General features: G+C 57.0%; 192 protein-coding genes, 9 tRNA genes, 1 other RNA gene and 1 pseudogene (1 of these 203 running past the window's edge). 124 read left to right on the forward strand and 79 right to left on the reverse strand.

Going from position 1 to position 230,686, the window contains the following annotated elements:
• Positions 1-2,315 precede the first annotated feature (2,315 nt).
• Positions 2,316-3,608 (reverse strand): hypothetical protein, encoded by a 1,293-nt coding sequence (locus BMZ01_RS11090; RefSeq protein WP_092283874.1) that lies wholly within the window; start codon positions 3,606-3,608, stop codon positions 2,316-2,318.
• Between the two features lie 127 nt (positions 3,609-3,735).
• A complete protein-coding gene (locus BMZ01_RS01845) occupies positions 3,736-5,061 on the reverse strand; it encodes a nicotinate phosphoribosyltransferase (protein WP_092283876.1) in 1,326 nt (441 codons plus the stop codon).
• 191 nt (positions 5,062-5,252) lie between these two features.
• On the opposite strand from BMZ01_RS01845, the gene clpS reads away from it, so the two are divergent.
• The 7 genes from clpS to rdgB all read left to right on the forward strand — a co-directional run bounded on the left by clpS (position 5,253) and on the right by rdgB (position 10,308).
• Positions 5,253-5,591, forward strand: coding sequence for an ATP-dependent Clp protease adapter ClpS (gene clpS, locus BMZ01_RS01850; RefSeq protein ID WP_092284201.1), 339 nt, complete (start codon positions 5,253-5,255; stop codon positions 5,589-5,591).
• Between the two features lie 9 nt (positions 5,592-5,600).
• The gene (locus tag BMZ01_RS01855) at positions 5,601-6,143 is read left to right on the forward strand and encodes a DUF2017 domain-containing protein (protein WP_092283878.1); all 543 of its coding nucleotides are present in this window, start codon (positions 5,601-5,603) and stop codon (positions 6,141-6,143) included.
• Between the two features lie 304 nt (positions 6,144-6,447).
• Entirely contained in the window at positions 6,448-7,047 is a 600-nt protein-coding gene (locus BMZ01_RS01860; RefSeq protein ID WP_092283880.1) for a rhomboid family intramembrane serine protease, read from the forward strand.
• 81 nt (positions 7,048-7,128) lie between these two features.
• Entirely contained in the window at positions 7,129-7,962 is an 834-nt protein-coding gene (gene murI, locus BMZ01_RS01865) for a glutamate racemase (protein WP_223845988.1), read from the forward strand.
• Positions 7,963-8,097: 135 nt separating this feature from the next.
• Positions 8,098-8,877, forward strand: coding sequence for an MBL fold metallo-hydrolase (locus BMZ01_RS01870; protein WP_092283884.1), 780 nt, complete (start codon positions 8,098-8,100; stop codon positions 8,875-8,877).
• A 38-nt stretch (positions 8,878-8,915) separates the two neighbouring features.
• Positions 8,916-9,650 carry a ribonuclease PH gene (gene rph, locus BMZ01_RS01875; protein WP_092283886.1) on the forward strand — a complete coding sequence of 245 codons (735 nt, stop codon included), beginning with the start codon at positions 8,916-8,918 and terminating at the stop codon, positions 9,648-9,650.
• 4 nt (positions 9,651-9,654) lie between these two features.
• Positions 9,655-10,308, forward strand: coding sequence for an RdgB/HAM1 family non-canonical purine NTP pyrophosphatase (gene rdgB / locus BMZ01_RS01880; protein ID WP_092283888.1), 654 nt, complete (start codon positions 9,655-9,657; stop codon positions 10,306-10,308).
• On the opposite strand, the gene BMZ01_RS01885 is transcribed toward rdgB, so the two are convergent.
• The 3 genes from BMZ01_RS01885 to BMZ01_RS01895 all read right to left on the reverse strand — a co-directional run bounded on the left by BMZ01_RS01885 (position 10,237) and on the right by BMZ01_RS01895 (position 12,375).
• Positions 10,237-11,082 (reverse strand): CPBP family intramembrane glutamic endopeptidase, encoded by an 846-nt coding sequence (locus BMZ01_RS01885; RefSeq protein ID WP_092283890.1) that lies wholly within the window; start codon positions 11,080-11,082, stop codon positions 10,237-10,239. The two genes, rdgB and BMZ01_RS01885, sit on opposite strands and share 72 nt — an antisense overlap.
• Before the next feature lie 270 nt (positions 11,083-11,352).
• A complete protein-coding gene (locus BMZ01_RS01890; protein WP_223845989.1) occupies positions 11,353-11,658 on the reverse strand; it encodes a DUF3817 domain-containing protein in 306 nt (101 codons plus the stop codon).
• 156 nt (positions 11,659-11,814) lie between these two features.
• Entirely contained in the window at positions 11,815-12,375 is a 561-nt protein-coding gene (locus tag BMZ01_RS01895; RefSeq protein ID WP_223845990.1) for a hypothetical protein, read from the reverse strand.
• Between the two features lie 156 nt (positions 12,376-12,531).
• On the opposite strand from BMZ01_RS01895, the gene BMZ01_RS01900 reads away from it, so the two are divergent.
• Both BMZ01_RS01900 and BMZ01_RS01905 read left to right on the forward strand, forming a co-directional pair.
• Positions 12,532-12,616: transfer RNA gene (locus BMZ01_RS01900), tRNA-Leu, on the forward strand.
• 304 nt (positions 12,617-12,920) lie between these two features.
• Positions 12,921-13,307, forward strand: a complete 387-nt coding sequence (locus tag BMZ01_RS01905; RefSeq protein ID WP_092283892.1) for a hypothetical protein — start codon at positions 12,921-12,923, stop codon at positions 13,305-13,307.
• Positions 13,308-13,441: 134 nt separating this feature from the next.
• Here BMZ01_RS01905 and BMZ01_RS01910 read toward each other — a convergent pair whose 3' ends face one another.
• Both BMZ01_RS01910 and BMZ01_RS11440 read right to left on the reverse strand, forming a co-directional pair.
• Positions 13,442-13,717 carry an alpha/beta fold hydrolase gene (locus BMZ01_RS01910; protein WP_092283894.1) on the reverse strand — a complete coding sequence of 92 codons (276 nt, stop codon included), beginning with the start codon at positions 13,715-13,717 and terminating at the stop codon, positions 13,442-13,444.
• Positions 13,718-13,943: 226 nt separating this feature from the next.
• Positions 13,944-14,072 (reverse strand): hypothetical protein, encoded by a 129-nt coding sequence (locus BMZ01_RS11440; RefSeq protein ID WP_263364373.1) that lies wholly within the window; start codon positions 14,070-14,072, stop codon positions 13,944-13,946.
• 413 nt (positions 14,073-14,485) lie between these two features.
• Here BMZ01_RS11440 and BMZ01_RS01915 point away from each other — a divergent pair, with 413 nt between their 5' ends.
• Complete coding sequence (locus tag BMZ01_RS01915) at positions 14,486-23,584, forward strand: type I polyketide synthase (protein ID WP_244887562.1); 9,099 nt, start codon at positions 14,486-14,488, stop codon at positions 23,582-23,584.
• A gap of 39 nt (positions 23,585-23,623) precedes the next feature.
• Positions 23,624-24,082, forward strand: a complete 459-nt coding sequence (gene acpS, locus BMZ01_RS01920) for a holo-ACP synthase AcpS (RefSeq protein WP_092283896.1) — start codon at positions 23,624-23,626, stop codon at positions 24,080-24,082.
• Between the two features lie 106 nt (positions 24,083-24,188).
• Here acpS and BMZ01_RS01925 read toward each other — a convergent pair whose 3' ends face one another.
• Both BMZ01_RS01925 and bcp read right to left on the reverse strand, forming a co-directional pair.
• On the reverse strand, positions 24,189-24,932 hold the full coding sequence (locus BMZ01_RS01925) for a TetR/AcrR family transcriptional regulator (RefSeq protein ID WP_092283898.1): 744 nt from the start codon (positions 24,930-24,932) through the stop codon (positions 24,189-24,191).
• A gap of 178 nt (positions 24,933-25,110) precedes the next feature.
• Positions 25,111-25,590 carry a thioredoxin-dependent thiol peroxidase gene (bcp, locus tag BMZ01_RS01930; RefSeq protein WP_092283900.1) on the reverse strand — a complete coding sequence of 160 codons (480 nt, stop codon included), beginning with the start codon at positions 25,588-25,590 and terminating at the stop codon, positions 25,111-25,113.
• A 198-nt stretch (positions 25,591-25,788) separates the two neighbouring features.
• Between bcp and BMZ01_RS01935 the strand changes: the two genes are divergently transcribed.
• The 5 genes from BMZ01_RS01935 to BMZ01_RS01955 all read left to right on the forward strand — a co-directional run bounded on the left by BMZ01_RS01935 (position 25,789) and on the right by BMZ01_RS01955 (position 29,425).
• Positions 25,789-26,067, forward strand: coding sequence for a DUF3618 domain-containing protein (locus BMZ01_RS01935; RefSeq protein ID WP_092284210.1), 279 nt, complete (start codon positions 25,789-25,791; stop codon positions 26,065-26,067).
• Positions 26,068-26,254: 187 nt separating this feature from the next.
• Positions 26,255-27,637 (forward strand): GntT/GntP/DsdX family permease, encoded by a 1,383-nt coding sequence (locus BMZ01_RS01940; protein WP_092283902.1) that lies wholly within the window; start codon positions 26,255-26,257, stop codon positions 27,635-27,637.
• A gap of 206 nt (positions 27,638-27,843) precedes the next feature.
• Complete coding sequence (locus BMZ01_RS01945; RefSeq protein ID WP_092284212.1) at positions 27,844-28,776, forward strand: Dyp-type peroxidase; 933 nt, start codon at positions 27,844-27,846, stop codon at positions 28,774-28,776.
• Positions 28,777-29,009: 233 nt separating this feature from the next.
• Positions 29,010-29,183, forward strand: coding sequence for a hypothetical protein (locus BMZ01_RS11095; protein WP_177180016.1), 174 nt, complete (start codon positions 29,010-29,012; stop codon positions 29,181-29,183).
• On the forward strand, positions 29,180-29,425 hold the full coding sequence (locus BMZ01_RS01955; protein ID WP_092283906.1) for a helix-turn-helix transcriptional regulator: 246 nt from the start codon (positions 29,180-29,182) through the stop codon (positions 29,423-29,425). Before BMZ01_RS11095 ends, BMZ01_RS01955 begins: the two co-directional genes overlap by 4 nt.
• 140 nt (positions 29,426-29,565) lie before the next feature.
• Here the strand turns inward: BMZ01_RS01955 and BMZ01_RS01960 are convergent.
• Positions 29,566-29,641, reverse strand: a tRNA-Lys gene (locus BMZ01_RS01960).
• Between the two features lie 699 nt (positions 29,642-30,340).
• Between BMZ01_RS01960 and BMZ01_RS01965 the strand changes: the two genes are divergently transcribed.
• The 3 genes from BMZ01_RS01965 (at position 30,341) to BMZ01_RS01975 (ending at position 34,326) form a co-directional block, all read left to right on the forward strand.
• Positions 30,341-31,576 carry a L,D-transpeptidase gene (locus tag BMZ01_RS01965; RefSeq protein WP_092284214.1) on the forward strand — a complete coding sequence of 412 codons (1,236 nt, stop codon included), beginning with the start codon at positions 30,341-30,343 and terminating at the stop codon, positions 31,574-31,576.
• 473 nt (positions 31,577-32,049) lie between these two features.
• Complete coding sequence (locus BMZ01_RS01970) at positions 32,050-33,390, forward strand: MFS transporter (protein ID WP_092283908.1); 1,341 nt, start codon at positions 32,050-32,052, stop codon at positions 33,388-33,390.
• A gap of 24 nt (positions 33,391-33,414) precedes the next feature.
• On the forward strand, positions 33,415-34,326 hold the full coding sequence (locus BMZ01_RS01975; RefSeq protein WP_092283910.1) for a helix-turn-helix domain-containing protein: 912 nt from the start codon (positions 33,415-33,417) through the stop codon (positions 34,324-34,326).
• 83 nt (positions 34,327-34,409) lie between these two features.
• On the opposite strand, the gene BMZ01_RS01980 is transcribed toward BMZ01_RS01975, so the two are convergent.
• Positions 34,410-35,699 (reverse strand): TsoY family (seleno)protein, encoded by a 1,290-nt coding sequence (locus tag BMZ01_RS01980; protein WP_092283912.1) that lies wholly within the window; start codon positions 35,697-35,699, stop codon positions 34,410-34,412.
• 281 nt (positions 35,700-35,980) lie between these two features.
• Between BMZ01_RS01980 and BMZ01_RS01985 the strand changes: the two genes are divergently transcribed.
• A complete protein-coding gene (locus BMZ01_RS01985; RefSeq protein ID WP_092283914.1) occupies positions 35,981-36,295 on the forward strand; it encodes a DMT family transporter in 315 nt (104 codons plus the stop codon).
• A 110-nt stretch (positions 36,296-36,405) separates the two neighbouring features.
• On the opposite strand, the gene BMZ01_RS01990 is transcribed toward BMZ01_RS01985, so the two are convergent.
• The 11 genes from BMZ01_RS01990 to BMZ01_RS02040 all read right to left on the reverse strand — a co-directional run bounded on the left by BMZ01_RS01990 (position 36,406) and on the right by BMZ01_RS02040 (position 46,127).
• A tRNA-His gene (locus tag BMZ01_RS01990) sits at positions 36,406-36,478 on the reverse strand.
• An 85-nt stretch (positions 36,479-36,563) separates the two neighbouring features.
• Positions 36,564-37,199 carry an oligoribonuclease gene (orn, locus tag BMZ01_RS01995; RefSeq protein ID WP_223845991.1) on the reverse strand — a complete coding sequence of 212 codons (636 nt, stop codon included), beginning with the start codon at positions 37,197-37,199 and terminating at the stop codon, positions 36,564-36,566.
• 179 nt (positions 37,200-37,378) lie between these two features.
• A complete protein-coding gene (gene cmrA / locus BMZ01_RS02000; RefSeq protein WP_092283916.1) occupies positions 37,379-38,191 on the reverse strand; it encodes a mycolate reductase in 813 nt (270 codons plus the stop codon).
• 63 nt (positions 38,192-38,254) lie between these two features.
• Positions 38,255-39,136 carry a glycerophosphodiester phosphodiesterase gene (locus tag BMZ01_RS02005; RefSeq protein ID WP_092283918.1) on the reverse strand — a complete coding sequence of 294 codons (882 nt, stop codon included), beginning with the start codon at positions 39,134-39,136 and terminating at the stop codon, positions 38,255-38,257.
• Between the two features lie 212 nt (positions 39,137-39,348).
• Positions 39,349-39,546: a hypothetical protein gene (locus BMZ01_RS02010; protein ID WP_092283920.1), complete on the reverse strand. Its 198-nt coding sequence runs from the start codon at positions 39,544-39,546 to the stop codon at positions 39,349-39,351.
• A 127-nt stretch (positions 39,547-39,673) separates the two neighbouring features.
• A complete protein-coding gene (locus BMZ01_RS02015) occupies positions 39,674-41,317 on the reverse strand; it encodes an amidohydrolase (protein ID WP_092283922.1) in 1,644 nt (547 codons plus the stop codon).
• A 36-nt stretch (positions 41,318-41,353) separates the two neighbouring features.
• Positions 41,354-42,826: an MFS transporter gene (locus tag BMZ01_RS02020; protein WP_092283924.1), complete on the reverse strand. Its 1,473-nt coding sequence runs from the start codon at positions 42,824-42,826 to the stop codon at positions 41,354-41,356.
• Between the two features lie 725 nt (positions 42,827-43,551).
• Complete coding sequence (locus BMZ01_RS02025; protein WP_092283926.1) at positions 43,552-44,214, reverse strand: hypothetical protein; 663 nt, start codon at positions 44,212-44,214, stop codon at positions 43,552-43,554.
• A 371-nt stretch (positions 44,215-44,585) separates the two neighbouring features.
• Positions 44,586-44,783 (reverse strand): hypothetical protein, encoded by a 198-nt coding sequence (locus tag BMZ01_RS02030; protein WP_092283928.1) that lies wholly within the window; start codon positions 44,781-44,783, stop codon positions 44,586-44,588.
• A 230-nt stretch (positions 44,784-45,013) separates the two neighbouring features.
• Positions 45,014-45,808, reverse strand: a complete 795-nt coding sequence (locus tag BMZ01_RS02035; protein WP_092284218.1) for a MerR family transcriptional regulator — start codon at positions 45,806-45,808, stop codon at positions 45,014-45,016.
• A gap of 242 nt (positions 45,809-46,050) precedes the next feature.
• A tRNA-Arg gene (locus BMZ01_RS02040) sits at positions 46,051-46,127 on the reverse strand.
• A gap of 149 nt (positions 46,128-46,276) precedes the next feature.
• Here BMZ01_RS02040 and BMZ01_RS11285 point away from each other — a divergent pair.
• The 6 genes from BMZ01_RS11285 to BMZ01_RS02070 all read left to right on the forward strand — a co-directional run bounded on the left by BMZ01_RS11285 (position 46,277) and on the right by BMZ01_RS02070 (position 54,091).
• Positions 46,277-48,553 carry a cytochrome c oxidase assembly protein gene (locus tag BMZ01_RS11285; RefSeq protein WP_223845992.1) on the forward strand — a complete coding sequence of 759 codons (2,277 nt, stop codon included), beginning with the start codon at positions 46,277-46,279 and terminating at the stop codon, positions 48,551-48,553.
• Between the two features lie 203 nt (positions 48,554-48,756).
• Positions 48,757-49,377: a single-stranded DNA-binding protein gene (locus tag BMZ01_RS02050; protein WP_092283929.1), complete on the forward strand. Its 621-nt coding sequence runs from the start codon at positions 48,757-48,759 to the stop codon at positions 49,375-49,377.
• 85 nt (positions 49,378-49,462) lie between these two features.
• Entirely contained in the window at positions 49,463-51,133 is a 1,671-nt protein-coding gene (ettA, locus tag BMZ01_RS02055) for an energy-dependent translational throttle protein EttA (RefSeq protein ID WP_092283931.1), read from the forward strand.
• 392 nt (positions 51,134-51,525) lie between these two features.
• Positions 51,526-52,632 carry an alanine dehydrogenase gene (gene ald / locus BMZ01_RS02060; RefSeq protein ID WP_092283933.1) on the forward strand — a complete coding sequence of 369 codons (1,107 nt, stop codon included), beginning with the start codon at positions 51,526-51,528 and terminating at the stop codon, positions 52,630-52,632.
• Positions 52,633-52,917: 285 nt separating this feature from the next.
• Positions 52,918-53,397: an acyl-CoA thioesterase gene (locus BMZ01_RS02065; RefSeq protein ID WP_092283935.1), complete on the forward strand. Its 480-nt coding sequence runs from the start codon at positions 52,918-52,920 to the stop codon at positions 53,395-53,397.
• Positions 53,384-54,091, forward strand: coding sequence for a DUF8185 domain-containing protein (locus BMZ01_RS02070; protein ID WP_092283937.1), 708 nt, complete (start codon positions 53,384-53,386; stop codon positions 54,089-54,091). Before BMZ01_RS02065 ends, BMZ01_RS02070 begins: the two co-directional genes overlap by 14 nt.
• A gap of 25 nt (positions 54,092-54,116) precedes the next feature.
• On the opposite strand, the gene BMZ01_RS02075 is transcribed toward BMZ01_RS02070, so the two are convergent.
• Together BMZ01_RS02075 and BMZ01_RS02080 are read right to left on the reverse strand one after the other, a co-directional pair.
• Positions 54,117-54,494, reverse strand: coding sequence for a globin (locus tag BMZ01_RS02075; protein ID WP_092283939.1), 378 nt, complete (start codon positions 54,492-54,494; stop codon positions 54,117-54,119).
• A 98-nt stretch (positions 54,495-54,592) separates the two neighbouring features.
• A complete protein-coding gene (locus BMZ01_RS02080) occupies positions 54,593-55,579 on the reverse strand; it encodes a mechanosensitive ion channel family protein (protein ID WP_092283941.1) in 987 nt (328 codons plus the stop codon).
• Between the two features lie 54 nt (positions 55,580-55,633).
• Here BMZ01_RS02080 and BMZ01_RS02085 point away from each other — a divergent pair, with 54 nt between their 5' ends.
• The 3 genes from BMZ01_RS02085 to crtI all read left to right on the forward strand — a co-directional run bounded on the left by BMZ01_RS02085 (position 55,634) and on the right by crtI (position 59,689).
• Positions 55,634-56,776, forward strand: a complete 1,143-nt coding sequence (locus BMZ01_RS02085) for an ROK family protein (RefSeq protein WP_177180017.1) — start codon at positions 55,634-55,636, stop codon at positions 56,774-56,776.
• 214 nt (positions 56,777-56,990) lie between these two features.
• Positions 56,991-57,797: a phytoene/squalene synthase family protein gene (locus BMZ01_RS02090; RefSeq protein WP_244887555.1), complete on the forward strand. Its 807-nt coding sequence runs from the start codon at positions 56,991-56,993 to the stop codon at positions 57,795-57,797.
• Between the two features lie 14 nt (positions 57,798-57,811).
• Complete coding sequence (gene crtI, locus BMZ01_RS02095) at positions 57,812-59,689, forward strand: phytoene desaturase family protein (RefSeq protein ID WP_092283947.1); 1,878 nt, start codon at positions 57,812-57,814, stop codon at positions 59,687-59,689.
• A gap of 90 nt (positions 59,690-59,779) precedes the next feature.
• On the opposite strand, the gene pepN is transcribed toward crtI, so the two are convergent.
• The gene (gene pepN / locus BMZ01_RS02100) at positions 59,780-62,386 is read right to left on the reverse strand and encodes an aminopeptidase N (RefSeq protein WP_092283949.1); all 2,607 of its coding nucleotides are present in this window, start codon (positions 62,384-62,386) and stop codon (positions 59,780-59,782) included.
• A 198-nt stretch (positions 62,387-62,584) separates the two neighbouring features.
• Between pepN and BMZ01_RS02105 the strand changes: the two genes are divergently transcribed.
• Positions 62,585-63,211, forward strand: coding sequence for a DsbA family protein (locus BMZ01_RS02105; RefSeq protein ID WP_092283951.1), 627 nt, complete (start codon positions 62,585-62,587; stop codon positions 63,209-63,211).
• Between the two features lie 171 nt (positions 63,212-63,382).
• Complete coding sequence (locus BMZ01_RS02110; protein ID WP_092283953.1) at positions 63,383-63,859, forward strand: ribose-5-phosphate isomerase; 477 nt, start codon at positions 63,383-63,385, stop codon at positions 63,857-63,859.
• A 95-nt stretch (positions 63,860-63,954) separates the two neighbouring features.
• On the opposite strand, the gene BMZ01_RS02115 is transcribed toward BMZ01_RS02110, so the two are convergent.
• Positions 63,955-64,737: a hypothetical protein gene (locus tag BMZ01_RS02115; RefSeq protein WP_092283955.1), complete on the reverse strand. Its 783-nt coding sequence runs from the start codon at positions 64,735-64,737 to the stop codon at positions 63,955-63,957.
• Between the two features lie 276 nt (positions 64,738-65,013).
• Between BMZ01_RS02115 and BMZ01_RS02120 the strand changes: the two genes are divergently transcribed.
• From BMZ01_RS02120 to BMZ01_RS02170, 14 genes and pseudogenes are all read left to right on the forward strand, one after another.
• Entirely contained in the window at positions 65,014-65,946 is a 933-nt protein-coding gene (locus tag BMZ01_RS02120) for a hypothetical protein (protein WP_092283957.1), read from the forward strand.
• A 69-nt stretch (positions 65,947-66,015) separates the two neighbouring features.
• A tRNA-Gly gene (locus BMZ01_RS02125) sits at positions 66,016-66,087 on the forward strand.
• A gap of 479 nt (positions 66,088-66,566) precedes the next feature.
• Complete coding sequence (locus BMZ01_RS11515; protein WP_218140929.1) at positions 66,567-66,935, forward strand: winged helix-turn-helix domain-containing protein; 369 nt, start codon at positions 66,567-66,569, stop codon at positions 66,933-66,935.
• Positions 66,877-67,506: a restriction endonuclease gene (locus tag BMZ01_RS11295; protein WP_223845993.1), complete on the forward strand. Its 630-nt coding sequence runs from the start codon at positions 66,877-66,879 to the stop codon at positions 67,504-67,506. The genes BMZ01_RS11515 and BMZ01_RS11295 overlap by 59 nt, the downstream gene beginning before the upstream one ends.
• A gap of 392 nt (positions 67,507-67,898) precedes the next feature.
• A tRNA-Pro gene (locus BMZ01_RS02135) sits at positions 67,899-67,972 on the forward strand.
• Positions 67,973-68,072: 100 nt separating this feature from the next.
• Positions 68,073-69,497 carry a trigger factor gene (gene tig / locus BMZ01_RS02140; RefSeq protein WP_092283959.1) on the forward strand — a complete coding sequence of 475 codons (1,425 nt, stop codon included), beginning with the start codon at positions 68,073-68,075 and terminating at the stop codon, positions 69,495-69,497.
• Between the two features lie 255 nt (positions 69,498-69,752).
• Positions 69,753-70,349, forward strand: coding sequence for an ATP-dependent Clp protease proteolytic subunit (locus tag BMZ01_RS02145; protein WP_092283961.1), 597 nt, complete (start codon positions 69,753-69,755; stop codon positions 70,347-70,349).
• Between the two features lie 45 nt (positions 70,350-70,394).
• Entirely contained in the window at positions 70,395-71,024 is a 630-nt protein-coding gene (locus BMZ01_RS02150; RefSeq protein WP_092283963.1) for an ATP-dependent Clp protease proteolytic subunit, read from the forward strand.
• A gap of 410 nt (positions 71,025-71,434) precedes the next feature.
• Complete coding sequence (locus tag BMZ01_RS02155) at positions 71,435-72,856, forward strand: aminobutyraldehyde dehydrogenase (RefSeq protein ID WP_092283965.1); 1,422 nt, start codon at positions 71,435-71,437, stop codon at positions 72,854-72,856.
• A gap of 193 nt (positions 72,857-73,049) precedes the next feature.
• Positions 73,050-74,426, forward strand: coding sequence for a flavin monoamine oxidase family protein (locus BMZ01_RS02160; RefSeq protein WP_092283967.1), 1,377 nt, complete (start codon positions 73,050-73,052; stop codon positions 74,424-74,426).
• Between the two features lie 18 nt (positions 74,427-74,444).
• Positions 74,445-74,831: pseudogene (locus BMZ01_RS11445) on the forward strand (universal stress protein); the annotation flags it as partial.
• Positions 74,826-75,311: a universal stress protein gene (locus BMZ01_RS11450; RefSeq protein ID WP_263364377.1), complete on the forward strand. Its 486-nt coding sequence runs from the start codon at positions 74,826-74,828 to the stop codon at positions 75,309-75,311. The pseudogene BMZ01_RS11445 and the gene BMZ01_RS11450, both read left to right, overlap by 6 nt.
• Positions 75,295-75,612, forward strand: coding sequence for an APC family permease (locus tag BMZ01_RS11340; protein WP_223845994.1), 318 nt, complete (start codon positions 75,295-75,297; stop codon positions 75,610-75,612). The genes BMZ01_RS11450 and BMZ01_RS11340 overlap by 17 nt, the downstream gene beginning before the upstream one ends.
• Before the next feature lie 15 nt (positions 75,613-75,627).
• Positions 75,628-76,857 (forward strand): APC family permease, encoded by a 1,230-nt coding sequence (locus tag BMZ01_RS02170; RefSeq protein ID WP_223845995.1) that lies wholly within the window; start codon positions 75,628-75,630, stop codon positions 76,855-76,857.
• Between the two features lie 167 nt (positions 76,858-77,024).
• On the opposite strand, the gene BMZ01_RS02175 is transcribed toward BMZ01_RS02170, so the two are convergent.
• On the reverse strand, positions 77,025-78,077 hold the full coding sequence (locus BMZ01_RS02175) for a zinc-dependent alcohol dehydrogenase family protein (RefSeq protein WP_092283971.1): 1,053 nt from the start codon (positions 78,075-78,077) through the stop codon (positions 77,025-77,027).
• A gap of 482 nt (positions 78,078-78,559) precedes the next feature.
• Between BMZ01_RS02175 and BMZ01_RS02180 the strand changes: the two genes are divergently transcribed.
• Both BMZ01_RS02180 and mmsB read left to right on the forward strand, forming a co-directional pair.
• Entirely contained in the window at positions 78,560-80,089 is a 1,530-nt protein-coding gene (locus BMZ01_RS02180; protein ID WP_092283973.1) for a CoA-acylating methylmalonate-semialdehyde dehydrogenase, read from the forward strand.
• 42 nt (positions 80,090-80,131) lie between these two features.
• Positions 80,132-81,058 carry a 3-hydroxyisobutyrate dehydrogenase gene (gene mmsB / locus BMZ01_RS02185; RefSeq protein WP_092283975.1) on the forward strand — a complete coding sequence of 309 codons (927 nt, stop codon included), beginning with the start codon at positions 80,132-80,134 and terminating at the stop codon, positions 81,056-81,058.
• Here the strand turns inward: mmsB and BMZ01_RS02190 are convergent.
• Positions 81,055-81,678, reverse strand: coding sequence for a TetR/AcrR family transcriptional regulator (locus tag BMZ01_RS02190; RefSeq protein ID WP_092284222.1), 624 nt, complete (start codon positions 81,676-81,678; stop codon positions 81,055-81,057). The two genes, mmsB and BMZ01_RS02190, sit on opposite strands and share 4 nt — an antisense overlap.
• 81 nt (positions 81,679-81,759) lie before the next feature.
• On the opposite strand from BMZ01_RS02190, the gene BMZ01_RS02195 reads away from it, so the two are divergent.
• From BMZ01_RS02195 to clpX, 3 genes are all read left to right on the forward strand, one after another.
• Positions 81,760-83,367, forward strand: a complete 1,608-nt coding sequence (locus BMZ01_RS02195; RefSeq protein ID WP_092283977.1) for a GntP family permease — start codon at positions 81,760-81,762, stop codon at positions 83,365-83,367.
• An 86-nt stretch (positions 83,368-83,453) separates the two neighbouring features.
• Positions 83,454-84,386 (forward strand): ornithine cyclodeaminase family protein, encoded by a 933-nt coding sequence (locus tag BMZ01_RS02200; protein WP_092283979.1) that lies wholly within the window; start codon positions 83,454-83,456, stop codon positions 84,384-84,386.
• 275 nt (positions 84,387-84,661) lie between these two features.
• Entirely contained in the window at positions 84,662-85,942 is a 1,281-nt protein-coding gene (clpX, locus tag BMZ01_RS02205) for an ATP-dependent Clp protease ATP-binding subunit ClpX (protein ID WP_092283981.1), read from the forward strand.
• 261 nt (positions 85,943-86,203) lie between these two features.
• On the opposite strand, the gene BMZ01_RS02210 is transcribed toward clpX, so the two are convergent.
• Positions 86,204-87,103 carry a TetR/AcrR family transcriptional regulator gene (locus BMZ01_RS02210; protein WP_223845996.1) on the reverse strand — a complete coding sequence of 300 codons (900 nt, stop codon included), beginning with the start codon at positions 87,101-87,103 and terminating at the stop codon, positions 86,204-86,206.
• A 581-nt stretch (positions 87,104-87,684) separates the two neighbouring features.
• Between BMZ01_RS02210 and BMZ01_RS02215 the strand changes: the two genes are divergently transcribed.
• From BMZ01_RS02215 to BMZ01_RS02300, 18 genes are all read left to right on the forward strand, one after another.
• Positions 87,685-88,662 (forward strand): malate dehydrogenase, encoded by a 978-nt coding sequence (locus tag BMZ01_RS02215; RefSeq protein ID WP_092283985.1) that lies wholly within the window; start codon positions 87,685-87,687, stop codon positions 88,660-88,662.
• A 269-nt stretch (positions 88,663-88,931) separates the two neighbouring features.
• Positions 88,932-91,670 carry a valine--tRNA ligase gene (locus BMZ01_RS02220; RefSeq protein ID WP_177180031.1) on the forward strand — a complete coding sequence of 913 codons (2,739 nt, stop codon included), beginning with the start codon at positions 88,932-88,934 and terminating at the stop codon, positions 91,668-91,670.
• A gap of 254 nt (positions 91,671-91,924) precedes the next feature.
• On the forward strand, positions 91,925-93,415 hold the full coding sequence (gene folC, locus BMZ01_RS02225) for a bifunctional tetrahydrofolate synthase/dihydrofolate synthase (protein ID WP_092284224.1): 1,491 nt from the start codon (positions 91,925-91,927) through the stop codon (positions 93,413-93,415).
• Positions 93,412-93,873, forward strand: coding sequence for a DUF4233 domain-containing protein (locus tag BMZ01_RS02230; RefSeq protein ID WP_092283989.1), 462 nt, complete (start codon positions 93,412-93,414; stop codon positions 93,871-93,873). The genes folC and BMZ01_RS02230 overlap by 4 nt, the downstream gene beginning before the upstream one ends.
• A 131-nt stretch (positions 93,874-94,004) precedes the next feature.
• Entirely contained in the window at positions 94,005-94,415 is a 411-nt protein-coding gene (gene ndk, locus BMZ01_RS02235; RefSeq protein WP_092283991.1) for a nucleoside-diphosphate kinase, read from the forward strand.
• 718 nt (positions 94,416-95,133) lie between these two features.
• Positions 95,134-99,531 (forward strand): translation initiation factor IF-2 N-terminal domain-containing protein, encoded by a 4,398-nt coding sequence (locus BMZ01_RS02240; RefSeq protein WP_244887557.1) that lies wholly within the window; start codon positions 95,134-95,136, stop codon positions 99,529-99,531.
• Between the two features lie 408 nt (positions 99,532-99,939).
• Positions 99,940-100,245, forward strand: coding sequence for a 50S ribosomal protein L21 (rplU, locus tag BMZ01_RS02245; RefSeq protein ID WP_092283993.1), 306 nt, complete (start codon positions 99,940-99,942; stop codon positions 100,243-100,245).
• 43 nt (positions 100,246-100,288) lie between these two features.
• Complete coding sequence (rpmA, locus tag BMZ01_RS02250) at positions 100,289-100,564, forward strand: 50S ribosomal protein L27 (RefSeq protein ID WP_092283995.1); 276 nt, start codon at positions 100,289-100,291, stop codon at positions 100,562-100,564.
• Positions 100,565-100,766: 202 nt separating this feature from the next.
• Positions 100,767-103,103: a hypothetical protein gene (locus tag BMZ01_RS02255; protein ID WP_143067423.1), complete on the forward strand. Its 2,337-nt coding sequence runs from the start codon at positions 100,767-100,769 to the stop codon at positions 103,101-103,103.
• Between the two features lie 158 nt (positions 103,104-103,261).
• Complete coding sequence (gene obgE / locus BMZ01_RS02260; protein WP_092283999.1) at positions 103,262-104,806, forward strand: GTPase ObgE; 1,545 nt, start codon at positions 103,262-103,264, stop codon at positions 104,804-104,806.
• Between the two features lie 76 nt (positions 104,807-104,882).
• Positions 104,883-106,106: a glutamate 5-kinase gene (gene proB, locus BMZ01_RS02265; RefSeq protein WP_092284001.1), complete on the forward strand. Its 1,224-nt coding sequence runs from the start codon at positions 104,883-104,885 to the stop codon at positions 106,104-106,106.
• Positions 106,107-106,256: 150 nt separating this feature from the next.
• Entirely contained in the window at positions 106,257-107,174 is a 918-nt protein-coding gene (locus BMZ01_RS02270) for a D-isomer specific 2-hydroxyacid dehydrogenase family protein (protein ID WP_092284228.1), read from the forward strand.
• Positions 107,175-107,240: 66 nt separating this feature from the next.
• The gene (locus BMZ01_RS02275; RefSeq protein ID WP_092284003.1) at positions 107,241-108,566 is read left to right on the forward strand and encodes a glutamate-5-semialdehyde dehydrogenase; all 1,326 of its coding nucleotides are present in this window, start codon (positions 107,241-107,243) and stop codon (positions 108,564-108,566) included.
• 711 nt (positions 108,567-109,277) lie between these two features.
• On the forward strand, positions 109,278-110,189 hold the full coding sequence (locus tag BMZ01_RS02280; RefSeq protein WP_177180018.1) for a cutinase family protein: 912 nt from the start codon (positions 109,278-109,280) through the stop codon (positions 110,187-110,189).
• Between the two features lie 52 nt (positions 110,190-110,241).
• Complete coding sequence (gene nadD, locus BMZ01_RS02285; protein WP_092284007.1) at positions 110,242-111,027, forward strand: nicotinate-nucleotide adenylyltransferase; 786 nt, start codon at positions 110,242-110,244, stop codon at positions 111,025-111,027.
• A gap of 192 nt (positions 111,028-111,219) precedes the next feature.
• A complete protein-coding gene (rsfS, locus tag BMZ01_RS02290; RefSeq protein ID WP_092284009.1) occupies positions 111,220-111,702 on the forward strand; it encodes a ribosome silencing factor in 483 nt (160 codons plus the stop codon).
• Entirely contained in the window at positions 111,699-112,388 is a 690-nt protein-coding gene (locus BMZ01_RS02295) for a histidine phosphatase family protein (RefSeq protein WP_092284011.1), read from the forward strand. The genes rsfS and BMZ01_RS02295 overlap by 4 nt, the downstream gene beginning before the upstream one ends.
• Positions 112,389-112,395: 7 nt before the next feature.
• Entirely contained in the window at positions 112,396-113,250 is an 855-nt protein-coding gene (locus BMZ01_RS02300) for a DegV family protein (RefSeq protein WP_223845999.1), read from the forward strand.
• A 300-nt stretch (positions 113,251-113,550) separates the two neighbouring features.
• Here the strand turns inward: BMZ01_RS02300 and BMZ01_RS02305 are convergent, their stop codons facing one another.
• From BMZ01_RS02305 to BMZ01_RS02325, 5 genes are all read right to left on the reverse strand, one after another.
• Positions 113,551-114,840: a nucleotide-binding domain-containing protein gene (locus BMZ01_RS02305; protein WP_092284013.1), complete on the reverse strand. Its 1,290-nt coding sequence runs from the start codon at positions 114,838-114,840 to the stop codon at positions 113,551-113,553.
• Positions 114,837-115,463: an SLATT domain-containing protein gene (locus BMZ01_RS02310; protein ID WP_092284015.1), complete on the reverse strand. Its 627-nt coding sequence runs from the start codon at positions 115,461-115,463 to the stop codon at positions 114,837-114,839. Before BMZ01_RS02310 ends, BMZ01_RS02305 begins: the two co-directional genes overlap by 4 nt.
• A 109-nt stretch (positions 115,464-115,572) precedes the next feature.
• Positions 115,573-118,665, reverse strand: a complete 3,093-nt coding sequence (locus tag BMZ01_RS02315) for a type I restriction endonuclease subunit R (RefSeq protein WP_092284232.1) — start codon at positions 118,663-118,665, stop codon at positions 115,573-115,575.
• A 20-nt stretch (positions 118,666-118,685) separates the two neighbouring features.
• A complete protein-coding gene (locus tag BMZ01_RS10965) occupies positions 118,686-119,819 on the reverse strand; it encodes a restriction endonuclease subunit S (protein WP_143067425.1) in 1,134 nt (377 codons plus the stop codon).
• Positions 119,816-121,750 (reverse strand): type I restriction-modification system subunit M, encoded by a 1,935-nt coding sequence (locus BMZ01_RS02325; RefSeq protein WP_092284017.1) that lies wholly within the window; start codon positions 121,748-121,750, stop codon positions 119,816-119,818. The genes BMZ01_RS10965 and BMZ01_RS02325 overlap by 4 nt, the downstream gene beginning before the upstream one ends.
• Positions 121,751-122,033: 283 nt before the next feature.
• Between BMZ01_RS02325 and BMZ01_RS02330 the strand changes: the two genes are divergently transcribed.
• Positions 122,034-122,831, forward strand: a complete 798-nt coding sequence (locus BMZ01_RS02330) for a ComEA family DNA-binding protein (RefSeq protein ID WP_092284019.1) — start codon at positions 122,034-122,036, stop codon at positions 122,829-122,831.
• 617 nt (positions 122,832-123,448) lie between these two features.
• Here the strand turns inward: BMZ01_RS02330 and BMZ01_RS02335 are convergent.
• The gene (locus BMZ01_RS02335) at positions 123,449-124,327 is read right to left on the reverse strand and encodes a hypothetical protein (protein WP_092284021.1); all 879 of its coding nucleotides are present in this window, start codon (positions 124,325-124,327) and stop codon (positions 123,449-123,451) included.
• Between the two features lie 991 nt (positions 124,328-125,318).
• Between BMZ01_RS02335 and BMZ01_RS02340 the strand changes: the two genes are divergently transcribed.
• The 5 genes from BMZ01_RS02340 to BMZ01_RS02360 all read left to right on the forward strand — a co-directional run bounded on the left by BMZ01_RS02340 (position 125,319) and on the right by BMZ01_RS02360 (position 129,827).
• Positions 125,319-127,217: a ComEC/Rec2 family competence protein gene (locus BMZ01_RS02340; RefSeq protein WP_092284023.1), complete on the forward strand. Its 1,899-nt coding sequence runs from the start codon at positions 125,319-125,321 to the stop codon at positions 127,215-127,217.
• A 176-nt stretch (positions 127,218-127,393) separates the two neighbouring features.
• Positions 127,394-127,672 (forward strand): hypothetical protein, encoded by a 279-nt coding sequence (locus BMZ01_RS02345; RefSeq protein ID WP_092284025.1) that lies wholly within the window; start codon positions 127,394-127,396, stop codon positions 127,670-127,672.
• A gap of 58 nt (positions 127,673-127,730) precedes the next feature.
• Positions 127,731-128,738 (forward strand): DNA polymerase III subunit delta, encoded by a 1,008-nt coding sequence (gene holA, locus BMZ01_RS02350; protein ID WP_092284027.1) that lies wholly within the window; start codon positions 127,731-127,733, stop codon positions 128,736-128,738.
• 10 nt (positions 128,739-128,748) lie between these two features.
• Positions 128,749-129,183, forward strand: coding sequence for an ankyrin repeat domain-containing protein (locus BMZ01_RS02355; RefSeq protein ID WP_092284029.1), 435 nt, complete (start codon positions 128,749-128,751; stop codon positions 129,181-129,183).
• Positions 129,180-129,827 (forward strand): LysE family translocator, encoded by a 648-nt coding sequence (locus tag BMZ01_RS02360; protein WP_092284031.1) that lies wholly within the window; start codon positions 129,180-129,182, stop codon positions 129,825-129,827. Before BMZ01_RS02355 ends, BMZ01_RS02360 begins: the two co-directional genes overlap by 4 nt.
• Before the next feature lie 154 nt (positions 129,828-129,981).
• Here the strand turns inward: BMZ01_RS02360 and rpsT are convergent, their stop codons facing one another.
• Positions 129,982-130,245, reverse strand: a complete 264-nt coding sequence (gene rpsT, locus BMZ01_RS02365; RefSeq protein ID WP_092284236.1) for a 30S ribosomal protein S20 — start codon at positions 130,243-130,245, stop codon at positions 129,982-129,984.
• 213 nt (positions 130,246-130,458) lie between these two features.
• A complete protein-coding gene (locus BMZ01_RS02370) occupies positions 130,459-131,073 on the reverse strand; it encodes a type II toxin-antitoxin system PemK/MazF family toxin (RefSeq protein WP_092284238.1) in 615 nt (204 codons plus the stop codon).
• A gap of 192 nt (positions 131,074-131,265) precedes the next feature.
• Between BMZ01_RS02370 and lepA the strand changes: the two genes are divergently transcribed.
• Positions 131,266-133,113, forward strand: a complete 1,848-nt coding sequence (gene lepA, locus BMZ01_RS02375; protein WP_092284033.1) for a translation elongation factor 4 — start codon at positions 131,266-131,268, stop codon at positions 133,111-133,113.
• Between the two features lie 222 nt (positions 133,114-133,335).
• Positions 133,336-133,839, forward strand: coding sequence for a phosphoribosyltransferase (locus tag BMZ01_RS02380; RefSeq protein WP_092284035.1), 504 nt, complete (start codon positions 133,336-133,338; stop codon positions 133,837-133,839).
• On the opposite strand, the gene BMZ01_RS02385 is transcribed toward BMZ01_RS02380, so the two are convergent.
• Together BMZ01_RS02385 and BMZ01_RS02390 are read right to left on the reverse strand one after the other, a co-directional pair.
• On the reverse strand, positions 133,836-134,885 hold the full coding sequence (locus BMZ01_RS02385) for a M48 family metalloprotease (protein ID WP_092284037.1): 1,050 nt from the start codon (positions 134,883-134,885) through the stop codon (positions 133,836-133,838). The genes BMZ01_RS02380 and BMZ01_RS02385 overlap by 4 nt on opposite strands.
• 73 nt (positions 134,886-134,958) lie before the next feature.
• Complete coding sequence (locus BMZ01_RS02390; protein WP_143067426.1) at positions 134,959-136,020, reverse strand: DUF418 domain-containing protein; 1,062 nt, start codon at positions 136,018-136,020, stop codon at positions 134,959-134,961.
• A gap of 153 nt (positions 136,021-136,173) precedes the next feature.
• Between BMZ01_RS02390 and BMZ01_RS02395 the strand changes: the two genes are divergently transcribed.
• From BMZ01_RS02395 to BMZ01_RS02405, 3 genes are all read left to right on the forward strand, one after another.
• Positions 136,174-137,469 carry an alpha/beta fold hydrolase gene (locus BMZ01_RS02395; protein WP_092284041.1) on the forward strand — a complete coding sequence of 432 codons (1,296 nt, stop codon included), beginning with the start codon at positions 136,174-136,176 and terminating at the stop codon, positions 137,467-137,469.
• A 138-nt stretch (positions 137,470-137,607) separates the two neighbouring features.
• Complete coding sequence (locus BMZ01_RS02400; protein ID WP_092284043.1) at positions 137,608-137,880, forward strand: hypothetical protein; 273 nt, start codon at positions 137,608-137,610, stop codon at positions 137,878-137,880.
• A gap of 125 nt (positions 137,881-138,005) precedes the next feature.
• A complete protein-coding gene (locus BMZ01_RS02405; RefSeq protein ID WP_177180019.1) occupies positions 138,006-138,329 on the forward strand; it encodes a putative quinol monooxygenase in 324 nt (107 codons plus the stop codon).
• 70 nt (positions 138,330-138,399) lie between these two features.
• Here BMZ01_RS02405 and BMZ01_RS02410 read toward each other — a convergent pair whose 3' ends face one another.
• The 4 genes from BMZ01_RS02410 to BMZ01_RS02420 all read right to left on the reverse strand — a co-directional run bounded on the left by BMZ01_RS02410 (position 138,400) and on the right by BMZ01_RS02420 (position 142,558).
• The gene (locus BMZ01_RS02410) at positions 138,400-139,311 is read right to left on the reverse strand and encodes a ribokinase (protein WP_092284045.1); all 912 of its coding nucleotides are present in this window, start codon (positions 139,309-139,311) and stop codon (positions 138,400-138,402) included.
• Entirely contained in the window at positions 139,308-139,463 is a 156-nt protein-coding gene (locus BMZ01_RS11105) for a hypothetical protein (RefSeq protein ID WP_177180020.1), read from the reverse strand. The genes BMZ01_RS02410 and BMZ01_RS11105 overlap by 4 nt, the downstream gene beginning before the upstream one ends.
• A 216-nt stretch (positions 139,464-139,679) precedes the next feature.
• Positions 139,680-140,729, reverse strand: coding sequence for a 5-methylcytosine-specific restriction endonuclease system specificity protein McrC (gene mcrC / locus BMZ01_RS02415; protein ID WP_223846001.1), 1,050 nt, complete (start codon positions 140,727-140,729; stop codon positions 139,680-139,682).
• The gene (locus BMZ01_RS02420; protein ID WP_092284049.1) at positions 140,729-142,558 is read right to left on the reverse strand and encodes an AAA family ATPase; all 1,830 of its coding nucleotides are present in this window, start codon (positions 142,556-142,558) and stop codon (positions 140,729-140,731) included. Before BMZ01_RS02420 ends, mcrC begins: the two co-directional genes overlap by 1 nt.
• A 299-nt stretch (positions 142,559-142,857) precedes the next feature.
• Here BMZ01_RS02420 and BMZ01_RS02425 point away from each other — a divergent pair, with 299 nt between their 5' ends.
• Positions 142,858-144,639, forward strand: a complete 1,782-nt coding sequence (locus BMZ01_RS02425) for a thiamine pyrophosphate-binding protein (RefSeq protein ID WP_092284051.1) — start codon at positions 142,858-142,860, stop codon at positions 144,637-144,639.
• Between the two features lie 69 nt (positions 144,640-144,708).
• On the opposite strand, the gene BMZ01_RS02430 is transcribed toward BMZ01_RS02425, so the two are convergent.
• The 4 genes from BMZ01_RS02430 to BMZ01_RS02445 all read right to left on the reverse strand — a co-directional run bounded on the left by BMZ01_RS02430 (position 144,709) and on the right by BMZ01_RS02445 (position 149,991).
• Positions 144,709-146,418, reverse strand: a complete 1,710-nt coding sequence (locus BMZ01_RS02430; protein WP_092284053.1) for a dipeptide ABC transporter ATP-binding protein — start codon at positions 146,416-146,418, stop codon at positions 144,709-144,711.
• Positions 146,415-147,254 carry an ABC transporter permease gene (locus tag BMZ01_RS02435; RefSeq protein ID WP_092284055.1) on the reverse strand — a complete coding sequence of 280 codons (840 nt, stop codon included), beginning with the start codon at positions 147,252-147,254 and terminating at the stop codon, positions 146,415-146,417. The genes BMZ01_RS02430 and BMZ01_RS02435 overlap by 4 nt, the downstream gene beginning before the upstream one ends.
• Before the next feature lie 29 nt (positions 147,255-147,283).
• Positions 147,284-148,234, reverse strand: a complete 951-nt coding sequence (locus BMZ01_RS02440) for an ABC transporter permease (RefSeq protein ID WP_092284242.1) — start codon at positions 148,232-148,234, stop codon at positions 147,284-147,286.
• 146 nt (positions 148,235-148,380) lie between these two features.
• Positions 148,381-149,991, reverse strand: a complete 1,611-nt coding sequence (locus tag BMZ01_RS02445) for an ABC transporter substrate-binding protein (RefSeq protein ID WP_092284057.1) — start codon at positions 149,989-149,991, stop codon at positions 148,381-148,383.
• Between the two features lie 587 nt (positions 149,992-150,578).
• Between BMZ01_RS02445 and BMZ01_RS02450 the strand changes: the two genes are divergently transcribed.
• The 3 genes from BMZ01_RS02450 (at position 150,579) to BMZ01_RS02460 (ending at position 153,010) form a co-directional block, all read left to right on the forward strand.
• On the forward strand, positions 150,579-152,399 hold the full coding sequence (locus BMZ01_RS02450) for a BCCT family transporter (protein WP_092284244.1): 1,821 nt from the start codon (positions 150,579-150,581) through the stop codon (positions 152,397-152,399).
• Between the two features lie 78 nt (positions 152,400-152,477).
• A complete protein-coding gene (locus BMZ01_RS02455; protein ID WP_092284059.1) occupies positions 152,478-152,732 on the forward strand; it encodes a hypothetical protein in 255 nt (84 codons plus the stop codon).
• Between the two features lie 14 nt (positions 152,733-152,746).
• On the forward strand, positions 152,747-153,010 hold the full coding sequence (locus tag BMZ01_RS02460; RefSeq protein WP_092284061.1) for a hypothetical protein: 264 nt from the start codon (positions 152,747-152,749) through the stop codon (positions 153,008-153,010).
• Here BMZ01_RS02460 and BMZ01_RS02465 read toward each other — a convergent pair.
• The gene (locus BMZ01_RS02465; protein ID WP_092284063.1) at positions 153,007-154,065 is read right to left on the reverse strand and encodes an LLM class flavin-dependent oxidoreductase; all 1,059 of its coding nucleotides are present in this window, start codon (positions 154,063-154,065) and stop codon (positions 153,007-153,009) included. The two genes, BMZ01_RS02460 and BMZ01_RS02465, sit on opposite strands and share 4 nt — an antisense overlap.
• A gap of 80 nt (positions 154,066-154,145) precedes the next feature.
• Between BMZ01_RS02465 and BMZ01_RS02470 the strand changes: the two genes are divergently transcribed.
• Complete coding sequence (locus tag BMZ01_RS02470) at positions 154,146-155,180, forward strand: sialidase family protein (protein ID WP_143067427.1); 1,035 nt, start codon at positions 154,146-154,148, stop codon at positions 155,178-155,180.
• A gap of 35 nt (positions 155,181-155,215) precedes the next feature.
• Here the strand turns inward: BMZ01_RS02470 and brnQ are convergent, their stop codons facing one another.
• The 5 genes from brnQ to BMZ01_RS02495 all read right to left on the reverse strand — a co-directional run bounded on the left by brnQ (position 155,216) and on the right by BMZ01_RS02495 (position 161,059).
• Complete coding sequence (gene brnQ, locus BMZ01_RS02475; protein ID WP_092284067.1) at positions 155,216-156,640, reverse strand: branched-chain amino acid transport system II carrier protein; 1,425 nt, start codon at positions 156,638-156,640, stop codon at positions 155,216-155,218.
• 142 nt (positions 156,641-156,782) lie between these two features.
• Positions 156,783-157,913, reverse strand: coding sequence for a MalY/PatB family protein (locus BMZ01_RS02480; RefSeq protein WP_092284069.1), 1,131 nt, complete (start codon positions 157,911-157,913; stop codon positions 156,783-156,785).
• A 43-nt stretch (positions 157,914-157,956) separates the two neighbouring features.
• Positions 157,957-158,640 (reverse strand): ABC transporter ATP-binding protein, encoded by a 684-nt coding sequence (locus BMZ01_RS02485; RefSeq protein ID WP_092284071.1) that lies wholly within the window; start codon positions 158,638-158,640, stop codon positions 157,957-157,959.
• Positions 158,637-159,779 (reverse strand): hypothetical protein, encoded by a 1,143-nt coding sequence (locus BMZ01_RS02490; RefSeq protein ID WP_092284073.1) that lies wholly within the window; start codon positions 159,777-159,779, stop codon positions 158,637-158,639. The genes BMZ01_RS02485 and BMZ01_RS02490 overlap by 4 nt, the downstream gene beginning before the upstream one ends.
• The gene (locus tag BMZ01_RS02495; RefSeq protein ID WP_143067428.1) at positions 159,779-161,059 is read right to left on the reverse strand and encodes a hypothetical protein; all 1,281 of its coding nucleotides are present in this window, start codon (positions 161,057-161,059) and stop codon (positions 159,779-159,781) included. The genes BMZ01_RS02490 and BMZ01_RS02495 overlap by 1 nt, the downstream gene beginning before the upstream one ends.
• Positions 161,060-161,426: 367 nt before the next feature.
• Here BMZ01_RS02495 and BMZ01_RS02505 point away from each other — a divergent pair, with 367 nt between their 5' ends.
• The 3 genes from BMZ01_RS02505 (at position 161,427) to idi (ending at position 165,335) form a co-directional block, all read left to right on the forward strand.
• On the forward strand, positions 161,427-162,083 hold the full coding sequence (locus BMZ01_RS02505; protein ID WP_092284079.1) for a hypothetical protein: 657 nt from the start codon (positions 161,427-161,429) through the stop codon (positions 162,081-162,083).
• 668 nt (positions 162,084-162,751) lie between these two features.
• Positions 162,752-164,722, forward strand: a complete 1,971-nt coding sequence (locus tag BMZ01_RS02510) for a hypothetical protein (protein ID WP_150363910.1) — start codon at positions 162,752-162,754, stop codon at positions 164,720-164,722.
• A 28-nt stretch (positions 164,723-164,750) separates the two neighbouring features.
• Positions 164,751-165,335, forward strand: coding sequence for an isopentenyl-diphosphate Delta-isomerase (idi, locus tag BMZ01_RS02515; RefSeq protein WP_092284083.1), 585 nt, complete (start codon positions 164,751-164,753; stop codon positions 165,333-165,335).
• Here the strand turns inward: idi and BMZ01_RS02520 are convergent.
• The 3 genes from BMZ01_RS02520 to BMZ01_RS02530 all read right to left on the reverse strand — a co-directional run bounded on the left by BMZ01_RS02520 (position 165,309) and on the right by BMZ01_RS02530 (position 169,929).
• Entirely contained in the window at positions 165,309-166,628 is a 1,320-nt protein-coding gene (locus tag BMZ01_RS02520; RefSeq protein WP_092284085.1) for a phosphotransferase, read from the reverse strand. The genes idi and BMZ01_RS02520 overlap by 27 nt on opposite strands.
• A 27-nt stretch (positions 166,629-166,655) precedes the next feature.
• Positions 166,656-168,536, reverse strand: a complete 1,881-nt coding sequence (gene treS, locus BMZ01_RS02525; RefSeq protein ID WP_092284087.1) for a maltose alpha-D-glucosyltransferase — start codon at positions 168,534-168,536, stop codon at positions 166,656-166,658.
• 118 nt (positions 168,537-168,654) lie between these two features.
• Positions 168,655-169,929 carry a carboxylesterase family protein gene (locus tag BMZ01_RS02530; protein WP_092284089.1) on the reverse strand — a complete coding sequence of 425 codons (1,275 nt, stop codon included), beginning with the start codon at positions 169,927-169,929 and terminating at the stop codon, positions 168,655-168,657.
• 101 nt (positions 169,930-170,030) lie between these two features.
• Between BMZ01_RS02530 and BMZ01_RS02535 the strand changes: the two genes are divergently transcribed.
• From BMZ01_RS02535 to BMZ01_RS11110, 3 genes are all read left to right on the forward strand, one after another.
• Positions 170,031-172,076 carry a M3 family metallopeptidase gene (locus BMZ01_RS02535; protein ID WP_092284246.1) on the forward strand — a complete coding sequence of 682 codons (2,046 nt, stop codon included), beginning with the start codon at positions 170,031-170,033 and terminating at the stop codon, positions 172,074-172,076.
• 78 nt (positions 172,077-172,154) lie between these two features.
• Entirely contained in the window at positions 172,155-172,475 is a 321-nt protein-coding gene (locus tag BMZ01_RS02540) for a hypothetical protein (protein WP_092284091.1), read from the forward strand.
• A 142-nt stretch (positions 172,476-172,617) separates the two neighbouring features.
• Positions 172,618-172,758: a hypothetical protein gene (locus BMZ01_RS11110; RefSeq protein WP_092284093.1), complete on the forward strand. Its 141-nt coding sequence runs from the start codon at positions 172,618-172,620 to the stop codon at positions 172,756-172,758.
• A gap of 28 nt (positions 172,759-172,786) precedes the next feature.
• On the opposite strand, the gene BMZ01_RS02550 is transcribed toward BMZ01_RS11110, so the two are convergent.
• Positions 172,787-174,910, reverse strand: a complete 2,124-nt coding sequence (locus BMZ01_RS02550; protein WP_177180021.1) for a 4-alpha-glucanotransferase — start codon at positions 174,908-174,910, stop codon at positions 172,787-172,789.
• Between the two features lie 199 nt (positions 174,911-175,109).
• On the opposite strand from BMZ01_RS02550, the gene BMZ01_RS02555 reads away from it, so the two are divergent.
• The 14 genes from BMZ01_RS02555 (at position 175,110) to BMZ01_RS02620 (ending at position 189,611) form a co-directional block, all read left to right on the forward strand.
• Entirely contained in the window at positions 175,110-176,945 is a 1,836-nt protein-coding gene (locus BMZ01_RS02555) for an AMP-dependent synthetase/ligase (protein WP_223846007.1), read from the forward strand.
• A gap of 123 nt (positions 176,946-177,068) precedes the next feature.
• Entirely contained in the window at positions 177,069-177,764 is a 696-nt protein-coding gene (locus BMZ01_RS02560) for a hypothetical protein (RefSeq protein ID WP_092284097.1), read from the forward strand.
• The gene (gene hemW / locus BMZ01_RS02565; protein ID WP_092284099.1) at positions 177,761-178,897 is read left to right on the forward strand and encodes a radical SAM family heme chaperone HemW; all 1,137 of its coding nucleotides are present in this window, start codon (positions 177,761-177,763) and stop codon (positions 178,895-178,897) included. The genes BMZ01_RS02560 and hemW overlap by 4 nt, the downstream gene beginning before the upstream one ends.
• Before the next feature lie 41 nt (positions 178,898-178,938).
• Positions 178,939-179,961 (forward strand): heat-inducible transcriptional repressor HrcA, encoded by a 1,023-nt coding sequence (hrcA, locus tag BMZ01_RS02570; RefSeq protein WP_092284101.1) that lies wholly within the window; start codon positions 178,939-178,941, stop codon positions 179,959-179,961.
• A gap of 65 nt (positions 179,962-180,026) precedes the next feature.
• Positions 180,027-181,169: a molecular chaperone DnaJ gene (dnaJ, locus tag BMZ01_RS02575; protein ID WP_092284103.1), complete on the forward strand. Its 1,143-nt coding sequence runs from the start codon at positions 180,027-180,029 to the stop codon at positions 181,167-181,169.
• Positions 181,169-181,903 (forward strand): 16S rRNA (uracil(1498)-N(3))-methyltransferase, encoded by a 735-nt coding sequence (locus tag BMZ01_RS02580; RefSeq protein ID WP_092284105.1) that lies wholly within the window; start codon positions 181,169-181,171, stop codon positions 181,901-181,903. Before dnaJ ends, BMZ01_RS02580 begins: the two co-directional genes overlap by 1 nt.
• A gap of 20 nt (positions 181,904-181,923) precedes the next feature.
• Entirely contained in the window at positions 181,924-182,988 is a 1,065-nt protein-coding gene (locus tag BMZ01_RS02585) for a PhoH family protein (RefSeq protein WP_092284107.1), read from the forward strand.
• Complete coding sequence (gene ybeY, locus BMZ01_RS02590; protein ID WP_092284109.1) at positions 182,985-183,545, forward strand: rRNA maturation RNase YbeY; 561 nt, start codon at positions 182,985-182,987, stop codon at positions 183,543-183,545. Before BMZ01_RS02585 ends, ybeY begins: the two co-directional genes overlap by 4 nt.
• 9 nt (positions 183,546-183,554) lie before the next feature.
• Positions 183,555-184,886, forward strand: a complete 1,332-nt coding sequence (locus BMZ01_RS02595) for a hemolysin family protein (RefSeq protein WP_092284111.1) — start codon at positions 183,555-183,557, stop codon at positions 184,884-184,886.
• Between the two features lie 44 nt (positions 184,887-184,930).
• Positions 184,931-185,779: a pyridoxal kinase PdxY gene (gene pdxY / locus BMZ01_RS02600; protein ID WP_092284113.1), complete on the forward strand. Its 849-nt coding sequence runs from the start codon at positions 184,931-184,933 to the stop codon at positions 185,777-185,779.
• A gap of 135 nt (positions 185,780-185,914) precedes the next feature.
• The gene (era, locus tag BMZ01_RS02605) at positions 185,915-186,835 is read left to right on the forward strand and encodes a GTPase Era (protein ID WP_177180022.1); all 921 of its coding nucleotides are present in this window, start codon (positions 185,915-185,917) and stop codon (positions 186,833-186,835) included.
• Positions 186,836-186,849: 14 nt separating this feature from the next.
• Entirely contained in the window at positions 186,850-187,605 is a 756-nt protein-coding gene (recO, locus tag BMZ01_RS02610; RefSeq protein ID WP_092284117.1) for a DNA repair protein RecO, read from the forward strand.
• A gap of 52 nt (positions 187,606-187,657) precedes the next feature.
• A complete protein-coding gene (locus tag BMZ01_RS02615; RefSeq protein WP_092284250.1) occupies positions 187,658-188,392 on the forward strand; it encodes an isoprenyl transferase in 735 nt (244 codons plus the stop codon).
• Positions 188,393-188,471: 79 nt separating this feature from the next.
• Positions 188,472-189,611: a VIT1/CCC1 transporter family protein gene (locus BMZ01_RS02620; RefSeq protein WP_092284119.1), complete on the forward strand. Its 1,140-nt coding sequence runs from the start codon at positions 188,472-188,474 to the stop codon at positions 189,609-189,611.
• A gap of 116 nt (positions 189,612-189,727) precedes the next feature.
• On the opposite strand, the gene BMZ01_RS02625 is transcribed toward BMZ01_RS02620, so the two are convergent.
• Both BMZ01_RS02625 and BMZ01_RS02630 read right to left on the reverse strand, forming a co-directional pair.
• A complete protein-coding gene (locus BMZ01_RS02625; RefSeq protein ID WP_092284121.1) occupies positions 189,728-190,177 on the reverse strand; it encodes a Fur family transcriptional regulator in 450 nt (149 codons plus the stop codon).
• 156 nt (positions 190,178-190,333) lie between these two features.
• On the reverse strand, positions 190,334-190,879 hold the full coding sequence (locus BMZ01_RS02630) for an ArsR/SmtB family transcription factor (protein ID WP_092284123.1): 546 nt from the start codon (positions 190,877-190,879) through the stop codon (positions 190,334-190,336).
• Between the two features lie 662 nt (positions 190,880-191,541).
• On the opposite strand from BMZ01_RS02630, the gene BMZ01_RS02635 reads away from it, so the two are divergent.
• The 3 genes from BMZ01_RS02635 to BMZ01_RS02645 all read left to right on the forward strand — a co-directional run bounded on the left by BMZ01_RS02635 (position 191,542) and on the right by BMZ01_RS02645 (position 194,384).
• Positions 191,542-192,927, forward strand: a complete 1,386-nt coding sequence (locus BMZ01_RS02635) for a glycine--tRNA ligase (RefSeq protein WP_092284125.1) — start codon at positions 191,542-191,544, stop codon at positions 192,925-192,927.
• A gap of 2 nt (positions 192,928-192,929) precedes the next feature.
• Entirely contained in the window at positions 192,930-193,448 is a 519-nt protein-coding gene (locus tag BMZ01_RS02640) for a hypothetical protein (RefSeq protein WP_092284127.1), read from the forward strand.
• 129 nt (positions 193,449-193,577) lie between these two features.
• Entirely contained in the window at positions 193,578-194,384 is an 807-nt protein-coding gene (locus tag BMZ01_RS02645; RefSeq protein ID WP_143067429.1) for a hypothetical protein, read from the forward strand.
• A 42-nt stretch (positions 194,385-194,426) separates the two neighbouring features.
• Here the strand turns inward: BMZ01_RS02645 and BMZ01_RS02650 are convergent, their stop codons facing one another.
• Positions 194,427-196,466, reverse strand: coding sequence for a TPM domain-containing protein (locus tag BMZ01_RS02650; protein ID WP_223846004.1), 2,040 nt, complete (start codon positions 196,464-196,466; stop codon positions 194,427-194,429).
• Between the two features lie 70 nt (positions 196,467-196,536).
• On the opposite strand from BMZ01_RS02650, the gene BMZ01_RS02655 reads away from it, so the two are divergent.
• Together BMZ01_RS02655 and BMZ01_RS02660 are read left to right on the forward strand one after the other, a co-directional pair.
• Positions 196,537-197,283, forward strand: a complete 747-nt coding sequence (locus tag BMZ01_RS02655) for a YdcF family protein (protein ID WP_177180024.1) — start codon at positions 196,537-196,539, stop codon at positions 197,281-197,283.
• Complete coding sequence (locus BMZ01_RS02660) at positions 197,283-198,545, forward strand: deoxyguanosinetriphosphate triphosphohydrolase (protein WP_092284135.1); 1,263 nt, start codon at positions 197,283-197,285, stop codon at positions 198,543-198,545. Before BMZ01_RS02655 ends, BMZ01_RS02660 begins: the two co-directional genes overlap by 1 nt.
• A 29-nt stretch (positions 198,546-198,574) precedes the next feature.
• On the opposite strand, the gene BMZ01_RS02665 is transcribed toward BMZ01_RS02660, so the two are convergent.
• Positions 198,575-198,859: a hypothetical protein gene (locus tag BMZ01_RS02665; protein WP_143067430.1), complete on the reverse strand. Its 285-nt coding sequence runs from the start codon at positions 198,857-198,859 to the stop codon at positions 198,575-198,577.
• The gene (locus BMZ01_RS02670; protein ID WP_092284252.1) at positions 198,837-199,313 is read right to left on the reverse strand and encodes a guanyl-specific ribonuclease; all 477 of its coding nucleotides are present in this window, start codon (positions 199,311-199,313) and stop codon (positions 198,837-198,839) included. The genes BMZ01_RS02665 and BMZ01_RS02670 overlap by 23 nt, the downstream gene beginning before the upstream one ends.
• A gap of 180 nt (positions 199,314-199,493) precedes the next feature.
• Between BMZ01_RS02670 and dnaG the strand changes: the two genes are divergently transcribed.
• Complete coding sequence (gene dnaG, locus BMZ01_RS02675; RefSeq protein ID WP_092284138.1) at positions 199,494-201,392, forward strand: DNA primase; 1,899 nt, start codon at positions 199,494-199,496, stop codon at positions 201,390-201,392.
• On the opposite strand, the gene BMZ01_RS02680 is transcribed toward dnaG, so the two are convergent.
• The gene (locus tag BMZ01_RS02680; RefSeq protein ID WP_092284140.1) at positions 201,389-201,631 is read right to left on the reverse strand and encodes a hypothetical protein; all 243 of its coding nucleotides are present in this window, start codon (positions 201,629-201,631) and stop codon (positions 201,389-201,391) included. The two genes, dnaG and BMZ01_RS02680, sit on opposite strands and share 4 nt — an antisense overlap.
• 132 nt (positions 201,632-201,763) lie before the next feature.
• On the opposite strand from BMZ01_RS02680, the gene BMZ01_RS02685 reads away from it, so the two are divergent.
• A complete protein-coding gene (locus BMZ01_RS02685; protein WP_092284142.1) occupies positions 201,764-202,621 on the forward strand; it encodes a YwiC-like family protein in 858 nt (285 codons plus the stop codon).
• Between the two features lie 26 nt (positions 202,622-202,647).
• On the opposite strand, the gene BMZ01_RS02690 is transcribed toward BMZ01_RS02685, so the two are convergent.
• The 5 genes from BMZ01_RS02690 to BMZ01_RS02705 all read right to left on the reverse strand — a co-directional run bounded on the left by BMZ01_RS02690 (position 202,648) and on the right by BMZ01_RS02705 (position 205,211).
• Positions 202,648-203,298, reverse strand: coding sequence for an MBL fold metallo-hydrolase (locus BMZ01_RS02690; RefSeq protein ID WP_092284144.1), 651 nt, complete (start codon positions 203,296-203,298; stop codon positions 202,648-202,650).
• Positions 203,295-204,473, reverse strand: a complete 1,179-nt coding sequence (locus BMZ01_RS02695) for an S-(hydroxymethyl)mycothiol dehydrogenase (protein WP_092284146.1) — start codon at positions 204,471-204,473, stop codon at positions 203,295-203,297. The genes BMZ01_RS02690 and BMZ01_RS02695 overlap by 4 nt, the downstream gene beginning before the upstream one ends.
• 108 nt (positions 204,474-204,581) lie before the next feature.
• The gene (locus BMZ01_RS10970) at positions 204,582-204,773 is read right to left on the reverse strand and encodes a hypothetical protein (RefSeq protein ID WP_143067431.1); all 192 of its coding nucleotides are present in this window, start codon (positions 204,771-204,773) and stop codon (positions 204,582-204,584) included.
• A 42-nt stretch (positions 204,774-204,815) separates the two neighbouring features.
• Positions 204,816-204,888, reverse strand: a tRNA-Asn gene (locus BMZ01_RS02700).
• A gap of 246 nt (positions 204,889-205,134) precedes the next feature.
• Positions 205,135-205,211, reverse strand: a tRNA-Ile gene (locus tag BMZ01_RS02705).
• Between the two features lie 70 nt (positions 205,212-205,281).
• On the opposite strand from BMZ01_RS02705, the gene BMZ01_RS02710 reads away from it, so the two are divergent.
• Positions 205,282-206,106 (forward strand): serine hydrolase domain-containing protein, encoded by an 825-nt coding sequence (locus BMZ01_RS02710; RefSeq protein WP_092284148.1) that lies wholly within the window; start codon positions 205,282-205,284, stop codon positions 206,104-206,106.
• 157 nt (positions 206,107-206,263) lie between these two features.
• Positions 206,264-206,623, forward strand: a complete 360-nt coding sequence (locus tag BMZ01_RS02715; protein ID WP_092284150.1) for a hypothetical protein — start codon at positions 206,264-206,266, stop codon at positions 206,621-206,623.
• A 75-nt stretch (positions 206,624-206,698) separates the two neighbouring features.
• Here the strand turns inward: BMZ01_RS02715 and BMZ01_RS02720 are convergent, their stop codons facing one another.
• The 3 genes from BMZ01_RS02720 to BMZ01_RS02730 all read right to left on the reverse strand — a co-directional run bounded on the left by BMZ01_RS02720 (position 206,699) and on the right by BMZ01_RS02730 (position 209,859).
• On the reverse strand, positions 206,699-208,423 hold the full coding sequence (locus BMZ01_RS02720) for an HNH endonuclease signature motif containing protein (RefSeq protein ID WP_092284152.1): 1,725 nt from the start codon (positions 208,421-208,423) through the stop codon (positions 206,699-206,701).
• Positions 208,424-208,693: 270 nt separating this feature from the next.
• Positions 208,694-209,485 (reverse strand): HAD-IIA family hydrolase, encoded by a 792-nt coding sequence (locus BMZ01_RS02725; protein WP_092284254.1) that lies wholly within the window; start codon positions 209,483-209,485, stop codon positions 208,694-208,696.
• 17 nt (positions 209,486-209,502) lie between these two features.
• On the reverse strand, positions 209,503-209,859 hold the full coding sequence (locus BMZ01_RS02730) for an acyl carrier protein (RefSeq protein WP_092284154.1): 357 nt from the start codon (positions 209,857-209,859) through the stop codon (positions 209,503-209,505).
• Positions 209,860-210,084: 225 nt separating this feature from the next.
• Here BMZ01_RS02730 and BMZ01_RS02735 point away from each other — a divergent pair, with 225 nt between their 5' ends.
• Positions 210,085-211,116, forward strand: coding sequence for an alpha/beta fold hydrolase (locus tag BMZ01_RS02735; RefSeq protein ID WP_092284156.1), 1,032 nt, complete (start codon positions 210,085-210,087; stop codon positions 211,114-211,116).
• Between the two features lie 179 nt (positions 211,117-211,295).
• On the opposite strand, the gene aceE is transcribed toward BMZ01_RS02735, so the two are convergent.
• The gene (gene aceE, locus BMZ01_RS02740; protein ID WP_092284158.1) at positions 211,296-214,031 is read right to left on the reverse strand and encodes a pyruvate dehydrogenase (acetyl-transferring), homodimeric type; all 2,736 of its coding nucleotides are present in this window, start codon (positions 214,029-214,031) and stop codon (positions 211,296-211,298) included.
• Positions 214,032-214,507: 476 nt separating this feature from the next.
• On the opposite strand from aceE, the gene BMZ01_RS02745 reads away from it, so the two are divergent.
• Positions 214,508-214,888 (forward strand): DUF3052 domain-containing protein, encoded by a 381-nt coding sequence (locus BMZ01_RS02745; RefSeq protein ID WP_223846008.1) that lies wholly within the window; start codon positions 214,508-214,510, stop codon positions 214,886-214,888.
• 86 nt (positions 214,889-214,974) lie between these two features.
• Positions 214,975-215,050: transfer RNA gene (locus BMZ01_RS02750), tRNA-Val, on the forward strand.
• A gap of 459 nt (positions 215,051-215,509) precedes the next feature.
• Here the strand turns inward: BMZ01_RS02750 and BMZ01_RS02755 are convergent.
• From BMZ01_RS02755 to BMZ01_RS02765, 3 genes are read right to left on the reverse strand one after another with little or no spacing between them, the layout of a single operon-like run.
• Positions 215,510-216,466: an SURF1 family cytochrome oxidase biogenesis protein gene (locus tag BMZ01_RS02755; RefSeq protein WP_092284162.1), complete on the reverse strand. Its 957-nt coding sequence runs from the start codon at positions 216,464-216,466 to the stop codon at positions 215,510-215,512.
• A gap of 11 nt (positions 216,467-216,477) precedes the next feature.
• Entirely contained in the window at positions 216,478-217,023 is a 546-nt protein-coding gene (locus tag BMZ01_RS02760) for a low molecular weight protein-tyrosine-phosphatase (protein WP_092284164.1), read from the reverse strand.
• Positions 216,998-217,663 (reverse strand): HAD-IA family hydrolase, encoded by a 666-nt coding sequence (locus tag BMZ01_RS02765; RefSeq protein WP_092284166.1) that lies wholly within the window; start codon positions 217,661-217,663, stop codon positions 216,998-217,000. Before BMZ01_RS02765 ends, BMZ01_RS02760 begins: the two co-directional genes overlap by 26 nt.
• A 51-nt stretch (positions 217,664-217,714) precedes the next feature.
• Between BMZ01_RS02765 and BMZ01_RS02770 the strand changes: the two genes are divergently transcribed.
• The 4 genes from BMZ01_RS02770 (at position 217,715) to rnpB (ending at position 221,256) form a co-directional block, all read left to right on the forward strand.
• A complete protein-coding gene (locus BMZ01_RS02770; RefSeq protein WP_092284256.1) occupies positions 217,715-218,848 on the forward strand; it encodes a Nif3-like dinuclear metal center hexameric protein in 1,134 nt (377 codons plus the stop codon).
• Positions 218,849-218,910: 62 nt separating this feature from the next.
• A complete protein-coding gene (locus BMZ01_RS02775) occupies positions 218,911-219,642 on the forward strand; it encodes a zinc ribbon domain-containing protein (RefSeq protein WP_092284168.1) in 732 nt (243 codons plus the stop codon).
• Between the two features lie 18 nt (positions 219,643-219,660).
• Positions 219,661-220,818, forward strand: coding sequence for a bifunctional RNase H/acid phosphatase (locus tag BMZ01_RS02780; protein WP_092284170.1), 1,158 nt, complete (start codon positions 219,661-219,663; stop codon positions 220,816-220,818).
• A 16-nt stretch (positions 220,819-220,834) separates the two neighbouring features.
• An RNA gene (gene rnpB / locus BMZ01_RS02785) (RNase P RNA component class A) lies at positions 220,835-221,256 on the forward strand.
• A gap of 10 nt (positions 221,257-221,266) precedes the next feature.
• Here rnpB and BMZ01_RS02790 read toward each other — a convergent pair.
• Positions 221,267-222,589, reverse strand: a complete 1,323-nt coding sequence (locus BMZ01_RS02790; protein ID WP_177180025.1) for a galactokinase family protein — start codon at positions 222,587-222,589, stop codon at positions 221,267-221,269.
• A gap of 109 nt (positions 222,590-222,698) precedes the next feature.
• Between BMZ01_RS02790 and BMZ01_RS11495 the strand changes: the two genes are divergently transcribed.
• Positions 222,699-222,887 (forward strand): hypothetical protein, encoded by a 189-nt coding sequence (locus BMZ01_RS11495; RefSeq protein ID WP_092284174.1) that lies wholly within the window; start codon positions 222,699-222,701, stop codon positions 222,885-222,887.
• Here BMZ01_RS11495 and BMZ01_RS02800 read toward each other — a convergent pair.
• Positions 222,884-223,525, reverse strand: coding sequence for a CYTH domain-containing protein (locus BMZ01_RS02800; RefSeq protein ID WP_092284177.1), 642 nt, complete (start codon positions 223,523-223,525; stop codon positions 222,884-222,886). The two genes, BMZ01_RS11495 and BMZ01_RS02800, sit on opposite strands and share 4 nt — an antisense overlap.
• Before the next feature lie 18 nt (positions 223,526-223,543).
• The gene (locus tag BMZ01_RS02805; protein WP_092284179.1) at positions 223,544-224,371 is read right to left on the reverse strand and encodes a hypothetical protein; all 828 of its coding nucleotides are present in this window, start codon (positions 224,369-224,371) and stop codon (positions 223,544-223,546) included.
• 153 nt (positions 224,372-224,524) lie between these two features.
• On the opposite strand from BMZ01_RS02805, the gene BMZ01_RS02810 reads away from it, so the two are divergent.
• The 3 genes from BMZ01_RS02810 to BMZ01_RS02820 all read left to right on the forward strand — a co-directional run bounded on the left by BMZ01_RS02810 (position 224,525) and on the right by BMZ01_RS02820 (position 229,823).
• Positions 224,525-225,862 carry a glutamine synthetase family protein gene (locus BMZ01_RS02810; RefSeq protein WP_092284258.1) on the forward strand — a complete coding sequence of 446 codons (1,338 nt, stop codon included), beginning with the start codon at positions 224,525-224,527 and terminating at the stop codon, positions 225,860-225,862.
• A 29-nt stretch (positions 225,863-225,891) separates the two neighbouring features.
• Entirely contained in the window at positions 225,892-229,071 is a 3,180-nt protein-coding gene (locus tag BMZ01_RS02815) for a bifunctional [glutamine synthetase] adenylyltransferase/[glutamine synthetase]-adenylyl-L-tyrosine phosphorylase (RefSeq protein WP_092284181.1), read from the forward strand.
• A gap of 185 nt (positions 229,072-229,256) precedes the next feature.
• Positions 229,257-229,823 carry a hypothetical protein gene (locus BMZ01_RS02820; protein ID WP_092284183.1) on the forward strand — a complete coding sequence of 189 codons (567 nt, stop codon included), beginning with the start codon at positions 229,257-229,259 and terminating at the stop codon, positions 229,821-229,823.
• A gap of 24 nt (positions 229,824-229,847) precedes the next feature.
• Here the strand turns inward: BMZ01_RS02820 and BMZ01_RS02825 are convergent, their stop codons facing one another.
• A protein-coding gene (locus BMZ01_RS02825) for an MFS transporter (protein ID WP_092284260.1) crosses the window boundary here: on the reverse strand, positions 229,848-230,686 show its 3' portion. The gene runs 529 nt beyond the window's last position; 839 of the gene's 1,368 nt are visible here — the last part of the coding sequence; the start codon falls outside the window, past its right edge — the gene reads right to left on this strand; the stop codon is at positions 229,848-229,850.

Raw genomic sequence — 230,686 nt, forward strand, 5'->3', positions numbered from 1 at the left:
GTGGGGGGTTATGGCGTGGGCAATGCAGTGTTCCCCGCGAAAGCGGGGATGATCCCGGGAATACACCACCCTAAGAAAGGAACAGCGGCGTGTTCCCCGCGAAAGCGGGGATGATCCCGGTGGACACCTCTACACCGGCGCGGTACATACAGTGTTCCCCGCGAAAGCGGGGATGATCCGCCCCGGGGGTGAAAGCATGAATCACTAGAACTGGTGTTCCCCGCGAAAGCGGGGATGATCCGCGGATGCCTGAGGTGATGGCCGCAGCGCAGACGCGTGTTCCCCGCGAAAGCGGGGATGATCCCAGACATCCCTCATCGCGCGGTATCTCGTCTGGAGTGTTCCCCGCGAAAGCGGGGATGATCCCGTCCGAGAGGCCGCGCTTGACGGGTACAAAATCGTGTTCCCCGCGAAAGCGGGGATGATCCTAAGTGGTGCGTTGCTGTAGTCCGTTTGGCCCCCGTGTTCCCGCGAAAGCGGGGATGATCCCCGAACATTAACCAGATAGCGGAAGCGGTAGACGGTGTTCCCCGCGAAAGCGGGGATGATCCTAAGTGGTGCGTTGCTGTAGTCCGTTTGGCCCCCGTGTTCCCGCGAAAGCGGGGATGATCCCCGAACATTAACCAGATAGCGGAAGCGGTAGACGGTGTTCCCCGCGAAAGCGGGGATGATCCGAGGTGGTGGCCGCATATCAGGCGGAGCACCCCAGTGTTCCCCGCGAAAGCGGGGATGATCCTGGCGTCGAGCCAGGCGGGGCGGGGTGACTTTTGTGTTCCTCGCGAAAGCGGGGATGATCCGTGGCTCTGCACGCTGCCCCTTCCCCAACTTGAGGTGTTCCCCGCGAATGCGGAGATGATCTGTAGAAGGCGTAGTTACCTAGCTCGCTAAGGGGATTGTTTCCTGCGAAAATGAACATGAATCGACATTATATTAGTTGTATTGAGAATTGTTGTAGAAAATATCTTAACTAAACGTTATAGATAGTATTTAACATCTTTATGGGATAATGAATAAGCTCGCGCTATAGCTGAAATGATTCTTACCGATGCCTTTGAGTGGGACCGGTTCCAATCAGCATTTGAATAGCTGTGTTGGCTCCATAGCATGCCGGCGATGTATGGATGCGAGCTGCTGAAATACCTTGTACAGTAGTCCGCGGACGGATTATAAACTACGGTTTTTCCCCGCGTGAGTGAGGATGATCCATTGATGATTATGATCCATCCGGTGTTCCCCACGCGAGTGGGGATGATCCTCCTTCTGGATAGCCTCGACCGCTTTTAACCCCCGATGTTCCCCGCGCGAATGAGGTTTGAAAACAGGATTGCGCTGAAGCACAGGCCCGCCTTCGCTGGCCTCGATCTATGAGGCTCGTGGAGGCGGGTCTGCGCGTGTGGGGCCTTCGTGGCTGCTGAGTATGGCCAGGTAAATAACGACCATGATCGCCAGGACGAGGACTACCACCAAGGCGGTAACTAGGGAGAAAAAACCGATTATGCCGAAAAAGATGGATATTACGAGAGGAGCCACCGGGCTGCGGTACCCGCATTCGAAGCAGTTATGCAGTGTGCACCTAGGTCTTATACGGGGCCAGGGCGTAGTGTGCTGAGGGTACCGAAAAACGTACCCGGGGATGAGCATGAGTAGGGAACCGATAAAAGTGATAATTGTCCAGGTAGTTTGCATCATTACTAAGCCCGGTAGATGGAACTTCCTGGAGTAAAAGGCGTCGACGTGGGATTGGCCCTGTGGTTCGGAAACCGTTACACACCGCAACATGGCATTGAAGGTCATGTAGAGAGGGCAGGCGAAGATGAATAGTGCGAGGAGTGTGAGGTTGAGCCTTTGCACGGCTTTGGGATTGTGGGGCGCATAGCTGACGTCGGTGGCGGTGGCGAAAAAGAAAGAACGCGCAGACTAACGCAACGCCGAGCACAGAAAGGAAAGCAGCGTGATGCCTAGCCACTGCATGGATTTGTCGGCGAAGGTGCGCTAGGCAACGCCGAAAACCTGGCTGATCTGGAAACATTCCCGAGAGTTGCTGCTACTGGAGCATGGGTCCGTGGGGTAGGTGCCTGGTTCTTGGACGTAATATGCCTGGGTGAAGTCCCATTGGTACTTGTTGGATCTGAGAGAGGGGAAGGGCACGTTGCTGTGCTTGCCCATGGCGGTATGGGCTACGCCCTGTAGGAGAAAGATTAAACCCGCCTACTCGCGCCCTGTACCTAAGGGGCATGGCAGGCGGGTTTGTGTGCGCTCGCGGGATGAAACCTGGGACCGTGGTTCCTTCGTTTCCGGGGGATGACCCCGGGGTTTTAGTAGTGGGTGGGGTAGTTGGTGCCGAAGGGATCTTCAGTTTCGTCCATGAAGGCGGGGCGTTCGTGGAGGCTGAGCATCGCGAGGTAGATGCAGATCATGGCGACAAGGGGAAGGATCAGCGGCAGCAAGATGACGGTGGCGCCGCCAATGCCGCCGAGGACTGCGGTCGTGATAGTGACGAGGAAGATCGCTAGGGGGTTGCGGGCGCCGGTTTGAATCGCTGCTTTAAGGGCCTGTATGGGGCCGCGTTCAGGTCGCAGGAAGTAGTGGGCGGCGGCGACCGTGGTGCAGATGGCGATGAGGACGCCGGGAATAAGCAGCAGGATTAACCCGAGGAGAACCGCCAAGAAGGTTAGGATCTGCAGGCCGAGCAGCCCAAAGAAGTGGATGTCTTTGAAGGTGAAGATATCCGTAAATCGCAGGGTTTTGCCGCGCATGGCGGCGACCGCGGCGCGGTAAAGCATAGCGCTAAAGAGTATGCCGATCAGGGCGCTAAGGAGGCTGACTCCCACCAGGAGTGAGAGCTGACCGCCGGTGAGGGCGGCATCCTCGTTGACGATGGTGGGGTCGCCGATATCGGAGCTGATGAGCAAGATGGTGGGCAAGAGCAACGCCAGTGTGGTGACGAAGCTGAAGACCAGATACAGTGCGCCGAATCCGAGCCACGGCAGTGGGGAACGCGAGAAGGTTCGCCAGGCGGTGCCGAAAGCATCGAAGATGCTGAAGTTCGGGATCTTTTGGGGTTCTTCAGCTAATTGTTGGGGTTGCGCGGTGCCGCTGAAACCATTACCGGCGGGGTGCCCGTAATTTTCCCAGCTACTACCGGGGTAGCCACCTCCGGGGTAGCTACCTCCTGGGTAGCCGCCACCGGGGTAAGAACCTCCTGGGTAACCTCCGCCTGGGTAGGCGCCGGGATCTTGGGGAGCCTGCGGGGAGTACGGTTCTTCCGCATCCCAGTCCTCATCCAGCGGGCGGCCCCAGGAGTCGTACTTGCCGGCAGCTGCTGCGGAATCCCACGGGGTATCCGGGGTGCTGGGGAAAGGCTTCGGGGCGGGGTCGCTTTGAGCGGCGTGCTTGCCTGCGGAGGGTTCTTTGGGTTCTTCGGCCTCGGGCTCTGGGGCCGCGGACCCTGGGGCCTCGTGCTTGGGTCGCTCGAAGTCCCCGTACTCACGGGGTTCTTGGGAGGGCTCGAAAGGTTCCTGGACATCCTCAGAAAACTTTCCGTCCTTCGGATCCATCGGGTCCTTCGGGTCCTTCGGGTCCTTGGGATCCTGATTATTCGGGTCCATGAGAGGTCAAGCACATCCTTAATAAGGTAACTGGAGGTCTTTTATCCACACTGTATGGCGAGGGTGCAAGGAACCGCTAAATAAAAGAGCAGTTGTTATGCAAACTTAATCACGATAGTGCGGTCGCTTATTTGGGGAAACCAACAAAGCGGGTGGTTAAGACCGGTTCATCACGAGAAAGGGCCATGCCTTCCCAGGGCAAGGTGACCAACTCGTTGGCGAGATAAGCGCGAGATTCCTCCAAGGTGGGAAGACCTTCCAGCGCCTCACCATCACGCATGAGTGGGGTGGTCAGCTGCACGGACTTGAGGGTGCCGACCTCTGGTGGTTCCGCGGCGAAGGGGAAGACAAGCTCTTCAATCGCAGTGCCAGAAGCGCGGTAGGTGCGCATGGCACGTTTGGCGCCACCAACAGTGGATTTGCCGCGGGAACGCTTGGCAACAGGGTGACCATCAACCTCGACAAGCTTATAAACCATGCCGGGTGTGGGGGTGCCCGAACCGGTGACTACGGAGGTTCCCACACCATAAACATCGACGGGGTCGCCGCGAAGACCGGCGATGGTGAACTCATCGAGATCAGAAGAGACCACGATCTTGGTGTTATAGGCGCCGAGATCATCAAGTTGTTTACGCACGCGGCGGGTAATGGCGCCGAGGTCACCGGAGTCGATACGCACGCCACCAAGTTCCGGGCCTGCCACCTTAATGGCGGTTTCCACACCGTGGGTGATGTCGTAGGTATCGACTAGGAGGGTGGTGTTGGTGCCGAAGGCATCGACTTGGGCTTGGAAAGCGGCTTCCTCATTGGGGGAGCCATCTTCATTGACATGCAGCAAGGTCCAGGCATGCGCGCTGGTGCCGGTGGCGGGAATGCCGTAGCGGTAATTGGCCTCCAAATTAGAGGTGGCCGTGAAACCAGCTAAATACGCCGCGCGGGAAGCGGTGACCGCGGAATATTCATGGGTGCGGCGCGATCCCATCTCGATGATGGGGCGGCCATCGGCGGCGGTGACCATGCGGGCAGCGGCGGTGGCGATGGCGGAATCGGCGTTCATAATCGACAAAATGACGGTCTCTAGGACCACGCATTCTGCGAAGGTGCCGCGCACCGTAAGAAGTGGGGAATAAGGGAAGTAGAGGGAGCCTTCTTTGAAGCCATCGATATGACCGGAGAAGCGATAATTGCGTAAGTATTCGCGGGTTTGGTCATTGAGGAAATCGAGGCTATCGAGTTGGTCCTCGGTAAACACATAATCTTTGACGGCTTGAAGCACCCGGGCGGTACCAGCCACCACACCGTAGCGGCGTTCATTGGGGAGCTTGCGGCCGAATACCTCGAAAGCGCATTGGCGGTTGGCGGTGCCATCAGCTAATGCGGCTTGGAGCATGGTCAGCTCATATTTATCAGTGAGTAACGAGGTGGAGCGTCGCCCACCGCATTGGGATTTCATATCAGTCACAGCACCCAACTCTAATGGAGGAGCAGGATAGAGGGCGGCTTGCTAGAGGCGACTCGCGCCATAAAACAGAGCAGGTGTGGCAGGCGGGGGCCGCGAGCATGCCGGGGGAGCGGGCGTGGCGTGGGTAGGAGTGCGGGACTCGGGTGAAGCAAAAAACTAGCGCGGTGACTAGGCTGTGTGCCATGAATTGGCCTGGAGAGAATTCGCGCGGAGTGCGGTTGCAGGGCTCGCCGATGGCGACCCCGGAGCTGGAAGAGGACGTTGTTGTTGATGTCGCGACCAGTGAAAACCTGCCATGGGTGTGCATTGTTTGGGATGATCCGGTCAACCTGATGAGTTATGTGACCTATGTGTTTCAGACGGTGTTGGGGTATAGCCGGAAACGCGCTACGGAACTCATGATGCAGGTGCATACCGAGGGGAAAGCCGTGGTGTCTTCGGGGGAGCGTGACAAGGTGGAAGGCGATGTGAAGAAGCTGCACACCGCCGGATTGTGGGCGACGATGCAGCAGGCAGGTTAAGGAGAAAAGATGCAAGCGTGGCGCAAGAAGAAGGGCCTGATGCGGGGGGTTAAATACACCTGCGTTTTTGAGCCGATGGAGCGCGAAGTGTTGGGGAATTTGGCATCCACGGTGGCAGAGGCGTTGATTGCGAGGGCGCAGTCGGCACCCAAAGATGAGCTCGCGGAGATGACGGGGATGCCTTCGGGGCATAAGGAAGCACCAAGGGATCCTTCGTTGGCGCGTTTGTTGCCAGATTTTGAGCGTGCGGAGGACCAGGAATTTGAAGGCGATAATGCCTTATTGCGGTCTTTGCATGAGACCGATATTTGCCGGCAGAAGCTGATGAATTTGCAGGCCATTACGCAGGCCTTGGGCCCGGATGGTGGGGTGGAAGTGACCATTGAGGAAGCGGATGCGCATGCTTGGTTGCAGGGCTTAAATGACTTACGTTTGTACTTGGCCGCCGGTGAGGTGGAAGGCGGGGAGGAAGTACAAGAAGAACGCCATATGTTGGTGGAGTGGTTGGCCTATAACCAGGATTCCTTGTTGAACGCCATGATGGGTGGCTAGGTATCGCAGATTGTGGGTTGCTGGCTAGGGTGTAGCTAAAGCACAACGAGCCCTAGGTCTGAGGTAAGCAATGACATTCCGCGATAAAGATGCGAAGAACCCATATTCGGATGGACGTGGGGTGTCTGGGCTACCTGGAGGGAGCCTTCCCGGAGGCAGTTTGCCCGGAGGCAGTTTGCCCGGGGCGGGGTTGCCCGGGGCGGGGTTGCCGCCGAGTTATATCCCAGGAAGCCCCGCGAGCCGCTGGAACCAACCACCAGCACCACCTCTGAAAACCCGGGCGAAAAGTAATTTCCGCCGCGGCATGACCTTCGCGGTTGGCTATGTGGTGGTGATTTGGGCGGTCCACATCGTGAACTTCTTGACCCTGGGGACTGCCGGACAGATCGGTGGCATTCACCCCTGGGATCCGATGAGTTTCCTAACAATCTTCACCGCACCGCTTTTCCACGTGAACTTTGGGCACCTGATGGGTAATACCGTGCCGGGAGCGATCTTTGCCTTCTTTATTGGGCTTTCCGGTGGTCGGGTGTTCTGGGAAGTCACGATCTTCTCGGTGATTGTGTCTGGCCTGGGTGTGTGGTTTTTTGGTGGGGTGGGGACTACGCACTTGGGTGCTTCCGGGGTGATCTATGGCTGGTTGACCTACCTGATTGTGCGTGGGCTTTTTAATCGCAGTGGTGGGCAAATTGCGCTGGGGTTGATCCTGGGCTTTGTTTACTCCGGGTTGATTTGGGGCGTATTTCCCACCACCTATGGGGTGAGCTGGCAGGCACACCTTTTTGGTGCGATCGGTGGGTTCTTAGCCGGCATGCTGATTACCTCTGATGATCCGCCGGCGTTGAAGGCCGCCCGTGAGCGTAAGAAATTAGAGAAGCTGCGTCGCCAGCAATTGGGGCGATAAATGGTGAGTGCTGTGAATAATAAGAAGGATTCTGCTGTGCCTGAGGCTGCTGGCGGTGAGGTTGCCGCACCGGGAGAGGCTGTGGTTCCTGACGCGACGGCACCGATTGGGATTTTTGATTCCGGGGTAGGCGGGCTGACCGTAGCCCGCGCAATTATGGAGCAGCTACCGGAAGAGTCCTTAATTTATATCGGCGATACCGCACATAGCCCCTATGGGCCGTTGCCCATTGCACGCGTGCGCGAACTAGCCATGAGCATTGCTGATGAGCTGGTGGCACGTGGCTGCAAAATGCTGGTGATTGCCTGTAATACTGCGACCGCAGCCTTTTTACATGATGCCCGCGAACGCTATGACATTCCGGTAGTAGAGGTGATCCGCCCGGCGGTACGCCGTGCGATGGCAACCACCCGTAATGGCAAGATTGGCGTAATTGGAACCACCGGCACGATTAATTCCGCGGTTTATCAGGACATGTTTAATGTCAACCCCGATGTGGAAGTGTATGCCCAAGCCTGCCCACCTTTTGTGGACTTTGTGGAACGCGGAATAACCTCTGGTCGGCAAATTCTTGGGGTAGTCAGTGGTTATGTACAACCCCTCCAAGAAGCAGGGGTAGATACCCTAGTGCTTGGGTGCACCCACTATCCACTACTATCCGGGGTCATTCAATTAGCGATCGGCGATCACGTCACCTTGGTCTCGAGTGCGGAAGAAACCGTGAAAGATGTGATGCGGGAATTAGCAGCTCGCGATTTATTAGCCGAACCAGGCGATGGGCACCCTGTGGTGAGAAGCTTCGAAACCACTGGTGACCCGGAGGTTTTCGCCTTATTGGCGAAGCGTTTCCTGAGCCCTGATCTAGGTGAGGTGCAGAGGCGCACACCAGGAACTTCGGGAACTCCCGGAACTTAAAACCCTTGTGGGAAGTGGCCTTGGGGCGAAAGAGTTTTATCGCTGGCAGTTAATGCAGGGTTGGCAGTAGGTACGTTTTAGTGTGTTGGTTCTAGGAAAATAGAAAATCGAGGGAAGACGTGGGAGGATAACTCCATGAAGTTGAGCATCCTTGGCAGCTCGGGAAGCCTGGGCGCCCCCGGGAACCCGGCCTCTGGGTACCTGCTTTCAGGCTCCCTCGCGGACGCACGCCCTTTGCTGCTGGATATCGGGCCTGGGGTGCTTGCCGCGATGCAGGTAACCATCAACCCCGCCGATGTTCATGTGTTGCTCAGCCACCTTCATGCCGACCACTGCTTAGATTTTCCCAGTTTGCTGGTATGGCGGCGCTATCACCCGACTTTGTTTGCGCGAGAGAAGTGCTACTTTTTAGGGCCCAAGAACGCACCGGTGCATCTGGGGCGGCTAAGTGCCGATGACCCAGAAGGCGTGGATGATGTCAGCGATACCTTCATCTTCAACGCACACCAAGCCCATGTGCCGGTGGAATTGGAGGGCTACCGCGTTACCCCCTTCCCGGCAGTGCACCCCATTGAGGCTTATTCTTTAAGAGTTGAAGAGATCGCCACCGGCCAGGTGGTGGCCTATTCAGGTGATACCGCGTGGACTGATGAGTTGGTGGAATGCGCCCGCGATGCGGACCTATTCCTCTGCGAAGCCACCTGGGGTGAAAGTTGTGAAGGCAAAGCCCCCGATATGCATATTTGTGGGGTAGAAGCTGGCCGCGCGGCCCGGCTTGCTGGAGTGAAGCATTTGGTACTCATCCATATTCCCCCGTGGGTGGATGCGCACCGCGTGGTGGAGGCAGCGCGTCAAGAATATGAAGGCCCAATTACCTTAGGGCTTCCCGGTACCGCGGTTGAGGTAACGGCTTAAACGCGGGTTCAAGCAGGCTTCGGGGTAGCCTGGTCTGCATGACTAATTCTGAGTTCACCCGTGCCGATGGGCGCGCCACTGACCAACTTCGCAGCGTTCGTATCACCCGCGGCTTTACCTCCAACCCGGCCGGCAGCGTGCTGGTGGAGTTCGGCAACACCCGCGTGATGTGCACCGCCAGCGTGGAAGAAGGGGTGCCGCGCTTTAAGCGTGACTCTGGTGAAGGCTGGTTAACCGCGGAGTACTCTATGCTCCCGGCCGCCACCCATGAGCGCATGCCACGTGAATCCATGCGCGGCAAGGTCAAGGGCCGCACCCATGAAATATCCCGCCTAGTTGGCCGGAGCCTGCGTGCCGCAGTGGATCTTTCCCAACTCGGCGAAAACACCATTCAACTCGATTGCGATGTACTCCAAGCTGATGGCGGTACCCGCACTGCTGCGATCACCGGTGCTTATGTTGCCTTGGCTGATGCCATTGCGGTGCTTAAGAAACGCGGTGTGGTTCCCGGTGAACCGCTACGCGCCCCGGTGGCTGCTGTGTCGGTGGGTGTGATTGATGGGCATGTGTGCCTGGATCTTCCCTATGAGGAGGATTCCCGCGCCGAGGTGGATATGAATGTGGTGATGACTGAAGAGGGGCGCTTCGTGGAAATCCAGGGCACTGGTGAGCACGCTGAGTTTGACCGCGATCAGCTCAATGAATTGTTGGATGTGGCGACTAAGGGTTGTAAGGAACTCATCGCCGCCCAAAAAGCTGCGCTGGAAGGCTAAAGCAGTGAAGTTGTTGGTCGCCTCGAATAACCCGAAGAAGCTTAAAGAGCTACAAACCATCCTGGATAAAGCTGAGGTCACCGACGTGGAGTTGGTGTCTTTAAAGGATGTGGAACCTTACCCGGAACCGGTTGAAGATGGGTTGAGCTTTGAAGAGAATGCACTCCTTAAAGCCCGCGAAGGTGCGGTTCGCACTGGGCTTGCCACCATTAGTGATGACTCCGGTTTAGCGGTCGAAGCTATGAATGGTTGCCCCGGGATTTTCTCGGCACGCTGGGCTGGTGGGCATGGTGATGATGAGGCGAATAATCAGCTGCTCTTAGCGCAGCTTGCTGATGTACGTGATGAAGCGCGAAAAGCGGCCTTCGTGAGTGTCTGTGCGTTGGTGAGCCCGGATGGGCAGGCAGTGGTCTCTGAAGGCCGCTGGGAGGGGTTCTTATTACGTGAACCCCGGGGTGAGAATGGGTTTGGGTATGACCCGTTATTCTTGCCGGCGGAGGAATACCGCGGATCTTTGGATGAGGGGCGCTCCTCGGCGCAATTAAGTGCCGAGGAAAAGAATGCGCTTTCTCATCGTGGCCGTGCCTTAGCTGGGTTGGTCGATCCGATCCGTGTGCTTTCTCAGGGCATGCCAGGCCAACCATATACCGGGCAATAAAATCATGACCTGAATGATGGCTGCACCAAGTGTGGAATCCGGAACAATGCCACCGGGGGTAGCCGGTGGCAACAATACTTCACCGAAGCTGGACAAGAAATCTACCAGTCCGTGAATCAGAGCGACGACCCAAATATTGCCTGAAATGTAGTACGCAGTGCCAAGGATAATGCCTGCAGCAATAGCATAAATAATTTGGCTTAACGTCGCGATCTTGAGATGCGGTTGACCGATCAGATTCGTCACATGCATCACACCGAAGATGATCGATGCCCAGACGATTGACCACCACACAGAGCGGCCAGTGCGTCGTGCCTGGAAAAGGAGGATGTTCTGGATGAAGCCGCGGCAGAGTATTTCCTCGAATAAACCGATGAGCAGATTAACGATAATCACCGTTAGCAATGTCCCAAGGCTAGGAATTACCAACTGTTTTCCTTGTGCCCCGAGCAAAGCAAGAAGAAGCACTGCCAAGGCTACGAACAGGAGATACCAAGCGGGGCTGAGATGATCTTTGAGAGATGCTTGCCCAGAAGGCCTTAGCTTGGGGAGTAAACCGGTTGCCCATACGAGGAAAACAACAAGTGCGATGGGGGCCAGGTAGGCCAGAGCCATACGCGGTGAATGCGTGGTGGTGGCGTGGAAAACAGTGACGCTGAGATAGAGCGTGAATAAGGCCGCTACAGCGCCGAGAATAGCCAGTGTCCAGGCTCCCGCACTGGTGGGAAGGAAACGGCGCAATGGGTATTTAGTGTGCTGTTGGGTTGAGAGCACGAGAGTTGGGGTGCCTTTCTAGGTACTCATGAGGAAACTAACGTTGACAACCATGAAGTCTAAAAACAGTTTCTGAAAGACTCCTGGACAATGTCTACGAGGAAAACTGGGTATTGGCTGGGTATTCGCCTATAAGTACTTTTGGCGCGGCAAGCGTACGGGAGACAGTAAGTAGGGGCAATAAACGCTGCCTGGGACGCGGGATTCGAGGAAAGCAAAACGCACCTACGGCCCTTGTGGGGTCGGTAGGTGAGCGTGTGGAGTATGAAGTTAGCTGAGTTGGAAGCGCTCCTTAACTTCACGGCGGCGCCAAGCTTCAACGAAGAAGGAAAGGAAGGGAACGACACCGGCGATGACGGTAGTGAACCAGGTGATGGGTTGCCAGCGGGCTTTGATGCCGAGGTTAACTGAGGCGACCAGATAAGCCATATAGGCCCAGCCATGGACGATGGCGACGATGGTGGCCCAGCTGGGTAGATCCAATTTTAAGATGTACTGCATGATCATGCGCATGCAGAGTAGGAGTAGCATCACACCGGTAATCCACGCGGTGGCGGAGAAGATTTTCAGGGCGATTGCGACGCGATGCTGGCGCTCCGGGTGTGGGGCACGAGGCGTGGCTGCTACTGATGCCTGCGGGGTTGCTTTGTGGGTGGGAGTATTCTCGGGCGTCGTGCTCACATTTATCACTTTCTTAGATGCCAAACTGCTGAGAGGTCTCGGCTGCTTAGTCTAGGTGGCGTCAGCGGTAGGAGTGTCATCGGGAGTCTCGGGGTGTTTGGGATTCTTCGCTAATTCGCTGGAACCGCGGCGCTGGACATTGAGTTCATTGAATTGTTCAACATCCAAGCTGGGGCGTTCGGGGAGGAAATCATCCAAGAGCGCGGAGAATTCCTCTTCTTGGGAACGCCTCGGGGATTTTGGTTCGGCGTGCGGGTCTGGGGTGGTGAGGCCCAGTTCCTCATTTTCCAGCTCGATGGCTTCGTTTTCGTACTGCAGGTATTTGCGGTAGGCGATGACGAAGAAGGCGCCAAACATGGGCCATTGGAGGGCGTACCCGAGGTTTTGGAAGGTGCCAGATCCGGAGCGGAAGCGGCTCCACTGCCACCAGGCTAGGGCGATGGTGCAGCAGACCGCGAGGATAAGGAAGAGAACGTGGCCGACTTTGACGCGTTTGAGTTCCTTGGGTTTGAGCGCGGGGTCCGGGGCTGGCTGCGCTGCTGGTTGCGTTTCTGGCTGCGCTGGCGGTTGCGTGTTCGGTGTTTCGGAGTCGTTGGTTTGATCTGCGGCCATGTTTTTGGGTGCCGTCGATTTCCTTTGGGGGGTATCTGCTGGGGGCTCCACTGGTCGTTGATCACTCACGATGCCTAGGATACCCAGCCGATTAGGTACCTGCCGTCACCTATGTCGTAGAATCATCTTCGCTAGCTACACCCTGCGGTGTGCTGCACGCCCGTGGCGGAACTGGTAGACGCGCTGGATTTAGGTTCCAGTGTCTTGCGACGTGGGGGTTCGAGTCCCCCCGGGCGTACCAGATACATGATCACCCTCGGTTCCCCGAGCTGCTTGAATGCGGTTGGGGAGCTGAGGGTGATTGTGTTTGCTGCGGGTTGGGGTGTGCGGGGTGCCTGCCGGGTTGGGGTAGCGGCGGTGTTGGAGGCGCTGAGGTCACCTGCAGTGGGCTGAGGGGCATTCCCAGGATGTGTGCTCGCGGTTGGTCGCCACTATGTTCGTGACTATTTCCGCGGAGTGTGAACGTTGTACCGATTATTGTGCTGTAATATAGGGATCATCGGCTAGCGACTAGTCACGTTCTCCCATGCGGAAAGGAGAAGGCAATGAGCAACATCGGTGCACGCATGACAACGCTGATGTACGACGATAAAAGAGTTGAGCGGGGGCAAACCCGACTGCTGCTGTACTTTTCGCGTGCGCAGATTACTTTCCTGGCTATTGAGCCCACCAAGTATTTCTTTGGTGCGCGGCCGTTTCACGGCGAGGACTTATTCATCCTGATTGGTACTGCGGTGTTTGTGGTTCTTTCCACGTATTTTGCGGCGCGCCGATTCGAGAAGGGCTTCTTCTACCGCAGTGCTGCAGTCGGGGTGCTGGTGTTCCTCATCGCTTGTGTCTTCCACAACCCGATTGGTCGCATCGTGGCAGGGATAATCGGTCTTTGTTCTGCGTTAGTTGAAGACTCGAGACATTACCTCAAAAGAACGTAGCGCGCTGAGTATCTTCGCCAGTGCCAGGCGATAAGGCTATGAGGGGCCTCGGGGAAGGCGTTAGCCGACATAGCTGCCGGCCGGGGGTGGGGGAGCGTGCGCTGCGTGCTGGTGTTGAAAAGTCGATCCGGTTGTTAGGAGATACCGAGGTGAGCAAGCAGGTGCTGCGTAAAAGCCTCTGCTTGGCGGTAGGGGAGTTGCTGTGAACCATCCGCAATCTCATGTAGGTGCGCATTGGGGATGAGCTGTGAGAGTTTCTGGGCCGCTTTGATACTGAAGTGGTCATGATCTCCATACAGGATGGTGGTGGGTGCCTGAATCTGTGGCAGCTTCGACTCAATATCCACTTTGGTTACCGCATCCAGCACGTTCTGCAGCTGGGCTTTGCTGAGCCCTTCGGGGCAGATCAACTTTGCGGGGAGGGGAGTGCATCATGAGCGATTGGGTGGCCATGAGCATCTGCGGTGGAGTGGCTTGCGGGGCGGATAGACACAGCGAAGTGACGAGCTCTGGATGTTCCAGGGGCAACTGCAAAGTGGTGACAGCCCCTAGGGCATGGCCAACAATATGCGTGGGCTCTGGGCCTAACTCGCCGGCTATCTCGGTGGCTGCGTCATGAACACTCGACCCGTTTTCTCAAAGGTGTGGGCCAAAGAGGGAAGGGGTGATGACCTCAAAACGATGGGCATGCAGCATATTGGCCAGCGGAATCCAGTTCTGGGGTGATTCGCCTAAGACATGAAGGAATGCAATGCGTTGGGTCATGGCAGTCCTGTCTACAGCGGGGGTACCCTTCCGCACACTCGCGACACACACAAAGTGGTGTGACCAAGGTCGCTTTTGGGGCCTTGAAGGGGTTTGCGAACCCCGGTCACATGATCTCGGGAAGCAAAGAAAGAAGCGAATAGTTTTGTCGAAAATAATACCTGAACTGCGATTTGTTTCTGCGTGTTAGCCGACTGCGGTGAAGATACTACCTACACTGAGAAGAATCTTTGGGAAGCCCCACCGCTTTCGTTCGTTGGTGACGGTCGGTGAAAGATGACGCTTTCCTCATGATTTTGTGGCATATTAGGCACTCAAAACCTTTTAGAGGTCGGGCCTTCGCATGCCCGAAGAACATCACCCTATTGACCCACCCCAGGAGCGAAAACGTCGTGAGTGACCAGCATAAAGCTTTGAATCCCGAACAGCCGCGCCTCAACCAACGCCTGCTTGAGGAAGGCGCCGGCTTCGCGCTGGCATACGCCGGACAAGGCCAACCATGGCTGAGCACATTAGCCGATAACCTGCATGCTTCCACCGAAGTACACGACGCTGTTGCCATGGCCGTGAAAGGCGCAAACGCCATGGTCCAACCGGTAGCAGATGAACTAGCCGCCGCACGGCCAGAGGGATTTAAGCCCGTTGCGTGGGCTGAAGAACGCATTGACGCCCCCACGGATGAGTACCAGCCCGCGTACTCCGTGCCGGGAATTACCGTCGCCCAAATGGCTGTGACCTATGCGCTGCGCGCCCAAGGTTTGCCGACCGAAGCCGCGAAAGCCGTGATTGCGCACTCCCAGGGTGTGTTGGCGGCCTACCCGATGCAGGGCCGCTGCGATGATGCCACCGCCATTGCACTGGCGGAATTAATTGGTGTGGCGATGACCCGACAGGGCCGGATCAGCGGATTGATTGCCGGTAATGGTGCTGCTGGAATCTCCCCGATGGTGGCTATCGGTGGGGTGAGCAAGGACATTGTTGAATACGCCATCGCGAAGGCCAAGGTGAGCTCCGTGGTGGGCCTGGTGAACTCCCGCGAAGATGTGGTGATGGTGGGGCGCCCCGCCGATAACGCCACCGTGATTCGCCTGCTGAAGGCGCAATCAGCCAAGGAACAAAAGGAACTGGATGATAAACGTCGCGGCGGCACTGCATTAAACCCGCGCTTTACCCAGCTTGAGGTGCGCGCCGGGTTCCATCACCCGGATATGCAGGCCGGCGCTGACCAGGTGGTGCAGTGGGCTGAGCGCTGCGGTATTGATATCGAGCTGGCACGTGATGCCGCACAAGCCGTGATGGTGACCCCGGTGGATTGGCCACGTGAGATCGCTGCGGTGGTGGATGCGGGTGCCACTTGGGTGCTGGACCTAGGCCCGGGGCGTGGCGTGCAATCTTTGACTGCGAAGATTTTGCGCGGGCGTGGCGTGGGCTCCCTGGCGGTAGCTGATAGTGAAGGTCAAGCGGATCTTTTTGATGCCGGCCGTAAGCTGAAAGAACCGCTGGATTATTCCGAATACCTGCCGAAGGTTGTGGATGTTCACGGGCAGAAGCGCCTGCGCACCAAGTTCACTGAACTGACGGGGCAAAGCCCAATGCTTTTGGCCGGTATGACTCCGACGACCGTGGATGCGGAGATTGTGGCCGCGGCTGCGAACTCCGGGCACTGGGCGGAGCTCGCTGGTGGTGGGCAGGTGCGCCAAAATATTTTGGAGCGCTCCATTGAGAAGCTGAGCGGTCTTTTGGATGAGGGTGTATCTGCCAGCTTCAATGCCATGTTCTTGGATCCGAAGCTGTGGGGCCTGCATATTGGTGGCCGCAAGCTGGTGCAAAAAGCCCGCCAAGCGGGTGCCCCGATTGATTCTATTGTGGTTTCCGCAGGTATGCCGGAACCGGAAGAAGCTGAGCTGCTGCTAGCTGAATTAGAGGCCAATGGTTTTAACCACGTGGCCTTCAAGCCGGGTGCGGTTAATCAGATTCGCCGAGTGTTGGCGTTGGCGGATCGCGTGCCGGAAACCCCGATCATTATGCAGGTTGAAGGTGGTAAGGCTGGTGGCCACCACTCCTGGGAGGACCTAGATGACCTGCTGATTGCCACTTATGAGGACATTCGCCGCCGCCCGAATGTGGTGCTGTGTGTCGGTGGTGGCATTGGTACCCCAGAACGTGCCGCTGATTACCTGACCGGCCAGTGGGCGAAGCCTTATGCGCTGCCGTTGATGCCCGTTGATGGCATTTTGATTGGCACCGCGGCGATGGCCGCGAAGGAAGCGAAGACCTCCCCGCAGGTCAAACGTGCCCTGGTAGAAGCTCAGGGTGACCCCAACGCGTGGGTGCCGGCTGGCCGCGCAGTGCACGGGGTGGCTTCTGGGCGTTCGCAGCTTGGTGCGGATATCCACGAAATTGAGAACTCCTTTGCCAAGGCTGGCCGCCTGCTTGATGAGGTAGCCGGTGATGCTGAGGCCGTGGCGAAGCGCCGCGAAGAAATCATTGCCGCGATTAATAAGACCTGCAAGCCCTACTTCGGGGATGTTCAGACCATGTCTTATGCGCAGCTAATCCGCCGCTACCTGGAGCTTTCTGGCCCCTATGATGCCGAAGCTGCCGCTGCCGTGGAACTACCCGAAGAAGACCACGGTTGGGTCAACCGCGCCTGGTTCACACGCTTTGCGGAGCTCATTGAACGAACCGAAGCACGCCTGAGCCCAGTGGACTCCGGTGAGTTCGACGCCCAGGTAGAAACCCGGATTGATAAGGACCCCCAAGAAACCCTGCAGGAACTCCTGGCCGCCTACCCGGCTGCCGAGGACCAAGTCCTGCACCCGGCAGATGTGGATTGGTTCTATGCGCTGTGCGTAAGCTCCGGTAAGCCGGTGAACTTCGTGCCGGTGATTGATAAGGATGTGCGTCGCCGCTGGCGTTCCGATTCCCTCTGGCAAGCCCATGACCCGCGCTATGAAGCAGATGAAGTGTGCATCATCCCCGGACCAGCCGCGGTTGCTGGGATCACCAAGATGGATGAGCCGATCGCTGAACTGCTGGGCCGCTTCGACCAAGCCAGCATTGAGCGGATCCTAGAAAGCGGTGCCGAGGTCAGCGAAGACCGTACCCCGGTGATCCGCCAGATCCTTAATGCCCGCACCACCGAATGGGCTGGCCGCCAACAACGCAGCCTGATTCATCGCCTGGGTGCACCAGAAACCTGGGAAGAAAAGGGCGAAGGCTTCTACCACCCCGAAAGCGGCGCCACCCTGGAGTCCTCTGCAAGCGGTGCGATGCTGAACGTTCCGCTGACCGATGGCGAATTGAAGGTTCCTTATCGCCTGAGTGCTGGCGCGCCGGGTGGAGTAGTGCCGACGGTATCTGCGCATGACGCCGAAGAATCCATGGCAGCACTGACCAAGGTGGCTGCCGGTGGGCAGCTCGCCGAGGCCAATGGGTTAAAGGCACATTGGGAAACCCAGATCCAGGCCGCCAAGCTGGCCGACTATGCGACCGTGACCACCGGGCATCTTGGTAGCAACACGGTGCATGTGGATGCTGATCAACTCACCCCGGATGTGCTGGTTGGTTATGCCTGGCCGGCGATCTTCTCTGCGGTACGCGCTAGTGGTGCTGTGGAAGGCATGCTCTCTTTGGTGCACTTGGATCACCAGATAGCCGTGGAAGAAGACCTTGATGGCCTCAGCGATGGCATTACCTTAGTCATCGACGCCGAAGCCCAAGAACCGGTGGATACCGAGATGGGCCGCGTAGTGATGGTGAAAGCCACCATCAACGCCCGCCACAAGACCATCGCCACCTTGAAGGAACGCTTCTTGGTGCGTGGCCGCACCGGTACCGACCCGATGCCGCAATGGGCCGATGAAGCAACATCCGAAAACACCGCTACCGACACCCCGCGTAGCTTCCGCGCCGCAACCACAGTTCAGGCACCACGCAGCATGCGTTCCTTCGCCATCGTTAGTGGCGACCGCAACCCCATCCACGTGGACCAGGCTGCCGCGGCACTAGCGGGCCTGGGTGAACCCATTGTGCATGGCATGTGGACCAGTGCGATCGCCCAGATTGTGGCTGCCGCCGGCTATGAAGGTGAAGAAACCACCACCGCCCCCGGCGTGGTGAAGGAATGGTCCGCCTCCATGATCGCCCCGGTTCTGCCCGGCGCGACCGTGGATATTCAGGTGGATCGCATCGGGGTGGATTCCCGCCCCGGCTATGGTGAGATCCGCAATGTGACTGCCACGGTGGATGGTCAGCCAGTGCTTTCGGCTACCGCCACGATGGCCGCCCCGGTTACCTTCTATGCCTTCCCCGGGCAGGGTATTCAATCCCAGGGCATGGGGATGGCTTCGCGGGCATCGTCCGCAGCTGCGCGTGCGGTGTGGGATCGTGCGGATAAGCACACCCGCGAGAAGTTGGGGTTCTCGGTGCTGCATATTGTGCAGGACAACCCGCAGGATGTGTGGGTGGATGGTGAAAAATTCTCGCACCCCGATGGTGTGCTGTATTTAACCCAGTTCACGCAGGTCGCCATGGCTACCCTGGGTGTTGCTCAAGTAGCGGAGATGGAAGAAGCCGGGGTGATGGAGGATCACTCCTACTTCGCCGGGCACTCCGTTGGTGAATATGATGCGCTTTCTGCTTACTCCGGGGTGCTTTCCCTGGAGAGTGTGGTGGAGATTGTGTACCGCCGAGGGCTGACCATGCACCGCTTGGTGGAGCGCGATGAAAATGGGCTTTCCACCTACGGGTTGGCGGCACTTCGCCCGAACAAGATGGGGCTTAGCGAAGATGAAGTCTTTGACTATGTCACCGAAATGTCGGAAAAGTGCGGCGAGTTCCTTGAGATCGTCAACTACAACATTGCTGGTGTGCAATATGCGGTGGCAGGCACCGTTAAGGGGCTTAGCGCTATGCAAGCTGATGTGGAAAAGCGCGCGCCGGGACAGCGCGCCTATATCCGAATCCCGGGTATTGATGTGCCCTTCCACTCCTCGAAGCTGCGCGATGGTGTGGGTGATTTCCGCGAGCACCTGAATGCCTTGTTGCCGGAAACCTTCAACCTGGATCGCCTGATTGGCCGATATATCCCGAACTTGGTGGCCCGCCCCTTCGAGCTGAGCTATGAGTTCGTGGAGTCCATGACCGAAGTGGTGGACTCGGAGATCATCAATGGCATCTTGGAGAACTTCGAGGAAGCCTCGAAGGATGAGCATGTCTTGGCCCGCACCATTTTGGTGGAGCTTTTGGCCTGGCAGTTCGCCTCCCCGGTGCGCTGGATTGAAACCCAAGCACTTGCTCTGGAAGACCTGGGTGTGCAGCGCTTCATCGAAGTGGGTGTGGGTGATTCTCCGACGATCGCCAATATGATGGGCCAGACTTTGCGTCTGCCGCGCTATGCCGGGCACCCCATTGAGGTGCTCAATGTGGAGCGCGATCGCCCGGTGGTCTTCGCCAGCGATGAGATTTCCCGTGCCCTACCGGAAGTCGATGCTGAAGCAGAAGGCACGGATGTGCAGGCAAGTGTCTCGGCGGCGGATTCCTCCACGGCAGAGGCTTCGGCCGCAGCACCTGCAGCTGCCCCGGCCGCTGCCACAACCGCGCCCGCTGCCTCAGCGCCCGCGGCTACGGGTGGGGCTCGCCCAGATGATCTGCTGCTGAGTGCCGGCGAAGCCACCGAAATGTTGATCGCCGTGTGGACCAAGGTCCGCCCGGATCAAATGACGCCTACTGATTCCATTGAAACCCTGGTAGAAGGTGTGTCTTCTCGCCGCAACCAGCTGCTGCTGGACCTGGGCGTGGAATTCGGTTTGGGTGCCATCGATGGTGCCGCTGATGCCGCCCTAGAAGACCTCAAGGCACAGGTCGCTGGCCTCGCCCGCGGCTATAAAGCCTTCGGCCCGGTACTCGGTGAAGCAAGTGCTGATGCGCTGCGTCGCCTGACCGGCCCGACCGGTAAGAAGCCCACCTATATCCGCGAACGTGTCACCGGCACCTGGGAGCTTGGTGAAGGCTGGGCCGACCAGGTCACCGCCGCATTGGTGTTGGGTACCCGCGAGGGCGCTTCTCTTCGTGGTGGGGAGCTAGCAACCTTGCAGCCGGCTAACCCCAGCAAGGCCGCTGATCTGGATGAGCTCATTGATGCCGCTGTGCAGGCTGTGGCCGCGCAACACGGTGTGAGCGTTTCCCTTCCCAGCGCCGGTGGTGGTGCTGGTGGGGCAGTGGTGGATTCCGCAGCCCTTAATGAGTTCGCAGAAAACCTCACCGGCAAGGACGGCATCCTCGCCCAAACTGCCCGTGATCTGCTCGAACGCCTCGGCCTGCAGGATCAAGCTGATGCCCTGGTGGATGCTGGTGCAGATGATCGCGCCATCGTTGCGCTGGTGGAACGCGAACTGGGTGCTGATTGGCCCAAGCAGGTTGCCCCCAGCTTCAACCCCGATAAGGCAGTGCTGCTGGATGACCGTTGGGCTTCCGCACGTGAAGATCTCTCCCGCGCGGTGTTGAACTCCACCACCGATGACCTGGATCTTCACGGTGCTGGGGAAGCTGTCGCAGCTCAAGCGGAGTACCTCGGCTACCCCGAGCTAGCAGCCCAAGCCCGCAATGAAGAACCCCTGCGCTATAGCGCTGATACGGCGGTAGTTACCGGTGGTTCCCCGAACTCCATTGCCGCTAGCATCATTGCGCAGCTTCTTCATGGTGGTGCCACCGTTGTGGCCACCACCAGCTCGCTGAACCATAAGCGCCTGGAGTTCTACAAGAAGCTTTATGCCAACAACGCCCGCGGTAATGCGGCACTCTGGGTCGCCCCGGCGAACCTGAGCAGCTATGAAGACCTCGACAACCTGGTTGAGTGGATCGGCAATGAACAAACCGCCACCGTCAACGGGGCGAAGAAGGTTTTGAAGAAACCGCTAATCCCCACGCTGCTCTTCCCCTTCGCCGCACCCGGTGTTAGCGGCTCGGTCGATGATGCCGGCCCGCAAGCTGAATCCCAGATGCGCCTCCTGCTCTGGTCCGTGGAACGCCTGGTGGCTGGGCTATCCCATATTGGTTCCGATGTTTCTGTCGGCCACCGCCTGCACGTGGTGCTGCCGGGTTCTCCGAACCGTGGCCGCTTCGGCGGTGACGGTGCCTATGGTGAATCCAAGGCCGCCCTGGATGCCCTGGTGACCCGCTGGAAGGCGGAGCAACCCGGTTGGGGTGAACGCACCAGCTTGGTGCACGCCCATATCGGTTGGATCCGCGGCACTGGCCTGATGGGCCATAATGATGTGCTCGTTGATGAAGTGGAAAAGGCCGGTGTGCGCACCTTCTCCACTGAAGAAATCACTGAGAAGCTGCTCAGCCAAGCAACCCCAGAGGTTCGCAACCAAGCAGCCCAAGCCCCCATCACCGTGGACTACACCGGTGGCCTGGCTGAAGCTGAGCTGAACCTGCCAGAACTGGCTCGCACCGCGCGCGAAAAGGCTGAAGCCAGCGACGCCGCTGAGGCATCAACTACCACCCCGCGCACCATCGCTGCACTGCCGAGTATCCGCCAACCCCTTCAGTGGACCAACCCCACCTTCCAGCCGGTACAGCGAAGCCTCGACGACATGGTTGTCATGGTTGGTGTGGGTGAACTTAGTCCGCTGGGATCCTCGCGTACCCGCTTTGAAGTGGAATTAGGCGATACCCTCAGCGCCGCTGGTGTCACCGAACTTGCCTGGTCCATGGGGCTTATTAGCTACGAAGATGGTGCCTGGCGCGATAGCGATGGGGAAGAGGTTCCCGAAACCGAGATCCGGGAACGCTACCTGGATGAAGTTATGGCAAAAATTGGTGTCCGCCAATTCCACGATGACTTCCACATGGTCGATAACCTCGCCCCGGAACTCACCCAGGTGTACCTCGACCGCGACCTCACCTTCGCCGCCGCGGATGAAGCAGAAGCACGCAGCTTCCTCGAAGCGGAACCGGACACCACCCGCATTGCCTTCGATGGAGATACTGAGGAATGGTTGGTCACTCGCACCGCCGGTGCCGCAGTGCGCGTCCCACGCCGCGTGGTGATGACCCGCTTCGTTGGTGGCCAAATCCCCGAAGGCTTCGACCCTGCTGTGTGGGGTATCCCCGCCGATATGATCGACAACCTCGATCGAGTCGCCGTGTGGAACCTCGTGTGCACCGTGGATGCCTTCTTAAGCTCCGGGTTCAGCCCCGCCGATATCCTCGGCGCGGTTCACCCCGGTCGCGTGAGCTCCACCCAAGGCACCGGTATGGGTGGCGTGCAGTCCATGCGCTCGCTCTACATTGATGGCCTATTGGCAGAACCACGCGCCAATGACATCCTCCAAGAAGCCCTCCCCAACGTGGTGGCAGCACATGTCATGCAGTCCTATGTGGGCGGCTATGGCCAAATGATCCACCCGGTTGCCGCCTGCGCCACCGCCGCAGTGTCGGTGGAAGAAGGCAGCGACAAAATCCGCCTAGGTAAAGCCGACTTCGTGGTCGCTGGTGGTATTGATGACCTTTCCATCGAAGGCATCACCGGCTTCGGCGATATGGCAGCTACCGCGGATTCCGCAGAAATGCGGGCCAAGGGCATTGATGATCGCTACTTCTCCCGCGCCAATGATCGTCGCCGCGGTGGCTTCATTGAATCCGAAGGTGGCGGCACCGTATTGCTGGCCCGCGGCAGCTTCGCGGCGGACTACAACCTGCCTGTTCTGGCGGTTGTCGGTTATGCCGAATCCTTCGCCGATGGTGCCCACACCTCCATCCCCGCACCAGGTCTTGGTGCCCTGGGCGCTGCCCGTGGTGGCCAGCACTCCGGCTTGGGCCGCTCCCTTGCAGCACTAGGCCTGAACGCCGATGACATTGCGGTGATCTCCAAGCACGACACCTCCACCACCGCCAATGATCCGAATGAATCGGATCTCCATGAGCGCATCGCCGGTGCCCTTGGGCGAAGTGATGGTAACCCGCTGTACGTCATCTCCCAAAAGACCATCACCGGTCACGCTAAAGGTGGCGCCGCAGCCTTCCAGCTCGGCGGATTGGCACAGGTACTGCGCTGCGGCACCATCCCCGCCAACCGCTCACTGGATTGCGTGGACCCGGTACTGCGCAAGCACCAGCACCTCGTGTGGTTGCGCCAACCGTTGGCCTTAAGTGGTGCGCTGACCCCGAAGGCTGGTTTGGTTACTTCTCTGGGCTTCGGCCATGTCTCGGCGCTGATCATGCTGGCACACCCCGGTGTCTTCCTCACCGCGCTTGCCCAGGAACGTGGCTGCGAGGCCGCAGAAGCCTGGCAGGCTGCCGCCCGCGGCAAGGAATACCGTGGCTTGCAACTCATCTTGGGTGGCATGCACCAGGTCAACCCGCTCTACCAGCGCCCGCAGGACCGTCACCTAGGTGGTACTGATGATGCCGCTAAGGAACGCGAAGCAGCAGTGCTTCTCGACGACCGCGCCCGCCTGGTTGATGGCATCCTCACCATCCCTGAGGAGGAAGAGCAGGCCTAAACACACATGAGGTTGCGCGAGTAGGGAAGAATATCCTTCATGCAGCACAACCCCGCTAGCACAGCCGGCAGCACCCCACGCTTCTACATTGGCGTTGACTTGGTGCACGTGCCCAGCTTCAGCGAGCAACTACACCAAGTAGGAAGCCGCTTTGCTAGCGGGGTTTTCTCTGCGCTAGAAACCCGCGTCGCCAAGACCAAACCCGAAACCCAACGCCCGGCACATCTTGCTGGCCGCTGGGCCGCCAAAGAAGCCTTCATCAAAGCCTGGAGTCAAGCCCTCTATGGTCGCGCCCCCATCATCGCGCCGGAAGAACTCGACTGGTCTGAAATTGAAATCCGCCCTGATGCCCATGGCCGCATCCAATTAGGTTTACGCGGGCGCGTCCACCGGGCACTCAAAGAATGCTTCGGCCCCAACCTGCCGCAACCACAATTAAGTATTAGCCATGATGGCGACTACGCCATCGCCCAATGCCTCCTCCAACTCCCCGAATAAGGCAAGGCCCAGGCACCGCGCAGCTCCGGAGACCCACGCGTCGCAACACCCTGGGCGCGCACCCAAAGCGCGCGCTCACCCCCCCCCCGAGGGCCCCATGCCAGCCCTAAGAAGCAACCGCAAATAAATAGGCAATCAGCATCCGCTTGGTCTCCTGCACCAAGGAATGAAAATGCTCCGGCTCCGGATCCCGCACCGCATAATTCAGCATCGACGACACCGTGTGCACCAACAACCCTGCCAGCCGGCGCCGCTCCTCGGCATCCAAATGCTTCGCCAAAGGTGCCACCACCTTGGCAATAATCTCAATCATTTCCTGCTCAGTAGCTGCCGCCGTCGCCCGCGTCGCCGGAGTTGACTGCACCGCGTGCCACACCGCACGCCGCGAAGGATCCTCCCACCACAGCCGCGCCAGGTGATCAATAAACTCCTCGAGAATCTCCGGCCACTGCAAAGCCGGCACCTGCACCGAAAACTTCTCTAACTCCGCAACTGCCTCCGCGGTATCCACCCGATCCAATTCACAAATCAGCGCATACTTATTGGCAAAGAATTGGTACAAGGTCCCAATCGGTACCTCCGCGCGGCGCGCCACCTCATCAAAGGTAAAGGACTCAAACCCCAACTCCACCAGAGCTGCCCGCGAGGCAATCAAAATCCGATCAAAACGCTCCTGGCTGCGCTTTTGGGCTGGGCGCCGGCGCGGGAACAGCAACTCCGGTGCCGCATTATGGCTTCCCTCCGGAAGACGCTCAGCGTCCTCAGCGGCATCAGACCCCTTCGCGGCACTAGGTGCCTTCGCATCGCCACGCGATTCGGGCACAGGATGAGAGCGAGCATGACTACTCATAATGAGCTAGCTCTCCTCCTTCCCTTCAGTCCAGCCGCCACAGTCGCAAGCTACAGGCAACAGCCACAGCCACAGGCCTCCCGCAGCAGCGAGTCCCTTAGCAGTACATAGTTTTAACTATTTGTACCCTAAACTTGCCGCCCACGCGCGAGCGCTACATCCACCCACGCGCTGTCGACTAGCCATTAAGTTCCTTGACAATCCGCGCCACATGCCCGGTTGCCCGCACATTATATTTTGCGAGCGAAACTGTATTATCAGCTTCCACCATCAAGGTAGAACGAATCACGCCCTGCACAACCTTGCCGTAATTCTTCTTCTCCCCAAACGCACCCCACGCGCTCATCACTTCCTTCTCCGGATCACTCAATAACCTAAAGGTCAGCCCATGATCTTTCCGGAATTTCGCCAACTTCTCCGGCTTATCTGGCGAAATCCCGACAACTTCCACCCCCAAATCATTCAACACCCCCAAATTATCTCGGAAGTCACAGGCCTCCTTCGTGCACCCCGGCGTATTCGCCCGCGGATAGAAATACACCAAAACCCGCTGCCCCTGCGCCGTAAGCTCATATAAACTCACGCGCTCGCCACGGTCATCCACCAACGCAAAATCCGGGGCAACATCGCCCACCTTCAAACGATTCTCATCACTCATGGCAACGACTTTAGCGCCCCACAGAATTCTTTTGCTTTCCTCGAGACCCGCGGGCTGGGCGTGTGAGCGCCCGCTGATCCCCGTGTTGGTCCTGGGGCTGGGGTCTGCCTCGCCCCCAATGTCCCACCGGCGCGAGAAAGTGTGGAACAATCGGAAGCAGCAAAAACCTAGCGAAGAATGAAAGTGGGAGTTAAACCCGTGGCACGAAAGATCGATGATATTCAGCGCGACATCGAGCGCACCCGTCGCCAATTGGCGAGCACCCTCGACGAACTCGCAGACCGCAGCCGCCCCGAAAACGTGGTCAATGACGCCAAGCAAACCGCTACCGCTAAGCTCCGCGACCCGCAGATCCAGAAGATCCTGCTCGGCGTCGGCGCTGTCATTGTTGGCGGCATCGTTATCTCCGTGCTGCGTTCCCGCAAGCGCAGCAATGATATTAAGGAACTCCAAAAGCTCCTGGCCGGCCGCGTCTAAGTACCGGACCTTAAGCTTCTTCCTACACGCGTAGTCACAACACACCGCCCCGCGGGGGCGCAGTGTGTCCTGGCTGCGCGTTTCTTTATGCAGAAAGTGGCGGGGGTAGCAAAGCGGGGTTAGTGCGGTTGTGGGAGTTCTAACAACCACCACAAAAGAGGGGAAGAAAAGAACTACCTTAAACCCTATGAACCCTGGACTTCTTCTTGCCGCAGATGAAGTAACAACCACCGCGGGCCCAGGGCAGCTCGTTTTAGCTGCTTGCGTGGGCATCGCCGTGATTGTGCTTCTTATCGTATGGGCGCATTTACACCCCTTCCTATCGCTTATGGTGGGCTCCGCGGTGCTGGCACTAAGTGCTGGCATTGCCCTCCCACAGGCTTTCACCGCTTTCTCCAAGGGCCTTGGCGCCACCGTGGGGAGCGTGGGCGTGCTCATTGCCCTAGGCGCCGCGATCGGCGCCTTATTGGTGAAATCCGGTGCCGCGGATGCCATCGTTGATGGCTTCCTACGCACCACGCCTATCAAGATGCTCCCCTGGGCCATGGCCGCATTGGCCTTCGTTATTGGTATCCCGCTCTTCTTCGAAGTCGGCGTGGTACTACTTCTTCCGGTGATCATGATGGTCGCCTCCCGCGCTAAACGACCAGTCATTGCCCTTGGCATTCCGGCTCTGGCCGGGCTGTCCGCACTGCACGGGTTTGTTCCCCCGCACCCAGGACCGCTCATCGCCATTGATGCCCTTGGTGCGAACCTGGGCCTTACCTTAGGGCTAGGCCTTTTAGCTGCCATCCCGGTGGTGATTGTGGCCGGTCCGCTGTCTGCTGGATTCATGTCGCGATGGGTGCCTATTGATGCACCTAAAACCTTCGTCTCCTCCGACCCGGTACCGGAAGAAGAACGCCCCAGCTTCGGCTTGGGTATCTCGGTGGTGCTTATGCCGGTGGTGCTTATGTTGCTGCGCACCGTGGTGGAAACCACCATTGGGGAAAAAGCTAATTTCTTCGCCACCTTCTTAGTGTTTATCGGCACCCCGCTGGTGGCGCTGTTGCTGACCACTTTCTTCGCGATGTTTACCTTGGGGATGCGCGGTGGGCGCGGTCTTAAGGGTGTCTCCGATATTGTGGGCGGATCTTTTGGGCCCATTGCGGGCATCTTGTTGATTGTGGGTGCTGGCGGTGGCTTCAAAGAAACCCTGGTGGATTCCGGTGTGGCCGATGTGATTGCGCAGTGGATTGAAGGTGCCCCGGTCTCCCCGCTACTTGCAGGTTGGCTCGTAGCGGTATCTATCCGCTTAGCCACTGGTTCTGCCACCGTTGCCACCGTTACCGCAGCCGGCATTATGACCCCCGTAGCCCCCGGTTTGGAACCCACCCACCAAGCACTTCTGGTGCTGGCTATTGGTGCGGGGTCGGTGTTCCTCTCGCACGTTAATGATGCTGGTTTCTGGTTGGTGAAGGAATACTTCGGTATGACTGTTCCCCAAACCTTTAAGACCTGGTCTTTGATGGAAACCATCTTGTCTGTGGTGGGCTTGGCGGTTGTCATGCTCTTTAGCCTGGTGGTTTGAGTAAGCACTAGGTGTATTGCCCGCAAACTCCGGCACCCCGAAGGAACTGAGCGTCGTCTAGCTCAGGCACCTGCAGGGGTGCTTTGTGCGCAGCCCCCCCTTTTCCACCCGATCTCGGGATAAAGCATTGCTTAAGTGTCCTGAACTTGGCGGTAAGTATGACCTTAAACAGTCGTGTGGCGCGGCTTCGTGGGAAGATGGAAGCCATGACGTACCAAAGTGGCATTACCGGATTAGGTGTAACAGATCACGCATATTTTGAGCTGGATTTACTCGTTGATGCTGCAAGCGAAGGGAAAACCAGTATTGGTGCCCTGGCTGCGGCAGCGAACCTGCCTAGTACTTGTGGGGCCAATATTGTGATTGGCGTGCGTCCGGAATTGTGGGCACAGGTCGCTGATCCGCAGGATGTGCCGGAAAATGTGCATGGATTTAATGAACCCATGCAGGGCAAAGATGGTTATTCCATGCCCGCCACCCAGCATGATGCGTGGCTTTATGTGGCATCGAGTTCGCGTTCCCAGTGCTTCGATGTGTCTCATAAAATCCTTGATCACTTAAAGCCCTATTTCAAGGTCGCAGATGAAACTATCGGTTGGGTTTATGAGAAGAATCGTGACCTGACTGGGTTTGAGGATGGTACTGAGAACCCTGGGGCTTTCGAGGCGCCCAGTGTGGTGGCTATTCCGGATGGAAAACCCGGTGCAGGGGCATCTATTTTGTTATTCCAAAAGTGGGTGCACCAAACTCAGGAGTGGGAGTCGCTTTCCACCGAGGAACAAGAAGACGCCATTGGCCGCACCAAGGTTGATAGCGTGGAGCTAGATGATGAAGAAAAGCCAGAATCTTCGCATGTGGCGCGCTCGGTGGTGGAAGTTGATGGCGAAGAATTGGATGTTTATCGCCGCAATGTTGCCTATGGGGATCGTGGTGAACACGGCACCGTATTTGTTGGTTTTACTTTCGACCAGTGGCGCATGAATGAGATGCTGCGCCGAATGGCGGGTGCTGATGGTGGGCCGCGCGATATGCTCACCTACTTCACCACCGCTATTACTGGTAGTTGGTATGTGTGCCCAAGTAATCAAGGTTTGATGAGGATTATGGAGGCCACTGGCCAGCTAGAAGATGAGGATTAACTCCTTGGCTTAACATCTTCATGCATTACCCCTTCCTTGATGGAGGGGGTTTTGTTGTTTTCAGGGGAGGGGAGTGGTGCGGGGTGCGATTATGGCTTCGCTATTGCGATCGAATTTTGGGAGAGGCGTGTTCCGAACCGTTTTTAAGGTGATAAGTGAATCAGCTCAGAAGAGGTGGTTCAGCACCTAATTACCCACACTCACCTAAGACAGAAATGAGTAAGGACATGACCATGAATATGTTGATAAGTCTGCGAGAAAGTGAGCAACTCATGTTGCTACGCGCAGTGCGTATTCATGAGTCCGTTGACCTTGGGTCCTCCGTTGACCTTGGGTCCTCCGCTGGCCTTGGGCCCTCCGCTGCCCTTGGGCATGCTGCCTTTGACGAATGCGTGGTGGCGTCATGAGGGCCATCATTGTGGATGCTGCGACGGGGAAACCCCTGTGGCGTTCGAAGGAGTGCGCCTCGCATTGCGGGATTAGCCCCACCACCTGGCGGCGGTATGTGGCGGATCATCGCGCACCTTCGCCGGTGGCGTATTTGGATTGCACGCCGTTGTGGGATCCGGAGGAGGTTCGGGTGTGGCAGGAAAAACGGCCTGGATCTCCGGTGCCGGGCTCCCCGGCGGGCGGGGTGCTGGGGGAGTAACTCTATTGGCGGTGCCGGTGTGGCAGTACCGGGGTGTGCGGCGCTAGGGCTTCTCCTAGGTCCCTGTGGATCCCGGTAGCCTGTACCTGGAAAGCAAAAGTCCCCAGCCGGATCCAGAATTTGGACTAGCTGGGGAGTGATGGTGCGCCATCAGGGACTCGAACCCCGAACCCACTGATTAAGAGTCAGTTGCTCTACCAATTGAGCTAATGGCGCGAAGTTGGAAGCTTCAGAGGCTTGTGGTCCTCAGCGGCTCGCACATTTCTGTGTGGGCCTCGCTGGCAACGAAGAAGAATATAACACCACGGTGGGAGTAAATAAAAACTCCCAGGTCAGAATCTCTTTTCCAGGGGAGGCAGGTATCATGGTTTTTCTTCAATGCTTCGCAGTAGCGAGGACATGGAGAAACTGGAATCCGGATGACACTGCAAAGTTGTGACGGGAATCTAATTCTGCCATGGGTTGCTGGCGCTGTATGACAGTGACCACGGCCGCATGGTGGCTTCGAGGCAACGATTTGATCTCGTTCTGGTTACAACGCTGCCCTGGATGAGAAGTTCTGTACCGAAGCCAACTAGTGTTGAGGTTTCCGATGTCATGACGTGAGGCCCCGAAGGATGATCGCCTCGGCGACGCAGCCTTCCAGGGGTCGAAGTAGTTATGACCAGGAGCCCTTCGTGGAAAATTCTCTCCCATAAGAATCAACCTCAAAGAACAACCCCGTGATCGATACAAGGTCCCGTGACCCGCAGCAGCCACAAAGCTACTGCGCAGCGCGGGCCTACCTGCCTGGTGATCACCATGAACCATGGTGAACCCGGACTGGTAGTGGAAGGTGTAAGTGTGAGCGAACAGGTCGGCAACTTCAGTGCTACTCCTGCAGCCGTAGATGATTCCTGCACACCGGCAGGCATGATGCTTTCTCGACCCTCGCCACGCAAGGCTAATCGCAACTTTCGCGCTGGAATTAAAACCGGGTTGGCTGCACTTTTCGTGATCAGCGGTGTGTCCACCACCTTGAGTGCCTGCACTATTGAGCGCGGTACCGCTCAGGTTGCTGAGGAAGAGACTCAAAGCAGTGCCGCTAAGCCGCCGGAGAAATTAGCGCCGGCGGTGAGCGTCCGTGATGGTGAGACCGGGGTGGATCCCACCGAGAAGATTGTGGTGCGCTCCCAAGGGGACGGCCTTAAATCCGTGGTGATGACCAATGAGAACGGCTATGAGGTGGAATCCAAGCTCAGCGATGATGGTCGCCGTTGGGAAAACGACGAAGTGCTGGGCTATTACCGCACCTATACCTTAAAAGCCACGGATAAAAACGGTAAGACCACTGAGCTGACCTTTAGTACCCAAACCCCGAATGGCACAGCAGCGGTAGCGCTTTCTCCTTTAGAAGGCGCCACTGTGGGCGTTGGGCAAACCATCTCGATGCGTTTTGGCTACCCGATTGCCGACCGCGAAGCAGCCCAAGATGCCATTGAAGTGATCACCGATCCGCCAGTAGATGGTGCCTTTTATTGGCTGAATAATTATGAGGTGCGCTGGCGTCCGAAGAATTTTTGGGCAGCCGGCACCAAGGTCACCGTGAAAGCCAAGATTTATGGCAAGGATCTGGGCAATGGCATTTATGGTGAAGCCGATAATGAAACTTCCTTCACCATCGGTGATGATGTGCGCGCCATTGTGGATGATCGCACCCACATGATGACGGTAAGCCGCAATGGGGAAGTGCTCCGCAGCATCCCGGTGTCTTTAGGTAGCGGTAAATGGCCCACCCCGAATGGCACCTACATTATTGGCGATAAGCACAAGGAACTCATTATGGATTCGGAGACCTATGGTCTTCCACATGATGAGGGCGGCTACCGCGTGAAGGTGAAGTACGCGACCCAGATGTCCTACTCGGGCATCTATGTACACGGCGCACCGTGGTCAGTATGGGCGCAGGGCAACACCAATACTTCTCACGGCTGCGTGAACGTCACCGATGAGATCGCGCAATGGTTCCAAGAAACCGTCAAACCCGGTGATGTGGTGATTGTGCAGCACACCGTCGGCGGTGAATTCAGTGGCTTTGATGGCCTGGGTGATTGGAATATCCCCTGGGGAACTTGGAGCGCTGGTAATGCGCGCGTATCCACAGGCGGCTAAACCAATAGCTAAGAAGTAGAAGGGACCGCAGCGCGGGCGGGGTAGTGGCTTAGGCTGCCAAACGCTGCTGCCCGCGCAAACGCTACCGCAGGGCCACAAGCATCCCCGCGATATAGATCACCGGGGCAGCGATAAAAATTTTTTTAGCCCGGGGGTATCCAATGTAACAACCTCGGGCCATTAGCCCGCTGAGCTGTGGCGTTGCTGAAACTTAGCTGTTATTCTGCAACGCCTTCGTACCCCCTTGAGATCACCGCACCGCCACTAGAACACTGGGCTGCCTAAGAAAAGCAGCCCAGATCTAGTCAAGGAGGGGATCTCACGCTCATGGAAAAATTTTTCTCCCCCATAGGGAGCGCCCGAGGTGGTGCTCAGTCCCGTACCCCAAGCGGTGCACGTACTACTTCGCTCAGCCACAGCCACCGTAGGACTCAATTCCTCACCCGGATTACGGGTGGAAGTGAGGCAAGCGCATGAGCACCCCACACAGCACCGCCACCCGAAAAGAAAACCCGAGCCCGGCAACACCTTCAAAAACAATCATGGCGGCACTGCTACTTTCCGCCATTTTGCCACTCTTGGATTCCAGCATGGTCAATGTTGCGGTCCCCACGATCGGCGAAGAATTTAGGGTCGAAGCAGCACAAGTCCAATTAACGGTCTCTAGTTATATGCTGGCCGCCACCATTGGCATCGCCTTATCCGCTACCGCTACACGTCGCTTAAGTTCGCGGACTACCTGGCTGATTTCAGTCAGTGCCTTTGTGATTGCTTCGCTGTTATGCGGGCTTGCACCGAACTTTATGGCATTGGTTATCTTCCGCGTGGTGCAGGGCTTAGCCTGCGGTTTTATTATGCCGGCGGTGCAATCACTCTTGGTGGACATGGTTGGTCCTGCCGGTATGCGCGCGGCGCTTGCCACCATTGGTCTTCCGGCAGTAGTTGCCCCAGCGTTCGGCCCGCTTTTCGGCGGAGCCATCATTGCCGCAGTGGGCTGGCGATGGATGTTCTTCATCAATATTCCACTGGGATTAGCCGCAATCGCACTAGCGTGGCGCAGCATCCCCACCGCTAACCGAAGCCCCGACCCAGTCGGACCACTGCAAATTTTCAGCGCCAGTATCGGCCTTGCCGCACTGCTATGGGCAGTCAGCGCACATAATCCCTGGTGGGCGCTAGCAGCGTTGGCGGCACTGCTGATCTATATCCGCCTTGATCTCCGCGCGGACCATCCACTTTTAGGTATGCGCCTTTATGCCAACCAAGCTTTTAGCGCAGTCATGGGTTTATGCCTGGTAATCGGGGCAGTATTCTATGGCACCTTGCTGGCAACGGTGCTGCAAATTGAGGAATGGTTCGAAGCAGACCCCATCAAAGTCGGACTATTGCTAGCCATCCAAGGCGCTGGTGCGTGGCTCTCTCGATCCCTAGTAAAAGGGCCACTAGCTAAGGTCCCTGCGATTCCAATTATCGGTGGTGGGCTCATTGCCATTGGTGTTGGCACCGCGATTCTGGCACTCCCCGCAGCGCATCCGCTTGGCCCCACATTATTAATAGGTCACCTGATCCGTGGCTTGGGTGCTGGTGCTGGCACGGTGGTTGCCTTAGCTGCGGCGTTTGAAGTAGCACCCCAAGCTGAGGCTGCCTCTGCTAGCGCGCATACCCGGGTGATGCTGCAACTTGGTGGGGCACTAGGCGCAGCTGGAGTTGGTGCCTGGAGTGCTAGCGCAGCGGGGCTTGCCATATTGATCGCTTCAGGAAGTTTCCTCATTGGGATCGTCACACTAATTTTGTTTCAATTCTCCAAGCGCTAATTCGCATATGAGGTAGTTCCCGCTATGACAAATCAGGCAGCCTTCGGACGTCGACTACGCCACGCCCGCAAAGACCGTGGATTAAGCCAACGCGACCTTTGTCATGGCATCTGCTCCAACGCGACCTTAAGCCGATGGGAATCTGGGCAATCCCAACCCACGGTGCAACAAATAGAAGTGCTAGCCAAAAGATTAGGTATCGCCCCAGAGGTACTTTCTGGCAACCGGTTTGAAAGCCGCCTAGCGATGTCCGAGACCGCCTTGCCGAGATTGCTTCATGCAGTCCTAAGTAAAAACCCGCAGTTAGAAGACCAAGAAACCGTGGCGAATGAACCAGTAGTGGGTTGGGTGGAATTGCTGCGGGCTAGTATCCACGCCGCGGATCCATGGGCTGTAGGGAACCCAGATTATGCGGAAGCTCTGCTCACTCATCCCGTGAGCATAAGGAGTACCGAAACCCTCCAGGCAGCAGTACTTGTGCAAGCCCAAGCCGGCCTATGCCGGGAGGTCAACCACAGTTCTTTAAGTGCTCTGGCCCAGGCCCTACCCAGCACCACCGCAGCGCCAGAGTCTTTAAGTACCCGCGCTTTGGAAGCACTGGCATTTTGCACTGGTGCGTATCTCGGGCCGGTCGCGGCCCGCAAAGTTTTAGCGGCACATCCGCAGATCCCCTGGACCCCGGCGGTGCAAGTACTGGCCAAACGCCTCGGCCTACCCACCCGCATCCCCGCGGAACCGCAGGATATTCGCGATGCGATTTTTAAAACACTGGCCCGCGGAGCTTCAGGTACCTCGGCAATGGAAATGGCGCTGAACACTGACGTGTTAAGCGCCGATTGGGTGCCAGTATTTAAAAAGGTGCCGCAGCCGCTGCGGCGAGCCCACAGTGATGCTCGGCCAGCAGTGCCGGCGCCACCCCCTCACGCCGATTGGTAAAACCCGACTGGTAAATCCGCAGCGACTGCTAAAACCTAGCAACTGCTAAGGCTCCAGCGAATCCTAGAACCTTAAGCCCTGTTCTAAGCGTTCACCTTCTCAACTGTGGCTTCTTCGCGCCCTGCTTGAGCCTGGGCTTGAGCCTTCGGAGTTGCCACGCCAGCGAAAGCCCCAGAGCGCAGCAATTGGTTGCGGAATAAGGTGATACCGGCCCACAAGGTGACGAGGAAGATCGCCACAATCACGGCAATCAGCACGTAGTAGGTGGTAGAGAATTTCTCGATCATGCCATTGGCAACCAGGCCAACGTGCAGGGCGAACATGGACACAACCGAGAGGCCCACACCGGGGCAGACCAGGGTGAATGCTGCCGGGGAGGCAGTCTCCCGGCCCCAGAGGAATTGTTTGTAGAAACCATTGGCGCGCATCACCAGGTGGCCCAACCCAAGGAAGGTCATTTGGAACATGATGGAGGCAGCCAAGAGCACCAGCACGGCAATCGAGGACTTCGGATGAGTAGCGCCATCATAGGCAGGGGAGTAGGTCTCTAAGGTTTGGTAGCCGTGGCGCAAACGCAGTGCGGTGATCGTCAGCAGCGTGGAGATCGGCACCGCCAACCACAAGGTAGCGGAGTTCGGAAGCGACAGCCCATAGCGCAGCATGCTCATCACACCAAGCGGTAGGAACACCACAAAGAGCAGCACCGTAATGGAACCGAAGAAGAGCGAGCCGAGCATCGCCAAGAGCACAATGGTCTTATTGCTAGAAATCGCAGCGGGTGCGGCAAAACCAACGGTGATCATGGCGAACGCAAAGGTCGAAAGCAGCTGGTTCAGGCCACCATTGGCCTTGAAGTCAAAGCCCGCGGCAATCACGCGCTTTAAGTAGGTGGACATAATCACCAGCGCCAGCACGCCAACTGAGCCATAGAGCACCAAAGCCAGCGGCATGAGATTTTCAATCACACCCCACAAGCCCGGCACCAAAGCCATGCCGGCTACGAACATGCCATTAACGGTCATGCCCAAGGTCAGCGGAATGGCCATGAGGGTTACTTCCGCGTTGGTGGCCTTCAAAGTGCGATAGGCCTCGGTTTTACGGAAAGCGGAGAATTCCCGCAGGTTCCATGCCAAGAGGAAAAGGTGCACGGCGAACATGATCACCATGCCCACATAGCCAATGGCGATGGCGTATTTCATGAAGGCCCCACCACTTGCCCAAGCGTCCTGGATGGACTCGAAGGTGGGCATCGGGGTATCAGGGTGCGGGGTGATGTGCATGAATGCCATGAAGAAGAATACGGACATTCCGCCAAAGCCAAGGGCGGCCAGGAAATATAGTGGCGAATACTTCTCGCCCAGGTCGCGAATCATGGTTAATGACGCTCGCTTTCATCTCTCAAGGTGAAACCCCAGGAAAAATACCCCCCGGGGTATAGCTTCTGAACCTTAGAACAGTGCTCATCCAAAGACCATTCCCTCAGATACCCATGGGGGTACCCACGAAGTCATACCATTGACCACGCACCCAAGGCCCACGCACCTTCACTTCGCGTACCCTCGATCACGGGGTATGGGCAGCCCACCAGGAATACCTCCCACCCCGAGACTTACCCCCAGACTCACCTAAAAACTCAACACAAAGGAGCACTTCTGTGCACTGGACCGTCCTGATCCTCTCTGGTTTATTCGAGGGAGTGTGGGCGATCGCGCTAGACCGTTCCGAAGGCTTCAGCCGCCTCTGGCCCTCCCTGATCTTCTTCGCCGCACTTACCATCAGTATGGGTGGACTTGCCTGGGCCCTAAGAGGCCTTCCCGTGGGAACCGCCTATGCCGCCTGGGTCGCAGTCGGCGTGATTGTGGCGCTGGTGTATTCCCTGGTTACCGGGGAAGAAGCCTTCTCCTGGGCGAAGATGCTCTTTATCGCCATGATCATTGGTGGGGTAGTGGGGCTGAAAGCATTGAGCTAAATATTATCGCCCCGGGCACCCCAAGCGCCCTGCACCCAGAGCCCACCCCCACCCGCACAACAGATTGACCCCCAACCTCATGTTTCAAAGGTTGGGGGTCAATTACTAGGGGTGGCTGACGGGGCTCGAACCCGCGACACCCAGGATCACAACCTGGTGCTCTACCAGCTGAACTACAGCCACCATTACTGCCGAAGGATTGCTTCGCTCAGCAGCAAAGGAAACTATAGCCGAGCCCGCACGGAATGCAAAAATCCCGCGAGCTCCTCTAGAAAAACTCCTGGTAGCGGGCGATTGCGCCCTTAGCGGCGGCGTCGCAATCCTCGGAGCTTGGCCCCGGGTCCGCCACGATCATGGCGCGGCGGTAATACTCCAATTCCCGAATGGATTCCACAATGTCGGCTAATGCGCGGTGCGCCATTCCCTTTTCCGGCTGCTTAAAATACACCCGCGGGAACCAGCGGCGCGCCAATTCCTTAATCGAGGACACATCCACCATGCGATAATGCAAAGCCGCATCCAAACGCGGCATATATTCGCGAATAAACATCCGATCCGTACCAATCGAATTACCCGCCAAAGGCGCAGGATGCTCCGGATCGCAATGGGTGGCAATTAACTCCAGCACCGCATTTTCGGCTTCCTCCAAGCTAATCGTGGAGGCTTTAATTTCCTCGGTTAATCCGCTGGAATCGTGCATATTCTGGACAAAGTCATCCATCTTCGCCAGCTCTTCATCACTGGCATGCACCACTAAATCTACGCCCTCGCCAATCACATTCAGATCGGCGTCGGTGACTATCGCAGCAATTTCCACAATGGTGTGTTCATGGATATCCAGACCGGTCATTTCCAGATCGATCCACACTAAACGATCATTCTTCGCCGCTACTTCTTCGCTCACTTTGTGCTCCTTATTCCAACTCTTTTAATGGTGTGCTTTCTTCGAGATCCTTCGGCCCACGGCTCGCATGCATCGCACCCCCGGTGATGCTCAGCGCCGAGGGTATGCCACGCCGCATTCTTTTTTACGCGCCTAGCCCGAGGATCTCGGGTAAAGCACAGGGGCCAAAAAGGGGGTGTTTATTGCCCCATCTTGCGATAAAACCAACCCATGACCGGCGATAACACCGCAGTAGGCGCCACTTGGGACACCGCATTCATCGCTTTACCTAAGGGGCCGGGCACCACGCGGCGCTTATTCTTGCGCATGGCGGTTAAAGTTTCGGCGGAACAGGATTCATAGGTGGTCCACAACATATCTGGAACGACCTTATCCACAATGGATTGTTCTTCTTCCGGAACAATGGCTTCGCGCACCGGGCCAGGGGCCAGCAAAGTGCAATGCACACCGGTTTTCTTCAACTCATAATGCAGGGCCTCGGTAAAGGCATTAACCCCAGCTTTGGTGAACACATAGGTGGCGTTATTAGGGATCGGCATATTGCCGGCCGCGGAACCTACATTGCATAATGCGCCCTCACCGCGCGCCACCATTTGTGGCAATACCTTATGGGTGATGCGGAAAACTGCGGTGGCATTGAGGTCGAATTGTTGGGTTTCATAATCCCAATCCTGCTTGAGGAAGGGGCCGAAGCTAGCAATACCGGCGGAGTTAATGACGATGCTGCATTCCTTTTCATCGAGTAACTCCAGCAGGCGATCCACCTCCTCAGCTTTCGCTAAATCGCAGGCAAAGGGGATCACCTTAATGCCTAAACCAGCATGGGTGTTTTCCAGCTCTGCGGCGAAATCTTTCAAGATATTTTCTCGCCGGGCCACAATGATCAAGTTATAGCCCTCGGCAGCTAAATCGCGGGCCATAGCCATGCCAATGCCTTGGCTAGCGCCAGTAATCAGTGCGTACGTGTCCGGGGAGGCGTGAGGAAAACCCATGGTGGAAGCAACAATGCCTTTCGCTTTTTGGGGTGTCGTGCTCTTCAGAGTACCTGCTTGAACTCAAGCGCAGGCGGGTTGGTAGGCAGCCGGAAGCTCCATGCCGCGCTCTTTCATCACCTGCCGAAGCAAAGTGGGGAAGTCCGTGATGAGCCCATCGACACCCCAATCCATCAGCCGATTCATCCGCGCGGCATCATTAACCGTCCAGGGCAGCACAATAAGGCCCAGGTCACGGGCACGCTGGATATACCTCGGGCCGCTGATCAGCTGGTGATCCGGGGAGACATAATCAGCACCTAGATCCGCAATCGCCTGGAGCACATCCGGGCCAAACTTCGCAGGGGCAATCCAGGGGGTGCCCTCGAACCACGTGGAGGCATCATAAAGCGCGGCGGTGGGCATGGTGGGGAAGCGCTTTTTTACCAGCGGTAGGGAACGCCAATCAAAGCTTTGGATAATCACGCGGTCTTCAACCCCGGCGGTTTCCACCGCATCTAAAATGGCATCCACGAATTCCTGGGGGCTTGCGGAACGCTCTGGGGTATCGGCCTCGATCTTGGTTTCAATATTGAACAGCACCCGGGAGTTATAGGAGGCACACAGCGTAAACACCTCCGGGAGGGTAGCCATGCGGTTTTTCGGCGGAATTTCTTGATCCGGGAAGGCCTCAAGCTTCACATCGCAGGCGAGGGTGCGCAGCTGTTTTAAGGTGAGCTCATGAACATCGCGGCCCACATAATTCCCGGTGGTGTCGCGGCATTTCTCAGCCTGGATTTCCGGGTCGTGCCACACCATGGGCACCCCATCTTTGGAGAGCACAATGTCGAGCTCTAAGGTGCTGACCCCGAGTTCTAGAGACTTTTGAAAAGCCAGAAGGGATTCCTCATAGGTTTCCCCGCGGCCGCCGCGGTGGGATTGGAGATCAAAGTCCGGGAAGATCATGATGTTCTAGGTGTTCCTTATATAAGGCGAGGCCATGTAGGCCGGGTGCGTTGCAGGCGAGTGCATTGCAGGCGGGCCATGTAGGCCGAGTGCGTTGAAGCCGAGTGCGGAAAAGAAAAGCGACGCATGCGCACAAAACGAAGCTCTTAAAGCAAAGCTTGTGGAGCAAAGCTTGTGCGGTGCATGCGTCGCCTTCTAGCGAGAGGTGTGTATTACTCGCCCTTGATCTTCGACATGGCGGTCTTCTTGGCCTTCTCGAGGGCCTCCGGGTTGGACTCGAAGTACTTATAACCCAAGAAACCAGCGCCACCGATCAGGGCAATCGGGGCGAGTAGGGCGGTAATCAGCTTGAAGACCAGGCCGATCAGCCAGCCGATGAGCCTAAAGGGGAGAGTCAGAATCTTCATCATGGTTGAGGTGCCTTAGGGCCTTTCTTAAACAGACAACAATTCATGCCACAGCCCCTGCACAGTTCCGTTGGCAGGGCAGCCACGTGAGCAGGGCAGTGGGGCATCTGTCTTTAAGGGTACCGCGTTCTTAAGAGCGATAAACCGGCTTGCCACCCAACCAGGTCTCTAGCACCTGAATCTTCGAGATCTCATCTTCGGGAACTTCCAGCGGATCATCGGCGAGGATCACCAGATCCGCGAACTTCCCAGGGCTTAGTGACCCAACTTCATGCTCAGAGAAAATCTGCCATGCTGCATCAATGGTTTCCGCACGCAGCGCCGCCATCCGGCTAGTGCGCTGCTCTGGGCCTAAAATTTTTCCACTCGGGGCGCGCCGGGTTACGGCTGCTTCAATATTGCCCAGGGGGAATTCCGGGGTAACCGGCGGATCATTATGCAAGGAGAAAGGCATGCCCACTTCTTCTGCGGTACCGGCCGGGGTCCATAGGTTGGCGCGTTCCCCGAAGAGTTCTAGGAGCACATCGCCGTAGTACTGGATATGGGCCACGAAGAAGGAGATTGCCACACCGAGCTTGTGGGCGCGGCGAACCTGGTCTGGGGTGATGGTGCCGCAATGCTCCATGCGCAGGCGACCATCAGTGCGGCCGAATTCTTCTTGGATCTCTTCAAACACATCCAAGACCATGTCCACGGCAATATCGCCGTGCACGTGGCAAGCCATTTGCCAGCCATTGGCGAAGTGTTCGCGGCAGATGCTGCTGAGCTGATCGCGGGTGTAATTCGAGCAACCCTTATGGCCCGGCTCAATACCAATAGAGCGGGTGGCTTCGGAGTCTTCATAGCCGAAGCTGGTCTCAATATTGCCTACCCAGGGCGAACCGTCGGTCCACACCTTCATGCCGACCTGGCGGAAGATCTCCGGATCACAGGCCGCTGCTTGGGCTTCCTCAACGGGTGGGACATTCTCACGGAGCCCGGACATCTCGTAGGCGCGCATCCGCACAATGGCTTTGCCAGCGCCGACGTACTTTTCCATCATGGCGTAGTTATCGGGGTGGAAAGCGAGATCACCAGTGGTGGTAACTCCCACCTTGCTAATGCGGTTGAGCTCATGGTCGAGGAATTCGTCGAAGCGATCTTCGGTGACTTCCATGGCCGGTCCCATCAGGATCATCGAAGCTGGGATCTCTAGGGCTTCGCCGGTGGGGTTGCCTTGATCATCGCGAATATATTCCGAGGCTCCGGGGTTGGCGGTTGCCTTATTAATACCTAGGCGTTTTAAGGCAGCATCATTGGCCCAGGACTTGTGCGCGGAATAGTGCATCACCGAAAGCGGAACGGTGGGGGATAGCTCGGTGAGGAAAGCCCCGGAGATCTCCGGAAGGTCGGGCAGTAGAAGTGGATCCCAACCGAAGGCGGTCACCCAGGCATCGGGATCTCCGCTGGCTTCGGCTTCTGCAACGCCTTCGCGTAGCGCTGCGAGTACACCTTCGGCGCTATGACGGATGGCGGCACGAATATCAATGGAATCGGGGCCGATGAAGGCCATCTCGGAGGTGGGGTGTCCGTGGGCTTCGACGAAACCAGGTAGCAGAACTTTGCCGCTTAGATCAACGACCTCAGTGTTTTCATCCGCGAGTGCTTCGATTTCAGCGCGGGTGCCTACAGCCAGGATCTTATTGTTTTCGAGGGCGATGGCTTCGGCGTTGGGGTGTTGATCATCCATGGTGTGGATGCGCCGGGCGTTAAGGAAAATAGTGGTGGCAGCCATGGTGAGGGGAGAGTTCCTTTCTGAGCGAGCGGGGTCTTAAGCGACTTCGGCTTTGTCGGCGTTGCGAGGGCGCATCAACAGGTAGATGAGCACAGTGGCAAAGAGGAAGAAGAGGGCTTGAAGGCCCAGGCCCATGGAGTAGGCGTGCGTGGTGAGTTCGGGGCCATCCATGAAGATGGCAGCTAGCGGACCAGCGAGGGCGAAGCCCAACCCGAAACCGAATTGGCCAACCGCGGGTTTTACAGCACCCACTGCGCCAAGCTTGTCCTGCGGGGCGGAGCCCATAATCACTGCAGATTGGGGGTTTTGCATCCACATGACGGCGAAGCCAACGACGATCATGCTGATAAGCGGCAGCACAATATCGTGCGGGTCGCGCAGGAGCATTTGCAGCGCCAGACCAGCCCCGCAGAGCAGCAGCCCAGAGGTGAACATGCCGCGGTTACTAATCCCGAAGCGAGTTTGGGCGGCACCTGCAGCTAGCGCGCCAATGATCATGCCGACATAGAGCACCGCCACAATGACCGATACCGTGGCGGCGGGCACGCCATGCGGGATAGCAAGTGCGGGGTATTGACCAAGCAAGGTGGCATCCGCCCAGTTGAACAGCACTCCACCTAAGCAAGCAGCCATAAAGGCCGGAATTTTGAAGAGCTCCACCGGGAAGGCGGGGGTAGGGGTGTGCATCTCCCAGCGGGCGAAGACCCCTAGGATGATGGCGGCCAGGATCAAGCCACCCCACACCAAGGGGTGGGACCAGCCCAGTACAGAGGCACGGCCAATGGAATAGACCAGGCACACCATGCCGATGGCAGCCAGGATGACACCCGGGGTGTCAAACTTGCCGACCTGCAGGGCGCGGTTTTCCGGCAGCACCACGGCCGCAACCAGGGTCATGATCAGACAGAGCGCGCCGACCACCAGGTAGGTGAAACGCCAACCGAAAAGACCTTGGATGGTTCCGGATACTGCGGTGGCGCACACAATCAAGGTGGCGCCGGTGCCGAAGAACATGCCGAAGGCTTTGGGGAGGTGCCGTGGTTGGTGCAGGGTCGGCAGGAAAGCCAGGCACATGGCGAAGGACATGGCGGTGGCAATGCCGGTGACCGCACGCCCCAACGCGAACGTCCACGCATTCATCGATAGCGCAGTGATCAGCGAACCAAGCGCCATTCCGGTGGTACCGATGAGAAGGCCCTTCCGGCGACCGAGGCGATCACCAATCGAGCCGACACCGAGCATGCTGGCAGAAAGCAAGATGGTGCCTAGGGACTTGAGGAAGGAAGCAGTTGAGGGACTCATCCCGAGTGCTTGCGCGGCCGCTGGCATAGCCACGGAATGCAAGGAAGGGTCCACGCCCTGGAGGCCACTGGTCACGGCAACGCACATGGTGGCAACGAGGACAGGATTTTTGAAGCGCCCGTGGTGTGCCTTCCACTCCTGGGGAGTGGGGGTATCGGGCAGGGTAGGGCTCATTGCAGAGCGCGACTTTTGAAGAGGAGTGGTCATATACGATCCTGGAGAATTCTGGGTTAAGGACCTCCACAGGTCGCCTGATTCGGCCTTAGTGGGTGCTAATCGTATATCACTTTCTATGTGGCAGCTCACATCGAATGCAAGATTGTGCGCCAGCTTATGTGAGAAATTACCCCCAGAAAATTAACCCCGTCAGGCTTGGATGCTTGTTTGGTATTACTAAGGAAAGTGACTTTCGCTTAGCGTCGCTAGCTGCCGAGCCAGGGTACACGGCGCTATGCAACCGCCGAAAAAAATCCCCCGGCCACCCCAATAGACCCCATCAATGAATAAAGCCCGCCAGGCTGTCACCTGACGGACTTCACTTATTACCCATCAACAACCCCCGGGGAAAGCACGGAAATAGGTTTTACCTTCATCCGACACAGCACGCACAACAGCACGCGCGTGTGCTGCCTAACCAATTCTCCCGGACCCAGGTCGCATCAGTACGTGCCTCTGCGACATTGCTATCTTGCGCTTCCCAGGAATGCGAAGGGGAGCTATTTTTGGGCTTCTTCCGTCTGTGCGCTGTTGCGTTTATTACTAGGGAGTCTAAGCAGGCAGTTTGCCGAAAGGCCAAGGCCGGTTAATACACACCAAAGAAGCCGGGTGCTCTCGTGCCCCATGTCGAAAAACTCCGCCACGAGATAAAATACTAAGGCTGGCAATACCAGTATTGCTGTGTATAACAGGAACCTTTTCATTGTGCTTTGACCCTAGCAGTATCGATTCCAGTCAATATGAGTACCGCTTGCACTATATGCGATAGTACATGCCACCATGAGAATTGGTCCGCCAAGACCGCAATAGAATCCACCGAGTACCGCTGCGGTGCCTGCCCCGACATAGCTCTTCCAGCAGGGTCCTGTTAGAAGTGACGGAAAGTTATCGTACTTATCGGCTTCGTCCTGTGGCACAACTTCCGGCGAACCTGTAGATGGATGGAGTAGGAGCGCTTTTCCCTCGAGATTCGTTGCTATTTCTTGCACGGCGACCGTAGGGGTGCTAGCTGCAAGACGCTGCATGTCTTCCATTGGAAAAGCAGAGTACTTATTAAAGTATTCGACTAGCGCTGGAGAATTTTCGATGATGGAAATGTTTTCCTGATACTTACCGGGATCTTTCGCAATCTCTGCTTGTAGATCGAAAGTTTCGTACTCCTCCTGCGCAGCGTCTAGAATTTTCTGTTTCTCACTTTTAGTTTCTGAACTGTTCTGCGAGCATGTCTTGTTCTGATCGACGGGCTGGGCGAGAGAGCTGCTCGAGAAGGCGGGAAGCAATGCGGAGCTAGACGATTGGGCTGCGGCAGTAGTTGGGAGGAATGCGATCAGGCAGGCTGCGCCTGCAGTGATCACTGACTTACCTTTTAGAATGCGCATTTTACTCCTTGTAGTAGGTATGTCAGAGGATCTAATCGCGTAATTTTTGATCCCTATTGGCCTGTTACCAGGTCCAATTTCTGCAGGACAGAGCGATTTCCTGCAACTTGCCTTAACGCTCTGAATGTGAAGTGTACTCCGCGCTGTGGTGGGCAGTAAATCACACCACCTTTACCGATGTTGTAGCACTCGATATCGTCTGAAGTGGGGCCGTTGGGAAGTGGAGCGGCGGCCTGTATGGATGATCTATCTAGTGGCTGGGATGGTGTCGAGGGCAGGGTTGCTGGCCTGGTGAGGTGACGGGGTATGGAGTACATTTTGCTACTTAATCCGACTTATCGGTGTCCTCCCCAGATAACCCTGCTGAATAATTAGGCCCCTTTTGCGCGCCAAAAGAAGAACGCTGCAGCCGGGAATGCCACTGCGGCAAGTCCCCACAGTGGCAGCGCAGCCCCTGCTACCGGCACGGATGTCGCAAGTAGCGGCGACACTCCACCGGCGGTTAAGGCGGCAACGCCGAGCTTGCGGTCCTGTTCCTTTTGATCCATATTGCTCACGTTATTGTCCACAGTGATGTTCACCTTTCCCTATGCACTAGCCGTATATCGGGGTTTTAAAAAAGCGGCTAACCACAGTATGTCGTGGTCACGTATCTTCCGATGCTAGGGAGATTCCACGCGCTAAACAAGGGTTTAGGGGTAATTCTGTGGACTTCGCCGCTCGCAGAGGCGCGATGTTAGTCCCCATATGGGGGTATCGCCGCCCACAACGTTGGGACCCACCCCAACAGCCCGACCGACTAAGCCCACTCCGGGTTCTCTAGATCAACACCACGAGTTTGAGCCACATGCGCAATCGCATCCGCCAACCACTGCGCCAAGCCTTCTTCCTGGCTGTCGTAGTACTTCTTAAAGCGCTCATCACCCACATAGCCTCGTGAGATCAGATAGTGCTTCGCGCGCGATACCGGGAAGAATGCGTTGAGTACTTCACGGTGCTTTTCCACCAATTCAGTAGCTTCAGTGCTGTGGCTTGCCACACCTGCCCGAAGCGCCTGGGCTAGTTGCCCATCAATCGCCTCCATCTGCTTGCTGGTGGATTCCCACTGCGCTGCATCCCACTTCCTCGCGCGTTCCTGGTAAATCCCCCAGTCATCGCTATCGCCATAGCGTTCTTCAGCTTCAGCCTGATATTCCACAAAGTGCGCGTCGCCAATAATCTCAGCGATCTCAGCCAGTTCCAGTTTTTCCTTCTTCATTTCCTTCTCCAAAAGTGTGTCAATTGCCCGCACCATGCCTAGCAGCCGCGCCTGCTGCTCCATCAAGCTTTTCCGCTGCCTGTGCAGGTGCTCTAACGGTGATGAACCATCTACCAACAGCTCCTTAATCTCCGACAGCTTCATGCCAGTGCCGCGGTAAATCAGGATCTGCTGAATGCGCTCTACATCCTCGGGCGTATACAGCCGGTAGTTCGACCAGCTTCTTTCGCTCGGCTCGATCAGCCCTTGGGCTTCCCAATGGTGCAGCATCCGCACTGTGATCTTCAGGCTGCGCGCCACTTCACCGACGGTGTAAAAACTCTCATCGTGATCCATGCGCACCATTGTGATGCCTCACGCAACGTCAGGTGCAAGCCCACAAAAAAGCTTTCGCTCTGCAGGCTCAATTTTGCTTTCCCTGAGACCCGCGCCCCAAGGTCCCCACGCCTGTTGAGGCTCGGCAAGAAGCTGGGGTTTGCCGCGCCTGCTTACTTTTTAGGCGCGAGTAGCCCACGCCCGCACGCGAAAAAGAAGAAGCACCTACGTCGTGGTGTGTGTTCCACGTGGTAGGTGCCCTATGGTGCCCCCAGCAGGATTCGAACCCGCGACCCACCGGGTAGAAGCCGGATGCTCTAATCCACTGAGCTATGGGGGCGTTTCGCCCGCAACATGTTGCGTGCGATTCCGTGGAGATTCTAGCTTAAGCCCGCCGCCGCACTGAATACGCCCAGTTTTATGCAGCTCAGGGGCTTCATGAGGGTACGGAAGGAGAGTTCTTGTGAGCTGGCATATACCCTTGGCCCTATGGCTAGTCAGCAGGATCGTCAAGCGGAGCCCCTTAGTGTGCCAAAGGATCAGCCCCCAACCGGGTCCCCCGAAGCGTCCCCAACAGCGCCGGGAAGCACACCTTCTCCCGGGACGCCCCGGCGGGCTCGAGGCGTATCTAAGGTACGTCCCACCTGGCCGCTCTACCTAGCTTTCTTTGTGGTTGCCGGCCTAGTCGGCACCACCATCGCGTGGGGATTCCTCACCGAATCCCTCGCAGCCCTGGGTATCCCGGACCCCGGTCACCTAACTACCGCGGGCTTGCCTTTCCTGCGCGCCGTCGGCTGGATGTTGGCCGCTTTGGCAGTGGGTAGCTTCTTGACCTCGAGTTTCCTGATCTCCCCGAGACTAGACCCGAAGGCCGCAGAGGCCACCCAACCAGCACAGCCCGACCCCACCGACCAACAAACCCCTCTCGACCCCGAATCCGAGGAAGCCCTCGCCCGCGCCGGCGGGGCAGTGCAGGTAGAAAACCCCGTCACCCGGCATGACCAAATCGGCCTCCGCCGCGCCTACTTAAGCGCCGATGGGCATATCGCCTCACGCACCGGCGCGTATGCCACCTTGGGTTTCGCCCTCGTCGGTTTCATCATGGTGCCACTGGCCTTATCCGATGTCTCCGGCACCCCGTTTTTTGAAACCCTCCAACCCGCCTATTGGGGCACTGCCGTTAGCCAAGTCTCCACCTCTTTAGCCTGGTTCTGGGTGGGCATTATCGCCGGGGTTACCGGCCTACTTGCCCTTGCCACCAACCGCTGGGGCTCCCAACCGCTGTGCCTTCTAGGCTCCATCTTGATGATCGTGCCCCTGGGCATGGAAGGCCACTCCGCCGCTGGTGGTGATCACGACTATGGCACCAACTCCTACCTCTGGCACCTCATCTTCATGGTGCTCTGGGTAGGTGGCCTTATGGCGCTGATCGCCCACGGCCGCCGCCTAGGCCCCGATCTCGCCAAAGGCGTGCAACGCTACTCCGCCATCGCCCTTGTCGCCGTCATCGTCATGACGGTATCCGGCCTGGTGAACGCCGCCATCCGCATCGAATGGGAAGACTGGCTCACCACCGGCTATGGCCTGATCATCACCGCCAAAGCCGTCGGCGTAGTGCTCCTTGCCTTCATGGGCTTCATCCACCGCCAACTCACCATCCCGCGGCTAGAAAAAGAACCCAAACTCTTCCTGCGCGTCGCCATCGTAGAGGTCTTCATGATGGCGATTATCACCGGCATCGCCATTTCCATGGGGCGCACCCCACCGCCACCACCACGGGATCCCAACCTCTCCCAAATGGCCCTGGTTTTAGGCTATGACCTCTATGTTGAGCCCAATATCTACAACGTGTGGACCATGTGGCGCTTCGACATCATGTTTGGCTCCATCGGCATCGCCATGGCTGCGGCCTACCTCTACTGGGTCATCCAACTACGCCGCCGCACCGGCAAAAGCTGGCCCATTAGCCGCACCATCTGGTGGATGCTCGGATGTGTCACCCTCGTGATCACCGTGTGCTCCGGAATCGGGCTGAATATGCCCGCGACCTTCTCCATGCACATGGTCAACCACATGATCTTATCCATGGTCATCCCCGTGTTCTGGGTGCTCGGCACACCGATTAACCTCATGCTCGCCGCCGTTCCCGCCGGCAAACCCGGCCAACCAGGCCTTCGCGAATGGATCCAAGCCGGGCTTGATTCCCCCACCCTGCGTTTCATCATGCACCCGGGCTTTAACACGGTGCAGTTCCTAGTCATCTACTACCTGCTCTACCTCACCCCCTTCTACTCGGTGCTGGTCTCCGAGCACGCCGGCCACCTGGGCATGAACTTCGCCTTCCTCATCTCCGGCTACATGTACTACTGGGAAATGATCGGCCCGGACCCCACCCCAGATCGCCGTTCCGCGGTCTCCCGCCTGGCCTGGCTGGTGTTCTCCATGCCCTTCCACCTCTACTTCGGCGTCTACCTCATGCAGCTCAACACCGTGCTCGCCGAAGATTTCTACTCCACCCTGGGCCTTCCCTGGGCCATCGACCTCCTGCATGACCAAAAGGTTGGCGGCGGTATCGCCTGGGCTTCTGGTTCCTTCCCGCTGGTGGTGGTCTTCGGCACGCTCTTCCGCCAGTGGCTCAGTGAAGACCGCGTCAAGGAACGCAAACACGATGAACAAGTCGCCGCCCAAGGCGATGTTGATGATGAGATGGAAGCCTATAACCGCATGCTTGCCCAAATGAACGCCGGCGAGTACCCGCAAAACTAACCCTCCCACCCCTAGCAGAGCTTCCCCCGAGACCCGCCTCCCGCAGGCGGGTTTCTTTTCTTTCTGTGGATAAATACTCCTGCTTGCCACACCTATCCACAGTCCACCCGAGTAGCCCGCATAGGGCCTTCTTCTTTCCAGCCAGCTATGCCAGCCTTCGAGCTGAAGACCAACTGAACTACGGAAAGGAACTCGCACACATCATGCGACAGCTACCCATCACCATCACCGGCAACCTCACCAATGACCCCACCTTGCGCAGAGTCAACCGCGAAGCCGAAATCGCCCGCTTCCGGGTCGCCAGCAACCGCACCTTCCGCGAAGACAATGAATGGCGCCAAGTCGATAACCTCTTCGTGGATGTCGAATGCTGGAACCAACTAGCCGCCAATGTGAAGCTCTCACTTCATAAAGGCGACCCTGTGCATGTCACCGGCACCCTGGTCACCACCGAATGGATTGATGACAATGGCGAACGCCAACAAAAAATCATCCTCAAAGCGCACTCCGTGGGCTTCATGCTCAACCGCCATCTCGTCAGTGCCGCCAAGGCCTCCTACTATCACAGCCCCGGGGAACCAAAGATCCCAACGCCTTATGGCAACCCCTATAACCCGGATCGCTTCGATGAGGTCATCGTGGGCCGCGAAGTGCTCTCCGCACATGATCCACGCGCCCAAGAATTCTTAGAAGAAGAGGATAAGAAACCACCACGCGCCCTCGAAACCCCAGAAGAACCCACCCCGGGAACAGAAGAACAGGAGCCAGAGCCGGCGGAAGATATCACCGTCAGCATCGCAGCAAACCCCGTGCCAGCCTTCTAAAAGGCGGTATTCCCCCTTGATTGAGCGCTGCTAAGGTAGCCTACCTAGTGACTCAAGTAGAAAACACAAGAAACCAAGGGGAATAATGGGCGAATTCATCTACACGATGAAGAACGTACGCAAGGCCATCGGCGATAAGGTCATTTTGGACAATGTCACCATGGCCTTCTACCCGGGCGCCAAGATCGGCGTGGTTGGCCCCAATGGCGCAGGTAAGTCCTCGATCCTCAAGATCATGGCTGGCCTGGACCAACCCTCCAATGGTGAGGCCTTCTTAGATCCCGGTGCCACCGTCGGCATCCTGCTGCAGGAACCGCCGCTGAACGAGGAAAAGACCGTTCGCGAGAACGTCGAAGAAGGCCTCGGCGAGATCTTCGAAAAGAAGCAACGCTATGAAGCCATCGCCGAAGAGATGGCCACCAACTACACCGACGAACTCATGGAAGAAATGGGCAAGCTCCAAGAAGAGCTTGACCACGCTGATGCCTGGGAAGTCGACTCCAAGATCGAGCAGGCACTCGAAGCGCTGCGCTGCCCGCCCGGCGATGAACCCGTCACCCACCTCTCCGGTGGTGAACGCCGCCGCGTGGCCCTAGCCAAGCTGCTGCTTTCCGAACCGGACCTGCTCCTGCTTGACGAGCCCACCAACCACCTGGATGCCGAATCCGTGCTCTGGTTGGAAAAGCACCTCAAGGACTACAAGGGTGCCGTCCTAGCCGTTACCCACGACCGTTACTTCCTCGACCACGTAGCCGGCTGGATCTGCGAAGTCGACCGCGGCAAGCTCTACCCCTACGAAGGCAACTACTCCACCTACCTGGAGAAGAAAGCCGAACGTTTGGAAGTCGCCGGCAAGAAGGACGCCAAGCTCCAAAAACGCCTCAAGGATGAACTCGCCTGGGTGCGTTCCGGTGCCAAGGCCCGCCAGGCCAAGAACAAGGCCCGTTTGCAGCGCTACGAAGAAATGGCTGCTGAGGCAGAGAAGTACAAGAAGCTAGACTTCGAAGAAATCCAGATCCCCACCCCGCCACGGCTGGGCAATAAGGTTGTGGAAGTCGATAACCTCTGCAAGGGCTTCGATGGCCGCATCCTCATTAAGGATCTCTCCTTCACCCTCCCGCGCAACGGCATCGTCGGTGTGATCGGCCCTAATGGTGTGGGTAAGTCCACGCTCTTTAAGACCATCGTTGGTCTCGAAGAACCAGATTCCGGCACCGTCACCGTTGGTGACACCGTGCAGCTGTCCTATGTGGACCAGGGCCGCGAAAATATTGATCCGGAAAAGACCGTCTGGGAAGTTGTCTCCGATGGCCTGGACTATATCCACGTTGGCCAAAACGAGATGCCCTCTCGCGCCTACCTTTCCGCCTTCGGCTTTAAGGGTGCTGACCAGCAAAAACCCGCCAAGGTGCTCTCCGGTGGTGAGCGTAACCGCCTGAACCTAGCGCTTACCCTCAAGCAGGGTGGCAACCTGATCCTGCTCGATGAGCCCACCAACGACCTTGATGTGGAAACCCTCGGCTCCCTGGAAAATGCTTTGCAGCAATTCCCGGGTTGTGCTGTGGTCATCTCCCACGACCGCTGGTTCCTCGACCGCACCTGTACCCACATCCTCGCCTGGGAAGGCAATGTGGAAGAAGGCCAGTGGTTCTGGTTCGAAGGCAACTTCGAGCAGTACGAAAAGAACAAGGTGGAACGCCTTGGTGCGGAAGCAGCCCGCCCCTCGCGTGTGACCCACCGCAAGCTGAGCCGCTAAAACATTCTTTAGCGCCTACTCCCCGCCAGTTGGTTTTACTGGTGGGGAGTTTTCTTTTCCGCCAAGGTGTGTGGGGTGTCTACTCGCGCCAAAAAAATCGTGGCGCGGCATGCCTTTACCCCATGGAAACCTGTGCGGGGCGCGCCGGGTGTGGGGGAGCGTGGGGCTCGGAAAAGCGCCTTATCTATTGGCCCCTGAAAGTCCGGTCATTTAGGTAGCTAATTGTGGCATATTCCCCTATGTTGAGGGAGGTATGTTTAAAATCACTGTCATGAGTGTGGTTGAGCTGACACACTGGGGTGTTGGGTGCCTTCGTTGGTGCTGTGCTGAGGTTGCGAGGCGACTGAAGCTGCTCAAGGACCACAGAAACTGAGAAAGAGGTGCAGGTACTTATGCGCATTGGTATCCCGAAGGAAGTTATGGATAGCGAGGATCGCGTTGCGCTTAGCCCCAATGGAGCCTCAACGTTGGTCGGTGACGGCCATGAGGTGTTGGTGGAAAAAGGCGCGGGTGTTTCTTCTTCTTTTAGCGACCAGGAATATGCCGACGTGGGCGCCACCTTGGTGGAGAAAGCCGAGGATGTGTGGTCGCAGGCGGAGATGATCCTGAAGGTGAAGGAACCGCTGCCGGAGGAATATGGGTACCTGCGTGAAGATCTGCTGCTCTTTACTTATTTGCACCTGGCGGCCTCAGAAGACCTGACCGAAGCGTTGTTGAAGTCGGGGACTACAGCCTTGGCTTATGAGACGGTCACTGATCCCAAGGGGCCGGGGTTGCCGCTATTGACGCCGATGAGTCAGGTGGCTGGGCGTTTGGCTGTGCAAGAAGGCGCGCACCACTTGATGAGCCCGCAGGGTGGCCGTGGCGTGTTGTTGGCAGGTGTGCCAGGCACTGCACCAGCACGCGTGGTGGTCTTAGGCGGTGGCCAGGTGGGGGCTTCGGCTGTGGCCATGGCGCAGGGTCTGCGTGCTGAGGTTACCGTGATGGATCTGGATCCGACGGTGCTGCAGCGTTATGACGACCTGTATAAGGGCAATGTGCGCACCATCTTGTCGGATCCTTCCACCATTGAAAGTGAGCTGATCAACGCTGACCTGGTGATTGGTGCGGTGTTGGTGGCTGGTGCGAAGGCGCCGAAGCTGGTGCCGGAATCTTTAGTCGCGAAGATGAAGAAGGGTGCTGTGCTGGTCGATGTGGCTATTGACCAGGGCGGTTGCTTCGAGAATTCGCGCAAAACCTCGCATAAGGAACCCGTGTTTAAGGTGTATGACACCTTGTTCTACTGCGTGCCGAATATGCCCGGTGCGGTGGCGAATACCTCTACCCGTGCCCTGGCTTCCGCGACGCTGCCTTATGTGCGTGCCATTGCCGCTGGTGGGGTAGAAGAAGCCTGCGAGCGTTTCCCGGGCCTGGTGGATGGCATTATGACCCAAAGCGGGAAGCTGGTGTCCAAGCCGGTGCGGGAGGCTTTCCCGGAGTTGGCTGAAGCGCATAGCTAAGTGCGTGGCTTAGGTGTGTGTGCTCCGGCGCTCGAGGCGCCTGTGCGCATGAGTGATTCCTAAGCGAAGTTTCTGAGCACCCCAATGGTGTGGTTGCGTGCAGCTGCCCGTGGGGTGCTTTGTGCTTTATTGGTTCGTAGGGCGACGGTTCGTTGGGGATAAAAATTTTTTGAGCACCCGGGGTGTGTGGGGGAAGGCGGCTAAAGTGTGCGGCTAGCTGCGATGATTTCCTTTAGGAAGCTACTTATGTCGACAGCTTTGCGGACACGGGTACACTGACTTCCTATGACTGGGAACACACATCAGGCTTTGCATACCACTTTCATTCCGGTGCGCTGGTCGGATTTCGACCGCTATGGTCACCTTCATAACGCCTACTATGTGGAGATCGCCCAGGAAGCGCGCCTGCAATTCGCGCAACGTGAATTCGGCACCCATGGGCATGAGATCCCCGCGGTATTCGTCCGCCACCTAGACATTGACTACCTACGCCCGCTGCTACCGGACACCGAACAAATCCAGGTGAGCACGCAGGTCGTAGAGATCGGCACCACCTCCTTTACTACCCGCCAGGAACTACGCGACCGCGAGGGCCGCGTATGCGCGGTAGTGGAGTGCGTGCAGGTAGCAGTGGACGTGGCAACCTCGCGTCCGCGGGAGATTGAGCCGCATGAACTGAAAGTCTTGACTAGTGTGGGCACTCATAACGCGGATGATTCCGTTAGCCCAGATTTCAGTCAGGAACCTTTAGATGACGACGAATAGGATTCCCGATACTTTCCGTATCACCCAGGGTGCTCATGGCCTGATGGCGGTTGCCTTAAGAGTCCAGCACCTTAACTCCGCCGCCCTGGCACGGGTAGCGGATCTGGGCAATGGATCCTGCGATGTTTTCTTCACCACCCCGTTTGGTGTGACGGTGGCTCGCCGGGTGCGTGGCACAGTGTCCCGCGATGGGGTGGTGATTCCGATTATGGAACTCATCGAAGGGCTCAAAGCAGAAGAAGCTGAAGGTGCTGGCGGCGCTGCGCCTGAGGGCACTGCGGTGGATGCCTGTGAGCTGAGTTTCCACTCTCATGATGGCGCCTGGCCAGGGGCCTTACCGCCGCTTTCGGCTTTCCAACTACTTGATGAAATCCCTGCTGCGGATGCTTTGCGTTTAGCTGATGAAGGCCGCGCCTTGGCACGACAGTTTTCTGGGCCTTTAGGACCACCGGCTAGTTTGTTGGACCAAGAGGTTATCCATGTGACCTCTGTGGATGGCACGAAGGATTGTGCCATCCCCATGCGCAGTATTTTTGCTTGCGCTGCGCTATCTTTCATTCCGCCTTTAGGGGCGAAGCTACCGGCGTCGATTCCGCGCACGTTGAGGGTATCTGTGGCCGGTAGGTGGGTGCGCATTGATGCACCTTTTGGCAGTGTTTACCGCAATGAGGGGCTGCCGCTACTCAGCCTCTAGGGGCTGCGGGTACCGAGCGCGGGGATTATTGGTAGCGGTTGATGAGCATATAGGCGACGCGCTCCATATGCATCCAAATGGCTTCGCGATGCGCCGGATCAAGATCTTCAAGCTCGTCTAAAGATTCGCTCATCAAATCCAACCAGCGCTGCGCGGCAGCACCATCAACAGGGAACTGCGCATGCCGCATCCTTAACGCCGGGTGGCCGCGTTGCTCATTGAAGGTTTGGGGCCCACCCCAGTATTGGGCGAGGAACCAGCGCAGGCGATCTTCGGCACCTTCCCAATCGTCATGCGGGTACATGGGGCCGATGATGTCGTCATTGCGGACGCGTTGATAAAAACCGTGCACCATTTTGCGGAAGGTTTCTTCGCCACCAATGGCGTCATACATGCTGTCCATAACTTGGGCCTCGTGATCTATCGGCGACAATAAGCGTGTTGTGCTTAAGGATACGGCGGGCGTGCAGCGCCACGCGCCCCGGGGGAAGGAAAAGACAGTTAGTTTTCAGCCCCGGCGCTGTGCTGGCTAATCCCAATTCCATGCGGGTAGGGGGTAGCAATCCCGGCATCATTCATGGCCTTTAAGATGCGGGCATAAAGCTCACGCTGCAAGGCCCATTGTTGGCCAGGCAGGGTGCGTACCGAGACGCGGTAGGACTGATAATCTGGATGGAATTCGGTGACCCCATTAAGCACCGGCTCACCCATAATCGCCGGAGAGAAGTTCTTATCTGCACACACGTTAGTTGCGGCAGTGCGGATAACTTCGGTGACCTTTTCAGGATCATTGGCCAGCCCAACTGGGATCTGGACCCGGGCAATGGAGTAATCCGCAGAGAGGTTGCCGACCCTTTCGATCTCACCATTGCGCACGTACCAAATAGCGCCATCGATATCGCGCAGGGTAGTAAGCCTCAATGTGACTTCTTCGACGTCACCAACAATCCCATTGCCTACGTCGATGGTGTCGCCGACCCCATATTGGTCTTCTAAGAGCATGAAGATGCCGGAGAGGAAATCCTTCACCAGGCTTTGGGCACCAAAACCGATGGCCACACCAACCACACCGGCTGAGGCAATAATCGGGGTGACATTAACCCCCAGGGCAGAAAGAATCGCCAACCCAGCCCACACCCACACAATGATGGCAACCGCGGACTTACTGACCGCTGCCAAGGTAGTGATGCGGGATTGGCGGCGTTGCTCCCTGGAATCCGCCATAGCTTTGGCGCGCGCATCATCTTCAATCTTTTGTGCCTCGGTGCGCACCACTCCACCAATGATGGGCAGCTCGGTGACCTTCTTCTTCAAGTTCAGGTGGTGACGGGCGAATTTATTAATCAGCCGCACCAAAATCCAGTGCACGAGGAAGGCAACCACCAAGGTGATGCCAATGGCAATGGGTTTATCCACCAGCCATTCACGAGCGACCATGGAGTCCGGTAAGAGCGTCTGATTGCTTGCTAAAAGATATGTAATAGCCATAGGTCGCCCATCATAACTAGGGCTTGGAATACAGGGCTGCCTAAGATGGCCCTCATGGCCTCTATCGCCGATGGCAATAAACGCACCGCCTCTTTAACGGACCGTGCTTTCTTCGAGCACCTCTTAAGGCACGGTTCCAGTTCACGCTCGGCAACTGCTTCCGCCATCGGGATTTCACGGCCCACCGCAACCGAAGCGGTGAACCGGCTGTTAGAAAGACAACTCATCCGTGAAGCCGGCACCGTATCCACCAACCGCGGTCCAGCAGCTATTGGCTATGAGATCAACCCGGATGCCGGGCATTCCTGTGCTTTAAGCATCGAAGCTGAACAGATGCGCTTAAGTTGTTGGAGTTTAAGTGGGCATAACCTCTTCAACCTGGTCGAGCCACTTCAACCCAATACCCCACAGGACCAACCGGATACCACCACTGATGAGCAGGAAGATTCTGCTGAACCTGCATCACCGGCAGCGTCCCGCCGCGAATCCATCCACGCGCTTTTAGAGGTCTATCGAGAAACCGTCACCACCCCGTGCTTAGGGGCTGCGGTATCGCTTACTGAACGCACCCAAGCAACTGATGAACTTCATGCTCTTTTCCCCGGGGACATCCCCATCCTGGTGGATCACAACGTGAATTGGGCCGCAATTGCGGAACAACACCACGGCCAAGCAGCTGGTATTGATGATGCACTCTTGGTGCACGTGGGCCACCGCGTGGATGTCGCGTTGATTCTTAATGGGCATTTACATCGCGGCAGTTCGGGGATGGCCGGGGAATTAGGGTTTACCCGCAATACCGGCCAGACCTTAATGCAGCGGCTTAATCGCCTGGCCACCCCACAACGCCCAGATACCGGGCTGCTTGATCCGGTGGCCTTAAAAGAGGCGCTATGTAGCAATAGCCCGGTGGCCTATGGGTTATTACGCATCCTGGCTGAAGCCATTGCCAATGTGTGTGTGACTGTGGATCCGGCCTTGTTGATTCTTACCGGGCCCTTGGCGGATGCGCTCAACCCCAGGCTTTTCGACATGCTCCTCGATGTACTGCTCTTACCGGATATTGAAATGTGCTGCTCAGCCTTGGGGGAAGGTGGACCGCACCTGGGTGCAGAGGAATTAGCGCACCGCGCGGCCTTAGCGAATCTGTGGGCTGGGCCTGGGGAAGTGGCCGAAGTCTGCAAGTCAGTGCTCTAAAGAGGATTTGCTCCACATGGGGCTCTGGACCCGACATGGACCTCTACGCCCCATAGGGGCTCTGTGCGTTGCGCCCAACTCAAGCGGCTATAAAAGAGGTAACACCCTAAAAACCTAGCCCGCTTACCCTGACACCCCCTCTTCTTCCCTTTCTGACTCAACCCGCACTTTGTCTAGATCGCGATCTATGCCTTCCTTAAAAATTTTTTCCACCATGGCCAGCGCCGCTAGCGCCAAGGTCATCAACAACTACTCCACCAGCTTCTCCCTAGCCACGAGACTGCTGGATTCACGCACCCGCAAAGACATCCAACACCTCTACGCGGTGGTGCGCATCGCCGATGAAATCGTTGACGGTGCCGGCCAAGACGCTGGGCTAAGCCACGAAGAAATCGCCGCCACCTTGGATGAGTATGAACGCCAGGTGCTCGCGGCACCGAAGAAAAATTTTCATACCGACCCCATCTTGCACGCCTATGGGCACACCGCCCGCGAATGCGGTTTTAAGGAAGAACACCTCAAGGACTTCTTCGCCGCCATGCGGGCCGACCTGCACCACCAAAGCTATAACGCGAAGGAATTACAGGACTATATCCATGGCTCCGCGGAAGTCATCGGATTATTGTGCCTCGATATTTTCCTACGTAATGAAACCCGTACTGAAGCCGAGCGCGCCGAATTGGAAGCCGGGGCAGTGGCCCTCGGTTCTGCTTTCCAAAAGATCAACTTCTTGCGCGATATGGCCGCGGATCGCCAACGCTTAGGCCGCGACTATTACCCCGGGCTAGATGCTGAAGGGCGCCGCGAATTAATCCACAGCATCCGCGGGGAACTCGATCGCGCACGAGCTGCCATGCCGCTTTTGCCGCCGGCACCGCGGCGTGGCGTGGGGGTGGCCTGCGCCCTTTTCGCCGAAATTTTAGACAAACTGGTAGAAGACCCGGGTACCACTACCCGGGTGCGGGTCCCGAACCTACAAAAAATATTGATTGTGGTCCAAGAGCTATCGCCTCGACGTTAAAGGGAGAACCAAGCATGAAAGTGGTCATTATCGGTGCCGGTATTAGCGGACTTGCTACCGCCGGCCTCCTTGCCCGAGATGGCCACGAGGTCACCGTCCTAGAAAAGAACCCGCAGGTAGGTGGCCGCGCCGGGTTCATTGAAGACGCCGGTTTTCGCTTCGATACCGGACCCAGCTGGTACCTCATGCCCGAGGCTTTCGAGCATTTCTACCAAGCCATGGGTACCAGCGTGGAAGAAGAACTGAAGCTCGTGGACCTAGGCGGCTACCGCGTCTACTCCGGGGATCACGAACCCTTAGATATTCGTACCGGTGAGGTGCCGCTGCTTTTCGAGAGCTTGGAAAAAGGGGCCGGGAAGAAACTCAAGCGCTATCTTTCGCGCTCCGCGAAGATCTATCAGCTAGCGTTGCGCCGCTTCCTTTACACCAGCTACACCAGCCCAAGGCCCTTCTTGCACTTCGATGTGCTTGGTCACGCCGTGCTTTTAGGGAGGCTTCTGGCCGGGAACCTATGGAAGCTGGTCAGCTCCACGGTGAAAGACCAGCGGCTGCGCCAAATCCTGGCGTACCCAGCAGTATTTCTTTCCACCAGGCCTAAAAACACCCCGGCGCTTTATCAATTGATGAGCCACACGGATCTCACCGAGGGCGTGAAATACCCCATGGGTGGGTTCTGGGCTTTCGTGCAATCCTTACAGCACCTGGCTGAAGACCACGGCGCCACGATCCTTACCAACACCCCGGTAAGCGCCATTGAGGTCGATAGCTTCAATGTGGTGAGCGGGGTGCGCGCCGGGTTCGGCAAAAACACTCAGCATTTCGATGCTGATGTGGTGGTGTCCTGTGCAGACCTACACCACTGCGAGAATTCACTTTTACCGAAGAAGCTGCGCACCTACCCGGAACAATATTTTTCCCGCCGCGACCCTGGGATTGGGGCTGTGGTGGTGATGGCAGGGGTGAAAGGAAAGATCCCGGAGCTTGCGCACCACACTCTGATCTTTAGTGAGGAGTGGACCCAGGATTTCGATGCCTGCTTCGATGGCCTTCAACCGGGGTATTCCTCCTCGATCTATATTTCCAAGATCTCTGAAACTGATCCGCAGGCTGCACCTGAAGGCCATGAGAATCTTTTTATCCTCATCCCCACGGTGGCCGATGCCAGCATCGGGCATGGCGATGTGCACCATGAGCAGTGCTCGCCGAAGGTAGAAGAGATCGTGGATGCCACCATCAGCGCCGTGGAAAAGCGCCTGGGTATCAGCCTCGATATTGTGACCCGCAAGGTGTTGGGCCCCACAGACTATGCGGAGCAATTCCATGCCTGGTGCGGTGGGGCACTTGGCCCGGCTCATACCTTGAGGCAATCGGCTTTTATGCGGGCGAAGAATGCCTCGAAGAAGGTAGCCGGTTTGTACTATGCCGGGGCCACCACCATCCCTGGTGTGGGTGTGCCGATGTGTTTAATTTCCGCGGAATTAGCGCGTGAAAGGGTGCACCAGTTCTTGGAAAAACCCGAGCCGCACCCGGCTTTCCAGCGTGGGTTTAAGCAGATTGCTGCGGATGTGCGCCCCAATGCGCAGCAGTTGGCACAAAGTATTTCCGAAAGCGCTTCGGCCAGGTTTGCTCAAGCTAGCGATGCTTATCAGCGTGCTAAAGATGGGGAAGTTAAAGAACAGCTGGCGAAGGCCGCTGAAGATGCCAAGCAACGCATCCAGGAGTTCGCCACCCAGGAGGATCCCAAGACCGATAAGCCGAATGTGAAGCGTTTCTTGAGGCGTGCTGCGCAGCGCGCGGTCCGCCGGGGCTTAAAACGTCAGGGCGGTCAAGGACCAAAACAACAAGGCCCAGCGCAACCGCGCACAGAAACCCCTACTCGGGAAGAAAACTAACCAGGCGCGGCATAGCCCGCAGCACCCACAAACCCCGCCCGAATAGCTTCCCGGGCGGGGCCTGTGATCTCGGAGTAAAGCAAAAACCTGCTAAGCCTCCACGTCACACATAAGCTCAGCACCCTGCTCGGCAATAAAAGCCTCATCTACTTCGCGCACCCGCAGCGCGCGGGCGAGGTCATCGGTGCGCTCGGCAATAATGCGCTTCAGCCCCTCCGGGGTGTCAGCATCCTTAAGGAGCTCGTTCGCCAGGGTGATGGTGTGTTCATCGATCGCCCACATGGGGTAGAGGCCCTCCAAGGTGGCGCGCCCTACGGCATCACTATTAGCAGCCCAGATGCGCGGTGCCTGGGTGAAATAGTCATCCGTGAATGCGCTAAGAAGCTCCGCAACGCCATCACCGGGGGCATTAAAACCGATGAGCAGTTGGCGCACCTCCAGGTTGGTCAGCGTATGCGTGGGGTCGGTGAGCAGCTGCCAATAGTGCTGCTTAGCCGCAGCAGTATTAGCGGCTGCGCGGGTGCGCAGGGCACTGCGATGCCCAGCATCGGAATGGTCTGCCGCCTCCTGAGCCTCAAGCGCGCCTTCGGGCAGTGCCCCGTGGGCACTTAAAGCGGTGAGCACCTTCCAGGTGTTATCGCGATCCAAGCTGCCAGAATCCAGCAGCTCCCGCAGGTACGTGGTGGAATCCCCCGTGAGCGGGCAGCGCGCGAGTTCTTGGAGGAAAATAATGGCGCGCTCTGGGTTCTCATCAGCAGCACCCTCGCGCAGCACCTTGTTGAGCAGCACCTTGCCTGCCGCGCACTGCGGATCCGTAAAGCGGCGTAGCGCCTGGTTGGCTTGGAAGAGCACGCGCTCAACCACCGCCAGCTCCGTTTCCTTCCCAATGCCCTTAGCCACCAGCATTAAGAATTTATGCGCCGGCAGGCGACCATCACGGGTGGCTTCCCAGGCAGCACCCCACATCAGGGCGCGCGCCATGGGATCACGCAGGCGATCCATGTTCGCCAGTAGGAAGTCATATTCCTCCGCGCGCAGATCCAGCAGCGCGTAGCTTAAGTCCTCATCATTGAGGAGCACCAGATCCGCTGCGGCCACCCCGATAAACTCCGGCACTTCAGTGCGGGCGCCGTGGATATCAATGCCGAAGCGGCGGGTGCACACCACCGCCCCGGAATCCACCTTCTTATACAACCCAATGGTGATGCGGTGCGTGCGCAAGGTGGGGGAGTCTTGCTCCACCACAAAGGTGGAATAATTCCCCGCCTCATCCACCTCGGTGTGCGCCCGCAGGGTGGACACCCCGGTGGTCTTCAACCACTGCGTGGACCACTGCGAAAGGTCCTGCCCCGAGGCTTCCGCCAAAGCTCCCAACAGGTCATCGAAGGTGGCGGTGGACCAGGCATGTGCGGCGAAATGCCGGCGCACGCCGGCGAGGAAGGCATCCAGGCCCACATAGGCCTGGAGTTGTTTGAGCACACTGGCGCCCTTGGCATAAGTGATGCCATCGAAGTTTTGCTCCACCGTTTCAATATCGCTGGCATCAGCAAGTACTGGGTGCGTGGTGGGCAGTTGATCCTCGTGGTAGGCCATGGCCTTTTCCACATTGTTGAAGGTCACCCAGGCGGTGTCATATTCGGTGGCTTCCGCCTGCGAAAGTGCGGCGGACCAGGTGGCGAAGGACTCATTAAGCCATAGATCATCCCACCAGGCCATGGTCACTAAATCCCCGAACCACATGTGTGCCAATTCATGCAGCACCGTATCGGCGCGGCGTTCATAGCGGTAGTGCGTGGCCTGAGAGCGGAAAATATATTCATCGGTGATGGTCACGCAGCCCGCGTTTTCCATGGCCCCGGCGTTGAACTCCGGCACAAAGATCTGGTCGTATTTGCCGAAGGGGTAGGCCATGCCGAAGTGTTGGTGATAAAAATCAAAGCCCTGCTTGGTTTCGCGGAAAAGGCGCTCGGCATCGAGGTACTCAAAAAGGGAACGCCGGCAATAAATCCCCAGGGGCACCTCCAAGGCGGTGGGTTGATCCGCGGGGGTTTCCGGGTGGTGCGTGAGCTCACCGCGCCAGGTGTCCTGCACACCTTGATAAGGTCCGGCGCAGACCGCAATCAGGTAGGTCGATAGCGGGGTGGGGATGTGCACATGGTGCGCCTTCGTTTCCCCTTCGACAGCGTCCACGCGTACTGGCGCATTGGAGATCACCACCCATTCTTCCTCACTTGCTGGGGTGCGGAAGACCAGGTCATAGGTGGCTTTCAAATCCGGCTGATCGAAACACGCAAAGGCACGTTTGGCATCCGCGGTCTCAAATTGGGTGTACAAATACACCCGCCCATCCGCGGGATCGACAAAGCGGTGCAGACCCTCCCCGGTGTGCGAGTACACGCACTGCGCATCCACAAAAAGCTCATGCTCCCCGACGCTCAGCTCCGGCAGCACAATGCCTTCTTCTTCGCGGTAGTTCTCCGGAGTGATGTCCTGACCATCCAGTAGCACCTGATGCACCTTTTCGGCACGTAAATCAATAAAAGTGCTGCCCGGGGTTTTCACGGTGAACTGAACGGTGGTTTTACTCGGGAAAACCTCCGTTGAGCTGCTAAAATCCAGGTCTACCTGGTAATGTTGCACGCTCAGCATTTCCGAGCGTGCCTGCGCCTCTGTACGGGTTAAGTTCGTTGAAGTCATGCACTCAAACTAACCCCGCACTATCCTTGGCTGCCATGTGCGCACGCCAGCGCACGTACCCCCTGGCTTACCCCCGCGCTTTTTGAGCTTCCCCCGAGATCGGGTGTTCCCCACGGTCGGCAAGAATTGTTGACTCTTCGGCGCGGGGTGTGCGGCGTGCCGCACCTAGTTGATATAGAAAGAAGATTTGCGAAAACAATGACCACCCCGAATAAAACCCAAGACATTACCTTCTGGTTCGATGCCGCCTGCCCCTTTTGTTGGATGACCTCCCGTTGGATCAAGGAAGTTGAAAAAGTCCGCGACATTAAGGTCAACTGGGTTCCCATGTCGCTTGGTGTGCTCAATGAGGGCCGCGATCACCTCTCGGATGACTACAAGGCCGAGATGAAGATGGCCTGGGGCCCGGCCCGCATCTTCGCTGCGGTGGCCACCAAGGAACCAGAAAAGGTCGATGCACTGTATACCGCCATGGGTTCGCGCATCCACAATGGTGATGATCGCCCGCGTGCCGATAAGGTCGCCGAAGCCATCCCCGCAGCCCTGGAGGAGGTGGGGTTGGATGCCTCCTATGCGGAGGTTGCTAAGGGCGATAGCTGGGATAAGGAACTGCGCGCCTTCCACCAAACCGCCATGGATGAAGTCGGCGATGAGGTTGGCACCCCGGTGATTAAGTTCGGCGAGCATGCTTTCTTCGGGCCTGTGATCACCCGCCTTCCTAAGGGTGAGGAAGCCGGCGAGATCTTCGATGCCGCTGCCCGCATCGCGCAATTCCCCTACTTCTTCGAGATCAAGCGTTCGCGCACCGAAGGCCCACAGCTTTAAGGTCGCGAGCTTTCGCCCCCGCGTGCACCTGCCACGCGGGGTTTCTTTTTGCCTTATGCCGACTTGCCCACTGGAGTGTGCAAAATAGAGACCTCATGCAGTCTGCCCACTGGGGTGGGCAAGCGTGCCTGTCATGGGAGCGTTGGGGTTCAACTCGCTAGACTGAAACCCATGCGCGTTTACCTAGGAGCTGACCATGCCGGTTTCGAAACGAAAGCGGCCATCATTGAACACTTAAAAGAAAAGGGTGTGGAGGCTATCGACTGCGGTGCCCACACCTATGTGGCCACCGATGACTACCCGGCCTATTGCATTGAAGCTGCCCTCAGGACCGTGAATGATCCCGGTTCCTTAGGCATCGTGCTGGGTGGATCCGGCAATGGCGAACAGATCGCCGCCAATAAGGTCAAGGGCGCTCGTTGTGCACTGGCCTGGAATGAAGCCACCGCCCGCCTTGCCCGCGAGCACAATAATGCTCAACTGATCGGCATTGGTGGCCGCCAGCACAGCATCGAAGAGGTCTTGAAGATCGTCGATGCTTTCTTGGATCAGGAATGGTCCGAGGAGGAACGCCACCAGCGTCGTATCGATATTCTTTCCGAGTATGAGAAGACCGGCATCGCCCCGGCACTTCCGGAAAACGAATAGTTTTTTCTACGCACAAACGCCCCGCACCTTCTGCTACAGAAGATGCGGGGCGTTTTCTCACTCATTCCCCGAAGGGTCTTAGTCCGGTGAAGGCTCTAAAAGTCGAAGTCGAAGCCGCCATCGAAAAGTCCGCCCCCGGCATCATCAAAACCACCATCAAAGCCATCGCCATCGAAACCATCTGCATCGAAGTCATTCTCAGCAGCAGCTAAACCATCGGCATAGCCATCGCCATAACCATTTTCAAAGGCTTGGGCAGAGTAGTTCACCCCGGACATGCCGCTAAATAGCGAAGAGAACAACATGACCGAACCCATGGTCCACATGCCAGAATGCAAGGCATCAGCCCACCAGGGGCGCGAATACCAACCAGCGGGTACTGGGCGTCCAGCCACCATGCCACCGGGGTAGTAGTTCGGGGTTTCCTCCGAAGCATGCGGGGAAGCAGTAATGGTCTGGCCCTCATGGTTAATAGTGCGGGTTTCGGTCACCGCACCGGCACGGCGTTGGCCTTCTAGAAGCGGAAGCTCTGGGCCAGCCGGAAGCCCCATGATCTCGCGGGCAGCATTCACATAGTGCAGGCCCTCAAGCGCGGATTCGCGTGCCATTTTTGCCTGCGCCACGGTGGTGGCCTGAGAGATCTGCGAGTTCGCGGCAGTAAAACGCTCTGAAGCGTCCGCCATTGCCTGCGTGCTCGCCGCATCGGTGCCCGAAATGGTCAGCACCTGGGAGCCAAGGCGCTCAATCCAGCGGCGAGCATCGGCGCGCGCATCATCCAAGCTGGATTCCTGCATCTGTTGTTGTTGGCGATTGTTATTGCGACTGGCATACATCGCGCCACCAATAGCCAGGAGTACTAGCAGCAGGACAATGGACATGAGTTCACACACCGCTCTCTTCAGAGTGATTGTTGGGGCAATAAGAGTTATCTCTACTTTTTCAAACGACGCTGCCCTTAAGAGAGTTCCCACCCCGGTGTGTACCCAATCACCCCTGGAAAAGTATTTCCGCTGCTCAGCAGGTAGAATTACAGGCCGCAATAAGTCCTTTCACCAGGGCTTAAGCCAACCTAAACCCCGGCATATAAACGCCACAAAGCACCCGCAGCCCGCGCTAAAAAATCCACAAATTCTTGGAAAACACGAGGTAAGCAGATGACCTACAACCCCGGTGGGTATCAAGGCCCAAATGAGCCCTATGATGACCCCTTCCAGGTTGCCCCGCCACCAAAGAAATCCCCCTGGCCAATGATCAGTGCCCTGGCGGTAGTAGTGGCGCTTGTTGCTGCGGGGGTAATCTACACGGTCTACTTCAAAGACTCCTCCAACATCAGTGCCCAGAGCACAAGTAGCCAATCAGCTAGCGCTCAGCCCGGTGATGAAGAAACGGCGGCGGCCACCGTCATTGAAACGGTGACACCCACCGAAGAAGAAGAGTCGAAGGATAAAGAGGATAAGAACAAGGACCGAGGTAAAGAAGATAAGGATGATCCGGCCTTAACCCGCAGTCCGGATGCGCCCGCCGGTGGGCTTAATAAGGAACACAACCGGCTCACCCCACCAGATCGTGTCCGTCACCAAGAACTCCCACCCACCCCGGTTCCCACCACGCCTTGGGTGGAGCAGAAGGTTGCTCACGTGATTCCGTTAGATTATCGCTCTGGTTGGCCGGAGAGCATCTCGGAATATCACGTGTCGAAGATGTTTGATATCTCGCCTTCGGACGAAGACTTTGAATCGCGCTTCAATCAGCTCAACCCCGAGGAACTGAGCAAGCCACTGCTACAAGAAGGGTTTAAGCCCTGGTGGCCAGCAGATGGACCGGCGCACACCGATAAGTTCCTTGAGCTTCAAAACCAGCCCCGCGCCAGTATCTTCGCACAGCGTGAACTGCTGGATTCCTACCGCATCGCCAATGATGTGATGGTGTATCACTGGCGTGTGGAACCGCTGGTGAGGGGAGGAATCAACGATGGAGAAGAGCTGCCGCCATTTGAGGTGAAGGTAGCCATGATCGGTACCCAAGATGGTCTGTGGTTGCTGGATGATTATTGGTTCCCCGAAGGTAAGGAACCTTCTATCCACTAAAAACACCTAGAATTTTCCGCGTTGCCTAGCGTGCGTGCTATGATCCTCAACGCGCACTAGGAACGCGATGGGAACGTCGTATAGTGGCTAATACCTCAGCCTTCCAAGCTGAAGACGCGGGTTCGATTCCCGTCGTTCCCTCTCTGATCACCTCCGCCGACTAAGGCGGGGGTGATTTTGCATTGGTGGGGGAGAGGATCCGGGTTAAGTGGTCGAAAGTGTGCTTCGGCAGACGTCACTGCGGTGGGTGCCACGTTTCATTGTTATTCCAGGGGTCGCTTGGGGTGTTGTGTTCAATGCACCTGCGCCTGAGAAAGAAATCCAGCCCGTCTCCGAATGATGGGTCGAAGCGGGCTGAACGATTGGCTTCAGATTACTGGTTCTGTGTAGGAAGTCAACGATTCCGAAAAAATTTTTAGCACTGGGCAAGAAACTAACCAGGCGCTGGGCGCATCCGGGTCTCTTTTGACCTACTCACGTCCTTCAAGGACCTTGCGTGGGTTTAAGCACTTCCTACTGAGTGAACGGTTCTTAAGGAAGCAGAGCACCCTCGATTTCTTGTTGCGGCACGTAGGATCAGGGAGGAAAAGTATTTGTGGATGCCAAGGATGAGGGACCTGATGGGTAGCGATAACACCCCGACCAGTGATGAGTTTCGGCCAGTGGTTTTGCGGGTGCTCGCTGATGGCAAGGCTCGACCGCTGCGGGAAATTTATCGGGCGGTAGCGGATCAAATGAAGTTAGCACCGGAGGTCCTAGAAGAGCGAGTGAGCTCTGGGGAGCATCGGTACTCTCACCGGATTAGGTGGGCGTGTTCTGCGTTGGCCTTTGGGGGATTATTGGAGCGGCCGAAGCGGGCTCATTACAAAATTACTGAGAATGGTCGGGTAGTGGATGCTCGGGAGGTTGGAGAGTTATTCCGAGAAGGCCATGCTGGAATGGCCTGCGTGGCGGGCATATCGAGAAGAGGTGACCACACGCAAAGCTGAGGATCCTGAGACCTTGGAGAACTCCTTGGTGGAGGATGAGGAGGATCCGATTGAGGCGATGTCCGCAGGAGAGCGCACCTTGAATGCGCAAACAGAGACAGATCTGCGGAAGCGTTTGCAGGAATCTTCACCAGAATTTTTTGAAAAGGCTGTTATCGAGCTGCTGTGGGCCATGGGTTATGGCGGTACCCATGGGGAGAAACAACATGTAGGCCGCTCCGGCGATGGTGGGATTGATGGGGTTATCCGCCAGGATGCGCTGGGACTGACGAATATTTATATCCAGGCGAAGCGCTATGCCGATACCAATAAGGTGGGGGATCCGGAGATCCGGAACTTTATTGGAGCTTTGGATTCCCGTGGGGCGAGCCTGGGCGTGTTTATTACGACCTCAAGTTTCTTGCCTTCAGCGCAGCGCACGGCGGCGGGGTATCGACATGGGAAGATCGTGCTGATTGATGGCATCAAGCTGACAAGTTTGATGCTGGCCTATGGGGTGGCGGTGTATAAGGCCAGGGAGTTCACGCTCTATGAGATCGATGATGACTTCTTTGATGAAGAAAGAGCCTAGGCCTGTGGTGGTGCTGAACTGAGGTTTAAGGTGAGCTACTCGCGCGCCTTAAAGAGCCTCGCGCGGCACACCCCAGCCCTGTGGGGCGCGTTGCCTTAAGAGTCTGCTCAGGCTTCGGTCTCGGGGAAAGCAAAATTTTGTGTGAGGCCGAGGAATTTTTGGAGCGTGGGTCTGCACTGAAGCGGGGGAGGAAAGCCGGTGGTAGGGGCGATAAATTGGGCTTAAGTGGCCCCAACTAAAACGCGTATTTGAGGGTTGTTCTAGCATGAAGCGGTACCGCGCACCTGAAGTTTTTTAGGGGCCCGATGAAGACAGCTGTACATAGTGCACGCTAAACTTGTCGACCGTACCAATGGTGGTATACCTTTTCCTCGGGTTCATCCCTGAGGGAACGGGGCGTGGCGCAGCTTGGTAGCGCACCTGCTTTGGGAGCAGGGGGTCGCAGGTTCAAATCCTGTCGCCCCGACCGTTAAGGCCTCACGCACCTCAATAACACTGAGGTGCGTGGGGTCTGACAGAACAATTTTTAGACCGATAACCAATGTGAATCCCCAGGAGAGTGGCTCGTGAAGAGTTCCGTCGAGAAGCTGAGCGACACCCGCGTCAAGCTCACTGTTGAGGTCCCCTTTGAGGAACTCAACAAGGAAGTTGACCAGGCATACGCCGCCATCGCCCAGCAGGTGAGCATCCCGGGCTTCCGCCGTGGCAAGGCTCCCCGTCAGCTCATCGATGTCCGCTTCGGTCGTGGCCCGATCCTGGAGCAGGTCGTCAACGATATGCTGCCGAGCCGCTACCAGGCAGCATGCGAAGAAAATGAACTTCCGGTGCTTGGTCAGCCGAAGATCGACATCACCAAGATTGATGATGGCAAGCTCGTTGAGTTCGTAGCGGAAGTAGATGTTCGCCCCGAGATTGAGGTTCCGGACTTCTCCTCCTACGAGGTGACCGTGCCGAAGGCTGAGGTTAACTCCGAGAAGGTTGACGCCGAAGTTGATAAGCTGCGTGCTCGCTTCAGCGAACTGAAGGACACCGACCGTGAGCTGAAGGACGGCGACGTTGCCTCCATCGATCTTTCTGCCACCATTGATGGCAAGGAGATTGAGGAAGCCAAGACCGAAGGCCTGACCTACAACGTTGGTTCTGGCGACCTGATCGAGGGCCTGGATGAGGCTCTGTTGGGCCTGAAGACCGGTGATGAGAAGGAATTCACCGCCACCCTGGAGCACCCTGACTACAAGGACCAGGAAGCCACCATCACTGTTGTGGTGAAGCAGACCAAGGAAGCTGAGCTGCCGGACTTTGATGAAGAGTTCGTGCAGATGGCCTCTGAATTCGATGAGCCGGATGAGCTGATTGAAGACATCACCACCCGCTTGGAAGAGGAAGCTAAGTCTGCTCAGGCTGCTGCCATCCGCGATGAGGTGCTGAAGAAGGCCCTGTCTGAGGTGGAGTTCTCTCTGCCGGAGACCGTGGTTGATGAGCAGGTTGATGCTCAGAAGCACCAGCTGCTGGGCCAGCTCGCCCACGATGAGGCTGCGCTGAACCGCATTCTTGAAGCTCAGGGCACCACCCGCGAAGAGTTCGATAAGGATATTCGCGAGAACGCTACCGAAGCTGTGCGCACCCAGCTCTTCTTGGATGCCCTGGCGGAGAAGGAGAACCCGGAGGTCTCCCAGCAGGAGCTCACCGACCACATCCTGTTCACCGCTGACTCCTATGGCATGGACCCGAACCAGTTCATCCAGCAGCTGCAGCAGTCCAACCAGATCGGCAACCTCTTCGCTGATGTTCGCCGCGGCAAGGCCCTGGCCGTTGCTATCTGCCAGGTGAGCGTGAAGGACGAAGACGGCGAGGCCGTTGATCCTAAGCAGTACTTCGGCGATGAAGATGAAATCGCTGAGGCTGAGAAGAAGATCGACGACGCCAAGGCTGATAAGGCTGATGCCGACAAGGCCGATGCCGATAAGGCTGAGGAGAAGGAAGAGAACTAATCTTCCCCAAGCTCTAAGAATAAAGAAGCAGTCCCCGCAGGAGTATGTGTGCTAAACAAGCACATGGACCCCTCCGGGGATTTGCTTTTTCTAGCGCGAAGGCTTGTGTTCGGGTCCTTCCTAGAGTTTTGAACGCTCTAAGCGAACAGACACCTAACCTCGCCGAGCACGCGGGTACCCTAGTGCCTATGCGCACGCGCGGGTTTTAGCCGCGCCTCGCGACACCTTTCTTAAATCAAGGAGTAACAGCACATCATGACTGAGCAGATGAACACCAGCAACTCGGGCCTTAACCTGGGCGATTCGGTGTACGAACGCCTCCTCAAGGAACGCATTATCTTCCTGGGCTCGCAGGTCGACGATGATATCGCCAATAAGCTCTGCGCCCAGATCCTTCTGCTATCCGCAGAAGATCCCACCCGCGACATCTCCTTGTATATCAACTCCCCCGGTGGTTCTGTCACCGCTGGCATGGCAATCTACGACACCATGAAGTACTCGCCTTGCGATATTGCCACCTACGGCATGGGCTTGGCTGCTTCGATGGGGCAGTTCTTGCTTTCCGCCGGCACCAAGGGCAAGCGTTTCGCCCTGCCGCATGCGCGCATCATGATGCACCAGCCTTCTGCCGGTGTTGGTGGTACCGCTGCTGATATCGCCATTCAGGCAGAGCAGTTCGCTTTGACCAAGCGCGAAATGGCTGAGCTGATTGCTGAGCACACCGGCCAGACCTTCGAGCAGATTACCGCCGACTCCGATCGCGATCGTTGGTTTACCGCCCAAGAAGCTAAGGATTACGGGATCGTCGATCACGTTATTAGCCACGCTGAGGGCGGGAACATCAGCAACTAACCCTTCACCACAGGTCCCACGACGATCGCCAAGGAGAATAACAAGATGAACACCCCCGGATTCCAGATGCCGACGAACCGCTACGTGCTGCCTTCCTTTATTGAGCACTCCAGCTATGGCACCAAAGAAACCAACCCTTATGCCAAGCTCTTCGAAGAGCGCATTATCTTCCTGGGCACCCAGGTTGATGACACCTCCGCCAATGACGTGATGGCGCAGCTTCTGGTCCTAGAAGGCCTTGACCCGGACCGCGATATCACCATGTACATTAATTCCCCCGGCGGCTCTTTCACCTCGCTGATGGCAATTTATGACACCATGCAATACGTCCGCCCGGATGTACAGACCGTGTGCCTCGGCCAGGCTGCCTCTGCTGCAGCTGTGTTGCTGGCTGCCGGTGCTCCCGGTAAGCGTGCTGCTTTGCCGAATGCTCGCGTGCTGATCCACCAGCCTGCCACCCAGGGCACCCAGGGCCAGGTTTCTGACTTGGAGATCCAGGCCGCGGAGATCGAGCGTATGCGCCGGTTGATGGAAGAAACCCTTGCTCGCCACACCGGCCGTAGCGCCGAGCAGGTCCGCAAGGATACTGACCGCGATAAGATCCTAACCGCTGAAGAAGCCGTGGAATACGGCATCATTGACCAGGTCTTTGATTACCGCAAGCTCAAGGGCTAAACCATAGCCCCCAAAGGCTAAGCCATAGCCCCCAAGGGCTAAGCGATAGCCTGATGAACAGCTCCCTTTTTAAAGGGGGCTGTTTTTGTTTGTGCGGGTGCTGCTTGGGAGGCTGGCTAGGGGGTGGGCTACTCGCGTTCGAAATGAAGCAGGCGTGGCAGACCCCGGCCGCTTGGATGCCGTGGCCTGGCGTGGGGACCGTAAGGGGAGGGTCTCGAGGAAAGCAAAAATGATGCCAACCAATGGATTATTCGTGGCGCGGACAGGGATGACGATATCCGCGGTGGATGCTAAGCAGGGTAGTAATTATCCACTGTGGCGACTGTAATGTGCTGTGGATCACGCTGTTATATAAAGAACAGCTAGGACACAGCGCCTAGGACAGATTGCAAGGAGGATGTACCTACGCCATGCAGACCCTCAAGAATTTCATCAACAACCAATTCGTTGCTGCCCACGCCAGTGAAACCCTCGAACTTGTCAGCCCCGTTAGCGAAGAAACCATTGCGCTAAGCCCCATCAGTAACCGCGCGGATATTGACGATGCTGTCGATGCTGCTGCGGCCGCGTTCAAGACCTGGGGGAAGACCACGCCATCGGAACGCGCGCGTTGCCTGCTCAAGCTTGCTGACGCTCTGGAAGAACATGCCCGCGAGGTGGCCGAAACCCAATCCAAGGAAACCGGGCAGCTCATCGCCATGGTGGAATCCGAAGAATGCGCCGTGGGTGCGGACCAGTTGCGCTTCTTTGCTGGTGCTGCCCGCGTTGTCCAGGGACTTGCCCAAGGCGAATATATGGAGGGATTCTCTTCTTCTATTCGCCGCGAACCACTGGGCGTGGTTGCCCAGGTAACTCCCTGGAACTATCCGCTGATGATGGCCCTGTGGAAGCTTGGGCCAGCACTTGCCGCGGGTAATACCGTGGTGTTGAAGCCTTCGGATACGACGCCTTCATCCACGTTGAAGCTGGCTGAGTATATTGCTGAGATCTTCCCTGAAGGGGTGATCAACTTTGTGCTTGGTGATGCCAGTACCGGTGCTGAACTGGTGGCGCACCCTGAGGTGAAGCTTGCGGCGATCACCGGTTCGGTTGGGGCTGGCCGGGCAGTAGGGGAGTCTGCCGGGCGCAACCTTAAGCTTTCGCACCTTGAGCTGGGCGGCAAGGCCCCGGTGGTGATTTTTTCTGATGCGGACCTGGAAGCCGCCGCTGAGAATATTGCTCAAGCGGGCTTTTTTAATGGTGGGCAGGATTGCACAGCTGCGACGCGCGTGATTGTGGAAGAGTCCGTGCACGATAAATTCCTGGACCTTCTTAAAGCCCAAGCCAAGGAGATTCGCTGCGGGGCGCCCGATGATGAGGATGCTTTCTATGGTGCTCTGAACAATCGCAAGCACTTTGAGAAGGTGCTTTCGGTGATTGAGGGGCTTCCGCAGCACGCCAACGTCGTCCAAGGCGGGAAGCGAATTGGGGATAAGGGCTTCTATATTGAGCCGACGATCATCACCGGGCTGAAGCAGGATGATTCGGCTATCCAGGAAGAAATCTTTGGCCCCGTGATCACCGTGCAGCCGTTCAGCGATGCGGATGATGCGCTGGCGAAGGCCAATGGCGTGGACTATGGTCTGGCCTCTTCAGTGTGGACCACTGACCATGCCACCGCCCAGCGCTTTAGCCGTGAGCTGGACTTTGGTTGCGTGTGGATCAATTGCCATATCCCGCTGACCGCTGAGATGCCGCATGGTGGCTTCAAGGATTCCGGGCATGGCAATGACCTCTCTATCTATTCGATTGAGGAGTACAGCCGCATTAAGCACGTGATGACGGCTATTTAAGGCCCGCGGCTCACTGGAGCCTCGCACTGGCTGAGGCCCTTGCAGCTAAGTAAAGCCCGCGCGGTCATCTAAAAACCCCAAGGAAACTGGCACCTCAACACAGTGACTGTGTCGAGGTGGCGGTTTCTTATTGCCAAAAACAGGACGACGAAAACGTCTTGACCAGCAGTTTTGTAGAAAAGAGGATAACATTATGTCCACCCAACGCAGCGTCGATGTGGTTGTTATCGGCGCCGGCCCCGCCGGAACCTCCGCGGCCTATCACCTGAAGAAAGCAGGGGCTTCGGTCTGCATTCTCGAAGCCCGCGAGCGCATCGGCGGCCGCACCCGCTCCGATGTGATGGATGGCGCCTGGTTCGAGATCGGCGGCCAGTGGGTCTCCCCAGATCAAACCGAACTCCTCGCCATCTTGGACGAACTGGGGCTGCACACTTACCCGCGCTATCGCGAAGGCGACTCCATCTACCTCGATCACGATGGCAACACCCACCGCTACCAGGGGGAATGGTTCCCCACCTCAGAAGAGACGCTGAAGGAAATGAAGCGCCTGGTGGAGGTGATGGATGAACTGGCTGCTGCGATGGACCCGGCTCGTCCTTGGGATCACCCGCAGGCTGCTGAGCTTGATTCCCAAACCTTTGAACAGTGGCTGGCCACCCAATCCTCTGACGCCGAAGCTCGCAAGAATATTGCGATCTTTGTTGCCGGAGGCATGCTCACCAAACCGGCATATGCGTTCTCCGCACTCCAAGCGGTGTTTATGGCTTGTTCAGCTGGCAGCTTCTCCAACCTGGTGGATGAAAACTTCATCCTCAACGAGCGGGTTGTCGGAGGAATGCAAAAAGTATCTCTGACCCTCGCTGAGAAAGTGGGGGAGGAGAACATTATCCTTAACTGCCCGGTTCGTACCCTGGAGTACAGCGATGAAGGTGTGATTGCTCGCGGTGATGGCGGGGTGGAAGTCCGCGCTCGCTACGCCATCTTGGCGATCCCGCCGAACCTTTATGACCGCATCACCTATGTGCCGGAGCTTCCACGCAAACTCCATATCGCCCACCAGCACCAATCCATGGGTCTAGTGATTAAGGTTCACGCCGCCTATGAGACCCCCTGGTGGCGAGAGAAGGGGCTTTCGGGAACCTGCTTCTCTTCAAAGAACCTGGTGCAGGAAATCTACGACAACACCAACTACGGCGAAACCCGCGGCACCCTCGTTGGCTTCGTGACCGACAAGACCGCGGAAGAAATGTTCGCTCTGCCAGTCGAAGAACGCAAGCACCAGATCCTCACAGCCATGGCGAAAATGCTCGGCGATGAGGTGATGAACCCAATCGCCTACTACGAGTCCGATTGGGCAGCCGAAGAATGGACCCGCGGCGCCTATGCCAACTCCTGGGACATGGGTGGGCTTTCTCGCTGGGGCCACACCGCCACCGAACCAGTAGGCCCCATCCATTTTGCTTGCTCCGACATCGCAGCTGAAGGCTTCCAACACGTCGATGGTGCCTTGCGCCGTGGCCGCCAGGTGGCCGGCTCCCTGACCCAACTGCTCACTGAGGGGAAGGGATAGCAACACAGGCGCTATGTCGTTGGCTATACCGCCACCCCACAAGGCACTGAGGCTATTCAATTAGCCAGTAGCCTTGCGCGAACCTTCAACGCAGAACTGGATATCGTTGTGGTGCTGCGGCGCCACAGTGCCTTCCGTATTGAGTACCCACCAACCGGAAATACCGACAACATTATCCTCAAACAGGCCTATGGCTGGCTTGAAGGAGCACTTGCCATGGTGCCGGAAGACATCCCAGTTCAGGGCCATCTTTACGCGGATTCCTCTACTGCCGAGGGGCTTATCCATGCTGCTCAAGCCATCGGTGCTGGTGCCATCATCGTTGGTGGCGCAAGCGATTCCCCAATTAAGCGACATCGTTTAGGCACCGTCGCTAATGATCTGCTCTACTCCAGCCCACTGCCAGTAGCGCTTGCTCCACGTGGCTACCAGGCACGCGCCGTTAAGCGGCTCAATTGCGCGGTCGGCACGCGACCAGGTTCAGGATCGCTGGTAAGGGAAGGAATTCTTTCGGCGAAGAATTCAGGACTCCCGCTACGCCTAGTCGCGCTCGTGGAATCAAGCAATGGCAGCCCAGCTGCTGAAGAGGCCAGAGCGAATACCCAGCGCATCCTCGACGAAGCGAGGCAGGATCTACCCACAGATATCGGGCAGGTAGAGATCGCTGTCGGGCAAACCGATGATGTTGCTGGCGCCCTGGATTATGTGGGCTTCGAAGATAGTGACCTGATGATGGTGGGCTCTTCCCGGGTAGCCCAAAAACACTCCATTTTCGTGGGGTCTGCGGCAATGCACATCCTGCGCACCTTAACCATCCCGCTAGTAGTGGTTCCTCGCGACTACCAGCTCTCTCGGAGGGATGCAGGTGATGAACAACGCGCATAACGCAGATGCTGTTCGTAGCAAAGGTTTATCTTCCGGATCCGTTGGCATGCTGAGCGCAGCTGTTATTGGTATCAGCTGCATCGCCCCTGCATATACGCTTTCTGGTGCTCTTGGGCCGACTGCTTCCGAAGTAGGACAACATCTACCAGCCATTTTCCTGGTCGGTTTTATCCCGATGCTCTTGGTGGCCATTGGCTACCGCGAACTCAATATGTGCATGCCGGATTCTGGCACTACCTTCACGTGGGCAACTCGAGCCTTCGGCCCGGTGATCGGCTGGCTGGGCGGTTGGGGGTTATGAGCGGCAACCATTTTGGTGCTCTCCAACTTGGCGGGTATCGCCGTGACGTTCTTCTACATCCTGCTCTCCGAGCTCTTCCGGAAACCGGAGATCGCAACTTGGGCAGATAACGCGCTCATCAATGTGCTGACCTGCTTAGTGTTCATGGTTGTGGCAGCCACGATTTCCTACCGTGGTATGGAAGCCACCAAATCCGTGCAATACGTCTTAGTGGCATTCCAGCTCGGCGTCCTCGTGCTTTTCTCCTGCATGGCCCTGTATAAGGCCTATGCCCATGGCGGAGTAAATGCCTTCGACCGCACGCCGTTTTCTTGGGAGTGGTTCAACCCCTTCGGTGTAGGAAGCTTCTCAGCTTTCGCTGCAGGTATCGCACTATCAGTGTTCATCTACTGGGGCTGGGATGTTGTGCTCACCATGACCGAAGAGACCAAAGGATCGCATAACACCCCAGGTAAAGCCGCAACGCTAACAATCTTCCTCGTTGTCTCGCTATACCAACTGATCTCCATCGGTGTGATCAGTTACTCCGGTACCTCCGATGGGGAACTCGGGTTGGCGAACCCAGCGATCCACGATAATATTTTTGCGGTGCTTGCTGGTCCCGTGATGGGACCACTCGCGATCCTGATGGCACTAGCTGTTTTGGGATCATCTGCCGCTTCACTTCAATCCACCTTTATCAGCCCCGCACGCACCATGCTGGCCATGGGCTTTTATGGGGCACTACCTCCGCGTTTCGCGAAGGTCGATCCCAAGTTTCAATCACCATCTACAGCCACCATCGCCTCCGCGTTCGTCGCTTTCATCTTCTACGCAGTGATGAGAATGATCTCCGAAGCCGTCCTATGGGACACCATCACGGCACTAGGCATGATGGTCTGCTTCTACTACGCGATAACTGCCTTTGCTTGCGTGTGGTATCTGCGCAAACAAGCCGTAGAAAGCTTCCGCAATATGCTGATGAAGTGCATTCTTCCCGCCATTGGAGGAGTGCTACTGATGATCTTCTTCGTCCAGACCTCGTATGACGCCATGGATCCCAGCTATGGCTCTGGTTCCGAGATTTTTGGACTAGGCCTGGTGTTTGTCCTCGGTGCGGTCGTGCTGATCAGCGGAGTGTTCGTCATGCTGCTGACCTGGTGGAAGAACCCAGAATTTTTCCGCAGCCGAGGGACTCTCAAACGCGGCCTACCGGATGAAGATACACCGCTGGCCACCGTCGACGAGGCCTTCGACCTCCAATAATGGTCCCCGTAGGCTCTTCCCTTACCTTCGTTGTTGAGTGTCTGGTCTCGTGAAAGAGCCTGAGGAAACCGCAGAAGCTTATAAAGCGAAAGGTCCTCATTATCCCTTTAGGAGATGATGAGGACCGATCGTTATGGCCGCGAGGCCCCTCACAGAGAAAGAGAGTTTTAGTCAGTGGTGATAACCAGCTTCACAGCATGGTTCTCAGCGGCGTTAGCGAAGAAGTCATATGCTTCTTCGAACTGGCTCATCTTGAAATAGTGCGTGGCCATCTGGCGCGCATCAAGCTTGCCGGATTCGACCATGCGTAGCAGGTTCTCGATGGAGTAGCCATCGATCAGGCCCATGGAGATATTGATGTTGTGAATCCACAGATTCTCAATGGGTAGCTGCACCGAGGTGCCGTGCACACCGACATTGGCAACATTGCCGTGCGGGCGAACAACATCCAAGCAGGTTTGGAAGGTGGCGGGAATACCCACCGCTTCAATGGCGACATCAACGCCCAAACCATCGTGGCTCAGGGCCTTGATCTTCTCGATGGCATCCGGATCAGCAGCGTTCACCTTGTCGGTGGCACCGAGCTCCAGGGCCTTATTCATGCGGTTGTCATCCATATCGACAGTGATGACGCGACCTGCACCAGCCAGCTGGGCGGTCATAATTGCCCCCAAGCCGACCGGGCCAGCGCCAATTACCGCGACAGTATCGCCGGGTTTGGTGCGGCCATTAAGCACACCGATTTCAAAACCGGTGGGCAGGGCATCGGTGAGGAAGAGGACATCTTCATCATCGAGTCCTTCAGGGACTTTATAAACCGAAGTCTCGGCGTAGGGGACGCGCACATATTCGGCCTGAGTTCCATCAATGAGGTGACCGAAGATCCAACCAACACCACCAACAGTTTGGCAATGTGAATAGTGCCCGACTTTGCAGAATGAGCACTTACCGCAGGAGGTAATTGCGGGGATGATGATGCGGTCGCCAACCTTCAGGTCGGTAACTGACGCGCCAACCTTAGTGATGGTGCCAACAGCTTCGTGACCTAGAACTCGACCGTCAGTAACGGCAGGGACATCGCCCTTAAGAATGTGCAGGTCAGACCCGCAAATGGTGGTGGTATCGACCTTGCAAATCACGTCGGTAGGTTCGAGAATTTCCGGGTCAGGATGATCTTCCCAGCTGCGCTTGCCGGGTCCGTGATAGACGAGAGCCTTCATATATCTGTACTCCTTATGTGATCTGATTTTCAAAAACTTGAGAATCAAGGCGAGAGGATAGTCAGTGATGGCTATGCTCACATTATTACCGCTATAAGCCCCAATGGGAAGAGTTTTCCTAAATTTTCTTAATCTACACAAGTGGAAATAATTACCATTTATTGTTGACCGTCCCCCTCCTTACAAATGTCAAAAGGTTAAACTGCTATAGCTTCTCGGTAGGGGTGGCGGGGTCACTATGCTGCACAATTGGCTTCGGGAGGTTCAGTCAGGGGATGGTCAGACCGTGGGGGTAAACGTCATTCCCCTCTATCCCGGCGGGTGAAATGGCCCTATTGTGAGGCCTAGGCCACATCAACTTGTTGTGAGTGTCACAGGACACGATCACATTTTTTAAGGCTTGCCCCCACGATGCGCAACCAACATAGCCGCGTTATCGGATAACCCCACATCTTGACCCCCTCAAGGAGGAACTCGGAGCTATGACCCGCACCATCCCCCACCTCATCAATGGCACGGCCACGGAAGGAAACGAAGGCGCCCGCTTCGCGGACGTGATGAACCCCTCCCTCGGTAAAGCCCAAGCCCGCGTTCCGCTGGCAAGCACTGAGGAAGTCAACGAAGCCATCCGGCAGGCAGCTAAAGCCCAAGAAGGTTGGGCGAAACTCAACCCCCAACGCCGCATCCGCATCATCATGAAGTGGATCCAGCTCATCAATGACAACATGGATGAACTGGCCAAGTTGCTTTCGCTGGAGCATGGCAAAACCTTTATCGACGCTAAGGGTGATATCTCCCGCGGCGTAGACGTCCTGGAATTTGCCTTGGGGGCCCCGCACCAACTCAAGGGTGAATACTCCGACGCTGTTGGTACCGGCATTGATACCTACTCGATGCGTCAACCCCTGGGCGTGGTCGCCGGTATTACCCCCTTCAACTTCCCGGCCATGATCCCGCTGTGGCAGTCCGGTCCCGCCTTGGCTGCCGGCAATGCGGTCATCATGAAGCCTTCCGAGCGTGACCCTTCTGTCCCGGTTCGCTTAGGTGAACTCTTCTTAGAAGCCGGCGGGCCCGCAGGTGTGCTCAATGTCGTGCACGGCGATAAAGAGGCTGTTGACGCCATCTTGGATTCCGAGATTATCCAGGCTGTTGGCTTCGTTGGCTCCACTGGCATCGCGCAATATATCTATGAGCGTTGCGCTGCCACCGGTAAGCGTGCACAGTGCTTCGGTGGGGCTAAGAACCACATGATCATCCTGCCGGACGCAGATCTTGACCGCGCCGCAGACGCCCTCGTTGGGGCTGCCTATGGCTCCGCAGGTGAACGCTGCATGGCTATTTCTGTGGCAGTTCCGGTGGGGCAGAAGACCGCAGATACTCTACGCGAGAAGATGCTCGAGCGCATCGACAAACTTAAGGTTGGCCATAGCCTCGACCCGGATGCTGACTACGGCCCGGTGGTCTCCGCTGATGCCCTTGCCCGCATTAAGAAGCTCATCGGCGAAGGGGTGGATGCTGGCGCAGAAATCCTGGTTGATGGGCGCGAAAATGGCGCCACGGATGAAAGCTTCGAAAGCGAGTCGCTCGCCGAAGGCTACTTCATCGGGCCCACATTCTTCGACCACGTCACCCCGAAGATGTCCATTTACACCGAAGAGATCTTCGGCCCAGTGCTCTGCATGATGCGAGCCGAAAGCTTCGAAGAGGCCCTCGCTTTGCCCAGCGAACACGTCTACGGCAACGGCGTCTCCATCTTCACCCGCAATGGTGCCGCCGCCCGTGAATTCGCCCGCCGCGTACAGGTCGGCATGGTCGGCGTGAACGTCCCGATCCCCGTGCCGATCGCCTACCACACCTTCGGCGGCTGGAAGGCCAGTGGCTTCGGTGATCTCAACCAGCACGGACCGGACTCCTTCCGTTTCTATACCCGCACCAAGACGGTCACCTCTTCCTGGCCCTTCGACACCGACGACCATGGGGGAGCAGACTTCGCCATGCCGTTGATGGACTAGGCCACCAAGTCAATTCGACGCGTATCTAAAGGAGGGAAACTAATGAGTACGCCACACGACCCCAACCGCCTCTCAGCACAAGAACCCGCACTCGCATTCATTGGGCTCGGACACATGGGCCTGCCCATGGCCACCAACCTGGCCAAAGCCGGCCTAAAAGTCAGCGGTTTCGATGTTGTTGAAGAAGCCTGCGAGAAAGCCCGCGGAAACGGTATTGATGCCTCCGCCGACCTTACCAAGGCAGTCGAAGGAGCTACTGTCGTATGGACCATGCTGCCTAATGGTGACTTGGTGCGCGACACCATCACCAAAGCTATGGAGCTACTCCCCGAGGGAACGCTCTTTATCGACAGCAGCACCATCTCTGTGGTCGATGCCCAAGAACTCGGCAAACTCACCAGTGAGAAGGGCTACTACTTCATTGATGCCCCCGTATCCGGTGGTGTTGTCGGCGCAAGCGCTGGGACCTTGGCCTTCATGGTCGGCGGTGGTGAGGACGCCATTCAACGCGCCTATCCGCTCTTGGATATCCTCGGTGGATCCATTACCCACTGCGGTGCTGTGGGATCTGGGCAGACTGTGAAGATCTGCAACAATCTGGTCCTGGGCGTCCAACAGATCGTTGTGGCCGAATCCATGATCTTGGCGGACCGCCTCGGTATTGACCCCAAGACCTATATGGAAGTGGTCTCCAACTCCACTGGATCTTGCTGGGCATTGACCAAGAACTGCCCAGTACCTGGTCCGGTGCCAGAATCCCCAGCCAACCATGACTACCAGCCTGGCTATGCCTCAGCGTTAATGCTGAAGGATCTGCGCTTGGCTAAGGAAGTTTTGGAACAAACCGGCACCACCGCCAACATGGGCATGCAGGCTTGGCAGATGTACGAAACCTTCTGCGAGCAGGGCAATGCAGGCTTAGACTTCTCGGCCATCATTCGCCTGATCGATGAGAAGAAGGACGGTTAATGTGCAGGGGATTCTGGATCACCATCCAGGATCCCCTGCAGCGTCCGGGCGTAATAGTCCCGCAATGGTACAAGGTCTAACTCCGCGAACTCCGGGTCACCGAAGCGACGCATCATCGATAACCCAGCCAATAAAGCAATGGCGCACTGGGCGCGAAGATACGGATCTGGAGTGTGGTACGGGGCCTCATTGCGGATACGCTCCGCTAAATAATCAATCAGATCTTCTCGAATCCGAGCACCAATGTGGGCCATGGACTCATCTTCACCATCGGTGACCGTGATGACGCGAATCATCGAATAAGGCGCAGTATGCGGTGCAGTTAAGGTTTCTTGCACCGCACCTAAGCCCAAGTGTGGGAAATCCTCGGCAAAAAGATTGGCGCAGGAGTTCTTAAAGTCAACCGTTTGGGCGAAAAGATTCGATTTATTAACGAAGTGCTTCACGATCAGCGGGGCACTCACGTGCGCAGCTTCGGCGATGTCCTTAAGCGACACTTGGTTGAAGGAATAACGCGTAAACAGCTCACGAGCGCACTGCACAATCCGGCGCTTCGCGCTGCCGGCATCGGAAGCTGATATAGCTTCCTGCTCGAAATTATCAGCCCCAAGGTGTGTCATAGCGCACATCATAACCCCATTGGGGCTAAAGCTACACCCCTTAATCCATCCGCACGTACAACAGGGAGTGTCCTACCAACCATGATCATCCCACTTATCGGAATCTTTGTATCACTTGCTGTCCTCGTTGGCCTGGCATACCGCGGCCATTCTGTGGTAGTCGTGGCCCCCATCGCCGCCATCATCGCAACGCTTTTCTCCGGAGCACCGCTGCTTGCCACTTATACTCAAATCTTTATGCCCGCGGCCGGACGTTTCATTACCGCCTATATGCCGCTCTTCCTCTGTGGAGCGATCTTCGGGCACCTCATGACCGTCAGCGGTTTGGCATCCCAACTCGCGCGCTCCTTGTCCGTACTTTTCGGTGCCCAACGCGCACTTGCCACCACCGTGTTGGCCACTGCGCTTTTAACCTATGGCGGGGTGAGCGCCTGGGTGGTGGTCTTTACGATCATGCCGATCGCCATGGAGCTTTTTAAAGAAGCTCATGTGCCTCGGCGTCTCATGCCAGCGGCCATCGCTTTTGGCACCATCACATTTGCGCTGGCAGCGCTACCCGGTAGCCCCCAGATCCACAACGCAATCCCAACGAAGTACTTTGGCACTACCACCTACGCAGCCCCCTTCTTTGGGCTTATCGCGACAGCCATCATGTTGGTACTTGGCATGGCATGGCTGCATTTCCGCACCCGCCAGCTCAACGCCCGCGGTGAATACTTCGAACCGCTACCGGATAAACAGAGCCGGCGGGAAAAGCGCAAAGAACAAAGTGGGGCAGTAGTAGCTGCTGCAGGCCCGCGTGGGGAAGGCAATGCGGAAGTCGGTGAAGCTCACCGCGTGGTGGGCCATAGTGAACCAGCGGCCAAGCATGAAACCGAACATCATGGCCCCGGCTGGATTCAATCCACGTTGAAGGAACCAGGGGTTAGCGCTGGTGAGCTTTTAAGGAAACAGCGCAAGCTCAGCGCGGCTACAATGACGAAAGCAGAAGCACTCAAGCTTGGCGGCATTGGGTTGTTGCCGATCATGGTGGTCATCGTCATGAACTTCCTCTTCGTGTATGTGCTGTCTAACTACATGAATTTTGATTACTTGGCGGAAGAAAAATTTGGGGGTGTGAGCCTGGATAAAGTGATGGGAACCTGGTCGGTGGTTGTCGCTTTGGCTAGCGCGATCTTGTTGATGTTGGTTATGCGCCCCGGTCAGATACGCGAAAATATCGGGGCACTTTCTGAAGGAGCTAAAACCTCTATCCTCCCCGCTTTCACCACTGCCAGTGAAGTTGGCTATGGCGCGGTGGTGGCGTCGCTGGCGATCTTCACGGTTATTCGTGATGGGATGTTCTCGGTTTCTGATAATGCCTTGGTGGTCTCCACGCTTTCTACCGGCGTGATCTCCGGTATCACTGGCTCTGCCTCCGGTGGTCTGAGCATCACCATGGAAGCCTTTGGTGCCTCCTTGGCGCAGATGGCTAGCGACCAAGGCATCAGCATGGAGATCCTGCACCGCGTGAGTGCGATGGCGTCGGTGAGTTTCGACTCTCTTCCACACAATGGTGCGGTTCTCACGATGCTCCTGGTCTGTGGGATGACGCATCGCCAGTCTTATAAGGATGTCGCCGTGGTCACGGTGTTACTGCCGATCGCGGTGATTGCTGCCATGGTCGCCGGTGTGATGATCTTGAGCTAGGAGATCGCCCTAGTTTCTTCACTAAGGTCGTGGGTGATAGCAAGTGTGACTAGAACAACACTTGAGAAAGGACAGGCAAACGTATCATGAGTACCCCCAACACACTGCGCTACCTTGGCGCTGATGATGTCCTCGAATTATCACCCATGGCCGCGGTAGAAGAACTCCGCCAGGCACTTATCGAGGGCTTCGATCCCGCAGCCGATGCTGAGCGCAGCGCCATGAGCCTGCCCGGTGGCGGGGAAATGCTGATGATGCCTTCTCGGACCCAGCATGTTGCCGGCATTAAAGTGCTCACGGTTGCACCAGCCGGTTTTGAGTTGGATGTCCCCCGCATCCAAGGTATGTACCTGCTTTTTGATGCCAAGACCTTTTCCCCCAGTGCACTGATTGATGGTGCAGCCTTAACATCGGTGCGTACCCCGGCAGTATCCATTGCCGGGATTAAAGACCTGATTGTTGATGCTGCGCTCCCGCTGAAAACCGTGATCTTCGGCACCGGCCCCCAAGGCCGGGTACATGCCAGTACCCTTCAGGCGGTGCTTGAAGGTATTCGGGAGGTAGAGATCAGCATGATTAGCCGCACTAAACCGGAAGGGAAAATCTTCGGCACCTGGTATGAGGCGGGCAGCACCCAAGCTCAGCAGGTGGTTAAAGAAGCTGAGTTGATTATGTGCTGTACCACCTCTGCACAACCCCTGATTGATGCCCAAGATATTGGCCCACACCCCATTATTGTGGCAGTCGGCTCCCACACCCCGGAAGCCCGTGAATTAGGCGGAAAGCTCATGGCTGAAGCACAAGTCATTGTTGAAGACCATGGGGTAGGACTGCGGGAATGCGGAGATGTTATCCAAGCTATCGAGGAAGGCCACCTCAAAGAAGAAGAGCTGCTCACCATTCGCGAGGTAGTGTGCGGCGAAGTGGAGTTAGATCGTCAGCGCCCGATTGTGTTCAAAACCGCGGGACAACCATGGGAGGATCTGGTGATTGCAAGCGCGGTGACGAAGAAGAGCTAGGTACAAAAGGTAGACGCGCCCAAGAGACGAAAAGAATCTTTGATGGTGAATCGCCGGCATCCTTTGCTCAGCTGACCTGCATCTTGACGTCTGGCTACCGAACACGACTGCGAGTCAAAACGCAGAGTGTTCCGCGGGGCCGGGCAGACGGAGGGCGTGAGTTTGGTTAAAGTGGGGTGACTGGGTCCCTGATACCGCTTGGTGAGTAAGAAGCGGGATGCGGTGACGGATATGGCTACTCAAGTGATTGTGGGAAGCGAGAAGCGCAAAGGACAATGGCACATATGCAAGAAAGCGCGGACCTGTTGAAGTGCTCTTTCTGTGGTAAGAGCCAGAAGCAGGTCAAGAAACTCATTGCCGGTGGTGGGGTGTATATCTGCGATGAGTGCATCGAAGTCTGCAATGAGATCATTGAAGAAGAGATCACGCATACCCGGCAGGAAGAGAAAGAAGAAGCTCGACTGCCGAAGCCATCGGAGATCTCGACTTTCCTGGATCGCTATGTGGTGGGCCAAAAAGATGCTAAGAGGATTCTCTCCGTAGCGGTGTATAACCACTACAAGCGCATCAATACCGAGGAAACCAAGGCAGTGCGCTCCCGTAAGAATGATGGGGATGTGGAGCTAGCGAAGTCGAATATTTTGCTACTCGGCCCCACCGGTACGGGTAAAACCTATCTTGCTCAAACCTTGGCGCGACTTTTGGATGTGCCCTTCGCCATTGCGGATGCCACCTCGCTAACCGAGGCGGGCTATGTCGGTGAAGATGTAGAAAATATTTTGCTGCGGCTGCTCCAAAACGCTGATTTTGATGTAGCGCGCGCCCAGCGCGGCATCATCTATATCGACGAGGTCGATAAGATCACCCGCAAATCCGAGAACCCCTCCATCACCAGGGATGTCTCCGGTGAAGGTGTGCAGCAGGCCCTGTTGAAGATCCTGGAGGGAACCACCGCGGCGATCCCGCCCCAAGGTGGGCGTAAGCACCCCAACCAAGACTTCATCTCCTTAGACACCACCAATATTTTGTTCATTGTGGCGGGTGCTTTTGCGGGCCTGGAGAAGGTTATTCAGGACCGCACAGGGAAGAAGGGCTTAGGCTTCGGAGCGAATATTGATAGCAATAATGAGCCGAAGGATAAGAACCTTTTCGCCAAGGTTCGCCCAGAAGACCTGGTCAAATTCGGGCTTATCCCAGAATTTATTGGTCGCGTACCGGTGATTGCCACGGTAGAGGACCTGGACCAGGAATCCTTAGTGCGGGTGCTTACCGAACCGAAGAACTCGTTGGTTAAGCAATACCAGCGGCTTTTTGAGATGGATAATGCGCGCCTGACCTTTGAAGATGAGGCCTTAGAAGTGATCGCTGATCTGGCCTTGGAGCGCGGAACCGGGGCTCGTGGTCTGCGCGCCATCTTGGAGGAACTCTTGGTACCGGTGATGTTTGATCTACCGGATCGCGAGGATATCGCTGAGGTGGTTATTAATGCAGCGGTGGTGCGCGGTGAAGCAGAACCGGAGCTACTATGCCGCGATGAAGAGGAGAAAACGGCTTAATCGCTGGGCATAGCCCGCGCTGAAAACGGTGAAGGTGCGGCATACCGTGGTTCTTCTGCGGTACGCCGCACCTTGTGTTGTACCCGGGGAACCCCTGATCTCGGGGATGCTCAGCCTAGGCACTAGCCCCGAAGATGGTAAGGAAACCAAGCACCTACAGAACGTGCATGCCCCGATGTGTGGGAATTTATTGCCGCCGAAACAAAGCACAACCCCGCGCTCCCCGGATGATACGGGCTAGCGGGGCTGTACGTTGGGGGGTTAGGCGCTATAAATATCGTCGATGCGGCCAGTGGTGGAGTCATCTGCATCGGGGATGAGATAACTTCCTTGGCCGGAGTCGGGGATATTCGCGGTAAGGAAAGCGAGCACCGTGTCGACCACGAGCTGGCGGGCGGCTTCTTGATTTTCCGGGGAGTAGAGGTTCACCGAGAAAATATTTTGGGTAGAAGCCGCAGCAGAGACGCGGTAGAAACACAGCGAGGCGATGAGGTAGAAAACATCATCAGCGGAGATCCCGGGGCGGAAAGCACCGGCATCCTGGCCCAACATGAGGAGTTTATCCAGGTGCAAGGCCACCGTGGAGGACTCGCGGATCGGGGCGATGCGCGCAAGGTCCACGCTGTTGTGGATATTTTCCATGATCATCATGCGCACCGATTGTGGGTGCTCAGCGAATTGATCATAGATGGCGTCCACCAGCTTGCGGACACCTTCTACCGGCACGCTGGAATCAAGCTTCATGGCCTCGGGGTCCGGCTGCAGGCGGGTGATCGCCAGGCTTAAAGCCTTGAGGTAAAGCCCCTTTTTATCACCGAAGTGATAGTGGATCATGCGCTTGGACATGCCGGATTCGCGGGCGATGTGCTCAAGCTTGGCGCCTTCGAAACCGCGGGCGGAGAAGAACTCCAAAGCCACCTCCACCACATCATCCGGGGTGGTGGTGGAGTTGCTATGTGCCGGGCGGTTATAGCGCGTGGCAGGGCGGGTATGAGGAGAGGGGGGCCGGGAGTATTGGTTCGAAGAACTAGCGCTCAGATAGTCGCCGCTATCACCGTTCGCTGTCGGCAGCGTGCCACCGGCAGCAGGCTTAGAAAAGCCATTGTCCCCATAAGGGGCGGCTACGCCGGGGCGCCGGGTAGCGGGGTCGTGGGGCAACACGGTGGTTAATCTCCTTGTGAAAACAGGTACTGCGGGGAAGCTTGGCGGGCGGTATGCCATGCCAAGAAGGTAAGTAGGAAAAGTAGTGCCTGAAGCACGCTGTGGTACTTGCGGGCACGTCACTTTTCATCTGCCACCGCATCATGTCCCGCCGCGATCATGATGGGGTGAAGGTGTTGAAATACCTCTGTTGACTACTATGCCTCAAAATAAGCACAGTCGGACCCCCTGGCAGCAACATTCGAAAATTCTCAGGAAACTGCCAGCTCATGACGGTCAGACCATGACATTTTGGCACCACGTATGGGGGTAGAGCTCACCTCATTTGGGGGCAGAGCTTCGCGGAGTGTGATTCTGGCTAACACTTACCCCTAAACCGAAGAGGCGCATTACAGTGGTCTGGGAAAGATTGTAGGAGCGCTCGGCCGCAGCGCGTAGATCCGCTGTAGACACGCCGTGCAGGTTCACGGATCCGCAGGGATCAGCCTGGGGCCTTAGGCTCCTGCAATGATGAGTGACCCCCAGCACCGCGCCGAAAAACGTGGGAAACCACCGGGCGCGAGAAAGGAGCATCGCACACGATGACTTCTGTTAAGAAAATTGCAGTAACCGGAGCAGCCGGCAATATTTCCTACTCCCTGCTGTGGCGCATCGCCAATGGTGATGTCTACGGCAAGGACACCCCGGTGGAGCTCTCCTTGTTGGAGATCCCCCAGGCAGTAGGTGCCGCTGAAGGTGTGGCCATGGAGTTGGACGACTCCGCCTTCCCGCTGCTACGCGGCATCACGATCACCGATGATGCGAATAAAGCCTTCGATGGTGCCAATGCTGCATTCCTGGTGGGATCCAAGCCGCGCGGCAAGGGCGAGGAACGCTCCGCTCTCCTCAGCGCCAATGGCAAGATCTTTGGCCCCCAGGGCAAGGCCATTAATGACCATGCTGCCGAGGATATTCGCGTGCTGGTGGTGGGCAACCCCGCCAACACCAATGCCTTGATCTGCCAGCATGCTGCCCAGGATGTACCGGCCGATCGCTTCACCGCAATGATGCGACTGGACCACAACCGGGCTCTTAGCCAGCTGGCCACCAAGCTGGGTAAGAACTCGGATGAGTTCCAAAAGGTAGTGGTGTGGGGCAACCACTCCGCCACCCAATTCCCGGACATCACCTTTGCTGAGGTCGGTGGCCAGAAGGTCTCCGAACTAGTGGATGAAAAGTGGTACGTGGATGAGTTCATCCCGCGGATCGCTAAGCGCGGCGCCGAGATCATTGAGGTGCGCGGTAACTCCTCCGCTGCTTCCGCTGCTTCTGCCGCAGTGGATCACATGCATGATTGGATCAATGGTTCTGATGGACGCTGGGTGACCGCGGCACTGCCTAGCACCGGTGCCTATGGCATTGAGGAGGGCTTGATCTTTGGTCAGCCCACCATCGCCAAGGATGGCCGTTGGGAAATTGTGGAAGGCCTGGAGCTGAGCGACTTCCAGCGCGAACGCATCCAACGCAATGTGGATGAGCTGAAGGAAGAGCGCGAAGCCGTCAAGGACCTGCTCAACTAACGCAACAAACCGCAACTGCTGGCAACATAACCCCAAGCATCACGCACGGAAGGCCCCACACTGGGCCAACCAACAACACGGCCCAGCCAAGGGCTACTCGCGTGGGCTTGGGGTTTCGCGTGCGCCCAACCCTCGTAGAACACCTCCCGCCAAGCCCGCATGTACCCCACAGCACCGCACGATCTCGAAGCAAAGCCCAAGCCTTAACCCCCTGCTCGCGGCAGTGACCCGGCTGGCCGTCTAAGATAATCGGCGTGACTGAGCAGACTATGGAATCCAACTCCAACCGCAATCGTGCCGACGCCCTTCCGAAGTCCTGGGACCCGAAAGCAGTAGAGGCAAAGCTGTACCAAACCTGGCTGGATGCGGGCTACTTCGCCGCCAACCCTAAAAGCCAAAAACCAGCTTTTTCGATTGTGCTGCCGCCACCGAACGTGACCGGGCAGCTCCACATGGGCCACGCCCTGGACCACACCCTCATGGACGCCATGGCACGCCGCAAACGCATGCAAGGCTACGAGGTGCTGTGGCTACCCGGCATGGACCATGCCGGCATTGCTACCCAAAGCAAAGTCGAAGTCATGCTCAAAGAAACCGAAGGCAAAGACCGCTTCGACTACGGCCGCGAAGAGTTCATCGAGCGCGTCTGGGAATGGAAGCGCAACTACGGGGGCCATATCGCCGAACAAATGCGTGCCATCGGTGATTCGGTGGACTGGTCGCGGGAACGCTTCACCCTTGATGAAGGCCTTTCCCGCGCGGTGCACACCATCTTTAAGGAGCTCTTTGACCGCGGCCTGATCTACCGCGCAAATCGCCTGGTCAACTGGTCGCCAGTGCTGCGCACCGCGGTGTCTGACATTGAAGTGGTGTACAAGGACGTCGAAGGCGAGCTCGTCAGCATGCGCTACGGTTCGCTAAACGATGATGAACCGCACGTGGTGGTGGCCACCACTCGTGTGGAAACCATGCTCGGTGACGTGGCTGTGGCCGTGCACCCTGAAGATGAGCGCTACCGCGACCTAGTCGGCACCACCTTGCCGCACCCCTTCCGCGATGATCTCACGCTCACCGTGATCGCCGATGATTATGTGGACCCCGAGTTCGGTACCGGCGCGGTGAAGATCACCCCAGCTCATGACCCGAATGACTATGCCATGGCGCAGCGCCATGACCTGCCCATGCACACCATCATGGATGAGACCGGGCACATCGCCAATACCGGTACTGAATTTGATGGCATGTCGCGCGAAGAGGCGCGTGTGAAGGTGCGCGAAGCCCTCGCTAAGCAGGGCCGCATCGTGAAGGAAGTGCGCCCCTATGTGCACTCGGTGGGGCACTCGGAGCGTTCCGGGGAGGCCGTGGAGCCGCGCCTTTCTGAACAGTGGTTTGTGAAGGTGGAAAAGCTCGCCAAGATGTCCGCTGATGCGGTGCGCCAAGGTGATATGGTGATCCATCCGCCGGCGCAAGAGGCTCGCTACTTTGAGTGGGTGGATGATATGCACGATTGGTGTATCTCCCGGCAGCTGTGGTGGGGGCATCGCATCCCGATTTGGTATGGCCCCAATGGGGAAGTGGTGTGCGTTGGCCCCGATGAACAAGCCCCGCAGGGTGAGGGTTGGCATCAGGACCCGGATGTGTTGGATACCTGGTTCTCTTCTGCGCTGTGGCCTTTTAGCACCATGGGTTGGCCGGAGAAAACCCCGGAGCTTGAGAAGTTCTACCCCACCAGTGTGCTGTGCACTGGCTATGACATTATTTTCTTCTGGGCTGCGCGCATGATGATGTTCGCGACCTTCGCCAGCACCATTACCCCAGAGATCGTCGGCGAGGGCCCCGAAGGCCGCCCCCAGGTGCCCTTTAAGGACCTCTACCTGCACGGCCTGGTGCGCGATGAGCATGGCCGCAAGATGAGTAAATCTTTGGGCAATGGCATTGACCCCATGGATTGGGTGCGTGACTATGGTGCCGACTCCCTGCGCTTTACCCTGGCCCGCGGCGCGAACCCCGGCACGGACCTGCCGGTGGGTGATGATTCCGCCCAAAGTTCCCGCAACTTCGCCACCAAGCTTTTCAACGCCACCCGCTTCGCACTGATGAATGGTGCGCACCTAGGTGAACTCCCGCCGCGCGAGGAGCTTACGGATGCGGACCGCTGGATCCTGGACCGCCTGGAGCAGGTGCGCGCCGATGTGGATGACTACCTGGACCGCTACCAATTCGCCAAGGCCAATGAGGAGCTCTACCACTTCACCTGGGGTGAGTTCTGCGACTGGTACTTGGAGATCGCCAAGACCCAGATCCCGCGCGAGGGCGAATCGACGGCCAAGACCGAGCAGCAGGGCCGCAACACCCCGGTTGTGCTGGGGCGCGTGCTCAACGTGATTTTGAAGCTGCTGCATCCCGCCATGCCCTTTGTCACCGAAACCCTCTGGACGGCACTCACGGGGGAGGAGTCCCTGATGGTGGCCAGCTGGCCGACCGCCGAAGACACCAATGGTGGTGCGGAGGTGGACACGGTTGCCGCGCGCCGCATTAAGGATGCGGAGAAACTCATTACCGAGATCCGCCGTTTCCGCTCTGACCAGGGCGTCAAACCCTCCCAGAAGGTTCCGGCCCGCATTGATTTTGTCGCCTGCGATCTTGCCGGCCAAGAGGAATTGGTGCGCTCCCTTGCACGCGTGGATACCCCCGCGGAGGACTTCACTGAAACCGCCAGCATCGAGCTGCGCCTTTCTACCAATGTGACGGTGGAGGTGGCGGTGGATACCTCCGGCACGGTGGATATTGCCGCCGAACGCAAGCGGCTGGATAAGGACCTTGCCGCCGCCAATAAGGAGCTTGAGGGCACCGCCAAGAAGCTCAGCAATGAGAACTTCCTTGCCAAAGCCCCCGAAGCGGTGGTGGAAAAGATCCGCGAACGCCAGCAGATCGCCAAGGAAGAAGTTGAGCGTATTAGCGCACGCCTGGCTTCCCTTGATGAGTTGGAAAAGGCACGCCAAAAGTGAGCCAAGAAGAAGAGCAGACTCCCGAGACCCGCAGTACTACCCCGCAGGATTCTGCGGGTGCGCAGGAGGCTGGGTCTGCCGCACCTGATTCGCTCACGACGCGGGATAGTGAATCCGGGAACCAGGACGATGTGTTGGGGCTGGAGGACCTCAACCCAGAGCACCTTCGTGCCCTAGGTGAAGAGGCCTTCGCCCCGGATGCACTGGTAGATAGCACGCTGCGTGGTTTGGACCCGGATGAAACCTTGGCTGCTTTGCATGAGGAAGACTCCGGTGCCGGGGAAGTGACCTTGGATGAAAGTGGGTTGAAGCTACCCATTGATTTAGGCCGCGAAGATGATTATGAAAAACCAGCCTCTGATGAAGTCACCCCGCAGGACCTTCAGGCCCTGCTGGAGGTAGAAGCGGAGCTGGATAAACGCTGGCCAGAAACCAAGATCGACCCCACCTTAGAGCGCATGGAATTGCTCATGGATCTTCTGGGCAACCCTGAGCGTTCCTTCCCCGCGATTCATGTGGCCGGTACCAATGGCAAAACCTCTACGGTGCGGATGATTGAGTCCCTTATGCGGGCTTTTCATCGCCGCACCGGGCGCACCACCAGCCCGCACCTGCAATTAGCTACCGAGCGCATTGCCATTGATGGGGCACCGATCCATCCGCGTGATTATGTGCGGGTGTGGCGAGAAATCCAGCCCTATGTGGAGATGGTGGATGCCAAATCGGATGTGCCGATGAGCAAATTCGAAGTGCTTAGCGCCATGGCCTATGCCGCTTTTGCGGATGCCCCAGTAGATGTGGCTTGCGTGGAAGTAGGTATGGGTGGGCGTTGGGATGCCACCAATGTGATCAACTCCGATATTGCGGTGATTATGCCGATCGGGTTGGACCACACTGATTATTTAGGCAACACCATTGAAGAGATCGCAGCGGAAAAAGCCGGGATTATTAAGTCGCGGTGGGATGCTGAGGATCTACTGACCCCGCCGGATAATGTGGCCATTGTTGCGCAACAAGAACCCGGGGCCCTTCGCGTAGTGCTTGAACGCGCGGTGGAATGCGATGCGCAGGTAGCGCGCGCCGGTAGTGAATTCGGCGTTATTTCTTCCACGATTGCCGTTGGTGGGCAGCAGCTGAACTTACGTGGTTTAGCTGGGGATTATGAGGATATTTTCCTCCCCCTTTCTGGTGAACACCAAGCAGCTAATGCCGCTGTTGCCTTGGCTGCGGTGGAAGCTTTCTTCGGTGCTGGGCCTGGCCGCCAACTAGATCTTGATACCGTGCGCCAAGGTTTCGCGCAGGTGCAATCACCAGGCCGGCTTGAACGCGTGCGTTCTACCCCCACCACCTTCATTGATGCCGCCCATAACCCGCATGGCGCTAAAGCCCTAGGCGAAGCGCTAGAACGCGACTTTGAGTTCCGCCGCCTGATTGCGGTGGTAGGTGTATTAGGGGATAAAGATGCCCGCGGCATCTTAAGTGCCCTGGAACCACACGTTGCAGAAATTGTGTGCACCCAGACCACCAGCCCACGGGCGTTGGATGCTTATGATCTAGCGGAATATGCCCGCGAGATTTTCGGTGAAGAACGCGTGCACGTTGCTGAGGTTCTACCCAGTGCGGTGGAATTAGCAGTGGAATTAGCCGAAGATACTGATGTGCAATCCGGATCCGGTGTGGTGATTACCGGGTCTGTGGTGACCGCCGGTGAAGCCCGCACCCTCTTTGGAAAGGACCCCGCATGAGCCCACAGAACAGCCCCCGCAGAAGGCCACGCACATCCCCGAAGGAAGAAGCCCCAGAATACGGCCCGCTTGGGCCCGGCAAAGCCCCCGTAAAAGACCCCATGAAGGGGCTACGTGGAGTAATGGCCGGCACCATGTGCATGGAAGCGATCAGTATTTTGCTGGTGCTCACCGTAATCCTGCGGGTCGATGAAGGGGCCTATTGGACCACCTTCAACTGGGGTTATGTGACCTTTGTTGGGGTGGCGATGTTCCTCATGGCTTTCCTCCAGGGCCGCCCTTGGGCGTTGGCTGTGAATATGGGTTTGCAGGTGCTCGCACTCTTAGGCTTCATGGTGCATGTATCCATGGGTATTGTGGCGATTATTTTCATCCTGGTGTGGTGGTATTTACTGCACCTGCGCCGCAACCTCATTGAACGCATGAAACGTGGCCTGCTGACCACGCAGCATCTATAGCGGGTAGTAGCGGGGTTGAGGCTTCGGGGCCTCTCTTTGGGGCCCGCGGGGGTACGCCGGGCTCCCCGCAACTGGCCGACTGGTACGCACCAAAGCCATGCTTGGGTGCGCAATGAAGTAAAGTTGTCGCCATGACTGAACGTACCCTCATCCTGATCAAGCCCGATGGTGTCCGCAATGGCCATGTTGGTGAGATCATCGCCCGCATTGAACGCAAGGGTCTCAAGCTTGCCGCCATGGACCTGCGTGTTGCTGACCGCGCAACCGCCGAAAAGCACTACGAAGAGCACAAGGACAAGCCCTTCTTCGGCGAGCTGGTGGACTTCATCACCTCCGCTCCGCTGGTAGCCGGCATTGTCGAAGGTGAGCGCGCCATTGAAGCATGGCGTCAGCTTGCCGGTGGCACCGACCCGGTCTCCAAGGCCACCCCGGGTACCATCCGCGGTGACTTCGCTTTGAGCGTTGGCGAGAACGTGGTCCATGGTTCGGACTCCCCGGAATCCGCTGAGCGCGAGATCGCTATCTGGTTCCCGAACCTCTAAAAAACAACGAGCACCCCACACACGCAAGCAAGGCATAATGCCCTGCTGGGTGTGGGGTTTTCTTGTACCCCCGAAGCACCCACGACGCGGGTTGCTTTGGTAGGTGGGCGGCTAAATCATGGTGTTGCCCACGTCTGTACCCGCGAACTGGGTCAAGTGTGCGAGAATAGAGCACGCGGTCACATAGACCGCACCTTTATAACTTCATATCTTTTAATCTTCCTTCAACCATCAACCACACTTTTCGCGCGATGACCTTGGAGTTTCTTTAGGGCATGTCATGGACCTGTCCTGGGGGAATAACGAGGTGGCATCGCAAGGCGTGAGCATCATCGCTTAAGTTTTATTGGCTTAAGGTGGTGCCCTTTTAGGGGCCAGATGCCCGCAGTGAGTTATCTCGGTAGATGTTGAGGCCCACACCCCATCCGCTTTACGCGGCTGCTTCGTGCGGCGGCGGCGAATGAACCTTATTCGCCAGCGCCCGGAGCACTTTCCCCAACGGGGCGTTACTGTGGGGGTTTTCTTAAAACCCCTGCTTTTCGCCTTGAAGTTAAAAATAGTGGCCTTAGCATGAGATAGCTGGACTGTTGGTGCATCGAATGTTCAAGATTGCGGCCCGTATCAGGATGTGGGCATCTTTCTTGATGCTTCACGCCAGATAGCGCTTAGGGCCCTATAGGGCCTTAGAGATTCGCGCGGAGGGTTTACAGGAGTTTTCGTGGCATCGACCACCAACCCAGACGAACAGAAGTCTTCGGCACCGAAGCGGCGACGCACTACCCGCAAGGCGAGTGCAGCTGCCCGGCCGAAGGACACCACCGCCCACACCCAGGATGCGCCGGAAAACAGCGCAGCTGATAGCTCGGCTGAAAAGACGCCGCGGAAGCGCAGCACGAAGCGCAGCACCAAACGTACGACGAAGCGTTCGGTGAAGCAAGCACCTGAGGCTAAGGATTCGGCGAAGCAGCCGAGCAAGCAAACGGCGCAGAAAACGACGCGCTCCCGTCGCCCAGCCAAGAAGATTGCCGCTAAGCCAAAGGCTATTAGCTGGAGTATTGAGGTACCTGCGGAAGCGAAGACGAATGCGGCGAAGATTAATCGCGATGAGCTAGAAGCTAAAACCCGTGTGCATCAATTAGCCCGCGCCTTGGAGATCACCTCGAAGCAGCTGATTACGCTGCTGGGTGATTTAGGCATGAAGAAGGTTGTCATGTCTTCGCTCACCAAGGATGAAGTAGTGCAGGTTGTGGACGCTATCTCCGATGATGCAGAAGCCGCGTCGTCTACGGAGGACACCTCCGCACCCGCAGCGAGCAGCCTAGCTGAGGAGTCGATCTCGAAGGAAGCTCCTGAGGAGACTGCACCGCGTAAGCGTGGTCGTGCGCGCCGAGTGACCCGCGAGGCCGCTGCGCCGAGTGAGGCGGATATTGATGCCGAGAATGCGGTGATCAGCGAAGCGGAGATCGCTGAGGCAAGCGAACAAGAAGCTTCGGTGATGGATGAGGTTGTGGTGAAGGAGGGTACGCACAAGCGTGCCAGCCGGAAGCGTCGCGCAACCCGTAGCACCGCCGCACCGGAGAGCACTGAGAGTGCGGAGACTTCTGAGGGGGCTGAGGAGTCTACGGAAGCTGCGGTAGAGGCCTCGGAGAAGAAGTCGAAGAAGGCCAAGGACTCTAAGAAGAAAGACAAGAAGTCCAAGGGCAAGAAGGGTTCTGAGAAGAAGGGCTCTGCCAAGAAGTCTTCAGACAAGAAATCTTCGGATAAGAAATCTTCGTCGAAGAAGGCTGCCGAAGAAACCGATGGCTCGGAGGATGCTGAGGCGTTGGATCCGAAGACGGAGAAGATCCGTCAGCGGGTGGAAAAGAATGTTGCTAATGAGATCCACCAGATCGAAGAGAAGGTAGAGCGCGAGCTCGCCGAGAAAGTGGAGGAAGCCCCAGAGCTAGAGGCCGTAGAGGCTGAAGACCTTGAGGCTCCCGAAGCTGAGGCCGCCCCGGAAACCCCAGAGACTCCCGAAACCCCAGAAACCCCCGAACCGCTCTTCCGCAGCCCCATCTTCCTCCCGCCCACCCCGGCGGCCGAGGCTGATGCTGAGGTCCTCGAGATCATTGGGGTCTCCCCGGAAGAACTCGAAGCCGAGGAGGACTCCCACGACGATTCCCACAGCGACTCCCACGCTGAAGATGATTCCGAGGATTCTGATTCCAGTAGCTCTGCGAAGCGGCGGCGTCGTGGTCGCCGTGGCGGCGGACGTGGCCGTGGCAGCGGAAGTAGTAGTGCCCAGGATGCTTCCCAGGCCGCTGAGCATAAGAAATCCCATAAGCATGATCAGCACTCGCAGCCAGAGGAGCTTCCTGAAGAACCCGTTGCCCTGCACGGTTCCACCCGCCTAGAAGCGCAGCGCCGTCGCCGCAATGAGATGCGCGAGGAAGGCCGCAAGAAGCGCCACGTGGTTTCCCAAGCAGAGTTCCTGGCGCGCCGGGAATCTGTGGAGCGCACCATGGTGGTGCGTGAACGCCAGCGCAGCGAAGGCCCCGGCAATGTCACCGAGGTCGGTGTGTTGGAAGATGAGATGCTGGTTGAGCATTTTGTCACTTCCGATGCACAGGCCTCAATGATCGGCAATATTTATCTTGGCCGTGTGCAAAATGTGCTGCCCTCCATGGAGGCTGCCTTCATTGATATCGGCAAGGGCCGCAATGGCGTGCTCTATGCCGGTGAGGTGGATTGGCGTGCCCATGGTTTAGGTGGCCGCCAGCGCCGCATCGAGCAAGCGCTTAAGAGCGGCGACCAGGTGTTGGTGCAGGTCTCTAAGGACCCGGTGGGCCATAAGGGTGCGCGCCTTACTACCCAGATTTCTTTGGCTGGGCGTTATTTGGTGTACGTGCCCGGTGGGCGTTCTGCCGGGATTTCCCGCAAACTGCCTGGCCCGGAGCGCAAGCGCTTAAAGGAAGTACTCAAGAAGGTTGTGCCCGATGATGGTGGCGCCATTATTCGCACCGCTGCGGAAGGTGTGGCCGAAGATGCCATCGCCGCTGATGTGAACCGCCTGCATTCTTTGTGGCAGGACATTGAGCAGCGCAGCGCGAAGGAAAAGAAATCGCGCGGCAATAAGCCCGTCACCATGTATGAGGAGCCGAACCTGCTGGTCAAGGTGGTTCGCGACCTCTTTAATGAGGACTTCTCTCGCCTAGTGGTTGATGGTGAGCGCCCGTGGAACACAGTGCACGCCTATGTGCAGTCCGTTGCCCCGGATCTCTTGGAGCGCCTGGAGCGTTTCGATCGCAGCGAGCATGAGGGCAAGGATGCCTTCACCGTGCACCGCATTGATGAGCAGATCCAAAAGGCGCTCTCCCGCAAGGTGTGGTTGCCTTCTGGTGGCACCCTGGTGATTGATCGCACCGAAGCGATGACGGTCATCGATGTGAACACCGGCAAGTTCACTGGTTCTGGCGGGAACCTGGAAGAAACAGTGACCCGCAATAACCTGGAGGCCGCAGAAGAGATCGTGCGCCAAATGCGGCTACGCGACTTAGGCGGCATGATCGTGGTGGACTTCATCGACATGGTGCTGCCCGAAAACCAGGATCTGGTGCTGCGCCGCCTCACCGAAGCTTTGGGTCGGGACCGTACCCGCCACCAGGTTTCCGAGGTTACTTCCTTGGGCTTGGTGCAGATGACGCGTAAGCGTTTGGGTACTGGCCTGATGGAGACTTTCTCTACCCCGTGCGAGCACTGCGATGGTACTGGCTACCAGGTGCATGCCGACCCGGTGGAGGCACAGGAGGAACCGGAGTATCGCGGCAAGGGCCGCGGGAAGAACTCTCGCGGTGATTCCCGTGGGGATTCCCGTGGGGACTCCCGTCGCGAGAATTCCCATGCTGAGGACCGTAAGGACCGCAAGGGTCGTGGGGCAGAGGATGCCGCGGACTCCACCCAGGCTGAGGAAGCACCTTCGATTGAGGACCTTGTTAATGCCGTAGTGGTCGAAGATGAGTCCTCTGCGCAGGAGGCCACTGGCCAGGAAGATTCTCAGAAGCAGTCTGGCCGTGGTCGCCGCCGTCGCGTGCGCTCGCGTTCCCGACAGGACGATCGCCACGAGGATCGTCAGGATGACTCCGCTAAGACCGACTCCTCTGAGCGCTCTATCGCGGAGATCACCGCAGAGGCCATCGCCGTGGCCGCCAAGGAAGATCCCGATGAGCCGAGTGCTGCGGATTACCTCCCGCTCACCGACGATGAAGACACAGCAGGCGCCTCCGCCTCCAGGTCGGATAAGCAGCCTTCGCGTTCCCGCCAGCGCCGCAACCGCCGCGCCGCCACCGCCGCGCGCAAGGGCACGGATGAACCCAAGCCCGTGGTCGAATCGGAGATCAAGAAGCAGGCCGAGGTGCTCGCCAAGACCGCCCCGGCCGAGGAGGACTCCCAGGCGCTGACCTACGAGGAGGCCGTCGCCGCCTTCGAGGCCAGCCCGCGCCGCAAGCGCCGCACCCGCGGCAATTCGCGTTCCGATCACCGCCCCCGCAAGGAGGACTTCGTCGACGCGACCGCCTCGGATGTGCCCGATGATGGTTTCGAACCCGTCGAGATCGACAAGCCCGCAAAGCAGGACGATGAGCAGCCTTCCCGAGATCGGCGTTCCCGCCGTGGCACTCGCCGTGGCGGTAGCAAGCGGGCTGAGGTCAGCCGCACCGAGTCCGCTACGCCGGAGCAGCCCGAGGCAACCGAGCAGCAAGACACCACAGCTAGCGAGGATGCCGCGGAGACAAAGCAGCAAACCCAGGTGCGTAAAACCCGCGCTAAGCGGGCGGTGCGTCGTAGCCTGCGCAAGCAACGCGAAGACGCTGCACCCGCTGCAGAAGAGCAAGCCAGCGAGGACACCACCCCCGCGGAAGACACCGCAGTGGAAAAGAAGATCGTGAAGCTGAAGGCCCGCGGTCGTCGCCGTGCGGTGCGTCGGATTAGCCGCACCCGCGCTGCTGCGAAGAAGACTGCTTCGGAAGCTGATGCTCCGCAGTCAACCCCGGAAGTAGCTTCAGAGCCGCAAGCTGATGTGCAGGTTGTGAAGAGCCGTCGTGGTCGCCGCCGCGTGGTTCGCCGCAGCACTGGGCGTTAACTAAGTAGTAGAAGACACCGCCTTCGCCTGCTCCTCTAACAAAGGGGAGTGCGTGCGCAGGCGGTGTTTTCTTTTGGCTACCGGCTGATATCTGAGGTTTCTGTGCCTTGTGTGGCTGATGGTTTATTTCGCTGGGCTGGGATTTGCGTCCCGTGCCCAAGTAGGGGAGAGTGGTTGCGGTACGCAATTGCTGCGTAGTTTGGCTTTTGGTGCTAGTACACGGTAGTCTTTCACAGTCACTGTTTCGGGCTGTGTCGACCTCACCATGTCTGAGATCGCAGCCAGAAACACGCAGAAATTAGTGAACACAGTCCATCAATCAGGTGGCCGTGTGGCCAAGTTGCTTAGATCAGTGCGGCCAGGTGCGGGTACCTGAGCCGAATAATCTAGATAAGGGGTAGCCCTCCTATGTACGCGATCGTCAAGACCGGCGGCAAGCAGTACAAGGTTGCCGAAGGTGACCTCGTCAAGGTCGAGAAGATCGAGGGTGAGCCGGGTTCCTCCGTGGCTCTCACCCCGGTTCTCCTCGTCGACGGCGCCGATGTCACCACCGACGCCGATAAGCTTGCCAAGGTAAGTGTTAATGCAGAGATCGTCGAGCACACCAAGGGCCCGAAGATCCGCATTATGAAGTACAAGAACAAGACCGGCTACAAGAAGCGCATGGGTCACCGCCAGCCGGTGACCGTGCTGAAGATCGCCGGCATCAAGTAAAGCTCTACGGCTTCGAAGATTTCCCTGAAGGAGGGACATACTCATGGCACACAAGAAGGGTGCATCCAGCTCTAGCAACGGCCGTGACTCCGAGGCCAAGCGCCTTGGTGTTAAGCGTTTCGGTGGCCAGCAGGTCAACGCCGGTGAAATTTTGGTTCGCCAGCGTGGCACCAAGTTCCACCCCGGTGAGAATGTCGGCCGCGGTGGCGACGACACTCTCTTCGCTCTCAAGTCCGGCGCAGTGAAGTTCGCTGTTAAGCGCAACCGCCGCACCGTCTCCATCGTGGAGAACGAAGTTGCCGAGACCGTCGACGCCTAATTAGCCTTTGACACACTTTTAAAGCACTAAGACCTTGAAGCCAGTTTGGTTTCAAGGTCTTTTGCTATGCCTGCATGTCGCAGCCGCATTCACCAGCTCCTCCGCTATTTTAAGAAATAGCAATAATTGGTGTGAATACATTGAATAGCCCGTATGCGCCACAATTACTTAATGATTTATTAAGAATTTGTGAGTATATTATGTGGGCTTCTTAAACCCTGGGAGATATGCGATGACGGATGTGCATCAGGACGATGTGAAGCAGGAGGATGAGGATCAGAAGGGCGTGAAGCGCGATAAATGGCGCACCGGTGAAGCCAAGTTACGAGACGACCTGCATAAGAACATGCAGCTGCAGTTCTCGAAAAAACGCTCCAAGTTCATCAACCTCGTTCGCGACTACTGCTTTATCGAGCAGGTTCCTGAAGAAGCCAAGGCCGATATCGAGTGGCAGATGGCCACTTTCTCCGTGATTTACCCGGTCTCCTCCACGGTATTGCCCAAAGAATTTGTCGAGCGCATGAAAAATGACGCCGTTGACTCAGAGGACCCCGAGAAAACTCCGGATACTTCCAACGGCTTTGAGATCGGCGCGCCCTGGCATCCCGGACGCTATAACGGGGTGGGGTTGATCTACTACGAACAACCCGGCGACAAATTACTTACAGATCTCTCCCACGCCACCCGCGAAAACCACATTTCGATCCCCCAACAATTCCGTGGCCTATCCGGTCGCTTCCCCGCGGAAACCGTTGGTAGGGGTGAGTATGGGCAGCAGCCTGCACTTTTTGGTTACCTCGATTCCGGTGAACAGCCTTGGCTCTCTAGGCCCTTCTACGACGAGTCTCCTGAATCAGGAGATGGCGTACCTGAATGGAGGGAACGTAAAGAAGGGGAAAAAGCAAGGGAGCATGACCGCTCCAAGCTGATCAGTGAGGCACATGCTAGGGGCGCGGTATCTTATGTGCGGATCTTCGGTCATGATGATCCCGATGCACAATGGGACCTTTATAAACCGGTAAGAGGCGGCAGTCCGGTCCAACAAGGACACCTGAAGCTTCGTGCCGGAGAATTACTCGGTTTCGCCCAGAGCCGTCGCAGTAAAGAAATCCGAGGTTCGAAAGAAGTCGGCCAAGAACGGTCTATCCAATTCTTCTTGGTGTTGCATTTCCAGGCGACGAACCTAACCACCAATATGTTGGGTGCCATTGCCTTTGGTATGCGCCGGCCCCGAGCGTTGGTTGTCCCCGGCAAATCCACTAAGTCCAGAGGGACAGATGACTCCACCCCGCGTGCCGCTTATCAGTATGCGAGTGACGATGTTCCAGCTTTTAAGAAAAATCGAGATCTCGATAAGCGTAGCTCCGTTACTCAACAGGCGGTGGCGATGCTCAATGCTGATCTCAATAAGGGGATTGGGGTTGAGGTAGAGGAGGCCACCGACGACGAAAAGCGAAAGCCTAAGGCCACTGAGAGTAAGACAGTGAAGCCGTTTGGGCTGGAGCTTAACCGAGGCGGATTTATCGACAGGAAGCAAAAACACAAGAGCGCTACCTATGACGAGTATGCACCGCCCATGGTCGTGTCTTGTGCCATCCCAAGAGTAGCCAAGGAGAATAGACAAGGGTTTTATCCTAGGACCCCCTATGGCCCTGGACGCCTCAGCGAGGGGCCAGAGAAGCACAGCCCCACTTTTTGGCAGCACTACTACGCCTACATCTTGGAAAAAGGCATCGACCCCTTCACGAACTACCTCTTGGATTATGAGTCCCTCGACTCCATGAGTGTGGAAGGAGGGAAACTGAAAAGCTGGACCGTCCGGATGGGTAGTGATGGTTTGGCGATGGTGAAAAATAACGGTGACATACTCGATGACCAGTCACTGTGGGGGATTGCCCAAACCCGAGTGATTGACGTACTCACCTTGGGATTACGCCAATACACCGGGCTGGTGGGTTTGAGAAATAGGTTAAATAGCCTGGGCACAATCCGCGATCGCGAAGCTGATACCAGCGGGCTAGCCAAAGCCTTCGAGCGTCTTGATTCCCTGAGTATGGACTTTTTGTTCTACCGGATGAAACTGTGGACGCATTCTTTCACCAGCAACGCGTTCGCCAGCGCTTTGCTCCAAGAATTCCAAAAGAAGCTCTCTATCCCGGAGCATATGCAGTTCGTGGAAAGTGAGATCAAAATTAGGCGCGGACTACTAGAAACCCGGATCTCTGAAGCTAGGCGCGTAACCTCTGAGAATCGCCGCCAGGAAGCACTTGAAGCGGCTGATACCAGAGAGAAGTTCAACTTCTTGCTCGCCGGTATTGCCACGGTCTTAGCTTTCCCGCCACTATTTGATTATTTCATCGATGATGGTGGCTGGACCTGGGACCATATGCTCAGCCCGCTGCTCAGCATCGGTATCGCGATCTTGGTGGTGGTTGTGTATTGGGCGTGGCTGAAACACAAGAAGAAGCAACAACAAGATAGAAAAGATCGCTCCGCCAGCCCGCGTGAGTTGGACCCGAAGTTCATGACGGATTTCTAAGCACGCTAAGCGCGCACATCGAAGCGAATAGGGGATCAGTATGGAAGACAGGTAGATTGGTCCCCAGCTGTCACTTCCGTGAAAGATAGGGAAGTGAACACTGGCTGGGGATGCCTGTCCAGTACTTTCGAGAATTTTAATCTGAGGTTATTTCCCTGATGAGCCAACGTTTCGTAGATCGCGTCGTGCTGCACCTAGCTGCCGGAGACGGCGGCCACGGGTGTTCCTCTGTCCACCGTGAAAAATTCAAGCCCCTTGGCGGCCCCGATGGCGGCAATGGTGGCCACGGTGGCGACATTATTTTAGAGGTCTCTAACTCCGTCCACACGCTATTGGACTTCCACTTCCGTCCGCACCTTAAAGCCGGACGTGGCGGCAATGGTGCAGGTGATCACCGCAATGGTGCCCGTGGTGAAGACCTGATCCTAGAAGTCCCGGTAGGCACCGTGGTGATGAGCCCCAAAGGTGAGATGCTTGCTGATCTCACCGAAATAGGCACCCGCTTTATTGCCGCTGAAGGTGGCTTTGGTGGTTTAGGTAATGCCGCGCTGGCCTCCCATGCCCGCAAGGCCCCTGGTTTTGCCCTTAAAGGCGAACCCGGTGAGCAACACGACCTAGTCCTGGAACTGAAATCGGTTGCTGATGTGGGGCTGTTGGGCTTCCCCTCGGCGGGGAAGTCCTCGCTGATTAGTGTGCTTTCTGCGGCTAAGCCGAAGATCGGCGATTACTCCTTTACCACCTTGGCACCGAACCTGGGTGTGGTGAATGTGGATCATGAGACTTTCACCATTGCTGATGTGCCGGGGCTTATCCCTGGGGCTAGTGAAGGCAAGGGCTTAGGCCTGGATTTCTTGCGCCATATTGAGCGCACCGCGGTGCTAGTGCATGTGGTGGATACCGCCAGCATGGATCCTGGCCGTGACCCCATGAGCGATATTGATGCTTTGGAAGCAGAGCTGCAGGCCTATCAGTCGGCGTTGGATTCGGATGTGGGGCTGGGCGATTTGATGAAGCGCCCGCGGATTATTGCGCTGAATAAGTGCGATGTGCCGGAAGCCGAGGAGCTTGCGGAGTTCCTTAAAGCTGACTTGGAAGAAAAATATGGTTGGCCGGTTTTCATTATTTCGGCGGTGGCCCGGAAAGGGCTCGACCCCTTGAAGTACAAGCTGCTAGAAATTGTGCAGCAGGCGCGCCGGGAGCGTCGCCGCGCGGCGGCGAAGAAGAAGGATGGCGCTACCCCGGGTGCAGGCACTATTATTCGCCCGAAGGCCGTCACCAAGCGCGGGAAGAAGCAGCAGGACTTTGAGGTTATTGATGACCCGGAGATCCAGGGTGGCTTTATTGTGCGCGGCGAAAAACCGGAGCGTTGGGTGCGCCAAACTGACTTCGAAAATGATGAGGCAGTGGGGTATCTGGCGGATCGCTTTGCGAAGGCCGGGATTGAGGATGCGCTGGCGAAAGCGGGTGCACGAACCGGTGCGCCGGTGACTATTGGGGAGGTTACCTTTGAGTGGGAGCCGACCTTATTTGCTGGTCATGATGATGTGGCGCTTACTGGGCGTGGCACGGATCCGCGCTTGGAACGCAATACGCGTGTGTCTGCTGCAGAACGTAAGCGGGCCTCGCAGGCTCGCCGCGGTTTGATTGATGAGTTTGACTATGGCGATGGTCAACAAGCGGATCGGGAGCGTTGGCAGGGCTAAAATCCCTGGAAGGTTTTAGCGTCGGCTTTTCACCCCGACGTTAGGGCTTGCCTACTCGCGCTCTACGATATGGGACATGGATAAGCCCATGCCCCTGCACAATCCCGGCGAAAGCAGCGACCTTACGCACCCGATCTCGAAGAGAGCTCCGGAACCGAAACCACTGGAAACCGTATCGCGCACGGAAGCGGAGCTGCGTCGGCTGATTCGGGATGCGCGGCGCATTGTCGTGAAAATCGGCTCATCTTCTTTAACGGATGACTCCGATCATGCTGTGGACCCAGCGAAAATTGTGGCTTTGGCGGATGCTTTAGAAGCCCGCATGGGGCGCGGCAGTGATGTGATTTTAGTGTCCTCAGGCGCTATTGCTGCAGGAATTGGGCCCTTGGGGTTGCATCATCGACCCGCGGATTTGGCAACCAAGCAGGCGGCCGCAGCGGTGGGGCAGGTGCGGCTGGCGCATGAATGGGGGCGAGCTTTTGAACGCCATGGGCGTGCCACCGCACAAGTATTGCTCACCGCCTCGGATGCCGGAAGGCGTGATCGGGCGCGGAATGCTCAGCGCACCATCGAAAGGTTGCGCCAACTGAGGGTCGTGCCGATTGTGAATGAAAATGACACGGTGGCGACCAGCGAAATGCGTTTTGGGGATAATGATCGCCTGGCCGCAATTGTGGCGAACCTGGTGGCGGCGGATGCGTTAATTCTGCTTAGTGATGTGGAGGGACTTTATGACCGCCACCCTCAGGATCCCCAGGCGCAATTTATTTCGCAGGTGCGCACCGGCCATGATTTAAAGAATGTGCAAGCCGGTGATGGTGGCCGCGTAGGAACCGGGGGAATGGCCTCGAAGGTGTCGGCGGCGCGCTTAGCGACCCGTGGTGGGATCCCCGTATTGCTAGCTAGTGCGGATGACATTGATGAAGCATTAGGGGAAGCGCGGGTGGGTACCGCTTTCCATCCTCGGGATAATCGAATCTCGGCCTGGAAATTCTGGGTACTGTATGCCGCGGATATTGGCGGCACGCTAAGACTGGACGCTGGGGCAGTAGAAGCCGTGACCAGTGGAGGTAAATCCTTGCTGGCCGTGGGAATTACCGAAGTTTTGGGTGATTTCCGGTCTGGGGAGATTGTGGAAATCACCGGGCCTGATGGCGCCATTATTGGGCGTGGCGAAGTTAATTATGACTCCGACACCCTGGTGGGCATGGTGGGAATGCATACCGCGGATATGCCAGAAGGCATGCAGCGGCCGGTAGTGCATGCGGATTATCTATCCAACTACGCCTCGCGGGTGTAGGGGTGTGCTGCTTGGGGCGCTGTATGCTGCTTGGGGCGCTGTGCGCTGCGTGAAGCGCTGTGCGCTGCGTGAAGCGCTGTGGGCTGCGGGTTTGATTAAAGCTGCCCGCGGTTAGCGGGTGCTGCCTTAAGATGGGCGGCTATGAACACCATGAAATTTGCCATGCTTCCGCGCGTGTGGGACACCACCGTGAAAACCCTGGAAGACGCCGGCCACACCTTTGTTGAGAACCTCGAAGACGCTGATTTCCTGGTCTTTAATGGCATGGGGAAGCACTTCCCGGAGGAATTGCCGAAGAACATCAAGTTTGTGCAAAACGCCTTCTCGGGGATGGATTCCTTGGCAGCGAGCGGGAAATTAACCTCTGATGTGCGCTGGGCGAATGCGGCGGGCCTTTATGGGAAAACCGTAGCGGAATCCACCCTGGGGTTAATCCTGGCGCAGTATCACCAGCATGTGGCTATTACGCGGGCTAAAACCTGGAAGATTCGCCCGGAGATTGATGCCGGCACGCGCTGGCTGCATAACAATAAGACCGTGGCGATTGTGGGTGCCGGCGGAATTGCTGAGGTGCTGATTCCGATGCTGCGGCCTTTTGGGGTGCACATTATTGCGGTGAATAACTCCGGCCGGGAGATTGACAGTGCCGATGAAACCTATCCGGTTTCGCAGGTGGATGAGGTGTGGGGGCGCGCCGATATTGTGGTGCTGCTGATGCCGCTGACGAAGAAAACCCACCACATGATTAATGCGGATGTTTTTAAGAAGATGAAAAGTGACGCCATTATCGTGAATGTGGGGCGTGGGCCCTTGGTGAACACCGATGATTTGGTGGCTGCTTTGGATGCCGGGGAGATCGCTGGTGCCGCGCTGGATGTGACGGATCCAGAACCCTTGCCGGATGGGCATCCGCTGTGGGAGATGGATAATGTGCTGATCACCCCGCATACCGCGAATACCGATGAGCGCATCCGCACCCTGGTGGGTGAGTTGGCGGTGAAGAATGCGGAGGCCTTTATGAAGGATGGCTCACTGATTACCGAGGTGGATCCCGAAGCGGGGTACTAAGCAGGGGGAGTATGTCCTGCTCATAGTAGGCGCTTGGACTGGTAGTTCAGGTTAGACTAGGCGACTATGAGCACAACCGAGAATCACCAGTCCGAAGCCCTTAGCGAATCCCACCTCAGCGACTCCCGGATGAAAGAGCGAGAGGATGTGCTGCGCAAAGCCCGCGCAGCACATGCCATCGCCCAAGACATTGGGGTGTTAAACACCGCGAAGAAGAATGAGGTGCTTTTAGCTGCGGCTAATGCGCTGATTGATCAAAGCGAACGCGTGCTGAAGGCCAATCAGGAAGACATTGACCGCGGCCGTGCTGAGGGCATGAGCGAAGCCCTGATTGACCGCCTGGCGCTGGATGATTCTCGGGTACAGGGCATTGCCTCAGGTTTGCGCCAGGTAGCTGGACTACCGGATCCGGTGGGGGAAGTTATCCGCGGGCATGTGATGCCCAATGGCATCCAGATGCGCCAGGTGCGGGTACCGCTTGGTGTGATGGGCATGGTGTATGAAGCACGCCCCAATGTGACCGTGGATGCTTTTGGGCTGGCCTTGAAGTCTGGCAATGTGCCTTTGCTGCGTGGTTCGCGTTCGGCGAAGTCGTCGAACCAATGCTTGGTGGATATTTTGAGCGAAGTCTGCGTGGAACATGATTTACCGGCTGAAACCGTGCAGCTTTTGCCCTGTGATTCCCATGATTCGGTGAAGGATCTGATTACCGCCCGCGGGTTGGTGGATGTGGTGATTCCGCGCGGTTCAGCGGGGCTGATTAATGCGGTGGTGACTGGCGCTACGGTGCCCACCTTGGAGACCGGTACGGGTAATTGCCACTTCTATATTGACCGTGATGCGAACCTTGAGCAGGGCATTGAGGTGCTGCTTAATGGTAAGACGAGGCGTACCTCGGTATGTAATGCCACGGAAACCGCGCTGATCGATAGCGGCCTGGATAAGGCTGATGCCCTGAAGGTGATCACCGCCTTACAGGATGCTGGGGTGACCGTGCACGGTGATGTCGCTGAATTAGAAGCCCTAGGTGCGAAGGATATTGTGCCGGCGGAGGAATCCGATTGGGAAGATGAGTACCTTTCTATGGACATCGCCGTGAAGCTGGTGGATGGCGTGGATGGTGCGATTGAGCACATCACCCGCTATGGCTCTGGGCATACCGAGGGGATTTCCACGGAGAATGTGCACACCGCCGCGAAGTTCGCGGACCGCGTGGATGCGGCCGCGGTGATGCTGAATGCCTCTACCGCCTTTACTGATGGTGAGGTGTACGGCATGGGTGCGGAAATCGGAATTTCTACGCAGAAGATCCATGCCCGTGGGCCCATGGCCTTGCCGGAATTGACCAGCACCAAGTGGATCCTGCAGGGGAATGGCCAATGCCGCCCCTAGGCATTGCGCGTGCTTTAGGCGTGAAGTAATTTTTTCCTCAAAGGGGCGATGCACAAAGTAATACAGTCCTTTCTTACACTTACCTGGGCAATATCGGCGTCGCCCCTGCCACATGCCTAGAAGTAGATGCTATTTGCCTGTGTTCTTGCAGGGGCGGTATCTTTTTTCTGGGCGGCGCTCGGTTGGTAGGGGTAGCGTCGCCCTTTTTCGTGCGCGGGGGTTAGAGCATTGCTGAGCTGCGGATTTCTAGCTGCTTCAATTAGCTGCCCAAGCGGACACACTATTTGTCCTTTAACCCACTTCAAAGCACCCGATGGGGGTGGTTTTTAAAGAGTTGAACTGTGGGAATGTGCTGGCGGGGGTAATGGTGACCCTAGGGGTTTTCTACATTCATTGGTGAAAGATTTTCTTGGGTTCACGTTGCTCAACTGCCACTAAGCTTGCGCCAAGACAACAACGTTGCATAACTAAGCATGTGCGGCGTTCAACAGTCTTAGGGGCAGGGGAGTGCGAAGCCCAGAGATCCCCGCACACCTTGTGTGCTTTGACGTTGAAGATCTACCGGCCTTTAAGTTAGAAAGACACGCAAACCGCACCATGTTTTCCTTCATCTCGAAGACCCACAGGAACATCCACAGAAGCATCGACAGAAGTACGGGCAGGATTATCGGCAGAAAGGTCCAACGGCCGGGCAAAAGAGCCGCGCTTTCTGTGCTCAGTGCACTCAGCATCGCCCTTGGCTCTAGTTTTAGTGGCGCGCTAACCCACATGCCGGTGGCTGAAGCTGGGACCATGAACTATGGGCAGTGCCCAGACAATGTGATTGTGGTGGCCCGCGGTAGCCAACAAAATGACCAGATTGTGCGCACCCAGTACAACCCACAATCGCCTTATATCTCCAACGGCTATGAGGAACGCAATATCCGCGGCATGCTGCTTCAACTAGAACAGCGCCACCCAGGTGTCATGAAGAACACCATGGTGCTGGGGCTACTTCCGGAATACTATGCCGCAGCGTTCCCCACGCCTGAGGTGGCAGAAGATGGCGATGAACTGACCGCCGCGGAAGCCGCCCAGCGCATAGCGCAGATCCTCAGGCACATCCCCGCACACATTGTGGCTACCACCGCGATCCAAGGCTTCCAAGAGTCCTATCGCAATGGCTTGGCGGGAACTGTGCGTGCCATTAATGACTTCGAAGCTGAGACCGGTTGCCACCCTGACTACATTTTGGTGGGCTACTCCCAAGGAACCATGGTGCTAGGTGATGCCGAACATATGTTGGCTGAACGCGGCCAGCTTGCTGGAGTGGTGCACCTAGGAGATCCCTACCGCGTACCAGGAGTAGAGGGGAACTTCGGTTATCCGCGAGTAGGCAAGGGGCTGTTGACCTATGCGCCAGTAATCTGGCCAACCACCCCACCAGTAGAGGGCGTGCCGCGGATCAATTACTGCATCCGGGATGACATTATTTGCGACACCAGCCCCACCGCCGCGAAAATCTCAGCCCATACTGTTGGTGGGACGCACGTCCACTATTTCTTGGATAAATTCCCAGCTGGTGAGGATGATGAGCGCGTTCTAGACACCCTGGCGAGCTGGCTGCAACCCAAGAATGTGTAATAGCTGACACTGGCGCATCCTAAGCGCATAGAAGCTAGTAGCATCTACACCCATGGCTCATGAAGCGGCTGGAACGCCGTCCGCGGACACTCTTTCTGATTGCGCTGAGAATACCGTTCGGGATCCTTTGCACCGCCACCAAACCCTGGTGCATATCCCCGGGCGGGCACCACGTCGCATCGGAGTCATGGGTGGCACCTTTGACCCCATTCACCATGGTCACCTGGTCGCAGCCAGTGAGGTGGCTGACCGCTTTGAACTAGAACTGGTGATCTTCGTTCCCACCGGACAGCCCTGGCAAAAAGCCGACCGGGTAGTAAGCCCCGCTGAGGATCGCTACTTGATGACCGTGATTGCGACGGCCTCTAATCCGCGTTTCACGGTTAGCCGCGTGGATATTGACCGCGGTGGCCCGACCTACACCTATGACACGCTGATGGATTTGCGTCAGCAATTCCCGGAGTCTGAGCTTTTCTTCATCACCGGTGCGGATGCCATTACCTCGATTATGAGCTGGCGCAATTGGGAAGACATGCTGGATTTAGCCACCTTCGTTGGGGTAACCCGACCAGGCTATGAGCTATCCCGAGAATTACTGCCAGATAGCCACCGTGACTGCATCAAAGTAGTGGAGATCCCGGCCATGGCGATTTCCTCCACGGATTGCCGCGAACGCGCCAGCCATGAGCGACCGGTGTGGTACCTGGTACCTGACGGGGTGGTGCAATACATCGCTAAGCGGCAGCTTTACTCGCCGTGCGGTAGCGATAGCTCCAGGGACCCCGCACCGTATACTGATAACCCTGCTGAGAACCCCAGCGAGCAACCCGAAGAATAACCGCGCTCGTTTCCCGACTGCTTCTCTGGGCTTCTGCTGGCTTCCACGATGAGTCTCATGCCAGGTATGTGGATGCGAGTCCGGTGAATTTTTAGGGGAGGTTTCGGCGGTGGATTGCCTAGTCCGGGTGGGTATCTGACACAATGAACTGCGATAAAGATAGATTCCCACACCCTTGTATGAAGGACTTTTGTGACAGTTAGCGAGAACACCCGCCGTCTAGCCAGCATTGCCGCAGTTGCTGCAGACGAAAAGAAGGCCGAAAACATCGCCGTGATCGACGTATCCGATCTCATGGCGATCGCCGAGGTCTTCCTCATTGCTTCCGCGGACAATGAACGCCAGGTGCGCTCCATCGTGGAAGAAGTCGAAGACCAGCTCTCCGCCGAGGGCGCAGAGCCCAAACGCCGCGAAGGCAACCGCGAAAACCGCTGGGTACTGCTGGATTATGGCAATCTGATCATCCACATCCAGCGCAATGCTGAACGCGATTTCTATGGGCTCGATCGCCTCTACCGCGATTGCCCGCTGATCGAGGTTGAAGGCGTTGAAGCACCAGAACGTCCCGGCGAATGGGCTGATGACGTTGACCTGCGCACCGTGGAAATCCAGGAAGATATTCCGCTGGCCACCACCGCGCTTGAAGACTATGACGCTGAGGACAATATCGTATGACCCGAGAGCTGATCCTGCTTCGCCACGGCCAAACCACCTATAACGCTGGCCGTCGCATGCAAGGCCAATTAGACACCCACCTGTCTGATCATGGCTGCGAACAAGCCCGCGTTATTGGCAAAAAATTAGCCAACCGTGGCATCACCAGGATCATCAGCTCGGATCTTTCCCGCGCTCATGACACTGCCGAGTTAGTGGCAGCCGAAATTGCCGCGACAGAAGGCAAAGAACCACTGCCCATCACCACGGACGTGCGTCTGCGTGAAACACACCTGGGTGAATGGCAAGGTCGCCAGGTGCACGAAGTGGACGCCGAAACCCCGCATGCCCGCGCGCATTGGCGCCACGATCCCACCTGGGCACCACCCGGTGGAGAATCCCGCGTGCAGGTGGCTCAGCGAGCCCGCCAAGTAGTCGATGAACTCATGGCCGACTATCCGGAGTGGAACCACTCCACGGTGCTGCTAGTAGCTCACGGCGGGATGATTGCCTCCCTCACGGCGCAGCTCTTGGGCTTCGAGGTTCCGCAGTACCCGCTGCTTTCCGGGCTGGCTAATACGCATTATGCGAAGCTGACCTCACGCCCGGTGTTTGAACCCGAAGCACCGGAAAAGAGCATGGCCTTTAACGAAGACAATATTGACGATGCCCGTTGGTACTTAGATGCCTGGAATGTAGGAGTGTGACACTTCCTTGAGCTACGCATGCCCAGGTAGCGAACCAGAATTGGTTGGCCCATGGAAACCCCAAGTACGAGTTCTTGTTGACTCTGCTGCTGGGCTACCTGCTGACGTGTGCGAAGAACTCGAAATCCAGGTCGAGGAACTCCATGTCCTCGATAGCGAAGAAGGACACTCCACCGCGGGCTTATCCTCCTTAGAACTAGCGGCAGCCTATGCCAGGCAGTTAGAGCGCGGTGGGGACCGCGGCCTAGTGGCCCTGCACCTATCCAAGGAGCTCTCCGCAACGTGGTCCGCGGCCGTCACGGCCAGCGGGGTATTCGATGGCAAAGTATCGGTGGTTGACACTGAGGCCGTGGGGATGGCTGTTGGTGCTGCCGCGATGGCAGCCGCCAAGCTAGCTGCCGATGGAGCGGACCTAGAAACCTGCACCGAGATCGCAGCGGATACCCTGAAGCGGGCTCATACCTGGGTGTATTTGCACAAGATTGAGGACATCAGGCGTTCCGGGCGTATCTCTACGGCGACAGCATTGCTCTCCACCACCTTGGCGACAAAGCCGATTATGAAGCTCACCGGCGGGAAGGTGGAGCTGGCAGCCAAAACTCGCACCCAAACGAAGGCCTTTAGCCGCTTGGCAGAGCTAGCCGCTGAGAACGCTGAAGGGCAGCCGGTATTCGTGGCGATTCAACACCACGACGCGGAAGAGTCTGCACAGCGCCTGCACGATATTTTGTGCGAGGCGCTACATGAAGACAGCAGCTTTATGATCGTGCCGATGACCAAGGTGCTCGCCGTGCACTGCGGTGAAGGTGCGGTGGGGCTGTCGATGGTCTCTAGCCAGGTTGTTGACAGGGGCGAGAGCTAGTTATCCCTGAAATGCAAGGGATCGCGATATAAAAGGCTCCTGAAGCCTCAGTCGGCAAGTGCTTAGGGCCCTTTGGTCAGAGGCAGAAATCCAGGTGCGTTAGCTTGCGTAACGTGCTTGCGCGGGGTGTTGATTGCTTATGTTCAGGTGGGCCTGGAGTGGGGGATTACACTATGTAACTGTTTCGTGAGGCATACGAGGAAACATCTCTTCCGGCTCCGCCCCGCTAATTCGCTTGAGGATGCGCAACTGACTCCACCCAAGCACAGTATTCTAAGGTAAGCCGCAGACTTCGCCCCACTATCGGTCGTGGGTCGAAATAGGTACCTCCAAATGGTCTTTTGCCACCACGGTGTTGCCTTTGATGAGGTAGCACTCAACGTAATGTGCCCCGCTGAATTCTGTATATTCCACATGGGTTCGAGCGCCCCTACCTTTGATAATTTGCCCGCGTATAGTGTCCCGTTGCCGTGCTACATGCCCCCTGTTGAGAACTTTCCATCGCACCGCGTAGGGTTCGGGAGTATTCGTATGCTCGATCCAAAAATCGAGTTTCTTATTCGGTCGAAGAAAAATTTTATCCTTCAACATTTGACGCAAGGAATAGGGGCGGAAGCCATTCTGGGTGACCTTGCATTCGATCTGCAGCGTGTATTCAATCCCTACAGTGTAGTAATCTTCGATGAATTCTTCGGTATCTTTGTATTCTTCCTTTGATGCTGCGCGGCCGTCATTAGGGAGAGGGACAAAGCGGCCAAACACTCTTCTCCATTTTTTAGCTGTGGCGCCCTCATCTACGGCGTCTATAGCTTTGTCGGATAGCTCCATGGCGCGCTTGGCTTTAGCTTGGAAATTCTGTTTAACTTTGATTCGTTGGTTACTTCCCAGGGCCGCGAAAGTCGGTTGGCGTGGGAGCTCGGCTAGAAAAGCAAAGAAGTCCCGCATCATGTAGTCGGGTTTGGTAGCTCGAGTGTCGTAGTCCTTGGACTCGTTGAGAAACCTCACAGCCAACGAGTCGATGAGCAACCCATTCATGGGTACTTCGTGTTTCCTCTTCCAGGCTCGAGCTAAGCGGCAAATAGTCCTCGCATTTCCATCGGTTAGTTCATTGGCTCGTCGCATCTCGTCGATCTCGGCGCGTGGCTTGGTAGTCTTCCAAGTATCAGCAACGGTATCCGGATAGTCGAATGAACCGTCAGCGTTTTCGAAAACCGGCTGAACTTCGAACTTAAAATCGTTGAAGTCTACGACCACAACTAGCCTGTCCACCTGAGTTTTGGTACGAGAATAATGACCTGCTATCGCATCCTTCGTTGCCTTGAGCGCCTTGTACGGTCCGGCCTCCTTGTTATAGTCCTCACGGATGGAGTCGGGAAGTATATACAACATGTCGAGATCTGACACACCGTTGATGGCGGTGTGACGTCCGTATGATCCAACCATCAAACAATTGGATTCTTCTGATTCTGAATCACGAAAATGCCTATTCAGTGCTTTAGTGATCTCCTGACGGCGCTTAGCGATGACCTCGGCGTTGGTGACCTTTAGATTGCTTAAAGTCTGATCGAATAGGATTCGAGCGCTGCTCACTGAGTGTCCTCCTGACCGTGCTTATATGTGGAACGACCTGGTGTACGCTGGTCGATTTCCTGACGGGTAGACATCGGCTTCTCGTCAGTAGCAAGAGCTCTTGAAGCCTTTTTGTAGTCCCTACGGGTAGTACGCGGTGCGTCGCGCAGAAGCTCCGCTTCTCGGTGCTGGAGATCATCTCGGATTGTCCGGGCTTCATCGTTGCTAATGGCCCCGCTGGTTAAATCAGAGATAATTGATTCGTAGTCATTGTGAATAGATCGCAGCTTTGTTGCTGCCTGTTGGTGAGCGCTCGATTTACCAGCGAAATCCAAGAAATCACCGAGAAAAGCAGCCAATGTCGCAAGCGTTGCTATCGTTGCGACTGCAAAGTTGCCCCAGACTTCGTTGAGCAATAGACCAGCAATTGCGGTAATTAGAGTGCCTGATGTGAGCACCGTTAACACGATGGTCGTGCCTTTCCGCGCGCTCTCCCACCGGTCGTATCGATCCGCAGCCTTTTCTTGCGTTCGGTGGGTATAGAGCATACGGTCTTGACGTACATCAAGCAGATGAATCAGCAGTTCACGCTCTGCAGACTCATCCGACGGATCTTCGCACGCGAGGCCTTCGGGACCAGGCATTTTTCTCTCTTTCAGATGCGCGGGACGATATACCTTGCACAAAGCCTATAGCGGCGGGGCGACCAACCCGGGGTCCGCGTCGGATTTCCGCCGCCGCTATCCTAGGCGCTTACGCGCACTGTTGCTCGTACTCGTCTTTCGCAGCGACGATCATGTGCGCTAGTGCTCGAAGGAATGTATCTAGGTTCTCCTCCTGGGCTGTGACAGTTTCGTACACCTCGTTGGATTCCCGTGCAGCGGAGAGAATTGCCCCGAAGCCTTTTTTCTTGAAGGCATCGGTGCCAGCAACCTGCGAAGCATCGTTTTCGCGTGCGAGTTCCTGCACCCGCTCGTCATTCACGAGTTTGTTGTAGCTAGCGCGGATGGCGTTTTTCGTCGCTTCATCAGAGGGGTCGATACCTGCCGAGGATAGGAGCGCATTGACCTCATCGACGGCTTCATCAAAAGCAGCTCGGACAGGTGAGTGCTCTCCGACTGGGCGGCCATCGAACCCGGGTAGCTCAACCTCGCCGTCGATTTCAGCGGAGGGGAGTTCGAGATCTGTGTCGCAGCTCGTAGGCTCGACCCCTACGCCGACTAGCTCAAGCCCGACGGTGTAGTCATCGTCATCATCCTGGCGGCTTAGATTGAGGTTCTTGTAGAGCAGACCAGCAACGATGGCTCGCTTGTGAAGCAACGCATCCTGGAAGTCCACGATCTGGCTGAGGAACTCCCAGGCATGGGTGTACTTAATCAGGGTGGACCTGAACGTTTTGCCCTCTTCATAGGCTGCCTTGTCCTGTTTTAAGCGAGCTTCTCGCATATGGTGGTTCCACCGTGCTCTGATCGGGGACACCAGCCCCTGGAGGGTCTCAGCATCTGCATGAGCGATGTAGGCGTCGGCAAGTCTATCGAGTTCCTCAGGTGTGTAGAACTCAGCCGCATCCAGAAGATCGCCCAAGTCCGATAGAGCATTGGCAGGGATTTGATCGTCAATATAGGCGTCCCGGTAGTAGGGCTTGAAGCTCTCCAGGATGGTGGAAGGGTCATTGACGAAATCCACGACCATTGGTTTCGGTTTATCCCGCAAAACCCGATTGAGTCGCGAAAGCGTCTGCACGGCCTGTACACCCGACAAGCCGCGGTCGATATACATTGCACACAACCGTGGCTCATCGAACCCGGTTTGGTACTTATTTGCCACGATGAGTACCTTGGCATCGTCATGATCGCGGAAGTCCATAGCGGTATCGCGCACATCATTCAGGGAGGCTTCAGTTACCTCAACCTCGCCGTAGGTCAAGTATCCGGAGAATGCGACTAAGGTGCGCATATCGGTATATCCGCGCTTAGCGATGTATTCATTCATCTTGTGTGACCATTTGACTGCAGACATCCGGTCAGCTGTGACCACCATAGCTTTAGCGGTGCCCTTTAAATGGTGCATCACGTTGCGCCGGAAATGCTCGACCGTCACCTCCACTTTTTGCGCAATTGAAGTGGGGTGCAATCGGACGAAGCGAACCATGTCAGAAACGGCCTCGCCGAAGTCCACTTCTTCTTCGCGTCCCAAGGAGTCACGGATGCGCGCAAACATCTGGTAAGTGGAGTAGTTGGCAAGCACATCTAAGATGAAACCCTCTTCAATGGCCTGACTCATCTCATAGGTGTCGAATGCAATCCGGCGGTCGGGATTCTCCGGATCCACGGAACCATAGGCAGCAAGAGTTTTGGCCTTCGGGGTGGCTGTCAGTGCAATAAAGCTTAGGTTTGAGGAGTTCGCGACTGCTTTATCCATCGCCAGAAGAACATCATCAGCGGCGATGTCATCTCCTTCGGGAAGATCCGGGTCGACGAGGATTTCCCGCAAGCGGGCTGCGGCTTCACCATGCTGCGAAGAGTGAGCTTCATCCATGATGACGCAGTAGTTACGGCCGGCGAGTGCCGGAGACTTCTCCATCATTTTGGCTAATGCGGGGAAGGTCTGGATGGTGCAGGAAATAATATGCCCGCCCCGGGACAGCGCAGCTTCCAGGGTCTTTGATTTAGAGCCCAGTTCGTTATCGACGTTGACAACTAATCCTTCAGATGCCCGTAGTAGGTCCAGGCCTTCTTTGATGTTGTCATCCAACACGGTGCGGTCAGTTACGACGATAACTGAGTCGAATACCGGTGTGCCGGATTGGTCGATGAGACGGCCTGCTCGATGTGCCAGCCAAGCAATAGTCTTGGTTTTACCTGACCCAGCTGAATGTTGGATCAGGTAACGGCCACCGGCGCCGTTACCCGTCCTGAGGGCGCGTTCGGTGATGTCATCGATGACCTTTTCGGTGGCGCGGAGCTGGTGGTAACGAGGGAAGATCAGCCGGCCTTTATTTCCCTTTGATGCTGGTTCCCATAAGGCATAATCACGAAGGATTCGTAGGAACATCTCCGGCGCGAATACCTCTTGCCATAGATATGCGGTGTCGGATCCTTCCGGATTTATCGGGTTGCCTGCATGCCCGGAGTTGCCCTGATTGAAAGGAAGGAAGGAGGTTTTAGCGCCGGCTAACTCAGTGGTCATATGGACCTCTTGGTTGGATACAGCGAAGTGCACCAGTGCTCTCCCAGGCTTCAGTAGCGGACGGGTCTTAGCTGGCTTGCGGTCCTGCTTGTACTGTTTGATGGCGTCGTCGACGGTTTGGGTGTTATCGGTTTTCAGTTCTATCGTGACAACCGGAATACCATTGACGGTGAGCACTAGATCGAGGGTGTCAGTTCCTTTCTCGTCGAAAGGAACCTGACGTAGCACTCGAAGCCGATTCTTTTGGGCTTTATCGATGGCATCGGTATAAAGCGGATTCTCAGGATAGAACGCCACCATGGGGCCGAAATTCGCAGTTTGACCACCCAGTGGCGTATGCGAGAAACCGTTACGCAAGGTACCGAGCAGCCCATGTACAACCTTCTTGCTTTTAGCGCTGAGGGTAGGGGTTTTATTTAGTTGGTTGACGAGACGGTCGAGCAGGGCATTACGAAGCACGAAACGCTGCCCCTCTATGGGCCGCTTGGGTACGGCTTTGTAATACTCGTCCGGATATTGGCCCTTGAGCCAATCCTCTACATCTGGGATATAGAGCGCGCGCTCCTTGTCCCAGCCGGATTCGGCAGTACCTGCGCCCGATAACCAACCGTTACTAGTGAGATGATTGACGATGGCGTCTTCGAAGGCCTTTTCCATGGTGGCTTGGATCCCCATAATTACACCTGCTTCCGGCCGGTAACGACCTCGGTGATTAGGACAGAACGTCGTTTTAATAGAAGATCGCGGAGCTTTGTTGATTCGGCTATGAGCGCATGAGCTTTTGCAAGTTCGTCGCAGATTGTCTCCGCAATCACATTCTGTGTCTCGCGTGGGGGGAAAGTAATTCTTTGCCGGCTCACTTCGCTCGCTCCAATGCCCGGTTGCGCACTGGCTTGAGAGAGCCTCCCAAGGTTTAAATCGCGGAGAGCGTGCTCGAGCCAGACCAGGTTAATTGACCTTCGAGGTTGCACTATTAGCGCATGCTCGGAGGCAAAGAAAGGACCATGCGCATGATGAATATTGCCGCATAAAGCGCCCTGTCTGCCGATGAGAATCCGGTCGACGCTTTGGTTGAAGCTATCGGTATATCCGCGTAGACCATTCCCGCCGTAAACTGGGTACGGTCCAAAGTCTTCGATCGATTCCTGTGTAATACCGTCACCCGAAGTAATTGATGCGATGGTGAAAAACGGAACAGCAGGGAACTCATCTTTACGAAGTTCCTTGCTGACAAAGTGGCGGCAGCGCTGATTTAGCAGCTTAATATAATGGTCTAAGTCTGCAACCGCAGTGTCGATCTCGGTGGCCTCTCGGTCTAGGTAGTCGGCGATACGACGCTGCGTTGCGAGAGTGGGAAGAGGAATCGCATAATTTTCGACCGCGGTGGTAGAGATTTCAGAAAAGGTAGTTCCGTTAGCTAACGCCTGAAGATTAGTCTTAGAAGCGGTCAGCGCATAGGCTACGTACCGGTGGTCCTGGTTAGTTACGACCACCTTGCAACCCTGGTTAAACGCCGATGGCGAGGTAATTCTCCCAACGTATCCCACGGGTGCGCGGCAAGAGAATATCACGCCTTTTTCAACCAATCTGGAGCTATTACGCAAACCGAGATCGGTGATTCGGCGGTCGACGGAGGTAATCTCTTTGCCATCCAGTCCATTCAAGTCAGGCGGCGTAAGAAAAGGAATGTCACCTCCCCAGTTCCTGTCATCTGATGAAGGAGTTTTCCCGTTCAGGATATTTGCAAAAGTGTGCAATTTTGCGACCGGGAAAACAGGAGAATCCAAGAATGAGATGTCATCGGATTTCATTCTTTAACCTCATTAAAACGCGAGCGAATCGAGTCGAGCACAGCTTCGATCTCCGCATCAAGCTCCTCTAGGGAAGGCATTTCTTCAGGCTTGTAGAACAACCTGGTCATCGGGATTTCATATCCCACCTTGGATTCTGCCATGTCCCAGACCAAATCAGGTGCGAAGGGTAGCACCTCTCTTTTCATGTGCTCATCTACATCTTTGGTCAAGTGGATACGCTCAGTGATTCTCGATGCCTTGTCGATGACTCTATTCCCCTTATGATCGATTGCCTCGGGAGCATTGGTATCCTCAACTGCAACTGCATCCATGATGTGGCCCAGTAGCCCGACACCCATTTTTAGGCCGGCGGTCTTGGCCGCCTTACGGAGGTGAGTGGGCAGATCATTCCAGGCTAATCCCTCGCAAGAACGGACTATCGCTTCGTGCCCGGTGAGGGCCTGCTTGTGTTCCATAGCAGAAGACACCGTGTCATCGGTGATATTGACGGAATAGCGCATTACCCGATACATGGGGACATCTACAAAGCCCAATTCATCAGGAGTTACTACCTTGGAGTATTCCGGGTCCGCATCCTCGAAAGCATCGTAAAGATTCACGATGGATTTACGATCCTGTTCAGTAAACTCCCGCCGCTTATTACCCATGCTCTTACGCATCGGTGTCCAGATCCTGGTTGCGTCAATTAGCTGAATCTTGCCGTCACGCTTAGGTTCTTTATTTTTGTCAAGAATCCAGACGTAAGTAGCAATGCCGGTGTTATAGAACATTTCCGTAGGCAAGGCGATAATCGCGTCGATGAGATTATTGTTTATCAGCCAGTTGCGGATTTGATCTGGGCCTGACCCCGGTCCGCCTGTGAACAGGGGTGATCCGTTGGTGACTACACCCGCGCGTCCGCCCTTGGTCGTGCCGGGCTCGCGTTCTTTAAGCTTGTGCACGATGTGGCATAGAAATAACATTTGTCCGTCGGAGACCGGAGGCAGCCCGTGACTAAAACGTGAACCTTCGATTCTCGCTTCGTTTACAACGGAGTCTTTCGATCGTTTCCAGTCTGTGCCGTAAGGAGGGTTCGCTAGGACATAGTCGAAGAGCTCATCCTCGTAGCGATCAACGGAAAGCGTATCGCCTTCTCGAATGGCGTCCGGTGAAATGCCTGCCACAATAAGGTCGGATTTACCCAATGCCAGGGATTCGGCCATCATCTCCTGGCCGTAAACAGAGACCTCGATTCTTGGATTCAGCTCCTCCATCGCGCGCTTTGCAATCAACAACATGCCCCCCGTACCAGCAGTCGGATCGTAAACGGTTCTGGCGGGTGCCTTACCGCGGAGACCGTCATCATCACTATTCAGCAACACATCGACCATCATGCGGATAGCATCACGCGGGGTATAGAACTCACCGGCAACCTGACCGTTTTCAGAAAAGGAACGGTACATGAGGTTCTCAAAGAGATCACCCATGGCGTTCTCACCAAGGGTCTCATCGGACAGGTCGATGCCAGCGAAATGCTTGACTACGCCCCACAGAACATTGTTCTCTTCGAGCTTGTTTAGTAACTCTGGAAATTTGAACGCGCCCCAGATCACGCGGACATTGGGGGAGAAGGAGCCGAGGTATGAGAGCATGCCCTGTTTGACTTGATCGTCGCTACCCGCGATGACCTCCAAAGAGAGCTCGGAGCTGTTATAGAACGCGAGATCATGTTCAGCGCGGATAAGGCCCGGCCACATGGACTCGGGAAATTTAGTTTTCTTAAGAGTTTTTAAGACTTCTGGTTTATTCGGCTTTAGTAGACATTCCAGGCGTCGCAAAACTGTGAATGGGAGGATGTAATCGCCATAAGCTTGGCGGGGAACGACACCACGAAGGTAAGTGTCCGCAGTCTGCCAAACAGCCTGGTGAAGCGACCCTGTTGTAGTCACGTGTAGTTGCCTCTTTCTCTATTAAATCGAATCTGAAAGCAACTCTACTGAATCGTCCTACATTCAGTTGGGAGCGACTCAGTTATGGGGGAGGGAAATAAGTGCATAGGCACATCGCCGGTAATTCCTCGTGGGAAATCTCCGGGCTCGGTAGTTATAAGAAGGAAATTGAAATACTTGAAGGATAGACTTATCCACATTCGGTGATCAAGGTCAGCTTCTATCCACATTTTCCTTTCCGCCCAACACTCCATTCCCTGAGTCCTGTTCTAGATTGGCCGACATGAGTGAGCATGCTTTGAGAGCCCGGGTATCGGATTTGCTCCGTCCAACTGGGGAAGAAGATCTTTTGAGGGTTAATTACCCGAGTGATACCCGCGTTGGACTGAGCAAAACACAAGCCATTGCTGGCGCACTTGCGCTATTAATCTGTGCACTCATCTTCGGCGTGGTGACTCTGACCAAAGCCAAGTCCGCGGGGGAAGATACCCAGGTTTCAGCAAACGCAGCGAGCTCTTCTATCGAACCGCTCGCACCCACACCGTTTGTTCCCTTGGGATTGAATAATCCGACATCCACTGGATCAGCGGGGGTAGAACCCACTGAGGACTTAGTGGTTTCGGTGATGGGGAATGTGGAACAACCCGGGCTGGTGACCTTGACTGCTGAAGCGCGAGTCGCCGATGCCTTAACTATCGCGGTCTTGAAGCCTGACGCGGAACTTCTGGCGTTAAATCAGGCGCGAAAACTAAGCGATGGTGAGCAGATCTATGTGCCCAGGGTTGGGGAAGAGTTACCACCGGCTTTAATGATGCCTAGCCCCATGGAGCCGATGGAACCTACCAGTGGTGCGGGATCAGCAAACGGCACTGGTTCTCTTGGCGGTGGCGGGGTAGTGAACCTCAATACCGCAGGCGTGGCGGAGCTCAACCAACTACCCGGCGTAGGGGAGAAAACAGCGCAAGCGATCATTGCGCATCGTGAAGCTATCGGCGGTTTTAGGAGCATTGAGCAGCTCTTAGAGGTCAAGGGGATAGGGCCTTCAAAGTTTGAAAAAATGCGTGCGCACTTAAAGATCTGATGTGCACGTAAAGATCTGAACCATGACTAGCCCGAGAACGAGGATACGCAGTGGTGCGTCACACAAGCGGTAATTCTTGTTGAGGGGGTCGCTGGTTCGGTTAGCTGTAATTTCCATGCGGGTAGCTATTTTTCCAGTGGCCATCCCATGGCTGCCTCCGTACGTAAACGCAGTTTCGGAACTCTATGACTCTAATGCTCTTAGAGGCTAAGAACAGAGGAGGGTGAGCGAGCACTAGGTTTGGGATGGAGAAGTGAGAATCGACTTGTACATCTTAGCGTCTACTGTTTCTTGACTAAAAACCATCACGTTGATGATGATTTTGCTGTGGAAATATGGCAAACAGAATCGTTTTCATCGAATTTTTGGGGTCGCGGCGACGTTGATACTCTGACGAAACAGTCCACACCTTTGGGCAGCGGTAGCAAAATAGTACATCGCGTCGGGCTGCAAACGACCTAGGATTAGAAAGATATCCTGCTAGATTCCTGTTCCCGCTTTTTGCCATTTCCAGTAAACGGAAAAGAGTTTGGTTACGAGCTAACGACGAATGGTGTTTCAGCTGGATCAGGCCTATTTGGCAGGCGATAAAGCAAGAGAATCTTCTGGGCTTGAATCTATTCGTTGAACATTTCGCGGCGCCGACGGTCGTTTTCTATTATGCGCTGCTTCTTTTCTTCTCTTTCAAGCTCTTTTTGACTTGCCGAAGTTGTTCGATTTACAAACAGCTTTACCTGCTCCTCTATGCCTGAAAGATAACCTGCCATCTGTTTCAGGACTTTGCGCTGCTTATTCATTTCAGACTGAGGGAATAGCTTTCCCGCCCAGATCCCGGGGTCAAGCGCAAAACTATCTTGGTACTCTTTGCCGATCGCATCCTTATAGGAGATGTGGACGAGTTGGCTAGCGGGAACTCCCTCGGCAGAAAATCCAGCGGGGTCGCCGAAGATATAGTCCTTATGGTCAACCCATAGTGGGGCAGTGATTTTTTGCCCCGGTACCCACGTTTGGAATACCCGTCCTTCGAACGCTCTTTGAGTCAGCTCAACCAATGGAACATAATAGTCGCCGTTCTTGCAGTTTTTATTCAGCTTTTCCAGATTTGGTTGGGGGAGTGGGGGGTCGAATTTGACTTGAACATCATGAGCGATGGACCTTCCAGCGTTGTCAATTTCGATATCCAGAAAACTAGCTTCATGTTGTGGCGGTAAATACCGGGCGGTCATCATTGGTCGATTTGTTCGTTCGACCGACTCGGCCTGTAGTTTTACCGATTTAGCTGCTAGGCGGTTGTATTCCTCTTGCTGGTTCTGGGATTTGAGTGTCGCCATAGCAGCTTCGGTCTGTGCTTCTTCATTTTGCTTGATGATCTTCTTAGTTTGGTGTATTGCTATCAGTGCAGCTGCTGCAGTAAAAACAGCGAGGATGAAAAGCCCCAGATTGGCTGCCGCTACTAGTCGTTCTGCGGTCCACCATCCCAAATCAGTAAAGGCCATAGGTATTGCGCATCCTAGGTTTGTCAGTATTCCACGGTGCGAATATACCAGCGATAATCCGCGTGCCAAAGGGCCTAGGTGTACAGCTGGAAGCCTCACTTTCATGCTGGGGCTTAGGTCTGCCAAGGCCTCGGCACCGAATTGGTCTGAGCCAGCGGACTTAAAACACTTAGGCTCGAGTCCATGGTGAGAATGATCAGTACGGGTATCTGGCTATGCTTGGGCAGATCGACAACTGTTTGGCTTTCTGGTCCGTTGAGTATGCCCGCCGATCTTTAGCCGAGCGGACCAGTGCTAAGGCTACTGGAAAAACACTCATGTGAAGAGCGTATAAGCTGGCTGATCTCATTCTAGCTCTAAGCCAGTGGTGTGGTCTGATTGTTCCGGATCGTTTATGTATTTGCCGAAGCTCTGATGAGGTCGGCCAAGTGTTGCGAGGATTATCAAGTCGGAAAGTATTACGTAGTAATATTAGATTGAACAAATTATGAAATTAGAAATCACTATTTCGAAATCTCAAAAGTCGACTTTGTGATCAATGCAGGTAGCTTGCATCGTTTCCATTGCTAAGACCGCGCCTTGTCTTGCCCGAGTCGATAGGTCGTTCTTAAATTCCGATGAGTTGCTGCCGCGGTCTAATGTCGAAGCACGCTGGTCGAGCTGGTACCTCGTACTCCCCGGCTGCTGAGCCCAAGCATTAGACGGTAAGCGCTCCCAACAGAGTATTCAGCACAGTATCGTGGCTCAGGCTGGTGCCCGAGGATGGTTGTTGTAGTATCAGCTTGGGGGTTCGGCTTAATATTTCGTTTTCCACTCACCGGGGAATCATCTCGGCCATCCGGGCATCAGAATCGGAGGCCTAGAAAAGGTCCTGAGGTCAAGGGGATCGGACCTTCAAAGTTCGAAAAAATGCGTGCGCACCTAAAGGTCTAAAGCTGACCAACCCGGAAGAGACTCGGATGGGAAAACTGTGGGGGAGTGAAGCTACATCATGCGGGAACTGCGACTGGTGCCTAGTGCTGCTGCGGTGTGGTTTTGTACCTGGCTCATCATCATGCGTTTCCCGGCTGCACTCACCATCGCAATTTTTGCATTAGCCGTTGTTGTAGCGGCGTGGGCCTTCTGGAGGCACTCAGCAGCCCGTGGTCAGGTGCTCTTAGTGTCCACGGCTTCTCTTGCAACCACCGTGCTCACCAAGCTGAGGATGAACCTATGTGACCCGCTACCAAGCTTTACGCAGGTAAGCGGGAAACTAATCACCGATCTTCGTCCGCTTCGCTCCCGCGGTGGTGGCTGGCATGCACTATTTGCTGCCGATGGTATCCCCACCCGCGTACCGGTGATGTTCAAAGCCAACGCGGTGGAGTCCCCAGATGCTATCCAACAAGGCAGTCGGGTGCTCCTCCAGCTGCGGGTGCAAGAAGCTGATCGTGCGGCGGTATGTCCTGTGGTCTTCCGAGCCTCAAAAGCCGAGGAAATCAGGCCACCACGCGGGGGAGATGCCTTCGCAAACTATGTCGGCTCACGCTTTAATGACGCAGTTCAGAACTATGTCGGCAAGGACTCCCAAGGCCTTATCCCCGGAATGGTGCTGGGAGACACCTCCACCCAAAGCCCAGAGGAACTTCAACGCTATATCGACACTGGCCTTAGCCACCTTTCAGCAGTTAGTGGCGCCAACCTCGCGGTGCTGACCACGGCGGTGGTGATGCTGATGCGAATGCTCGGTGCCGGGCTTAAAGCACAACTCATTGCTGCTGCTTTCTCCGTGGTGGTTTTCGTAATTCTCGTCGGTACTGAACCCAGTGTTCTAAGAGCCACCGTCACCGGCATGGTTGGTTTTATCGCCGTGTGGAGTTCCTCAAGAATGGAACCCCTTCATGCTCTAAGCCTCGCTATCATCGGGCTGATTTTGTGGGATAGCGACATGGCGCTGAGCTATGGCTTCGCTTTATCCGTTGCCGCGACCATCGGGATTGTCGCCGTTCATCCGTGGATCTACCAGCTGCTAGCGAGACTCCTGGCACGCTGGCGAATCCCGGACATTATGCTGCGCGCCTTAGCCGTGGCGATCGCTGCCGACATTATGACCATCCCGATTATCGCGTTGATGGCCGGGCGCGTCCCCACAGTCTCCGTATTGGCAAATGTTCTGGCTGCCCCAGCGGTAGCCCCGGTCACCGTGGTGGGCCTACTCGCCGCAGTGTTAGTACTTATACCGGGGCCTATCCCGTGGGCGGCGCCAGCACTATGGATTGTGCAGCCTTTTAGCTGGTGGATTTCCAAAGTTTCGATCTGGTGCGACCAGTTCTCCTTCAGCACCCTCGTTCTTCCAAGCGGTTGGCGAGGTCCACTGACGGTCATCGTTGTTTATGGGTGGATTCTGCTTGGCTTGCATGGGTTAGTAGCCCGCTATGGAATAACGCCTAAACCGCTCAGCCAGGGCGGTGGTGTGGGAAGTGAAAACCGACGAGGAGTGGGGAACGCCCTTATAGCTACGCGGGTTAGGTGGCGCCGCCGCTTGAGCAACACCACCCCACGTAAAGCATTAGTATCTGGCCTGTTGATTGGTGCTCTTGGGATGAGTGTCTGGGAGCTTCAACAACCCAGCCGCGCAGCACGCAGCGGGGTAGAAGTGGTGAAGTGGCAGGATCCCGGCAACGCCCACCGGATCCTAAGAGTCGCGCAAGAAAAAGACATCTTCGATGCGCTCGACAACTGGCAAGCAGCAGAAGCACCCCTAGTGATCGTCGTAGAAGATGCTTCCGGAGCTCCTTCCATCCGGCCTACTGTGACTCCGCATGGAATCCCTGTTCTCTACCCGCACCGTGACGGCGTCGTCACTATCTATAGCGATGGCACTCAACGGGCCCGGGACCGAAGGTTCTAGCTTCGAGGTAATGCTCCAAAAGCTCGCTATGTTCGACATCTTTGCCTGCGACCTCGTCCGGCAGGCTTGGGGTGTTCAAGCAGCGGCAAGGTACGCTCAAGAGAAACCTTAAGGCGCACCAAGTTGTACCTTCACAACAAAAGATTCTGGCAGAAAGAACTTCCGCACCTCAGCTAATGAAAAATATTCTTCAAACTATTCTGTTCCTCGCCGTAGGCGCCCTCGCACTATGGGGCTTTATTATCGGCCTGCACTGGGTCTTAGGAACGCTCTTCCCGAACCTTGGTGACACCCCCACCGCGGTGATCAACATGTTGGTCATGATTGTCGTCATGGTCGGTGTGGCCTGGGGCTTAGCGCAACGAGACCGTAAAAAGCGCGCAGCTCAAGCAGAAACTGCAAAGACACAAGCCGCCGAGGCAGAAAACTCAGCAATCGAAGGCGCGCAAAACTAAAACGGTGGCTCATCATTAGCGCGAAACCAATTCTCGCGCTTATGGCACCATAGAAGCCATGCCCCAAGAATCTCCCGCGTACCAAGGCAGGAACGCTAGCGCCCAAGGCGCACCAATCGCCCCTCTTGCCCCCGCGCACTTGATCCTCGGCGATGAGGAATTCCTCGCCGAAAGGATCCGCAACCGCATTACCCGGGAGATCACCCAAGGCAAGCCGGATGTTCCTGTCACCCGGCTGCGCGCCGGGATGGTGACCGCTCCAGAACTGATTGAGCTTTTAAGCCCCTCCCTTTTCGCCGATGATCGCGTTGTGGTCCTCACCGACTTCAATGATGCCGGCAAAGAACCTGCAGAGTTAGTGCTCAACGCCCTGGTCGATCCAGCCCCTGGGGTCACCATGATCATCATGCATAGCGGCGGTGGGCGTACTAAGTCCATGGTGCCTAAGCTCAAGAAACTCACCCAAGTTCACGAGGTCAACGCGCTTAAACCCCGGGATCGTCCAGGTTGGGTGAACCAAGAATTCCGCGCCCACGGCGTGAACGTTCCCCCGGATGTTACCCATGCCCTTTTAGAAGGCGTGGGCTCGGATCTCCGCGAACTCGCCTCTGCCGTTAGCCAATTAGTCTCTGATACCAATGGCAATGTCACTGTGGATGCGGTTCGCCAATACTACGAAGGCGTTGCCGAAGTCTCCGGCTTTGATATCGCGGACCTTGCGGTTGCTGGACGCACTGCCCGGGCAGTCGCATCTACCCGGCGTGCCTTGCAGCTGGGCACCTCCCCGGTGGCCTTGAGTGCCGCCCTCGCCATGAAAGTCGGGACTATTGCTCGGCTTTACTCGACTCGCGGGCAGGTTAATACCCGACAGCTAGCCGGGGAATTAGGGATGCACCCCTTTGTTATTGAGAAAACTCTTAGCGTTGCGCGGCGGTGGAGTGGGGATGCCATTTCCAAGGCTGTGATTGTGGTGGCTGATCTAGATGCCCAGGTCAAGGGCCGTGGCGGGGATCCGGAATACGCTATAGAGGCGGCGGTGCGTCGCGTTGCTGAGCTCGCTGGCTAATCTATTCCCTATGAACCAGCAGCACCCCCAACAGCCCAATGAAAATCAGCCCGAAGATCAACTCCCTGATGATCTCCAGGATCTCGCGAACCGTCTATTTGAAGCAGCCCGCACCGGCAACGCTGAATTAATCACCTACATCGATAGCGGTGTGCCTGTCGATCTCGCCAACCATGAGGGCAATACTTTCCTCATGCTCGCCGCCTACGCTGGCCACGCCGCGCTTGTTACTGCGTTGGCGGAACGCGGTGCGGATCCTAACCGGCTGAATGACCGTGGCCAATCCCCGCTGGCCGGTGCGGTGTTTAAGAAGGAAGATGATGTCATCGAGGCACTGCTGCACGCTGGTGCTGATCCTCTAGCTGGCAGCCCCACTGCCGTTGATACTGCGAAACTCTTTGGCCGTGAAGGCCTGGTGAGTCGCTTCACTGCGGATGAGAAGTGAACCTCGCCGATCTGGCGATGCTAGCGCTCGCCAATACTCTCGGCGCGGCCTCACCCGGCCCAGATGTTTTATTGGTCACCCGGCAGGCAACCCGCTCACGTAAACACGCCATCGCCACTAGCCTTGGCGTGCACGTGGGCGCATTTATGTGGATTGCGCTGACGGTCTTCGGTGCCGCGGCACTGCTGACCACCTTCCCGGCGATCCTGGAAGCCGTCCAAATCTTGGGCGGTGGCTGGTTGATCTGGATGGGCCAAAGCCTTTTCCGTCAAGGCTGGGCAACTCGCTATGAGCGCCCCATTGATATTGATACCGCCAGCGAGTCGCTAGGCACCCTGGGTCATGCCTTCCGCTTGGGGTTAACCACGAATCTCTCTAACCCCAAGATTGTGCTCTTTTTATCCTCCATCACGGTGCCGCTGCTCCCACACCACCCCTCTTTTGCAGTGCAGCTCTTGGTGGTCGCAGTACTTATTAGCTGCTCACTAGCAGTATTCCTGACACTTTCATTCGTGGTCAGCACCCGCGCTATCCAACTGAAGCTTCTGGGTGCATCCAGCTGGATCGACATTGGCTCCGGCATTGTGTTTATGTGCCTAGGCGCACTGCTGATCTCCCGAGGTATCTGGGAGATCCTCGCTTAAAGCATCCTGGCCCGCGCTTCTCCTTGGGGTAGGGGAGCTGCGGGCCGAGACTTTCGGGCATACAAAAAATCCTCCGCACTATTCGGTACCCGCAAAAGCAGGTACTGAATAAACGAAGGATTATCTGAAGCTTAGAAAGCTTTAGAAGCTGCGATTAGCCGAGCTTGTTGAAAGCAATGGCCATAGCGGACTTCTTGTTGGCCGCATTATTGCGGTGGAAAACGCCCTTGGACACAGCCTTGTCGAGAGCGCGGGAAGCGACTCGCAGCTGGGTCTCAGCGGCAGCCTTGTCGCCGGCCTCGCAGATCTCACGGAACTTGCGGATCTCGGTGCGGACAGCGGAACGAACGGCCTGGTTACGAACGCGGGCCTTTTCGTTGGTCAGGATGCGCTTCTGCTGGGACTTAATATTTGCCATGTTTTGGGCTACCTCTTGATATCGATTGAATCGTTGACTGAAATCCACAACAAGCTCAAAGGACATGTCCTAAAACCCGATTAAGAGTTTCGCGGCCGACGTGTTCAAAGAACGGACCCAAGGTCCTGCCCGTCCTGACGTCGGCGCCCTAGCTGTATGGACAACAGTCCGAAAGTATAGCAGCCCAACCGCCTGCTACCTACATCCTGGCAACTACATCCAGGAATAAGACTGCCGCAGCTTATTCGCCACCCGCTCAAACCGGCGCCTAGGCAACACCGCACCTTGGCGCCTAATGCCCAGCTCAGAGACCTCTAGCACCTTGTCTAAGCGGATCCAGCACTGCCGCCCGGAAGAATCCCACTCACCGGCACCAATGTCTAGCCAACTATCTTCCCCATCGTGTTCGGGGTTAGGGGAGATGAGTAAACCTAAAATCGTGTGCCGGGTACGACCCACCACCAAAATGGCGCGTTCGCGAAGTGGACTGTTGGGGTCATCGGAGGGCGTCCAAATCCACACCACTTCACCAGGTTCAGCCTGGCCATCCATATCGGGGGCGTAAAAAATGCTGCGCGCGGCATCCTTCGTGTTTTCCACATGCAAGGCGGTGGCTGCCCTCGGCATGCTGGGCCCAGTGCCTTCACTATCGCTAAGCCCTAAACCCAAGCGATCATTTAAGCGCGATAACCCTGTTTCCAGCGGGTTCTCAATCACCCCGGGGGCTAGGCGGTTAATCAGCCGGTTGAAACGACTGCGTGCGCGACGCGGTCGCGAACCTTCGTTACCCGAAGCCTGTTGGCTGCCCGAGGTGGAGGAAGTGCCCATGGCTTTCACATTAGTGCCTTGAACCCCCAAGTCGCATCCTTATTCACCACCACTATGGCACCGGAAAAAACTACAGCTCAGAATCGGTATGAGGGTGCCTTTTCAACCCGCACCTCATAGGCTTTAGATAGCGGCGGGGGAGCAGGGTAGGGTGTGATGAGTCAAAGATTAAGGGAAGTGGGCTAGGACATAATGGTCGCTAATTTTGCGGAGAACACGTTCACGGATCCAAAACAGATCCGTAACTTCTGCATCATCGCGCATATTGATCACGGCAAGTCCACCTTGGCGGATCGCATCCTCGGCTTGTCCAAGGTGGTTGATGCACGCGATATGCGCGAGCAATACCTCGACAATATGGACATCGAACGCGAACGCGGCATCACCATTAAAGCCCAAAACGTTCGCCTTCCCTGGGTACCTAAAACCGGTTCCTGCGCTGGGGAAGAAATCGTCATGCAGATGATTGACACCCCCGGCCACGTGGACTTCACCTATGAAGTCTCCCGGGCACTCGAAGCCTGCGAAGGTGCCATTCTCTTAGTGGATGCCGCCCAAGGCATTGAGGCCCAAACCCTGGCGAACCTTTATCTCGCCATGGATAAAGACCTCGAGATCATCCCGGTGCTCAACAAGATCGACCTGCCTGCCGCAGACCCAGAAAAATACGCCCTCGAAGTGGCCAATATTGTGGGCTGCGAACCAGAAGAAGTCCTGCGCATTTCCGCTAAAACCGGCCAAGGTGTTGAAGAACTCCTCGACCGCGTCTGCGAACAGGTTCCCCCACCGGTAAGCCCCAATGGTGCCGATGCCCCGGCACGCGCCATGATTTTCGACTCCGTATATGACACCTACCGCGGCGTGGTCACCTATATCCGCATGGTGGATGGTCGCCTGGAACCCAAACAGCGCCTGAAGATGATGTCGACTGGCACGGTGCATGAAAACCTTGAGATCGGCATTGTCTCGCCCACCCCGAAGAAATGTAAGGGCCTTGGCCCTGGCGAAGTGGGCTACATCATCACCGGTGTGAAAGATGTGCGCCAATCCAAGGTCGGCGATACCGTCACCTGGGCTGTCCACGGCGCTGAAGAACCCCTGCAGGGCTACGCCGAGCCCAAACCCATGGTGTACTCCGGGCTTTTCCCCATCTCCCAGGCTGATTTCCCGGACCTACGTGACGCACTGGAAAAACTGCAGCTCAATGATGCCTCCCTGGTGTGGGAGCCAGAAACTTCTGTGGCCTTGGGCTTCGGTTTCCGCTGCGGTTTCCTAGGGCTTCTGCACATGGAGATCACCCGCGATCGTCTCCAGCGCGAATTCGATCTTGATCTGATCTCCACGGCACCTTCGGTGAACTACCGTGTGGTGGCCGAAGATGGCAGCGAACACCGCGTGCACAACCCCTCGGATTGGCCAGAAGGCAAACTCCGTGAGGTCTACGAACCCATCGTGAAGATGACGGTGATTGTGCCGGCCGAGTTCATTGGCCCCACCATGGAGCTATGCCAATCCAAGCGCGGTCAAATGGGTGGAATGGATTATCTATCCGAAGACCGCGTGGAGCTGCGCTACACCATGCCACTAGGTGAAATCATCTTCGACTTCTTCGACATGTTGAAGTCCCGTACCCGCGGCTATGCCTCCTTGAACTATGAGGAAGCTGGCGAGCAACAGGCCGACCTGGTGAAGGTGGATATCCTGCTCCAGGGTGAACCGGTGGATGCTTTCTCCGCGATCGTGCACCGCGATAATGCGCAGTGGTACGGCAATAAGATGACCGTGAAGCTAAAAGAAATCATTCCCCGCCAGCAATTCGAAGTACCCGTGCAGGCAGCGATCGGCTCGAAGATCATTGCGCGTGAAAATATCCGTGCGCTACGTAAAGACGTGCTGGCTAAGTGCTATGGCGGCGATATTTCCCGTAAGCGCAAGCTGCTGGAGAAGCAGAAGGAAGGCAAGAAGCGCATGAAGTCCATCGGCTCGGTCTCCGTGCCGCAGGAAGCCTTCGTCGCCGCACTATCCACCGACGCCGACTAAATAGCGCACAGCGGCCTTCGTTGCCTGGAAGTCGCTAGAGGGCGCATCGTTTTCATGACGGTGCGCCCTTTACTCTTGTGCTGCCGGGCTGGCGCTTGTTTGGGGTGTGGGTTAAAGAAAATGGTGCCTCATAAGGCGTTTCGGTTTAGATGGCATGTAGGTGGTTTCACTAAGTGCGGGCAAACTTCGCCACAGTGGGCGCAATGCGCGTATTATCCGAGCATGGCCTACCATGCAGATTCCTCGGAATTGGATCAGAAGGAAATTCTTACTTGGGAGGGCTTCGGCACCGCCCAACGTGAGCTCGCCCAACAAATTGCCGACTCCGGTTTCAACCCGGATATTATTATCGCGGTGGCGCGCGGCGGCCTGCTTCCCGCCGGTGCCTTAAGCTACTCCCTTGGCGTGAAACTCTCTGACGCCATCAACGTCGAGTTTTATACCGACGTGCAAGAAACCCTCCCGGACCCCGTGCTCCTTGAGCCCCTCTTGGATACCGACTCCATCTCCAATAAGAAACTCTTGGTAGTAGATGATGTTGCTGATTCCGGGCGCACCCTGCATTTGGTTTTGAATCTGCTGAAACAGCATGGCGCCGAGGTGCGCTCCGCTGTGCTGTATGGCAAATCCCGTTCCGAGATCGCTCCGGATTATGTGTGGAAGCACACCGATGAGTGGATCGTGTTCCCGTGGTCGGCTGAGCCGCCGGTGAATTACCAGGGCTAAGGCAGATCCTGATCGAATTCGGCAACCGTGCCTGCAGGGCAGATTCTCGCCAGTTCAGCGTCGCTGTGACGCTTAGGTGGGAACCAAAATGCGCCCTGCGTGCGCGGTTCTTTGAAGTTCATCAGGTGGTAGCGCTGGTGCAATAAGTCCGGGGTGAGCTGCTGTGGGGCGCAGGGGGAGAGGACCTGCAGAGTATCTGGGGCGCAGACCCCTAGTTCTGCGAACGCGCGGACGCGCCAAGGAAGAGGGGGAACAGCCATGGTCCAGGCGGGTGCTAGCTCCGCCCACCCACCGTGGCCGGCAGGGCGGGCTAGTTCTTGGAGGCTGGTGTCGGCGAAGAGCCCTTTGCCGACGGCGAGGAAGCCGCAATAATCGGCGGCTGCTTCCGGGGCGATTAACGCACCCCAACGATCCGCGGTGTATTCTTCAGCGCGAGCGAGGACGGTTTTTAAATAAGGCACGCCTTGGACGATGACGAGGACGAATTGGTAGCCAAAGTTACGGCGGCCATCTCTTAGGAGACCGAACTCGCGGGCAAGAGCGAAACGTAAGACCGCGAGGGTGCCTTCTGGGTTGAGCCGCGGGGCTTCAAGAAGATCGGTGTGCAAAGTGATCGTATTAGAGCGCAGCCGGGCTGTGGATTGGCTGAGATTATCGGCGGAATCATCGAAGATGACTTTGGGGGCCCGCGGCATCTGGAAAAGCGCGGTGTAGGTTTGCACCAGCTCGTAGACTTCCGGGAATTGTGAGGGGGTGACCACCGCGCCGGTGGCCCGGGGTTTAGCTGAGCGAATAACCCGGGCACTAATGATCAAGGATGGGGCGATGGTCATCAGCGCAATCGCCCCGGCTACGAGGTTGTGGGCGGTACCGGAGAGATCACCTAGGCGTAGATCCCCGCGGAGTAGCTCCACGATCGCCCAGATGGCGATGATGACCAAGATGGCTGTGAGGATGGTGGAGACCCATAGGATGCGGTCTTGCCAATGATGGCGCAGCGCTCGCCTGGTTCTTTTATCAAAGGGCGAAGGGCGGGAATCATCCACAGTGCATACATCCGAAGGCTCAGAGTGAAGGCGCCGAGCGTCAACGCTCAGCGCCAGGTAGTTGATGTTCAGCTTACTCTTTAGGGGAACGCGGAACGATGGCCTCAATGCTGCGGTACATGGCCCACTCCGCTGGGCCGCGCCTAAAGCGTTGCTTCCACAGTGGGGCGAAGACTAATAACCCACCAATGGTGCCTACCCACAGCAGTGGATGGGAGTAGAGCTCAGCATCGGTTTTTCCTGGTACTTGGGGTGCACCAGCGTGGTAGAGCTGTTCTTGTTCCTTGTTATATTGTGCGACCTCATGGTCCAGTAGGGGACCGGCGCTCAAAATGTGGACGAGATAGGCGGTGAGCGCCATGGAGCCCATGGCTTGGAGAGGACGCAGCAGTACGCGGGGATTGTGGCTGATATAAAGCGATAGCCCGAGGACCCCGAGGGCTGCGCCGAGGGAGAAGAACAGATCGAAGACCCCGCCGGAATGCGGGGCGGTGGAGGCTAACCAGAGGTGGGTTTTGGTGGCGGGGTCTTCATCACCGACGCGTACCCACAGTCCGAGTACTGCCACGGCGATGCCGATAAGCCCAACCCCAAGGTGGATGCGGGGTTGGGTGTGGATGAAGGTGCGGTGTAATAAAGCACCAACGGCACCATAAGCCACCCAGCCGATAAGGGGATAGGGCTGTTCGGGGAAGGAGAGCAGCGCCATGACCGAAGAGCCCAGCAGGAGCAGTGCCACGGTGGTGATCTGCCAGCGGGTGCGCACAGCCGGCATCCACCACAACAGCATGAAGGTCAGGGAAATCTCGAAGAGGACGACGGCAATGGATTGTTGGACAAGGCCGAGGCAAATGGCCAAACCGGTAAGAAGTACCCCGCGCAAGATGAGTTGTTTACGCGAGATGCTGATGGCTTTGCCACCGCGTTTGAGTCCACCGCTGGCCATGATCGACATGCTCACCCCAGCAAGTACGGCAAATAGTGCGGAGGGGTAACCATCGGTGGGGTTTTTAGCGCCGAGGAAACCAAAAGGGCCGATATGGGCGGTGATCATGCCGATAATGGCGAGACCACGGGCGATATCAAGACCAATGATGCGGGATTGTTGGGAGCTGCGGGCAAGCGGAGTTGTCACAAGGAAGGAAAGTAGCACGGACAATGTGGCTGATTACTAGCCAAAAGAGGCTAAAGGTAGGACTAGGGTGAAGTGCTTAAGTACTTGGCAGGAAGTTTTAACAAAGCTGCCTGATTCTGCCAGATTCTTGGCAAACCCCGTAGCATTTGGGCCATGAGTTTGAGTACCACCGAAACCACCCGCTTTGGCTGCCGGATCAAGTCCCACACCTTAGAGGTGCCGTGGGATCATGAGGATCCGGGGCGCTTGGGGAGTTTGCCGCTTTTTGCCCGCGAGATCATTCCTGCCGGTGGGGAGAACTACCCAGCGTTGGTGTATCTCCAAGGTGGTCCCGGGCACCCCAGCCCACGCCCGCTGAACACAGGTGGTTGGTTAGGGGAAGCCTTGAAGCATTACCGCGTGATCTTGCTTGATCAACGCGGGACGGGGCGATCGGGGAGAATTGACGCGCAGGATCCGGCGGGGATCCCTTCGGTGGAGAAACTGCGGCTTCTGCGTGCCCCGCAGATTGTGGCGGATTGCGAATTATTGCGCGAAGCCTTAGGCGAAAAGACGTGGTCGCTGTATGGGCAAAGCTTCGGTGGTTTTTGTATTACCGCCTATCTTTCGGCGTACCCGCATGCTATTGAGCACGGGTATTTAACAGGTGGGTTACCGGCCACCGGAATCCACGCCGATGATCTTTATCGCGCGACCTATGAGGCGCTGGAAATTCGGCACAAGCAGTTCTATCAGCAGATCCCCTTTGCTGAGGAGAGAATCCGCGAGATTTCTCACCATTTAGAAAACTCGGATGAACGTGTGGCAGACGGGGGACGTTTGAGCGCGCGCAGATTTAGGACCTTAGGTATCGGTCTCGGAAGGGCGCAAGGGTTTGATCATTTGGGATATCTATTAGAAGAGCCCTTCCACAAAGTGCGTGGGGAAAAGGCGCTGCGCGGGGACTTTTTGGAGGCGGTGGGCCAAGCGTTGAGTTTCCAGCGTGCCCCGCTATATGCGGTGATCCATGAGGCTATTTATGGCGGGAATGCGCCGGGGGCGACAAATTGGTCGGCGCATCGGATGCGCGAGGAGTTTGAGGGATTTGAGGAGAACGCGGATCCGCTGGATACCTCGGCGAAATTCTATTTGACCGGGGAGCATATTTATCCCTGGCAATTTGAGGAGGACCCAGCGCTTATTCCCTTTGCGCAGGTAGCAGAGGAATTGGCGCAGGTTGATGATTGGGAAGCCCAATATGATCTGGATGTGTTGAGCACCGCGCCAGCTGTATGTGCGGCGGCGGTGTACCACGATGATATTTTTGTGCCGCTGCGCTATTCCCTGGAGACCGCCGCGCACTACCGTGATCTGCGGCCTTGGATTACTAATGAGCATCAACATGATGGCATTGCGATGGATGGGGCTGGGGTTTTTGGGCGGCTTTATGAGATGGTTCGGGAGTACTAAACCAGCGGTGTTTGGTGAACTATCTTTTGGGCGGGCGAGCGCTTAAGATCACGGCCAAGGACATTCAGTTGGTGCGCCGGATGTTGGTGCAGATCGCGGTAGCACGAGTTGTGAGTGAAGGAGGCAGGGCGCGAACTCATGAGCACATATAGCGATGGGGATACCTCTGGCTTCTTCAACCCTGGGAACCCCGGTAACTCGAGGAACCCCAGGCATCATGCTGGGCCTGAGCACCCCTCTCGTGGAGGAGACCGCGGCGCTGAGCGTGGGGTGCATCGCGCGGGCTATAAGCGCGTGATTTTAAGCGATGAGGAATCCCAAGACTTTGATGCCCTGATGGCAGTATTTGAAGTGCCTGAGGAACATATCTTGGACTTCGGTGATGGCCCGAGTGGGGTGTATTCCTCCTAGGAGCCTGTTGAGGATGCTGGGGCGCTAGCCCAGAGGGCACTGCGGGCTGCTAGCCCAGAGGGCACTGCGGGCTGCTAGCCCAGAGGGTGCTGCGGGTGGGGCAGGCTTTGCCTAGACTGGGGCGCATGATTTTGATCAATGTGCGTTTCCGACCCAAGCCCGAGCATGTAGAGAATTTCCGTGAACTGGTTGATGAGTTCACCACCAAGTCGCGGGCCGAAGAGGGCAATATTTTCTTCGAATGGACCCGCAACACTGATGACCCGAATGAGTACATCCTGTTAGAAGCCTTCAAGGATGATGCTGCCGAGGCGCACGTGAACTCGGATCACTTCAAGGCTGCCTGCGAATTATTCCCCACCATTTTGGTGGAAACCCCGCAGATCATTAACACCCTCATTGAAGGCAAAACCGAGTGGGACCGCATGGCGGAATTCTCGGTGGATTAAGCACCTACACACAAGACCCCAAGTACCTGGCGTGGGCTAGATGCTTGGGGTCTTTGGTGTGCTTGAGTGTTTAAACGCTGGGCAGCTCATCTTCTGGGCCGGGGTAGGAGGCCTGCGCGCCGCGGCGGGTAGCGGCAAAAGCACCAACCCGAGCGGCGTGATGCGCAGCTTCTACAAGATCAGCGCCTTCTGCGAGCTTGGCGACAAAGGCACCTGCGAAGGCATCCCCGGCACCGGTGGTATCTACTGCTTCCACCTTCGGGGTGGGAATCGGGGTGAGCCCGGAAGCATCAGCGACCAGTGCTCCTTGGGAGCCAAGGGTCATCACCACGCTCTTGAACCCGGCATCGACTAATGCTTGGGCGATATCGCGGGGCTCGTCGGAAGCACAGGGCACACCGAGTTGTTTGAGGATGAGTCCGCCTTCATGCTCATTAGCCATCAGCGGGTCAGCCTTTAAGAGGGCTTCTTTAGGTACTTCAATGACAGGTGCGAGGTTAACGACCACGCGCCCACCAGCAAGCTCCACGGCACGGGCGAAGCCGGAGGCCGGGATTTCGCCTTGGAGCAGCACAATGTCTGCATCGTGGAGCACGTCGTCGAAGCCGGCTACATAATCACCATTGACGATGGCATTCGCGCCGGGGATAACGATAATGGCGTTCTCGCCATCATCGCTGACTGTAATGACAGCCAGGCCGGTGCACTCATCATCTACTGCCGCAATGCCGCGCATATTAACTCCGGCGCGACGAAGGTATTCAGTAGCGGGGGCGGCGTAGGAATCTTCGCCGACCGCGCCGATCATGGTGACGTTGGCGCCTTGCAGGGCAGCGGCGAGCGCTTGGTTAGCGCCTTTGCCGCCGGCGGTAATGGTGCCGCCGGAGCCGAGCAGGGTTTCGCCGGGGTGTGGGTGTCGCTGAACTCGGACTACGAGATCAGCATTGAGGGAGCCGACTACAACGATGCTGGGTTGATTCACTGAAAGTCCTTCACATTGTTCTTGGTGACAGTGACCACATCGACCGGGATTTCGGCTTCAGCTTTGTCACCCTTTAAGTAGCTTGCTGGCCTGCTGAACTGCATGGGGAGCAGGTCCCTGGCAACATCCACGCCAGCGGTTTGTTGTGCCACTACCTCAATACTGCCGTATACCTTGATGCCCTCGCTAGAACGGGGTGCAACGGCCCCAGCACACCGTGGTGAGGAGGCCCTGGTTATCCGCAGGTTTGGGGAAAACGGGGTGAAGAAGAGTGCGGAATCCCCGGAGTCCCGGGGGTAGCGGGGAAGTGCGGCGCCCGATCGGTTGGTCGGCGTGGAAGCGCTGTGCATCGCTGGCAGGAATGTGTTTTAGGGGTTGAGCCAGCTGATGATGCCCTCGAGCTGGTCGCGGACAACCGGCCATTCCTGGTTCAGGTCAAGTGTTGTCGCACCGATCCGGTTGCCTTGGATTGTGACATCGACATCCGGTTGCTCAGGCGCGGTGGTACGCGCATAAAGAACAAGACCGCTAATAGAGCCGTCGTGGTTGATATCCATGTTCTTCACATAGGCGAAGATTTGATAGATATGCGCCGAGTGCAGCGTTAACTTTCCCCAGCGACTCAGCTGCATCGAGTGTCCGTAATACTTCGCGTCGATAATCAACGTGCGCTGTTTATTGCGAAGGACAACATCGGTGAACATAGCTGGCAATTGTTCTACCCCGGAAGCCTCTTCGGCGTTGTAATCCCAAGGAACCTTAGATGAGCTGGTGGAAAGCTCTGGGTGTTCAATGGAGTAGTACTCACGAAGGAACCGTTCATACAAGCTGCTCATCGCCTCATCGGAGATCCAGGACGTCAGCTTGGTTGACCCAGTAGAGGTGGTGGGCAGAAGACCACGGACCACTAATTCACAGGCGCCGAGTAAGAAGCGGTAGTTGGCATTGGCACGGTGATAGGTCAGCGTATTCCAGCGGATGGAATCAGGTGCGACGAGCGTGACCGCATCAAGATAGGGCAGTAGTCGGCGCAGTGCGTCGCGACGGGAAGCGCTAACCTGGCCATGCCGGATAAGAAGAACGATGACGGCTTTCAGCGCCTGGTTATGCGGGGTGTCGGCTTCGTATTCGTCGAACTCGCAGACCAGCTTTCCTCTGAGCATGGAACGCGTGGCGACACTGCCAGTGATATCGAGTCGACCACGAACGGTAGCGAGTTCATCACTGTGCGGAACATAGCCGCGGTGAAGGCCGCGTTTAACCAGGGCACCTACGCCGCGTAAGAGAATTTCAGCAAAAAGGTCATGCAGGTGATCGAACTCTTCTGTCTCCACCTGGGCTACGCCATTATGTCGGATCGCCCTAAAGGCATAAGCCATCATCACGTAGATATTGCGGATGGCTATGGAACTACTCATCAGTGCAGCGCATTCTTAAGAGTATTGGTCCATTCCTCTGCCTTAGCTGGCTCATCGAACCAGTACTCCTCGAGTAGTGGAATAAGCTCCTGATCCACCACGGAGTGCAACCAAGCATCATCGGCTTCCCCATCGGAAGGGGCAGCAAGGAAACTATGGCCGATAAGGAAACCTTCCCCTAGAGCTGGATCATCGGCAATATCGCGGTTGAGCTCAACCACCTTTTGAACGAGGACCTCGAACTTCGGGTTGCTGAGTTCTTCTTGCCATCTCATAAAGCCTTGGGAGTTAAACCCTGGCTTCATCGTGAAGAAACCGAATCGGCGGCGCAAGGCGTAATCGAGTACCGCGAGACTACGGTCAGCGGTATTCATCATCCCGATGAGATACACATTGGCAGGAACGGAGAAGCGCTCGTTTTTATAGAGCAAGCGAAGCTCTTTGTCGCGCTTATCAGCTTCAATGAGCATGAGGAGTTCACCAAAGATCTTGGAGATATTCCCGCGGTTGACCTCATCGATGATGAAGAAATACGGGCGATCTTCAGTATCTGCCCGCGCCTTCTCGCAGAATCGGTAAAAGGGACCTTCCGCTAGCGTGAAGCCACCTGATTCGGTGGGGCGGTAGCCCATCATGAAGTCTTCATAGGAATAGCTTTGGTGGAATTGCACCATCTCCACCCGGCTGCGGTCCTTAACCCCCATCAGTGAAAAGGCGAAGCGCTCGGCAGCAAAAGTTTTTCCTACCCCGGGCGGCCCGGCAAGGATGATGTTTTTCTTCCGCGCAATAAGAGAGCGCAGGCGCTCATAATCTTCCTCGGAGAGATACACCTCGTTGAGGAACTCGGCTTTGCCATAAGGGGGAAGTTCTTCTGCCTCATCAGATACATCTGGGTTTTGGTCGGCAGAGCTGGACGCTGGGGTGGCCTCTTCTTCAGCGGCAACTATGGGGCTACCGGCCTTTGTTGTTGAAGAGCCCGTGCTGGGGCGCGGTGTATCCCATAGCTCTTGCACCCCAGGGGTCCAGAAGTTAAAGGGTTTGTTCACTTCGCGGGCCAAGGCCTCACGAATCGCGAGAAAGTCGCGGTCGATAGCTTCCGGGCTATCACCTGAAGCCCCCCCAATCCGATCAGCAAGCGCATCACGGATCTTCTGCTTCAAATCCCTCGAAGAGATGGGCTCGAAAGTATCCGGGTCAGCAAGGAATTGCAGGGCGTTGCGGATACCGGGTTGATCTTCACCCACATCAAGCATCACGCGCTGTAAGGCCCAGGGATCCTGACGGGCGGTTTCCTTCACATCTCCTGGTAGCTGGTGCCAATGAGAGACGAAGGTAGACATCCAGATCACATGCCGCCAGAGTTGGCCGGAGTAACCCTGTCCCGCACCAAACCCCGCAACTCCCGCGGGCCTACGTAGCCAGGTAGCCATGGGCTCTGGGATATCTAGTGGGGCATCCAGCTTCGATAACACGCGCTGCACATGTTCGCGCCGGGTTTGCGGGCGGAAGGTTCGTACTGGGTGTTCGCGAAGAAACACCAGCTCTGCTGCTAATAAAACAACCTCCCGGGGTGCTCCCTGGAGTTGTTGTTCCAGCTTCTCCCACTGGTCGAGGTGGGAACCTTTAATGAGGTTTTCTTGGATCCTGCTCTGCAGGGCTTGTGCGGTTTCTGCTGTCCAAATGGTGGCCGAGGGATCAATCACGGAAGCACCATCGCCGAGCATATGGCTAATAATTTCGCTTACTTCGCGCGCAATTTTTAGGTCTTCGGCAGGCCGTGATGCCTCGATGAGAGCGGCTGTTTGGGGATCAGGAACAACGCGATTCATGGACTCATTATGCCGAAACTCCGGTGGGACCCACGTTCGGTTTGTGCTCACCCCCGCGGGGTTAGCGAAGTAGCTCACATACGCATGTGACCCTTGCCACTTTGGGTGATGTGTACTAGGTTGTTTTGTGTCAGACATCACTACTACCCATTGTGATGCTTCGGTGGTCGAAAAAGGGCCACGTAACCGGGTACGCGGGTTGGAGCCCACCTATAGCTCATGACGCTCCCCGGGTGACGCGGTGAGACATATATGGCGAATTCTCTACTACTCCGCTCATTTAGAGGAGACCATCCATCATGCTCACCAGGCCCTTTGGAAACCCAGAAACATCAACTACTCACCTTCCGCATAACCCACCTGAAACAGCATTTAAGAACCCGAATCTCTCGCAGGCGATTGCCCAGATCATCAGCCACGAATGCGGGGAAGTTTTCTCGCTTATGGGCAATGGCAATGTGTGGTTCATTGATGCTTTGGAGACTCTTGGCCACCCGGTAGTGGAAGTCCGACATGAGGTCGCCACCGTGGCTTCCGCTGATGCCTACTTTCGGGCCAGCGGGAAACTCGCGGTGGCGACCACTACCTATGGCCCGGGATATACCAATGCGATCTCTGCATTAGCGGAAGCATCGCTGGCGCGGATCCCACTTATTTATGTGGTGGGCGATGCCCCCACCAGCGGTTTGCGCCCCAATGACATTGCCCAAGCTGAGATGGCGGCTGCCTGTGGGGTGCCCACGATTTATGCGCACCCGGATGTGGTGGTGGATCGCACCTATGAGGCCATTGAATTGGCACTACAAAGCTCTAAACCAGTGGTGTTGGCGATCCCGCATGATGTAATCCGCGCGGAAGTACCATCGGCGCAACAACAACGCTTGGCGAACCCACCACAGGTACGAAGCCCCAAAGTGCCACAACCGCAGGTGGATGAGGAAGTAATCGAAGAGATTATTGGGGCAAGGCAGCTATTGATCTTGGCTGGCCGTGGTGCCCGCGGGGCACGAAAAGAAGTGACCAAGTTGGCGGCTGCCTTGGGTGCTGATGTGGCTACCAGTGCACCGATGCGTGGTTTCTTTGGGCGCACACCGGGCAAGGTGTATCGCAGCCCAGAAGAGGTAGTAACTGAGCCACTACCTGGGGATAGTTACCGCAACTTAGGGGTATGTGGTGGGTTTGCGGCACCTAGTACCCAAGCTGAGATGCGTAGTGCGGATGTGGTGTTAGTACTCGGTGCTGGGCTTAACCATTTCACCCGGGCTTTTGGGGATTCTTTTGCCCCGGATGCGCGCATTATTCAAGTAGACGTTCAAGCACAGCCGACTACTGAAATCGTCTCGCGTTTTATCCAGGGTGGTGTGGCAGAGTTTTCCCACCTGCTGTACCAGCACGTAGCCGACCGCGCCCCGCGTCGATCTCGAGCAGAGCTTCCTCAACCCGTATACCCGCAGCCGGAGGAATTTTTAGGCGATGGGCGCCTGGACCCGCGGGCGCTATTTAGTGAGCTCAATGAGGTGTTGCCGGCAGATCGTGTGATTGTGACCGATGGCGGGCATTTTATGGGCTGGCCGAATATGTACCTGGACGTGGATGGCCCGGAGCAAACCATTATGGTGGGCACCGCGATGCAGGCCATTGGGCTGGGCTTTCCCTCGGCGGTGGGGGCGGCGAAGGCGACGGCGAGTATGCAGCCGGAGCGCACCGTGGTGATGGTAACCGGTGATGGCGGCGGGATGATGGGGATTGCTGATGCGGAGAGTTTTATTCGGGTGGCGCGCCGCGGGGTGATTGTGGTGGTGAATGATTCTGCTTATGGGGCGGAGATTCACCAATATGCAGTACGCGGTGCCGATGAGCGCACCATGCGGCTACCGGAGTTTGATTTCGCAGGGATGCTGCGCCCCTTGGGTGCGGAAACCATGGTGATTCGCCGGCTGGCGGATCTGGCGGCGGCGCGGGAGTGGTTCCGCGGGGTCCGCGAGGGCACCTTGGTGCTGGATTGTCGGGTAAGTAGGGAAGTGGTGGCCAGCTTTATCTCCGAGATGGGGAAGGTGGCTAGCGCGGCCGCTGGGGAGTAGATGGGCCCTGTGGGCCTTGGGCCTCTTGCCTCGGGTGGTAGGCCTCTGGCTTCGGATGCCGAGCCGTGGTTAGACCCGCTGCTCCACCCGGGGGATGGCCGCCAACAGGGCCTGCGTGTAGGGGTCTTGGGGGTTGCGCCAAATATTTTCCGTTAACCCATGCTCGACGATGCGCCCGTGGTTGACCACCGCCACATGGGTGCAGAGCTCACGCACCACGGCGAGATCGTGGGAGACAAAGAGCAAGGTCAGGCCATAATCGGCGGCCATGCAATCAAGCAGTGCCAGTACCTGGGCGCGCACCGACACATCCAGTGCGGAGACCGGTTCATCAGCGAGCAGGATCTTGGGGCGCACCGATAGCGCACGCGCAATGGAGATGCGCTGACGCTGGCCACCAGAAAACTCATGCGGTAGGCGGGTGGCCATTTCTGGGTCGAGCCCCACATCGGAGAGCACTTCTGCGACCCGCGCCATGCGTTGTTGCTTGCTTAAGCCGCGGCCGCGTAGTGGTTCGGCGATGGACAGGCCGATTGGCATGCGGGGGTCGAGTGAACTGGCGGGATCTTGGAATACCAATTGCACGGTTTGGGAAAGATCCTTGCGGGAAAACTCCGACAGCGGGGTGCCGAAAAGCTCCACCTGGCCCTCATCGGGTTTATCCAAACCGCCGAGGATCTTGAGCAAGGTGGATTTACCAGACCCGGAGCCACCCACGATGCCGCAGCGCCCACCAGCGGGAACATGCAGATCAACGCTATCGAGGGCCAAAAAGTCCAGGGTGCGGCGGCGCCGATAAATGCGGCTTAGCCCCTGCGCATTCACTGCGAGGCTGGGGGTGGCGTCTTTATCGCTGAGGTTCGCTGGAAGCTGCGCGGGTGCGCCAGGTTGGGAGGCGAGTACTAATTTCTTCGTGTACTCCTTTTGTGGGTTGCGCAGTACCTCTTCGACGCTGCCTTCTTCTACCTGGGTGCCGCGGTGAAGTACGACGACCTGCTCGCACATTTGGGCCACCACGCCTAAATCATGGGTGATAAAGAGCAGTGCGGTATCGGTGCGGGCCACTAGGGCGCTAATGAGATCCAGGATTTGTTTTTGGACCGTCACATCAAGGGCGGTGGTGGGTTCATCGCAGATCAACACATCAGGATCATTAGCTAGTGCCATGGCGATAAGTACGCGTTGGCGTTGCCCACCGGAAAGCTCATGCGGGTAGGAGCGAAGCTTTTCTTCACCCAAGCCGACGTCTTCAAAAAGTTCGCGGGTGCGGGTGGTGGCTTCTTGGTGCGGGCGGCCGTGGACCTCCATGATTTCCGCGACCTGGCGGCCCACCCGCATCAGCGGGTTGAGTGCTGTCATGGGTTCTTGGAAGATCATGGCGACCTTGCGGCCGCGGAGTTTTTCAAACACCTTGGTGCGTGCCCCGAGTAGCGAGGTGGCGCTGACCTCTGAGCCATCGAGTTGGGTATCGCCGATGGTGATCTGCCCGCTGGCTTCCAGGCCTTCGGGAAGAAGTCCCATGATGCCTAGGGCGGTCAAGGATTTACCGGAACCAGATTCACCGATCAGGCCTAGGCGTCCGCCTTTGGGAATGACGAAGTTAATGCCGTGCAGGAGCTCGGCGGCTTGGGGGTCGCGCTGGTGATCGCGGCCGCGGTTGCGGCCGTGGCTCTTTTTGGCTTTCTTGGTGTCGGTGATGCGCAGATCACGGACCTCCAGGGCTAGGGGAGCGGACTGCCGGTCTAGTTGGGACTGTTGCCCTGGTGATGGGGTGCTCATTTGGTGTTCCTCCGCGGATCAAAGGCGTCACGTAAACCATCGCCGAGCAAATTAAAGCCCAGCACTGTCAGCGCAATCGCAAGGCCCGGCCACAGCGCTAACTGCGGTGCAGAGCCTAAAGAAGCCTGCGCATTTTGGAGCATCCGTCCCCAAGAAGGCTCCGGCGGTGGGGTGCCCAGCCCCAAGAAACTCAAGGCTGCTTCAGCCAACACCGCGAGGGCGAAAGCCACCGAGGCTTGCACAATAATCATGCCCGCCACATTCGGCAGAATATGGCGAAGCGCAATCTCCCACCAGCCACGGCCACCACTGCGAGCAGCCGCCACATAATCCCGGGCCATCACCTGATGCGTACCCGCACGCGCCACACGCGCAAAAGCCGGCACACCAGCAATACCAATCGCCACCATGGCGGTTACAGTGGAAGCACCGAACACGGCACCACACACCACAGCCAATAACAATGCCGGGAAAGCCAAGAGCAAATCCGAGCCGCGCATAATCAGCGATTCTGCCCAGCCACGGCGCATACCTGCCAGAATCCCCAAGGGGGTTCCGATCAGCGCAGAAATACTGACCGCAATCAGACCGACCATTAAGGTGATGCGCGAACCCGCCATAATGCGGGAAAAGACATCGCGGCCAAAACGATCCGTGCCCATTAAGTGATTCAAGCTGGGCCCTAGGAGACGATCATCTGGGTAGGCCGCCACCGGGTCATGAGGAGTCCATACCAGGGACACCAGGGCCGTGACCGCCACCACGGCGACGATGGTGGCCCCGATTTTCCCAGCTAAAGGCAGGCGCCTGAGGGTGTGAAAAAGTGTGTTACGCATGAGTTTTCCTTTTGCCCTTCGCGTGTGCCTTAACGCCTGGTCCTTGGGTCAACCAAGGTGTTGAGGATATCCACCAGCAGGTTCACCGCGAGGGTGAAGAACACCAGCACCATCACCACTGCTTGAACTACCGGAAGGTCACGGTTAACCACCGCATCAAGCAGCATGGAACCAATACCTGGGAGCATGAACACTCGCTCAATGACCACCGCACCAACAATCAAGCTGGTGAGCTGCGTACCGGTAACGGTAAGCACCGGCAAGGCGGCATTGCGTAGCGCGTGCACCAACACAGCGCGCCGGGAACTCATGCCTTTAGAAAAGGCGGTGCGCATGAAGTCTTCGTGCAGAACTTCCAAAATCGCACCGCGCACATAGCGGGTGAGGATGGCTGCCTGCACCGCGGTCAGCGAGATCACCGGCAAGATGAGGCGCTCCACAAAGGCCGTGAAATCAACCCCCGGTGGGGTCCAACCATTAGCGGGCACCCACCCTAAGTGCACGGCGAATACTGCCACCAGGAGCACCGCAGCAAGGAAACTGGGTACTGCAATGCCGATCTGGCTAGCCGTGGAGATCACCAGGCCATCAAAGCGACGCGCCCGCTGCGCAGCCCATAAACCCATGGGTACTGCCACTAGCAGCGAGCAGAACATCGCGACAATGCACAAGATGAAAGAAACTTGGGCGCGATCAAAAAGCAGTGGGGAAATATCTTGACCACTGGTCATCGACACCCCGAAATCCCCAGTCAGCGCGGCACCTAGCCAGTGGAGGTACTGCTCATGTACTGGGCGATTAGTGCCGAGGCGTTCTTGCAGCTCAGCAACTAAATCCGGGGTAGCACTCACACCTAGGGCGATCTCAGCGGGATCACCAGGTATAAGTCGCAGTAGCGCGAAGATGGCGATGCTGGCTACAAAAAGCGAACCGAGGAAGCGTCCGAGGATCCGCGCGAGCGCCCATAGGGTGCGTTGCATGCCACTGGGTTGGGTGCGAAGCCCGGCGCGGGCATCCTTCCGGCCGTTATTATCCTCGCCCTTCGTAGAGGAGGCTGCGGCGTTCGCGCCGGAAGCGCCGTTGGCGCCTGCGGTGGTGGCCATCGTGTGTGCCGCTGTGCAGCTCATCAGCGCTCACCCCCAGCGTTACTAGACGCCTTGTCCTTCCCCGCGCCTTTTTCCTCATGGCTAATGCCATAAAGCGCCAGACCTTCGGTCACAATATTCGGTTTCAAACCATCCACCCCGGGGGCCTTCAACACAATATTCGGCAAATTCATTAGGGTATCTGCGGCAGCATCCGCCAAAATATATTTCATTGCTTCCCGCATATAGCGGACCTGTTCTTCCTCAGTTTCCGCATTATCGGCGTTCTGCAACGCCTCACGGGCATCCGCATTATCAAAACCGAGGTAATAGTCCGGATCCCCAAAAAGATTGGGGATATCGCGGGCCTCCACATGCCCGATAATGGACATGTCATAGTCATGATTTCGCAGTACCTTGTTCAACCACACCGCGGGGAACTCAGTGGACTCCAAACTCACCTGTATTCCCACCTCATGCAGCTGCGAATACACCAGCTCAGAGGTGGCCTGTGCATAAGGTAAAGAGGGAACCGAAATGGTCACCTTCACCGGATTGGTTTCGGGATCATGACCAGCTTCAGCTAATAATTCGCGGGCCCGCTGCGGATCATAAGGATAATCATCCGCCTCGAAATACCAGGGATCCGTCGGTGGTGCTGGCACCCCGCCAGTATCGGTGCCATAGCCTTCCCACACGGTATTAATCACCGCTTGGCGATCCACCGCATGAAACACGGCTTGGCGTACTCGCACATCATTAAAAGGTGCGCGACGATTATTCATACTCAGCAACACTTCAGAGTTGGTGGTGCCTACTTCCACTGAAATATCTTCTGGCAAAGTATCTAATAATTCTGGGGCCTGCATTCCCCACACCACATCAATATCCCCAGATTGCAGGGCATTCGTGGCCGCCACTGCATCTGAGAAATACCGAATTGCTGCCGCATCATTTTTTGGCTGCGGGCCCCAATAATCACTCCGTGCGGCAAAAGAAATTGATTCCCCCACCGCCCAATGCGTCACGGTATAAGGCCCAGTACCCACCGGATTCGTCGCTAATTTATCCACCGCATCGGGGCTCATCATCGCCCCCAGCAGCGTTCCCATCCGCCATAACCATTCCGCCGAGGGGCGCTCCAAGGTCACGACCAGGGTCAGTGGGTCAATAACCTCGGTATTTTCCACCACATCCATCCAGGATTTAATGCCATTTGTCCAGGCATCACCGCGCACGCGGTCAATGGAAAACTTTGCGGTTTCCGCATCAAAGGGCGACCCATTAGAAAAAGTCACGCCTTCGCGAAGATGGAAAGTATAGGTACGGCGATCCTCTGATAAATCCCAACTTTGGGCTAACAAGGGTTCTACTTTTCCGCCTTCATTAATCCGCACGAGGCCTTCATAGATATTGCCCATAAGCGCGGTGGGGATAGCGGCACCGGAGGTGGTGGTGAAATCAAGGGAAGCGGGGGCGCCGGTGGTACCAACAACAACCGAGGCGCTGAGCCGTCCCACCTGGGTGGCGGTCGAGCCGGCACTGCATCCGGTGAGGGTGCTGGCCCCCAAACCCACGGAGGTCGCTGTCGCGCAAGCTAATAAAGCAGCGGTCGTACGCCGGGCTTTGCGACGCCGAAGCAGGGAAGTCATGCACTGACACCATAGTGCACTTGCGAGTCAAAAGGGCATCAGTTTTTCGACCGGGGGTACTTCTTCTTCGATTCATTGGGGGTAGCACCCGCGGGCTTAATTGCTCTTCTTTCGCGATTTCCGAGACTTGCCTCCCGCACCTCGGTAGCTCCCGCCACGGCGGGCTGAGGACGCGCTTAATCACACGAATGGGGGTAAGCTCGAGTGTCCACGACCGTACACATAAGTTGTGTTTTAAACCGCGGGCACAGCAAAGGTCTAAAACCTAGCCTGAGCACTCAAAACTAGTTTCCTGGAACTTAATTGTCTCGCAAAATAAGGATGGCTCAAGACACCTTTGGGTAAGTATGTGAGTTTGTCCACTACCTATAGCCCCCAGGTAATCTTTTAGCCGCAGTGCAACCTGCAATTGTCGCAGTGCAACAGCTAAAGTGCAGCAATATCGCACCTGCCTAGGCACGTTCCGAACACATCACCTTTAGAGGGCTGAAATCATGGCTAACCCATCGCAGGGTTCTACCATTCGTGACCACTCTGACCCCGTCGAATCCTATGACGCGACGGTGGCAGGTAATAGCGCAGAAAAAATGTCGCAAAAAGAGGGTAAGAAACCCTTCCTCGGTATCGCCTCTGATCCTTTCATCTTCCTCGGTGCCGCCGGGTTCATCATCATCTTCGTCATCGCCACCATTGTCTTAGGCACCACTGCCCGTGATGCTTTCACCACGATTGCCCAATCGCTTTTGAAGAACCTTGGCTGGATGTACATCGGTGGCGTTTCCATGATGTTCATTTTCCTTGTTGGCATCTTCGTCTCCCGCTATGGGCGAGTAAAACTCGGCGATGATGAAGACGACCCCGAGCACTCCCTCCCGGTGTGGTTCGCCATGCTCTTTGCCGGTGGAGTGGGCGCGGTGTTGATGTTCTGGGGTGTTGCCGAACCACTCAACCATGCCTATAACGTCCCCATGGGTGATGCTGAGCGCATGAGCGAAGCCGCCATTAAAGAAGCCTTCGCCTTCACCTTTTATCACTTCTGCATCCACATGTGGGTGATCCTGGCACTACCTGGCCTAGCGCTGGGCTACTTCATTTATAAGCGTAAACTCCCACCACGGCTATCCTCTGTTTTCGCCCCACTACTAGGCGGCAAGATCTACGCGGTACCCGGCAAACTTATCGACATCCTGAGCATTATTGGCACCACCTTCGGTATTGCAGTCTCCGTTGGTTTAGGTGTGCTCCAAATCAACGCCGGTATGAATAAGCTCTGGGGAACCCCCATTGCTTCCTGGATGCAGCTGGTCATTATTTTGAGCATCACCGCGGTGGCTTGCATCTCCGTGGCCAGTGGCCTGGATAAAGGCGTGAAGATCCTATCCAATATCAATATTGGAATGGCGGTGGGTCTCCTCGTCTTCGTGCTCATCACCGGCCCTACCTTGACCCTTTTGCGCCACACCGTGGAATCCTTCGGTATCTACGCCGATACTTTGCCTGAGCTGATGTTCTGGTCTGATTCCTTCGAAGACAACCCCGGCTGGCAAGGTAAATGGACCGTCTTCTACTGGGCCTGGACTATTTGCTGGTCCCCCTATGTAGGCATGTTCGTCGCCCGTATTTCCCGGGGCCGTACCGTGCGCGAATATATCGGTGGCGTGCTCGCCCTTCCCACCATCTTCAGTGTCATCTGGTTCGCCATTATGGGCCGCGCCGGCATTGAGCTGGAACTAGAAACCCCCGGTGTGCTCACCACCCCGGTGGTTGTCGATGGTGATGTTCCCGCAGCACTGTTCAAGCTCTTAGCTGAATACCCGCTAGCAGGTGTGGTCTCCGCTTTCGCGCTGATCGTGGTGATTATCTTCTTCATCACCTCCATTGACTCCGCAGCTTTGGTCAATGACATGTTCGCCACCGGTGAAGAAAACCAAACTCCCACCTACTACCGCGTGCTCTGGGCGATTGTGATTGGGGCGGTTGCTGGTGCGCTGCTGATTATCTCGCCCGAGGCTGGCATCGCCACCTTGCAAGAAGTGGTCATTATCGTGGCCTTCCCCTTCTTCTTGGTGCAATTTGTGATGATGTACTCCCTGATTAAGGGCATGACCGATGATGCCGCCGCAACCCGGCAGATCCGTACCCGCCGCTGGGAGAAAACCGATACGCCTGAGAAGCTCGAAAAGCATGAAAGCCAACCCGCCCCCGGCTATGACGAGGAAGGCAATCCGCTTCCCATGCCGGTCCTCGAGCACGATGAGGAAGGCAATATTATCGTGCCCGGCAATGTGCGCGTCAGTGGTGACATTGGGGTGATTGGCAAGGAGGAAGAAGAAGACGCCAAGAACCTGAAAATCGTGGAGCATTCCCGACCACTCCCACGAGAAGAATGGGAAAACCAGCTTCCCTAGGTACTTAAGAGCGCCCTTAGATGCAACCCTCAGGTTCAGCCTTTGCGCAGCATCTAAGGGCGCACCTACACTTGGCCCATGGAGACCCACACCACACCGCTTTTTGCCCGCAAGGATTACCCACTACTGCTCGGCTTGACCCTTATCGCCGCGCTGATCCCCTGGGGAGTTCATTGGCTGGTCAAGGGCAACGTGTGGGGATATTGGCAGGATGGCTACTGGATTACCTCCGCCATTATTGTGTTCTTTAGCTTGGTGGTTGGCCCAGCGGTGATGAAGTGGAACCGCAAGCAAGACCAAGAAGCCGCCGAGATCGCCTCAAAGAATCACTAAGGCCTTGAAGGGTCATGAAAAAATATAAAGAATTCTATGCCGGCCCCAAGTATTTCCTCATCGCCGGATTGGCGCTTATTGCCATCGTCTTGTTTGGGTGGCTGATTCATTGGCTAGTCAAAGAAGAAGGCCCCTGGGATTATTGGACCCAGGGTGGCTGGATCCCCCCGGCGCTGTATATGTTCATCTTCTTCACCTGCCAGACGATCCTCTACCACTGGGCGAATAAGGTGAACCAGGATTTAGAGGACACCGCCCCGCAGCGGCGCACCCTCTAATCAGCGCCAAGCCCCATGCCTTCAGCCATGAGCTCTAAGGAATGCAGGGAATCTCTAAAGCGTGGGGTTTGTAGCGAAATCATCAGCTCATTCGCTTGGGCCTGCTGTTGGAAATCCCGCAGGTAGTCCGCCACCTGATCCTTAGTACCCACCGCGGTATAGCGCAGCATCCCGGTGATCTGCTGGCCAAAAGGCGAGTTCATCAGCACATCTAATTGCGCGTCATCTAACTCCACGGTTTCAGAGGTCGCACCGATTCCACGGATACGCTGCGCGTTTTTTGCTTTGCTGCGAACGCGCGCGCGAAGTACCTGGCGGTAGTTTTCCTGCGCCACTTCTTCACTATCTGCAGCACACACATTCACCGCGGCAATCACATAGGGTTCGGCCAGGGTCTTACTGGGTTGGAACTCGCGGCGATAGGTCTCAATGGCTTGGTGCAAATAGGTGGGCGCGAAGTGCGAGGCAAAGGCATAGGGCAACCCCAGTTGCGCGGCGAGCTGCGCACCAAAAAGCGAAGAGCCCAAAATATAAAGCGGCACCTGCCGGGAGGTCTCCCCAGCATCATCACTAACCAGTGCATTGGGAACTGCTTGCACCCCAGGTACCCGGGAGTTGCCGCTTAAATACCCATCGAGTTCTAGAACATCATTGGGGAAAGCATCTGCCGCATCCGGGCGACGCCGAAGGGCACGAACCGTTACCGGATCAGTACCAGGGGCACGCCCTAAGCCCAGATCAATACGGCCCGGATACATATGCGCCAAAGCCCCGAATTGTTCGGCCACCACCAGCGGAGAATGGTTGGGCAACATCACCCCACCAGCACCTAAACGAATGCGCTTGGTCTTCGCCCCTACGTGCGCGATCAGCACTGCCGGGGCGGAAGAAGAAATCGAGGGCATATTGTGGTGCTCGGCATACCAGATCCGGGCAATGCCGAGATCCTCAGCGCGCTGGGCTAATTCCACGGAACGCCGGAACGCATCGGTAGCGCTCTCCCCGGAAAAGATGGTGCAAAAATCAATCAGCGAAATTTTTTCTAGCTCCACCACAGGGTTTCATCTCCTTATCTACAAGGGCGTTATATATGCCCCAACCGTACGCCGGATGGAAGGCACTAGACTTAGCCTCTGTGAACACCCAGGCTGCGCAGCTGATTCTTGCCCCAACAAAAAGCCTCGACTACCGCATCCCAGCACTAGCGCGGCTTAATGGTGAGCTGCTGTTATTTGCTGATGCGCGCCCTCAACCAGATGAGGCCTTGGATTGGCAGCGCATTGGTGGGGCGATGGCAGCGGATCTTCCGAACCCCAATTACTTGGTGTATCTACGTTTTCATCTTGCTACTCGCGCATGGGGGAAGCCGGTGCGGCTAAGTGGAACCCCTGCAGCCTGCGGGGACGCAGCCACCGTGGTCACGCGGGTCTCGGGGAAAGCACAGCCGAAAGAACTACTTACGCTGTGTTATGCGGCCTCAAAGAAGGTGGGGTATTTCGGCTCGAGTTATACGGGCGATCGTTTGGAGGCCTGGGTGGCGTGCGGGGAGGATGTGGGTGCGTTGAAGCATCGGCGGTTGGATGAGATTTATGAGCGGCTGCATTGTGATGCGGCCTTTGCGACTTCGGGAAGTGCGGTGGCGTATCCGCACCCGGAGTTTGCAGAGGAGTTAGCGGTCTTTCCCTTTGTGATTCGGGTGGGGGAGGAAACTCATCTTCGGTTGGTGTTCTTTTTGCGCGGGGAGATTGTGCAGATAAGTGAGCCGATTGCGGATGGTTCTTTAGGGCGTGTGGATGAAACTGCGTTGGTGGTTGATGGGGAAGATATTGTGCTCAGTATTCGTCGCCAGCATGAAGGTGGGCGGATGTGGGGGCGGTGGAATCCGCGGGGAATAAGTGCGTTGAGTTTGGATAATGCCGCGGATCCGGGGTGTAATGCCTGCCTTATTCAGCTGGGAAGTCCGGGGGATTCTCGGGTGGCTCTTATTCACCCGCATCATGGGTTAGCGCGGGAAAATGGGGTCGTGTGGGATGTAGAAAAGCAGCGGGTGCTGCATCAATTCTCGGCCGGGGAGTTTGGTTATTCCGACTCGGTACGCATTGATGAGCACACGCTGCTTGTGGTGTTTGAACGTGATGGGGGATTGGTGGCGGAGACGCTCGCGCTTTAACTACTGCGCCGGGAGCACTTATTATGCGGGCAGCGCTACTGCGCCGGCGCTTCGTGCACCACCCGCGGGGCAGTGTCGCGTTGGCGCACAATATCGACCACCAAGCCCACCAGCCAAGCGATTACCGTGGGCAGTACCCACCCAAGATCCAACTTGTGTAGCGGGGACCAGCCAATGGCCTGGTTAATGACGTCTGTACCCCAGCCAAGGGAGGCGAAGGTCATCAGTAGCGACCAGATCACCGCCACGGTAATGGCGAAGCGGAAGGCCACGCGGAAGCGGATCTTGCCACCTAAAAGCGGTTCGATAAGCGTTAAGAACACCAAGGTGATGGCGGCGGGGTAGAGGAAGCCGATCACCGGGGCGGCGACCGCGAGCACGGTATCGAGACCCGCGGAAGCCAAGCCGAAAGACATAATGGCAAAGAGAATCGCCCAGGTGCGATAGGGCACGGTGGGCCAGAGCGTGCTGAAGAATTCACTGGTCGCAGCGATGAGCCCCACGGCGGTGGTCATGCAAGCTAGCAGCACAATCAGCCCGAAAATCACCTGGCCAGTAGTGCCCATGGTCAGGCCCGCAGCAGCAGAAAGGATGCCGGCGCCATCTTCATATTGCCCGGGGTTGGGGATAAAACGCCCCACCAGGCCTAGGCCGATATAGATAATGCCCAGCAGTACTCCGGCGATCACACCGGCGATGATGGTGCTGCGCACCAGCCAGCGGGCATGCGCGCGCTCATCAGTGGCGGGGGCACTGCCTAGAGACTCTGCGTGCAAGGTCTTCAGCGAAGAAATCACCACAATGCCAAAGGCCAGCGCCGCAATGGAATCCATGGTCAAATAGCCTTGTAGTAACCCACCAGCGAAGGGGGCGTGCTGGAAATTCTCAGCCGGCGCTAGGTTTTCAGGGGTGAATTTCACTAGCACCAGGCTCACCAACACCGCCAGCAGAATCAGCAGCGCAGGGGTTAAATATTTGCCCAGCTTATCCACAATTGAATGCGGGTTATAGGCCAGCGCCAACGCCACCGCGAAGAAGAGGAAATTAAAAATCACCGAAGCGATGGTGGAATCCCAGCCAAAAAGCGGCTGAATGGCGGTGGAGAAACTCACCGCGCCGGTACGCGGTAGCGCATAAAACGCACCGATGGAAAGGTAGGCGAGGATCGGGAAGAGGAACCCAAAAATCTTGCCGCCGCGGCGCGCCAGGTCGGAGACATCCTGTCCGGAAATCGCGATCGCAATGATCGCCAGTACCGGCAGCACCACCCCGGTGCCTAAAAACCCGAGGATCGCGGGGGTGAGGTTGCTGCCTGCCTGTGCCCCGAGAATCGGCGGGAAGATCAGGTTTCCGGCGCCGAAGAACATCGAAAAGAGCATGAGCGCTGTGACCAGCACGATGCTTTTCGATCGCCCCGCGGATACCCCGTTGGTGTTCTTTAAGTGTGCTGAGTCAGCCATAACTGCGACCCGAATCCTCTTTTCCGTTTTAGGAACTTACTTCAACAGCAGGGTACACAGAGCCACTCCCAAAACCCTAGCCCTAACTACTAACTAGAGGTTTGGCTTTGTTCTGCTTTCCCGAGATCGGGGTGCAGGGTTTTTAGGCAAGGTGACGGTAGGCGCGCGCCATCCTTTCGCACGCCTCATCGAGAATCTCACGCGAGGTAGCGAAATTAAATCGGGCGTGAGAAACCCCAGGTTCACCGAAGTCACGGCCATCATTAAGCGCAATCCGACCATGCTCTAATAACAACCTAGCCGGGTCCTCAGCTAGCGGGGTATCCTGGAAATCCAGCCACGCCAAATAGGTGGCTTCTGGTTTATTCACCTTCAACCCAGGCACCGCTTTGGGAAGTTCCTCACAGATATAGTCCCGCAGGCTACGCAGCTGCGGAATCTGTTGCTTTAAGAACTCATCACCTTCGGTATAACACGCCGTGGCAGCGATCTGCCCAATAGTGCTCACGCCCTCGCGAATCAATAAGGGCAGTTCCTCCCAGCGCTGCACATCAGCTTCATTAGAGAAGATCAGTTGCGCGCATTTTAAGCCCGCAATATTCCAGGCTTTGGAGGTAGCTGTGACCGTAATACACACCTTCGCTGCAGTATCGGATACCGAGGCGGCACAAAGATGCGGGCGATCATAGGTCAGTGGTGCGTGGATCTCATCGACCAAGATGCGAGCATCATAGCGATCCGCAATCTCAGCTAACTCCACTAAGGTTTCGCGCTCCAGCATGAAGCCCAGTGGGTTAAAAGGTGAGCACAAGAGCAACGCCCCGGCACCGCGAGTAAATTCTGCTTCCACCGCTTTGGGGTCGATCCCACCTTCAGCAGAAATCAGGTGGGTTTCCCGCTTCGTGGCTTTGGGCAACATGAGGAAGGGCGGATAGGTCGGGACGGGTACCACCACTCCGGAACCGGGGCGGGTGAAGTATTCGATGCCTAAAAATAGTCCGCGCACCACATCGGGGATGGCGGCGATCCATTCTGGGTTGGGGCGCCAGCCGTAGTGGCGCTGATAAAAGTCAGCGACCGCGGGTTGTAAGTCCACCGGTGGTGGTGGGTAGCCGAAACTTTCATCTTCGACGGCTTGGCGGATGGCGTCTTTGACTTCCGGGCAGGTGGAGAAGTCGGATTCGGCGATCCAGAAGGGGAGGACATCGTCTTCGAAAGCCATCCATTTCTTGGTGCGGCGCGCACGGAGTTGATCGACACAGGGAACCTTCATGTGCGCGAGATTACACCCCCTTGACTACGGCGCGGTTACTGAGCTAGCTACTCGCGATAGGCACAATGCGATCGGCAAAGCGCGCCACTTGCTCGCGATCCGTAGCCACCAACACCGACACCCCGAACTCGGACAAAGCTTTCAGCAAACTCATGGTGCGCATGGTGGCCTGATCATCCAAACCAGCGGTGGGTTCATCGGCCAAAATAAGATCCGGGTTGGTGACCAGGGCGCGGGCAAGGGCGATGCGAAGCCGCAGTTCTGCGGGGGCCTCGCCGGCGGGGCGGGAGAATAATCCGCGGGGAATTTCGAGTCTTTCTAATTCCACTGTGGCACGCTGTTGGCGCTGTGGGTGCGGAACCCGCGGGGATTCATAATCCAAGGCCATCGCAACATTATCGAGCACACTCATCCACTCAATAACGTCATAGTCGTGGAGTATAAACCCCAGCGCGGAGTTTCTAATTGCGGCGCGTTCCGGTTCAGTTTGGGGAACTTCATGGCCGTGCAGAAGCACCTCGCCACTGGTGGGGCGGAGCAATAATCCAGCGATGCCCAACACCGTGGATTTACCGGAATTAGGTGGGCCATAAAGCGCCACCATTTCCTTGTATTTGACCTCCAAGTTGAATTCGCGGACCGCCAAGGTGGTTTCGGGATGACGCTCGCGGGCGAAAACTCGGTAAATATTGGTCAATGTGAGGACAGCGTCGCTGCGAGCACTCATGATTGCAAAAACCTTTCCGTTTTCACCCGGGTCCCAACATCCACCATGACCAGCAGATATGCGATAAGTAAGGTGGCTAGGCTGACGGTTGCACCAAATGGAATGCCGGCATAGGTATCGAAAACCAAAATGACAATACCCACCAGCCCTGGGATTAATGCCATGGAGAATCCAATATAGGAAGCCATGCGCAAATAGGAGCCCTCTGGGGTGCCACCGCACATGCGACGAATAGCCAGGGCGCGGACCGTGCGATCCACAATGCGGCGGGCATGCAAACAATAGGCAATTACTGCCATGGCACTAAGCGCTAGCACCAAAATGAGCACCAGAATTGCCACGTGGGTGCGGGTGCTCAGCCAAGGGCGCTGCGGGCTATCCAAGGACACGGGGATAAGGGTGTGGCCAGAGTTGTAGTTTTCCGTCAGGAATTCTTGGAGGACCTCTTGGCGTTGGCCTTCCTCGGGCTTGCCAAGCAAGATCACTCTTCCACTCAGGCTGCGCTGTGCTAGCGGAGTGAGTTTAGAAATATCGCTGGGATTAAGGCGCAGGATCTTGCGATAATCCAGGTTTGTGATGGAAGAATCCGGCGCCCAGAAGGCTGCTCCTTCCTTGAGCACCGTTTCATGGCCATCACCGGGCAGGGTGATCTCGCCGGAGTGAATGGTGGGCTCGAAGGGCGTGGTTCTAGCGCCGCGCATCGCACAGGGGGCGGGAGAGCACCAGTTGACATGCGGGTGAACCTTCTCGATGCCCTCGCCGATGATCACCAGGAATTGGCCATGGGAGCCTTCGCTATCGGCATCATCATCTGGGACATCAAAGGGAGCGATCCCGTAGGTATCGGGTTGGCTCAGCAGTTCTTCTAAGAGCGCGGGGGCGCGGGGGCTGAGCTTTTTATCGTGCTCGGGTTCTTTGTTGGGGTCGGTGTTTAGGTCGGTGCGTTTGGCGACGGTGAAGGCATAGCCTTCTTGGGCGCGCACCTGGCTTAAAATTTTGTCGTCTTGATCTTCTTCGCTAAGCCCCACCACGACGATGGTGAGCATGAAGACCATCAAGGATAGGCATGCGCTGATAAGTAGGCCGGAGCGCCAATGGGAGAGTGCCATGCGGGCGCCGCCGCGGATCTCGGTGAGCATTAGTGGGCACCTCCCTGGGGGTTGGTGGTGGTGGGTGTGGTTGTTGTGTTGGGTGTTGCGCCTGGATTGAGTAGCATGAGCCGGCGGAGGTAGTGGCGGGCGATAAGGAAGCGCAGCACGGTGAAAACAGCCAGCACCCCCAGGATGAGCGCCACGCTGATCCCCACCGCATTGGGGAGATAAGCGCGGATAACGTGCTCATTACCTTGGTGGATGCTCACCCACACCAAGGGCAGTAGCCCGATGATAATCCCGCCGAGATATCCCGCAATATGCGCTGGGAAATGCGCGAAGGCGAAGGACTTCGCACTTGCTGGGCTGCGGGTCGGTTCGGGGAAATTGGTGTTGCGGCGGTACTCCATGGCGAAAATGAAGATGCATAGAAGCAGCGCAATAATCAGCGGGATGAGGGCCAAGGTGCCCTCGTATTCCAGGACTTTTACTAAGAGATCGCCGAACCAATTTTCAACTGAGTAGGGCCTTTCGTTGACGAAAACCTCTGGGAGAATTTCTTTTGCTTCAGCTCCGGATCCGCCGATGAGGTACCTGCCGTAGCCGAGTGTGTCCTCGGCGGCGGGAATGATGGCGAATTGGCGACCGCGCGGACTAATGGGGGAGTCGGTGGTGCCGGCTACCTCAATATTGTCCGGGAGATAGGGACAGGAGTTGCCGAGCTCCACCTGCTTGGCGCAATAGGTGTTGCGGAAAAGGAAGGCGCGGGCTTTGCCGGGTTGAGGTGCTAGCTCATCGCGGTGTTCCTGCAGCCATGGGGTTTGTCCGGTGGGGTCAAGGACCGTTAGGCCTGCCGCGAGGGCATCTTGGTGCTCAATGAATAGTGCAAGGCTGTGCTGGTTGAGTTCCTCGAAAAGTTCCCCGGCGCTACGGGTGGGGTTTTCGACACCTAGCCCATTGCCTGGTGCGGTATCCGAGGAGCTTGATTCTTCGCCGTTTGCCGAGGGGATATCGTAATTCCACACCCGCGCATGTGAATCGGGGGTTGGGGTGCCGACCCAGATGAAGACCGCGCTTAAAAGCCCAAGGATCAGATAGATCACGGTGGTCCATACCGCGGAGACCCTTAAAGGGTTTTTGGGGTTGGCTAGCGCGGAGGTTGCGTGGGCGCTGGTGGTGCTGGTGGCACTGTTGTCGCCTATGGAGTTGTCCGCGGCGTTGCTCGCGGCGTTGCTCGAGGAGCCTTCTGTGAGGCCCTCGGCGGAGTTTCCAGAAGAGTTACCGGAGGGTTTCCGCGGGGAATTTCCGGAGGAGTTCGTTGTCGCCATCACCGGAGTTGGATCACATCCCTATAACTTGTGGATTGGCAGCAGCGCTAATTAATCAGTTCTGGCCAGTTATGAGGTTCCAGTGTAGGTCGCTGAGGATAGCCTTGGTAGCCCCGCGCTATCCCCAAGGGGTGTGGGGCCTGGTTTGTGCGTGGGACGTGGTAAGCCTGTGGGGCTTGGGGAGCTTGTGGGACGTGGTGGGCTTGGTGAGCGCGCGGGCAGCTCAAGCTAATGCTGCGTGGGGGAAAGCCCTAGCGCTACACTAAAACCCGCCGCATGTTCGCGGTGTTTCAAGGCAGTTTTAGCGTACGTGGGTAGGCGCACGCGTGGTAGGCCCGCGTGAATTGATGAAGGAAGGCTTTTACCTGTGGATTCTTCTCTGACTCATGCTCCGCAGCAGTCCGGTGATCACTCCGGCGAGCATTCCTGTGCCCACCGTGCATCAACAAAGCACCATGCTGCAGGTGGTGCTGGGATGCGGATCGCGACTGCTGTGGTCGCCGGGGTAGGGACGATTGCCTTAAGCGCCAGCTTGGTTGCTTGCGATAGGAACCAGGACGAGGTGAGCAATGAAATCACCCCAAGTGAGGTGCTGGAAGTTACGACCTCTGTCACCCCAGCTTTTGAGCCGAAGCAGGTTGAGCCAACCGAAACCACTGAGCTGGTGAAAAGCGCTCATGATGAAGGCCTGAACCTGACCTATACTTTGCAGGGCGTTCGCTACGCGCCCAACGGAGGCAGCCTGATTTATGTGTTGGTCACCAATGACAATGATGTGCCGCTACCGCCGGAGGCGCTTACCCCGGTGATCTTGAAGATCCCGGATGGTGCTGGCGGATGGACTGATATCGACCGCATCGCAGATGAAAACTCCGGGGTGCAAAGTGGTTTGGATCTTCCCTTGGGGGCCCACGCATCCACGAACCTGAAGTATGTCTTCGACGTGAATACCGGGGCGTTGTGGAAGGCCAAGCTGCAGATCGGCAATGTCATCTATAGCGGCAATCTGAACGTTAGCCCTTAGTCGCTGCTCGCTACGGTTGCGTTGCGGGGCGGGCGCGCTGTGGCTGGAGTCGCGCTGCGGGGGGGGGGAGGGGCGCGCTGACGTATTTCAAGGCCACCCTGGGGTTCGGCAGAGTCCGGAACCACCTAGGTGGCTTTGGTCGTCTAAGAAGCTGGGTACATCTTTTCCGCACCACGCACCCTTTTCAAGCGAACCCACCTTCGCTGTAGTGAGCGGCATGAGGCACTAGCTGCGAAGACAAGATGAGGCGCTTTCTAAGAATCCGGGTGTCTTGCTTGTCTTCTGAGTTAGTCGCTTCGGCTATGGGAATGGGATGGGCTAGGGGGGTGCAACTAGGCGGAGGGGAAGGTGCCTGGATTCCCATCAATTCCGAAGAGTCCTACGAGACGCAGTTAAGCGAAGGCGAAGCACCTGCACTATGCCCACGAATACCAAATCAGTATCAGTTTCTGCGGTGCGTTACCGTGTGGGCGCAGCGCTTCGCCTTCGCTTAACTCGCTGGTGGTTGCGCGCCAACCGGTGCTCCAGCCGGTGCTCCAGCTCGGCGCGCCAGCCGGTGAGCGGCGAGGCACTTGGGGAAAAGAAAAGCACATCACCTTTGGGGGGAAGTAATTATGACCTTGTCGATTAGTACAGACCAGGTAAGAGCGGTCATTGACTCATTGGCCGTGATACATGAACTTGCGGAGGAAGCTGAAAAAGTTGCCGCAAGCTCCAGCTTGGGGCCCGGATATTCACAGGTCAGTGGACTAGATCAGCTTGGGGTACGGCACGGCCAGGTGCTAGTGGGTGGCCCTGGGTCAGCGCAGGAAACACTGCAGCGTTACGCCGAACATCTGCGTTGGATAGGGGAGACCTTGGATGTCTCTTTAACCGCTTTTATCTCTCATAATGAGCTGCTTGCCCGCGCTTTTGATGATTTTGAGCATGACCATCGGAACCAGACGGAGGAGGTGCGTTTCCCAGCTCGTCCGGCGTTCGAGGCCCGATGCTACGAGTTCCCGTCTCCTTCGGTGGGAACACCGACCTCTTTGAAGGCCTTAGTCGCGGACTTTGCTTCTACGGATACCGCAGCCCAACAATCCGCGACCGAGCAGTGGCGGAAATTGTCGAAGAAAGCTGATCGCATTACCGCGGATCTGAATCGGGCGCACGACACCCTCCAGGAACATAATGAGGGCGAGTCCTTCAGCAAAGCGACCGCCACCATCTGGTGGGCTGCTGATGCTGCCGAAGCTTTAGGAAGGAATACGTATTTACTTAGCCTGGCACTTAATCGCATGGGTAATGCGCACCGGATGGGCCAAGAGATCGCAGAAGGCATGCTTGCCAGGGTGGAGGAAGTCGAAGATCCTGATGATCGGCGGCGGCTGGAAGAAGTGTATTTGGCTGCTTTCCCCGCAACATTTTCTCCCATGGTGCAAAGTGCGGTGCCGCCGATGAATAGCTTGATGTCGCTCAGTACCGACTATTACCTGCCAGGTGGTGCCGTGGCGGGAGTCGATGATCTATCTGAGCGCAAACCAGTAGATTTCGATGAGCTCTTTAAAACCGGGGTGAAGGCTTTGGCAAGCCAGAAAAAGAGTGCCGCTGCCGCGTCCCACACTATGGCGTCGGTGGATGCGGAGATGGCTGCCATGAATGAGGTGCAGCATCTTGCACCTACCGAGGTGGCATCTCTTCAGGCTCCTGCCACCACTCTTTCCAATACTGCCGTGCCACCAGCTGCACCTTCATCGATCGGTGGTGTTCCAGGGGCTGGTGCGGGTGGTGGCTTCGGTGGTGGCTTCGGCGGCGCGGGCGGTGGCGGTCTGCTGGGTGGTTTGCAGCGCTTTAGCCAAGCACTTGGACATATCCAAGGCATTGCCCAAGGGCTTGGTGGTTTTGGCAATGCCTTAAACGCCGGGGCGAACACTGGATTTAAGGGCACGGCCATTGGCGGAGTACCTGCCGGCAATAGCGCGGGGGCACGCAGTGGGGCTCACCTGGATAGCAGCCAGTGGACTAGCACTCATGCTCAACGTCAAGCAGCGCTTAATCTACCTAGCCTGAACGCCTCAACAGGCGAAGGACTGAGCGGCAACTCCCACGGGGCCCGCGGGCTTTCCGGGGTGGGTCTACCGACGACCTCCGAGGTACCTAAAACCCAGCTCGCTGGTCTGAGCACTCCGAGTAGTGCCACTGCCGGTAGCGGAATGGGTGCTTCCCCATTAAGTGCTGGTGGTATGGGGATGGGTACGCTGAATGCGCATCGCAGTAACCACGATCTTGCTAACCTCCGCGGCGTTGGTTCTGCCGGTGGTGGTGTCGGTGGTGTTGGCGCCTCCCAAGGTGCTGTACCAGGCACCAGTGGGGTAGGCGGTGCTGGTAGCCCCATGGCTGCTGGAAGCGGAATGAGCCGCGGGGTAATGAGTTCCGGCGCCATGGGTGGATCTGGTTCCACGAACTCCATGATGGGTACTCGCCCCATGATGGCGATGGGCCAAGCAGGTGCACATGGTGAGAAACAATCCGCCAAAACCAAGGGCAAGGTGAAGTCCGTGACCTCAGCGGTTGAGGAAGATAGCAACACCGCGGCACTACTTGGGGAACGTGAGGGGGTAGTGCCCGGGGTGATTGGTGCCTGGGTGAGGGGATAAAAATGACGGCTTAGCTAACCTGGTCTACATGACTGAGAATGATGAGCTGAACGATGAGCTGGTAGTCCTGTTAGATGATGAAGGCGAAGAGGTAGGCACGGCACCTAAAGCCACCGTTCATTCTCAGGACACCCCACTTCACCGCGCGTTTTCGGCTTATCTTTTTAACCAAGTCGGCGAACTACTTATGACCCGCCGCTCGCTAACCAAACTCACCTGGCCTGGAGTATGGACCAATAGCTTCTGCGGGCACCCCGGCCCCGGGGAAAGCGATCAGGACGCGATCCGTCGTCGCTCAGTGGAAGAACTTGGCTTAAACCCCAATTCGCTTAGCGATATCGAAGCTATCCTGCCGGAGTTTCGCTACCGTGCAGTGGACTCCTCCGGGGTAGTGGAAAACGAAATCTGCCCGGTCTATATCGCGCGGCTGCGCATCCCAGCCACCGCACTGAACCCCATGCCCGAGGAAATCGACCAATGGGCATGGGTTACTCCCCGCAAGCTTTTCATTGCTGTGGATTCCACGCCCTTCGCCTTTAGCCCCTGGCTAGTCGAAGAACTCGCGGAACAAAAACTACGCGACGCCCTACTGAGTATCAGTGAAGGCATCTGAGCCGATGATGCGCTTGACCGCCCCTAATGGGATATCAACCCAGGTGGGGCGGTTATTTACTTCATAGCCCACCTCATAGAGAGCCTTATCCAGCACATAGGCATCCACCAGCAAAGAAGAACCCGCCAGCCCATAGCCCTTGAGGAAAGCTGCTTGGCAGGCCTGCACCCAGTGCTGTGGTTCATTACGACCGGCCGCATAGGCGGCGTAATCAAAGGAACGCAGCATTCCTGCCACATCCCTTAGCGCCGAATCTTTAAGCCGACGTTCACTTAAAGGACGAGCCGGTTCGCCTTCAAAATCAATGAGCACCCAATGCCCAGTAGCGCTTCGCAGGATCTGACCTAAATGCAGATCCCCGTGGATGCGCTGCACCTTAATCTCATCCGGAAGCTCATCCTGAAGCCGCGTATAGAAATCCAGCACCTCAGCTTCTACTTCCGCCAAGATGGGTGCCTGCCGGATTGCTTCAGCTAAGCGCTGCTTAAATCCTTCAACCACCACTGTTTTAGCCACGGTGTCTACCGAGCAAGCATCAGCAAGGGCGTGGTGTACCTGCGCCGTTGCCGCACCCATGGCTTCGGCTGCCTGTGCAAAAGCCGTGGGGTCGACATCATTTTCCGCACTATCAAGCGCTACTTCCCAGGCATCTTGGGCGCCGGGAACTAACTCCTGGAGCATCGCTAAGGTAGCGCGCCCACCAATCTGCGGTTGTGCTATCTCGACATAGCCACGCACCCCAGCCACCGCGGGGCAATCACCGATGAGGCTAAGTAGCTCCACATCCGGGTTAAGGCCAGCTTCCAACTTGCGGAAGAACTTCAACATCAGCCCAGACTGCGCGCCGGGTTCACGAATAATTACCGAGGTATTGGACTGCTCACCAGCAATCACCTTGATCTCAGCATCAGTGGGAATGCTGATATCGCCAACCGCAGTGAACTCACCTAAACCAGCAGGTGCTTCCTGCTGCGCACACGCCTTCACCACCGCTCTAAGGGCAGCGGGATCCCCCTCAGCCAGAAGATCTTTCGGGGTATCAGCATCTATACGGCCATCGCCGGCTAGGCACAGTTGATAGAAGCTTTCCTCCACCTGGCCGGTGGCATCTGGCTCCTGGGTGACCTGGATAAGTACCAGCTGGCAGGCCTGCTCACCGCTTAGGAGCGGGGCTGCGTGCAGCATCTGCACATCTGCAATGCCCACCCCTTTCGCCCCGTAGAAGCGGCTCTGGGATAAAAGATCCGCAAGCTGTTGTGGCGAATACTTCACTGCAGATGATGCTGGCTGCATACTGATTACCTCTTTAACTGCGCTGTGCTACTTCGCTGCTCCCGGCTTCTTCAACTCAAACCAGAAGAAACCATGAGGCGCCAGGGTAACAACCCACGGCTTGTCGGTGATCTGCGGGAACACCTCACCACCGCTTAGTTCCTGCGGGGTATAACCAGCGAATTCGCTTAAATCCAACTCCACTGGCTGCGGTCGTTCAGACAGGTTATTAATGCACAGCACCGTCTGGCCTTCATATTCGCGCAGGTAGCTCAGCACCGTTTCGTTTGCTGAATCCACTGGGCGATAATCGCCCACACCGAAGGCACGATAGTTCTTACGCACATGGATGAGATTGCGAACCCAATTCAACAAAGAATTGTGTTGGTGCATCTGGTTATCCACATTGACCTGCAAATAACCGAAGCGGTCATTTTGGATCGCCGGGAGATATAGACGTTCTGGTTCAGCAGTTGAGAAGCCACCGTTGCGATCCGAGCTCCACTGCATCGGGGTGCGCACCCCATCGCGATCCGGCAACCAAATATTGTCGCCCATGCCGATCTCATCGCCGTAGTACAACACCGGTGAGCCCGGTAGCGACAGCAAGAGCGCATGGAATAGCTCCAGCTGATTACGGTCACCATCCAAAAGTGGTGCTAAGCGACGACGAATCCCCACATTTGCGCGCATCCGTGGATCAGTAGCGAATTGCTCATACATATAGGTGCGTTCCTGCTCGCTGACCATCTCCAAGGTCAACTCATCATGGTTGCGCAGGAAAATACCCCACTGGGCAGACTCCGGGATATCCGGGGTGTGGGCCAAAATATCTTCAATCGGGGTGCGGGATTGTTGACGCGCAGCCATGAAGATCCGAGGCATAAGCGGGAAGTGGAAAGCCATATGGCACTCATCGCCGATGGTGGGCTCACCGAAGTACTCCACCACATCAGCCGGCCACTGATTAGCTTCAGCCAAAAGGATCCGGCCGGGGTACTCCTCATCCACCAACGCACGGCAACGCTTCAAGAAATCATGGGTTTCCGGCAGGTTCTCACCATTAGTGCCCTCGCGCTCAAAGAGGTAGGGAACAGCATCCAAACGGAAACCGTCCAAGCCCAGATCCAGCCAGAAGCGCATCACATCCAGCATGGCTTCTTGAACATCCGGGTTGTCGTAGTTCAAGTCCGGTTGGTGGGAGAAGAAACGATGCCAGAAGTACTGCTTACGCACCGGATCGAAACTCCAGTTGGAGTCCTCAGTGTCAATGAAAATAACGCGGGCTTCTTTATAGAGCTCCGGATCATCACCCCACACATAGAAATCCCCATAGGGGCCTTCGGGGTCGCGCCGGGACTCCTGGAACCACGGGTGCTGGTCGCTGGTGTGGTTCATCACCAAGTCAGTAATCACCCGCAACCCACGACGGTGGGCTTGGTCAACTAATTCCACGAAATCATCGACGGTGCCGAACTCCGGCAAGATCTCCCGGAAATTGCGGATGTCATAGCCACCATCGCGCAGCGGGGAGTCATAAAACGGCGGGATCCATAAACAATCCACACCCAACCATTGCAGGTAGTCCAGCTTTTCCTTCAAGCCTTGGAGGGAACCAGAACCATTGCCATCCGGGTCATAGAAGGAGCGCACCAAAACTTCATAAAAGACGGCGTCCTTGTACCACTCCGGGTCGCGATCATCCGGTGCTGGTGCCGGAGTATCGAAGTCCTCGGCTTCGGGTTCCACGATTAAACCTTCTTCATCAACCTCAGGTGGGTCCACCTGGTCAACGGGATCCACTTGGGGGCTATCGCTAGGCAACTCAAAACCCAACTCGAAGAGCTGTTCTGCGGCTTCCCGGGCCCCATTGGCTGGGGTGTTGTGGGAAGACTGCGGTTGCGGTTGAGAGGAAGAAGAAGTGGTCATGAGCACTAGGGTAGAGCCCTTAAGATCACCTTGCGCGGTTCAGGTGGGGCTAAGCCCCACCCGGTGCAGTGAAACGGTGAAAAACACGCCTCAACCTACCGCAACTACCCCCTAGGAATTACTCGGCTTCGGACTTAAAAGCCAAGCGTGTGCGCCTTAATGGGTCAGTCACCACTTCGCTGCGACCATCCAAATAGATCTCCAAGGCTTGGCGCGGCTTCTGCGCATCCTGAGCAACCTCATATTGGGGCCAAGACAGCTCATCACCACGAATGAAATCCAAGGCGATGCTGCGAACCTTCTCCTGAGCTTCCTTGGAGGTCACCTGGCTCGACTCAATCGGGCCGAAGATCAAAGGCAAATCTTCGCAGTGCTCTAGGTCGTCATACTCAATGAGCCACTGCGGGCCATGGTGTTCTTCCAAAGCTTGGGCTGCCCAGCGGCGGATCAAGGAGTCACTCAAAATTGCTCCCGCCGGGGTCGGATCATCCGCATAGAGGCTTGCCATGCCCGGCTGGACTCCCAAAACCTTCTCCGCGGTAATCCGGGTCAGCCGTGGGCGTTGCGGAACCTCCACCTGTGGGGTGCCGGTCTTGCGGGGTTTACGGTTATCAAACCAGCGGGCAGAGGGGTGCTCATGGAACTCGCGGGTAGTAATCGTCATGAGCATGGGGATATCCACCAGCTCACGACCATCAAAGGGGTAAGGCCCCATGGCCATGTCGGTGATAAAGCGGGTGCGGAAACGCTGATAGCCCTTACGCATCTGTTTCGGGCTGAGCGACCTTAAATGCTTACGAGTTAAAGCCTTACCCATGCATAGGCGAAGCCCTCTACTGCGTTTAGCAATTCCTTCGCGCGGGTAGCCGGGACTAATAATGATCATTCGGCGAAAAGCCCCGCGGTAATGATCCCGGCGGGCCAACCATAGAGCGATCCCACCACCTGCGGATTGTCCAGAAAGTGTCACATTAGTGGGGTCACCACCGAAACTCTCAATATTTCGCTGTACCCATTCCAACCCCAATTGGCAATCATCAACACCGCGATAGTGGTGCGCATCTTCATCACCAAAGGGAAGGAAACCTTCCAGCCGCTTGCGGTAGCTAATGCGAACCTGCACGATACGGCCCTCATCAACCAAATCTCGGCCCGAAGTCCAGCGTTCCGTATGCCGGCCGCCTTCATAGCGACCGCCGTGGATATATACCAAAACAGGTAAATCATCCCCAGCGCGAACACCCTGGGGCGCCACAACTTCCACTTCCAATGGGGTGGAATCTGCTGGTGCCTTCTCTACTTTCCAAGCAGGAACTGCAGCACTAAATGGGTCAGTAATATAAGCGGCCACTTCCGTGGACACCACAACATTGGGAGAATCTTCGGCGTTCATAATTTCCTAACCTAGTGCGGGCAGTACGATTAGCGCCCATGGAGCAGAATAATTACCCCCACACTGACCAGAAGAACACCCAAGAAGCCAGCATCGAGCAGATGCTCGCCCCTTCTGCTTTGCCCTACCACTTACCGGACTTCGCAGCCTTTAAGACCGAGCTCTTCCTCCCGGCTTTCCGCGAAGCCATGCGCCGCCATGACCAAGAAATCCACGCCATTACCCAGGAAACTCAGCCCACCTGGGAAAACACCGTGGAGGCCATGGAAGAAGCAGGACAGGAACTCAACCGTGTTGCAGCGGTGTTCTTCAATCTCCAAGGCACCGACTCCTCCCCAGAGTTAGACGCCATCGCTGAAGAAATCGTTCCGGAGCTTTCCGCCCATGATGATGCGATCTACCAAAACCAAGATCTCTTCGAACGCATCCAAGCTGTGGAGGTCCCAGAAGATGAAGAATCCCAGCGCCTGCACGAGCACCTGCTGCGCGCTTTCCGCCGGCGCGGTGCCGCCCTTAATGAGCAAGGCCGTGCCGAGCTTTCCAGCATTAACCAACAGCTGAGCTCACTATCGGAAACCTTCGGCCGGAATCTCCTGGCGGACACCAAAGAACTAGCCGTGCGTTTCGATGATCCAGAAGAACTCGCCGGGTTAGGAGAATCCGGAATCAAAGCCGCCCAAGCAGCCGCCAGCGACCGCGGCGTAGAAGGCTATGTGCTTCCCATTGAGTTGCCCAGCGTGCAATCAGCCCAATCCTCCCTAGAGCACGCCGCGTCCCGCCGCCGGCTATATGAACAAGCAGGCCGGCGCGGTGCCGACTCGAATGGGGAAGTGCTCCTTAATATGGTGCAGCTGCGTGCGCGCCGGGCTGAACTACTGGGCTATGCCCACCACGCTGATTATGTGATTGAAGAAGAAACCGCACCCGATGCCACCGCAGTGCGCCGCCTCCTAGAAGACCTCGCACCGGCTGCCGCAGCCAACGCCGCTGCCGAATACAAACTCGCAGCCGAAGCCGCCGGCATTGTCGATAAGGACAATGAGGTGGAAGCGGCCGACTGGCCCTATTGGGAAGAACAAGTTCGTCGCCGCGACTATGACCTGGACTCCGCAAAACTTGCATCCTATTTCCCGCTCGACCAGGTCCTACGCGATGGTGTTTTCTACGCCGCCAATCGCCTCTATGGCATTGAGGTGATCCCCCGCGATGACCTGAAGGGCTACGCCGATGGGGTACAGGTGTGGGAAGTTAAAGACGAAGATGGCAGCGGCATCGGCTTATTGCTTACCGACTATTTCGCGCGCCCCAGCAAACGCGGTGGCGCCTGGATGTCCAGCTTCGTGGACCAATCCGAACTTCTTAACACCAAACCCGTGGTCATCAATGTGATGGGCATTAACCGACCCTCTGATGGCTCCCAACCGCTACTCAGCTTGGATCAGGTCACCACCGTTTTCCACGAGTTCGGCCACGGTCTCCACGGCCTATTGTCCAAGGTTCGTTACCCCAGCTTCTCGGGTACCTCCGTGCCGCGCGACTATGTTGAATTCCCCAGCCAGATCAACGAAAACTGGGCTTTTGAACCCAGCATTGTCCGCAACTATGCCCGCCACGTCGATACCGGTGAAGTCATCCCTGATGAGCTGCTGGATGCCATTGAGCGTTCCCGCACCTTCGGCCAAGGTTTCGCTACTTCCGAATACCTTGGTGCTGCGATTATCGATCTGGCCTGGCACATGCTCAGCAGTGATGAAACCCGAAAGATTTCCGCGGACCCCACCAGCATCGCTGAGTTCGAGGCTCGCGCCCTGGCTAACTATGGCCTGGATATGGAGCATCTCGCTCCGCGCTATCGCTCTACTTACTTCAACCACATTTTCGCCGGCGGCTACTCCGCGGGCTACTACTCCTACCTATGGGCTGAAGTACTCGATGCCGATGGTTTCGAATGGTTCAAAGAAGTCGGCGCCACCGGCGAAGCCCCAACCAAGGAAGATATGCGCGCCGCGGGCCAGAAATTCCGCGACCTCGTGCTCTCCCGCGGTGCAGCGAGTGACTACACCCAGGCCTTTAAGGCGCTGCGCGGTCGCGATAAGGATGTCAACGCCTTGTTGGTTCGCCGCGGGCTAGGCGGCACCGCGGTTTAAGACGCCGCGCCCTTTAAACTGGAACCCAAAAGAGAACCAAGCAAGATTAAGGAAGCGAAAGGATCAGAAGCGTAGTGCGTGATTGCGATGCGTGACTATGTGACTGCCTGGGCAGATTGGATCGCCCAGCATCTCACCAGCGCACCACTATGGCTCCAGGCCCCCATTGTGATTCTCGGAGCCCTGATCCTCTGCGCTGTCCTGGCCATTATTCTGCTGCGGATTATCGACTTCCTCTCCGTCAAGGTATTCCGCAGCTCCGGCCCCACCCGCACCCACAGCGCACTACGCGCTCAACGTGCCCTTCGCGCTCAACGACGACAAGCCTCCGAGGATCCGCAACAGGGCCCACCGGAGTGTGGTTCGGTGCGCATCATTGTCTCGGAAGATCCGCGCTAGGGAACCCCCAAAGGAAAGAATATTCCTGGCAAGTAGGGCTAATCATTGTGCTGCGCGCTACGATGCTTCTCATAGTGCTAACCCCACGCACCCAAAGCGCGCGGGGATCACAAGATTTTTTAGATGAGGAGCTAAGCCAAACATGGCAAACCCGGAGGAACTTCGGCGCGAGGACCAAAAACTACCTAGGGCGCGGCGCAAGTACCCGCAATCACGCGTCACCCAAGCTCTCATCCTCTTGATCATCGTGATCGTGGTGGCCTGGCTACTCTCCCTGCTCTAGCTCTAGGCCACCAGGGCTTCAAAGCCCCTTAACGCTTCGCGGCCTCCGCAACCTGCTGATAGAGCTTGAGCTTGGGCAACTGCGAGATATACAAGGGCTTACCCTCGGCATCGCAGAGCGGCACACACCAATTCGGGTAAAGATCATTGGTGGTACCCGGCTGATTCTGCGCCCGACGATCGCCCACCATATCCACCAACAAGGTGCAGGTCAGGGCAGAGGCAGTACCAGCCACAAAGCGGTGCATCCCAATCAACAAATCCGTGGTATCGCCACGCTCATCACGCGCTAAACCTTCAAACTCGGTGCCGGCCAACGCCGTGCCCTCAAAGCACCCAGCCTCGGCAACGCGGTCCAAAACCTCGTTTTGCCACTCCAGGTCCTCTTCCTCTTCGACCTTCGCCGGGCGGGCCAAAATCCCTAACTCTTCGCGCAGGCGAATATGCTCGCCATCCAAACATCCAGCGCAGGGCGGCAGATCATGGGACCCAATCGAGGCCAAGGCCAAGGAGCGGTATTCCTCCTGGCGGCGCGGTCCATCCCCTTGGGGCGAACCCTCAAACCACAGCAGGGAAGTACCCAAAATGCCGCGCTCAGAGAGCACATCTTGAACCCACGGCTCAAAGGTGCCGAGATCCTCACCAATGACCACCGCTCCGGCACGCTCAGCTTCCAGGGCCAAAATGCCCACCAAAGCTTCATGCGAATAGCGCACATAGGTGCCATCCAATGGGGTTTCCCCACGCGGAATCCAGAACAAGCGGAATAGCCCCAACACATGGTCCACGCGGATACCACCAGCATGGCGAACCATGGTGCGCACCAAATCCCGCCAGGGGCGGTACGCATCTTCGGCGAGTTTCTCCGGGTGCCATGGCGGCTGCGACCAATCCTGGCCCTGTTGGTTGTAATTATCCGCCGGTGCCCCCACCGAGGCCGCCGGCGCTAACACGCTGGCAAGATTCTCAGCATCCGCCCCACCGGGGTGCACACCCACCGCCAAATCAGCCATGATGCCAATCGACATCCCAGCCGCTAAGGCACGTTCCTGGGCAGCAGCCAGCTGCTCATCGCAGAGGAATTGCAGCCACATATAGAACTCGCCGAGTTCCTCCGTATCCGGCTCAATGGCATGCGCGGGCAATAACCCGGCCTCTAATTCACGCTCAGCACACCAACGCGCAAAATCCCTCAGGCCCTTACCTTCACGCTCCACATAGGTCTTAAAAGCCTCACGGCGCTCATCACTATGCGGCATGGCATAAAGCTCACGAAGCACCTGCAATTTGGCCTCATAAATGGGGCTACGCTCAATCGGATCCGTCGATAAACCCTTCAGCGGGGCACTCAATTCACCGATCTCGGCAACTAATTCCTTATCGAGTTGCTCAAACTCCGGAATATCCTCCACCCGCAAATACAAGGGATTATGGAAACGCCTCGTGGTCGGCAAATACGGCGAATCCTCAATCGGCGGGAAAGGCTGCGCCGCATGCATGGGGTTCACCAGCAAATAATCAGCGCCCGCGGTCTTCGCCACGATTTCCGCTAATTCCCCAAGGTCATGGAAATCACCCATGCCCCAAGAATCCTCAGAACGCACTGAATAAAGCTGCGCCATCACACCGGTTGCTGGATTATCCACATACTTATCTGCAGTAGATAGCCGCTGCGGGGTCACAATCAGCTGGCAGGAGCTTTCAATGCTTCCCGAGATCATGTGGATACGGTGCCAGCCCAAGGGCAGGGTAGGTGGGGCGACAAAGCTTGCCTCACCCCACGCTTGGCCATCCACCACGCGGGGCGGATTCCAATTCTCCCTTTGCTCCAGCGGCTCAATATGGGTGCCGTCTTCTAACTCAATCCAAATGCGCACATCCTCGCCATCGTGGACATGCACGTGGAAGACATATTCATAACCGCATACCGCCACCACACAAGGCGGTAGTGGGCGGGAAGCCTGGCGATCATAAAAACGCACCAAGGCATCGGAAATGGAGGTCTCATTAGCCTCCACATCCACCCCTAAGGCATGCAAAGTTTTGATCTTTGTGGCTTCGGTGACGGGCACCTCTTCACCTGTCGAAGACATATAGGTGGTGGCAACGCCATGGCAGGCGGCAAGTTCATTGAGCAGCTCGTGATAAGTCACATGCGCTATCCTGCCATGCCCACCTACTTCACAGAATCCCAGGGTGGGTACCAAGGGGGGTACTTCTCGAGCACAAGCCGGATCCACAGCACCGCACACCCCCAACACGCCGGGCCGTAGGTGGCGAAGAAGCAACCAAGCCCGCTAGATTATGAGGAATCCATCATGTTTTACCCAAGCCTCAAGGGAAGTGAGCACCATCGTGCAGGAGTACGGAACCCCCGCGGACTATGACGTTGCGCCGCAGGAAACCTGCCTAACGGCACTACTCGACACCGTCAAGGCACGCCCCTATGGGGTCCTCTTCACCCGCCCCGCCAACTACGAGTGGGTGAATGTCACCGCCCAAGACTTCATTGAAGAAGTCTTCGAAGTCGCCAAAGGCCTCATCCATAATGGCGTCCAACCAGGCGACCGCGTCGCCCTGCTCTCCGATACCCGCTATGAGTGGACACTGCTTGACTTCGCCATCTGGGCTGCTGGTGCCGCCAGCGTTCCGATATACGGATCTAGCTCCGCTAGCCAAATCCAGTGGATCATCGAAGACTCCGGCGCCATCTTCGCCATCACCGAAACCCGCGACCACACCGACGCCATGGAACACCTCGTCCTTGGCGAAGACGGCAAACCCGCACTGACCACCTCGACCTCCCAACTACGCCGCATCGTCGAAATCAACTGCGGTGGCATCGACACCCTTAAATTCGAAGGCCGCCCCGTCGCCGATGAGGAAATCCATCAACGCATCGAGGCCTCCCGCGCCGATGACCTCGCCAGCCTGGTCTACACCTCCGGCACCACCGGCCGCCCCAAAGGCTGCCGCCTTACCCACCGCAATTGGTTAAGCGAAGTCCGCGCACTGCTTACACACCCCATCGGCGCCATCGCCGTGCCCGGCACCCGGGTGCTTACCTTCCTCCCGCTGGCACACGTGCTGGCGCGTGCCGTATCCCTTGCGGTAGTCATCGGTGGTGCCACGCAATCGCACTGGTCAGATTTCTCCACCATCGCCCTGGAATTCCAACGTGCGCGCCCCAATATGATCCTCGGCGTGCCGCGCGTTTTCGAGAAGGTCCGTAACTCCGCGGCCGCCAATGCCCACGATGGTGGCGCGATGAAAGGTGCGGCCTTTACCCGCGCCGAAAAGATCGCCATCGAATACTCCAAAGCCTTGGACACCGATGAGGGCCCCAGCCGCGCCCTCAAACTCAAGCACGCCATGTACGACAAAGTGGTGTACGCCAAAATCCGCGAAGCCATGGGTGGGGCAGTGCGCTATTGCATCACCGGCGGTTCCGCTATGAGCCCGGATCTGTTGCACTTCTACCGCGGCCTGGGTGTCCCGGTATATGAGGGCTATGGCCTTACTGAAACCGCAGCTGCTGCCTGCGTGGACTTCGATAACCAAAAAATCGGCACCGTCGGTCGCCCCGTTGGCGGCATGACCGTCCGCATCAACGATGATGGCGAGATCCTGCTCAAGGGCACCACCGTCTTCGAAGGCTATTGGAATAACCAAGAAGCCACCGACTCCTCCTTCGATGAGGAAGGCTGGTACAACACCGGCGACCTCGGCGAACTCCTGGATTCCGGACACCTGGTCATCACCGGGCGTAAGAAGGATCTCATCGTCACCGCCGGCGGTAAGAATGTCTCACCTGGCCCCATGGAAGATGCTCTGCGCGCACACCCCATGATCAGCCAAGCCATGGTGGTTGGCGATGGCAAACCCTTCATCGGCGTGCTGGTCTCCCTGGATGAAGATGCCCTTATGCGCTGGAAGCTCAATCGCAATATCCCGGCGAATAAGCCGCTCAAGGATCTGGTCACCGATCCAGCCTTACGCGCGGAAATCCAAGACGCCATCAATATGGTCAATGGCACCGTCAGCCATGCCGAGGCGATCAAGAAGTTCTACATCCTGGATCGCGACCTCACCGAGGAAGCCGATGAGCTCACCCCCACCATGAAGGTCAAACGCAACGTGGTGGTCCGCCGCTATTGGGACGCCATCCAGCAGCTCTACCGCCGCTAATTTTTCGACACGCCGGCGACCTGCATTTTGAGCGCAGTTCCCGCAGTTTTCCAGGTGCATTCTATAAAGTCAGGTCACGTCAACACCAGACTGGGAATCACCTGAGAAGGGAGCCGCGGAGGAATGCAACGCCTCGCCGCAGAACTGCGCCACCGTGAGCTCACCCAAGAGATCTTCGATATTGGCGATGAAGTCGCCGCCTATATCGAGAACCTGGTGGAAGCAATCGAAGATTATGACGCCGAATTAGTCGCCGATTGCCTAGCCGAACTCGACGAGATCATCGCCGACGCCCGCCATGATGCCCGCATGATCTCCGCGGAACTGCCCGGGCTTCGCCACGCCCTTACCTCCGGCCTGCGCGCCGGGGTGATGAGCGCACGCACCATCCCCTCGGATCGCGAAAACGTCGCCGAACCCATCCTCCTCGGCGCCAAAGAATTGCTCGAAGCCCACCCCGTGGAAGGCACCCCGGTTGTCGTCGCGGAGCTTAAAGAAGCTCTCATCCAGCGCACCGCCACCACCGTCGCCCAACTCCAGCACCTGGTGGCGTGGATCCTCGACATGGCTGAGCGCACCGCCGATGACCCGGAAAATCTCAACCTCGGCCAAGCCTGCTCGCGGGCCGCGCAGATCGCACACTACGCGGCCCAAGGCTGGCGCATCGCAGTCACCGAGGCGCACCCCGGGGTGGCCCGCACCATGCGCGGCCACAAACCCCCGCAATTCCTCAACGAACGCGCCCGCATCGACGCCATCGTCGCCAAGGTGGCAGCTCGCCGCCGCAGCAATGCCGCCGGCGCCGGAGCCGCAAGTTGAGTTTTGGGCTCTACATTCACGTTCCTTTTTGCGCCTCTCGCTGCGGCTACTGCGACTTCAACACCTACACCCCAGGCGAACTAGGAAGCAGCTCCAGCCCCGAAAGCTACCTCGACGCGCTGGAACGCGAACTCGAATTAGTCGCCGCCTGCCCCGATACTCGCCCCGCCACCACCGTCTTCATCGGCGGCGGCACCCCCTCCATGCTGGGTGCGGATGGGCTAAGCCGCATCCTCCGCGCCGCGAAAAACACCATCGGTATCGCCCCCGGCGCGGAGGTCACCACCGAATCCAACCCGGAATCCACCTCCCCGGAGTTCTTCGAGGCGCTGCTTAACGCCGGCTACACCCGCATTTCCCTGGGCATGCAATCCACCGCCAGCCACGTGCTGCGCATCCTGGAGCGCCGCCACACCCCTGGCCGCGCCCTGCAGGCCGCGCATTGGGCTCAAAATGCCGGTTTCCAGCATCTTAACCTCGACATGATCTATGGCACTCCGGGGGAAAGCGATGAGGATCTCGCCCGCACCCTCGAGGATGTGCTCTCCACCCCCGTCGACCATGTGTCCGCTTACTCCCTGATCGTGGAAGATGGCACCGCCATGGCCCGCAGGGTTCGCCGCGGCGAGCTGCCCGCCCCCGATGAAGATATCCTCGCGCACCGCTACACCATGATCGACTCCGCGCTTTCTTCTGCGGGTTTCGATTGGTATGAGGTCAGCAATTGGGCTCGCCCAGGAGGCGAATGCCTCCATAATCTCGGTTACTGGCACGATCATGATTGGTGGGGCGCCGGCCCCGGCGCACATTCTCATATTGGTGACACCCGCTTTTGGAATCACAAACATCCCGCCACCTATTCCCGCATTCTCGCGGAAAATACTTTGCCCATTAAAGACTCCGAAACCCTCACCCCCACCGACCGCCACACGGAGAAACTCATGCTCGGCTTGCGTCTTAAAGAAGGCATCCCAGAAGAGTGGATTTCACCGGCCGCAGCCCCAGTGTTAGAAGATTTCGCTTCCCGAGATCGGCTGGAGCGCAAGGATGGTCGCGTGCGGGTCACCAAGGCTGGGCGTTTACTCGCCGATGGGATTATCAGCGCGATTTTGCTCGCGGAAGAAACCGCGTAACGAGGTAGACTCGGTTCCTTAAAGGGAGGTGTAGAAAAATTATGGCAGCTAGTAGCTCCACCGAAGAACGGCGCCGTCAAGTCTTGCGCGCCATTGTTGCCGACTACATTGCCTCCCAAGAACCCGTCGGCTCCAAAGCCCTCCTGGAGCGCCACCAGCTCAATGTTTCCTCCGCCACCATCCGCAATGACATGGCGGTTTTAGAAGCAGATGGCCTGATTGCCCAGGAACACGCCAGCTCCGGGCGTATCCCCACCGAGAAGGGCTACCGCTACTTCGTGGACTCCATCCACGACATCAAACCGCTATCTGCTGCCGAACGCCGCGCCATCCAAACCTTCCTCGAAGGCGGGGTGGACCTAGAGGATGTACTACGCCGCAGCGCCCAGCTACTCTCCCAGCTCACCCACCAAGCCGCCGTTGTGCAATTGCCGACCTTAAAGGTCTCCCGCGTCAAACACTGCGAGGTAGTAGTGCTCTCACCTTTCCGGCTCATGCTGGTTCTCATTACTGACACCGGCCGGGTGGATCAGCGCAATGTGGAATTAGACCACCCCATCGTCGATGAAGATGTGCACCGCCTCCGGGATCACATTAACCACGCTTTAGTCGGTAAAACTCTCCACGATGCCGCGCATTCTTTAACCCAAATGGAAGTGCCGGAGGATATTAAACCCCCCTTGCGGCGTTGTGCCCGCATTCTTATTGACACCCTCGTGGATCGCCCTGCAGACCGTATTATTATGGCCGGGGCATCCAATCTCACCCGCATGGCATTTCCCGCCAGTTTGCCGATGGTGTTAGAAGCCTTAGAAGAACAAGTTGTGGTTCTCAAACTGCTCGCCAATGTGCCAGATTTGGGTGATGTCAATGTGTTTATTGGTGAAGAAAATGAAAATAAGGAGCTGCATGGTGCCTCGGTGGTGACCACCGCCTATGGTTCAGAAGGCGCAGCGCTCGGTGGTCTGGGGGTTGTTGGCCCTACTTTTATGGACTATCCGGGAACAATTTCTAAGGTTTCTGCCGTTGCACGATATGTGAGTCAGGTACTCGCCGGAGAATAAGGCAGCTCGGCGGGGTACGCTGCTTCGAAGTAGAAATAGTGATTGTAGGAAGGTAAAGGTACAGCGTGGCCCGGGATTACTACGGCATCCTCGGAGTGGACCGCTCCGCAACGGAGCAGGAGATCAAGCGGGCATATCGCAAACTAGCCCGGAAATACCACCCCGACGTCAACGACAGTGAAGAAGCAGCGGAAATGTTCCGCGAAGTATCGGTCGCCCATGAGGTGCTCACCGATCCAGAAAAACGCCGCATCGTTGATATGGGCGGCGACCCTATGGAAGGCCCCAACGCCGGAGGCGGTGGATTCGGCGGATTCAGCGGCTCCGGTGGGCTCAACGACATCTTCGAAGCCTTCTTCGGTGGTGCCGGCGGCGGCTCCCGTGGGCCCCGCTCCCGCGTCCAACCCGGCTCCGATGCTCTCCTGCGTACCGCCATCACCCTGGAAGAAGCCTTCAAGGGTGTCAAGAAATCCATCACCGTGGATACCGCCGTGGTGTGCGAGAAGTGCCATGGCACGGGTTCGGAAAGCGAAAAGAAGCCGGAAACCTGTAAGCAATGCCGCGGCTCCGGCGAAGTCCAAGAAGTCCAACGCGGCTTCATCGGCAATGTGCTCACCACCCGCCCCTGCCCGAACTGTGAAGGCTTCGGCGATGTCATCCCCGATCCCTGCGGGGAATGCGGCGGAGCCGGCCGCGTACGCGCACACCGCGACCTTACGGTCTCGGTACCCTCCGGTATCGCCGATGGCATGCGCATCCGCATGGCCGGCCAAGGCGAAGTCGGCCATGGTGGTGGTCCCGCCGGTGACCTCTATGTGGAAGTCAAAATCAAACGCCACCCGGTGTTCACCCGAGAAGGCGATGACCTCCACATGACCATCAACATCCCCATGACAGATGCTGCCTTAGGTGTGGAGATCCCCGTGGATGGTGTGGATGGCACCACCCGCGACATCAAGGTTTCCCCCGGCATCCAGCCTGGCGAACGCATCCGCATGGAAGGTGCCGGCATGCCGCACCTGCGCAACCAAGGCACCGGCGACCTCATTGCCCACGTGGATATCAGCATCCCCAAGGCCTTGGATGATCGCTCCCGCGAATTGCTTGAACAACTCCGACAACACCGCCGCGACCAAGCCCGCGTCTCCTCGGATGAGGATGGCGAAGAATCCCTCTTCAGCCGCATCCGCAACCGATTCCGCCGCTAATGAGCCTTCCGAGTTTTTATCTCCCGGACCTCGCTGAACAAGGTGAACTCCTCACCCTCAGCGGGGCAGAAGGCCGCCACGCCGTCACCGTCAAACGCATCACCCCTGGTGAACGCATCCAACTCATCGACGGCACGGGCCTTGTTGTCGAAGCTAAAGTTCTTAGCTGCACCGGCAAAGACCAGCTCCACGCTGAAGTCCTCAATCTCCAACAGGCCCCGGTTCGCACCCCTCAGATCACCGTGGTGCAGGCACTCCCCAAATCCGAGCGCTCGGAATTAGCCGTTGACCTTGCTACCCAAGCCGGTGCGGATCGCATTATCCCCTGGGAGGCCGAACGCTGCATCGCTAAATGGCAAGGTGCCAAAAAAACCAAGGGCCCCAAAAAATGGGAGGACGCCGCACTAGCTTCCGCCAAACAATCCCGGCGAGTACGCATCCCCACCATCGAAGAGCCCCACAACACCGCGCACCTATGCCGCTTCCTTGAGCAGTCCAGCGCGCTGAAACTCCTCCTCCACGAGGACGCCACCACCGGTATCGCCAGCATGCCGCTTTCAGATGCCCAGGAAATCATCCTCATAGTTGGACCCGAAGGTGGCATCGGGGAAGTCGAATGCTCCCAACTTAAGGCCGCCGGGGCGCAGCTGGTGGCCTTAGGCCCAGAGGTGCTGCGCACCGCGAGTGCTGCGATGGTGGCATGTGCTGCCATTGGGGTACTCGCCCGCTGGTAGCGCCATATTGACTATTGTTTATGCCACATCCCATATCTCGTGCACAGAAAGCAGGCCGCACCCCTATCGTGAGTACTGACACCCCCAGTGATGTCGCCACCACCTCAGTGGAACTCGAAGAAACCCACACCCCCGGTGTATTGGGCATCAATGATGGCAACCTGCGCACCCTCAGCGAATTAGTGGGGGTGGATTCCTTCGCCCGCGGCAATATCGTGCGCCTGATAGGACCAGCGCATAAGATCATGCGCGCCAACCGAGCACTAATGGAAATGCAATCCATGGTGCGCCGCGGACACCCCGTCACCCCAGACGCCGTGCGCCACATCGTCAACCTCGTTGCCGTAGAAACCCCGGAAACGGCGGAAGAATCCCTGCGCAATGAAATCACCGTGCACCGCGGCAAAGTCATTCGACCGAAAACCGCCGGCCAAAAACGCTATGTCGACGCGATTGATGAAAACACCATCGTCTTCGGGATCGGCCCAGCAGGTTCCGGCAAAACCTATTTGGCGATGGCCAAAGCAGTACAAGCCTTGCAATCAAAAAATGTTTCCCGCATTATTTTGACCCGCCCCGCCGTGGAAGCAGGGGAGAAGCTCGGCTTCTTACCGGGCACCCTCAATGAAAAAATCGACCCCTACCTGCGCCCGCTACATGATGCGCTTCGAGAAATGGTGGACCCAGATACCATCCCGAAGCTCATGGAATCCGGTGTTGTCGAAGTAGCGCCCCTGGCCTATATGCGTGGTCGTACGCTTTCTGATTCCTTCGTCATCCTCGATGAAGCTCAAAACACCACCCCGGAACAAATGAAAATGTTCCTCACCCGCCTTGGCTTTGGATCCAAGATCGTCGTCACCGGTGATATCACCCAAGTCGACCTGCCTGGTGGCCAACACTCTGGGCTGAAGAAAGTACGCAATATTTTGCGCGGAGTTCCCGATGTGCACTTTGAGGAGCTCGGCAGCGAGGACGTGGTGCGCCACCAACTGGTCAGCCGCATTGTTGATGCCTACGCGGCCTATGACATGAAAGAAGAAGCCCGCCGCGGCACACACCGCGAGAAGGAGAACCACAAGTGAGCATTGAGGTCTTCAACGAATCCGGCGATGAGGGTGTCAATGAAGAAATGCTCATTGATGTCTGCTCCTTCGTCCTAGGGGAAATGGATGTCCACCGCGACGCAGAGCTCAGCCTCTACATCGTGGACCTCAACACCATTGCCGATTTACACCTGCGCTGGCTGGACCTACCTGGCCCCACCGATGTCATGAGCTTCCCCATCGATGAGCTGACCCCCGGTGGCCGCCCGGACGCACCAGAACCCGGCCCGGCAATGCTCGGCGATATTGTGCTCTGCCCAGAATTCGCCCTCAAACAAGCCAAAGCCGCCGGCCATGGCCTCGATCATGAGCTCGCGCTGCTGAGCGTGCATGGTTGCCTTCACCTACTGGGCTATGACCACGCCACCGCTGATGAGGAACGCGAAATGTTCGCACTGCAAAATGAACTGCTGGCGGATTGGTACGAGGATGTGACACGCCGCGGCGTGGAGTACCAAGAAAAACCTACCGGTAAGGGGGCTTTCCCCAGTGCAGCTGATCGTGAAGCCCTAGACCACGAACTAGAGCAGGAGTAACGGCTAAAGGTGGGCGAATTAATCTACGCACTGGTTACGATCTGTGCGCTTCTAGCCTCTGGTCTTCTCGGCACCGTCGAAGCAGCCGTGAGCACCATTTCCCGTGCCCGCGTTGAACAACTCCACAAAGATGAAGTCCCGGGCTCGATAAGCCTGCTCAAAGTCCTAGACCGCCGACCGGAACACATCAACCTACTGGTGTTGCTGCGCATGCTCCTGGATGTCACCGCAGCAGTATCCGCAGCCTGCCTGGCACTAAGCGCACTGGAATCCACCGTCATGGCCATTAGCGTGGCCATCGTCGGCATGACCCTGATTAGCTTCACCGTGGTGGGTGTTTTCTCCCGCACCATGGGGCGCAAAAACCCCTATACGATTTCGCTGCGGTCCGCACTCCTGCTGAGCGGCGTAGCCCGCATCCTAGGGCCCATCCCCAGGATGCTCATTTGGGCCGGTAACCTCCTTGCCCCAGGCTCTGGTTTCCGCGATGGCCCCTACGCGACCGAAGTGGAACTGCGCGAAATGGTCGATATCGCCCAGGAACACGGTGTTGTGGAAGTAGAAGAACGCCGGATGATCCAATCCGTCTTCGACCTGGCTTCCACAACCGCCCGCCAAGTCATGGTGCCCCGCCCAGAAATGATTTGGATTGAAGAGGAAAAAACCGCCGGCCAAGCCACCAGTCTATGCGTGCGCTCCGGGCACTCACGCCTACCGGTAACCGGTGAGAACCTCGACGACATCGTCGGCATCGTCTACTTGAAAGATCTGGTGAAATCCACCTACCACGCCATCGACGGTGGCTCCTCGGTGAAAGTCTCAGAAGTGATGCGCCCACCGGTGTTCGTGCCGGACTCCAAACCACTGGATGCGCTCCTACATGAGATGCAAACCGACCACACCCAGCTCGCCATCTTGATTGACGAGTTCGGTGGTGTCGCCGGGTTGATCTCCATGGAAGATATTTTGGAAGAAATCGTCGGCGAGATCGCCGACGAATATGACGACTTCGAAATCGCGGACTTCGAACAAGTCGGGGAGCGCAGCTTCCGTACCGTGAGTTGGTTGAATCTCGATGATCTGGCCGAAAACCTCAACGAGGCGCTCGACACAGATATCGAATTCGATGAAGAAATCGATGATCAGATTGAAACCGTCGCCGGTTTGATCGCCTATGAGATCGGCCGCGTACCGCTTCCGGGGAGCAAAGTTGCGCATAAAAACCTCATGCTGACTGCTGAAGGGGCGAAAGATCGCCGCGGCCGACTGAGGGTTCGTTCGGTATTAGTCGAGGTCGCCGAAGCAAGCGAGGATGAAGAAACCTCCGAAGAAGACGAGTAGCTAAAACTTGGGTTAAACGGTGTTCATCGTGTTGTATAGAACAGGTGAACATTCTCTCCATCCAATCTCATGTGGCCTATGGACATGTGGGGAACTCCGCCGCAGTGTTCCCCCTCCAACGCATCGGGCATGAAGTCTGGCCCGTGCACACCGTCTGCTTTTCTAACCACACCGGCTATGGCGCTTGGGGCGGCCCGCTCATTCCCGCCGCTGATGTTGCCGATGTGATTCGCGGCGTCGATGAGCGCGGAGAGCTTGCTCACGTTTCCGCAGTGCTTTCCGGCTACCAAGGCGGCGCCGATATCGCCGATGTCATCATCGACACCGTCGCCAAAGTCAAAGCCCAAAACCCCAACGCCATCTACGCCTGCGACCCGGTGATGGGCAACGCCAAGTCCGGCTGCCACGTCTCCGACCTCATCCCACCGCTACTTCGCGACAAGGTTGTGCCGGTAGCTGACGTGATCACCCCGAACCAATTTGAGCTCGGCTACCTCACCGGCACCGAACCTAGCGACCTGCAATCCACCCTGGATGCCATCCGTGCCGCCCAGGACATGGGACCGAAGATTGTGCTGGTCACCTCTGTGCAACGCCCGGAATGCCCAGACGACCAGATTGAAATGATCGCCGCAGACCGCGATGAAGCCTACCTAGTGCGCACCCCATACCTGCCCTTTAAGCGCAATGGTTCCGGGGATGTCACCGCCGCACTTTTCACCGGCCACCTCTTGAACACCGGTGATCTGGGCGAATCCCTGGCACGGACTGCCTCCTCCGTCTTCGACCTGATCGAAATGACCTTCAAGGCGGACTCCCGCGAGCTGCTACTCATCGATGCACAAGACTGCTTCGCGAACCCGAAGATGCAATTCCAGGTGGAAAAGATCTAGCAATCTCCAAGCCTTAGCCCCAGGGTGTTTTGTCCCTGGGGCTTTTCGCTGCCAAGGTAAGATGAGAAATTAACTATTTATGCAGCGCTTTTAGGCACCACCTTTGGGGCAGCATCACTATCTGGAAGGACCTTGGTGAGCACACAGTTCACAGACACCCCGGAGGGCTTTCGCTCCGGTTTCTTAAGCTTCGTTGGCCGACCCAACACCGGGAAATCCACCCTGACGAACGCCCTGGTGGGCGAAAAAATCGCCATCACCGCGGACCAACCAGAAACCACCCGACACCCCATCCGCGGCATCGTGCACCGCGATAACGCCCAAATCGTTGTGGTGGACACCCCAGGCCTGCACCGCCCACGCACCCTGTTGGGTGAACGACTCAATGAGATCGTCAAGGACACCTACTCCGATGTGGATGTCATCGGCTTTACCATCCCCGCCGATGAAAAGATCGGGCCCGGCGATAAATGGATCCTCAATGCGGTGCGCACCGTGGCGCCAAAAACGCCGATCATTGGCATCGTCACCAAAATCGACAAGGTTTCTCGCGACCAAGTCGGCGAACAACTCATCGCCCTGCATGAACTCCTCGGCCGCGAAAGCGAAGTAGTGCCCGTGAGTGCCACCGAAGATATCCAAACGTCGGTGCTGCTCGATGTTATTACCGAGGCGCTGCCGGAAGGTCCGAAGTTCTATCCGGATGATCACCTCACCGATGACTCCGATGAAAAACGGATGTCGGAATTCATTCGCGAAGCCGCACTGAAGGGCCTACGCGATGAACTCCCGCACTCTGTTGCTGTGGAGATCGACGAGATGATTGAGGACCCCGAGAAAGACCGCACCAATATTCACGCGGTGATCTATGTGGAACGCCCAGGCCAACGCATCATCCTCACCGGGCGGGACAGCCAACGCCTACGCCGCATCACCCATGATGCGCGCCGGGACATCATCAATATGCTCGGACGCAATGTGTATTTGGATCTGCGGATCAAGGTGCTCAAAAACTGGCAGTCGGATCCGAAATCGCTAGGACGCCTCGGCTTCTAAGCTGCTGAACATTCATGGCCCGGCGACCTAGCTATCGTGATCATGCGGTTGTGGTGCGCACCTATGACTTTGGTGAAGCCGACCGCATTATCGTGCTGCTTACCCGCGCACACGGGCTAGTGCGCGGGGTCGCCAAAGGAGTTCGCCGCGCCAAATCTCGCTTCGGATCACGCCTGCAACCCTTCGTGCTTCTAGATGTGCAGCTATATTCCGGGCGGAACCTGGACACCATTACTGCCGCGGACACCCTGGAGTTCTTTGGCGCCGGGATTATCGAAGTATGGGAGAACTACACCTCTGCCTGCGCGGTACTGGAGTCCGCTGAAAAACTCGCGGTTGCTCACTACGGGGAAGACCCCACCCTTTTTGATGCAGTCGTGCAAGCACTCAGGGAACTGCAAGAGCTTAAAGATAGCGAAGGGGAGCAGTATCCCACGCTGATTGTGGATCGCTTCCTCTTGCAAGCGATGGCGCACGAAGGCTGGTCACCGAGTCTGTTTAACTGCGCGGCCTGTAATAACCCCGGCCCGCACCGAAGCTTCCACCCCGGCCACGGTGGTGCCGTATGTGGAACCTGTCGACCTCCGGGAAGCCCGCGGGTACATCCAGAAACCCTGCACCTCATGTGGCTATTACTGCATGACTCGGAGCTTGACACCGTGCCAGAAAACTTTCCCACCCTTGTCGCGGAAGCACACCAGCTGACCCGCAGTTATTTGCAATGGCACTTAGAAAGAAGCATCGCTTCACTGAAGGTAATGGATCAGTAGTCAGCGTGATTGTGGCACGATAAGGAATGTGAACTCGAAGCCATGGCCCGATCTGGGACTAAATCCGCCGAATATCCCTGCTGAAAGAATCCCACGCCATATTGCATTGGTGATGGATGGTAATGGCCGCTGGGCACAAGAACGTGGCTTAAAAAGAACCGAAGGCCACCGTCGCGGCCAAAAAGTATTGATGACGGCGGTGGATGCATGCCTATCGATGGGCGTGGAGTACCTCTCCGCCTATGCCTTTAGTACCGAGAATTGGCGACGCACCCCAGAAGAAGTGCGCTTCCTGATGGGGTACTCTCGCGAAGTCTTGCGGAATGAACGCGACCAGCTCAATGCCAAAGGTGTGCGCATCCGCTGGGTGGGGCGACGTCCACGACTATGGCGCTCGGTCATTAGAGAATTAGAAGCCGCCGAGAAACTCACCGAATCCAATACCCGCATGACCCTGGCCATGTGCGTGAACTACGGCGGACGCGCAGAGATCGTGGATGCGGCACGAGAGATTGCGCGCCGGGCCGCTGCCGGTGAGCTGAGTCCGGGTGAGATTAATGAGAAAACCTTCGGCGCCTTTTTAGATGAGCCGGATATGCCGGATGTGGACCTATTCTTGCGTCCTTCCGGTGAGAAACGGGTGTCGAATTTCTTGTTGTGGCAATCGGCTTATGCGGAGATGGTGTACCAAAAGAAGCTCTTCCCGGACTTCACCGCTGAGGATCTTTTCGCCGCAGTTGAGGAATATGCGCAACGTGATCGGAGGTTCGGCGGGACGAAGAAATAAGATCGCGGATTGGGGCTATCGCTTCACAAAAATTCGCACTACAGTGAGCTGGCATTAGCACTATCAACAGAGGAGTTTTATGAAGGTGAATCCCAGCTCAGAGCCCACTCGAAGTCAGATCAACCGCTGGCGGCAATACCTTGCCAACGAGCGGGCAGAAGCAGCCGTTTATTGGGAACTTGCCCGCCGCGCCACCGGCGAAGAACGCGCTATTTTAATGACTTTGGCGGAAGCGGAATCACGCCATGAGACCTATTGGCGTAAGAAGCTGGGCGAGCATGTGGGTATGCCGAAGCAACCTGATTGGTCCACCCGGATCAATGGGTTCTTAGCACGCCGCTTCGGCACGGTGTTTGTGTTGGCGTTGATGCAAAACGCTGAACAGCGCAGCCCCTACCTTGATGATGAGGATGCCAGCGAGCAGATTGCCGCGGATGAACGCATCCACGCGGAAATTATTCGTGGGTTAGCTGCCCGCGGGCGGGAATCCATGTCGGGGAGTTTCCGTGCCGCTATTTTTGGGGCCAATGATGGGTTGGTGAGCAACCTGGCCCTGGTGGTGGGCATCATGGGCAGTGGGGTGAGTGGAAATATTATTCTGCTGACCGGCATTTCTGGTTTGCTCTCCGGGGCCTTGTCTATGGCGGCCGGTGAATATATCTCGGTGAAATCCCAAAGCGAACTCTTAGAGGCCTCCACCCCGAACCCTGGGGCACGGCAGGCGTTACCGCAATTAGATGTCAATGCCAATGAGTTGGCCTTGGTGTATCGCGCTCGCGGGATGAGTGAGGAAGTTGCAGAAAGGAAAGCCCGAAGCGTCTTAGCTGCCCTGCAGGCTGAGGCTCATCCGATGGTGCTGGAAGCACCCATTGCAGAAGATGAGGATGCGGTAGTTTGGCCCCTGGAAGTCGAAGAGGTAGTTGCGGAAGCCCCGGTTGATGGTGGGGAAGCGTGGAAGGCGGCCTTGTCGAGCTTCTTGTGCTTTGGTTCTGGTGCCTTGATTCCGGTGTTGCCCTTCTTGCTGCCGATTTCTTCTTTGACGGCTGGGATTGTGTCGGTGGTGTTGGTGTCCTTGGCGTTGATGATTACCGGTGGGATTACCGGTGTGCTCTCGGGACGTTCCCCGTGGACGAGAGCGCTGCGGCAATTGGCGATCGGCTTGGGCGCTGCTTCCGTGACTTATGTATTGGGCATGGCTTTTGGGGTAGCGATCGAGTAACGATTGGGTAGATAAGCTTAAAGCCCACCTGGCGGGGTTCTCGCACAGGTGGGCTTGGGCTTAGTGGGTGGGGTCTGGCTGTGTTTTCTTTGGGGGAGTTTCATGCAGAGCTGGATCTAATGGGAAGCAGACTCTTTTTTGGGATCATTGCAGTCGGAACAGGTTCCGAAGATCTCTGCGTCATGGCCGGTAATGGTGTAGCCATATTGGGAAGCAATGCGCTTGGCCCAATCTTCGACGGGACCACCATCGATTTCTTCGGTGCGACCGCAGACGGTGCAGACTAAGTGGTGGTGGTGTTCATCGCTATGACAATAGCGATAAAGGGTTTCGCCATTTGGCATATGCAGCACATCAACGGCATCCATATCCGAAAGGGTCTGCAAAGTGCGATAAACGGTTGTTAAACCAACCTTGGCATCGTCTTCTTCTAAGGCCTGGTGGATTTCCTTCGCCGAAGCGAAATTGGGAATTGACCACAGGGCATTGATAACTGCGGTGCGCTGCCTGGTATTACGAGGTCCTAACTTGGGCACATCTTCAGGAGCTTTGGGGTCACGCGTCACGGGTTCTCTCCTCTCTGACACTTTTCCTCACAATGATAATCACAGTGGAGTGGGAGTCCATGGGCAGGGGTAATCCTTACCTCACTTGATTGTTTCCGAAAAAGCGTGTGCTGTGGTGCGGTTATAGGTGGAGTGTGCGGGTAGCGAGCGGGGGTACTATTCCGGGCAAACCGGTGAGGTTTGGTCACTCATTGTGCGGATGGGTGCCGGAATGGTTGGGGGAACCGCTGATGGGGGTACCGCGGCAGCCGGGGCGTAGGCCGGGCCCGAGGCGGCGGAGCTGCGGCCCTTGTCGCTGGAGGCGCCGTCATCGAGAGAGTGCAGGGACTGGTGAGAGTCGATGGAGGTGACGGTGGCCCAGGCGGATTCGGGGGAGCTTGTTGCGGGGAAGCCGGTTGCGGTGGATTTCCCGGCGGATGCAGCAATAAGAAGAATTTCCAAAGCCTTTGGTTCAATTAATCGATAAACAACTTCGCGGCCGCGGCGTTCGGAATCCACCAATTCAGCAGTCTTGAGAACGCGAAGATGTTGGCTAATCAGTGGCTGGCTTTTTCGTGTGACTTTTACAATCTCATGAACATAACGTTCATGTTCGGCCAATAATAAAACGATCTGAATGCGCAGCCGGGAATCCAGGGCGCTGATAATCTTCGCGGCAGCAGCCTGGTCCATGGAGATAAAAGTTTCTTTATTAATATCCATTGTGGTCGTGGCAGCACGCCTTTCTTCACACATTGGGGGCCTAATGACCAGCTACTTTAGATAGTACGTCGTTGTAGGAGGTAAGTGTACCTACATCCAGGCCCCGATATGCTCGCCGGGCGTCCTAACCAGGTTGGCTTGGGGTGTCCAGTTTGTGAGCTGGGAGGTGGGTTTTGAGGTTGACCCTACTTTAGCGCAGCTCGATACTTTTTTAGCATTATGTGAATGTGCTGGGGGATGAGTGCAGGGGTGGAGCCCTTTGCTTGGATAGCGAAAATATATATGGGGAAATAGTCCCACAGACCCAGTTATGAGATTCTCAACTTAATCGAGCTAACTGTGCTATTTGCACTTTTGAGGGCATTCCGGATAGCTAATCAACCAATGATGTGTACACCCCCACTTAGGACTACTTAAGGTTGCAAGATTTCAGCATTGGCGGGTGAGCCTAAATCACGGGCAGGTACACCCTTTGGGGGCAACTCGCGGGGGAGGACAACCCAGGTGAGGCAAAGCTGAATCAGCGCCCAACTGGGCTAAGCAGGAGACCTAAGCCCGCCGATCTCGGGAAGCAAGCTAGACTGTGGGGACGAAAATCTCGGACGCACGCTGAACCTGCGCCGAGCCCTGGTTTTTCACGTCACTGAGGAGTCACAACTCGCATGGCCCAGACATCTGTCATCGACACCGTCGTTAATCTCTGTAAACGACGCGGCTTGGTCTACCCTTGCGGTGAGATCTACGGAGGAACCCGCTCCGCCTGGGACTACGGCCCCTTAGGTGTGGAACTGAAGGAGAACATTAAGCGCCAATGGTGGCGCCATATGGTGACCTCGCGCGCTGATGTGGTGGGCGTGGATACCTCCGTAATCCTGCCGCGGCAGGTGTGGGTGTCCTCCGGACACGTGGAAGTGTTCACCGATCCGCTCGTAGAATCCCTGCACACGCATAAGCGCTATCGTGCTGACCATCTGATTGAAGCCTATGAAGAAGAGCATGGGCACCCGCCGGCAAATGGCCTGGCCGATATTCCGGATCCGGAGACCGGTCAGCCCGGCAAGTGGACCGAACCGAAGGCATTCTCGGGGCTGTTGAAGACCTTCCTGGGGCCGGTGGATGATGAAGAAGGCCTGCACTATCTGCGCCCGGAGACCGCGCAGGGCATTTTTGTGAACTTCAAGAATGTGATGAACTCCGCGCGTATGAAGCCGCCGTTTGGCATCGCCAATATTGGTAAGTCCTTCCGCAATGAGATCACGCCTGGCAACTTCATCTTCCGTACTCGTGAATTCGAGCAGATGGAAATGGAATTCTTCGTCAAGCCCGGTGAGGATGAGGAATGGCACCAGAAGTGGATTGATGATCGCCACCAGTGGTACATCGACCTGGGTATTAAGCCAGAGAACCTGCGCCTTTATGAACACCCCAAGGAAAAGCTTTCGCACTACTCCAAGCGCACCGTGGACGTGGAATACGCCTTCGGTTTCGCTGGCTCGAAGTGGGGCGAGCTCGAAGGTGTGGCCAACCGCACCGACTATGACCTGAAGGTGCACTCGGAGGGCTCTGGTGAGGATCTTTCCTACTTTGATCAGGAAAGCGGCGAACGCTGGATCCCCTATGTGATTGAGCCGGCCGCTGGTCTGGGTCGCGCCATGATGGCCTTCTTGGTGGATGCCTATACCGAAGATGAAGCCCCGAACGCTAAGGGTGGGGTGGATAAGCGCGTGGTGCTGAAGCTGGACTATCGCCTTTCCCCGGTGAAGGTGGCGGTGCTGCCGCTGAGCAAGAAGGAGCCGCTGGGCGATAAGGCCCGCCAGCTGGCTGATGAGCTGCGTGCTTATTGGAATGTGGAGTTCGACGCCTCTGGTGCGATTGGACGCCGCTACCGCCGCCAGGATGAGATCGGAACGCCTTTCTGTGTGACTGTGGACTTTGACACCCTCGAAGATGATGCGGTGACCGTGCGTGAGCGCGACAGCATGGAACAGGAACGTGTGAAGATCAGCGAACTCAAGGGTTATTTGGCGGCTCGCCTGGTAGGTTGCTAACTATGCACTACACCTCTTGGGGACCGACCAAGTCTGATACCACCGAGCTCTTTATTGAAGAAGGGCCGGAGGTCTTGGCGACCTTCACCGACACTGAAGCGAAGGTGAAGGGGGAAGAGTGGGCGCTGGCGGTAGATAAGGACACCGCCACCGCTACCTTGCCGGATGGCAGTCGGTATACCGCCAGTGGTTTGCGCCGTGGTGGGACTGTGTCGGTGGACTTAGCTGGACGCCAATTCACCTTCACCAAGGAAAAGCGCAGCGATTGGATTATTGAGGATTCCCTCGGCCAGAAGATCGCGCAATTTTCTGGTGCCAATAATGGTGTGCGCAAGGCCATCACCGAGTTTGATGGGGAGACCTCGGAGCTCGCGGATGCGAAAACCTTGAGCACCAATGAGGTGATTGGGCTGAGCTGGTTTGTCCGCCGGGTGCTCTTAAGTGGCCTGAACACCGTAACCGTAGCAACGATCGCCACGCTGGCGTTTTTGACCTTCGTTGCGATCTTGGTGTTCCTCTAAACGGCGGAGGGGTGTGTCGCGGTGGTTATTGGAGGTGTGCGGGGCGGTTGGGCGTTGGGGCGCTGCGGCTCCGCACCTCTGGACCTCCGAGCCTTCATGCCTCCGATGAGCGACACTTGATGAGCGCCAATGACTGAAACGACGCTGGTATATCCCCTGCAGTGGGTGAGTGCTTCACCCACGCGGGGACGTGGCCGTGGAGTGGGGGAAGAGCACCTTCTTGATGGGCAGGGCCGTAGCTTGGCTTTCACCCGGGTTGAGAAGAAGCGTGGTGGGGGCGCTGAGTGCGATGTGAGCTTATATGTGGGCGGCGAAAGTGCCCATAGCGAGGATACCTGGAGCGGGACCTTAAGCCGACGGGATCGCCCGAGTTTAAGGCGCAGTACCTTCCTGGTGGAGGGGCAACTATTTGGCCCCAATGAGCAGCAGGTGGCTATCCGCGCTGAATTTAAGCGCCGCAGTGTCCGAGAGATCATTGTGGAGATTGGCGAGCGCAGTTTTTTAATGCAGCGCTGCGGGGTGGTGAACCAGGCCCGCCACATTGTGGATATGGAAACTGGGAACCATGCCTTAATGCTGATTGAGATTCTTCGCCCGCGACTGCAGGGGATGGAGAATTTACCTGGACCGCAGGGCTTGGGGATGCGCGGTTCGAAGGCGCGGGGTGCCAGTGAGCGAGGCTGTGGTGCGGGTAGTTTCGGCGCGGGGCGCTCTGGTGCTCGGCGCTCTAGCGCTCGGCGCCCGGGAGTGCGCGGGGGTCGCCCCTTTGTGAGGGCCAACCAAAGCGGGGCGGAGCCTATCCGGGAGGAATTGCCCGGGAAAGATGCTGGCTCATTAAAAATCCCAGCAGCTCGCGAGCTCGCTGCGCACGAGATCGCGGTTCTCTGCTGGGTATCTGCCCAGGTGGATATGACCTGGTTAGAGATGCGGGGTTAGAGGCCTCCGGGGAGAGGCCTCTGGTTGGGGGATTCCCCGGGGTTAGAAGCGGCCTCCGCTGAAGCCTCCACCGCCACCACTAAATCCGCCGCCTCCGCTGAAGCCTCCACCGAAGCCGCCTCCGCCGAAGCTTCCGCCTCCGAAACCTCCACCGAAGCCGCCGCTACGGCCACCGGAGGAAAGAATCTCACCGAGGACTAGGCCGGTGAGCAAACCGCCGGAACCATTGCCGCCTTGTTGAGATTGCATCCGACGGGTGTACTCATCAATATCGTGCTCAGCGAGCTTACGGGCCTGCTCAGCGGCGCGGGCGGCACGACGGGCATGATCAATACCCTGACGAGTATCGCTGAGACGCAATTGCAATGCCTCTGCCAAGGCACGCTGGGCTTCGGCGAGTTTGGTGCGGGCCTGGCCGCGCACAATCTGGCCGCGGCTAGAGATCAGATCCTCGGCAGCTTCAACCTTGGCATTGGCAGCGCGCATCTGCTGATCGAAGAGCTTGAGTAGACGTTCCTTGGTGGTATTAGCTTCACGCAGCTTATCCAAGGTGGCATCAAGATCAGCATCCAGATCGGTCAGCTCGGCATAAGAACCAAGGGGATCGGCCTGCGCATTCTCAGCCGCAGCCTTTGCCTGATCCTGGTAGCTTTGGGTCTTTTCTTGCAGCTTCGCCCAGTCTTCACGCAAGCCCTGTGCACGGCCGCGCTCAATGAGCTGCTTGAGTTCGCGGATCTCATCATTGACTTCGGTGATGAGGTCCTTGACGTTGTCTTCAGCAACACGGATATTTTCATCAGCGTGCTCGATAGCGGCAAGCAGCTTATCGGCGGTGTTGATGGCATGCTCACCAGCACGGATCGCATCTACCAGAGCACCTTGTTCACCCGCAGGTAGCTTCTCTAAACGATGGCCTTCCGATAGCGCGGAATCAGCTTCATCGATAGCGCCCGCAGCAAGCACTTCATTATGGGCAATGCTGCCAAGCATCGAAGCAGAGTACTGCTGGTGCAATTCCTCGAGACGCTGCTTTGCTTTGGGTAGGCGGGTACGTAGATCAACGACCTGCTGGGTCATCTGAGCTAAACGATCCGGGGCGTTTACCAACAAGTTGCGCAAGTTGGCGAAGTTTTCAGCCTCCGCATCCAAGGCAGCATCCGCCATGCCACAACTGGAGACAATATCCACCAGAAGTTCGCGCTGTTGTGCCTCGGGGAGCTCCGGGCCATCGTCATAGCGACGGCGAAGCTCGAAGGCACGCTGCAGGGTAGTGGTGGAGTGGTTCATCGCCTTGGTGAAGCTACGGGTACGCTCCGGGCCGAACTCGCTGACCGCCAGATCAAGTTCCTCGCGGCCGCGGCGAATCGACTCATCTGTGGAGACAAGCTCCTCAGAGGCACGCTTATCGAGAGTGCTAATGGGCAGGCGAAGCAGGGAATCCGAATCACCAGGATCAATCGCACGCGACTGCTCCAGCGATTGTTGATCCAGGCGCTTACGGCGACGCTTCGATAATGCCCAGGCGCCAGCACCGGTGACAGCAATCGCGCCACCGCCGGCAGCTAACCAACCCTTGGATTCTGGCGACATTTCCCCAGCGGTGGAGGTTTCATCGACCAACGCATTAGCGGCGCCAGCCCAATCACTATTGACGAGGTATTCATAAGAGGCATCCCACATGCGGTCGCGCTCTGCATTCGACCAGCTTTCACCGGCAAAAAGACCAGCCTCGCGACGGTCTGGCGATACCGCGAAGACAGCTACGTTAGTGCCGCCATTAAGACGGTTCGCTTCCTTGGTCCAGGCCTCTGCGGACTGTCCATCGAAGTCATTGACGAAGACCACGAAGATGGAACGGTGGTGCTCCAACTTATAAGAGTGCAGCTTTTCTTCGAGCTGTTCTTTTTGTTGGGGGCTTAACACGCCGGCTTCATCGACGACATTTTGCTTGTAGAAGGCCGGGGCTTCAGCAAGCACGAGTGCGCCAGAGGATACCGCGGGTGTAGTAATCGGCGCTGCCCAGGCTGGGGTTGCGCCTAAGAGCACGCCGGCGCCGGCGGCGATGCCCATGAGATGAATCAATTGTGTTTTATATTTCCTCGGCGATGTCATGCGACCAGGATACCCCGCACACCTGGCAGACTGGGGAGCTGTGAAGCCAATTCTGCAACGACTCAAAAATTTTCTGCTCGCGCGCTCTGCTGTTGGGATAGTACTGACAACCTGGATAGGGGTGGGATTGCCCAGCATCTACGCCGGACGGATTATTCGCTTTGCACAACGCTCCAAAGCCCATGGGGACTATGACCTGATCGTGGTACCCGGCGCCGCTCAATATGATGGTCGACCATGCCGAACCTTTGAAGCACGCCTACGTCGCGCCGCAGAAATCTGGCAGGAGCAAGAAAACTCTTCCGAAAGCACCATCTGCGTGCTAGGTGGGAAGCTACCTGGCGATCGCTTCACCGAGGGGGAGGCAGGAGTTAATTGGCTGTCACACCGCGATATTCCGCGAGCAAACCTGCTGCCGATTACCCATGGGCATGACACTCGCGAATCTTTAAGAAAGCTATTGGAGCAGCTGGGACCCAAGGGCGCAGATATGCGCATGTTGGTGGTCACTGATCCACGCCACCTGTTGCGCTGTACGATCTTGGCTGAACGCGTGGGTTTTCGGAATGTGGAAGCCGAGGGGACGCCGTATCTTCCGGTACAACATCCGTGGACCTTATTGCATGAAATCGGGGGACTGATTGTGGTTGATATTTCCGGAATCTTTGGGCGCAATGTGGCCTCGCAGTTTGAAGATGCGCTGCGCCAAGTAGCGGTATGGTTAAAGCCCTCCCGCAAAGCTCGGTTTGATCAGCTGCATCAAGAAAAGGAAGAGCGTGAAAAATAATGTATTCCTATTCGGAAGCTGATGCGCAGCGGCGGACAACCGAAGCGCCCAAAGGCTCGAGGATGACCAAGGGGGATGTGGATCATCGCGGAGAATTCTCCCGAGACCGAGCCCGAGTACTGCACTCTGCGGCTTTGCGACGCCTAGCGGATAAAACCCAAGTGGTGGGGCCACGGGATGGTGATACCCCACGCACGCGCTTGACGCACTCCCTGGAGGTCGCACAGATCTCTCGTGGTATTGGGGAGGGGTTGGGTTTGGACCCTGATCTCAGCGAGCTTGCTGGATTAACGCACGATATTGGGCACCCGCCCTATGGGCACAATGGGGAAAGAGCGTTGAATGAATTAGCCAGCGAATGCGGTGGTTTTGAAGGCAATGCCCAAACGCTTCGGATCCTCACCCGGCTAGAACCGAAGATCGTAGATGAACATGGCCAGTCTTTTGGATTGAATTTAACGCGCGCTGCTTTGGATGCGGCCTGTAAATACCCGCGCGTTGCGGGAAGTGCCAAGAAATATGGTGCTTATGCCGAAGATGCGGAAATTCTTGCTTGGGTGCGCGCCGGGAGGCAGCCAGGCGATCAGCGAGCAAGTATGGAAGCACAGGCCATGGACTGGGCAGATGATATTGCCTATTCCGTGCACGATGTGGAAGACGCGATCGTATCTGGCCGCGTGAACCTCAATGTGCTCTGGGATTTGGTCGAGTTAGCTGCACTGGCGGAAAAGGGGGTTCAAGCTTATGGCGGTGATGCGAACCAACTCATTGAGGCAGCTGGTTTCCTACGCCAATTAGATGTGGTGGGAGCTGCGGCCGCCTTCGATGGATCCTTAAGCTCCTTGGTGGCCATGAAGGCGATGACCTCGGAGCTCGTGGGCCGCTATGTGGGGGCCACTATTGCGGCAACAAGGCAGGCTCAAGATGGTCCTCTTGGCCGGGAACATGGCGAGCTGATTATTCCGCCCGAGGCACTGGCGGAAGTCACGCTCTTAAAAACCATTGCTGTGCTTTATGTGATGGAAGATCCCGGGCATTTGGCTCGACAGGATCGCCAACGCGAGCGCATGTACACGGTGTATGAGTACCTCAACGTGATGGCTCCGGAAGCGTTGGATCCGGTGTTTGCGCAGTGGTGGCGGGAAGCAGAAAGCGATGCTGCTCGCCAGCGCGTGATTATTGATCAGATGGCCTCGATGACGGAATCAAGGCTGGAATATACGGCGCGCTTGGCGGCAGATATCTCAGGATTCTTAAGCTAAGGAAGCGCCTGGTGCTTGTGGGTTGTGTCCTAGCGCTGCAGGCGCACCTTGACGTCTTGTAGGACCTCTTGGATGGCTTTGGTGTCGGCCTCATCGAGTCGCCAATCTGAGCAGACAATGGACTTGATGCAAAACTCGCGAAGCAGATCTGCCATGCCATCAAGATTGCGGGGGATGACAAAATTCTGGGTTTCCCCGGTGTGGCAGCAAGGATGTGCAGCATGCGCCAGGGCGGTGTAGAGGTCCTGGCGGGAAGTAATCGGGGTGGTGATGAGGATGGGGTTCTCGGTATTAAGAAGCATCGGGGATCTCACAGAAGGACTCGTAGTGGTCACCGGTGTAATACCAGTGCTGTGGGTTCTGTGCCGGGTCGCCGCCGGTCACAATACGGCGTTCGCCTCGGTGATGAACGCCCGGAGTTTCCACGGTGTACTCGCGATAATAAGACTTCTTTTCCTTCGGCAGGTGAGATTGATAGTTGCCGAAGTGGACGCCATCATTATTGGGGTAGGGGAAAGGCCCACCATCTTTAATCAGGTTGATGGTCGTCAGGGTCTCCGGAGGCAAGGTAGCCACGGGGCAGGTAGTGACCCCCGAATCCCGGTGGTTGTCATGGGCTTTGGGTTTATGTGCCTGCGTTGATTTTTCGCTCTGCATGGCAGTGGTGGCTGTGGGCGCGGAGCTAACCGTCGTGGTGCTGGTTGCGGTGGTGGATTCTTCGCTATCGCCACCGAAGAATCCGAAGACGCTATCGCCAAACCAGGCCATGCCGATGATGAAGAGAATCCCGAGGAAACCCCAGGGTCCACCGGCACCTTTGGTGCCTTCTGAGGCTTCGGTTGAGTTGTTCTCATCCGAACCTGATGATTTTGCCATGGCGCTATCCTCCCACGCTTGGGGTGAAAGTCTAATCACGGGGTCCTAGTTTGAAGCGGTATCGTGGCTAGCATGGCTAAGGGAAGGATTCCGGAAAGCGATATTGCCGCGATCCGCGAGCGCACCCCCATCGAGGAGATCGTTGGGGAATATGTGCAGCTCAAACCGGCAGGAGCGGACTCACTCAAGGGCTTGAGTCCCTTTAAAGAAGAACGCACCCCAAGTTTCCATGTGCGCCCAAACCGTGGTTATTACCACTGCTTTTCCACCGACCAGGGTGGCGATGTTTTTAGCTTCCTCATGGAAATGGAGCACCTGACTTTCCCCGAGGCCGTGGAATTATGTGCCGAAAAAATCGGGTATCACATTAATTACCAAGGTGGTGGGCCAGGGCGCCGCGAGGAACCCGGTACCCGCCAGCGCATGGTGGCGATTAATAAAGCAGCGCACGAGTTTTATGTAGAGCAACTAGAGCAACCAGGAGATGGACCCAGCAAGGCCCGGAATTTCCTTTTGGAACGCGGTTTTACCGTGGAGCACGCTCACCAATTTGGTTGCGGTTATGCCCCAGAAGGCTGGGATGCGCTGACCAAGCTGCTGCTGCGTAAGGGCTATAGTGCCAAGGAATTAGTGGCGGCGGGTGTTAGCTCGATGGGGCGCCGCGGCCCGATTGATCGCTTCCGGCGCCGGCTGCTCTGGCCGATTCGGAACTTAGCTGGGGATGTCATTGGCTTTGGCGCCCGCAAGCTTTATGACGATGATCCGATGGGTAAATATATGAACACCCCGGATTCACTGTTGTATAAGAAATCCAACGTGCTGTTTGGGTTGGATATGGCAAAAAAACATATTGCCCAGGGACACCAAGCCGTGGTTGTTGAAGGCTATACCGATGTGATGGCGATGCACGCTGCCGGAATTAAAACCGCGGTTGCTGCCTGCGGTACCGCTTTTGGTCAAGAACACTTGCAGATCCTGCGGCGCCTGATGCTGGATGATAACTATTTCCGTGGGGAATTGATCTACACCTTCGATGGCGATGAGGCTGGGCAGAAAGCTGCTTTCCGGGCTTTTGAAGGTGATCAAAAATTCACTGGGCAGTCCTTTGTCGCAGTGGCCCCAGAGGGTATGGATCCCTGCGATGTGCGTTTGCAACGTGGCGATGCTGCGCTTCGGGATTTGATTGCACAACGTGTGCCCATGTTTGAGTTCGTCTTAAAGGCGATGCTCGCCGAACACCGCTTGGACACTATTGAAGGCCGCCTGCAAGCGCTACGCCGCACGGTGCCGGTGGTGGCTGATATTCGGGACCGCACCTTGCAAACCGAATATGCCCGACAATTAGCGGGTTGGATTGGTTGGGCAGATATTGACCAAGTGGTTGCCCAAGTTCGGGAAGCTGCCACTAAGCCAAAGAAAGAAGTGCAACAACGCCGGGCGACGCGGGTCGAGGATGTGCCGGCGCAGGCGCAATCTAATTTTGAGATGCCGGACCCAGAGGATCACTATTTGTGGCCGCAGCGGGAATCTTTGAAGATTGCGCTGCAATACCCGCAATTAGCGGGCGCCTATTTTGATGGCTTAGCAGCAGATTGTTTTAGCCACCCGGCATATCAGCGGGTACGCCAAGCAATTGCGCATGCTGGGGGTTGTGCTTCGGCTAGCGCCGGGGTGCAGTGGATTGCCTCGGTTGCTGGCGATATGGAGGAACTACTGGGTAGGTCCTTGGTCTCGCAGTTGGCGGTGGAAGAAATTCCGGTGGATTCCGAGCAGCTGGAAAGCTATATTGACGCGGTGCTATCCCGACTCCAAGCCGCGCGCGTGGCGAACCATATTGCGCAGTTGAAGGTGCAGCTAAGCCGCATGCGACCCCAAGAAGATGAGGAAGCCTATAACTCGCTCTTCGCGGATTTATTGGCCTTAGAGCAAGCCCGGCAGGAGTTAACCAACCGGGCTTTTAGGGAACCTTAATCGTGATCTGGTTCTAGCACCGTAGAACCATCATCGGTGCGAATATTCTTGACTTCCTTCATGCGTGGTTGGGGGTCAAGTTTATTGGCGACCGCTTTACGGGTGGCATTCAAAGCAGTTTTGGTGACTGGGGAGTTCACCGCTGCCTGATACCCCTTCTTGATCTGGTCGTAGCGGCGACGACCGGCTTTCGTGCCGAAGACATAGCCGGCGGCAGCACCGATAACGAACTGGATCATGAATGACGCACCTTTCCGAACATCTGCGAAATCCTCATACCCCCACCACTGTAGTGGCCTCTTCCTCAGGCGGTAGGGAGAGGACTAGGCTCTACAACAAAAGTATGAGACTACCAAAGGAAGCGAAGCGACGTGCCTGACACTAAAGCTCCTGCCAAGAAGAAACGCCATGGAATTAATCCTTGGGTCCCGAACCAGCACGGCGCCTGGCCCATGGTTGTTATCCCGGTAGTACTGGGCACCATCGTTGGTCTCATTGGTACTAACTACCTGCGCCCCAGCCAAATGCTGGCCCTACTGTTGACCTGGGTTAGCTGGATTATTGGCTATTGCTGCTTCTTCGCCGCTGGCTTGTTGTTGAAAGCGCGACGCCGCTCTAATCGGGGCCGCTACCTCAAACCAACCCTGGTGTATGGGGTGATCTCGCTGCTGGCACTGCTGGGGGCAGTGGCACTGTTCCCGCAGTTGCTGTGGTGGGCGATTGCCTTTGCTCCCTTGGTGATTATTGCGGTGGAAGAAATGTGGCGGGGCCAACCACGTTCCACCTTGTCTGGTGTGGCAACGACCATTGCTTCGGCTTTGGTTCTGCCAGTCACAACGGCCTTGGCCTATGGCAATGGGCATCCGGCGGAAGTGGATTGGCGCACCTGGGCGAGCACTTTTGTGATCGCTGCATATTTCACCGGCACGGTGCCCTATGTGAAATCCATGATCCGCGCTCGCGGCAATAAGCGTTATCTCAAAGGCTCGATTGCTTATCAGGTAATTGCCGCTGCCATCACGATGTGGGCGGTGCTTTTTGTGGGTATGCACTGGCTGCCCGCCGGTCTCATGATCGGTGTGATGGTGTGGGCGGTATATCGCTCGATTGCGGTGCCGCGCTCGGCGGATCGTGGTGCAGTGTGGACCCCGGAACGGGTTGGAAAAGCAGAAATGCCGCTGAATTTCGTCCTTATTGTGGCGGTAATTCTAGCGGCAATTCTGTCGTGATCTGTGGCAGTTAGCTGCGGCGGGGTTTAGTAGCCGCGTTTAATCCACTCTTCCAAGTGCGGGGCTTCGCGACCAATGGTGGTGTGGTCGCCGTGCCCGGTGCGCACGATGGTTTCTTCCGGGAGAGTCAGAAGATTATCCCGGATGGAATCAATGATGGTGTCGAAATCCGAGTAGGAACGACCAGTGGCGCCGGGGCCTCCGCTAAAGAGGGTGTCGCCGCTGAAGAGTTCTGCGGCTTCTGGGGCATAGAAGCAGCAGGAACCGGGGGAGTGGCCAGGAGTGTTGATGGTTACCAGCTCAGTGCCGGCAACCTTGAAGCGGTCGCCATGCTTGAGCTCTTGGTGGTCAACATCTTTCCAAGTCTGTTCCCAGAGCATCTGATCACCAGGATGCAAGAAAATGGGAGCATCTAGCTGCTCGCGTAATTGCGGAGCAACGGTGATGTGATCGTTATGCCCATGCGAACAGAGGATTCCTAGCACCTTACGTCCGCCCACGGCGTCGATAATGGGCTCAGCATTATGGGCAGCGTCGACGATGACACATTCTGAATCATCACCAATCACCCAAATGTTGTTATCAACTTCCCATTCGCCACCATCTAAAGCGAAGATTCCGCTGGTGACGACATGGTCGATCCGTAGGTCGCCTTGTTTTTTGATTTGGCTGCTCATAGGACAACCACCGAACGCAGCACATTGCCGCCGGCCATAGTCTTAAACGCCTCCTCGACGCCATCGAGCTCGATGCGTTCAGTGACGAACTTCTCGAGCGGCAGGCGTCCTTGTAGTTGCAGGTTAACCAACATGGGGAAGTCATGCTCCGGCAGGCAGTCGCCATACCAGGAGGACTTCAGGGAACCGCCGCGGCCGAAAACGTCCAGCAGCGGAAGCTTTAATTCACGCTTGGGAGCGGGAACGCCGACCAACACAACGCGGCCAGCCAGGTCGCGGGCATAGAATGCCTGCTCATAGGTGGCCGGGATGCCCACGGCATCGACTACGGCATCGGCACCGAAACCATCGGTAATCTCGCGGACCTTCTGGACCACCGGATCATTATCGCCGGTTTCGCCATTGGCGAGATCCTTGGAATTAATGGTGTGGGTGGCGCCGAATTCCTTGGCGCGCTCCAGCTTATCGTCGGCAATGTCAATGGCGATGATGGTGGTCGCACCGGCGAGCTTAGCGCCGGCGATGGCGGCCATGCCTACGCCACCGAGACCGATGACGGCGATGGATTCGCCGCGTTTAATATCCGCGGTGTGGATGGCGGCACCGAGGCCAGCCATGACGCCGCAGCCGAGTAGGCCAGCGACGGCGGGGTCGGCTTCGGGGTTGACTTTGGTGCACTGACCTTCGTGGACGATGGTGGCGTCGCAAAAAGCGCCGATGCCGAGCGCCGGGGTGAGTTCGGTGCCATCGCTAAGAGTCATCTTCTTGGAAGCGTTGTGGGTGTTGAAGCAGTACTTCGGTTCCCCACGCTTACAAGCGCGGCATTCGCCGCAGACTGCGCGCCAGTTAAGGACGACGAAGTCGCCCACCTCGACGTGGCTAACGGCATCGCCGATTTCGATAACCTTGCCGGCGGCCTCGTGGCCGAGCAGGAAGGGGTAGGCGTCTTCGATGTCGCCATTGCGATAAGCGAGGTCGGTGTGGCAGACACCGCAGGCCTGGATTTCTACGATGACGTCGTGGGCGCCGGGGGCGGGGACCACGATGTCGGTGAGTTCTACCGGCTCACCCTTGGCGCGGGAGATGATGCCGCGGACGATGCGGGAGCCATCTTCTTGTTGTTGGATATGGGACTGAGTATCTGACTGTTCAGAGTTCTTACTAATAGTGCTCATAGGTAATAGTGTACGGATCCGTGGTGATAATGACGAAATACCTTTTAATGGGGCTGAAGAGCGGGGCTGAGCTTTAGGGAACGATTGTTTTTCCTGTATAAACAACATTTACATCACGAGGTTGGGGTGTGTTGTTTTGGGTGTTGTTTGGGGCGGGTGCGGGAGCGTGGTGGGAGTGTGGTGTGGGTGCGGGCTACTCGCGTTGGTGGGGGAGGGGGCGCGGTAAACCGTGGATTCTTGGCGGGCATCAGCGGGGGCGCGGGCCGACGGTATGCGGATCTCGGGGAAAGCCCAGAGCATGCGAAAAAGGCCAGGAGCGCTGGTGTTCCTGGCCTTGAGTTGCTCCCCCAACTGGACTCGAACCAGTAACCCTTCGATTAACAGTCGAATGCTCTGCCAATTGAGCTATGGGGGAATATGTCGCTTTGGTCTTTTCTTGGCGACGAGGGATAACTATATATACCCCCTTGGAGAACAGCAAATTGCCTGGTAGGTCGGGGGTTTTGGGTGGGGTGTGGGTGGGTTAAGGTGTGCGCCAAAAACATGCCAAAAACATGCCAAAAATGTGTCAGAAATGTGGTTGGGGTGTGGCTGGGCGTGGGGCTGGGCGTGGGGCTGATATGACAAAACCCCTGGCCAGGTGTGACCAGGGGAATGTTCATGGTGGGGCCAGTGGGGCTCGAACCCACGACCAGCGGATTATGAGTCCGCGGCTCTAACCGACTGAGCTATAGCCCCGTTTGCTCGGGTAAGTATACCCAGTGCGCTATGTGTTCCGCTTATGACGCGGCCGGGTACGATATCCCCCATGACTCAGACGCCTTCCACGGCCCTCCGCAGCCTTGAATCGTGGCCGGTTAAGAACGTCTCTGCCGCCCTAATTGATGGCGAGCACGAGTGGACCTTTGGTGATTGCGATCGCGAGTATGAGCTCGCGAGTGTCACTAAGTTGCTCACTGCCTATGCCTTCTTGGTGGCTCTGGAAGAAGGGGTCTATGAACTGGACACTGCGTGCGAGTCGTTGCCGGGTGCAACTGTGGAGCATTTGCTGGCGCACGCGTCTGGTGTCGGATTTATGGATCGTTCTGCGGAGCGCGAGGTAGGGGAGAGGCGGATCTATTCTTCTGCTGGTTTCGAGATTCTGGCGGACCTGTTGGAGGAGCGCTCCGGGATTAGCTTTCAGGACTACTTCCGGGAAGCTGTTTGTAAGCCACTCGGGTTAGAGCACACTGAGCTCAGGGGATCGCCTGGTCATGGTGCTTATTCCACGGTCAATGACTTGGTGATTTTCGCCCGCGAGCTCATGCACCCCACGATGCTTCACCAAAGCACCTTGGACAACGCCTTCTCGGTGCACTTCCCTGAGCTGGTTGGCTTAGTGCCTGGCTATGGCATGTTCAAACCCTGTCCTTGGGGGCTTGGGTTTGAAATCAAGGGCGAAAAGCAACCGCACTGGACCGCGCCGGAGATGCCCGCTGAAACTGTGGGGCACTTCGGCCAGGCGGGTACCTTCCTGTGGCTGGTGCCGGGCGCGGAGCGGGCGATGGTGTGCTTGACTGATCGTCCTTTTGGCAAGTGGGCGAAACCCTTGTGGGAGGACGCCAATGAAGCCATCTGGGAGGCGCTGGGATAAACCTCAACTTGAGGTTTATTAAACAGGGGATAAAGCCGAACTTGAGGGTTGCTGCTGTGACTCTAGGTGCCGCATGATCGTTCTGTCATAAGAAGTGGCTCACGTGCCAGAACGAGAACGTTGGGGAAGACGATCCTCGTCTGACAAGGAGCACACTATGACACCCTCGGCCCTAGAGCTGCCTATTCCAACCCCTGTTGAGGAATTAACAAAGGACTACACCTATAGCGCTAACTCCGAAGTAGTTGTCTTGACTATCGAGGCGATGCCTCGAGGACTTAGACCCGTTGTGGAAGCTTTAATGGTGGACTGCTTATCCACTCCTAGCGACCTGTGCATGCCCGGAGCTGATCCGCTTAACGATGACGGATGGTTTACTGCATGGCAACGTGACCCTAAGGGTTTACGCTGCCGTCAGATTCTTGCGGCGCCCGCGGCTGAGCTGCACAGCTTTACCGACGAGCTCGATAAGCTCAGCGAGCAATACCACTTCGATGCTGCGCTTGAACAGGCTTAGGGGAGCGGGAGGCGGAGCGCCGCGTCAGGCAGAGCGCCAACCGCACCGACAGCTAACCGCACCGACAACCAACCATTAAGCCGGTCGCCGGCGGTACTTCCCCCAGGTAATTCCCCAATGGGAGCCGGTCGTCTCAGCTAAGGGACCTTCTGGCCGGGTAGTTACCTGAACACCATTCGGATAGGTGAAGATCGCGGTGCCATCGTGTCTCATAAAAGCACGCATCCGGCCATCAGTTTTCTGACAGTGGTGCCGGCGGCACAGGCACATCATATTGCCGATGGTGGTGGGGCCATCGTCGTCATACTCAATGACATGGTCGATATCGCATAACTCAGCTTCGCGTTGGCAACCAGGTGCTCGGCACGTGCCATCCCGGCCGAAAACAAACGCTCTTTGTGCGTCATTGGGATCATGGCAGTCGAGGATCACCTCGGGGATATCAGTCAGATCGCGGACCTTGTTGACCAACTTGGCCATGGCCTTTTGTTGCACCACTCGAAGGTAGAAGCCGCGCTCCAAGTACTTGGGTTGGCCACCAGGCGGACCATAGGTATTCAAGGTGACATTGACCTTCACGTTGTCCCATAACAGGCTAAGGAACGCATCAATGGGATTGATGACGTCTATCTCCGGGCGAGGGAAGGCATGCAGGCGCATCGACATCAAGGTTTTCTCAGCCATCTCCGTTGCAAGAGCTTCGGAGATATTTTGATCCCTGGCGACCTCCCGAATCTTTTCTAGGAAGCCTTCGCGCCGTTGCCAAAACACCATCAGGTCTTCACTCGGACCATGCACACCCTCCCTAGCCTGGATAGCCTTGCGTTGAACATGAACCTGTCGCTTTTGTACTGCCCTTTCCAGTGCAAGGATCTCGTGGACTTCGGCCCGCACTCGCAGCTCCGCAGTTCCATCGCTGCGGTCGTAGCGGAAGCGTAAGCCACGTTCCCGAGCACTGGCGCTAGATCCATCCTGGTTCTTTTCTAAAGTCTCCGGGCAAAGCTTTTGTTTCAAGCGGCGGATGAAAATTCCAATCGCCTGCGGAGAGGGGATTTCTTGGGCAACTTCAGTCGGCGTCAGATAACGAGTGATCTCTTCATCCATGGTGGGCATCACCCGTTGCGGCACGAAACGCAATCCACGATCAATAGTGTTGCGACGAGCCGTATCTAAGTGCCAGAGGTTGACAAAAAGGTGCTTCAGCTTCGGCAAGGACTCCAAAATAGCCACCCCACCAAGGCTCTCCTTCGCCTGCTGGTGAGTGCGAGCAAATTCCATCGCACACAAAGCTGCAACGGTGTCGAGGTCTTCCTGATCTTCCGGCAGTTTCTCGGCCCAATACTCGAATTCGGCGATATTCACGCGGCGGAAGGTTTGATGCTCCGGGTCATTCGGATTAGCCGCATAGAAATACGGCTTCTTCCGCGGCGGGGAGGGTGGCGCCGCCGGAGGAGCCTCCTCAACAACAAGCTCGCCCTCAATAGCCCCGGGATCACCTCCTTCCGGGGGTATTCCCTGGTCGTCGAAGGCCTCCGATGTGCCGCCGATGGCCTCCGCCTCAACGTCAATCGGCTCAGGTTTAGGTTCCTCCGGGTCGGGGAAATAATGGCCGTGGCCTACCGGCTCGCCAAGTAGAACCTCGCCATAACCCCACGCAAAATCCATGCCCGGATGAGGCAGTGGCTGTAATACATGAAGCAGGCGAGTGAGGGTTAGCGATAGCGGCGTTACCCAGCTACACCAGGGGAAATAGCTAATCATGGTGGAGTAGTAGTCGCGCCAGGTGAACTTCTTAAACATTGGAGCCCCCGAAGTCTTTCGCTCAAAATTAAAGATTCATTGGCTCTCATCATGCTCAGCGTCCGGGTCACAGCTACCCCCGCCATTTTCGAACGCCAATTTCTGAAACGACACTATCTGCACAGATATTCACGTGAGGTGAAATAAAACTACCCCCGCCGTCGAGTATTACCGCAATAAACATAGTCCTGTCACCAGGGTTAGGAACGAGAAAACCCCTACCGCAACCCACCCCCGAGTCAGGCTGCGATAGGAGTCATTTCCAGCATTTTAGTCTGCAGCGAAAGGATCCTCAACACATTCCACTAAATTAGCGACAGAATCCACAACTTTAGTGGGGCGGTAGGGAAATTCTTCGATCATTCCATCATGAGAAATTCCGGAACGAACGAGCACCGTGCGCAACCCGGCCTCCAACCCGGCCTTCACATCAGTGTCCATTCGGTCCCCGATCATCACAGTGTTTTCGGAGTGCGCCCCAATAGTGTTCAGCGCTGAACGCATCATCACCGGGTTCGGTTTGCCGACATAATAGGGGTGCTTACCGGTCGCAGCGCTGATCAATGCGGCAACAGCACCAGTAGCCGGCAAAATCCCCTGCGGTGCGGGGCCAGTGACATCCGGATTCGTGCAAATAAAGCGCGCGCCATCGCGAATCAAATTAATCGCAGTGGTAATCGCTTCAAAAGAATAGGTACGGGTTTCGCCCAACACCACAAACTCCGGCGAGGAATCCGTCAAAATCCACCCTTTTTCATGCAACCCAGTCGTCAACCCCGACTCACCCACCACATACGCGGTCGCTTCCTTAACCTGCTGTGAGAGGAAGTGCGCGGTAGCTGTTGCCGAAGTCCAGATCCGCTCCGGCGGCACATCCAAACCGCTTTGCTTGAGCCGCGCAGCCAAGTCCCGCTGGGTGTAGATGGAGTTATTGGTCAACACCATGAACTCGATGCCTTTGTCATCGAGGGCTTTGAGAAAACGATCCGCGCCGGGGATCATTTCCCCTTCTTTAATGAGAACCCCATCCATATCGGATAGGTAAGAAATTTTTGAGGCCATGACGCCCATTGTGCGCCTTATTTTCCTTCCTTGCTTGCCAGCACTAAATCGACGATATCCCCGATGTTGTTGAAGCTATTCACCTCGCGCTCATCAACGCCAACCCCGAATGCTTCTTCCAACCTCACCGCAGTTTCAATCAGCGATAAGGAGCTAATAGCTAAGTCTTTCAACGCCGTGGATTCGCTAAGAGAATCCGGGTCAATATCGGCGGTTTTATTTAAGATCCGCGAGATCTCGGAAACAATAGCCTCGCGTGACTCCGCCGGCTGCTCCCCAGGCTGCGACTCCCCACGGTCCGCGGCAGCATCTCCTAACTCCTGCTTGTCGTCGAAGTTAAAACGATCGCCGAGTAACTCACCAAGTTGTGCCATGCTCTGTCCCTGCTCGCTTTCTCATTTCATCTACTGCCAGGCGCCAACCACGCGAACGCCACGCGAACGCCAGGCGCCAACCACGCGAACGCCACGCGAACGCCACGCGCAAACCACAGGACCAACCCCTGCAGCTTCCACAACAACCCGTTTTCTACTACTTCGAAAGCCAGAATACCGTGCGCATTTCTCTTCGCGCCTGGGTCACAGAATAGGCTGGTCCCTATGAGACTCAGCCCGGAGTATTGGCGCCAAGTTGGCCGCAGCGTGAGCTGGCGGATGACCCCAAGCGGTCGCCGCCGCCTTGCCCTCGAACACGCCAAGCTACACACCCGAGCTGTAGAACCCGGGCTCGACAACGTCGACCGCGAAGGCTACGTCGAATCCCATGGCAAACACATTGCCTACTATGTCGGCACCGAACCCACCCATCCACAGGCCACGGTGGTCTTCATCCACGGCTTCACCCTTTCGGCAGAAAGCTTCTTCCTGCAGGCTAAGCACCTCCGCCGCCACTGGCCTCAAGTCCGCAGTCTACTGATGGATCTTCGCGGCCACGGGCGCACCGGAACAACCCCGGTCCAAGAGTGCTCAGTGGACTACGCTGCCGATGATGTCATCGCGACCATCCGCCACTGCGCCCAGGATGATTCACCCATTATTTTGGTTGGTCATTCCCTCGGCGGCCTCGTCGCCTTCGCAGTGTTGCGCCGCATGAGCGAGCAAGAACGCCAACGCGTTGCCGGAATGGTCCTGGTTTCTACCTCCATCGATGCGCTCGCTGCCCGCGGGCTTCCGCAACTGCTCAAAACCCCCGTGGCAGAAAAGGTGCGCTCCGCGATGGAGACTTCCCCAGAGGAAGCCGCGCAATTACGCCAGGAAGCTGCGGCGATTCTCGCCCCGGCATTGGCAGCCACCGTCTTCCGGCGCCCCACCAACTACAACCTCATCGAGTTCCACGCCGCGATGATCAATGAGACGCCGCTGGAAACCTTCATCGGCTTCCTCGACGATCTCCAGGAACATCAAGAAGATCAAGCCGCACCCTATCTGCGGGATATCCGTGGGAGAATCATGGTGGGGGATAAAGATGGGGTTACCCCAATTTCGCAGGCCCGCCGCATCAAAGAACTCTGGCCCCAGGCCCGCCTGGATGTGGTCCATGACGCCGGCCACATGATCATTTTGGAGGCCCCGGAGGCGGTCAATACTGCCCTCGATGGGCTCCTCGGCGTCACCGTCCAATGCCGCCGCTAGCTTCCCCGAGACCCGTACCTTACGCCGCGCACGCCCCGCGCACCTCGCCAAGAGGCTGGGGTTTGCCGCGCCTGCCTCCCCCCCCCAACGCAAGTAGCCCGCGCCCAAACCCAAAAGAACACCGCCGCAACGCTTCCACATAGCGTTACGGCGGTGCTCTTAGGGCTTAAGCCAAGAAGCTACACAACAGTCGGGTCATCTAGCTTGTACTTCTTCGCAGCCTCAGCGGCCACGGAGCGGTCGATCTCACCGGCACGACCCAGCGCAGCCAGGATCGCCACGGTAATGGACTCCGCATCCACATTGAAGAAGCGGCGGGCAGCCGGGCGGGTATCGGAGAAACCGAAACCATCGGTACCTAGCGTGGTGTAGTCACCCGGAACCAGCTTGCGGATGGATTCCTGCAGGTCACTGGCGAAGTCCGAGACACCCACATAGGGGCCGGAAGCCTTCTTCAGCTGCTGGGTGCAGAAGGGCTCTGGCAGCTTCTCATCCGGGTAGCGCAGCTTCTCTTGGGTGCGTGCGGTACCTTCGCGAGCCAGCTCGGTCCAGGAGGTCACCGAGAAGATATTCGCGGCCACATCGTATTCCTTGAGCAGCTCGCGGGCCTTCAAGGCAGCCTGCATACCAATACCGGATGCCAGGATGCTGGCCTCATGCTTGCCGCCCTCAGCCTTTTCGAAGAGGTAGATGCCCTTGTGCAGGCCCTCTACGTCCAGGTCCTCGGGTTCGGCGGGCTGGTGCACCGGCTCGTTGTAGATGGTCATGTAGTAGATGACATCTTCGCCGCGGCCGGGGCCGTACATGCGGTCAATGCCTTCATGCACCAGGTGCGCGACTTCATAGGCGAAGGCCGGGTCATAGGACACCACAGCCGGGTTGGTGGAGGCCAGGATGGGGGAGTGGCCATCCATGTGCTGCAGGCCTTCACCGGTGAGGGTGGTGCGCCCAGCGGTAGCGCCGAAGAGGAAGCCGCGGGCCATTTGGTCAGCAGCGGCCCAGATGGAGTCACCGGTGCGCTGGAAGCCGAACATCGAGTAGAAGATATACAGCGGAATCATCGCTTCGCCGTGCGTGGCGTAGCTGGTGCCCGCAGCAATGAAGGAGGCCACCGAGCCGGCTTCGTTGATGCCTTCGTGCAGGATCTGACCATCGGTTGCTTCGCGGTAGCTCAGCATCAGATCATGGTCCACCGGCACATAGTTTTGGCCATGCGGGTTGTAGATCTTCAAGGTCGGGAACCAGGAGTCCATGCCAAAGGTACGGGCCTCATCCGGGATGATCGGCACCAGGCGCTGCTGAATCACCTTATCGCGCATGAGCTCCTTGAAGGTACGCACCACAGCCATGGTGGTGGCCACTTCTTGCTTACCGGAACCCTTGCGGACGGTGCGCAGCTTATCTAGGGAAGGAACCTGGATCGGCTCATAGCTGGTGCGGCGTTCCGGCAGGAAGCCGCCGAGCTCCTTGCGGCGCTCCAGCATGTACTTGATTTCTTCGGAATCCTTGCCGGGGTGGTAGTAGGGCGGCAGCTTCGGATCCTTCTCCAGGTCCGCATCCGAAATCGGAATGCCCTGCTTATCGCGGAAGAGCTTGAGGTCTTCGAGGCTCAGCTTCTTCATCTGGTGGGTCGCATTGCGGCCCTCGAAGTTGTGGCCGAGACCGTAGCCCTTAATGGTGTGCGCCAGGATCACGGTCGGGCGATCCTTGGTGTTCATGGCGCGCTGATAGGCGGCATAGACCTTGCGGTAGTCATGGCCACCGCGGCGCAGGTGCCAAATATCTTCATCGCTCATGTTTTCCACAAGCTTTAGGGTGCGCGGATCGCGGCCGAAGAAGTGTTCGCGCACATAGGCGCCATCATTGGCCTTGAAGGTTTGATAGTCACCATCTGGGGTGGTGTTCATGATGTGCACCAGGGCACCATCTTGATCCTTCTCCAGCAGTTCATCCCATTCGCGGCCCCACACCACCTTGATCACGGACCAGCCGGCACCGCGGAAGAAGCTTTCCAGCTCCTGGATGATCTGGGTATTGCCACGCACCGGACCATCCAAACGCTGCAGGTTGCAGTTAATAACGAAGGTCAGGTTATCGAGGTTATTCAGCGCTGCCATTTGGATGAGGCCACGAGATTCCGGCTCATCCATTTCGCCATCACCCAAGAAGGCCCACACGTGCTGCTGGGAGGTGTCCTTGATGCCGCGGTTTTGGAGGTAGCGGTTAAAGCGTGCCTGGTAAATCGCATCCATTGGGCCAAGACCCATAGACACGGTAGGGAACTCCCAGAATTTTGGCATGCCATGCGGGTGCGGGTAGGAAGGCAGACCACCTTGGGGGCGGGAGACTTCCTGGCGGAAGCCATCGAGGTCATCTTCGGTGAGGCGACCTTCGAGGAAGGCGCGGGCATAAATACCGGGGGAGGCGTGGCCCTGGAAGAAGATGTGGTCGCCGCCGCCGGGGTGATCCTTGCCGCGGAAGAAGTGGTTGAAGCCAACTTCATAGAGCGGGGCGGCACCGGCGTAGGTGGAGATGTGGCCACCCACCGAAATTCCGGGGCGTTGAGCACGGTGCACCATGATGGCGGCATTCCAGCGCATCCAGCGGCGGTAGCGCTTTTCAATTTCCTCATCACCAGGGAATTCCGGTTCCATGGAGGTGGGGATGGTGTTGACATAATCCGTCGAGAGCATCGGCGGTAGGGCAACACGCTTGGCGGATGCGCGCTCCAGCAGGCGCAGCATCAGGTAACGGGCGCGCTCCGGGCTGGACTCAGCGAGCAAGCCGTCGAGCGAATCCATCCACTCGCGGGTTTCCTCCGGGTCGGAGTCATTCAAATAAGACGCAACACCATCACGAATAATCGCGAAGTTGCTGTCGTCGGTCGGCTTGCCACCGAGCTTGTGCTCAGCCATTCCAAACCTCCTAGGGGAAAGCAATTGTTGATGTTCCCCCTAGGATACGTGCCCCGGCGCAATTCTGGCAGCCCCGCATGGACCTAGAAAAAGTGAACCGAGTTGAAAACATCGCCGGTGATCTGCAAAAACCCCGTGACCGGGCTAAATGTGCTGCTGTGTATATTCCTCATTCGCAAGCGTGTGAAGATCGCGAATATTTTGCTTTGCATACTACCTTTAGCGTCACAGTCATAAAGTTCCTTCAACGTTCCTTTAGTGACCTGGTGGAATAACTGTGCTTTGCTCGAGATCGTGGGTGGGGGTGGGCACGGGGGTAACGGGAGGCAGAGTTCCACCGTGGACGCGCCGTGCTGGTTTGATACGCGGTAATGTGCGTTTAAACAACAGGTTGTGCTTTAGATATGAGGAGGATCACGAACGTGGCAGACGCTGCGGCCACCGATAAGAATCAAGCTCACGCTTATGTCCAGAAGCTGGGCGTTAACCCAGGCCAGTCGGTGCAAGAGGTTGGCTGGGATGAAGATTGCGATAGCTCGATCTCGGAAGCAGTCGAGGACATCATCGGGGAAGAACTCATTGATGAAGACACCGATGAAATCTGCGACGTGGTCCTCATGTGGTGGCGGGAAGAAGATGGCGACCTGGTCGATGGCCTCGTCGATAGCATCCGTCCGCTGGCCCCCAATGGGCGCATTTGGTTGCTGACCCCCGGCGCCGGCAAGCCTGGACACATTGTGCCCGGGGTAATCAATGAGTCCGCGCAATTAGCTGGTTTGGTGCAAACCAAAGCGGAGCGTTTTGGTGCCTGGCAGGGCTCCTGCCTGGAACAAGTCGGGACTATTCGAAAGAGCTGAACCTAAATTTCACCCTCGGCATCGGTGGTGCTATGGTGAATCGGTCGCTGCGATGCGTGGTCCCACATACACGCTTGCATGCGCATGCGCCTCTAGCTCAGCTGGAAGAGCAGCTGGTTTACACCCAGCAGGTCGGCGGTTCGAGCCCGTCGGGGCGCACCACTTTTTCTGCCTCCAAGGCAGCCACACAATCAGGGGATACTCGCGCAATAAAACCACTACGCGCGGCAAACGGGGGAGAAATCAACGTTCCCTTAGGAAGCACCTGCGCCAGGGGCTCGGCCAAAGCCTCCCAAGAGTCGATATAGCGGTCCCCTTCCGGGGAAAAGACGCTGCCATGCGGGGTCGGGGAATCCGCGAGGAAGCGCAGGCCGAGGCTTTCGAGCAGGCGCAGGACATCGGTGCTTTCGTTGAGCAGTTCGACATTGGTGAATAGCCCGGGCGTGCTGATCAGTGCATGCAGTGGGTGGAGTTCGGAGGTGGCGGCGGCGTCGAGTTCTTGGATTTCGGCTTCGCTGAGCTTGCGGTTGAGGATCAGCCCGCTATGTTTGCTTAAAAACCGCAGCATCGGGGAGTAGCGCGGGGTAGGGGAGAAGATTTGTTTAAAGAGCGACACCTTTTTTAAAACCTTTCGCGTTTGCGGCGCCCTAATTTGCTGAAGTGATCAGGGTGCTGCCCACCATAACGCGAACGCACATCGCGGGAGCGCGTCTCCGGGGCTGAGGCCTCCGGGGCTGAGGCTTCCGGCGCTGAGGCCTCTGCAGGAGTTTCCTCTTCGGGGGTCTGCTCTTCGGTGGCTTCCGCTTGGACCTCGGCTTCTTCTTCTCGCACGCGGCGGCGTTCGCGCAGCTCAGAGTAGATGAAATAACCCAAACCGAGCGGGGCCATAATGCCAAAAGCAATCCACTGCAGCCCATAAGAAAGGTGCGAACCGCGATCCAGCTTAGGGATGGGGATGGGGCGAAGCGAACCTGGCTGATCGGGGGAAAGCTGCACCCAGGCATCGACCAGGTCCTGGCCGGTGACCTGCGAAATCTCTTCGGTATTAATGCCATAGACCTGGTGGTAGCCGCCATCTTCCATGGGCTGGGTCTTCGGCTTTTGCTCATCGGCGCGCAGCACCCCCACCACCGTGGTGGTTTCTGCGGGCGCCTTGGGGATCGGCGGGGTGGCACCTTCAATGGGTGGTTCATAACCGCGGTTGATCAAGATAATCGCACCTTGATCGCTTTGGAAAGGCACCAGGGATTGGAAGGCGGGGTTGGCTTCTACGGGGCGGAGGCGCAAGAGCACTTCGCTTTCAGGCAGGTAATGCCCGCGGATGGCGACCCGCGTCCATTCCTTTTCTGCAGGCAGTTGGTGCTCGGTGCCCATCACCTCTTCATAGGGGATGGGGTTTTCTTTGAAGGCGCGCTCGATCTGCTCATTGCGGTGCACCAGGGCATCGTCTTTGCCGAGCTGCCAGGGAGCGAGGAAAGTGAAGGCGAAATAAGAGAACACCAACACTGCGAGCAGGGAGAGGAACCAGCCGGGTGTTAAGAAGGCACGCCAGCCTTTCCGCCGATTGTGAGCTTTCACAACAACCCAGCTTAGCGCTCCGCTACTTTTTGCTTCGCCCAGTCGAGCAAACCAGGCACCGCAGCCTCAATCTCCTCGCGGGTACGCGAGAACCCCTCCGGGCCGCCATAGTAGGGATCATCCACGCTGGCACCGGCAGGGGAAGCCGGATCAAAACTGCGCAGCAAACGCACCTTCTTCGGATCCATCCCGCGGCGCAGTAGGCGATCGCGGTGCCCGGAATCCAGCGCCACAATCAGATCCGCGGCCTCATCCTCGGGGCCAAATTGGCTGGCGCGATGCGCCTCCCCGTCATAGCCGTGGGCGGCGAGTTCCGCGCGGGCGCGCTCATCGGCTTGTTGCCCCACATGCCAATCCCCGGTGCCACAGGAAATGGCGCGCACCTGATCCGCCAACCCCGCTTCGGCGACGGCGTGGGCGAAAATGACCTCGGCCATGGGGGAGCGGCAAATATTTCCGGTGCACACGAAGGTCAGCGTCAGCGGGTTGCTCTTGCTTGGGTTGCTCTTGCTTGGGTTGCTCTTGCTGGTGTTAGTGCTTGTTGCCGAAGTGCTCATAAATAATCTCCTCTAACTGCGCTGGGCTATCTGCGCGATACTGCGCGGCCGCCCACTCCTCAGGCGTCCCATAACCCCAGTTCACGGCCACAGTGGGGATCCCAAACTGCGCGGCACCAGCAATATCATGCTGGCGATCACCCACCATGAGGATCTCCGACTCGCGGCCATGGAGCTCTAGCTTATCTAGGACATACGCAATCACATCGTGTTTTTCCCGCCGCGGCCCATTTTCCTGCGCCGCCCCAATAAAACTAAACGCCTCGCGCATCTCAAAAAGCTCCAACACCTTCAACGCAAAGCGCTCCGACTTACTCGTCGCCGTCGCCAAGGTGAAATCCTCCGCCAGGCGCGGCAGTAACTCCGGCAACCCGGCATAGGGCTCACACTTCTTCCAATTCCCGCCCTCGGTGGCGGACATATAGTGCGCCAACCCCTCGCTGAGCTGCGCTTCCGGAACCCCGAAGCGCGCCAGGGATTGCACCATCGGTGGGCCGGGGATGGTGCGGATCTTATCCTCCGGTGGCAGCGGATACCCCAGTGAGGTCATTGCGTGCACAAAGGAAGCGCGAATACCTGGGTAGGAATCAATCAGAGTGCCATCAACGTCGAAAAATACGAAGCTCACGGCCTCAACCATGCCAGCTATGCTGAGAAACTGCATCTAATGGAAGGGATGAAGCAGCACACTATGAGCATCACTGTCGCCGATATTCGCCGCATTATGGATCGCGCCTACCCGCCGCAGCTCGCCGAAAAATGGGATAAAAACGGGTTGATCTGCGGTGATCCCAACAACGAGGTGCAACGCGTGGCCTTCGCCTTGGAATGCGATATGGCTGTTGTGGAAGCCGCCGAGGCTGCCGGGGCGCAGATGATTATTGTGCACCACCCGCTGTTGCTCAAAGCCGTCTCCTCCGTGGCCGCCGACACCCCCAAAGGTGCGGTGCTGCATCGGCTGATCCGCAGCGGCATTGCGCTTTTCAATGCGCACACCAACGCCGATTCCGCGCGCCCCGGCGTGAACGATCACCTCTGCGAGATCCTCGGGCTTCACCCCGGGCGCCCGCTCGCCCCGCAATCTCAAGGCGCCCGCGATGCCTGGACGGTGTATTTCCCCTTAGCGACATCCGAGAACGTGCTTCCGCACCTTTTCACTCATGGTGCAGGAGAGATTGGGAACTATTGCCGCTGCTCTTTCTCTTCAACGGGAGAAGGACAATTCGAACCCCGCCCCGGGGCGGACCCCACCGAAGGCGAGATTGGGGTACTACACCGCGGCGAGGAAGAAAAAGTGGAATTCATTGCACCTGCTTCTCGTCGCCGCGAGATCTTGGCAGCCCTGCGGGAACACCACCCCTATGAGGAACCCGCCTTCCATATTGTGGCGATGGAAGAAGATGCCGAGGCAGATAATGCGGTAGGTATTGGGCGCATCGGCAAGTTGCCAGAACCCATGCGGCTAGGCGATTTTGTGCAGCGCGTGGCAAATACCTTGCCCCAAACCGCGTGGGGGGTGCGCGCTACTGGTGACCCAGAACAGCTCATCCAAAAAGTAGCGGTGTGCTCTGGTTCCGGCGATAGCTTCTTGGACCTGGTGCGCGGGCTGGATGTGGATGCCTATTTAACCTCTGATCTGCGCCACCACCCGGTTGATGAGTACCTGCGCGCCGGGGGAGTGCCGGTGATTGATACCGCGCACTGGGCCAGCGAATTCCCGTGGACCAGCCAAGCCGCGGAGCTGATTGGCCGCGAAGCTGGGGTGGAGACCATCATCGTGGATCACCGCAGCGACCCTTGGACAATGGGGGCTCAGCGCGGCTAGGCCTACACTAAAATCTCCGACTTAAACCTCTCTTTGCTCTCTGTTGAAGGAAGAACACCCCCATGAAATTCGCACCGGAAATCCAACGCAACCTCCTGCACATGGCGATTATTCGCCGCCAATTAGAAGCCGGCGGTGCGGAAATCATCACCCCGGAGCAAGCCGAACTCGATGAGTTGCTGGAACAACAACGCCGCCTACGCGATGCCGCCGCTAGTGCCGCGATGGCGGTGGAGGATATGGAAACCGAGATTCTGCGCATCCAAGCCGATGAGCGCAAACTCCGTCGCCGAGTCGCCGATGATCGCGAAGCATTGCGCGCCACCAGTGACCCGGAAAAACGCCGCGACCTGGAACATGATGAGTATTCGGCGAAATCCCGGATCGCGGATCTGCTGAGCGAATTGGCCGAAGCACATAATGAGATCCATGCCTTGCGCTCTAACCATGACAATCATGGTGCGCGGCTGGATGAACTGAATAAGAAGGTTGATTTAGCAACGCGTGCTCGCGATGCGGCCGCGGAATCCCGCCACCACCTCAGTGAGGAAAATATCATCGAAGATATTGAGCGTATCCGCGGTGAATTGCCCGAGGAATTACTTGAGGCCTATGACGCCGCCTATAAGGAATACGGTGTGGGCGCTGCTTTCTTCAATGGTCGTAGCTGCGGGGGTTGCCATATGATGTTGCCGGCTAATGACCGCACCCGCATTAGGAACCTGCCCGAAGATGAGGTTGCCGAATGCCCCAATTGCGCCACCTTGTTGGTGCGCACCTCGCTGCAGAACTAGAAGGGGAGCAGCTCCTAGATGAAATTGTGCATTGAATCCGATGGTGGTTCCCGCGGCAACCCCGGCATCGCCGGCTCCGGCACCGTTATTTATGATGGCGCGCGCCAAAAAATCCTTAAAGAAATGTCCTATGTGGTGGGCAAAGCCACCAATAATGTGGCCGAATACCACAGCGTGATCAATGGGCTGCGCGCCGCCAAAGAGATGGGTGCCACCGAAGTGGAGGTCTATATGGACTCCAAGTTGGTGGTGGAGCAAATGTCTGGGCGTTGGAAAATCAAGCACCCAGATATGGCCGCATTAGCTAAAGAAGCCCAAGCCCTGGTTCGCGAGATCGGGCAGGTTAGTTTCCAATGGATTCCGCGTAAGGACAATGCCCGCGCAGATGCCCTCGCGAACCTCGCCATGGATGCCCTCGCTGATGGCGCCAAGCCCGGGTTTTTAGGGGAAGCGCCGGAGCGTGCTGCGGCTGGGAATGCTTCGGTGGAGGATGCTGCCCAGCCGGTGCGCTCGCCTTCGCATTGGGCCGGTCATAAAGAAGAACCCTTGCGGTTTTTCCTCATCCGCCATGGGGAAACCGAGTTCTCCACCCAGCTTCGCTATAGCGGTTGGGGTGATCCAGAGCTCACCGAGAAGGGTCGAACCCAAGCCAAGCGCAGTGCCACCCGACTTGCCGAGATACTAGATGGCCATGAGGTTGCCGCGATTTTCAGCTCGCCTTTATCGCGGGCGAAGGAAACCGCGCAGATCATCCAAGCAGAACTGGGAGAAGTTCAGCTCAAAGAAGCTGAGGCGCTCAAGGAATTGAACTTCGGCACCTGGGAAGGGCTCACCTTCGCCCAAGCCCGCCAGCAGGATCCCACACTGCATGAAGCGTGGGTGGATAACCCCGCCGATAATGCCCCACCGGAAGGCGAAAGCATCCGCGAGCTCTACCAACGTGTGCGTACCTGGCGGAATGGTTTAAACCGCCACTACAGCGGCAACACCTTGGTGGTAGTCAGCCACGTCAATGTGATTAAGGCCTTGGTATGCCAAGCCCTGGGTGCTGGACCCGGTTCGGTTAATCGTTTTTTCCTCGACCCAGCAGGTATCTCCGAGATCGAGTTTTATCCGCCCAGCGCGGGTGCTTGCGTGCGTCGGGTAAATGAGACGGGACACCTTCAGGGCGTGTAAGCTTCCCTCTTGCGAATGAGTTGGCTGGGTGATCGCGATCCTTGAACCACACCTCACCTTTGGGTGCGGTGTAGGCAAGTGGTCGAGGAAAGTCCGGACTCCACAGAGCACGGTGATTGCTAACGGCAACCCGGGGTGACCCGAGGGCATGTGCAACAGAAAGTAAACCGCCCCTACTTCGGTAGGGGTAAGGGTGAAAGGGTGCGGTAAGAGCGCACCGGCGGGGCAGGTGACTGCCCCGGCCAGGTAAACCCCACCGGGAGCAAGGCAAAACACGACATACCTTGGTGTGTCGCGGCACAGGCGCTTAAAGGCTGCTCGCCTAGCCTGTGGGTAGCTGCTTGAGGCAACCAGCAATGGTTCGCCCTAGATGGATGTTCACCGAACCGCGCTTAAGCACGCGGGGAACAGAATCCGGCTTATAGGCCAACTCATTCGCCCACAAACCTTAATTCTGGTTGGCATTATGCACCGTGGCGTCTTCACCACGGCCAAGTTTGATTGCCTCAGCAGAAAAATCATCTTCGCGGCGTACCCAGGCTAGTGCTGCGGGTGTGTTCTTATAAAGCGTGCTTAGCCGAGCACTTGCAGCACCCTGTTTGAGGCACTCGCGCACCAAAGAATCATCAAAGGCGTAGCTCAGAGCTAATTGTGCTTGGGAATCATTGACCAGGCTAAGAGCATCCTCATGGCGCCGGGAGCGAAGCGCACCGGCAAGCTGTTGGGCGCGCTGAGTTTCTAGATCCCACCACGATAACCAGGTATCCGCATCCACAATGCTGGGCACATTTTCTGCGCCTTGTACGCTATGGACCGCACGTAACCAATCCAAGGTGCGCGAATGCGCATCCGGTAGGAGGCGGAGAGATTCAGTACCAAAAGCCGCTGCCGCTTGGGCAAAGAAGCTTCGCGCGCGCAAAAGCTCCGGATAACAGCTGGGGCCCGCACCTAAAGTGTCGCCCGGGGTGAGGCTGGTGCTGCTTCGCAGGTAGAGATCCAAGCCAGTAGTACTTGGATGCGGGGCTTGGGTAAGCGACCCATCCGCATAGTCCACTACCGCAGTGAACTTTCCCTTACCTCGCAGTGCCGCGGTATGCCGTGCCGGCATCACCGCATCCTGGGTGAAAATCCCCAAGGCATGATCCAAGGCCTCAGAAATTTTCGCCAAGTTGGGGGCTTCGGAAATGTCGATATGTTCACTACACACCGCCAACCCCAAAGCAGCATCTAGGGAATGCAATGCCCCCAGGCCAACACCGGAGGGGATGGTGCTGACAATGCTGATACTGAAGCCATAGTGACTACGCGGAATGAGCTGGCGGGCCGCTAAGGAATGCAACACCCCACCTACCCGATAAGCCAAGGCCTGAGGGGTACCCGGCTGCGGAAGCTCCTTGTGTGGGGCTTGCTTCGCCGGGGTGCCACGCCGCCGCCCGCGGCTTTCCTGCGCACGCTGCTCATTATGTTGAGTAGCTACATCATCAACCTCTTTTAGGCTGATCGAGGCAGTAATCGGGCTCGCATCCGCTGCGCCTTCTTGGAGCAGCCGGATACTGAGGGTTTGGTCTTTTCGTGGGGAGAGCGAAACAACCACATAGCGACCCACCAGGGTCAACAGCACCACCCCGCCGCAGGCATCGGTATATTCGCCAAGCAATGCGGCGGTCCCCGGGACACAAGCAAGCGCGGTTGCCTCGCAACCATAAAGGCTTTCGTGATAACCAGCTGCCAGGTCTCGTAGTTCAGCACTACCGGTGGGCCGTTGGGCCATGAGGCTGTCGCTTCCTTTCATTCAAGTTTCCCCCTCAAACTGCAAACACTCTCACTCTAGCGGTAGCCTGTCAGCAAATAAGAGCACAGTTGAAGGAGCTGATGACATCATGGCCAAGGCCGACCACAAGTGGTACTACAATGTCGCTACCGGCGAGGTTACCCAAGGCAAGCAATCCGGGTGGGAAAACCGCATGGGCCCCTATGATTCCGAAGAAGAAGCCCGCCACGCCCTGGACATCGCTGAGCAGCGCAACGCCGCCGCCGACGCCCAAGACGATGAATGGGATGAGGACTAAGGCGCCACATCACCTAAAGCACTCAGCAGCTTAGAAGGCGAGGAAGCAACCTTCGCCCCAGCTGCTACCAAGGTGCTTTCGCAGGCACGCAGGAGGTCGGCGACCTCATCGACGCCTTCTGCTAATTCCACTTCCCATTCCCGCCAACGCTGAGGCTTCCCGCCTGGCAAGAAACACTGCGTGCTGACGCGGTCATCACAGAATTCCATGATGGCACGCCCACTCGCGTCCAGCAGCTGGGTTTCCTCGCGGTCATTACCGACCTGCGCGATGAGATACAGCTTTGCCCCACCCGTAACCGCGCTAATCGTGTCCCGAAACTCCGATGGGATCTGCACTTCTTGTCCCACCGCCGGTTCAGGTGCTGCTGAGAGATCAGCGTGGATTTCTTTCCGCCCAGAATGCGGGCCTGAGGCCGGCAATTTAATATGCCAGCCAGCATCCTTCCCGCCGGTGCGCCGCCGCATGGTGATCTTCGCCCGAGTAAGAGCTAGGTCTTGGGTGTCAACATATAAAGCGGAGAGATGAAAACACTGCTTTTCCCCCAGCTGTGCAACACCATCAATGGTGGTGAGATCCGGAAGCGCGGTATCGGCCTCCACCTCGAACTTCGTCTCAATTTCATAGGAGCTACTCATAATCTCTCTTTCTAGCACCTAGGCATAAGGCGGGAGTCCACTGCGCGCCAACTGCGGGTAGAAGACACACAACAGATCACAGGCACGGAATAACCGCGCCCGCAGATAATCCACGCCTTGGGCAGCGCGCGAGAAATCAGCCGCACGCAAGGTGTAGAAAAAATGCGCGGCATCTGCGAGGACCAACTCAATATCGTCAGCATCTAAGCGATCGCTAAGTGCTTCAAACAAGCTCAGTACGTGGTGTACATCCGAGTGCGTGCCCAGCACTAGGACAATCATTTCATCTGCGACTGAAATGCACGCACAGTCACTGTGATAGGCGATGGTGCTTAGCACCAGCTTCAAATCCGGTGCAGCATCACGATCTAGGTACACGCGCCCACACACCACCTGAGGCAGTACCTGCTCAAACTCTTCAACCAGTAGTTCATGCACGCGATCTTCTTCGCGCAATATGTGCTGGTAGTACAGCAAGAAACCCGGCTCATCAGCGGTGGAGATGAGCTCATGGAGTCGCTGGATCCCCCCAAAATTCAGTGATTCTCGCAGTTTGCCCGCATCATAAAGTTCATCCGGTAGGCGAGGAAGTGCTGCCAGACCATGAGCTAATGCTTGATTCCCAGGTCCTCCAAGGCGTGCCAATTCCTCCTCCGCCTGCTCCGGTGCATCCGAACGCTGAAGCATATCCGCCCAAGCTGCTTGGATAGCCGGGGTAGGGGCATAAGCAAGCAATAGTGGTGCGAAGTGGCTTAACCACAGGTGGATCTCCGGACCTAATACGTGGGTCAGATCACGCGGAGTCCAACCGCGAGACACCGCATGCTTCATCAAATCGCTCATCATTGGGCAAGTCACCGTCTCCTCATCTCGAACCTGCATTCATAACAGCAGTTGGGTTGGGTCACAGCTCCCCCCAAACGCTTGGCTGAAACGATCTGAACTTTCTCCTTGCCCGCCTCCCACTACCCCCGCCGCTGCTTCATTACGCTGGTGGACATGAATAGCCAACAGGAATTCGTTTTAAGGGCCGTTGAAGAACGCGATATCCGCTTCATCCGCCTCTGGTTCACTGACATCCTCGGATACCTCAAATCCGTGGTCATGGCCCCAAGCGAATTGGAATCGGCCTTCGAAGAAGGCGTCGGTTTCGATGGCTCCGCCATTGAAGGTTTCTCCCGCATCTCCGAAGCAGACACCATCGCTTTGCCGGATCCATCCACCTTCCAAATCCTGCCGCTTGATCCCCCAGACTCCGGCCTGCAAACGGCACGGATGTTCTGCGATATCACCATGCCCGATGGCCAACCATCCTGGGCTGACCCACGTCAAGTGCTGCGCCGACAGGTCGAACAAGCCGCAGAAGAAGGCTTCACCTGCATGGTGTCCCCGGAAATCGAGTTCTACCTCTTCTCCGGGCGCGATGATGAAGGCCGACCCATTGCTGCGGACCGTGGCGGCTACTTCGATCAGGCCAACCACAACTATGCGCCGAAATTCCGGCGCGAAGCCATGATGATGCTCGAAGCAATGAGCATCCCCGTGGAGTTCTCTCACCATGAGACCGCGCCGGGCCAACAAGAAATCGACTTGCGCCATGCCGATGTGTTGACCATGTCGGATTCCATCATGACCTTCCGCTATCTCATCAAACAGGTAGCACTGCGATCCGGTGTGCAGGCAACCTTTATGCCCAAGCCCTTCAAAGACCATGCGGGATCAGCCATGCACTCCCACATCTCCCTTTTCGAAGGCGACCAAAATGCCTTCCACGATCCCGATGATGAATACAGTCTCTCGGATACCGCCAAGCACTTCATCGCCGGCATCCTGCACCACGCACCGGAGATCTCAGCCGTCACAAACCAGTGGACCAACTCCTATAAGCGCATCGTGTTCGGCGCAGAAGCTCCCACCTCAGCAACCTGGGGCGTGTCGAACCGCTCAGCTTTGGTCCGCGTACCGACCTACCGTCTCGCAAAAGCAGACTCCCGACGCGTTGAAGTCCGCAGCGTGGATTCAGCATGTAACCCCTACTTGGCGTACTCGGTGTTGTTAGGTGCTGGCCTTAAGGGCATCCGCGAAGGCTACGAGTTAGGCGAACCGGCCGAAGACAATATCTCAGACCTCACTCGCCGCGAACGCCGTGCGATGGGCTACGTGGACCTACCCTTCAGCTTGGATCAGGCCCTACGCAAACTCGAACGCTCCGAGCTAATGGCCGAGGTACTCGGGGAGCACGTCTTCGAATACTTCCTGCGCGCCAAGTGGCAGGAATGGCACTACTACCAGGAACAAATCACGCCCTGGGAGTTAGACAACAACCTCGACTACTAGGAAAACTACTAGGACAATAGACAGACACCATGCCGCGCCGAATTATTCCGCCACCGCCCCCACCACCACCGATCCGACCGATACGGGTGGGCAAAAAAACCACGCCTGCACCCAATCCCGCAGGCGCACCGACTACGGAAACCACCCCGGCGGCCTATCGGCGCAGCACCCTGCCCTCACCAGCTGCCCTGGGGCTGAATAGCTCGCATGCGGAAGCTGACCTAGAGGAACTGGGTTGGCGCAATGAAGAATCCAGCGACCTGTGTTGGGCACTTGGTGGCGCGGCCGATCCGGATGCAGCGCTTAACGGGCTCATCCGACTGTTCCAGGCACTAAGAGAAGAATCAGGCGTCGCGGACTTAGACCAGGCTCTGAGAAACGACCCGGCACTGCGGCTGAGGTTGATCTGCATTTTGGGTGGATCCACCGCACTTGCTGACCACTTAGTTGCCAACCCCAGTTTGTGGAAGGAGCTTGCAAAACCACTACCACAACGGGCAGATATGTTTGCCAACCTCTTGGGAGCTATTAAGGCAGAACCACTTAATGATGATGGTGCCAGTGCTTCCTTGAGCACCCCAGGCACCTACCGTGCCGGTCTAAGCGGTGGGGAAGCGGAGACGATCTTAAAACGCGAATACCGCACGCTCATCTTGAGGATTGCCGCTTATGACTTGGCGGGTACCGCCCCAGAATCTAGGCGCAGAGTCTCCCAGGACCCCATCCCCATGGTCGAGGTCACAGCGCTATTGGCAGATGCCGCAGATGCTGCCTTAACCGCAGCCCTAGCGGTCGCAGCAGCCGATGTGGAAGATGAGCCCCTGCACTTGGCGGTCATCGCCATGGGCAAGTGTGGTGGCCGAGAACTGAACTACATCTCCGATGTAGACGTCATCTTCGTGGCGGACCCAGCTGATGCCCAAGCAACCCGCGTAGCCGGAGAATTTATCCGAATTGGCTGCACAGCCTTCTTTGAGGTAGATGCAGCATTACGCCCTGAAGGTAAACGCGGAGCCTTGGTGCGCAGCCTGGATTCGCATGTGACCTACTACAAGCGATGGGCAGATACCTGGGAATTCCAGGCCTTATTGAAGGCCCGCCCGATGACCGGCGATATGCGCCTGGGGCAGCAATATATTGACGCAATTAGTCCTATGGTGTGGGAAGCCAGCCAGCGCAAAAGCTTCGTCGAAGATGTTCAAGGTATGCGGCGCAGGGTGCTGGAAAATGTTCCCAAGGAACTACGCGAACGCGAGCTCAAACTCGGTGAAGGTGGGCTAAGAGATGTGGAATTCGCTGTGCAATTGCTGCAGCTGGTCCACGGACGCTCTGATGAGGGGCTAAGAGATCGCTCCACCCTTGGTGCCCTAGGCGCCTTGGTAGCTGGCGGATACGTAGGCCGCGAGGACGGAGCCCAATTAGCGGAAGCCTATGCCTTCCTCCGGCTCTTAGAGCACCGCCTCCAATTACAACGCTTAAGGCGGACCCATACGCTACCACCAGAAAGCGACAAGGCAGCGCTTTTCCGCCTAGCTACTACCTCCGGATTCTCCGGGACCGGCACACAATCCGCGGCTTCCTTGTTACAGGAGCGCCTACGGAAGGTGCGGCTGCTCATTTCCACCCTGCACTCAAGGCTCTTCTACCGCCCACTGCTCAGCAGTGTGGTGACCATGTCCGTGGGAGCGCTCAAGCTCTCCCCAGAATCCGCGAAACTTCAGCTAGCAGCCTTGGGCTATACCTTCCCGGATCGAGCCTTCGAGCACTTAACCGCACTTGCTGCCGGCACCACCCGTCGCGCCAAGATCCAGGCGATGCTATTGCCCACCCTGATGGAATGGTTATCGGCCACCGCGGATCCAGATGCTGGGCTATTGAATTACCGCAAGCTTTCCGAAGCAGCGCATGATCGCAATTGGTTCCTCAGGATGCTGCGCGACGAAGGCATTGTCGGCCAGCGCCTCATGAAGATTCTGGGCACCTCGCCTTATACCGCTGATCTGATTATTAGCCACCCGGATACCGTCAAGCTTCTTGGCGATGGTGCCAGCGGACCGAAACTTCTCGATGCTGCCGCCGGGCAAGTATCCACCTCATTGGTGGCCGCAGCAGGGCGACAAAAAGACCCGGAGAAAGCTATTTCCGTTGCGCGTTCCCTGCGCCGAGCAGAACTTGCACGTATTGCCTCTGCTGATCTGCTGGGCATGATGGACACCAAGACTGTGTGCGTGCACCTTTCCATGGTGTGGGACGCCGTATTGGACGCGGCACTCAGAGCAGAAGTTCGCCATCAGTTAGAACAAGATGGCCTAGAAGAAGCACCAGCGCGCATCGCCGTTATTGGCATGGGCCGTCTCGGAGGCGCAGAACTCGGCTATGGCTCAGATGCTGACGTCATGTTTGTGTGCGATCCGGCGGAAGGGATCTCCGATACCGAGGCAGTGAAGTGGTCCATCAACGTTTGTGAATCCATGCGACAGCGCCTCTCCAAGCCCAGCGGCGACCCGCCTTTAGAAGTCGACCTAGGGCTACGCCCAGAGGGCCGCTCCGGTGCGGCGGTTCGCACCATCGATTCCTACGAGCGCTACTACCACGAGTGGGGTGAAGTGTGGGAAATCCAGGCGCTCTTGCGTGCCCAATTCATCGCAGGAGACGCCGAGGTTGGCCAACGCTTCCTGGAGATGATTAATCCCATCCGCTACCCAGAACGCGGTGTGCGGGCTTCAAGCGTTAGGGAAGTGCGCCGCATGAAAGCCCGTGTGGATACGGAGCGTTTGCCGCGCGGAGCAGATCGCAACACGCACACCAAACTTGGGCGCGGCGCACTCACCGATATCGAGTGGACCGTGCAGCTTTTGTGCATGATCCATGGACACCGCTATCCGCAGCTACACGACACCTCAACTCTCAACGTGTTAGATGCACTAGAGGAAATTAATGACCCTGAAGTGATCCGCGCTGAGGATGTGCGAGTTTTACGCACTGCGTGGCTTACCGCAACGGCCGCGCGCAATGCACTGGTTTTGGTGCGTGGCAGGCGAACCGACCAGCTCCCACAACCTGGCCCGCACCTGGCGCAAGTTGCCGGAGCGGCTGGTTGGGACCCCCATGAGTACCAAGAATTCCTCGAAAACTACCTGAAGGTCACGCGCCGGGCACGCCGAATAGTGGATGAGGTGTTCTGGGGCGAACCTTCCATGGAACCCTGATGTCGGGCACACCCTGAGAAGCGTCTCGGGGTATGTCCTGATTTCCGGCCGGACTTTCCTCAAAACCATTGCCTAGGTCCAAGCGACTCCGTAGCCTAGGCAACAATAAGTGCTAGCCAAAGACGACTAGACCAGCTCGGCTAGCTAATCGTCCGCTAGATCAGGCAAGGGAAAAGAACACCATCATGGAACTACGAATTGATATCGATAACTGCACCCTCGGCGAGCTAAAGAGCTTTGTGGACATGGCCGTTACCTATGGCGCGCGGCTCGATGACTACCTTCACACTGACTCCTCGGTTGGTGAGGTCGCCGTGACCATTTCTCCCGAGGCTCCTGCCAACGAGGAAGAAAACCCCGAAGATGATGGCGAGCCCGCGGATCACTTTGAACCTGAAGATGATCTAAGGCGTGCACGGAAGTTCGGAAGCTTTGCAGCGGAAGATTCGCCGAACTTTGATATCCCCAGGGGCGCACCACGTTCGGGCCCGTATTTCTATGACCCCAGGCAGGATCGCGGGCAGCAGCACCGCGGTGAGGAGCGTCGAGGTGGACATCGCAGTGGTGAGCGCTCGCGCAGCCAAAGCGATTTTGATCGCCTCATCGATGACTTCAGCGATATCGCCCGCACAGTCCTAGACCCCCGTATTGGAGAAGCCGCAGTGCGCAGCGTCTTGGATGCGTGGGATCGCCGCAATGGCAACGGCCGCTACGGCAATGGCCGCTACGGCGGTGGGCGCTACCGCCGCTAAGTCCAGCAAGAAGCTTATGGGAAGCTAGTGCTCCTTGCTTTCCTCCACATAACGCACTGGATAAGCCTGGCCCTCGCGGCCGGGTTTATTCTTTTCAACCTGCTGGGCTTCCCACTGCCGCGCCGACCAACGGCGCGAAATCAACAGCCCAACAACCCCTAGGAACCACACGCTAAGCCATGCCCACCAGGCATAACGGAAATCCATCCAGGTGTAGTTAATGCCAGTGGCGTGATGATCCAACACAATGCCTACAGCCTGTGCAGCAACCATGCCGGAAACGAAACCACCCATATTCGCCAGGCCTGTACCCGTGGCAACTACGCCACGATCCATGCGTTCCCGCACATAGTCGAAGCCATAGTTCGAGGCAGAAGTCAGGCTGCCAACAATGAGGTTCACAATAATGATCGCGCCAATACCGCGCGGAGTTTCCGGCAGCATGAAAATAATCCACGCCACCGCAATACTGATGGTGCAAAAAAGCGCGAAGAGATCCCGCTTAGCACCTAAGCGTGCAGAAATAATGCCATGCAATGGGCCGGCACACACCACTGCTACGGTATTCAGACTTAAAACCAACCCTGCTTGAGCTGGGCTTAAACCCATACCCAGCGTCATCAGCGGAACACCCCACAACATGGTGAACACAACTTGCGGAACCATATTGATGTAGTGGATGAAGAAGCCCTGCCAACACACCGCGGAAGTACCCACCTCCGCAAGCACCTTCCGAACCGGGGGCCTGGGCTTGCGCGCCTTGGTTTTCCTATCCGCTGCACTCCGGGCTGGTTCATCCGGGGAATCCGCCACCGCGATCGCGGCAGTCAAGGCAACCAAGAGCCCCAAGGCACCGATGCTGC

It is taken from the genome of Corynebacterium spheniscorum (assembly GCF_900113445.1).
GTDB classification, from domain to species: Bacteria; Actinomycetota; Actinomycetes; order Mycobacteriales; family Mycobacteriaceae; genus Corynebacterium; species Corynebacterium spheniscorum.

Coding starts and splice junctions, on each gene's coding strand:
- BMZ01_RS11090 (WP_092283874.1), bottom strand. CDS start 3,608: ATGGACCCGAATAATCAGGATCCCAAGGACCCGAAGGACCCGAAGGAC.
- BMZ01_RS01845 (WP_092283876.1), bottom strand. CDS start 5,061: ATGAAATCCCAATGCGGTGGGCGACGCTCCACCTCGTTACTCACTGAT.
- clpS (WP_092284201.1), top strand. CDS start 5,253: ATGAATTGGCCTGGAGAGAATTCGCGCGGAGTGCGGTTGCAGGGCTCG.
- BMZ01_RS01855 (WP_092283878.1), top strand. CDS start 5,601: ATGCAAGCGTGGCGCAAGAAGAAGGGCCTGATGCGGGGGGTTAAATAC.
- BMZ01_RS01860 (WP_092283880.1), top strand. CDS start 6,448: ATGACCTTCGCGGTTGGCTATGTGGTGGTGATTTGGGCGGTCCACATC.
- BMZ01_RS01870 (WP_092283884.1), top strand. CDS start 8,098: ATGAAGTTGAGCATCCTTGGCAGCTCGGGAAGCCTGGGCGCCCCCGGG.
- rph (WP_092283886.1), top strand. CDS start 8,916: ATGACTAATTCTGAGTTCACCCGTGCCGATGGGCGCGCCACTGACCAA.
- BMZ01_RS01895 (WP_223845990.1), bottom strand. CDS start 12,375: ATGGCCGCAGATCAAACCAACGACTCCGAAACACCGAACACGCAACCG.
- BMZ01_RS01905 (WP_092283892.1), top strand. CDS start 12,921: ATGAGCAACATCGGTGCACGCATGACAACGCTGATGTACGACGATAAA.
- BMZ01_RS11440 (WP_263364373.1), bottom strand. CDS start 14,072: ATGACCCAACGCATTGCATTCCTTCATGTCTTAGGCGAATCACCCCAG.
- acpS (WP_092283896.1), top strand. CDS start 23,624: ATGCAGCACAACCCCGCTAGCACAGCCGGCAGCACCCCACGCTTCTAC.
- BMZ01_RS01925 (WP_092283898.1), bottom strand. CDS start 24,932: ATGAGTAGTCATGCTCGCTCTCATCCTGTGCCCGAATCGCGTGGCGAT.
- bcp (WP_092283900.1), bottom strand. CDS start 25,590: ATGAGTGATGAGAATCGTTTGAAGGTGGGCGATGTTGCCCCGGATTTT.
- BMZ01_RS01940 (WP_092283902.1), top strand. CDS start 26,255: ATGAACCCTGGACTTCTTCTTGCCGCAGATGAAGTAACAACCACCGCG.
- BMZ01_RS01945 (WP_092284212.1), top strand. CDS start 27,844: ATGACGTACCAAAGTGGCATTACCGGATTAGGTGTAACAGATCACGCA.
- BMZ01_RS11095 (WP_177180016.1), top strand. CDS start 29,010: ATGAATATGTTGATAAGTCTGCGAGAAAGTGAGCAACTCATGTTGCTA.
- BMZ01_RS01955 (WP_092283906.1), top strand. CDS start 29,180: ATGAGGGCCATCATTGTGGATGCTGCGACGGGGAAACCCCTGTGGCGT.
- BMZ01_RS01965 (WP_092284214.1), top strand. CDS start 30,341: ATGCTTTCTCGACCCTCGCCACGCAAGGCTAATCGCAACTTTCGCGCT.
- BMZ01_RS01970 (WP_092283908.1), top strand. CDS start 32,050: ATGAGCACCCCACACAGCACCGCCACCCGAAAAGAAAACCCGAGCCCG.
- BMZ01_RS01975 (WP_092283910.1), top strand. CDS start 33,415: ATGACAAATCAGGCAGCCTTCGGACGTCGACTACGCCACGCCCGCAAA.
- BMZ01_RS01980 (WP_092283912.1), bottom strand. CDS start 35,699: ATGATTCGCGACCTGGGCGAGAAGTATTCGCCACTATATTTCCTGGCC.
- cmrA (WP_092283916.1), bottom strand. CDS start 38,191: ATGGGTTTTCCTCACGCCTCCCCGGACACGTACGCACTGATTACTGGC.
- BMZ01_RS02005 (WP_092283918.1), bottom strand. CDS start 39,136: ATGATCTTCCCGGACTTTGATCTCCAATCCCACCGCGGCGGCCGCGGG.
- BMZ01_RS02010 (WP_092283920.1), bottom strand. CDS start 39,546: ATGATGAAGATTCTGACTCTCCCCTTTAGGCTCATCGGCTGGCTGATC.
- BMZ01_RS02015 (WP_092283922.1), bottom strand. CDS start 41,317: ATGGCTGCCACCACTATTTTCCTTAACGCCCGGCGCATCCACACCATG.
- BMZ01_RS02020 (WP_092283924.1), bottom strand. CDS start 42,826: ATGACCACTCCTCTTCAAAAGTCGCGCTCTGCAATGAGCCCTACCCTG.
- BMZ01_RS02025 (WP_092283926.1), bottom strand. CDS start 44,214: ATGCGCATTCTAAAAGGTAAGTCAGTGATCACTGCAGGCGCAGCCTGC.
- BMZ01_RS02035 (WP_092284218.1), bottom strand. CDS start 45,808: ATGGATCACGATGAGAGTTTTTACACCGTCGGTGAAGTGGCGCGCAGC.
- BMZ01_RS11285 (WP_223845992.1), top strand. CDS start 46,277: ATGGCTAGTCAGCAGGATCGTCAAGCGGAGCCCCTTAGTGTGCCAAAG.
- BMZ01_RS02050 (WP_092283929.1), top strand. CDS start 48,757: ATGCGACAGCTACCCATCACCATCACCGGCAACCTCACCAATGACCCC.
- ettA (WP_092283931.1), top strand. CDS start 49,463: ATGGGCGAATTCATCTACACGATGAAGAACGTACGCAAGGCCATCGGC.
- ald (WP_092283933.1), top strand. CDS start 51,526: ATGCGCATTGGTATCCCGAAGGAAGTTATGGATAGCGAGGATCGCGTT.
- BMZ01_RS02065 (WP_092283935.1), top strand. CDS start 52,918: ATGACTGGGAACACACATCAGGCTTTGCATACCACTTTCATTCCGGTG.
- BMZ01_RS02070 (WP_092283937.1), top strand. CDS start 53,384: ATGACGACGAATAGGATTCCCGATACTTTCCGTATCACCCAGGGTGCT.
- BMZ01_RS02075 (WP_092283939.1), bottom strand. CDS start 54,494: ATGGACAGCATGTATGACGCCATTGGTGGCGAAGAAACCTTCCGCAAA.
- BMZ01_RS02080 (WP_092283941.1), bottom strand. CDS start 55,579: ATGGCTATTACATATCTTTTAGCAAGCAATCAGACGCTCTTACCGGAC.
- BMZ01_RS02085 (WP_177180017.1), top strand. CDS start 55,634: ATGGCCTCTATCGCCGATGGCAATAAACGCACCGCCTCTTTAACGGAC.
- BMZ01_RS02090 (WP_244887555.1), top strand. CDS start 56,991: ATGGCCAGCGCCGCTAGCGCCAAGGTCATCAACAACTACTCCACCAGC.
- crtI (WP_092283947.1), top strand. CDS start 57,812: ATGAAAGTGGTCATTATCGGTGCCGGTATTAGCGGACTTGCTACCGCC.
- pepN (WP_092283949.1), bottom strand. CDS start 62,386: ATGACTTCAACGAACTTAACCCGTACAGAGGCGCAGGCACGCTCGGAA.
- BMZ01_RS02105 (WP_092283951.1), top strand. CDS start 62,585: ATGACCACCCCGAATAAAACCCAAGACATTACCTTCTGGTTCGATGCC.
- BMZ01_RS02110 (WP_092283953.1), top strand. CDS start 63,383: ATGCGCGTTTACCTAGGAGCTGACCATGCCGGTTTCGAAACGAAAGCG.
- BMZ01_RS02115 (WP_092283955.1), bottom strand. CDS start 64,737: ATGTCCATTGTCCTGCTGCTAGTACTCCTGGCTATTGGTGGCGCGATG.
- BMZ01_RS02120 (WP_092283957.1), top strand. CDS start 65,014: ATGACCTACAACCCCGGTGGGTATCAAGGCCCAAATGAGCCCTATGAT.
- BMZ01_RS11515 (WP_218140929.1), top strand. CDS start 66,567: ATGGGTAGCGATAACACCCCGACCAGTGATGAGTTTCGGCCAGTGGTT.
- BMZ01_RS11295 (WP_223845993.1), top strand. CDS start 66,877: ATGCTGGAATGGCCTGCGTGGCGGGCATATCGAGAAGAGGTGACCACA.
- BMZ01_RS02145 (WP_092283961.1), top strand. CDS start 69,753: ATGACTGAGCAGATGAACACCAGCAACTCGGGCCTTAACCTGGGCGAT.
- BMZ01_RS02150 (WP_092283963.1), top strand. CDS start 70,395: ATGAACACCCCCGGATTCCAGATGCCGACGAACCGCTACGTGCTGCCT.
- BMZ01_RS02155 (WP_092283965.1), top strand. CDS start 71,435: ATGCAGACCCTCAAGAATTTCATCAACAACCAATTCGTTGCTGCCCAC.
- BMZ01_RS02160 (WP_092283967.1), top strand. CDS start 73,050: ATGTCCACCCAACGCAGCGTCGATGTGGTTGTTATCGGCGCCGGCCCC.
- BMZ01_RS11340 (WP_223845994.1), top strand. CDS start 75,295: ATGAACAACGCGCATAACGCAGATGCTGTTCGTAGCAAAGGTTTATCT.
- BMZ01_RS02175 (WP_092283971.1), bottom strand. CDS start 78,077: ATGAAGGCTCTCGTCTATCACGGACCCGGCAAGCGCAGCTGGGAAGAT.
- BMZ01_RS02180 (WP_092283973.1), top strand. CDS start 78,560: ATGACCCGCACCATCCCCCACCTCATCAATGGCACGGCCACGGAAGGA.
- mmsB (WP_092283975.1), top strand. CDS start 80,132: ATGAGTACGCCACACGACCCCAACCGCCTCTCAGCACAAGAACCCGCA.
- BMZ01_RS02190 (WP_092284222.1), bottom strand. CDS start 81,678: ATGACACACCTTGGGGCTGATAATTTCGAGCAGGAAGCTATATCAGCT.
- BMZ01_RS02195 (WP_092283977.1), top strand. CDS start 81,760: ATGATCATCCCACTTATCGGAATCTTTGTATCACTTGCTGTCCTCGTT.
- BMZ01_RS02200 (WP_092283979.1), top strand. CDS start 83,454: ATGAGTACCCCCAACACACTGCGCTACCTTGGCGCTGATGATGTCCTC.
- clpX (WP_092283981.1), top strand. CDS start 84,662: ATGGCACATATGCAAGAAAGCGCGGACCTGTTGAAGTGCTCTTTCTGT.
- BMZ01_RS02215 (WP_092283985.1), top strand. CDS start 87,685: ATGACTTCTGTTAAGAAAATTGCAGTAACCGGAGCAGCCGGCAATATT.
- BMZ01_RS02220 (WP_177180031.1), top strand. CDS start 88,932: ATGGAATCCAACTCCAACCGCAATCGTGCCGACGCCCTTCCGAAGTCC.
- BMZ01_RS02230 (WP_092283989.1), top strand. CDS start 93,412: ATGAGCCCACAGAACAGCCCCCGCAGAAGGCCACGCACATCCCCGAAG.
- ndk (WP_092283991.1), top strand. CDS start 94,005: ATGACTGAACGTACCCTCATCCTGATCAAGCCCGATGGTGTCCGCAAT.
- rplU (WP_092283993.1), top strand. CDS start 99,940: ATGTACGCGATCGTCAAGACCGGCGGCAAGCAGTACAAGGTTGCCGAA.
- rpmA (WP_092283995.1), top strand. CDS start 100,289: ATGGCACACAAGAAGGGTGCATCCAGCTCTAGCAACGGCCGTGACTCC.
- obgE (WP_092283999.1), top strand. CDS start 103,262: ATGAGCCAACGTTTCGTAGATCGCGTCGTGCTGCACCTAGCTGCCGGA.
- proB (WP_092284001.1), top strand. CDS start 104,883: ATGGATAAGCCCATGCCCCTGCACAATCCCGGCGAAAGCAGCGACCTT.
- BMZ01_RS02270 (WP_092284228.1), top strand. CDS start 106,257: ATGAAATTTGCCATGCTTCCGCGCGTGTGGGACACCACCGTGAAAACC.
- BMZ01_RS02275 (WP_092284003.1), top strand. CDS start 107,241: ATGAGCACAACCGAGAATCACCAGTCCGAAGCCCTTAGCGAATCCCAC.
- nadD (WP_092284007.1), top strand. CDS start 110,242: ATGGCTCATGAAGCGGCTGGAACGCCGTCCGCGGACACTCTTTCTGAT.
- BMZ01_RS02295 (WP_092284011.1), top strand. CDS start 111,699: ATGACCCGAGAGCTGATCCTGCTTCGCCACGGCCAAACCACCTATAAC.
- BMZ01_RS02310 (WP_092284015.1), bottom strand. CDS start 115,463: ATGCCTGGTCCCGAAGGCCTCGCGTGCGAAGATCCGTCGGATGAGTCT.
- BMZ01_RS02315 (WP_092284232.1), bottom strand. CDS start 118,665: ATGGAAAAGGCCTTCGAAGACGCCATCGTCAATCATCTCACTAGTAAC.
- BMZ01_RS10965 (WP_143067425.1), bottom strand. CDS start 119,819: ATGAAATCCGATGACATCTCATTCTTGGATTCTCCTGTTTTCCCGGTC.
- BMZ01_RS02330 (WP_092284019.1), top strand. CDS start 122,034: ATGAGTGAGCATGCTTTGAGAGCCCGGGTATCGGATTTGCTCCGTCCA.
- BMZ01_RS02335 (WP_092284021.1), bottom strand. CDS start 124,327: ATGGCCTTTACTGATTTGGGATGGTGGACCGCAGAACGACTAGTAGCG.
- BMZ01_RS02340 (WP_092284023.1), top strand. CDS start 125,319: ATGCGGGAACTGCGACTGGTGCCTAGTGCTGCTGCGGTGTGGTTTTGT.
- BMZ01_RS02345 (WP_092284025.1), top strand. CDS start 127,394: ATGAAAAATATTCTTCAAACTATTCTGTTCCTCGCCGTAGGCGCCCTC.
- holA (WP_092284027.1), top strand. CDS start 127,731: ATGCCCCAAGAATCTCCCGCGTACCAAGGCAGGAACGCTAGCGCCCAA.
- BMZ01_RS02355 (WP_092284029.1), top strand. CDS start 128,749: ATGAACCAGCAGCACCCCCAACAGCCCAATGAAAATCAGCCCGAAGAT.
- rpsT (WP_092284236.1), bottom strand. CDS start 130,245: ATGGCAAATATTAAGTCCCAGCAGAAGCGCATCCTGACCAACGAAAAG.
- BMZ01_RS02370 (WP_092284238.1), bottom strand. CDS start 131,073: ATGGGCACTTCCTCCACCTCGGGCAGCCAACAGGCTTCGGGTAACGAA.
- lepA (WP_092284033.1), top strand. CDS start 131,266: ATGGTCGCTAATTTTGCGGAGAACACGTTCACGGATCCAAAACAGATC.
- BMZ01_RS02380 (WP_092284035.1), top strand. CDS start 133,336: ATGGCCTACCATGCAGATTCCTCGGAATTGGATCAGAAGGAAATTCTT.
- BMZ01_RS02395 (WP_092284041.1), top strand. CDS start 136,174: ATGAGTTTGAGTACCACCGAAACCACCCGCTTTGGCTGCCGGATCAAG.
- BMZ01_RS02400 (WP_092284043.1), top strand. CDS start 137,608: ATGAGCACATATAGCGATGGGGATACCTCTGGCTTCTTCAACCCTGGG.
- BMZ01_RS02405 (WP_177180019.1), top strand. CDS start 138,006: ATGATTTTGATCAATGTGCGTTTCCGACCCAAGCCCGAGCATGTAGAG.
- mcrC (WP_223846001.1), bottom strand. CDS start 140,729: ATGAGTAGTTCCATAGCCATCCGCAATATCTACGTGATGATGGCTTAT.
- BMZ01_RS02420 (WP_092284049.1), bottom strand. CDS start 142,558: ATGAATCGCGTTGTTCCTGATCCCCAAACAGCCGCTCTCATCGAGGCA.
- BMZ01_RS02425 (WP_092284051.1), top strand. CDS start 142,858: ATGCTCACCAGGCCCTTTGGAAACCCAGAAACATCAACTACTCACCTT.
- BMZ01_RS02430 (WP_092284053.1), bottom strand. CDS start 146,418: ATGAGCACCCCATCACCAGGGCAACAGTCCCAACTAGACCGGCAGTCC.
- BMZ01_RS02435 (WP_092284055.1), bottom strand. CDS start 147,254: ATGCGTAACACACTTTTTCACACCCTCAGGCGCCTGCCTTTAGCTGGG.
- BMZ01_RS02440 (WP_092284242.1), bottom strand. CDS start 148,234: ATGCAACGCACCCTATGGGCGCTCGCGCGGATCCTCGGACGCTTCCTC.
- BMZ01_RS02445 (WP_092284057.1), bottom strand. CDS start 149,991: ATGACTTCCCTGCTTCGGCGTCGCAAAGCCCGGCGTACGACCGCTGCT.
- BMZ01_RS02450 (WP_092284244.1), top strand. CDS start 150,579: ATGTCGCAAAAAGAGGGTAAGAAACCCTTCCTCGGTATCGCCTCTGAT.
- BMZ01_RS02455 (WP_092284059.1), top strand. CDS start 152,478: ATGGAGACCCACACCACACCGCTTTTTGCCCGCAAGGATTACCCACTA.
- BMZ01_RS02460 (WP_092284061.1), top strand. CDS start 152,747: ATGAAAAAATATAAAGAATTCTATGCCGGCCCCAAGTATTTCCTCATC.
- brnQ (WP_092284067.1), bottom strand. CDS start 156,640: ATGGCTGACTCAGCACACTTAAAGAACACCAACGGGGTATCCGCGGGG.
- BMZ01_RS02480 (WP_092284069.1), bottom strand. CDS start 157,913: ATGAAGGTTCCCTGTGTCGATCAACTCCGTGCGCGCCGCACCAAGAAA.
- BMZ01_RS02485 (WP_092284071.1), bottom strand. CDS start 158,640: ATGAGTGCTCGCAGCGACGCTGTCCTCACATTGACCAATATTTACCGA.
- BMZ01_RS02490 (WP_092284073.1), bottom strand. CDS start 159,779: ATGCTCACCGAGATCCGCGGCGGCGCCCGCATGGCACTCTCCCATTGG.
- BMZ01_RS02495 (WP_143067428.1), bottom strand. CDS start 161,059: ATGGCGACAACGAACTCCTCCGGAAATTCCCCGCGGAAACCCTCCGGT.
- idi (WP_092284083.1), top strand. CDS start 164,751: ATGACTGAGAATGATGAGCTGAACGATGAGCTGGTAGTCCTGTTAGAT.
- BMZ01_RS02520 (WP_092284085.1), bottom strand. CDS start 166,628: ATGCAGCCAGCATCATCTGCAGTGAAGTATTCGCCACAACAGCTTGCG.
- treS (WP_092284087.1), bottom strand. CDS start 168,536: ATGACCACTTCTTCTTCCTCTCAACCGCAACCGCAGTCTTCCCACAAC.
- BMZ01_RS02530 (WP_092284089.1), bottom strand. CDS start 169,929: ATGAACGCCGAAGATTCTCCCAATGTTGTGGTGTCCACGGAAGTGGCC.
- BMZ01_RS02535 (WP_092284246.1), top strand. CDS start 170,031: ATGCTCGCCCCTTCTGCTTTGCCCTACCACTTACCGGACTTCGCAGCC.
- BMZ01_RS11110 (WP_092284093.1), top strand. CDS start 172,618: ATGGCAAACCCGGAGGAACTTCGGCGCGAGGACCAAAAACTACCTAGG.
- BMZ01_RS02560 (WP_092284097.1), top strand. CDS start 177,069: ATGCAACGCCTCGCCGCAGAACTGCGCCACCGTGAGCTCACCCAAGAG.
- hrcA (WP_092284101.1), top strand. CDS start 178,939: ATGGCAGCTAGTAGCTCCACCGAAGAACGGCGCCGTCAAGTCTTGCGC.
- BMZ01_RS02580 (WP_092284105.1), top strand. CDS start 181,169: ATGAGCCTTCCGAGTTTTTATCTCCCGGACCTCGCTGAACAAGGTGAA.
- BMZ01_RS02585 (WP_092284107.1), top strand. CDS start 181,924: ATGCCACATCCCATATCTCGTGCACAGAAAGCAGGCCGCACCCCTATC.
- recO (WP_092284117.1), top strand. CDS start 186,850: ATGGCCCGGCGACCTAGCTATCGTGATCATGCGGTTGTGGTGCGCACC.
- BMZ01_RS02620 (WP_092284119.1), top strand. CDS start 188,472: ATGAAGGTGAATCCCAGCTCAGAGCCCACTCGAAGTCAGATCAACCGC.
- BMZ01_RS02630 (WP_092284123.1), bottom strand. CDS start 190,879: ATGGATATTAATAAAGAAACTTTTATCTCCATGGACCAGGCTGCTGCC.
- BMZ01_RS02635 (WP_092284125.1), top strand. CDS start 191,542: ATGGCCCAGACATCTGTCATCGACACCGTCGTTAATCTCTGTAAACGA.
- BMZ01_RS02640 (WP_092284127.1), top strand. CDS start 192,930: ATGCACTACACCTCTTGGGGACCGACCAAGTCTGATACCACCGAGCTC.
- BMZ01_RS02645 (WP_143067429.1), top strand. CDS start 193,578: ATGACTGAAACGACGCTGGTATATCCCCTGCAGTGGGTGAGTGCTTCA.
- BMZ01_RS02660 (WP_092284135.1), top strand. CDS start 197,283: ATGTATTCCTATTCGGAAGCTGATGCGCAGCGGCGGACAACCGAAGCG.
- BMZ01_RS02670 (WP_092284252.1), bottom strand. CDS start 199,313: ATGGCCTGGTTTGGCGATAGCGTCTTCGGATTCTTCGGTGGCGATAGC.
- dnaG (WP_092284138.1), top strand. CDS start 199,494: ATGGCTAAGGGAAGGATTCCGGAAAGCGATATTGCCGCGATCCGCGAG.
- BMZ01_RS02680 (WP_092284140.1), bottom strand. CDS start 201,631: ATGATCCAGTTCGTTATCGGTGCTGCCGCCGGCTATGTCTTCGGCACG.
- BMZ01_RS02690 (WP_092284144.1), bottom strand. CDS start 203,298: ATGAGCAGCCAAATCAAAAAACAAGGCGACCTACGGATCGACCATGTC.
- BMZ01_RS02695 (WP_092284146.1), bottom strand. CDS start 204,473: ATGAGCACTATTAGTAAGAACTCTGAACAGTCAGATACTCAGTCCCAT.
- BMZ01_RS10970 (WP_143067431.1), bottom strand. CDS start 204,773: ATGCTCTGGGCTTTCCCCGAGATCCGCATACCGTCGGCCCGCGCCCCC.
- BMZ01_RS02710 (WP_092284148.1), top strand. CDS start 205,282: ATGACTCAGACGCCTTCCACGGCCCTCCGCAGCCTTGAATCGTGGCCG.
- BMZ01_RS02715 (WP_092284150.1), top strand. CDS start 206,264: ATGACACCCTCGGCCCTAGAGCTGCCTATTCCAACCCCTGTTGAGGAA.
- BMZ01_RS02720 (WP_092284152.1), bottom strand. CDS start 208,423: ATGTTTAAGAAGTTCACCTGGCGCGACTACTACTCCACCATGATTAGC.
- BMZ01_RS02725 (WP_092284254.1), bottom strand. CDS start 209,485: ATGGCCTCAAAAATTTCTTACCTATCCGATATGGATGGGGTTCTCATT.
- BMZ01_RS02730 (WP_092284154.1), bottom strand. CDS start 209,859: ATGGCACAACTTGGTGAGTTACTCGGCGATCGTTTTAACTTCGACGAC.
- BMZ01_RS02735 (WP_092284156.1), top strand. CDS start 210,085: ATGAGACTCAGCCCGGAGTATTGGCGCCAAGTTGGCCGCAGCGTGAGC.
- aceE (WP_092284158.1), bottom strand. CDS start 214,031: ATGGCTGAGCACAAGCTCGGTGGCAAGCCGACCGACGACAGCAACTTC.
- BMZ01_RS02760 (WP_092284164.1), bottom strand. CDS start 217,023: ATGAGCACTTCGGCAACAAGCACTAACACCAGCAAGAGCAACCCAAGC.
- BMZ01_RS02765 (WP_092284166.1), bottom strand. CDS start 217,663: ATGGTTGAGGCCGTGAGCTTCGTATTTTTCGACGTTGATGGCACTCTG.
- BMZ01_RS02770 (WP_092284256.1), top strand. CDS start 217,715: ATGAGCATCACTGTCGCCGATATTCGCCGCATTATGGATCGCGCCTAC.
- BMZ01_RS02775 (WP_092284168.1), top strand. CDS start 218,911: ATGAAATTCGCACCGGAAATCCAACGCAACCTCCTGCACATGGCGATT.
- BMZ01_RS02780 (WP_092284170.1), top strand. CDS start 219,661: ATGAAATTGTGCATTGAATCCGATGGTGGTTCCCGCGGCAACCCCGGC.
- BMZ01_RS02790 (WP_177180025.1), bottom strand. CDS start 222,589: ATGGCCCAACGGCCCACCGGTAGTGCTGAACTACGAGACCTGGCAGCT.
- BMZ01_RS11495 (WP_092284174.1), top strand. CDS start 222,699: ATGGCCAAGGCCGACCACAAGTGGTACTACAATGTCGCTACCGGCGAG.
- BMZ01_RS02800 (WP_092284177.1), bottom strand. CDS start 223,525: ATGAGTAGCTCCTATGAAATTGAGACGAAGTTCGAGGTGGAGGCCGAT.
- BMZ01_RS02805 (WP_092284179.1), bottom strand. CDS start 224,371: ATGATGAGCGATTTGATGAAGCATGCGGTGTCTCGCGGTTGGACTCCG.
- BMZ01_RS02810 (WP_092284258.1), top strand. CDS start 224,525: ATGAATAGCCAACAGGAATTCGTTTTAAGGGCCGTTGAAGAACGCGAT.
- BMZ01_RS02815 (WP_092284181.1), top strand. CDS start 225,892: ATGCCGCGCCGAATTATTCCGCCACCGCCCCCACCACCACCGATCCGA.
- BMZ01_RS02820 (WP_092284183.1), top strand. CDS start 229,257: ATGGAACTACGAATTGATATCGATAACTGCACCCTCGGCGAGCTAAAG.